Source organism: Flavimaribacter sediminis, assembly GCF_019492055.1.
Classification (GTDB): Bacteria; Pseudomonadota; Alphaproteobacteria; order Rhizobiales; family Rhizobiaceae; genus Flavimaribacter; species Flavimaribacter sediminis.
Window position 1 is genome coordinate 801,575 of the sequence record NZ_JAICBX010000001.1, and the last position, 227,200, is coordinate 1,028,774.

General features: G+C 59.4%; 219 protein-coding genes and 1 pseudogene (2 of these 220 cut by a window edge). 127 read left to right on the forward strand and 93 right to left on the reverse strand.

The features are described 5' to 3' along the window. Nucleotides 1–330 carry the 5' portion of an arylsulfatase gene (locus K1W69_RS03775; protein WP_220226995.1) on the reverse strand. Its footprint begins 1,248 nt before the window's first position, so only the first 330 of its 1,578 coding nucleotides appear in the window; it begins with the start codon at nt 328–330; its stop codon lies off the left edge, out of view. Between the two features lie 104 nt (nt 331–434). Continuing rightward, nucleotides 435–2,240 carry a tetratricopeptide repeat protein gene (locus K1W69_RS03780; RefSeq protein WP_220226996.1) on the reverse strand — a complete coding sequence of 602 codons (1,806 nt, stop codon included), beginning with the start codon at nt 2,238–2,240 and terminating at the stop codon, nt 435–437. A gap of 222 nt (nt 2,241–2,462) precedes the next feature. On the opposite strand from K1W69_RS03780, the gene K1W69_RS03785 reads away from it, so the two are divergent. The 4 genes from K1W69_RS03785 (at nt 2,463) to K1W69_RS03800 (ending at nt 6,383) form a co-directional block, all read left to right on the forward strand. Then, nucleotides 2,463–2,699: a hypothetical protein gene (locus K1W69_RS03785; protein WP_220226997.1), complete on the forward strand. Its 237-nt coding sequence runs from the start codon at nt 2,463–2,465 to the stop codon at nt 2,697–2,699. Between the two features lie 39 nt (nt 2,700–2,738). Beyond that, nucleotides 2,739–4,385, forward strand: a complete 1,647-nt coding sequence (locus tag K1W69_RS03790) for an arylsulfatase (protein WP_220226998.1) — start codon at nt 2,739–2,741, stop codon at nt 4,383–4,385. 75 nt (nt 4,386–4,460) lie between these two features. Next, nucleotides 4,461–5,483: an HAD family hydrolase gene (locus tag K1W69_RS03795; RefSeq protein ID WP_220226999.1), complete on the forward strand. Its 1,023-nt coding sequence runs from the start codon at nt 4,461–4,463 to the stop codon at nt 5,481–5,483. Nucleotides 5,484–5,564: 81 nt separating this feature from the next. Further along, nucleotides 5,565–6,383 (forward strand): transporter family protein, encoded by an 819-nt coding sequence (locus K1W69_RS03800; protein ID WP_370688212.1) that lies wholly within the window; start codon nt 5,565–5,567, stop codon nt 6,381–6,383. 267 nt (nt 6,384–6,650) lie between these two features. Here K1W69_RS03800 and K1W69_RS03805 read toward each other — a convergent pair whose 3' ends face one another. Together K1W69_RS03805 and K1W69_RS03810 are read right to left on the reverse strand one after the other, a co-directional pair. After that, entirely contained in the window at nt 6,651–7,802 is a 1,152-nt protein-coding gene (locus K1W69_RS03805) for a serine hydrolase domain-containing protein (RefSeq protein ID WP_220227000.1), read from the reverse strand. Nucleotides 7,803–7,929: 127 nt separating this feature from the next. Beyond that, entirely contained in the window at nt 7,930–9,303 is a 1,374-nt protein-coding gene (locus K1W69_RS03810; protein ID WP_220227001.1) for an aminotransferase, read from the reverse strand. Between the two features lie 459 nt (nt 9,304–9,762). Here K1W69_RS03810 and K1W69_RS03815 point away from each other — a divergent pair, with 459 nt between their 5' ends. After that, nucleotides 9,763–10,065, forward strand: coding sequence for a hypothetical protein (locus K1W69_RS03815; protein WP_220227002.1), 303 nt, complete (start codon nt 9,763–9,765; stop codon nt 10,063–10,065). 94 nt (nt 10,066–10,159) lie between these two features. On the opposite strand, the gene istB is transcribed toward K1W69_RS03815, so the two are convergent. The 9 genes from istB to K1W69_RS03860 form a co-directional block, all read right to left on the reverse strand. Further along, entirely contained in the window at nt 10,160–10,855 is a 696-nt protein-coding gene (gene istB / locus K1W69_RS03820; protein ID WP_258570887.1) for an IS21-like element helper ATPase IstB, read from the reverse strand. A 308-nt stretch (nt 10,856–11,163) separates the two neighbouring features. Beyond that, nucleotides 11,164–12,468: an HlyD family type I secretion periplasmic adaptor subunit gene (locus tag K1W69_RS03825; RefSeq protein ID WP_220227003.1), complete on the reverse strand. Its 1,305-nt coding sequence runs from the start codon at nt 12,466–12,468 to the stop codon at nt 11,164–11,166. Further along, complete coding sequence (locus K1W69_RS03830; protein ID WP_370688167.1) at nt 12,465–14,195, reverse strand: type I secretion system permease/ATPase; 1,731 nt, start codon at nt 14,193–14,195, stop codon at nt 12,465–12,467. The genes K1W69_RS03825 and K1W69_RS03830 overlap by 4 nt, the downstream gene beginning before the upstream one ends. A gap of 457 nt (nt 14,196–14,652) precedes the next feature. Beyond that, nucleotides 14,653–15,675: a helix-turn-helix domain-containing protein gene (locus K1W69_RS03835; RefSeq protein WP_220227004.1), complete on the reverse strand. Its 1,023-nt coding sequence runs from the start codon at nt 15,673–15,675 to the stop codon at nt 14,653–14,655. 105 nt (nt 15,676–15,780) lie between these two features. After that, nucleotides 15,781–16,800 carry a helix-turn-helix domain-containing protein gene (locus K1W69_RS27275; RefSeq protein WP_220227005.1) on the reverse strand — a complete coding sequence of 340 codons (1,020 nt, stop codon included), beginning with the start codon at nt 16,798–16,800 and terminating at the stop codon, nt 15,781–15,783. A gap of 748 nt (nt 16,801–17,548) precedes the next feature. Continuing rightward, nucleotides 17,549–19,543: a TRAP transporter permease gene (locus K1W69_RS03845; protein WP_220227006.1), complete on the reverse strand. Its 1,995-nt coding sequence runs from the start codon at nt 19,541–19,543 to the stop codon at nt 17,549–17,551. Between the two features lie 77 nt (nt 19,544–19,620). Continuing rightward, nucleotides 19,621–20,778, reverse strand: coding sequence for a TAXI family TRAP transporter solute-binding subunit (locus tag K1W69_RS03850; RefSeq protein ID WP_220227007.1), 1,158 nt, complete (start codon nt 20,776–20,778; stop codon nt 19,621–19,623). A gap of 187 nt (nt 20,779–20,965) precedes the next feature. Continuing rightward, nucleotides 20,966–21,805, reverse strand: a complete 840-nt coding sequence (locus K1W69_RS03855) for an IclR family transcriptional regulator (protein ID WP_220227008.1) — start codon at nt 21,803–21,805, stop codon at nt 20,966–20,968. Next, the gene (locus tag K1W69_RS03860) at nt 21,802–23,010 is read right to left on the reverse strand and encodes a CaiB/BaiF CoA transferase family protein (protein ID WP_370688168.1); all 1,209 of its coding nucleotides are present in this window, start codon (nt 23,008–23,010) and stop codon (nt 21,802–21,804) included. Before K1W69_RS03860 ends, K1W69_RS03855 begins: the two co-directional genes overlap by 4 nt. Nucleotides 23,011–23,136: 126 nt before the next feature. Between K1W69_RS03860 and K1W69_RS03865 the strand changes: the two genes are divergently transcribed. From K1W69_RS03865 to K1W69_RS03875, 3 genes are read left to right on the forward strand one after another with little or no spacing between them, the layout of a single operon-like run. Continuing rightward, the gene (locus tag K1W69_RS03865; protein ID WP_220227009.1) at nt 23,137–23,505 is read left to right on the forward strand and encodes an SDR family NAD(P)-dependent oxidoreductase; all 369 of its coding nucleotides are present in this window, start codon (nt 23,137–23,139) and stop codon (nt 23,503–23,505) included. Next, nucleotides 23,498–23,965 (forward strand): MaoC family dehydratase, encoded by a 468-nt coding sequence (locus tag K1W69_RS03870; RefSeq protein WP_220227010.1) that lies wholly within the window; start codon nt 23,498–23,500, stop codon nt 23,963–23,965. The genes K1W69_RS03865 and K1W69_RS03870 overlap by 8 nt, the downstream gene beginning before the upstream one ends. A gap of 59 nt (nt 23,966–24,024) precedes the next feature. After that, nucleotides 24,025–24,798, forward strand: coding sequence for an oxepin-CoA hydrolase, alternative type (locus tag K1W69_RS03875; protein WP_370688213.1), 774 nt, complete (start codon nt 24,025–24,027; stop codon nt 24,796–24,798). Between the two features lie 53 nt (nt 24,799–24,851). Here K1W69_RS03875 and K1W69_RS03880 read toward each other — a convergent pair whose 3' ends face one another. Further along, complete coding sequence (locus K1W69_RS03880; RefSeq protein ID WP_220227012.1) at nt 24,852–25,469, reverse strand: FMN-dependent NADH-azoreductase; 618 nt, start codon at nt 25,467–25,469, stop codon at nt 24,852–24,854. 105 nt (nt 25,470–25,574) lie between these two features. Here K1W69_RS03880 and K1W69_RS03885 point away from each other — a divergent pair, with 105 nt between their 5' ends. Then, the gene (locus K1W69_RS03885) at nt 25,575–26,474 is read left to right on the forward strand and encodes a LysR family transcriptional regulator (protein ID WP_220227013.1); all 900 of its coding nucleotides are present in this window, start codon (nt 25,575–25,577) and stop codon (nt 26,472–26,474) included. A 164-nt stretch (nt 26,475–26,638) separates the two neighbouring features. On the opposite strand, the gene K1W69_RS03890 is transcribed toward K1W69_RS03885, so the two are convergent. Then, nucleotides 26,639–27,286 (reverse strand): TetR/AcrR family transcriptional regulator, encoded by a 648-nt coding sequence (locus K1W69_RS03890; RefSeq protein WP_220227014.1) that lies wholly within the window; start codon nt 27,284–27,286, stop codon nt 26,639–26,641. Nucleotides 27,287–27,650: 364 nt separating this feature from the next. Between K1W69_RS03890 and K1W69_RS03895 the strand changes: the two genes are divergently transcribed. From K1W69_RS03895 to K1W69_RS03950, 12 genes are all read left to right on the forward strand, one after another. Further along, a complete protein-coding gene (locus tag K1W69_RS03895) occupies nt 27,651–28,835 on the forward strand; it encodes a lipid-transfer protein (protein WP_220227015.1) in 1,185 nt (394 codons plus the stop codon). A gap of 7 nt (nt 28,836–28,842) precedes the next feature. Further along, nucleotides 28,843–29,283, forward strand: a complete 441-nt coding sequence (locus K1W69_RS03900) for a MaoC family dehydratase N-terminal domain-containing protein (protein ID WP_220227016.1) — start codon at nt 28,843–28,845, stop codon at nt 29,281–29,283. A gap of 3 nt (nt 29,284–29,286) precedes the next feature. Then, the gene (locus tag K1W69_RS03905) at nt 29,287–29,709 is read left to right on the forward strand and encodes a MaoC family dehydratase (RefSeq protein WP_220227017.1); all 423 of its coding nucleotides are present in this window, start codon (nt 29,287–29,289) and stop codon (nt 29,707–29,709) included. Between the two features lie 14 nt (nt 29,710–29,723). Then, on the forward strand, nt 29,724–30,548 hold the full coding sequence (locus K1W69_RS03910; protein ID WP_220227018.1) for an SDR family NAD(P)-dependent oxidoreductase: 825 nt from the start codon (nt 29,724–29,726) through the stop codon (nt 30,546–30,548). Nucleotides 30,549–30,570: 22 nt separating this feature from the next. Beyond that, on the forward strand, nt 30,571–31,443 hold the full coding sequence (locus K1W69_RS03915; protein WP_220227019.1) for a branched-chain amino acid ABC transporter permease: 873 nt from the start codon (nt 30,571–30,573) through the stop codon (nt 31,441–31,443). A 4-nt stretch (nt 31,444–31,447) separates the two neighbouring features. Next, a complete protein-coding gene (locus tag K1W69_RS03920; protein WP_220227020.1) occupies nt 31,448–32,524 on the forward strand; it encodes a branched-chain amino acid ABC transporter permease in 1,077 nt (358 codons plus the stop codon). Continuing rightward, the gene (locus K1W69_RS03925) at nt 32,521–33,288 is read left to right on the forward strand and encodes an ABC transporter ATP-binding protein (protein WP_220227021.1); all 768 of its coding nucleotides are present in this window, start codon (nt 32,521–32,523) and stop codon (nt 33,286–33,288) included. The genes K1W69_RS03920 and K1W69_RS03925 overlap by 4 nt, the downstream gene beginning before the upstream one ends. Then, nucleotides 33,285–34,055 carry an ABC transporter ATP-binding protein gene (locus tag K1W69_RS03930; protein ID WP_220227022.1) on the forward strand — a complete coding sequence of 257 codons (771 nt, stop codon included), beginning with the start codon at nt 33,285–33,287 and terminating at the stop codon, nt 34,053–34,055. Before K1W69_RS03925 ends, K1W69_RS03930 begins: the two co-directional genes overlap by 4 nt. A gap of 4 nt (nt 34,056–34,059) precedes the next feature. Further along, complete coding sequence (locus tag K1W69_RS03935; RefSeq protein WP_220227023.1) at nt 34,060–35,898, forward strand: AMP-dependent synthetase/ligase; 1,839 nt, start codon at nt 34,060–34,062, stop codon at nt 35,896–35,898. A 79-nt stretch (nt 35,899–35,977) separates the two neighbouring features. Then, complete coding sequence (locus K1W69_RS03940) at nt 35,978–37,081, forward strand: ABC transporter substrate-binding protein (protein WP_220227024.1); 1,104 nt, start codon at nt 35,978–35,980, stop codon at nt 37,079–37,081. An 89-nt stretch (nt 37,082–37,170) separates the two neighbouring features. Beyond that, nucleotides 37,171–37,986, forward strand: a complete 816-nt coding sequence (locus K1W69_RS03945) for an enoyl-CoA hydratase/isomerase family protein (protein WP_370688169.1) — start codon at nt 37,171–37,173, stop codon at nt 37,984–37,986. 300 nt (nt 37,987–38,286) lie between these two features. Further along, nucleotides 38,287–39,450, forward strand: a complete 1,164-nt coding sequence (locus K1W69_RS03950) for an acyl-CoA dehydrogenase family protein (RefSeq protein ID WP_220227026.1) — start codon at nt 38,287–38,289, stop codon at nt 39,448–39,450. 127 nt (nt 39,451–39,577) lie between these two features. Here K1W69_RS03950 and K1W69_RS03955 read toward each other — a convergent pair whose 3' ends face one another. Further along, a complete protein-coding gene (locus tag K1W69_RS03955; RefSeq protein WP_220227027.1) occupies nt 39,578–40,516 on the reverse strand; it encodes an AraC family transcriptional regulator in 939 nt (312 codons plus the stop codon). A 112-nt stretch (nt 40,517–40,628) separates the two neighbouring features. On the opposite strand from K1W69_RS03955, the gene K1W69_RS03960 reads away from it, so the two are divergent. The 3 genes from K1W69_RS03960 to K1W69_RS03970 all read left to right on the forward strand — a co-directional run bounded on the left by K1W69_RS03960 (nt 40,629) and on the right by K1W69_RS03970 (nt 42,440). Then, nucleotides 40,629–40,997, forward strand: coding sequence for a hypothetical protein (locus tag K1W69_RS03960; protein WP_220227028.1), 369 nt, complete (start codon nt 40,629–40,631; stop codon nt 40,995–40,997). A gap of 64 nt (nt 40,998–41,061) precedes the next feature. Then, nucleotides 41,062–41,997, forward strand: a complete 936-nt coding sequence (locus K1W69_RS03965; protein ID WP_220227029.1) for an NADP-dependent oxidoreductase — start codon at nt 41,062–41,064, stop codon at nt 41,995–41,997. A 158-nt stretch (nt 41,998–42,155) separates the two neighbouring features. Then, nucleotides 42,156–42,440: a hypothetical protein gene (locus tag K1W69_RS03970; RefSeq protein WP_220227030.1), complete on the forward strand. Its 285-nt coding sequence runs from the start codon at nt 42,156–42,158 to the stop codon at nt 42,438–42,440. Nucleotides 42,441–42,594: 154 nt separating this feature from the next. On the opposite strand, the gene K1W69_RS03975 is transcribed toward K1W69_RS03970, so the two are convergent. The 4 genes from K1W69_RS03975 to K1W69_RS03990 all read right to left on the reverse strand — a co-directional run bounded on the left by K1W69_RS03975 (nt 42,595) and on the right by K1W69_RS03990 (nt 46,575). Then, nucleotides 42,595–43,632 (reverse strand): LacI family DNA-binding transcriptional regulator, encoded by a 1,038-nt coding sequence (locus K1W69_RS03975; RefSeq protein WP_220227031.1) that lies wholly within the window; start codon nt 43,630–43,632, stop codon nt 42,595–42,597. Between the two features lie 233 nt (nt 43,633–43,865). Continuing rightward, a complete protein-coding gene (locus K1W69_RS03980) occupies nt 43,866–44,732 on the reverse strand; it encodes an MBL fold metallo-hydrolase (RefSeq protein WP_220227032.1) in 867 nt (288 codons plus the stop codon). Nucleotides 44,733–44,800: 68 nt separating this feature from the next. Continuing rightward, complete coding sequence (locus tag K1W69_RS03985) at nt 44,801–45,706, reverse strand: beta-keto acid cleavage family enzyme (RefSeq protein ID WP_220227033.1); 906 nt, start codon at nt 45,704–45,706, stop codon at nt 44,801–44,803. Beyond that, nucleotides 45,703–46,575, reverse strand: coding sequence for an alpha/beta fold hydrolase (locus tag K1W69_RS03990; protein WP_220227034.1), 873 nt, complete (start codon nt 46,573–46,575; stop codon nt 45,703–45,705). Before K1W69_RS03990 ends, K1W69_RS03985 begins: the two co-directional genes overlap by 4 nt. Before the next feature lie 536 nt (nt 46,576–47,111). Here K1W69_RS03990 and K1W69_RS03995 point away from each other — a divergent pair. The 9 genes from K1W69_RS03995 to dusA all read left to right on the forward strand — a co-directional run bounded on the left by K1W69_RS03995 (nt 47,112) and on the right by dusA (nt 54,644). Beyond that, nucleotides 47,112–48,224, forward strand: a complete 1,113-nt coding sequence (locus K1W69_RS03995; RefSeq protein WP_220227035.1) for an ABC transporter substrate-binding protein — start codon at nt 47,112–47,114, stop codon at nt 48,222–48,224. A 36-nt stretch (nt 48,225–48,260) separates the two neighbouring features. After that, the gene (locus K1W69_RS04000) at nt 48,261–49,142 is read left to right on the forward strand and encodes a branched-chain amino acid ABC transporter permease (protein WP_220227036.1); all 882 of its coding nucleotides are present in this window, start codon (nt 48,261–48,263) and stop codon (nt 49,140–49,142) included. A gap of 8 nt (nt 49,143–49,150) precedes the next feature. After that, nucleotides 49,151–50,011: a branched-chain amino acid ABC transporter permease gene (locus K1W69_RS04005; RefSeq protein WP_220227037.1), complete on the forward strand. Its 861-nt coding sequence runs from the start codon at nt 49,151–49,153 to the stop codon at nt 50,009–50,011. Further along, the gene (locus K1W69_RS04010) at nt 50,012–50,773 is read left to right on the forward strand and encodes an ABC transporter ATP-binding protein (RefSeq protein WP_220227038.1); all 762 of its coding nucleotides are present in this window, start codon (nt 50,012–50,014) and stop codon (nt 50,771–50,773) included. A 1-nt stretch (nt 50,774) separates the two neighbouring features. After that, nucleotides 50,775–51,473: an ABC transporter ATP-binding protein gene (locus K1W69_RS04015; protein ID WP_220227039.1), complete on the forward strand. Its 699-nt coding sequence runs from the start codon at nt 50,775–50,777 to the stop codon at nt 51,471–51,473. Next, nucleotides 51,473–52,114: a glutathione S-transferase family protein gene (locus K1W69_RS04020; protein ID WP_220227040.1), complete on the forward strand. Its 642-nt coding sequence runs from the start codon at nt 51,473–51,475 to the stop codon at nt 52,112–52,114. The genes K1W69_RS04015 and K1W69_RS04020 overlap by 1 nt, the downstream gene beginning before the upstream one ends. Before the next feature lie 27 nt (nt 52,115–52,141). Further along, nucleotides 52,142–52,876: an SDR family NAD(P)-dependent oxidoreductase gene (locus K1W69_RS04025; protein ID WP_258570797.1), complete on the forward strand. Its 735-nt coding sequence runs from the start codon at nt 52,142–52,144 to the stop codon at nt 52,874–52,876. A 127-nt stretch (nt 52,877–53,003) separates the two neighbouring features. Next, nucleotides 53,004–53,495 (forward strand): hypothetical protein, encoded by a 492-nt coding sequence (locus K1W69_RS27405; protein ID WP_370688170.1) that lies wholly within the window; start codon nt 53,004–53,006, stop codon nt 53,493–53,495. A gap of 159 nt (nt 53,496–53,654) precedes the next feature. Next, the gene (gene dusA, locus K1W69_RS04035) at nt 53,655–54,644 is read left to right on the forward strand and encodes a tRNA dihydrouridine(20/20a) synthase DusA (protein ID WP_220227042.1); all 990 of its coding nucleotides are present in this window, start codon (nt 53,655–53,657) and stop codon (nt 54,642–54,644) included. On the opposite strand, the gene ngg is transcribed toward dusA, so the two are convergent. Together ngg and K1W69_RS04045 are read right to left on the reverse strand one after the other, a co-directional pair. Next, entirely contained in the window at nt 54,645–56,423 is a 1,779-nt protein-coding gene (ngg, locus tag K1W69_RS04040; protein ID WP_370688171.1) for an N-acetylglutaminylglutamine synthetase, read from the reverse strand. 5 nt (nt 56,424–56,428) lie between these two features. Continuing rightward, nucleotides 56,429–58,204: an N-acetylglutaminylglutamine amidotransferase gene (locus K1W69_RS04045; protein ID WP_220227043.1), complete on the reverse strand. Its 1,776-nt coding sequence runs from the start codon at nt 58,202–58,204 to the stop codon at nt 56,429–56,431. A gap of 87 nt (nt 58,205–58,291) precedes the next feature. On the opposite strand from K1W69_RS04045, the gene K1W69_RS04050 reads away from it, so the two are divergent. Beyond that, the gene (locus K1W69_RS04050; RefSeq protein WP_220227044.1) at nt 58,292–58,822 is read left to right on the forward strand and encodes a MarR family winged helix-turn-helix transcriptional regulator; all 531 of its coding nucleotides are present in this window, start codon (nt 58,292–58,294) and stop codon (nt 58,820–58,822) included. Between the two features lie 35 nt (nt 58,823–58,857). On the opposite strand, the gene K1W69_RS04055 is transcribed toward K1W69_RS04050, so the two are convergent. Continuing rightward, nucleotides 58,858–60,105: a Zn-dependent hydrolase gene (locus K1W69_RS04055; protein ID WP_220227045.1), complete on the reverse strand. Its 1,248-nt coding sequence runs from the start codon at nt 60,103–60,105 to the stop codon at nt 58,858–58,860. A gap of 146 nt (nt 60,106–60,251) precedes the next feature. Between K1W69_RS04055 and K1W69_RS04060 the strand changes: the two genes are divergently transcribed. The 6 genes from K1W69_RS04060 to K1W69_RS04085 all read left to right on the forward strand — a co-directional run bounded on the left by K1W69_RS04060 (nt 60,252) and on the right by K1W69_RS04085 (nt 67,836). Further along, complete coding sequence (locus tag K1W69_RS04060) at nt 60,252–61,811, forward strand: ABC transporter substrate-binding protein (protein WP_220227046.1); 1,560 nt, start codon at nt 60,252–60,254, stop codon at nt 61,809–61,811. A gap of 97 nt (nt 61,812–61,908) precedes the next feature. Beyond that, on the forward strand, nt 61,909–62,853 hold the full coding sequence (locus tag K1W69_RS04065; RefSeq protein ID WP_220227047.1) for an ABC transporter permease: 945 nt from the start codon (nt 61,909–61,911) through the stop codon (nt 62,851–62,853). Beyond that, entirely contained in the window at nt 62,853–64,793 is a 1,941-nt protein-coding gene (locus K1W69_RS04070; RefSeq protein WP_220227048.1) for a dipeptide/oligopeptide/nickel ABC transporter permease/ATP-binding protein, read from the forward strand. Before K1W69_RS04065 ends, K1W69_RS04070 begins: the two co-directional genes overlap by 1 nt. Then, nucleotides 64,790–65,773: an ABC transporter ATP-binding protein gene (locus K1W69_RS04075; RefSeq protein WP_370688172.1), complete on the forward strand. Its 984-nt coding sequence runs from the start codon at nt 64,790–64,792 to the stop codon at nt 65,771–65,773. The genes K1W69_RS04070 and K1W69_RS04075 overlap by 4 nt, the downstream gene beginning before the upstream one ends. Beyond that, a complete protein-coding gene (locus K1W69_RS04080; protein ID WP_220227050.1) occupies nt 65,773–66,555 on the forward strand; it encodes a FadR/GntR family transcriptional regulator in 783 nt (260 codons plus the stop codon). Before K1W69_RS04075 ends, K1W69_RS04080 begins: the two co-directional genes overlap by 1 nt. Before the next feature lie 111 nt (nt 66,556–66,666). Next, a complete protein-coding gene (locus K1W69_RS04085) occupies nt 66,667–67,836 on the forward strand; it encodes an osmoprotectant NAGGN system M42 family peptidase (protein ID WP_220227051.1) in 1,170 nt (389 codons plus the stop codon). Nucleotide 67,837: 1 nt separating this feature from the next. Here the strand turns inward: K1W69_RS04085 and K1W69_RS27410 are convergent, their stop codons facing one another. Then, the gene (locus tag K1W69_RS27410) at nt 67,838–69,277 is read right to left on the reverse strand and encodes an MmgE/PrpD family protein (RefSeq protein ID WP_370688173.1); all 1,440 of its coding nucleotides are present in this window, start codon (nt 69,275–69,277) and stop codon (nt 67,838–67,840) included. Nucleotides 69,278–69,391: 114 nt separating this feature from the next. Here K1W69_RS27410 and K1W69_RS04095 point away from each other — a divergent pair, with 114 nt between their 5' ends. Genes K1W69_RS04095 through K1W69_RS04125 form a run of 7 tightly spaced genes read left to right on the forward strand, consistent with a single transcriptional unit; the run spans nt 69,392 to nt 77,434 of the window. Further along, entirely contained in the window at nt 69,392–70,075 is a 684-nt protein-coding gene (locus K1W69_RS04095; protein ID WP_220227053.1) for a GntR family transcriptional regulator, read from the forward strand. A 36-nt stretch (nt 70,076–70,111) separates the two neighbouring features. Further along, entirely contained in the window at nt 70,112–71,689 is a 1,578-nt protein-coding gene (locus tag K1W69_RS04100; RefSeq protein ID WP_220227054.1) for an ABC transporter substrate-binding protein, read from the forward strand. Nucleotides 71,690–71,715: 26 nt separating this feature from the next. Then, a complete protein-coding gene (locus K1W69_RS04105; protein ID WP_220227055.1) occupies nt 71,716–73,494 on the forward strand; it encodes a CocE/NonD family hydrolase in 1,779 nt (592 codons plus the stop codon). Continuing rightward, a complete protein-coding gene (locus K1W69_RS04110; protein WP_220227056.1) occupies nt 73,491–74,468 on the forward strand; it encodes an ABC transporter permease in 978 nt (325 codons plus the stop codon). Before K1W69_RS04105 ends, K1W69_RS04110 begins: the two co-directional genes overlap by 4 nt. Continuing rightward, nucleotides 74,465–75,406 (forward strand): ABC transporter permease, encoded by a 942-nt coding sequence (locus tag K1W69_RS04115; protein ID WP_220227057.1) that lies wholly within the window; start codon nt 74,465–74,467, stop codon nt 75,404–75,406. Before K1W69_RS04110 ends, K1W69_RS04115 begins: the two co-directional genes overlap by 4 nt. Continuing rightward, nucleotides 75,403–76,389, forward strand: coding sequence for an ABC transporter ATP-binding protein (locus K1W69_RS04120; protein ID WP_258570799.1), 987 nt, complete (start codon nt 75,403–75,405; stop codon nt 76,387–76,389). The genes K1W69_RS04115 and K1W69_RS04120 overlap by 4 nt, the downstream gene beginning before the upstream one ends. A gap of 1 nt (nt 76,390) precedes the next feature. Next, a complete protein-coding gene (locus tag K1W69_RS04125; RefSeq protein ID WP_258570800.1) occupies nt 76,391–77,434 on the forward strand; it encodes an ABC transporter ATP-binding protein in 1,044 nt (347 codons plus the stop codon). A gap of 40 nt (nt 77,435–77,474) precedes the next feature. Here K1W69_RS04125 and K1W69_RS04130 read toward each other — a convergent pair whose 3' ends face one another. Then, nucleotides 77,475–77,813 carry a hypothetical protein gene (locus K1W69_RS04130; protein ID WP_220227058.1) on the reverse strand — a complete coding sequence of 113 codons (339 nt, stop codon included), beginning with the start codon at nt 77,811–77,813 and terminating at the stop codon, nt 77,475–77,477. A 129-nt stretch (nt 77,814–77,942) separates the two neighbouring features. Continuing rightward, the gene (locus tag K1W69_RS04135; RefSeq protein ID WP_220227059.1) at nt 77,943–78,083 is read right to left on the reverse strand and encodes a hypothetical protein; all 141 of its coding nucleotides are present in this window, start codon (nt 78,081–78,083) and stop codon (nt 77,943–77,945) included. A 138-nt stretch (nt 78,084–78,221) separates the two neighbouring features. Between K1W69_RS04135 and K1W69_RS04140 the strand changes: the two genes are divergently transcribed. Both K1W69_RS04140 and K1W69_RS04145 read left to right on the forward strand, forming a co-directional pair. Further along, nucleotides 78,222–78,395: a DUF1328 domain-containing protein gene (locus K1W69_RS04140; protein ID WP_220227060.1), complete on the forward strand. Its 174-nt coding sequence runs from the start codon at nt 78,222–78,224 to the stop codon at nt 78,393–78,395. A 67-nt stretch (nt 78,396–78,462) separates the two neighbouring features. After that, a complete protein-coding gene (locus K1W69_RS04145; RefSeq protein ID WP_220227061.1) occupies nt 78,463–78,954 on the forward strand; it encodes a DUF992 domain-containing protein in 492 nt (163 codons plus the stop codon). Nucleotides 78,955–79,115: 161 nt separating this feature from the next. Here the strand turns inward: K1W69_RS04145 and uvrB are convergent. The 12 genes and pseudogenes from uvrB to torT all read right to left on the reverse strand — a co-directional run. Next, a pseudogene (gene uvrB, locus K1W69_RS04150) lies at nt 79,116–81,573 on the reverse strand (excinuclease ABC subunit UvrB); the annotation flags it as partial. A gap of 101 nt (nt 81,574–81,674) precedes the next feature. Further along, on the reverse strand, nt 81,675–82,073 hold the full coding sequence (locus K1W69_RS04155) for an acyl-CoA thioesterase (protein WP_220227063.1): 399 nt from the start codon (nt 82,071–82,073) through the stop codon (nt 81,675–81,677). Between the two features lie 119 nt (nt 82,074–82,192). Then, nucleotides 82,193–82,369 carry a hypothetical protein gene (locus K1W69_RS04160; RefSeq protein ID WP_258570801.1) on the reverse strand — a complete coding sequence of 59 codons (177 nt, stop codon included), beginning with the start codon at nt 82,367–82,369 and terminating at the stop codon, nt 82,193–82,195. A gap of 178 nt (nt 82,370–82,547) precedes the next feature. Beyond that, on the reverse strand, nt 82,548–83,135 hold the full coding sequence (locus K1W69_RS04165) for a biotin transporter BioY (RefSeq protein ID WP_220227064.1): 588 nt from the start codon (nt 83,133–83,135) through the stop codon (nt 82,548–82,550). A gap of 17 nt (nt 83,136–83,152) precedes the next feature. Next, entirely contained in the window at nt 83,153–84,127 is a 975-nt protein-coding gene (locus tag K1W69_RS04170) for a 5-oxoprolinase subunit C family protein (RefSeq protein WP_220227065.1), read from the reverse strand. Further along, nucleotides 84,117–84,992: a 5-oxoprolinase subunit B family protein gene (locus K1W69_RS04175; RefSeq protein ID WP_220227066.1), complete on the reverse strand. Its 876-nt coding sequence runs from the start codon at nt 84,990–84,992 to the stop codon at nt 84,117–84,119. The genes K1W69_RS04170 and K1W69_RS04175 overlap by 11 nt, the downstream gene beginning before the upstream one ends. Continuing rightward, the gene (locus K1W69_RS04180; protein WP_370688174.1) at nt 84,989–86,383 is read right to left on the reverse strand and encodes an acetyl-CoA carboxylase biotin carboxylase subunit; all 1,395 of its coding nucleotides are present in this window, start codon (nt 86,381–86,383) and stop codon (nt 84,989–84,991) included. Before K1W69_RS04180 ends, K1W69_RS04175 begins: the two co-directional genes overlap by 4 nt. Before the next feature lie 8 nt (nt 86,384–86,391). Continuing rightward, nucleotides 86,392–86,631: an acetyl-CoA carboxylase gene (locus K1W69_RS04185; protein WP_220227067.1), complete on the reverse strand. Its 240-nt coding sequence runs from the start codon at nt 86,629–86,631 to the stop codon at nt 86,392–86,394. Between the two features lie 32 nt (nt 86,632–86,663). Then, nucleotides 86,664–87,392 carry a 5-oxoprolinase subunit PxpA gene (gene pxpA / locus K1W69_RS04190; protein WP_220227068.1) on the reverse strand — a complete coding sequence of 243 codons (729 nt, stop codon included), beginning with the start codon at nt 87,390–87,392 and terminating at the stop codon, nt 86,664–86,666. Nucleotides 87,393–87,404: 12 nt separating this feature from the next. Next, nucleotides 87,405–88,433, reverse strand: a complete 1,029-nt coding sequence (locus K1W69_RS04195; protein WP_220227069.1) for an ABC transporter permease — start codon at nt 88,431–88,433, stop codon at nt 87,405–87,407. Beyond that, on the reverse strand, nt 88,430–89,962 hold the full coding sequence (locus tag K1W69_RS04200; protein WP_220227070.1) for a sugar ABC transporter ATP-binding protein: 1,533 nt from the start codon (nt 89,960–89,962) through the stop codon (nt 88,430–88,432). Before K1W69_RS04200 ends, K1W69_RS04195 begins: the two co-directional genes overlap by 4 nt. A 37-nt stretch (nt 89,963–89,999) precedes the next feature. Then, on the reverse strand, nt 90,000–91,070 hold the full coding sequence (gene torT, locus K1W69_RS04205) for a TMAO reductase system periplasmic protein TorT (RefSeq protein ID WP_220227071.1): 1,071 nt from the start codon (nt 91,068–91,070) through the stop codon (nt 90,000–90,002). Between the two features lie 333 nt (nt 91,071–91,403). Here torT and K1W69_RS04210 point away from each other — a divergent pair, with 333 nt between their 5' ends. Further along, nucleotides 91,404–92,333: a LysR family transcriptional regulator gene (locus K1W69_RS04210; protein ID WP_220227072.1), complete on the forward strand. Its 930-nt coding sequence runs from the start codon at nt 91,404–91,406 to the stop codon at nt 92,331–92,333. Nucleotides 92,334–92,343: 10 nt separating this feature from the next. Here K1W69_RS04210 and K1W69_RS04215 read toward each other — a convergent pair whose 3' ends face one another. Further along, on the reverse strand, nt 92,344–92,664 hold the full coding sequence (locus tag K1W69_RS04215) for a hypothetical protein (protein ID WP_220227073.1): 321 nt from the start codon (nt 92,662–92,664) through the stop codon (nt 92,344–92,346). 221 nt (nt 92,665–92,885) lie between these two features. On the opposite strand from K1W69_RS04215, the gene K1W69_RS04220 reads away from it, so the two are divergent. The 9 genes from K1W69_RS04220 (at nt 92,886) to K1W69_RS04260 (ending at nt 101,229) form a co-directional block, all read left to right on the forward strand. Then, nucleotides 92,886–93,263, forward strand: coding sequence for a YciI family protein (locus K1W69_RS04220; protein WP_220227074.1), 378 nt, complete (start codon nt 92,886–92,888; stop codon nt 93,261–93,263). After that, nucleotides 93,256–94,542 (forward strand): RNA polymerase sigma factor, encoded by a 1,287-nt coding sequence (locus K1W69_RS04225; protein ID WP_220227075.1) that lies wholly within the window; start codon nt 93,256–93,258, stop codon nt 94,540–94,542. Before K1W69_RS04220 ends, K1W69_RS04225 begins: the two co-directional genes overlap by 8 nt. 55 nt (nt 94,543–94,597) lie before the next feature. Next, the gene (locus K1W69_RS04230) at nt 94,598–94,981 is read left to right on the forward strand and encodes a VOC family protein (RefSeq protein ID WP_220227076.1); all 384 of its coding nucleotides are present in this window, start codon (nt 94,598–94,600) and stop codon (nt 94,979–94,981) included. Nucleotides 94,982–95,037: 56 nt separating this feature from the next. After that, nucleotides 95,038–95,367, forward strand: a complete 330-nt coding sequence (locus K1W69_RS04235; protein WP_220227077.1) for a TfoX/Sxy family protein — start codon at nt 95,038–95,040, stop codon at nt 95,365–95,367. Between the two features lie 10 nt (nt 95,368–95,377). Further along, nucleotides 95,378–96,058, forward strand: coding sequence for a DUF2461 domain-containing protein (locus K1W69_RS04240; protein ID WP_220227078.1), 681 nt, complete (start codon nt 95,378–95,380; stop codon nt 96,056–96,058). A 23-nt stretch (nt 96,059–96,081) separates the two neighbouring features. Beyond that, on the forward strand, nt 96,082–96,855 hold the full coding sequence (locus K1W69_RS04245) for an extensin-like domain-containing protein (protein ID WP_220227079.1): 774 nt from the start codon (nt 96,082–96,084) through the stop codon (nt 96,853–96,855). Nucleotides 96,856–97,037: 182 nt separating this feature from the next. Next, complete coding sequence (locus tag K1W69_RS04250) at nt 97,038–98,879, forward strand: ABC transporter ATP-binding protein (RefSeq protein WP_220227080.1); 1,842 nt, start codon at nt 97,038–97,040, stop codon at nt 98,877–98,879. Continuing rightward, on the forward strand, nt 98,854–99,666 hold the full coding sequence (locus K1W69_RS04255; protein WP_220227081.1) for a TrmH family RNA methyltransferase: 813 nt from the start codon (nt 98,854–98,856) through the stop codon (nt 99,664–99,666). The genes K1W69_RS04250 and K1W69_RS04255 overlap by 26 nt, the downstream gene beginning before the upstream one ends. Nucleotides 99,667–99,828: 162 nt before the next feature. Then, on the forward strand, nt 99,829–101,229 hold the full coding sequence (locus K1W69_RS04260; RefSeq protein ID WP_220227082.1) for an MFS transporter: 1,401 nt from the start codon (nt 99,829–99,831) through the stop codon (nt 101,227–101,229). Nucleotides 101,230–101,238: 9 nt separating this feature from the next. On the opposite strand, the gene cobT is transcribed toward K1W69_RS04260, so the two are convergent. After that, nucleotides 101,239–102,255, reverse strand: a complete 1,017-nt coding sequence (gene cobT / locus K1W69_RS04265) for a nicotinate-nucleotide--dimethylbenzimidazole phosphoribosyltransferase (protein WP_220227083.1) — start codon at nt 102,253–102,255, stop codon at nt 101,239–101,241. A 136-nt stretch (nt 102,256–102,391) separates the two neighbouring features. On the opposite strand from cobT, the gene K1W69_RS04270 reads away from it, so the two are divergent. Genes K1W69_RS04270 through K1W69_RS27415 form a run of 3 tightly spaced genes read left to right on the forward strand, consistent with a single transcriptional unit; the run spans nt 102,392 to nt 104,148 of the window. Then, a complete protein-coding gene (locus tag K1W69_RS04270; protein WP_220227084.1) occupies nt 102,392–103,168 on the forward strand; it encodes an adenosylcobinamide-GDP ribazoletransferase in 777 nt (258 codons plus the stop codon). Between the two features lie 51 nt (nt 103,169–103,219). Then, nucleotides 103,220–103,447 carry a DUF1289 domain-containing protein gene (locus tag K1W69_RS04275; protein ID WP_220227826.1) on the forward strand — a complete coding sequence of 76 codons (228 nt, stop codon included), beginning with the start codon at nt 103,220–103,222 and terminating at the stop codon, nt 103,445–103,447. After that, entirely contained in the window at nt 103,444–104,148 is a 705-nt protein-coding gene (locus K1W69_RS27415; protein ID WP_220227085.1) for a retropepsin-like aspartic protease family protein, read from the forward strand. Before K1W69_RS04275 ends, K1W69_RS27415 begins: the two co-directional genes overlap by 4 nt. 9 nt (nt 104,149–104,157) lie before the next feature. Here the strand turns inward: K1W69_RS27415 and K1W69_RS04285 are convergent, their stop codons facing one another. After that, nucleotides 104,158–104,982 (reverse strand): sulfite exporter TauE/SafE family protein, encoded by an 825-nt coding sequence (locus K1W69_RS04285; protein WP_220227086.1) that lies wholly within the window; start codon nt 104,980–104,982, stop codon nt 104,158–104,160. Between the two features lie 69 nt (nt 104,983–105,051). Continuing rightward, a complete protein-coding gene (locus K1W69_RS04290) occupies nt 105,052–106,584 on the reverse strand; it encodes a sensor histidine kinase (protein WP_370688175.1) in 1,533 nt (510 codons plus the stop codon). 130 nt (nt 106,585–106,714) lie between these two features. Between K1W69_RS04290 and K1W69_RS04295 the strand changes: the two genes are divergently transcribed. The 3 genes from K1W69_RS04295 (at nt 106,715) to K1W69_RS04305 (ending at nt 108,583) form a co-directional block, all read left to right on the forward strand. Then, on the forward strand, nt 106,715–107,326 hold the full coding sequence (locus K1W69_RS04295; RefSeq protein ID WP_220227088.1) for a glutathione S-transferase family protein: 612 nt from the start codon (nt 106,715–106,717) through the stop codon (nt 107,324–107,326). Nucleotides 107,327–107,332: 6 nt separating this feature from the next. Next, nucleotides 107,333–107,971, forward strand: coding sequence for a uracil-DNA glycosylase family protein (locus K1W69_RS04300; protein ID WP_220227089.1), 639 nt, complete (start codon nt 107,333–107,335; stop codon nt 107,969–107,971). Between the two features lie 126 nt (nt 107,972–108,097). Next, complete coding sequence (locus K1W69_RS04305; protein ID WP_220227090.1) at nt 108,098–108,583, forward strand: Lrp/AsnC family transcriptional regulator; 486 nt, start codon at nt 108,098–108,100, stop codon at nt 108,581–108,583. A gap of 5 nt (nt 108,584–108,588) precedes the next feature. Here the strand turns inward: K1W69_RS04305 and K1W69_RS04310 are convergent, their stop codons facing one another. Next, on the reverse strand, nt 108,589–109,296 hold the full coding sequence (locus K1W69_RS04310) for a DNA alkylation repair protein (RefSeq protein ID WP_220227091.1): 708 nt from the start codon (nt 109,294–109,296) through the stop codon (nt 108,589–108,591). 21 nt (nt 109,297–109,317) lie between these two features. Next, a complete protein-coding gene (locus tag K1W69_RS04315; RefSeq protein WP_220227092.1) occupies nt 109,318–110,187 on the reverse strand; it encodes an NAD(P)-dependent oxidoreductase in 870 nt (289 codons plus the stop codon). Between the two features lie 56 nt (nt 110,188–110,243). On the opposite strand from K1W69_RS04315, the gene K1W69_RS04320 reads away from it, so the two are divergent. Beyond that, nucleotides 110,244–112,697 carry a penicillin acylase family protein gene (locus K1W69_RS04320; RefSeq protein ID WP_220227093.1) on the forward strand — a complete coding sequence of 818 codons (2,454 nt, stop codon included), beginning with the start codon at nt 110,244–110,246 and terminating at the stop codon, nt 112,695–112,697. Between the two features lie 29 nt (nt 112,698–112,726). Here K1W69_RS04320 and K1W69_RS04325 read toward each other — a convergent pair whose 3' ends face one another. Genes K1W69_RS04325 through moaA form a run of 7 tightly spaced genes read right to left on the reverse strand, consistent with a single transcriptional unit; the run spans nt 112,727 to nt 119,202 of the window. Then, nucleotides 112,727–113,992, reverse strand: a complete 1,266-nt coding sequence (locus tag K1W69_RS04325; protein ID WP_220227094.1) for a molybdopterin molybdotransferase MoeA — start codon at nt 113,990–113,992, stop codon at nt 112,727–112,729. Then, nucleotides 113,989–114,495, reverse strand: coding sequence for a molybdopterin-guanine dinucleotide biosynthesis protein B (mobB, locus tag K1W69_RS04330; RefSeq protein WP_220227095.1), 507 nt, complete (start codon nt 114,493–114,495; stop codon nt 113,989–113,991). Before mobB ends, K1W69_RS04325 begins: the two co-directional genes overlap by 4 nt. Next, a complete protein-coding gene (gene mobA / locus K1W69_RS04335) occupies nt 114,492–115,154 on the reverse strand; it encodes a molybdenum cofactor guanylyltransferase MobA (RefSeq protein WP_220227096.1) in 663 nt (220 codons plus the stop codon). Before mobA ends, mobB begins: the two co-directional genes overlap by 4 nt. After that, nucleotides 115,151–116,041, reverse strand: a complete 891-nt coding sequence (locus K1W69_RS04340) for a formate dehydrogenase accessory sulfurtransferase FdhD (RefSeq protein WP_220227098.1) — start codon at nt 116,039–116,041, stop codon at nt 115,151–115,153. The genes mobA and K1W69_RS04340 overlap by 4 nt, the downstream gene beginning before the upstream one ends. Nucleotides 116,042–116,049: 8 nt before the next feature. After that, nucleotides 116,050–117,264 (reverse strand): multidrug effflux MFS transporter, encoded by a 1,215-nt coding sequence (locus K1W69_RS04345; RefSeq protein ID WP_220227099.1) that lies wholly within the window; start codon nt 117,262–117,264, stop codon nt 116,050–116,052. Beyond that, nucleotides 117,261–118,154: a DMT family transporter gene (locus tag K1W69_RS04350; protein ID WP_220227100.1), complete on the reverse strand. Its 894-nt coding sequence runs from the start codon at nt 118,152–118,154 to the stop codon at nt 117,261–117,263. The genes K1W69_RS04345 and K1W69_RS04350 overlap by 4 nt, the downstream gene beginning before the upstream one ends. Nucleotides 118,155–118,212: 58 nt before the next feature. Next, entirely contained in the window at nt 118,213–119,202 is a 990-nt protein-coding gene (gene moaA / locus K1W69_RS04355) for a GTP 3',8-cyclase MoaA (RefSeq protein WP_220227827.1), read from the reverse strand. 229 nt (nt 119,203–119,431) lie between these two features. On the opposite strand from moaA, the gene K1W69_RS04360 reads away from it, so the two are divergent. Then, nucleotides 119,432–119,800 carry a gamma-butyrobetaine hydroxylase family protein gene (locus tag K1W69_RS04360; protein ID WP_220227101.1) on the forward strand — a complete coding sequence of 123 codons (369 nt, stop codon included), beginning with the start codon at nt 119,432–119,434 and terminating at the stop codon, nt 119,798–119,800. A 5-nt stretch (nt 119,801–119,805) separates the two neighbouring features. Here K1W69_RS04360 and K1W69_RS04365 read toward each other — a convergent pair whose 3' ends face one another. Then, nucleotides 119,806–120,264: a MarR family winged helix-turn-helix transcriptional regulator gene (locus K1W69_RS04365; RefSeq protein ID WP_220227102.1), complete on the reverse strand. Its 459-nt coding sequence runs from the start codon at nt 120,262–120,264 to the stop codon at nt 119,806–119,808. Nucleotides 120,265–120,311: 47 nt separating this feature from the next. Here K1W69_RS04365 and K1W69_RS04370 point away from each other — a divergent pair, with 47 nt between their 5' ends. Together K1W69_RS04370 and K1W69_RS04375 are read left to right on the forward strand one after the other, a co-directional pair. Next, a complete protein-coding gene (locus K1W69_RS04370) occupies nt 120,312–121,229 on the forward strand; it encodes an alpha/beta fold hydrolase (RefSeq protein ID WP_220227103.1) in 918 nt (305 codons plus the stop codon). 77 nt (nt 121,230–121,306) lie between these two features. Next, on the forward strand, nt 121,307–121,918 hold the full coding sequence (locus K1W69_RS04375) for a pyridoxamine 5'-phosphate oxidase family protein (RefSeq protein WP_220227104.1): 612 nt from the start codon (nt 121,307–121,309) through the stop codon (nt 121,916–121,918). A gap of 6 nt (nt 121,919–121,924) precedes the next feature. On the opposite strand, the gene K1W69_RS04380 is transcribed toward K1W69_RS04375, so the two are convergent. The 3 genes from K1W69_RS04380 to K1W69_RS04390 all read right to left on the reverse strand — a co-directional run bounded on the left by K1W69_RS04380 (nt 121,925) and on the right by K1W69_RS04390 (nt 125,286). Continuing rightward, nucleotides 121,925–122,986, reverse strand: a complete 1,062-nt coding sequence (locus tag K1W69_RS04380) for a DUF2332 domain-containing protein (protein WP_220227105.1) — start codon at nt 122,984–122,986, stop codon at nt 121,925–121,927. After that, complete coding sequence (locus K1W69_RS04385; RefSeq protein WP_220227106.1) at nt 122,983–124,602, reverse strand: fumarate hydratase; 1,620 nt, start codon at nt 124,600–124,602, stop codon at nt 122,983–122,985. The genes K1W69_RS04380 and K1W69_RS04385 overlap by 4 nt, the downstream gene beginning before the upstream one ends. A 159-nt stretch (nt 124,603–124,761) precedes the next feature. Further along, a complete protein-coding gene (locus tag K1W69_RS04390) occupies nt 124,762–125,286 on the reverse strand; it encodes a tetratricopeptide repeat protein (protein WP_220227107.1) in 525 nt (174 codons plus the stop codon). 255 nt (nt 125,287–125,541) lie between these two features. Here K1W69_RS04390 and ada point away from each other — a divergent pair, with 255 nt between their 5' ends. Together ada and K1W69_RS04400 are read left to right on the forward strand one after the other, a co-directional pair. Then, nucleotides 125,542–126,630, forward strand: a complete 1,089-nt coding sequence (gene ada, locus K1W69_RS04395) for a bifunctional DNA-binding transcriptional regulator/O6-methylguanine-DNA methyltransferase Ada (RefSeq protein ID WP_258570803.1) — start codon at nt 125,542–125,544, stop codon at nt 126,628–126,630. 236 nt (nt 126,631–126,866) lie between these two features. Then, nucleotides 126,867–128,747 carry a L,D-transpeptidase family protein gene (locus K1W69_RS04400; RefSeq protein WP_220227108.1) on the forward strand — a complete coding sequence of 627 codons (1,881 nt, stop codon included), beginning with the start codon at nt 126,867–126,869 and terminating at the stop codon, nt 128,745–128,747. Between the two features lie 52 nt (nt 128,748–128,799). On the opposite strand, the gene K1W69_RS04405 is transcribed toward K1W69_RS04400, so the two are convergent. Together K1W69_RS04405 and K1W69_RS04410 are read right to left on the reverse strand one after the other, a co-directional pair. Beyond that, entirely contained in the window at nt 128,800–129,120 is a 321-nt protein-coding gene (locus tag K1W69_RS04405; RefSeq protein ID WP_258570804.1) for a helix-turn-helix domain-containing protein, read from the reverse strand. Between the two features lie 215 nt (nt 129,121–129,335). Continuing rightward, nucleotides 129,336–130,022, reverse strand: coding sequence for an HAD family hydrolase (locus K1W69_RS04410; protein WP_220227109.1), 687 nt, complete (start codon nt 130,020–130,022; stop codon nt 129,336–129,338). Between the two features lie 176 nt (nt 130,023–130,198). On the opposite strand from K1W69_RS04410, the gene rpiA reads away from it, so the two are divergent. The 3 genes from rpiA (at nt 130,199) to gor (ending at nt 132,972) form a co-directional block, all read left to right on the forward strand. Further along, nucleotides 130,199–130,891 carry a ribose-5-phosphate isomerase RpiA gene (gene rpiA, locus K1W69_RS04415; RefSeq protein WP_220227110.1) on the forward strand — a complete coding sequence of 231 codons (693 nt, stop codon included), beginning with the start codon at nt 130,199–130,201 and terminating at the stop codon, nt 130,889–130,891. Between the two features lie 23 nt (nt 130,892–130,914). Next, on the forward strand, nt 130,915–131,469 hold the full coding sequence (locus K1W69_RS04420; RefSeq protein WP_220227111.1) for a DUF2059 domain-containing protein: 555 nt from the start codon (nt 130,915–130,917) through the stop codon (nt 131,467–131,469). A 111-nt stretch (nt 131,470–131,580) separates the two neighbouring features. Then, the gene (gene gor / locus K1W69_RS04425; protein ID WP_220227112.1) at nt 131,581–132,972 is read left to right on the forward strand and encodes a glutathione-disulfide reductase; all 1,392 of its coding nucleotides are present in this window, start codon (nt 131,581–131,583) and stop codon (nt 132,970–132,972) included. Between the two features lie 6 nt (nt 132,973–132,978). On the opposite strand, the gene K1W69_RS04430 is transcribed toward gor, so the two are convergent. Further along, a complete protein-coding gene (locus K1W69_RS04430; protein ID WP_220227830.1) occupies nt 132,979–133,857 on the reverse strand; it encodes an alpha/beta hydrolase family protein in 879 nt (292 codons plus the stop codon). A 224-nt stretch (nt 133,858–134,081) separates the two neighbouring features. Between K1W69_RS04430 and K1W69_RS04435 the strand changes: the two genes are divergently transcribed. From K1W69_RS04435 to K1W69_RS04465, 7 genes are all read left to right on the forward strand, one after another. Then, a complete protein-coding gene (locus K1W69_RS04435; RefSeq protein WP_220227113.1) occupies nt 134,082–134,735 on the forward strand; it encodes a gamma-glutamylcyclotransferase family protein in 654 nt (217 codons plus the stop codon). Between the two features lie 133 nt (nt 134,736–134,868). Then, entirely contained in the window at nt 134,869–136,245 is a 1,377-nt protein-coding gene (locus tag K1W69_RS04440) for a class II 3-deoxy-7-phosphoheptulonate synthase (protein ID WP_220227114.1), read from the forward strand. A gap of 135 nt (nt 136,246–136,380) precedes the next feature. Beyond that, entirely contained in the window at nt 136,381–136,764 is a 384-nt protein-coding gene (locus K1W69_RS04445) for a GFA family protein (RefSeq protein WP_220227115.1), read from the forward strand. A 107-nt stretch (nt 136,765–136,871) separates the two neighbouring features. Then, entirely contained in the window at nt 136,872–137,666 is a 795-nt protein-coding gene (locus K1W69_RS04450; RefSeq protein ID WP_220227116.1) for a DODA-type extradiol aromatic ring-opening family dioxygenase, read from the forward strand. A gap of 44 nt (nt 137,667–137,710) precedes the next feature. Then, nucleotides 137,711–138,067, forward strand: coding sequence for a diacylglycerol kinase (locus tag K1W69_RS04455; protein ID WP_220227117.1), 357 nt, complete (start codon nt 137,711–137,713; stop codon nt 138,065–138,067). Continuing rightward, nucleotides 138,064–138,654: a hemerythrin domain-containing protein gene (locus K1W69_RS04460; protein WP_258570805.1), complete on the forward strand. Its 591-nt coding sequence runs from the start codon at nt 138,064–138,066 to the stop codon at nt 138,652–138,654. Before K1W69_RS04455 ends, K1W69_RS04460 begins: the two co-directional genes overlap by 4 nt. A 67-nt stretch (nt 138,655–138,721) precedes the next feature. After that, a complete protein-coding gene (locus K1W69_RS04465) occupies nt 138,722–140,374 on the forward strand; it encodes an NAD+ synthase (RefSeq protein ID WP_370688176.1) in 1,653 nt (550 codons plus the stop codon). Nucleotides 140,375–140,383: 9 nt separating this feature from the next. Here the strand turns inward: K1W69_RS04465 and K1W69_RS04470 are convergent, their stop codons facing one another. After that, nucleotides 140,384–141,136: a sulfite exporter TauE/SafE family protein gene (locus K1W69_RS04470; protein WP_220227119.1), complete on the reverse strand. Its 753-nt coding sequence runs from the start codon at nt 141,134–141,136 to the stop codon at nt 140,384–140,386. A 181-nt stretch (nt 141,137–141,317) separates the two neighbouring features. Between K1W69_RS04470 and K1W69_RS04475 the strand changes: the two genes are divergently transcribed. Continuing rightward, nucleotides 141,318–142,553, forward strand: coding sequence for an MFS transporter (locus tag K1W69_RS04475; protein ID WP_220227120.1), 1,236 nt, complete (start codon nt 141,318–141,320; stop codon nt 142,551–142,553). Nucleotides 142,554–142,581: 28 nt separating this feature from the next. Then, complete coding sequence (gltX, locus tag K1W69_RS04480; RefSeq protein WP_220227121.1) at nt 142,582–143,970, forward strand: glutamate--tRNA ligase; 1,389 nt, start codon at nt 142,582–142,584, stop codon at nt 143,968–143,970. Here gltX and K1W69_RS04485 read toward each other — a convergent pair. From K1W69_RS04485 to K1W69_RS04495, 3 genes are all read right to left on the reverse strand, one after another. Beyond that, complete coding sequence (locus K1W69_RS04485; RefSeq protein WP_220227122.1) at nt 143,888–144,976, reverse strand: DUF2865 domain-containing protein; 1,089 nt, start codon at nt 144,974–144,976, stop codon at nt 143,888–143,890. The two genes, gltX and K1W69_RS04485, sit on opposite strands and share 83 nt — an antisense overlap. A gap of 103 nt (nt 144,977–145,079) precedes the next feature. Next, nucleotides 145,080–147,386, reverse strand: coding sequence for an NADP-dependent malic enzyme (locus tag K1W69_RS04490; protein WP_370688177.1), 2,307 nt, complete (start codon nt 147,384–147,386; stop codon nt 145,080–145,082). Nucleotides 147,387–147,435: 49 nt separating this feature from the next. After that, complete coding sequence (locus tag K1W69_RS04495; protein ID WP_220227124.1) at nt 147,436–148,215, reverse strand: SDR family oxidoreductase; 780 nt, start codon at nt 148,213–148,215, stop codon at nt 147,436–147,438. A gap of 133 nt (nt 148,216–148,348) precedes the next feature. On the opposite strand from K1W69_RS04495, the gene K1W69_RS04500 reads away from it, so the two are divergent. The 5 genes from K1W69_RS04500 (at nt 148,349) to K1W69_RS04520 (ending at nt 153,429) form a co-directional block, all read left to right on the forward strand. After that, nucleotides 148,349–149,182, forward strand: a complete 834-nt coding sequence (locus tag K1W69_RS04500; protein WP_220227125.1) for a UDP-2,3-diacylglucosamine diphosphatase — start codon at nt 148,349–148,351, stop codon at nt 149,180–149,182. 105 nt (nt 149,183–149,287) lie between these two features. Beyond that, entirely contained in the window at nt 149,288–150,505 is a 1,218-nt protein-coding gene (locus tag K1W69_RS04505) for an ABC transporter permease (RefSeq protein ID WP_258570806.1), read from the forward strand. Further along, nucleotides 150,505–151,329, forward strand: coding sequence for an ABC transporter ATP-binding protein (locus tag K1W69_RS04510; protein ID WP_220227126.1), 825 nt, complete (start codon nt 150,505–150,507; stop codon nt 151,327–151,329). Before K1W69_RS04505 ends, K1W69_RS04510 begins: the two co-directional genes overlap by 1 nt. Before the next feature lie 53 nt (nt 151,330–151,382). Beyond that, entirely contained in the window at nt 151,383–152,756 is a 1,374-nt protein-coding gene (locus tag K1W69_RS04515) for an MlaD family protein (protein WP_220227127.1), read from the forward strand. 64 nt (nt 152,757–152,820) lie between these two features. Beyond that, nucleotides 152,821–153,429: an ABC-type transport auxiliary lipoprotein family protein gene (locus tag K1W69_RS04520; RefSeq protein WP_220227128.1), complete on the forward strand. Its 609-nt coding sequence runs from the start codon at nt 152,821–152,823 to the stop codon at nt 153,427–153,429. Nucleotides 153,430–153,507: 78 nt separating this feature from the next. Here K1W69_RS04520 and K1W69_RS04525 read toward each other — a convergent pair whose 3' ends face one another. Beyond that, nucleotides 153,508–159,699, reverse strand: a complete 6,192-nt coding sequence (locus K1W69_RS04525; protein ID WP_220227129.1) for an apolipoprotein A-IV repeat region-like domain-containing protein — start codon at nt 159,697–159,699, stop codon at nt 153,508–153,510. Between the two features lie 404 nt (nt 159,700–160,103). Here K1W69_RS04525 and K1W69_RS04530 point away from each other — a divergent pair, with 404 nt between their 5' ends. From K1W69_RS04530 to folK, 5 genes are all read left to right on the forward strand, one after another. Next, nucleotides 160,104–160,484 carry an Hpt domain-containing protein gene (locus K1W69_RS04530; RefSeq protein WP_220227130.1) on the forward strand — a complete coding sequence of 127 codons (381 nt, stop codon included), beginning with the start codon at nt 160,104–160,106 and terminating at the stop codon, nt 160,482–160,484. Nucleotides 160,485–160,731: 247 nt separating this feature from the next. Beyond that, the gene (locus K1W69_RS04535; protein ID WP_220227131.1) at nt 160,732–161,052 is read left to right on the forward strand and encodes a 2Fe-2S iron-sulfur cluster-binding protein; all 321 of its coding nucleotides are present in this window, start codon (nt 160,732–160,734) and stop codon (nt 161,050–161,052) included. A 42-nt stretch (nt 161,053–161,094) separates the two neighbouring features. Then, nucleotides 161,095–161,979, forward strand: a complete 885-nt coding sequence (gene folP / locus K1W69_RS04540; protein WP_370688178.1) for a dihydropteroate synthase — start codon at nt 161,095–161,097, stop codon at nt 161,977–161,979. Further along, nucleotides 161,976–162,347, forward strand: a complete 372-nt coding sequence (folB, locus tag K1W69_RS04545; RefSeq protein ID WP_220227132.1) for a dihydroneopterin aldolase — start codon at nt 161,976–161,978, stop codon at nt 162,345–162,347. Before folP ends, folB begins: the two co-directional genes overlap by 4 nt. Next, nucleotides 162,334–162,864, forward strand: a complete 531-nt coding sequence (gene folK, locus K1W69_RS04550) for a 2-amino-4-hydroxy-6-hydroxymethyldihydropteridine diphosphokinase (protein WP_220227133.1) — start codon at nt 162,334–162,336, stop codon at nt 162,862–162,864. Before folB ends, folK begins: the two co-directional genes overlap by 14 nt. 8 nt (nt 162,865–162,872) lie before the next feature. Here the strand turns inward: folK and K1W69_RS04555 are convergent, their stop codons facing one another. The 4 genes from K1W69_RS04555 to K1W69_RS04570 all read right to left on the reverse strand — a co-directional run bounded on the left by K1W69_RS04555 (nt 162,873) and on the right by K1W69_RS04570 (nt 166,749). Next, complete coding sequence (locus K1W69_RS04555) at nt 162,873–163,406, reverse strand: hypothetical protein (protein WP_220227134.1); 534 nt, start codon at nt 163,404–163,406, stop codon at nt 162,873–162,875. A 130-nt stretch (nt 163,407–163,536) separates the two neighbouring features. Continuing rightward, nucleotides 163,537–164,625: a YcjF family protein gene (locus tag K1W69_RS04560; RefSeq protein ID WP_220227135.1), complete on the reverse strand. Its 1,089-nt coding sequence runs from the start codon at nt 164,623–164,625 to the stop codon at nt 163,537–163,539. Beyond that, nucleotides 164,622–166,094, reverse strand: a complete 1,473-nt coding sequence (locus K1W69_RS04565; RefSeq protein ID WP_220227136.1) for a YcjX family GTP-binding protein — start codon at nt 166,092–166,094, stop codon at nt 164,622–164,624. Before K1W69_RS04565 ends, K1W69_RS04560 begins: the two co-directional genes overlap by 4 nt. A 115-nt stretch (nt 166,095–166,209) precedes the next feature. Further along, nucleotides 166,210–166,749 carry a SixA phosphatase family protein gene (locus K1W69_RS04570; RefSeq protein WP_220227137.1) on the reverse strand — a complete coding sequence of 180 codons (540 nt, stop codon included), beginning with the start codon at nt 166,747–166,749 and terminating at the stop codon, nt 166,210–166,212. Between the two features lie 394 nt (nt 166,750–167,143). Here K1W69_RS04570 and dksA point away from each other — a divergent pair, with 394 nt between their 5' ends. Next, nucleotides 167,144–167,563, forward strand: a complete 420-nt coding sequence (gene dksA, locus K1W69_RS04575; protein ID WP_220227138.1) for an RNA polymerase-binding protein DksA — start codon at nt 167,144–167,146, stop codon at nt 167,561–167,563. A gap of 30 nt (nt 167,564–167,593) precedes the next feature. On the opposite strand, the gene K1W69_RS04580 is transcribed toward dksA, so the two are convergent. Continuing rightward, a complete protein-coding gene (locus K1W69_RS04580) occupies nt 167,594–168,727 on the reverse strand; it encodes a flagellar biosynthetic protein FliO (RefSeq protein ID WP_220227139.1) in 1,134 nt (377 codons plus the stop codon). A gap of 317 nt (nt 168,728–169,044) precedes the next feature. On the opposite strand from K1W69_RS04580, the gene cckA reads away from it, so the two are divergent. Beyond that, nucleotides 169,045–171,666 carry a cell cycle histidine kinase CckA gene (cckA, locus tag K1W69_RS04585; protein WP_220227140.1) on the forward strand — a complete coding sequence of 874 codons (2,622 nt, stop codon included), beginning with the start codon at nt 169,045–169,047 and terminating at the stop codon, nt 171,664–171,666. 82 nt (nt 171,667–171,748) lie between these two features. Next, entirely contained in the window at nt 171,749–172,396 is a 648-nt protein-coding gene (locus tag K1W69_RS04590) for a YiaD family glycine zipper/OmpA-like lipoprotein (RefSeq protein WP_220227141.1), read from the forward strand. Between the two features lie 55 nt (nt 172,397–172,451). Here K1W69_RS04590 and K1W69_RS04595 read toward each other — a convergent pair whose 3' ends face one another. Further along, nucleotides 172,452–173,378, reverse strand: coding sequence for a pseudouridine-5'-phosphate glycosidase (locus K1W69_RS04595; RefSeq protein ID WP_220227834.1), 927 nt, complete (start codon nt 173,376–173,378; stop codon nt 172,452–172,454). Then, a complete protein-coding gene (locus K1W69_RS04600; RefSeq protein ID WP_220227142.1) occupies nt 173,366–174,328 on the reverse strand; it encodes a carbohydrate kinase family protein in 963 nt (320 codons plus the stop codon). The genes K1W69_RS04595 and K1W69_RS04600 overlap by 13 nt, the downstream gene beginning before the upstream one ends. 154 nt (nt 174,329–174,482) lie before the next feature. On the opposite strand from K1W69_RS04600, the gene K1W69_RS04605 reads away from it, so the two are divergent. From K1W69_RS04605 to K1W69_RS04625, 5 genes are all read left to right on the forward strand, one after another. Then, entirely contained in the window at nt 174,483–175,640 is a 1,158-nt protein-coding gene (locus K1W69_RS04605) for a M24 family metallopeptidase (RefSeq protein ID WP_220227143.1), read from the forward strand. Nucleotides 175,641–175,644: 4 nt separating this feature from the next. Then, nucleotides 175,645–176,439, forward strand: coding sequence for a carbon-nitrogen hydrolase family protein (locus K1W69_RS04610; RefSeq protein ID WP_220227144.1), 795 nt, complete (start codon nt 175,645–175,647; stop codon nt 176,437–176,439). Between the two features lie 287 nt (nt 176,440–176,726). Continuing rightward, nucleotides 176,727–177,806 (forward strand): recombinase RecA, encoded by a 1,080-nt coding sequence (gene recA / locus K1W69_RS04615; protein WP_220227145.1) that lies wholly within the window; start codon nt 176,727–176,729, stop codon nt 177,804–177,806. A gap of 220 nt (nt 177,807–178,026) precedes the next feature. Next, entirely contained in the window at nt 178,027–180,687 is a 2,661-nt protein-coding gene (alaS, locus tag K1W69_RS04620; RefSeq protein ID WP_220227146.1) for an alanine--tRNA ligase, read from the forward strand. A gap of 354 nt (nt 180,688–181,041) precedes the next feature. Then, nucleotides 181,042–183,075, forward strand: coding sequence for an aq_1923 C-terminal domain (locus tag K1W69_RS04625; RefSeq protein WP_220227147.1), 2,034 nt, complete (start codon nt 181,042–181,044; stop codon nt 183,073–183,075). Nucleotides 183,076–183,140: 65 nt separating this feature from the next. Here K1W69_RS04625 and K1W69_RS04630 read toward each other — a convergent pair whose 3' ends face one another. Next, nucleotides 183,141–184,352 carry an NADP-dependent isocitrate dehydrogenase gene (locus K1W69_RS04630; protein ID WP_220227148.1) on the reverse strand — a complete coding sequence of 404 codons (1,212 nt, stop codon included), beginning with the start codon at nt 184,350–184,352 and terminating at the stop codon, nt 183,141–183,143. Between the two features lie 164 nt (nt 184,353–184,516). Here K1W69_RS04630 and K1W69_RS04635 point away from each other — a divergent pair, with 164 nt between their 5' ends. The 6 genes from K1W69_RS04635 (at nt 184,517) to K1W69_RS04660 (ending at nt 189,730) form a co-directional block, all read left to right on the forward strand. Then, a complete protein-coding gene (locus K1W69_RS04635) occupies nt 184,517–185,449 on the forward strand; it encodes an alpha/beta fold hydrolase (RefSeq protein WP_220227149.1) in 933 nt (310 codons plus the stop codon). A 3-nt stretch (nt 185,450–185,452) separates the two neighbouring features. Then, nucleotides 185,453–186,280 (forward strand): RNA methyltransferase, encoded by an 828-nt coding sequence (locus K1W69_RS04640; protein WP_220227150.1) that lies wholly within the window; start codon nt 185,453–185,455, stop codon nt 186,278–186,280. Continuing rightward, complete coding sequence (gene murI, locus K1W69_RS04645; RefSeq protein ID WP_220227151.1) at nt 186,273–187,058, forward strand: glutamate racemase; 786 nt, start codon at nt 186,273–186,275, stop codon at nt 187,056–187,058. Before K1W69_RS04640 ends, murI begins: the two co-directional genes overlap by 8 nt. Before the next feature lie 209 nt (nt 187,059–187,267). Beyond that, a complete protein-coding gene (rpsD, locus tag K1W69_RS04650) occupies nt 187,268–187,885 on the forward strand; it encodes a 30S ribosomal protein S4 (RefSeq protein WP_220227152.1) in 618 nt (205 codons plus the stop codon). 160 nt (nt 187,886–188,045) lie between these two features. After that, nucleotides 188,046–188,900, forward strand: coding sequence for a tRNA 2-thiocytidine(32) synthetase TtcA (gene ttcA / locus K1W69_RS04655; protein ID WP_258570898.1), 855 nt, complete (start codon nt 188,046–188,048; stop codon nt 188,898–188,900). A 2-nt stretch (nt 188,901–188,902) separates the two neighbouring features. Continuing rightward, on the forward strand, nt 188,903–189,730 hold the full coding sequence (locus K1W69_RS04660; RefSeq protein ID WP_220227154.1) for an inositol monophosphatase family protein: 828 nt from the start codon (nt 188,903–188,905) through the stop codon (nt 189,728–189,730). A 3-nt stretch (nt 189,731–189,733) separates the two neighbouring features. Here the strand turns inward: K1W69_RS04660 and K1W69_RS04665 are convergent, their stop codons facing one another. The 8 genes from K1W69_RS04665 to purQ form a co-directional block, all read right to left on the reverse strand. Continuing rightward, nucleotides 189,734–190,999 (reverse strand): multidrug effflux MFS transporter, encoded by a 1,266-nt coding sequence (locus K1W69_RS04665; protein ID WP_220227155.1) that lies wholly within the window; start codon nt 190,997–190,999, stop codon nt 189,734–189,736. A gap of 141 nt (nt 191,000–191,140) precedes the next feature. Continuing rightward, nucleotides 191,141–191,605 carry a YtoQ family protein gene (locus tag K1W69_RS04670; RefSeq protein WP_220227156.1) on the reverse strand — a complete coding sequence of 155 codons (465 nt, stop codon included), beginning with the start codon at nt 191,603–191,605 and terminating at the stop codon, nt 191,141–191,143. Further along, a complete protein-coding gene (gene grxD / locus K1W69_RS04675; protein ID WP_220227157.1) occupies nt 191,605–191,940 on the reverse strand; it encodes a Grx4 family monothiol glutaredoxin in 336 nt (111 codons plus the stop codon). Before grxD ends, K1W69_RS04670 begins: the two co-directional genes overlap by 1 nt. Nucleotides 191,941–192,108: 168 nt before the next feature. Next, complete coding sequence (locus tag K1W69_RS04680; protein WP_220227158.1) at nt 192,109–192,471, reverse strand: hypothetical protein; 363 nt, start codon at nt 192,469–192,471, stop codon at nt 192,109–192,111. Between the two features lie 131 nt (nt 192,472–192,602). Next, on the reverse strand, nt 192,603–192,836 hold the full coding sequence (locus tag K1W69_RS04685; RefSeq protein WP_220227159.1) for a BolA/IbaG family iron-sulfur metabolism protein: 234 nt from the start codon (nt 192,834–192,836) through the stop codon (nt 192,603–192,605). 85 nt (nt 192,837–192,921) lie between these two features. Continuing rightward, nucleotides 192,922–195,132, reverse strand: coding sequence for a phosphoribosylformylglycinamidine synthase subunit PurL (gene purL / locus K1W69_RS04690; protein WP_220227161.1), 2,211 nt, complete (start codon nt 195,130–195,132; stop codon nt 192,922–192,924). 29 nt (nt 195,133–195,161) lie between these two features. Further along, a complete protein-coding gene (locus K1W69_RS04695; RefSeq protein ID WP_220227835.1) occupies nt 195,162–195,560 on the reverse strand; it encodes a hypothetical protein in 399 nt (132 codons plus the stop codon). A 22-nt stretch (nt 195,561–195,582) separates the two neighbouring features. Then, on the reverse strand, nt 195,583–196,251 hold the full coding sequence (purQ, locus tag K1W69_RS04700) for a phosphoribosylformylglycinamidine synthase subunit PurQ (protein ID WP_220227163.1): 669 nt from the start codon (nt 196,249–196,251) through the stop codon (nt 195,583–195,585). 148 nt (nt 196,252–196,399) lie between these two features. On the opposite strand from purQ, the gene kynA reads away from it, so the two are divergent. Beyond that, complete coding sequence (kynA, locus tag K1W69_RS04705) at nt 196,400–197,236, forward strand: tryptophan 2,3-dioxygenase (RefSeq protein WP_220227165.1); 837 nt, start codon at nt 196,400–196,402, stop codon at nt 197,234–197,236. A gap of 22 nt (nt 197,237–197,258) precedes the next feature. Here the strand turns inward: kynA and purS are convergent, their stop codons facing one another. Then, entirely contained in the window at nt 197,259–197,501 is a 243-nt protein-coding gene (gene purS, locus K1W69_RS04710; protein ID WP_220227166.1) for a phosphoribosylformylglycinamidine synthase subunit PurS, read from the reverse strand. Nucleotides 197,502–197,527: 26 nt separating this feature from the next. Further along, complete coding sequence (gene purC, locus K1W69_RS04715; protein WP_220227167.1) at nt 197,528–198,289, reverse strand: phosphoribosylaminoimidazolesuccinocarboxamide synthase; 762 nt, start codon at nt 198,287–198,289, stop codon at nt 197,528–197,530. 250 nt (nt 198,290–198,539) lie between these two features. Between purC and K1W69_RS04720 the strand changes: the two genes are divergently transcribed. After that, nucleotides 198,540–198,860: a DUF1476 domain-containing protein gene (locus K1W69_RS04720; RefSeq protein ID WP_220227168.1), complete on the forward strand. Its 321-nt coding sequence runs from the start codon at nt 198,540–198,542 to the stop codon at nt 198,858–198,860. A 37-nt stretch (nt 198,861–198,897) separates the two neighbouring features. Continuing rightward, nucleotides 198,898–199,668, forward strand: a complete 771-nt coding sequence (locus K1W69_RS04725) for an HpcH/HpaI aldolase family protein (RefSeq protein WP_258570808.1) — start codon at nt 198,898–198,900, stop codon at nt 199,666–199,668. A gap of 159 nt (nt 199,669–199,827) precedes the next feature. Here the strand turns inward: K1W69_RS04725 and K1W69_RS04730 are convergent, their stop codons facing one another. The 6 genes from K1W69_RS04730 to K1W69_RS04755 form a co-directional block, all read right to left on the reverse strand. Then, entirely contained in the window at nt 199,828–200,382 is a 555-nt protein-coding gene (locus tag K1W69_RS04730; protein ID WP_220227170.1) for an RBBP9/YdeN family alpha/beta hydrolase, read from the reverse strand. A gap of 27 nt (nt 200,383–200,409) precedes the next feature. Then, entirely contained in the window at nt 200,410–201,711 is a 1,302-nt protein-coding gene (purB, locus tag K1W69_RS04735) for an adenylosuccinate lyase (RefSeq protein ID WP_220227171.1), read from the reverse strand. A 58-nt stretch (nt 201,712–201,769) separates the two neighbouring features. Beyond that, on the reverse strand, nt 201,770–202,252 hold the full coding sequence (locus K1W69_RS04740) for a hypothetical protein (protein ID WP_220227172.1): 483 nt from the start codon (nt 202,250–202,252) through the stop codon (nt 201,770–201,772). Nucleotides 202,253–202,256: 4 nt separating this feature from the next. Further along, nucleotides 202,257–202,931, reverse strand: coding sequence for a ribulose-phosphate 3-epimerase (rpe, locus tag K1W69_RS04745; RefSeq protein ID WP_220227173.1), 675 nt, complete (start codon nt 202,929–202,931; stop codon nt 202,257–202,259). A gap of 71 nt (nt 202,932–203,002) precedes the next feature. Further along, entirely contained in the window at nt 203,003–204,037 is a 1,035-nt protein-coding gene (locus K1W69_RS04750; protein ID WP_370688179.1) for a P1 family peptidase, read from the reverse strand. A 22-nt stretch (nt 204,038–204,059) separates the two neighbouring features. Next, a complete protein-coding gene (locus K1W69_RS04755; RefSeq protein WP_220227175.1) occupies nt 204,060–205,172 on the reverse strand; it encodes an ABC transporter substrate-binding protein in 1,113 nt (370 codons plus the stop codon). A 316-nt stretch (nt 205,173–205,488) separates the two neighbouring features. On the opposite strand from K1W69_RS04755, the gene K1W69_RS04760 reads away from it, so the two are divergent. From K1W69_RS04760 to K1W69_RS04790, 7 genes are all read left to right on the forward strand, one after another. Next, nucleotides 205,489–205,980 carry a flavin reductase gene (locus K1W69_RS04760; RefSeq protein WP_306308758.1) on the forward strand — a complete coding sequence of 164 codons (492 nt, stop codon included), beginning with the start codon at nt 205,489–205,491 and terminating at the stop codon, nt 205,978–205,980. Nucleotides 205,981–205,984: 4 nt separating this feature from the next. Continuing rightward, complete coding sequence (locus tag K1W69_RS04765) at nt 205,985–206,914, forward strand: AAA family ATPase (protein ID WP_220227176.1); 930 nt, start codon at nt 205,985–205,987, stop codon at nt 206,912–206,914. Nucleotides 206,915–206,920: 6 nt separating this feature from the next. Continuing rightward, complete coding sequence (locus tag K1W69_RS04770) at nt 206,921–208,135, forward strand: vWA domain-containing protein (protein WP_220227177.1); 1,215 nt, start codon at nt 206,921–206,923, stop codon at nt 208,133–208,135. Nucleotides 208,136–208,161: 26 nt separating this feature from the next. Next, nucleotides 208,162–208,491 (forward strand): XdhC family protein, encoded by a 330-nt coding sequence (locus K1W69_RS04775; protein WP_220227178.1) that lies wholly within the window; start codon nt 208,162–208,164, stop codon nt 208,489–208,491. A gap of 3 nt (nt 208,492–208,494) precedes the next feature. Beyond that, on the forward strand, nt 208,495–209,187 hold the full coding sequence (locus tag K1W69_RS04780) for an XdhC family protein (RefSeq protein WP_220227179.1): 693 nt from the start codon (nt 208,495–208,497) through the stop codon (nt 209,185–209,187). Further along, nucleotides 209,184–210,818 carry an NTP transferase domain-containing protein gene (locus tag K1W69_RS04785; RefSeq protein WP_220227180.1) on the forward strand — a complete coding sequence of 545 codons (1,635 nt, stop codon included), beginning with the start codon at nt 209,184–209,186 and terminating at the stop codon, nt 210,816–210,818. The genes K1W69_RS04780 and K1W69_RS04785 overlap by 4 nt, the downstream gene beginning before the upstream one ends. 106 nt (nt 210,819–210,924) lie before the next feature. Next, complete coding sequence (locus K1W69_RS04790; protein WP_220227181.1) at nt 210,925–211,986, forward strand: FAD-dependent oxidoreductase; 1,062 nt, start codon at nt 210,925–210,927, stop codon at nt 211,984–211,986. 8 nt (nt 211,987–211,994) lie between these two features. Here K1W69_RS04790 and K1W69_RS04795 read toward each other — a convergent pair whose 3' ends face one another. Next, nucleotides 211,995–213,191 (reverse strand): cystathionine beta-lyase, encoded by a 1,197-nt coding sequence (locus K1W69_RS04795; protein ID WP_220227182.1) that lies wholly within the window; start codon nt 213,189–213,191, stop codon nt 211,995–211,997. Nucleotides 213,192–213,468: 277 nt separating this feature from the next. Between K1W69_RS04795 and K1W69_RS04800 the strand changes: the two genes are divergently transcribed. From K1W69_RS04800 to K1W69_RS04815, 4 genes are all read left to right on the forward strand, one after another. Next, nucleotides 213,469–214,488, forward strand: a complete 1,020-nt coding sequence (locus tag K1W69_RS04800) for an amino acid ABC transporter substrate-binding protein (protein ID WP_220227183.1) — start codon at nt 213,469–213,471, stop codon at nt 214,486–214,488. Between the two features lie 141 nt (nt 214,489–214,629). Then, nucleotides 214,630–215,826 (forward strand): amino acid ABC transporter permease, encoded by a 1,197-nt coding sequence (locus K1W69_RS04805; protein WP_220227184.1) that lies wholly within the window; start codon nt 214,630–214,632, stop codon nt 215,824–215,826. Between the two features lie 4 nt (nt 215,827–215,830). After that, entirely contained in the window at nt 215,831–217,201 is a 1,371-nt protein-coding gene (locus K1W69_RS04810) for an amino acid ABC transporter permease (RefSeq protein ID WP_220227185.1), read from the forward strand. Between the two features lie 17 nt (nt 217,202–217,218). Beyond that, the gene (locus tag K1W69_RS04815; protein WP_306308759.1) at nt 217,219–218,007 is read left to right on the forward strand and encodes an amino acid ABC transporter ATP-binding protein; all 789 of its coding nucleotides are present in this window, start codon (nt 217,219–217,221) and stop codon (nt 218,005–218,007) included. Between the two features lie 18 nt (nt 218,008–218,025). Here the strand turns inward: K1W69_RS04815 and K1W69_RS04820 are convergent, their stop codons facing one another. Both K1W69_RS04820 and K1W69_RS04825 read right to left on the reverse strand, forming a co-directional pair. Continuing rightward, nucleotides 218,026–219,156: an FAD-dependent oxidoreductase gene (locus K1W69_RS04820; protein ID WP_370688180.1), complete on the reverse strand. Its 1,131-nt coding sequence runs from the start codon at nt 219,154–219,156 to the stop codon at nt 218,026–218,028. 78 nt (nt 219,157–219,234) lie between these two features. Continuing rightward, on the reverse strand, nt 219,235–219,480 hold the full coding sequence (locus tag K1W69_RS04825) for a zinc-finger domain-containing protein (RefSeq protein WP_220227186.1): 246 nt from the start codon (nt 219,478–219,480) through the stop codon (nt 219,235–219,237). A gap of 255 nt (nt 219,481–219,735) precedes the next feature. Between K1W69_RS04825 and K1W69_RS04830 the strand changes: the two genes are divergently transcribed. The 3 genes from K1W69_RS04830 to pncB all read left to right on the forward strand — a co-directional run bounded on the left by K1W69_RS04830 (nt 219,736) and on the right by pncB (nt 222,844). After that, on the forward strand, nt 219,736–220,533 hold the full coding sequence (locus K1W69_RS04830; RefSeq protein ID WP_220227839.1) for an alpha/beta fold hydrolase: 798 nt from the start codon (nt 219,736–219,738) through the stop codon (nt 220,531–220,533). Next, a complete protein-coding gene (locus K1W69_RS04835) occupies nt 220,530–221,441 on the forward strand; it encodes an alpha/beta fold hydrolase (RefSeq protein WP_258570809.1) in 912 nt (303 codons plus the stop codon). Before K1W69_RS04830 ends, K1W69_RS04835 begins: the two co-directional genes overlap by 4 nt. A gap of 113 nt (nt 221,442–221,554) precedes the next feature. Beyond that, complete coding sequence (gene pncB / locus K1W69_RS04840; RefSeq protein WP_220227187.1) at nt 221,555–222,844, forward strand: nicotinate phosphoribosyltransferase; 1,290 nt, start codon at nt 221,555–221,557, stop codon at nt 222,842–222,844. 2 nt (nt 222,845–222,846) lie between these two features. Here the strand turns inward: pncB and K1W69_RS04845 are convergent, their stop codons facing one another. Next, complete coding sequence (locus K1W69_RS04845; RefSeq protein ID WP_220227188.1) at nt 222,847–223,656, reverse strand: enoyl-CoA hydratase-related protein; 810 nt, start codon at nt 223,654–223,656, stop codon at nt 222,847–222,849. Nucleotides 223,657–223,801: 145 nt separating this feature from the next. Here K1W69_RS04845 and cysE point away from each other — a divergent pair, with 145 nt between their 5' ends. Together cysE and K1W69_RS04855 are read left to right on the forward strand one after the other, a co-directional pair. After that, on the forward strand, nt 223,802–224,620 hold the full coding sequence (gene cysE / locus K1W69_RS04850) for a serine O-acetyltransferase (RefSeq protein ID WP_220227189.1): 819 nt from the start codon (nt 223,802–223,804) through the stop codon (nt 224,618–224,620). Nucleotides 224,621–224,838: 218 nt separating this feature from the next. Beyond that, nucleotides 224,839–225,054: a DUF3126 family protein gene (locus K1W69_RS04855; RefSeq protein ID WP_220227190.1), complete on the forward strand. Its 216-nt coding sequence runs from the start codon at nt 224,839–224,841 to the stop codon at nt 225,052–225,054. A gap of 9 nt (nt 225,055–225,063) precedes the next feature. On the opposite strand, the gene K1W69_RS04860 is transcribed toward K1W69_RS04855, so the two are convergent. Beyond that, a complete protein-coding gene (locus K1W69_RS04860; protein WP_220227191.1) occupies nt 225,064–225,825 on the reverse strand; it encodes a hypothetical protein in 762 nt (253 codons plus the stop codon). A 181-nt stretch (nt 225,826–226,006) separates the two neighbouring features. Between K1W69_RS04860 and K1W69_RS04865 the strand changes: the two genes are divergently transcribed. After that, nucleotides 226,007–226,534: a gamma carbonic anhydrase family protein gene (locus tag K1W69_RS04865; RefSeq protein ID WP_220227192.1), complete on the forward strand. Its 528-nt coding sequence runs from the start codon at nt 226,007–226,009 to the stop codon at nt 226,532–226,534. A gap of 98 nt (nt 226,535–226,632) precedes the next feature. Here K1W69_RS04865 and K1W69_RS04870 read toward each other — a convergent pair whose 3' ends face one another. After that, nucleotides 226,633–227,200 carry the 3' portion of a transglutaminase-like cysteine peptidase gene (locus tag K1W69_RS04870; RefSeq protein WP_220227193.1) on the reverse strand. 35 nt of this gene lie beyond the right edge of the window, so the window shows 568 of its 603 coding nt (coding positions 36–603); the start codon falls outside the window, past its right edge; its stop codon occupies nt 226,633–226,635.

Consider the following 227,200-nt stretch of genomic DNA (forward strand, 5'->3'; position numbering starts at 1 on the left):
TTCCTGCCAGCCCTGCTGGGCGCCCGGCAGACCGACCTTCGTCATGCCGCTACGAACCGGCACGCTGCCGCCGATGAAGGCGGCGCGGCCCGCCGTGCAGCTTTGCTGGGCATAGTAGTCGGTGAAGGACAGGCCCTCCTCGGCGATCCTGTCAATGTTGGGTGTCTCGTAGCCCATCATTCCGCGATTGTTATGACTGATGTTCCAGGTGCCGATATCGTCGCCCCAGATCACCAGTATGTTCGGTTTGTCCGCGTCTTGAGCGAAAGCAGGCGCGCCTGCCACCGCTAGCGCCAGCGTAAGGCCTATCGCCGTTAGTGTACTTCGCATTTTCCATTCTCCCATTTTGCCATTGAGTTGCAGACACTGGACTGTGCGGCGGTTTCGGCCAATGTTCGTACTGTTCGCACGCGTCCTCTCGCGCCGCCACGCCCCTATGCTCCGGGTTCGCTCCACCCGGCGTTGCGCATGCCCGCAACGATAGCTGCGACGATTTCCTCCGTCGCCTGGTGCCCGCGGTAGACGTCGGCGGGATCGGTTCCGAGCCGCGGCGAAATTTCCGCCATTGTTTGCAGCGCTTCCCTTGCCGCAACCTTGTCGCCGAGCGCGCCCTGGGCGATGGCGACAAGAGACCAACTGATGCCGGATTCATGTCCGACGCCGTATTTGGCGGCTGCGAGCATCTCTTTGTATCGGCCGTGCATGTAGTGGTCGATCGCAATCAGATGGTAGTACCAGCCCGGCGGGTGGACCGTGCGGGCGATCGCTTTCTCGACATAGGGAATGCCTTCCTCGAAATGTCCGCGGATCGCCAGCCGCCACCCCAGTTGAACCAGGGTGTCCGGATCGTTCGGATTGTTCGCGAGCGCCTGACGCTGATAGCGCATGCTTTCCTCGTAATTCCCCATGTAGTGATGGATCGAGCCGAGCGCCTTCAGCGCCATGATGTTGTTCACGTCCAGCAACAGGGCGTGTTCGGAGGATTCCAGCGCTTTGGCGAAAGCGCTTTCGACGTTTTCCCGGGACGTCCAGCCGAAACGGGCCGCGTCCATGTAGAGCCAGCCGAGCAAAGCCCATGCTTCAGCGTATTTGGGATCGCGTTCGACAGCTTTTTGAAGGCAGTCGATGGTTGGCGCGTGAAGGGCCTTCGCGAAGGAGCGGCGGTAGGAATAAGCGCGCAAGACGCACTCGTAGCTTGGCATACTGGCGCTGAAATCATCGGGCAGACCTGTTGCGACCTCGGTCATGATGACGCCGTAGGGCTGACCGAGCGCGGTAGCGATATCCGAGGCGATCGCGTTCTGTATCTGCAGCAGGGAATGGGGCTCAAGCGGATTGCTGTAATCTTCCGCCCAGATGATGCGGCCGGAAGAGACTTCGATCAGGCTGGCGCCAATCCTGACTTCCTGATTGTCCGATGCGACGCTTCCCTTGACGATGTAGGCGAGGCCGTCCCGCTTACCCTGCTCCAGGAATTCCGCTCCAGACGAGGCCGTATTTCCGGGCGGCGCATAAAGCCTGAATTCCGGAAAACGGCTCAAAGCCGTCATGATCTGCTCGGAGATGCCGTCAGCAAGGAACGTGGTGTGGTTGTCGACGCCCAGGGCTCTGAAAGGCAGAACCGCGACCGCCGGGCCTTCGGTCATGTCCAGGGCGCTGTCGTGCCCCCTGGACAGCCAAAGCCATGAGGCGATCGCCGCGAGAAGCACGGCGATGGCTGCAGATCCGGAAATCCACTGGATTCGAGATCGGGCAAAAAGCCATCCTGACGAGCGAGACGGCGGCTGTTCAGTCGGTCCAGTCGACGGCGCCTTGTCGACAACTTCTTGCGAAGATGATTCATGAGAAGGCGGCAGGAGATTGGAATTGCAGCTTATTTCCGGAAAGTAATGGCCTTTCGGGATCGTGATGCGCAGTGGATTGTTGCGTCCTTCGGAGACATAATAGCTGTCAAGGTCGCGGCGAAGTCTCCGCGCCTCGAGACGCACGACCGGATCGGCCTGTGGATCGAAATCGTCGCCGCGGCCGAAAACAGCCACTCCGATCGTGTAGCCTTTCAGAGTGCGGGCGCGCCCGGCGAGAGATTCCTCAATGAGATATCGGAGCATTTCGCGACGTCTGGGGGTCGCTCTGAAATCCACGCTGTCCAGAACCCTTTGAAGTTCCGTCCGGACATCTTCCGGCGGCGACTTTATTGCAGGTTCAGATGATTCCAGTTCCATCTTGGTTATCGAGGCCATTGCACTTTCCGCGATAGACTGGTTTTGAGTGCGCAACAAACAGTAACAAAACAGAGAAATACATCAAATCATAATATATTGAAAGCTTTGTAACGATCGGTTTATTCTGCAGCGCAGCAAGAATAAGTTTGTAATCGCACAGGTTCGCACCTGTTCGCACCTGTCTGTTCCTGTCGGCGCAGGCGTAAAAACGCGACGCAATCAGGAATCGGACTTTGCTGCATGGCTGATACAGCTTATGTCATACGCCGGTTTGCGGCGCATGAGTTCTCGGTCCGACGGCTCTACGCCTCGGATCAGGAGTTCCGGTCACTGTGCGACGACTACGCAGATGCGGTCCATGCATGTTCGGTCTGGCGTCACGATATCCGCAGAGCGGAGGAATATCGGCGGTTGATTGACGAACTGGAAGACGAGATACTCGAATTTCTGGAAGCACACAGGCCGACCACCCGATAATCACTTTACGAGACCGCGCTCGCGGTCATGGAGGCAGGAATGCGAATACACGATACACTGACAATCATTGCGACGTGCGCCGGCCTTGCGCTGGCGGCGCTCCCGTCGCACGCCCAGGAAGAAAAGAAACCGAATATTCTTCTCATCGTCTCCGACGACACCGGCTGGGGGGATCTTGGTCCCTATCTGGGCGGAGAGGCGCGCGGCATGCCGACGCCAAACTTCGATCGGATCGCCGAAGAGGGCATGGTGTTTACCAATTTCTACGGACAGCCGAGCTGCACGCCGGGTCGCGCGGCGATCCAGACGGGCCGCATTCCAAACCGCAGCGGCATGACCACCGTTGCCTTCCAGGGGCAGGGCGGGGGATTGCCGAAAGCGGAATGGACGCTCGCTTCCGTTCTGAAGACCGCTGGCTACAAGACCTATTTCACTGGCAAGTGGCATCTGGGAGAGTCGGACTACGCGCTTCCGAACGCCCAGGGCTACGACGTGATGAAGCACGCCTTCCTCTATCACCTCAACGCCTACACCTATCCCGATCCGAAATGGTTTCCGGAAATGTCGACCGAATTGCGCGACATGTTCAAAAAGGTGACTACCGGATCGCTGTCCGGCAACGCCGGGGAAAAGGCTGCCGAAGACTGGAAGGTCAACGGCGAATACGTCGATACGCCGGAGAAGGGCGTGGTCGGCATTCCGTTCCTCGACGCTTATGTGGAGAAGGCCGGGATCGAATTCCTGGAAGACGCCGCGAAGGACAAGGACACGCCGTTCTTCATCAACATCAATTTCATGAAGAACCACCAGCCGAACCTGCCTGCGCCGGAATTCGAAGGCAAGTCCATCTCGAAATCGAAATATGCGGACGCGGTCGTGGAGTTGGACGCGCGCGTCGGCAATGTGCTGAAAAAGCTCGATGAACTTGGCCTGGCCGACAATACGCTTGTTTTCTACACGGTGGACAACGGCGCCTGGCAGGACGTCTATCCTGACGCCGGCTACACGCCCTTCCGCGGCACCAAGGGAACCGTTCGCGAGGGCGGCAACCGCGTGCCGACCATGGCGCTGTGGCCGGGCAAGATCCCGGCGGGGACAAAGACCGACGACATCACCGGCGGTCTGGATCTGATGGCGACTTTCGCGTCTGTCGCCGGGGTTGAGCTGCCTACGGAAGACCGTGCTGGCGAGCCGATCATCTTCGACAGCTACGATTTGACCCCTGTCATGACGGGCGCCGGCAAGTCGGACCGCAAGGCGTGGTTCTACTTCACCGAGAACGAACTTTCTCCAGGCGCTGTTCGCGTCGGCAATTTCAAGTATGTGTTCAATCTGCGCGGCGACGATGGCGCCTCGACGGGCGGGCTTGCAGTCGACACCAACCTCGGCTGGAAGGGAGCGGACAGCTATGTCGCCACGGTGCCGCAGGTGTTCGATATTCTTGCCGATCCGCAGGAGCGTTATGACATCTTCATGACGACCTTCAAGGAAAGCACCTGGGCGATGGTTCCGGCGAACGAGTCGGTGTCAAAACTGATGAAGACCTACATCAAGTATCCGCCGCGCAAACTGCAGAGCGAGACTTACACCGGTCCCATCACCATCACGAATTACCAGCGTTTCAAATATGTTCAGGACGCGCTGGCCAAGGATGGTTTCCAACTCGGCTTGCCTACGGGCAACTGACGCGCAACAATAGCTCGCCCCGTCCATGACGGGGCGAGCCTTTATCCGTCACCATGCAGTCCAGGAGGCGACGACATGCGGAAAAACACTTTTCTTCTTTCATCAATAGTAGCCGGCGTGTTTGCAGCCATGCTGTTCGAATCAGGCGTATCGGCTCAGGAGGATCCGCTGCCGTCGTGGAACGACGGGCCGAACAAGCAGGCTATCGTCGAATTCGTCGCGGCCGTGACGAAAGAAGGCGGGCCGGACTTCGTGGAGCCGGGCGCACGCATCGCCACATTCGACAATGACGGCACGCTGTGGACCGAGCATCCGATATACACGCAGCTCGCCTTTGCGCTCGACCAGGTCAAGGCAATGGCTCCCGACCATCCGGAATGGAAGGATGAAGAACCCTTCAAGTCCATTCTGGCTGAAGACATGAAGGGTGTGGCTGCTTCCGGAAAGAAAGGTCTTACGGAAATCCTGGCTGTCACCCACGCCGGCATGTCCACCGCCGAATTCGAATCCACTGTGACGGACTGGTTTGCGACAGCCAAACATCCACGTTTCGACAGACCCTATACCGAACTGGCCTACCAACCGATGCTGGATGTGCTGAACTATCTGCGCGCTAATGGTTTCAAGACCTTTATCGTATCGGGCGGCGGCATCGAATTCATGCGGCCAATGACCGATGAAGTCTACGGCATTCCCGCCGAGCAGGTGGTCGGGTCGTCGATCAGGACGAAATTCGAGATGCAGGACGGCAAGCCTGTCATCATGCGGCTGGCGGAGGTCAATTTCATCGACGACAAGGACGGCAAGCCGATCGGCATCAACCAGTATATCGGCAAACGTCCGATCGCCTCCTTTGGCAATTCCGGCGGCGATCGCGAAATGCTGGAATGGACGGGCGCAGGCGACGGCAAGCGACTGATGATGCTCGTTTTCCATGACGACGCAAAGCGCGAATACGCCTACGGGCCTGCAGACGGCCAGCCGGACACGCATATCGGCGCGTTTCCCCAGTCGCTGATGGACGAAGCAAACGCGAGAGCCAACTGGCATGTGATCAGCATGAAGGACGACTGGAAACAGGTTTTCCCGTCCGAGTAATTCAGTTATGACGTAACCGCCGCCTGCTTATAAGCAGGGCGGCGGTTTGCGCAAACCAAGGGGGTGCACGCCATGGCGCCAATGCACAGATATGCAGCTCTTGCCGGTTTCTGGAAGCGGGCGGTTGTTTCGATTGGATTCCTTGCCTTTGTCGCGCCCGCCGCGGCGCAGGATGCGGACGCCGATCTCGCCAAGCAGTTGTCCAATCCGGTGGCGTCATTGATCAGCGTTCCATTCCAGTACAACTGGAACCAAGGGTACGGCGATCAGGATGGAACGCAGAACCTGATCAATATCCAGCCGGTTATTCCGATCTCGATCAGCGACGACTGGAATTTGATCTCACGCACGATTCTTCCGGTGATCTGGCAGGACGACGTCGTGCCCGGCAGCAGTCAGGCGGGCATTGGCGATATTACCCAAAGCCTTTTCTTTTCTCCCAAGGAACCCTGGAACGGCATCATCTGGGGCGTTGGTCCGGTATTCTATCTTCCTACCGGCACGGACGACCTCTCGGCCGGAAAGTGGGGCGCAGGCCCGACCGCCGTCGTGCTTACGCAGAAAAACGGCTGGACGGTGGGCGCGCTCGCCAATCATATCTGGTCTTTCGCCGGGAAGGACGATGCAGCCGATATCAGTTCGACATTCATGCAGCCGTTCCTGTCCTATACGACGCCTGACGCCTGGAGCTTCACCCTCAATACGGAATCGACCTACAATTGGGAAACGGACGAATGGTCTGTCCCTATCAATTTCATGGTCGCGAAACTGGTGAAGTTTGGCAAGCAGCCTGTGCAGTTTCAGGTGGGAGCGCGGTACTGGGCCGTAAGCCCCGACAATGGTCCGGAAGGGTGGGGCGCCCGCGCCGCTGTTACCTTCCTGTTCCCGGCCGGGCGCTGATTTTCAGTTCAGTCGTCCGTTATTGGTCCCCTAAAGAGACCGTGATGCACTATTTTCTTACGGCGTTATTCGGTCTGTGATCACGTTCGCGTAGTCGCCGGGGCTTATCGGTAAGCGCTTGTTACTTACCGCTATCGGACCGGGCGGGATATTCACCGATAACCGCTGCAGACGACGGCGCCAGGACGGACAAGCTCACAGCGCCGCCACGGGCCGCGGATAAAAGCTATGTATTCAAGCAATTCATCTTTTTCCCAGCTCTCATTGTCACGGAATGTGCGCGGAAACAGATTTCAACATCGCGATCACCAATTGATCGAGATCGTCATTGACCGGAAGCGGCTCTGACGACTGACGAACAATTACTGTTTCGGAGCCGCGATCGATCCACAGGTCCTGACCATGGATGCCCACGCCGGCGAGCGCGCCGGTTCCGGTGTCGTACCAGTAGTTGTGGTAGCTGCCGCCCGGAAACAGCGATCCCTGTTCGCCCGAGGCCCAGACATCGCGATCGCCGCCGGCCCACAATCGGTCAACGAATGGCGCCGGAACGATGGATCCGCCGCCAAGACGTACGAGTTCGCCCAGGCGCGCCAGATCGCGCGCGGTCATGGAAAGGCCTCCTGAAGAGCGAGGATTGCCGGCGCGGTCGACCGTGATGAAAGCGTCCGTAAAGGCGCCCATCGGCTTCCAGATCTCCTTCGACAGGAAGTCGGCAAAGCGTTCCCCGGCGGCCGCCTCCACGACCAGACCGGCCATATCGGCGTTTGGAGAACGATAGGCGTGTCGCGCGCCGTGCGGATGACCGGCGCGCGGCAGCGAGCTCAGCAGTTCGCGAAGGGTCAACGTTGGATCATCCGGATTTTCCGGGTTCCAGAGCATTGCGCGGCGATAGCGGTCATAGTCGCTGGTCTTGTCGAGGTAGAGTTCTTCAAAATCGACTGCGACCGTCATGTTGAAGAGGTCCTGAATCAGAAGATCGCCATAGGCCGATCCTTCCGCGTCGGGAATATATTTCACCACCGGATCGCCGAAGGACAGCAGCCTCCGGCTTTCGAGAATGCCGGCAAGCAGAGCGGTGACCGATTTCGAAATCGAGAAAATGATATGCGGGCGAGCCGGGTCGCAGTGATCGGCGCACCATTCCGCGATGATGTCGCCGCCGCGCATTATGACCAGGGCGTCGCTGTGGCTTTGCTCCAGAAATCGGGGCAGGGGGAGTGTTTCGCCGGCCTCGCCTTCAATGGCGATTTCCGCGAAACTTCCAAGTGGGCGCTTTGGCGTTTCCTCGCGGCGGGCGCTCGCGATCGGCGCCGAGGGAACGAGTTCCGATACGTTCTGAAAAGACCATTTCGACCAGGGGCGGTTGCGCCAGTTTGAAAGGGTGACGTCAGCGCGTTGAAATCTTTCGGAGTGCATGAATACCTTTCCGCCTATAAATCCGGCGCCCGGGTTGGCGCGCACGACATGATTTTGGCAGTCCATATTGCATCGAAGCTGGTAAGCGATCGCAGATTGTACAATCAATTGGCGAATTTCGTTTTTATTACCCGAGCCTGGCCGCGACGTCGTCCAAAGCTCGGCTCAACCTTTCGCAGGCCATGTCCACGTGCTCTCGGCCCCAGATCAGGGGAGGCGAGAGAATCATCGTGTCGCCGACCGAGCGCACCATCAGGCCGTTGGCGACGGCGTGGTCGCGCACCATTTCGCCGGCGGCTTGACCCGGATCGAAGCGCTCACGAGAGCCGTTGCCGCGGGCCAGTTCAACCGCGCCCATAAGCCCGATCGAGCGGGTTTCACCGACCATGGCATGCTTTCCGATCGTCTCGGCGAGAACCTTCGAGAAATAGGGCCCGGTATCGTTGGCGACGCGTTCGACCAGACCTTCCCGCTCGATGATGTCGAGATTGGCCAGCGCCACGGCGCAACACACCGGATGACCCGAATAGGTGTAGCCGTGGTAGAACTCGCCGCCTTTCTCGACCAGGGTCGAGGAAATGCGTTCGCCGACCAACAAAGCCGACAGTGGCTGGTAGCCGGACGTCAGCGCCTTGGCTGTGGTGATGGTGTCGGCCTCGACGCCATAGGTTTCGCAGCCAAACCATGCGCCGGTGCGGCCGTAGCCCGTGATTACCTCGTCGATCATCAGAAGCACGTCGTATTTGCGGCAGACGCGCTGGATCTCCGGCCAGTAACTGGCAGGCGGGATCCTGACGCCGCCGGCGCCCATGACCGGTTCTCCGATGAAAGCTGCGACCTTGTCTGCTCCGGCTTCCAGAATCGCGTCTTCCACCGCGCGGGCCGCCCTTAATCCGAAGTCGTGGTCGCTCTCTCCGGCGTGCGCGAATTCATAAGAATAGGGCGGCATGACATGGACGATGTTCGGCACTGCGCCGTGAAGCTGGCCATGCATGGCGGCCATGCCGCCAAGCGAAGCACCGGTGATGGAGGAGCCGTGGTAGGCGGTGTTTCGTGAAATGATGATGTTCTTTTCGGGTTTGCCCTCAAGCGACCAGTAGTGGCGCACAAGGCGCACCGCCGTGTCGTTGGCCTCCGATCCCGAGGAGCCGTAGAAAACCTGGTTCAATCCCTTTGGCGCGAGTTCAGCCAGTTTCGCCGCCAGGAGCACCGGCGTCGGCGTGGTGCAGCGAAAGAAGGAATTGTAGTAAGGCAGTTCCTTCATCTGTTCGTAGGCGGCTTTCGCGAGTTCATCGCGTCCGTAGCCTATGTTCACGCACCACAAACCCGCCATGCCGTCGAGGATTTCGTTGCCGTCGCTGTCATAGATGAACGGGCCGTCCGCCCTGACGATCATGCGCGCACCGTCGCTCCGCAGTTGCTTGTGATCGGTGAAGGGGTGCAGGTGATGGGCGTTGTCGAGCGCCTGAAGCTGCTCGGTCGTGTAATTCTGATAACTCACATAACATCCTTTCCACATGGCTCTTTGCGTTGTTGCGCGGAGAGAGCGGCGGGGAATAGCCGTTGCGCGCGCACTGGCGCAGCAATTCGGCGTGGCAGGTTCGAGCTGAAGGCGACATTGCCCGGAGCGAAGCGCCAGACTGCCGGTTTCGCGGGGCATAATACATACGGTTTTCCAAGGCGCCAGTACCCTGTCTTGAACAGCCGCGCACTGTTCGAAGACAGGAACGCCATAAATCGACGTGATAGAAAAATCCTGATTGTATGATAGCATAATCCAAGGACTGGCGATCTATTTGGATTCTAATTTCCACTCAGAGGATTGTTTTTGGGTGTTTCAGAAAAAGTGTGCGGCTTCAGACTACAAATCAGGTTAACTCCGCGAAATACTTCATAATATTTTTGAGTAATGCATCTTTGGACTACCCGCCCCGAAAGCAGAATCCGCCCGGAGATTGTTATGTGTCTTGTGACCGGTGCGTATGGAGATGATGACAAAGAGGACGACTGCGTCGCCCGTGCAGCGTTTGGCTGTGGTCACGTTGTATCAGACGTTGCCGACGACCTTCTCACTCATTCCACAGAAGACGTCGCATGCAAACCAGGCATCGGCGAGAACGCTGGCGGTAGTGGCTGCCGCGCATCCGGAATCCAGATTATCAAGCCGCTCGACCAGTCCTCCGAAATGGTGAATTGGCGTCATGGTTCGGCGCATGCGAATTCGAACGTCGCCGTCAGTCTGTTGATTTTCACCGAGAAGTGACCCGGTGTTTTCACCGAGAAGTGACCCGCCTTTTGTGCATGAAACGGCGGTTATGCCGTAGTCAAGATTTTGCTTTTCTCCCTTCCATTGCGGTTTAATTTGCAGTGCTGGTTTTGAAGCGGAAGCTTTCGTTTCCGGTTTCGGGAATGTGGCAGTGGTGGGTGAGCCGGTCGAGCAACGCGGTGGTCATCTTGGCGTCACCGAAGACGGAGGCCCATTCACTGAAGCTCAGGTTGGTGGTGATGATGACGCTGGTGCGCTCGTAGAGCCTGCTGAGGAGATGGAAGAGCAGAGCTCCGCCGGATGCACTGAACGGCAGGTATCCCAGTTCGTCGAGGATGACGAGATCGGAATGGACAAGCCGATTGGCGACCTGTCCCGCCTTGCCCTGAGCTTTTTCCTGTTCCAGTGCGTTGACGAGTTCGACGGTTGAGAAGAAGCGAACGCGCTTGCGGTGATGTTCGATGGCCTGGATTCCGAGGGCGGTTGCAAGGTGGGTCTTTCCGGTTCCGGGACCGCCGAGAAAGACTGCATTGTGAGCCTGCTCGATGAACTCGCAGCGATGGAGCTGACGCACGAGTGCCTCGTTGACTTCGCTGCTGTCAAAATCGAAGCCGTTCAGGTCCCTGTAGGCGGGAAAGCGCGCCGCCTTGAGCTGATAGGCCACCGACCTGACTTCCCGCTCCGCCGTTTCGGCCTTGAGCAGCTGGGACAGGATCGGGATGGCGGCCTCGAAGGCCGGAGAGCCCTGTTCGGTAAGTTCACTGACCGCTTGGGCCATGCCGTGCATCTCGACGGCAACGAGGACAGCCTGTTCTTCGTGATGCAGGACGAGCGCCAGGATATCCACCATCTCCTTGTCTCCACCGGGCTTGCCGAGCAGGCGCCGTTGCAAGGTTCTGAAGGCTTCAGGCAGTTCGGCGAAGGGCGCGCCATTGCGCAAGGTCCCGGGCTTGCGCTGGATGACGGCCAGATATTGCCGCCAGTCATAGACCGTTCTGCCGGGCCGGTTATGGGAACGATTGATGATCCGCCAATGTTCGCAACGCTCGAGCCTTCCGCGCCGATGGCTTCTCCGAAGCCATCGGCGAACCTGCGTTACTGTTCGCGAAAGGCGCGGGTGGCCTGGTCCATCAGTGGCTTGGTCAGGTAGCTGAACGCCGTGCGCGAGGGGCTTTTTATGAAGACCTCGACCGGCATGCCGGGAATGAGCTTGATCGGCTCCAGCTCTTTCAGCCGAGTTTTGTGTATTGTGATCTGGATTGCGTAGAACTGCGCGCCGGTGCGCTGGTCTTCCTCGAGATCGGCGGAGATGCGCCGGACTGTCCCGCTGATTTCCGGCGTCTCGCGCTGATTGAAGGCTGAGAGGCGTATCAGCGCCTCCTGCCCGATATAGAGTTGATCGATATCGGCTGGCGATATCATGGACTGGGCGATCAGAGGCTCGTCCTGCGGCACGATCTGCATGATGCTGTCGCCAGGTCCAATGACCCCTCCGACAGTGTGGATTGCCAATTGATGCACCATGCCGGCTTGCGGCGCGCGGATATCGACGCGGGAGAGCTGGTCCATGATGGCGACGCGACGCTCGCGGAACTCGATAGCCTTCAGGCGCAGGTCCGAAAGCTCCTGGTTGGCGTTGCTGCGCATCTCCTGATCGATCTGAATGATCTGAAGCTCGGTCTCGGAAATCTTCCCCCTGGTCTGGGCGATCGACGCGATCAAACGATTGCGTTCACCCGACAGACGCGCTTCGTCCCTTTCAAGCACTTTAAGCCGCATCGTGGAGACGAGCTGCTTCTCGAAAAGGCTTCTCAGTCCGGCAAGTTCTTCGTTGATGAGCGCGATCTCGCGCGCCTTGGCTTCGACCTGGCCTTCGAGCCCGACAATCTCCTGCCTGAACTGGAGGACACGCTCCCTCAACTGCGATTTCTGACCGCTGCGGGCCTCGCGCCGCAGATTGAAAAGGCGTGTTTCCCCGTCGATCAGCGTGCGGATGGCGGGTTTGTCCTTGCGCGCGGTGAGTTCATCGGAAAACACCAGGGTTTGCTGGCCGGCCTGCTCTGCGCCAAGGCGCGTCATGCGGGCGGCGGTTTCGTCGATGCTGTTGGTGACGATCGCCAGGTTCGCCTGTATCTGCGTGTCGTCAAGCCGGACCACGACCTGCCCGGCGTGAACCATGTCGCCGTCCTCGACATGTATGGCGCCGACGACGCCACCCTGCGGATGCTGGACATTCTTGACGTTGGATCGGACGACCAGCGTGCCTGGCGCAATCACGGCGCCGGATATCTCGGCCGTAACCGCCCAGCCGCCAAGCCCGCCAATCAGAATGGCGCATATTCCGATGCCGACGATCAGATGGCGCTTGACGGATTTTTCCACAGGGGATGACATCTTCATGACACCGTCCTTTCTACCTGTTTGACCGGTCTGGGCGTTGTGCTGACGATTTCCTCTTTCGGGCCGAAACCCATCTGCTTGCCTTCGCCCATCGCCAGGACGAGGTTGACAGCGGCGATGGCGCTTGGGCGATGGGCAATCACGACGACCACGCCGCCGCGTTTGCGCACCCCGCGGATCGCGGACGTCAGGGCTTCTTCGCCGGCGCCGTCGAGATTGGAATTCGGTTCGTCAAGGACGACAAGGAAGGGGTCGCGATAAAGCGCGCGGGCGAGCGCCACGCGCTGACGCTGGCCTGCCGACAACGCCGATCCGCCTTCTCCGAGTTGCGTCTCGTAGCCATCCGGAAATTTCAGGATGAGTTCATGGACGCCGGCCGCCATGGCCGCCGCGATCACGTCTTCGTCTTTTGCATCGGGGTCGAAGCGGCAGATGTTGTCCGCCACGGAACCGTCGAACAGCTCGATGTCCTGGGGCAGGTAGCCGATATGGGCGCCAAGTTGCTCCGAAGACCATTGATCGAGGGACGCGCCGTCAAGACGCACCGTGCCGCGAACCGGCCGCCAGGCGCCGATGAGCAGGCGGGCCAGAGACGACTTGCCCGATCCGCTCGCTCCGACGACGCCGAGACCGTCTCCGGCGGACAGGGCGAATGCAATGTCCTGGACGACAAGCCGCTTGCTTCCCGGAGGAACGGCCGTGACATGTTCGACAGACAGGGATTTCTGCGGAGCCGGCAGCTGCAGCGCATTCGGCTGATCCGGCATCACCTTGAGGAGTTCGCCCAGTCGCCGCCAGCTTATGCGCGCGGCCACCAGATTTTTCCAGTGGGCCACAGCCTGTTCAACCGGCCCAAGCGCCCGCGAGACCAGAATGGCGCTGGCGATGATGGCGCCGGTCGTCACTTCGTTCTCGATGACCAGAAAGGCCCCGAGCGCGAGCACCATCGACTGTATAAACAACCGAAATGTGCGGGCAATCGACGACAGTCCGCTGGTTCGATCGGCGGCTTTCTGCTGACTGTCGAGATATTTGCTGTTGATGCTCTCCCATCGTGATCGCAGTCGCTCGCTCATTCCCATCGCAGCGACGACTTCGGCGTTTCGCCTGCCCGCGTCCAGAACGGAGTTCCGCGGCCCGGCCAGTTCGGCGGCTTCGCGCGAAGGACCCCGATTGGCGAATTCCGCAGTCAGCGACACGGCGACGATGACCAGGGCGCCGGCGATCGCTGCGTAGCCGATGAGAGGGTGGATGAGATAGCAGACAACAATATAGAGCGGCATCCACGGCAGGTCGAAGAACGCGGCGGGACCGGCGCTTCCCAGAAACATCCGTATCTGATCGAGATCGCGCACCGGCTGCAGCCCGTCTCCATGGGCGGGTTTGGCCAGCGGCAGTCGCAGGATCGTATTGAAGACCCGGCCGGACAGGAAGCTGTCGAATGACCGGCCTACCCGTTGCAATATGCGCGCGCGGATGCCGTCGAGAACCCCCTGGATTGCGAACAGAAGACCGACGAGTATCGCCAGGGCGATGAGGGTCGGTATGGAGCGGGACGGCAGGACGCGGTCATAGACCTGCATCATGAAGAGGGGGCCGCTCAACATCAGTATGTTGATAACGGAGGAAAACAGCGCCACGCCCAACAGCGCCTTGCGGGACCGGTTCAATGTTTGGGCCAGTTCCGCCTTGACGTTTCCGTTGGGGTTTTGGCGCGTCAACACCATCCAGCGCCTTTCAAGGATGAGTAGCGTGGATTTGCATTAGTAAAAGTCGATCTTTTTTGCAGATGCGAAGATAATTTTGCACCAAATGAATGACTCAGAGTCAAATTAAATGAAAATTTGACCAATCTTCCTATATGCAAGGCGCTAATGTGCAAGCGCATGTAGATATCCTTTTAAGTATCACTGCAAGGATATGACAAAAAAAGCAACTTCATAAATGATTATCTTTATAATTACTCGGATGTCCAGTTTTTACTTTTTATTTGTATCCAAAAAAGCACGGTTCTGTGAAATTTGATTAACAGCGCAACAGAAATCGGCGCTTGCGCACATGTCTGACGCAACGAGCAGACGCCCCTTTTGTTGGTAGCGCTATCGAATTCAAGTAAAAAGTGTCGCGCCTAAACCACAACGTGCGTTGGTCGACGTCGGGCGCCGCGCAGTGCAGCCGGTATCCTCAGGTGATGCCCTTGAACCAGTCTCCGATATAGGGCCTCGCGGCGTCTCTTCTTGCGGAGTTACGATCGGTTTGCGGTTTCACGGCGCTTCTCACCGATGATGGCGCAACGCCAAAACGCTGACGAAACAACTTGCTGAAACGGGCCGGGTCATCGAAACCGATCCGGGCGGCGACTTCCCGAATCTTTCCGTATCGCAACGGCCCCGAAACGAGCAGTAAATAGGCGCGGTCCAGACGGCGCTGCTTGATGTATTGCGCTAAGCCGCCGGCCTCGGCGAAATCTCTGTAAACCGTCGGTTTGGAAACGTCGAATTCCTTGCTCAGCCGGTCGACATCGAGGTCGGGATCAGCCAGGTTCTTGTCTAAGTAGGATCGCATGGCCTTGCGGCGGGCTTCTTCGTATGTCGCCGCAGCGTGTTCATCGTCCGGAGAAAGCTGCAACAGACCTTTCAAAAGATCGCAGAATCCGTCTTTTATGGAATTGGCGTCTCGTTCGAGGATCAGCGGCGCCTGTTTCAGAATGGCAAAGAGGCATTGCTGAAGCAGGTGGGTGATCGCCGCGCCTCTGGGGAACATGATATGGGGCGGATGACGACCAGGGTCATATCCGACGGCTTCATGGGGAATAATCACGCCGGTCGAAACCGAATGGCTACAGTGCAAATAGCGTTCACGCGAAAAATCAAAGATGTGTACTTCCCCAGGGACCATTTCGAAGGAAACGTCATGGCAAATCCCGCGACATGATCCGCTCCTGTACACCTGGAGCGAAAGGTAGTTGCCGGTTTTTTCCACATGGCCGCTGTGTCGACTGATTGACTGTTTCGATAGAGTGACGTTGGAAAAGACAAGTGAGCCTACCAGCCATGCTCTCACATTCTCCGATGCGCCTTCGTCCTCAAAACAGGGCTCCACATCGTAAAAGTCCTGAACCTGTTCGCGCCATGCATCGAACAGGTGGTCCTTCCCTACAATCGACTTGTCCAGCAGAAAGAACGGAACACGTTTTCCATCACTCATGCCATGCACCGTGTCATCAGGAAGCCTTGGGGCCGCGGGAGTTTCCATACCGCCTATCGGTATGCGTCGCCTTCCAATTCATCGTTGGCTTTCATCTCCCCCGTGTCAGGAGATGCTCTTGAACCAGTCCCCCAGAAAGGGAGTCTTGAGCTTTCCTTTACCGGGGTTCGATGCGTGGCCTGATACATTCATATTCATAACGAATGTCGGCGTAGTACCGAAGCGTTGACGAAATAGCCTGCTAAAATAGGCCGGATCTTCGAAACCGAGATTCATTGAGACGTCCTGAACCTTTCCGTATCGCGAAGGCCCTGAAACAAGCCGCGAAAACGCGTGATCGAGACGGCGCTGCATGATGTAATGCGATACGCCGCCGATTTCTGCGAAGTCTCTGTAAACCGTTGGAATGGACACGCCGAATTGCTTGCTCAATCTTTCCACGTTCAGATCAGGGTCGGCCAGATGCTTTTCCAGATATTCCTTCATTGCGTCGCTGCGGAGCTTGCCGAGTTTGGGCGACAAGGGTTTGTCAAGCGAGGTGATTCCGAGCAATCCTTTCAGAAGGCCGCAAAAGCCCTCCCGGATAGCACCTGCTTCGTCTGTCGTAATCTGCGATGCTCGGTCGAGCACTGCAAACACGCTTTCGATCAGCAGATGCGTTATCGGTGATCCCGACGGGAATTTGAAGTACGCAGGATGCTGGCCCGGATCGTACCCGATGGCCTTGTGCGGGAGGACGACGCCGAACACGCCCGAACTCTCGGAGAATGAATTGAATTCTCGAGAAAAGTCAAAGACATGAACTTCCCCTGGAAGCATGTCAAACGAAATATTGTCTACAATTCCGCGGCAACGACCCTTGGAGTAAATCTGAAGCGAAAGATAGTCGCTGCTGTTTCTCAGATGGGACTTGCAATGGCTGAATGACTGGCTGGAGAAAGCCACGTCGGAAAATATCAGCGAGTCAATCAACCAGGCTTTTAACGTCTCGCGAGAACTTGGCTGATCCGATCCAAGTTTAATATCATAACATTCGCGGACCTGTTCGCGCCATGCGTCGAATACGTGCTTTTCGCCTACAATCGATTTGTCCAGGATTATGGACGGGACTAAATCGTGAACCACTACCGTTTCCCCAATGGTTTATGCACGTCGCTCCCTATATCGTCTTCTCAATGGCTAGCATAACTAATGTAATAAGCAACTAAAATTGAGGAAAAATAACCTAATAGATGCTTTTTAGCAGTAACAAGTGTCGAAAATCTACTGGGCAGAATTAGTGTGTATAAAATTTTATTATGACGTTGATATGCTTGCCTTATGGTTGTGTTCGATGAAACGTTAATTGCGTATTATGACATTTCCATTGAAGTGTACTTCAGTGGCTATCTAGTGCTCTGATCCCTCCATATTTTTTTCAAACGACCTTCGTCTTATCGAAGCAGCCGGTTCAGACGTGCGTTTTGGTGAACAGAATAAGTATTTTACCGGCGGCGCAGGACAGTCTCGATACACTCTTGTTCGTCTTTGAGCTCACGATCCTCGCCGTAGACTTTCCGCAAAGCCGACAGGCCTCACCTATGTGGTTCAATCGTTCCGCCGATAATCGATTTGCGTGGGTAGATGCGTCTCTTCAGAACGCGTTGCAATCACGCATTGATACGATTGTCCAAGGTCTGTTGACAGGTATGCCCTTGGACTAAAAATGGTATGATGCTCATGAATATTACCTAATGTATCTTAGTTTTCATTTGCAGGTGACGCGTCATGAGGGCGCGATTACTAATTTGTAAATATTTTTCACAAAACATTCAGTTTAAATTGTTGTTGTTTGAGAAATAAGCTGCTGGGTTGCCCCCGCAGGGCGGTGCCTCTAATCATCACCGTCAATTCGTTTGCCGGCATGTGAAAGACGCTGGCGTCGCCATGCGAAAGTGGCGGGGAGAACGGCGAGAAGCACACCGATGAGTGAGACTTCCGCCGATCCGAGGCTCTGGAGCCAACCGATCGGTGCGGCGACCAGCAGTCCCGCGATGCAGAGCAGACCCCGCATCGCGATTGACATCGCGCCGCGTCCAAGGGTTCCCACGAAAGCAAGGTAGCCTTGCAACCCGGCTGCGAGAAACCAGACGCCGACAAATGCACCGAGGATACTGAAGATGACCTCGGGCATCGGTCCTTGTCCGATCAACGCCGGATTGAGGACGAAGAAGAACGGAATCACATATATCACGACGCCAAGCCTTGTCGCTTGCCAGGCCGACGCCATCGGGTTCGCCCCGGCGAGGGTTGCGGCTGAAAATGCACCGAGGGCGACCGGGGGCGTGATGAAGCTGACCATTCCCCAATAGAGAATGAAAAGGTGGACGGCGAGTTCATTGAGGCCCGTCTGTACCAGCGCGGGGGCAAGCACCACGGCGAGAAAAATGTAGCAAGCGGTTACCGTCATACCCATTCCAAAAATGAAGGAGGTCAGGGCGCCCATAAGGAGCAACATCGCAGTGGAGTCGCCAGCGACATGCACCAGTTCGTTCGCCAGCGGTCCGGTCAGACCCGTCGCCTGGAACGCGCCGACGATCATGCCGATGCCCAGCAGGATCGACACGATTTCGGACAGGGTGCGGCCGACCGAGACGATCATGTCGACGAAGCCATCCCGCGTGAACCGGTCGCGCCGGCTGAACTGGTTGAGGACCAGCAGCAGGACGACGGCGTAGAAGGGAGCGGTCGTTTCCCATCTGTAGGCGGTCATGAGAACGATGAGCAGTGCGAAGACCAGGATATAAGGCCAGCCGCTCCGCAGGGTCTCACGAAGCCGGGGGAGCTCCGCTCGTGACAGCCCGGAGAGAGCGAACCTGGCGGAGTAAGCGTCAATCTGGACGAAAAGACCGAAATAGTAGAGCGCGGAAGGGATCGCCGCAGCCAGCATGATCTCGACATAGGGGCGCCCCAGCCAGGACGACATGACGAAAGCGGTGGCCCCCATGATCGGCGGCATGAGCACGCCTCCAGTGGAGGCGCAGGCTTCGATCGCGGCTGCAACCCTGGCGGAAAAGCCGCTGGATTTCATCGCCGGTATGGATACGGCCCCGGTCGTCAGCACGTTGGAGATCACCGATCCGGACATGGAGCCCATGAAACCCGATGCGAAGATCGACACCTTGCCTGCGCCGCCGCGATATTGCCCGACCAACGCCATCGCGAGTTCGTTGAAAAAGCGCCCGCCGCCGGTGAACTGAAGGACCGCGCCGAAAAGGATGAATCCGATGACGAGCGTGCCGAACGCCTGCATCGGAATGCCGAAGGACGCCTCCGAGGAGATCATGAAGAACGGCACCACGTCAGTGAAGGGCTGGGTGAAGCCACTCAACGGATCGGGGACGCTGCCGGCGAATGTCGGGTAGATCGAGAAGATAAGAACCACGCCGAACAGGATGAATCCGCCCGCCCTGCGCGTCCCCTCAAGGATGAGGAGGTAGAGCGCGATTGACATCCATTTCGCGGTCTCCGGCGCTGCATATTCCCATCCATTGCGGAGACTTTCGTCGGACGTGTAGGCGAAATATCCGCCGATGAGCAGCGTCGGGACGACAAGGAGCCAATCGTACCAGGGGATATCGGCCGAGCGGCGGCCCGTGATCCGGAACGCGAGGAACGTCACGGAAAGAAAGATGCCCGCGAGAACATAAAGATATGTCCCTTCGAGCATCGCTGCGCCGCCGAGCCTCAGATTGAAGAGCTGATTGATCGCAAGCAGGATCGCCGCTGTCGTGGCGATTCCGATGTACCAGCGCGCCACACCTGAAAACCTCAGTGTCTCGCTGACGATCTCTTCTTCGAGAACCCTTGGGACGCGTTCATTGTTCACGCCGTCGCTCATCCTAAGCGCTCATGTCCAATTTGCCGGGAGACGATCGGGCGGGCTCCACGCCCCGCCCTGTCAACTCAGAAGGCCACCTGGAAACCACCAGCTTTAAGAGCGTCGCGCCGCTTCTCCTTCCATGCGGCGTCCCAGTCGTCGGGTGTAGCGGCCTTGAGCTCTTCCCATGCGGCAGCCAGCGTATCCTGACGGGCGAGAAGCATGTCGTTGTGCTTCTGCGCTTCCTCTGTCCAGACGCCGGCCTCCTTGTAGTAGCGGACTGCGCCGGCTTGGTATGGGATCACCCATTCAAGTTGCTGGAACTTTATCGCCCAGCCGTCGATACCGGGGGCCTTGCCGGAATAGGCGGGCAGAAGATCGAACATCGCCTTGGTCATGTTGTATGCGAGATCCTCGTCGGTGGTGTCGAGCGCAATGAGGATCGGATAGGGGAAAGCCGCCATGTCCCGGCCATTGGTGCCGTCAATGTTCGCACCGACCGTCCCGCGGGACTTGATATAGTAAGGAGCGACGTCGGTAAGCCGCTTGAATGCCGCATCGTCCGACGGATCAAACGGCGGCCAGTAGAGTCCGCGCGGACTTGACGCCGCTTCATAGGTCACACCTGAGTTGGTGGACGAGAACGCAACGTCGACGGTCCCGTCAACCATGCCCTTCCACGCAGCGCCGAAGCCACCGAACTCGACGGTCTCGACGTCGTCCCATGTCAGCCCGCCATAGGCCAGCCACGCCGAAGTGTTCGTGTTGAGCGCGGGCGCACCCTTGATGGAGGCGACGCGGAGCCCTTTGATATCCTCATAAGTGAAGCCTTTGCAGTCCGGCTTGCCCACCTCGTCGCATGCCGCGCGTGCAACACCCACCGACATGGCGACACCGCCGCCGGAGTTGGTGCCTAGCAGGCGGATCTTTTGCGGCCCCCAGGAATCTGCTCCGAAGTCCAGCACACCTTCCTGCGCAAGATAGACCCCGATACCGTTAAGGGAGAAGGGGACCTTGCCCTGTCGCAGCGGCTCCATTCGCGCGATATCGTTGCCGGCCGGTAGAATCCGCAAATTGATCCCGGCCTCATCCTGGAGCGCCGCACCGATAGCCACAGCCTCGTTATACCCTGCGGATCCGGTTCCATAGGCGGTCCAGGCGAGCTGTTTCGGCAGTTCGAAATCGGCGGCGTTGACCGCGGTCGAAGCCACACACATCGCAGCCACGTAGATGAATTTTTGCATCGTTTCCTCCCTTGTTCGCAGCGCTTCTAAACGCTGACGCCACCCTTGCACACAGATGACACATCTTCAAATTCTTTTCTATTTATTTGTCATATTTTTTATATTGTTCAATATAATCAAATCACGAATCGGCGCAAGCTAAGAATTGCGGGCGAATGCCCGCGCACAGCTTGAACTGTGTTGGATGTCAATCGAGGCGCGGAGGCAGCCGAAAGACTCCTGACAGGCGCATGGACGCCGCGGCCTCGGCCAGCCGCGGACCGAAGTCCGTTTCGAAATACTCGGCTACAGCGCGGTAGCGCGGCACCGCGCAAGCGATGGCAACAAAGAGGCCGTCTTCGGTCCGTCCGATGGGTGCACCGGCGGCGACCAGTTCCGGCCGCCAATCACCGTACGACACACAGAAGCCCTCGGTCTGGCAGCGGGCCACGGCCGCTTCCATCAATGAGCTGGATTCCTCGAAGTCGCGTCCGTGGATCGCGCGGATCTCGGCGATCTTGGCATCGTACTCCATGGAGGGGAGCATCGAGAGAATGGACCAGCCGAGCGCGGAGTGGTGAAGCGGCCCAGACTGGCCGATGTCGGGAACGTGCGGCCAGCCCGGCGGAAGACCCGCCGTCTGGACGTGAACGAAGGAGTCTCCCGACATGACTCCGACCGAGGCGTTGCCCGAACACATCTCGGCCATTTCGCGCATCGGGCCACCCACGTTGTGGCGCCACGGCATCGTCGCAAGGAGAGGATAGTTCAGAGAAAGAAGCCGCGGTGCGAGGCGGAACGCCCCCGTCTGTGTCTTGCGCAGGTAGCCGAGATGGAGAAGTGTCTTGCACAGGCGGGAAATGGTCGGACGCTTCAGCCCCATACGGCGCGCAATCTCCGAATTGGTCAGTTCCTGCTCTTCCATGGAGAAACACTGCAGGATCTCAATGCCGCGCATCAGCGTTGACGAAACGGATGTGTCAAGTTCGCCGACCAGCGCTGCTTCCTGCTCACCCGCCGGCAATTCCTGCTCCGTCGCCGCTTTCATATGATTCCTTTTGCCAACAATTGCTCGATCTCCGAGTCGTCGAGACCCAAAAGGGTATTATAGACATAATTGTTGTCCGCTGCGATGCCTTTGGCGGACCAGCGAATCTGCCCCGGGTTTCTGCGGAACCGGGGCACGAGGCCCTGCATCCCCACAGTTCCGAAATCCTCGTCATGGACCTGTACGATCGCGCCGCGTGCAATGAACTGCTCGTCTGCGAAAATTTGGTCGATGGAATAGATCGGGGCAAGCGTCCCTCCTGTGGCGCGGAAAGCGGCAACAGCCTCGTCCTGGGTGTGGGAGGCAATCCAGCCGCCAAAGACGCGATCCAGTTCTTCGACGTTGGCCACACGAGAGGTGTTGTCGCAAAATCTCGGATCGTCGATCAAATCCGGGCGTCCGATAGCGCGCGCGTTGTTTGCGAACGTGCGCGCGGTGCTGCCCGCCACTGTCACATAGCGTTTGTCGGAGGTGAGATAGACATCGGATGGCGCCGAATAGGCATTGCGGTTGCCTGCCCGTTCACGCACCACGCCCAGCTGATCGTATTCGATCGCGAGCACCTCGATGATGCGAAGCAACGCCTCGGTCAGGGAGAGGTCGATCTCTTCGCCCTGCTGGTCCCCCTGCGCCACACGCCATAGCGCGGCCATGACCGCGAAAGCTCCGAACAGGCCTCCTATCGGATCGCCGATCGGATAGCCGGTGTGCATCGGCGGTCTGTCGGCGTCGCCGGAGATTGCGGTGAGGCCTCCCATGGCCTCGAAGATGCGAGCCAGACCCGACATCTCCCGGTAAGGGCCGTCCTGTCCGAACCCGCTGAGACGCAGGACCACGAGCTTCGGGTTCGCCTTCCACAGCGTATCGACATCCAGCCCCCACCGATCCAGGGTTCCGGGACGAAAATTTTCGACCAGCACATCGCTTTGCGCGACAAGTCGCAGAAACAACTCCTTGGCTTCTTCCCGGCGCAGGTCGAGGGTTCCGAAATACTTGCCACGGTTCGTGACCTTCCACCACAGCGACTTGCCCTCCTTGAGCGGGGGAAACCCGCGCAATCCGTCGCCGACGCCCGGAAGCTCCAGCTTTACGACCTCCGCACCGAAATCGGCCATCATCGTCGCGGCCATCGGGCCTGCTATGATCGTGGCTATGTCCAGCACGCGAAGACCCGCGAGCGGACCCTTACCCAAGGTATCCGTCACTTCTCAACTCCCTCATCTCTCAAATTCAACTATCATATCGTTCTTATAATTCAAATTATTTTGTATATTGATCTAATATATTGTCCCATCCTATAGTGTGCAAACGTTGGTAAAGAGGAGGCGCCGATGACCAGCGCTCTGAAAGACAGGGGCGTGCTGATCACGGGGGCAAGCCGGGGAATCGGGCGTCAGATCGCCCTGGCTGCGGCGGAGCAAGGCGCAGCCGTGGTCGTCGCCGCGAAGTCAGACACTGCTCATGCCAAGCTTCCGGGCGGAATTCACAGTGTGGCGGAAGAGGTTCGCCGGGGTGGCGGGGTGGCGCTTCCTCTACGGCTGGGCGTGCGCGACGATCAATCGATCGAGGCCGCGATGCGCCCAATCGACAGCGAGTTCGACTGGCTGGACGCCCTCGTCAACAACGTTACCGAATTCGACAGACACCGGCACGATGCCGAGGGCAAAATGCTTGCGCTGGACCTCTTCGTCGATGCCTGACCCCGGGGTGAAATACATCCCGCGCGCAGAGTACGAGGCTCTTGTGGGGCAGGAGATCGGTCTCTCGGACTGGATCACCGTGACGCAGGAGCGGATCAATCAGTTTGCGGCGTGCACCGGTGATCATCAGTATATCCACACCGATCCAGAGCGTTCCCGGCACGGCCCCTTCGGCAAGACGATCGCGCACGGGTTTCTCACACTCTCCATGATTGCCGAGATGATGCAGAAGCTCCCGCGCATCGAGGGTGTCAAGGTGAACGTGAACTACGGCCTCGACAAGGTGCGGTTCATATCTCCAGTACCGGTCGACAGCCGTTTGAGGGGTCGGTTTACACTTTCCCGTGTGGCGGAGGTTAAACCAGCCGTCATCGAGACCGTGTTCGCGGTCCAGGTGGAAATCGAGGGCAACGAGAAGCCGGCTCTTGTGACTGACTGGCGGGCTCGAAGATACCTCTGACCCGGACAGTTTGACTTCAAACGAAAGGAAGCGGCGTGACCAACTCATCGACGAGAGTAGTGTGCGAACAGCGGGGCAGGATCCTGCTTCTGACACTGGACGGCGCCGAGACCCGAAATTCCATCGGCCCCGAGGTCTATCCCGTCCTGCAGACACACATCGTGAACGCCGAACAGGCCCCCGATATTGGCGCAATTGTCCTGACCGGGGCCAATGGCTTTTTTTCCTCCGGCGGCAACGTCAATGCACTGAAAGCCAGCGGGGCCGCCACCCTCAGCGAAGCGACCGGCAACACCGACAAGCTGAACGCCCTGATCTTGTCCGTCACCCATAGCTCCATACCCATCATCGCGGCCGTCGAGGGCGGCGCAGCAGGAGCGGGCTTTTCGCTTTGCCTGGCGTGCGACATGATTGTTGCCAGCGAAGACGCTCATTTTACAGCCGCCTATGTGAGGGTTGGCCTGAGCCCGGACGGCGGTGCGACGCATTTCCTCACACGCGCCCTTCCGCGCCAGCTCGTCAGCGAAATCTGCATGCTGGGAAGGCCGGTCGCTGCACCCCGCCTCCACGCTGCAGGTTTGATCAACAGCTGTTGTCCGGCAGGAAAAGCACTGGGTGTGTCGATCGAACTGGCGAACGGGATAACAGCGGGACCGCCACAAGCAACGAGGAATATCAAGGAACTGATTCGCATTGCCGCTTCAAATGATCTGGCGGGCCAGCTTGCCATCGAAGCCAGTGCGATCAATCGTGCCCGGTTTGGCGACGAGGCCGCCGAAGGCCTGTCAGCATTTCTCGAAAAAAGAAAAGCGAATTTTCGCCGCAGATTGTAGGCGCGCAAAACCCCAAGCATAGAAAGACAAACCAGACGCCTGCTGGCGCCAGTTCAAGCCAAAGCCTTCTCTCTATGCCGCATATCGAGTCTGCCCACGAAGTCTTCCATGCTGGTTTCGCCCAGGTCGACATTTTTGGCACCGCCGCCAGCGACGACCGCGATATCCACAAAGCCGAGCACATTCAGGATCATTGTGAGATATTGAGTGGCGATGTCACGGTCCCTGATCGGCGAACTCTCACCATATTCGCCGCCCGAGGCGATCAGCAATGTAGCCGATTTTCCGGTAACCAGGCCGCTGCCATCGAACCCGAGGGTCAAGCCCTTGCGCACGATATGGTCGACCCACGCCTTGAGCGCGGCGGGAATGTTGTAGTTATAGACCGGAGTTGCGATGACAAGTTCGTCGCACTCCAGGAGTTCCCGAACCAGCGTATCGGAAAGCCCCAACTGTGCCTTCATCTCCGCCGTCTGTGCATCGGGCGGAGTGAAATAGGCGGCAAGCCAAGGCATCGTGACCTGGGGGAGGGTCTCTTCGGCCAGGTCGCGACGGATGATCTTGCCGTTCGGGTTCAGCGCCTGCCATTCCGCAAGGTAGCGTTGCGTCATGTTGCGCGACACCGAGGCGTTACCGCGAGGGCTGGTTTCAACGACGAGAAGTCTGGTCATGTCACATTCCTTTTCCTTATGGGAGCGTGACAAGAGGATAGGACTTCCGGCCATCCAGCGGGAGTGATATAATTCCGATGATTTCCATCACATCAGGTGATAGTTTTGATTTCATCGCTGAGCCTTGATCAACTGCGCGTGCTGGTCGCGATCGCCGACACCGGCAGTTTTTCCGCCGCCGGCCGCAAACTGGCACGGGTGCAGTCCGCCATCAGCCAAACCGTCGCTACGCTGGAAGCGACCCAGGGAGTTAGGCTTTTCGACCGCAGCGGTCACCGCCCGCAGCTCACGGACACGGGCCGGATATTGGTGCAGCAAGCGCGGATCGTGCTGGCGAGCGCTGCGCGTTTTGAGTCCGTGGCCGCGGGATCCCGTCAGGGGATGGAGGCGGAACTGGCCCTCGCCATCGATCCGCTGGTCCCCACAGCACCTTTGATCGGAAGTCTTCGCGCGCTGCATAAGACCCATCCGCAATTGCAGATCAGCTTTTTCACCGAAGGGCTTGGAGGCGCGCTCCGTCGTTTGCGGGCAGGCGACGTGTCGCTTGCCCTTTGCCTGCTCCTGCCCGACGTGCCGGAGGATGTGACGGCGACGCCACTTACCCGGATCAACCTCTTGCCAGTGGCGTCAGCAGATCATCCGCTGGCGACGCTGGACCGTCCGGCGGGCCGTGTCGATCTGGAGACCCATGTCCAGCTTGTTCTCTCCGACCCGGCGAGCCGGGATGAACCGAACTACGGGCTGACCGGATCGGCTCCGTGGCGGTTCGTCGATCTTGGACGGCGCATGGATTTCCTTCTCGCCGGATTTGGCTGGTGCCGGATGCCGGAGCATCTTGTGAAAGAGCACCTGAACGGGGGCAGATTGGTCAGGCTCACGCTTGATGACGACACGAGAGGCAATCCAGATCCGTTGACGATTTACGCGGCACATCTCGCCGACCGCGTGCCTGGCCCGGCGGGCCGCTGGCTTTTGAGCGACTTGGCGGCGGGACTGGCAAGCTGAACTGGTGTCTCGCCCGACCTTGCCCAGGCGGCCCTGGCGCCAAAGGCAATGTCAACGGTGTCGGGTCGGGCGGAAAGTCCCACGACACTGGCGCTTAAGCTCGAGCAGGCCAGATGTCACCGAGAACATACTATAGGCGTGCTCCAGATCAGGCTGACAAATTTCTAAAAGTCTTCACGACCAACACTGGCGACTTCAGGGTGTTTCTTCAGACCATTCTCAATAAAGGTCGTGAACTCCTGCTTGACCTGAAGCGTCTTCGCATCGGAAGTGTTTCTGTGCCAGAACGGAATCCAATTCAGTGCACCAAAGATTGCGGCCGTTGTAAGCGCCGGGCTGCATTCCCTGATTGTGCCATCGGCAATACCCTCGGTTATCAATTCGCGGACTCGGTGATCAAGTCGCGCCTTGGCTTTGCGCAGGTAATCGCTTCGCTCGCGCGTCATGGAACTGTCGGGGATCAGCACGAGGCAGGCGCCAAAATCGGAATTCACCCATTCGGTGTATTCACCCACAAGCGATGAAATACGTTCCAGCACGGGCACCGAACGGTCCAGGCTTCGGTCAATAATATCCTCGACAAAACGCAGGCCTTGCCGGTGACAGTCAAAGAGGATCTCGTCCTTGCTGTCGAAATAGTAGTAGAGCGCGCGTTTGGTTACATTGAGCGCGCTGGCGATATCGTCCAGCGATGTCTTGTCGTAGCCCTTCTCGATAAAAAGCTTCGCGCCTGCCGCCAGCACTGCCTGTTGCTTTCGATGGCGTTGTTCCTCGCGACCGGCAACGGCATTGTTCCAGCGTTTACTGCTCATGGGTACTCCAGATTAGTCGTCGATTCGAACTCAATGCCGCACAAGGTACACGCATGGCAATAGGGTTTTCAATCGGGGTGTAGTTGTTTCGCCTCAAATGCCAGCTGCAGTAACTGCCTGTGCAACCAATTTTTTTCCAGGGGTGGAAAAGGCATGGGCTCATATTGCGCATGTGGTGGCTGACGCTGCGACAGACGAAAATTGCATCTTTGGAGAGTTTTTTCACCGTGAGTGAAAATTTTCTTGACACCTGACGAGGTAGACCCATAGTTTCAACCCTGATGAGAGTGAACAAGTGCTGATTTTAACGGCACAGCGTTCTCGCCACGGGTCATCAGCGCTCGCGGCAAAGGGAGGATTGAGCATGACTGAAAACGTCTTTGTTGCCGGCGTCGGAATGACGAAATTCGTCAAGCCGGGCGACCATGAACGTTATACGGTTGCGGGCGAGAAGGCGGTGCGGTCCGCGCTTGAGGATGCCGGTCTGGAATATAACAAGATCCAGCAGGCTTATGCCGGCTACGTCTTCGGTGACAGCACCTGCGGACAGAACGTCCTCTACAAAGTCGGTATGTCGGGCATTCCCGTCATCAATGTAAATAACAACTGTTCCACCGGTTCATCGGCGCTCTTTCTGGCCCGGCAGGCAGTTCAGTCTGGCGTTGTGGATTGCGCGCTGGCGCTCGGTTTTGAGACCATGCGGCCCGGGGCTATCCAGGAGGTATGGACCGACCGGCCCAGCCCGTTTCATGCCTTCGATGTCGAGACGGACGCGCTGGTCGGCCAGTCGGAGATTCCCTTCGCGCTGCGCTATTTCGGCGGGGCCGGCAAGAGCCATATGGAGAAATACGGCACCACGCTTGAGGATTTTGCGAAAATCCGCGCCAAGGCCAGCCGCCATGCGGTGAACAACCCGCTGGCACTTTTCCGCAGCGAGATGAGTGTCGAGGATGTGCTGGGCGCGCAGGTGATCTGGCCAGAGGTGATGACGCGGCCGATGGCCTGCCCGCCTACATGCGGGGCTGCGGCCGCCGTGCTGGTGAGCGAGGAATTTGCCAGGAAGCATGGCCTTTCCGACGCTGTGGCGATCACCGGTCAGGCCATGATGACCGATATGCAGTCGACCTTTGAAGCGCACGACATGATGCAGGTGGTGGGCTACGATATGACCCGCGCGACAGCGCGGACCGTTTACGAGCAGGCGGGTATCGGACCCGACGATGTGGATGTCGTCGAGTTGCATGACTGTTTCGCCCACAATGAACTCATTACCTATGAGGGACTTGGTCTTTGTCCTGAGGGCGGGGCGCAAAAGTTCATTGCTGATGGTGACAATACCTATGGCGGAAAGACGGTGACCAATCCATCCGGCGGTCTGCTTTCGAAGGGACATCCGCTCGGGGCTACCGGATTGGCGCAGTGCTACGAACTGACCCAGCAGTTGCGCGGCACGGCGGGCGCACGGCAAGTCGAAGGTGCAAGAACAGCGCTGCAACACAATCTCGGTCTTGGCGGCGCCTGCGTCGTGACGATGTATCAGGTCCATTGAGGCAGAGATGATTGATCGCAAGCATGTCGGGCTCGAGCTCGATCCGCTCACCGTAGAGGTGGAGAAGGGCCGTTTGCGCTTCTTTGCCAAGGTCACCGGTCAAAGCGATCCGGTTTACGTGGATGAGGATGCGGCCAAGGCGGCTGGCTACAGGTCGCTGCTTGCACCGCCGACCTTCCTGTTCTCCCTGGAACTGGAAAACCCGGAGCCGTTCAAGTTGTTCGAAATTCTGGGTGTCGATTTGAACCGCATTCTGCACGGCGAACAAGCTTTCAGCTACGAACGACCCGTTTGTGCGGGCGATACGATCACCTTGCGCCAGAGGGTGATGGACATTTTTGACAAGAAAGACGGTGCGTTGGAATTCATCGTGGCAAACACCACCGCCACGAACCAAAGGGGCGAGAAGGTCGGCTCTGCCACCAAAACTGTCGTGGTGAGGAACTGAGTCATGAGCGCAATCACCCAGGACAGCTTGAATGTCGGCGACGAGCTTCCGCCACTGACAATGCCAGAAATCACCCGGACAACGTTGGCGCTCTTTGCGGGTGCGAGTGGGGATCACAACCCGATCCATATCGACATCGATGTGGCCAGGAAGGCCGGAATGACCGACGTTTTTGCGCAGGGCATGCTGCCGATGGCTTATCTCGGGCGCTTTTTGACAGACTGGGCGCCGCAGGCTTCGCTACGCCAGTTTTCCAGCCGTTTCACCGCTATCACTGATCTTGGCGACCGGATCACCTGCACCGGAAAGGTCGTGGAGAAACTGGAGCGTGATGGCGAGAAGCTGGTGAGGCTCGAACTGACGGCCGCAAATCAGTCGGGCGATACCAAACTTGCCGGTGAAGCGCTCGTCGCTCTGGACGCATAAATAAGGATTGGAACATGGGTAGACTCGACAGCAAGGTGGCTTACGTGACTGGCGGCGGACGCGGAATCGGCCGTGCTGTCTGCCTGAAACTCGCTGCCGACGGTGCGCGCGTTGTGGTCAACGACCTGGATGCAGAACCCGCAAACAACGTCGTCGAAGAAATCCAAGCTGCAGGCGGCCAGGCGGTTGCCGTCCCCGGGAGCGTAACGGAACCTTCCTTCGGCGATGATTTCATCAAGGCCGGCCTCGATGCGTTCGGCGGCATGGATATCATCGTGAACAACGCCGGCTATACCTGGGATGCGATGATCCAAAAGATGCCGGACGACCAGTTCGACGCGATGATCGACGTTCACCTGAAAGCGCCTTTCCGCATCCTGCGCGCTGCTTCTCGTTTTATTATCCCTGCTGCGAAACAGGAAGCGGAAGCGGGTCATCCTGTTATCCGCAAGGTGGTCAACATCTCCTCCGTCGCAGGCACCGGCGGCAATGCCGGACAGGCGAATTACTCCTCAGCGAAATCCGCCGTACTCGGCTTTACCAAATCGCTCGCCAAGGAGTGGGGCCGATACAATGTCAATGTCAATTGTGTGGCGTTCGGGCTGATCTCGACCCGCCTTACGGAAGGCTCGGACGAAAAGAAAACGATCAGCGTCGAGGGCCGCCAAATCGGTGTGGGGCTGCCCACCAAAGTCAAGGCGGGCTTCGAGGCGATGATCCCGATGGGCCGTGCCGGCACGGTGGACGAAGCCGCAGGCGGCGTCTGGCTGTTTTGTGTTCCGGAGTCGAACTACGTCTCAGGCCAGACTCTTGTGGTCGGCGGCGGCTTTTCGCTCTGAGGGATAAAGTGGGGGAGGAGAAATGGAGACAAGCGATGTCATTCAGCTCGCATTGATCGGCATTTCGCAAGGCTGCGGATATGCCCTGGTTGCGATCGGCTTCGTCTTCATCTACCGGGCGACCGAGATCATCAATTTCGCCCATGGCGAACTGATGATGCTAGGCGCTTTCATGGTCCTGACATTCGCCCAGATATGGGGTCTGAATTTCTGGCTGAGCGCATGCCTTGGAATTCTCTCTCTCGGGGTGTTCGGATATCTGCTGGATGCGGTGGTGATGCGCCGCATAGTTGGAGAGAGCCAAGCCATCATCTTCATCCTGACCGTCGCGATTGCGTTGATGTTGCGTTCGCTTGCGGGGATCATATGGGGCTGGAGCCCGAGATCGCTTGACGTGCCGTTCATGCAAGATGTGCAGATCGGGGGCATCGTTCTTGGCATGGACCGAATTGCGATCATCCTAGGCACCATTTTGCTCTGCGCGCTGCTCTACTGGTTTTTCTCCCGAACCCGCACAGGACTGGCGATACAGGCTTCCTCTCAGAGCCAGCTCGCTGCTTACTATTCGCGCATTCCGGTAAAGCGGCTGATCTCCGTGGTCTGGGCCATTGCCGCCATGGTTGCCGCGGTGGCCGGGCTGATGATGGCGCCGGTTACACAGGTCGATACCGGCATGAGCGCCTTCGGCATCAAGGCTTTTGCCGGCGCCGTCGTGGGTGGATTCGGTTCAATTCCCGGAGCGCTTCTCGGCTGCCTTTTGATCGGACTTGCCGAGCCGTTTCTCGATTTTTTCTTTCCCGCGTTCAAGGGGGTCTATGCCTACATCATCATGCTGGTGGTGCTGTTTATCAGGCCCGAAGGGCTGATCCCTCAGACCTTCGCAAAGAAGGTGTGACCCGATGCAGGTGATCTTCCGGACAAGCTACGATCAGGATATCGATCACCTGGTCGATCGCGGCGAGAAGTACAGGATTCTTGCAGCCATCGCGCTGGCGCTGATCGCCCCGTTGCTTGTGGGGTCGTATCTGCTGTCCGAACTTGCGATTTTCCTCGTTTATATTCTGGCGGGACTTGGGCTGATGGTTCTGACCGGGTTTTCGGGCCAGGTCAGTTTCGGTCACGCCGCCTTTCTGGGTATCGGCGCATATGCTCATTCGATTTTCCTGGGTTACGGCATCCCGTTTGTCGTTTCCTTGCCGATGGCGGGACTGCTTTCAGGTGCGATCGGCGCAGCCCTCGGTCGGGCCGTCAGCAGGATGCATGGCTTCTACCTTGCCATTGCCACGCTCGCGTTCGCCATTGTGGTCGAAACGGTGATCGGGGAGTGGGAGCAGGTCACGGGCGGGCACATGGGCATGCAGGTTCCCGCGCTATCGGTCTTCGGTTTGGAACTTGGTGAAAGCTGGCAGCAGTATTATCTGATCCTCGCCGTCGTGATTTTCTTCATCTGGGGCGTGGCCAACCTCATGCGCTCGCCGACAGGCCGGGCAATGGTGGCGGTGCGTGACAGCGAGGCCTCGGCCCGTTCGCTCGGGCTCGACACAGCGCGAACGAAAATCCTGGCCTTTTTCATCAGCGCGCTGATCACTGGCGTGGCCGGCGGGCTTCTCGCGCATCTTCTCTTCTATCTCGCGCCGGAAAGCTTCGGCGTTCAGGATTCCCTCAGGCTTCTGCTGATGATCATCGTGGGCGGGCTTGGCACGATAACCGGGGCTGTTTTCGGAGCGGTTTTCGTGACGGTCCTGCCGAACATCATCGGCGTGCTGAAGCAGATTCTGCCGGACACCGTCGCCAACGCTCCTGGGCTGGAACAGCTCCTTTTCGGCGCGATTATCGCCGGTTTCATCATTTTCGAACCAGAAGGTCTCTACGGTCGCTGGCGCAAGTTGCGGCTCTTTTTCGAGACCTATCCATACTACAAGAAGTCGACTTTCGTTCGCCAGAAGCGCTACCTCAAGACGGAGCGGTTCAGATGAGCGAACTGATTGTCGAGAACCTCAATCTGTCTTTCGGCGGCATCAAGGCGATCAACGATGTCTCTTTCACGGTAGAGGCAGGCGATATCTACGCCATCATCGGTCCAAACGGCGCCGGCAAGAGTACGATCTTCAACGCCATCAGCCGGATCTATACGCCGGACAGCGGCTCAATCCGCTACCGCGGTCAGGAGTTGCTGGAGCGCGCAGCACATCAGGTCGTCGACCTGGGGATCGCCCGGACTTTCCAGAATATCGAGCTGTTCGAAAAGGCAACAGTACTTGAAAATCTGCTGGTCGGTCGCAGTTCGAAAATCCGTACAAACTGGATTTCCGAATTCTTCTTCACGCGCAATGTTCGCAAGGAAGAGCGCGTCCACAGGCGCAAGACCGAAGAAGTGCTCGATCTCCTGAACATGCAGCAATATCGGTACGAACGGGTGAGTGACCTGGCCTACGGCGCGCGCAAAAACGTGGAACTCGCACGGGCGCTTTGCGCCGAGCCGGAGATCCTGCTGCTGGACGAGCCAGCTTCGGGGCTCAATCCGGAAGAGACGACCGACATGTCGTTCTGGCTCAAGGACATCAAGGAAGAATTGGGTGTTACCATTGTAATGGTCGAGCACGACATGAGCCTCGTGGGGCGCATCGCCGATCGCTGCATGGCGCTGGCCAATGGAGCGGTCCTGGCTGTCGGAAGCGTCGCGGAAGTGCAGTCGGACCCGCATGTACAAGCCGCCTATCTTGGGCAGGTGGCAGCATGAGCGCGCTGCTGGATGTCCGCAATGTGGAGACCTTTTACGGTCCGATTATGGCGATAGCAGGAGTGAGCCTTGCCGTGAACGCCGGACAGATCGTCACTGTGCTGGGCGCCAATGGCGCCGGCAAGTCGACGCTCCTGAAAACGATATCGGGTGCGATTGATTGCCGTAAGGGGCAGGTGCTTTTCGAGGATAAGGAAATCCAGAACCGCGATCCCGATGTCGTGGCTGCCAGGGGAATCGGCCATGTGCCGGAAGGGCGCGATGTCTTTCCGTTCATGACGGTGGAAGAAAACCTGCTTATCGGCGCCTACGGGCGTGGTGACCGGGATGCCGTGAAGCGCGATTTCGAGACCGTCTATCAGTACTTCCCCGATCTGAAGACCAAGAAACACGATCGGGCCGGATTTCTGTCAGGCGGGCAGCAGCAGATGCTGGCCATCGGGCGCGCCTTTATGGGGCGGCCAAGACTAATGCTTCTCGACGAGCCGTCGCTTGGGCTCGCGCCGCTGCTGACGCAGACGATTTTCCAGATCATCCGCCGGATCAATGGTGAGCAGGGGGTGGCGGTGCTTCTGGTTGAGCAGAACGCCCACGCGGCGCTGGAGGTGGCGGAACATGGCTTCATCATGGAGGTCGGGCGTATCGTGATGGATGCACCGTCCCCCGAATTGATGGCCTCCGACGACGTCAAGGAATTTTATCTCGGACAGTCCAGCGAAGGGATTCGCGGCGAGAGGCGCTGGAAGAAGCGCAAGACATGGCGGTGAGACGATGGAAAAGGTGATCGAAAGCGACTTCGTCTCCATCGATGACCATGACACGCTTGCCAAGCTGTTTCGCGGCCGCGTGCGTGAATGGGGCGACAGGATCGCCATGCGTGAAAAAGATCTCGGGGTCTGGCAGTCTTTCACGTGGAAGGAATTCGACGACCATGCCCGCGGGGTCGCCGGCGGGTTGATGGCGCTGGGGCTTGGCCGCGGCGATGTCGTCTCCGTGCTGAGCGAAGACAACAAGGAATGGGCATTTGCCGATATGGGCTGCCATATGGCCGGCTGCATCGTGAACGGCATCTATCCCACCTATCAGCATGGTCAGGCGTTGCATATGCTGGCCGACAGCCGCACCCGCGTGCTGATTGTCGAGGATGAGGAGCAACTCGACAAATATCTTCAGGTGCGGAACGAACTGCCCGATCTCATCAAGGTCTATGTGATCGACTGGAAAGGGCTGCGCGGTTTTCATGATCCGATGGTGGAACCGATCGGACATTTATACGAGCTGGGCGCGCAGTACAGGCGCGAAAATCCCGGCAGGATCGATTCAGCCATCGATGCAGGCCAAAATGGCGACACCGCCGTGCTCATCTATACATCCGGTACGACGGGAGCGCCCAAGGGGGCGCTGATCTCCCATCGTTATCTGCTGTTCCAAATGACGGCAGCGCCCGATCCGTACCCGGTCGGCCACGACGACGACATGTTGACCTATCTGCCGCTGTGCCACGTAGCCGAGCGGGTAGTGTCGCTGTGCATGAGCCTTGCAACAGGAGTGCGCCTCAATTTTGCCGAGAGCGCAGAGACGGTATTCCAGAATATCCAGGAATTGTCGCCAACTGTGCTGTTTGCGGTGCCGCGAATATGGGAGAAATTCTATTCGCGGGTAGCGACAATGATGGCGGAGGCCACCTGGCTCGGGCGCAAGGGCTATGAGTGGGCGTTGAAAGTCGGCCATGCGCGGGCGGAATACCTGCTTGAAGGCAGGGCCGTGCCGGCAGGAATCGAGTTGCAGTACAGGCTCGCCGATTGGCTGGTCTACCGCAATATCAAGCAGCTATTGGGGCTTGACCGGGCGCACTTCCTGATGTCAGGCGCCGCGCCAATCTCGGCCGATCTACTGAACTGGTATCTGGCGATCGGCCTTCCTGTGACCGAGCTGTACGGCCAGACCGAAATCGGCCTTGCCACCATGACGTCACCAGACCGCCCGCAACCCGGTACGATCGGTAAACCGCTGCCCGGCGTCTCAGTGCGTCTCGGCGAGCAGGGCGAGATACTGGTGAAAAGCCCGTCGCTGTTTTCGGGCTACCTCAACAATGAAGAAGCGACTGCCAACACGATTATCGATGGCTGGGTGCATACTGGCGATGTTGGAGCGATGAACAATGAGGGCACGTTCCGCATTACTGACCGTATCAAAGACATTATCATCACCGCTGGCGGCAAGAACATCACCCCGAGTCTGATCGAGAACCAACTCAAATTCTCGCCCTATATCTCGGATGCCATCGTTATTGGCGACAAGCGCAAATATCTGACCTGCCTGGTCATGATCGACCAGGAAAATGTCGAACATTACGCACAGTCCAAAGCCATCCCCTTCACCAATTACCGCTCGCTTTGCGCCAGACCCGAGATCGTGGCGCTGATCGACAAAGAGATCACTAAGGCGAACGAGAAGTTCGCTTCCGTGGAACAGGTCAAGAAATTCCGGCTGATCGACGTCTTGCTCACGCCGGAAGACGAGGAAGTGACTCCGACGATGAAGCTCAAACGCAGCTTCGTCGCCGAGAAATACGCAACGCTGGTCGGCGAAATGTACCAGCACACTTGATGGAGCTCTAGGGAGGATCACCATGAAAAGAGTTATCACAGCATTTTTAGCGGTCACGCTTGCAGGCGTGGCGCCGGCCTTGGCCGAGCCACAGGGTGTTACCGACGACAAGATTGTCGTCGGCTCACATTCGGATTTGTCGGGACCGCTGGCAATCTGGGGCGTGCCAGCCACCAATGGCGTCAGGATGCGTCTGGAAGAGGCCAATGCTGCGGGGGGCGTGCACGACCGGCAGATCGAGTTCATCGTCGAGGACACCGCCTATCAGGTGCCGCTTGCAGTGCGCGCCACCAACAAACTTGTTCAACGCGACAAGATCTTCGCGATGATCAACGGCACCGGCACAGCGCAAACCCTTGCCTCGATGCAAATTCTCGACAAGGCGGGCATACCCAATGTGTTTCCGCTGTCGGCTGCCAAGGTGATGTTCGATCCCCTCAGCCCGCTGCATTTCAGCTACTTTGTCAGCTACCAGGACCAGGCTGTGGGTGCGATGAAATATTTTAACAGCCAGGGCATGACCAAGGTCTGCCTGCAATCGGTGGCCACGGAATACGGTCAGGAAGTGACCGAGGGCGCCGAGCAGGGCGCCGAGGAACTCGGCATGGAGATTGTTTTTCACGGCACGCATAAAACCACCGAGACTGAATTTGCGGGCGTTGCGACCTCGATCAAGAATTCCGATTGCGAGTTCCTCTTGCTCGGTACGACGGTCAAGGACACGATCACGCTTTATGCCACTCTGCGCCAGCTGGGATGGGACAAGCCGGTCGTCGGCAATATGGTGCCTTACACACCTCTGGCCGCCGAGGCCAGTGACGGGGTTACCGAGGGGCTTTATCTCGTCACGCCGGTCATGATCGCCGATTTCGATGATGGCGACCAGTGGCGTGCCGACTTCAATGAGCGTTACCGGGAAAAGTTCGGCGAGGCTCCGGCAGTACAGGCACAAATGGGCTATAACGCTGCTGATCTGTTGGTCATGGCGCTGGAGGCTGCAGGCCGCGACCTGACGGTCGAGAAGCTGTCCGCAGCAATCGAGGACATCAAGGGTTACAAAGACCCCTTTGGCGGTCCAGACGCCTCTTTTTCCGCTGAAAAGCATTTTGGAGGCGACAGCCTCGTTCTGGTGCAGTCCGAGAACAAGAAGTGGGAGTTGCGCGAGACTGATCTGCCCTATTGACCGTGCGGATACAAATGCAGGGCCCGGGGGTCTACGACACTCCCGGGTCCAATCATCGCTCCAGTCATCTTTTGTGAGGTGCGTCTGAAGTGGTCGCAAAGGTCAGCAAAACAGATCACATCGCAACGCTAACGCTGAGCAATCCCGGGTCGATGAATGCCATCAGCCTGGAGGGATTTGGCGAACTGCGCGCAGTGTTCGAGGCGTTGCGCCGCGACCGCGATGTTCATGCCATCATCCTGACCGGCGAGGGGAAGGCGTTCTGCGCCGGCGCGGCGCTCGACTCGTTCGTCGACAAGCACGGGTTCAAACTGACGCCAGGCACCCTTCGCAAGGCATTCGATGAGCATTTGAACCCGCTGATGAGGACGATGATGGAAATCGAAAAGCCGATCATCATCGCGATCAACGGACCCGTGGCTGGCGGTGGCATCGGATTGGCGCTGGCGGGAGATGTCGTCATCGCATCGGAGACAGCGCGGTTTCATTGTGGTTTCGTACCGATGCTGGCCATCGTTCCGGACGCCGGGACCTCATGGCTTCTGCCCAATCTTATGGGACGTAACCGGGCGCTGCCCATGGCCTTGCTCGGCGATCCGCTCGACGCGCAGGAAGCGATGGCGGAGGGCCTCATCTACCGTGTGGTGGGACCTGATGCGTTGATGGAGGAGGCGAGGGGATATGCCGAACGGCTTTCACGCGCGCCTGTCGATGCACTTCGCCGGGCCAGGATGCTCTTTACCGACGCAGCCGCAACGCGCTTCAGCGACATGCTGGACAAGGAGCGGGATGCAAATTGCGAACTGGTGGCGGGCCCAGAGATGAAAGAGGGCGTATCCGCCTTTCTCGAAAAGCGGACGCCCGACTTTAAGATTTCTGGCAGCGACGGAGGTTCAGGATCTTGAACGGCGCCAGGATCGTGGAGATCGAGGGGGCTTGGGTTCGTCCCGTTTTTCGGGAGGCGACGCCTGTGTGACGCCTGTTCTCAGTTCCGAAGGAGCCATGGATCACCCTATGAACGCGGTGCGCCAAACATGGCGTAAGGTTGAAGGATTGCTTCAAAACGCGCCAGCGTCACGCTTTTCGACCGAACCGGATTGGAAGCCAGTGTCTGCGCCTGAACGCGGTGCGCATAGCGCGGATATCCGCAAGGAACTTGCCGCGCGGTACGCGCAAACTGAAAACCGAGTTGGAGAATTGAGCCGATGAACAACCATGTTTCACCCTGGATGGACGAGGATCTTGGAATATTCCGGGATGCAATTACCAGGTTCTATGCTGAAGAGATGGCGCCAAATGAGGAGCGCTGGCAGAAGCAAGGGTATGTTGACCGCGATTTCTGGAACAAGGCTGGTGAAATGGGCCTCCTTTGCGCCTCGGTGCCGGAGGAATACGGCGGTATGGGCGGCGATTTTCGCCACGAGGCTTTGATCGTCTTCGAGCAATTCAAGGCGTCGGGAGTGTCCGGCTTTGGCAATTACGTGCATAGCCAGATCTGTGCGGGATACATTCTCGAATTCGGCACCGAGATGCAGAAGAATCGCTGGCTCCCAAAGATGGCAACTGGCGAAATGGTTTGCGCCATTGCCATGACAGAGCCCGGTACGGGGTCTGACCTACAGGCGGTGAAGACAACGGCGCTGCGCGACGGCAACGAATTCGTGATCAACGGCTCGAAAACCTTCATCACCAACGGTCAGATGGCGGACCTCATAATTGTCGTGGCCAAGACAGATCCCACTCAGGGCGCTCGCGGCATATCGCTAATAATGTTGGAGACGGAGGATGCGGACGGTTTTAGCCGCGGCCGCAATCTGGAAAAGATCGGCTTGAAAAGCCAGGACACCTCAGAACTGTTCTTCGATAACGTTCGCGTCGGCCCTGAGAATCTGCTCGGTGGGGAGGAAGGCAAGGGCTTCTACCAACTCATGCAATCGCTGCCTCAAGAGCGCCTTACGCTGGCGATCGCCGGTGCCGCCGTAATTGAAAAGGCTTTCGAAGAAACTGTGGCCTATACCTCCGGGCGGAAAGCCTTCGGCAAAACATTGATCGAGATGCAGAACACCCGCTTCAAGCTGGCGGAAGCGAAAACAATCGCCCACATTGCACGTGTTTTCATTGATGACTGCATCATGCGGCACGTCAGGGGAGAACTTGATGCTGCTACCGCGTCAATGGCGAAGTGGTGGGTAACCCAGATGCAATGTGACGTGGTTGATGAGTGCCTGCAGCTTTATGGCGGGTATGGCTACATGCTTGAATACCCGATTGCCCAAATGTATGCGGACGCGCGTGTTCAGAAAATCTATGGCGGCTCGAACGAAGTCATGAAGGAACTGATCGCAAGGACATTCGCTCCGAAAGCATAGCAATCCGGTCCATACAGCCTACGCCCGGGTTGCTGAGTTGTCGTCTGCTGACGGTTTTTCGGACGCCAGGACTCCAGATAAAAAGGTGTAAAGCGTCCGTTGTGCGTCCATATGGACGCACGGCCCTCTAGGTTCCGCTCTGCACGAGCAAATTCTCGGCGCCGCCATGTCCAAACGAACGCGCGTGATGGCGGGGCGTGTTGCCCGTCACACGTTTGAAGGCCGTTCTAAACGCGCTTTCCGATTCATAGCCTAGCGCATGGGCAATTGCGCCGATGGGTTCACCGTGCTCCAGACTTCGCCCGGCGAGCAGCATTCGCCAGCGCGTGATATACGCGATCGGACTTTCGCCGACCAGATGCCGAAACCGCGCCGCAAAGCTGGCGCGAGACATGCCGGCTTCAGCAGCGAGCGTTTCCACCGTCCAGCGGCGCGACGGCTCCCGATGGATCGCCTTGATGGCTGCCCCCACCCGTTGATCGGACAGCGCGAACAGCCAGCCGATACCCTCGTTCTCATTGAGATAGAGACGGAGCGCCTGGATGAAGATCATGGAGGCGAGTTGCTGTGCGACGAGGATGCCACCCGGCTTGAGATCTGTCAGTTCCTGCCGCATGCGCTCGAAGGCCCAGCGCAGTGTCTCGCGATCCGTCTCGCCGCGCACATGGACGATTGGCGGCAGCATGCCGAGCAGAATCTCCGCTTGGGGCCCCGCGAGCGCAAAGTGGCCGCCGAGCACCGTTACCCCGTTGCCGTCGTTGAGCTTCACCAGCGCGCCTTCTTCGGCGCCGAGAAAGTAGCGTCGCCAATCGTCGGGCGGCAGGCTCAGGTCACTGGCGATCTGAAACGGCCGGCCTCGCGGCATGATGAAGCAATCGCCTTCTTTCAGAAACACGGGATCGCCCGCGCCTTCCACCGCGATCCAGCACGCGCCGGCGGTCACGGCGTAGCACTTGATGGCTTCGTGGGCGTCAAAGCCTATGGACCAGTTCCCACCCGCTTCGAAGCCGCCAACGAGATAGCTTCGCAGTCGCAGGAACGAGACGATATCGGATAGCGGGTCCATTCTGGATGATCTCCAACAAAAGCAGGATTTTGGCGTATAGTTCGTCCGAAGTCGACTGCCTATAAGTGGATGCTTTCGCTGTCCAGCGATCATTTGATCAGGGAGACTGGCTTTGACTTTCGAGATATTGGCGCTCGTCATGACAGTCGCGTGTATTGTTCTCGCCGTCCGCTTCATTTTCTTCGGCGGAAGCGTGCTAAAGGAGTGGGGGCTCGAGAGCACGACTGGCGCGCTCATCCTGTTTCGCCGGATCGGCCTGATGTATCTCGGCCTCGCCCTGATGTTCTTCCTGGGGCGAACAGCCGGCCCCTCGGAAATCCGGTCGGCGGTGTGCCTGGTCATGAGCGGAACAGCCGTACTGCTCGCAGGTCTTGGCCTCAATGAGTGGCTGGCGCGGCGTGTCAGTGCGGGCATCCTTCGTTCTGCAATCGCGGAGGCGGTGCTTGGGGCAGCCTTTGTCTGGGTTTGGTGGGGCGGATGATGAGCACGATGAGTGTCACGCTCCCAACTGTTTTCAAAGCCAAGCAAATTGAGAAGAACCGGTTATGAAGCGCATCCAATATTTCCAATATGGCAACCCGGAAGAGCTTTCGCTTGCCGATGTGGATCAGCCGAAACCCGGGCCCGGTCAGATTCTGGTTCGGGTCAAGGCCGCATCGGTCAACCCGATGGACTGGAAGATCCGGCGCGGCGAAATGAAAATGATGACGGGTTCGCGCTTTCCGCGTGGTCTCGGCCATGACTTTTCCGGTGTGGTCGATGCGGTTGGACCCGAAGTCAAACGATTCAAGGTTGGCGATGAGGTCTTCGGCGCCGCCGCCATCCGGCAAGCCGGCGCATTCGCCGAATATCTCGTTGCGGACGAAAAAAACGTTGGACTGAAGCCGACCAATGTCACTTTCGAGCAGGCGGCGGCCATGACGGTTATCGGTTCTGCAGCCTGGATCTCACTCATGAAAAAGGCGAAGCTGAGAGCCGGCCAGTCCGTCCTGATCACCGGATGTCTGGGAAGCGTGGGGCGTTTGGCGTTGCAGATCGCCCGCACGCAGGGTGCAGCCGTTACCGGCAGTTGCCGTGAATCCGGGCTCGAGGAAGCTCAGGCGCTGGGCGTGAGCGAGGTTATCGACTACCGCGCCTTCAACATTGGATCATATCGAGGCCGCTTCGATGTCATTTTCGATACCGCCGGAGCGCTGTCGCTGCGAGAGTGTGGTTCAATGCTGAAGAAGGGTGGCATGTCACTGCACATCGTGCCCACGCCCGCAAAGATGATCGGCGCCCTGCTTTCATCGCGGCATCATGTCGTGATCGCCAATCCGACCCCGGAAAGCTTCGCGGGTATTGCCGAAGGGCTCGAACACGGCACGCTCGTACCTATGATCGGTCGCGTCGTACCGCTGTCAGAGGCGATCCCGGCCATCGTCGAGCTCGAAAAGGCGGGCGTCCCCAAAGGAAAGCTGGTCATTGCTCCCATGGAATAGGACTGGACAGACATCGCGTTCCCTTATCGCCGCGCCAAAGGGAAAAACCAACCTATTGTACGGGCATTGCGCCTGTGGACGAGGAGCAACATCGCAGCATGCGGTAGCCGCCGATGTCCTCAATGTCCACCAATCGACGTTGAACCGAGATTCGCATCGTGCTGGATGGCCTGCGCGGTCTGCTCTTCGCGTCGGGCGAGGCCTACCAGTTCGACTGGAACCGCGAGATCCGGCGCTGTCTGGCCAGTAACGCCCACATCCTTGCCATACGTGATCGACGCGGTAGCTTCGACTGGCTGTCACGCCAGATCAGCGCTGATGAAGCATCCGACCCGATTCCCGCAGACGGACGAGTGCCCGACCCGTTTGTGCAAAAAGTGGAAGGGGTGTTGAACGACATTGATCGCCGCACTTTGAAAAATCGAACAAAATCCGCTCGCTAGCTGTCTGACGGGCAATGCCGGTCTGTCCGATCTCGGAGTGGCGCAAAAAGCCTATATAAATGATTGAAAAACAAAAAATATTTGCCATCGCACTCATGGTGGATTGGACGGACGTTGCGAGAAACGTTTTGGAATCAATAACTCAAGAGTTCTATTATTCCGAAGTTGTACTTTTATTGTACTCGGCGACGGAGCCTCTGAATACCATCTTTCCCGCACAACGCAGTGTCACTGGCTCCCCAGCTTCGCCATTGATGCGCTGCGTAAGCTTGTCCCAAGCCAGCCGGCCGATTTCACGCGCAGGCTGCTGAAAGCAGGAGAGCTTGGGATAGACCAGTTCGGCCCAATCCGGCTCCTCCAGCACGACAAGCGACATATCCTTCGGACATTGGATGCCATTATTGTGCATCGCCCTGATCAGCCACGATGCGAGGAGGTCGTTCGAAGCAATGATAGCAGTTGGCCTTTCCGGCGAGCGCATCGTTTCCGCGAATGTGTTTTCAAACGTCTCGCTCTCGAAGCCGCACTCCAAGACAGACCATTTCGCGCCTTTGCCGCTCGCTTCAACAGTCCAGGTCAGGCTGGATATGCGTTGCTGCGTCACTGAAAGCTGGGGATACTGAATGGCAAGGGCAATGTGCTTGTGGCCCAATTCCAGCAACCGGCTGGCTACCTCCACGATCCCGGTCTCGTGGTCGAGGGCGATTTGATCAAAGCGGGTTTCGTTGGGAACCATGCGGTTGATGATGACCGTTGGAAGTCCAGCCTCGTAGACCAGATCGAGAACACGTTGCGGCTGCAGGCTAGGGACAATCAGGAGCCCTGCCGCCTTATAGGCAATGAGCCTGCGGATCCTTGCCAGTTCGCGCTCGGCATCGTAGCGGCTAAAAACCTGGATCAGCTCGAAATTGTCGGCCACGGACAGTTCATCGAGTGTGTCGGCAAGCGACGCAAAGTTGGCAAAGCCCGTATTGGGCACGCACAGACCGATCAATGTGTTGTGTTGCGCGCGCATGCCCTTGGCCAGCATGCTGCCGGTAAAGCCCAGTTCCCTGACGGCGCGCATCACCCGCCTGGCGCGGCCCGCGCTGACGCTGGCGCGGTTGTTCAAGACGTTGGAGACAGTTCCCACTGACACACCTGCCAGCTTTGCAACGTCACTGATGGTCGGCGGTTTCCGGGATTTGCTCATGTTATCTCGAACAACAGATCTTAAATTGGATCACAATTCCATCGGCCGATCGTGCGTTGAACATCTTGTCCGTGTTTGCGTGAATCGTGTTCCCCTGGATCTCATGGGTATTGCTGGCGAGTGTTGTCGTTTCATGCCTGAACGTGACTTGGATACGCAAGTCATAATACCCGATAGGGATGAGGCATGGTCAACGCTGAATCTCCCTTGCGTTCGGGAAGAGCAGGAAGCTGCTAGCCCGCCATCGCAAAATAGCCTGGTGCGGCTGGCTCGAAGGAATAGCCGCCAGAGGCCTCGCGGATATAGCCGCAATGCGGCGGGGCAAAATGGCACGGCATAACCAAAGCGCCGGTTTCCGCAGCACGCTTCAAAAAAGCCTTCCGCGTCGCTAACGCGTTATCCTGTTCGATGCAGAAGGCCGTATTCCACTCGGGGCAGTAGATTTGAACGGTGCTGTGAAAGATGTCAGCCGAGAAGACGCCCTGCTGGCCTTCGGATTCCAGCCAGAAGTTGAGCTGTCCTGGCGTATGGCCGGGCGCCTGCGCAACCTTCAGGCAACCCGCGATCTCCTCCTGATCCGTAATGAACTCGGCGAGACCGGCGTCGACGATAGGCTGCACGCTGTCAGCAAACGAGCCGCCGTCTGACATCCTGCCGTCTTTATGCGCGGCGTCGAACCACTCAAAATCCTTCTTGGGAAAATGGTAGACGGCATTGGGGAAGGAGGGCGCCCATTTGTCTCCGTCCGCGCGAGTGTTCCACCCGACATGGTCCGCGTGGAAATGGGTCATGACCACATCGGTAATGCTGTCGAATGTCTCGCCGGTGGCCGCAAACCACTCTGGCCAGAGGCTGTTCATACGGTTCATGCGGGGGGTCGTCCTAACCTTGCCGTTTCCGCAGCCCGTATCGATCAATATCCGACGGGACCCGGCCCGAACCAGCCAGGTCTGAATTGCAACGACGAGGCGGTCCGTCGCGGGCGCATAATGCCCGCGCGGCAACTTCCGAACAGCGGCTTCAAACTGTGACCGGTTGAATGCGGGGTAGAGGAACTCCGGGTCGTGAGTCGGCCCGTAGTACTCGACGAGACTTGTCACCTGAATGTCGCCGATGGTCCAGGAATGAAGCATGCTCTACCTCCAGATAGCGCGGTCCGCCGCGACACTCACGACAGCTGCAGAATCTCGCGCGCTTCCGTCGCATTTGCGACTTCGATATTCAAAGCGTCGAAAATCAGGCGCATCCGTTCGACCTGCGCGGCGTTGGATTCAAAAGGAACCCCCGGCTTGTCGAATAAATTGTCTTCCTGCCCGATCCGAATATGCGTGCCCAGCAGCCCGCCCGCAGTGGCCGTGCGGATGTTTGCCATGCCGGTACCATGAATAAACAATTTCAGCTCGCTGCCGAACAGCTGCTCGGCGGTGGTTTTCATATGGACGAGATGCTGAGGATGAGAGGCGATGCCGCCCAGAATGCCCGTCAGAAACTGCACGATGATCGGCCGTTTTACGTTCTTTTTGCTCAGGTGATAATCGAGAATGTAGAGATGTCCGACGTCATAGCACTCGAACTCGATCGCGATGTCTTCAGCGATCAGGATATCCAGCATTTCGCCGATCTTGGCGAAGTTGTTGTCGGTGACGATTTCATAGCTGGAGGGGCCGAAGGCCTCCTTTTCCCACTCGCTTTCGAATTCGGAAACGCCCTGGTTCTCGGCCTTCCTGAACAAGCCATAATTCATCGAGCCGACGATTACGGTTGCCAGGTCCGGCCGCAATTCGACGACCGCCGATAGCCGCTCCTTGGATGTTTTGCCGAGCGACGCTGACATATTGATCAGCGAGTCGCAATTGTCGCGAATTCCGGAGACGATTTCGCGCCACACCTCCGTGTCGTTGGTCGGAGTTCCATCGGGATTGCGCGCGTGCAGATGAATGATTGCCGCGCCGGCCTTCGATGCTGCCACCGACTGGGTGGAAATCTCCTCCGGCGAGATCGGCAGGTAAGGCGACATGGACGGCGTGAGCGAAGCCCCGGTTGCAGCACATGTAATGATGGTTTTCTCGGTCATCCTGTAGGTCCTAGTTGAGCAGTAGGGGTTTCGGTTTTCTGCCGGGAGTTCAGCGACGCGACAAAGGCACTGACGAACTCCGCGCAAATGGAGGGAATCTGGTGCGGCATGTGGTGGCCGCCGGGCACGACCTTCAGGGCCGCGCCGGGGATCATCGCGGCAACGCCCTTCACATATTCAGGCGTGCGGTTGGGGTCGTACTCACCGGCGACCGCCAGCGTCGGGCAGGCAATGCGGGCAAGCACCGTCGGCATATCCAGCGCCATAAGCATGCGGAATGTCGCGGCGAAACTTGCCGCGTCGCCGGATATCCAGCGTGCGCGGAACTCAGCGAATTTCTGCTCGCGACCGACCCGAAATTGCTCCGGATATCCGCCGGCCAGAGACTCATCGACGACGCTTCTCATGCCGCCTTCTTCGAGCCGTTTGATGTAGGCCAGCCTGGCAGGCGCGCTTTCCGCCGCAATTCCCATCGCCGGGCAGATAATGATCAGGCCGGCAATCACGTCGGGATAAGCCGCGGCAAACGAAGAGGCGATTGCTCCGCCGACCGCTATTCCCGCGATGACGGGCTTGCGCCCCAGGTTCAGCATATCGAGCAGGGCCTTGAGGTCTTCGACGTGGTCGTCCATCGACACGCTCCCGACGACCTTCTCCGAGCCACCGCAGCCACGCCAGTCATAAGCGATGACGTGGTGATCGCGCGCGAGGATCTCGATTGCCGGCTCCCAGGTCTCCATGGACGCCGCCATCTCGTGCAACAGAACAATCGGGGGCGTGTCGGGATCCGGGGCGCCGGACACGGCATAACGAAGGCTGACGCGGCCAAGGTCGACCCACGCTGGCCTTAATATGCGGTGCTCTGACATTGTCACGGTTTTCCCCGGCATTCTCTTTTGCAGTCACGGCCTTCGAGGTGCGATGCCACTCTGGTTGCTGAACTCACGGGTTCGGTCACCATGTGCAAACCAATAGCCGAAGAAATGAAACGGTTCAATAAATTTAATACGACACCGGAAGTAGCGTTTCAAAATTTCCCGATCCGGAAGGGTGTGCGTCTGCCGGCCCATGCCCATTGCGATGCGCGCATGGTGGAAGTTGCGTCGGGAGGCGCCGCAAATCCTGTTATGGACGTTGGTGCCTGAGGGCGAGGCCTAAGGGGCTGATAAACACCCATCAATGGGCGATTTTAGGGCCTTAATCACTTGTGAGGTGATGTGACGAGACGGGCTCGGTCGGCGCAGCTTCGGCAAAGGGTGCGGAAAAGCCGGAACGTACGCCGATCGGCGATGGCCTGATACATAATTAGTCTTGACTTTGGTTTTCGGTTCCACCATCATTTTTGAAATGAAACGGTTCAATAAATCGTAGGAATAACTTTGGAAGTCATTGGGAGGAGAATGCAATGCGTAAACTGGGAATTGGTGGATTTGTCACGGTTGGCTTGATGGGGTTTGCGGTCGGTGGAGCGGCGCAAGCTGCCGATCTGACGATCGGCGCCTTGCTGCCGCTAACCGGTCCGGCGGCTCCGATCGGAATTGAGGAGCAGAACGGCGTTCAGTTCGCGATCGATCAGTTCAACGAAAACGGCGGCCTGGACGGAACGCCGGTCGAGGTCGTTTTCGATGACAGTCAGGGCAAGCCGGATCAGGGCGTGCTGGCGTTCAATCGCATGGCCGATCTTGGAGATGTGCCAGTCATGCTGACGGCCTATTCGTCGATCTCGCTCGCGATCGCGCCATTGGGTGAGCGTCGCGAAATCCTGATCGTCAATCCTGCAGCGCAGTCCGACAGCCTCGCAGACGCCTCCAGCTATCTCGTCAACACCATACCGCTGGTTGGCGATGAGGCGCATGTGCTTGCAAATTACGCGTCGGAAAACTTGGGCAAATCCGCTGCGATCATCTATGAAAACGCAGCGGCTGGCGTTTCTGGACGTGACAGCTTCAAGAAGTTTTTCGAGGCAGCCGGCGGCGAGGTCATTGCCGACGAACCCGTCGAGTTTGGTCAGACAAACTACCGTGCGTCGCTTTTGAAGGTCGCTGCGGCAAAGCCGGATTTTGTCTATATCGCGATCACCCAGAGCCAGGCTGCCATGGCAGATCAAATCGGTCAGGTCCCGAGCTTCCCGCTCGGTATCGGGAACACGTTCTCGTCTCCCTTCTTCGGGTATCCGTCTACCGAAGGATGGTACCAGACGGGCATTCAGTCGGGTTACCCGAGCGACGAACTCGTGACGAAGTTCAAAGAGAAGTTCGACGTCGACGATATGGGCTTCTTCGCCCGCGAATATTACAACTCGACGAACCTCATTCTCACGTTGGCGCAGAGCCTGGTTGAGGACGGCAAGGAGTTGACAGGCAAGGCGATGCGCGAAGCGTTGTTCGAGACCGGAACCTTTGACTCTGACGTCGCCAAGCTGGAGTTTACAACCAACACCGCGTCGCGGCCGGTTGAAATCCTGCAGTACCAGGGTGACGAGCGTGTCGTCATAACGACCGGAAGCGTCGCAGAGTAAGCCTTCAGGCCTTCCAAACTAAGAAAAGTCGCCGTAATGACGATGTTATTGGTCCACCTTCTCGTGGACGGGATAGTGACCGGATGTTCGATTGGTCTGGTTGCGGCGACTTTCGCCTACTTCTACAGCGCGACCGGTACGTTCCACGTTGCGCATGCCGGAATATATACGTTCTGCTGCTACGTGGCGTGGTATTGCATCGGTTTGGATATTCCCTTCGTGCCCGCCTTGCTCATTGCAATGATCGTCGGCGCGCTCCTCGGAATGATGATACAGGGGCTGCTCTACGCCAAGCTCGAGCGTCTTAAGGCAACGCCGCTGGTCATGCTGATCGGGTCTATCGGGGTGCTCACGGTGCTGCAGAACGTGTCTGCCATCCTGTTCAGTCCCAATATCATCCAGTTCGACTTGCCCTGGCGGACGGAGTATCTGGAGTTTGGTCCGATCCTCCTGAGCATTCCGCAACTGCTCATCGTTATTCTCTGTCCGTTGCTGTTTCTTGCTCTGCAGGTGTTTTCCAGCCGCACGGCACTTGGCCGTCAGATTCGCGCGGTTGCGTCAAACCCGGAACTTGCCCAGATCACGCATTTGCGGCCTCAGCGCATGTTCTTGTACGCAATCGCGATATCCTCCGCGCTGGTCGCGGTGCCGGGCACGCTGGTGGGCATCGACCAGGCCATGCAGCCCTACACCTCCCTGATCATTCTTTTGACGGCGGTTGTGGCCGTCATTGCCGGCGGTATTGGCAGCCTGGCGGGCGCCTTCCTGATGTCCATCGTGCTATCGATCATTCAAAGTGTTTCGGTCTTGTTTGTTTCCGGACGCTGGTCGCTCGGCGTTGTGTTCGCGATTTTCATCCTGTTCATCCTCCTTCGCCCCGAGGGTCTGGTGAAACGCAAATTCAAGCGCGAGCTGTAGAGGGTCCCATGAACTTCCTTTTCAGCTTTATCGTTCTGGCCGAAATCTTCGCGATCGTCGCGATCTCGACGAACCTTCTGATGGGCGTCGTTGGCATTTTCTCCGTGGCCCAGGCCGCGATCATGGGCTGCGGCGCCTATGCCTATGCGGTTCTGGCCGCTGCAGGGGCGCCGTTCTTTCCCGCCGTTTGTGGTGCGATGATGATTGCCGCCTCGCTGAACCTGCTCACGGCGCTGCCCTCGCTGAGGCTGGCTGGCGATTACTTTGTCATTACGTCCTTCGGGACGCAGCTTGTCGCGACTGCCGTGTTCATCAACTGGGTCGCGGTAACGGGCGGGGCCGCGGGTTTGCCAGGCATTCCTGTCGCCGAGATTTTTGGGGTCAGGTTTGTGACCGCGGGTGAGTTCCTCTGGATTTCAACCGTCGCATTGGCTCTCATGGCCTTCAGTTTCTGGTGCCTGCTGCGCTCGCCATATGGCAAGCTGTTGCATGCGATCCGCCTTGATGAAATCGCGGTTTCCGCTTCCGGCCGCAAGGTTCTGCGAGCCAAGGTCGGTGTGTCGCTCGTATCGGGCGCCTATGCCGGCTGCGCAGGGGCGCTTTACGCCGTCTACATCAGCTTTATCGATCCGATTTCGTTCGACATTCACGTGTCGGTGCTCGTGATAACGATGGTGGTGATTGGCGGCGCCAGAACGCTGGCCGGGTCGATCATAGGGCCATTCCTGCTTCTGGCCATTCCCCAGCTTCTGACATTGCTGGAAATCTCGTCTTCGCTGGTCGGGCCGGTTCGCCAGCTGATATTCGGCGTGATCCTTATCGCCTGCGTGCTGTGGCGTCCGCAGGGCATCGCGGGAAGGAGTCTCTAGATGACTTTTCTCGATGTAGCCGGCGTGAACAAGAAGTTCGGAGGCATTGCCGCGCTCACTGACTGCACGTTCTCGATCCGGTCGAAAGAGATTTCCTGCATTGTCGGGCCGAACGGCGCGGGAAAGACATCTGTCTTCAATGTCATAACGGGCTTCATCGCGCCCGATACCGGCACGATCAGGTTCAAGGGGCAGGACTTGACCAAAGCCAGCCGGCACGAGCGCATTGAAGCGGGTATCGCGCGAACGTTTCAGAACCTGCGCCTGTTCGAAGAACTCAGCGTCATGGACAACGTGATGACGTGCCTGGCAAGCGAGGCGGGCAACAATCCGCTGACGGCCATTTTCCGGCCGATTCACACCGAAGCGATCCTGCGCGCAAAGCGCGAAAAGGCGCGCGAGTTCATCGAGACGGTGGGCCTGTCGCACAAGGCGGACGATTTGGCCAAGAACCTGAGCTACGGACAGAAGAAGCTCCTGTGCGTCGCGCGGGTGCTCGCGACCGATGCGGAACTCCTGTTGTTGGACGAACCAACATCCGGACTGGCCGCCGCAGCGTTGGATACGATGGTCGAGATGATTCACAAATTGAAAGCGAGCGGAAAATCGCTGCTGATTGTCGAGCACAATACCCAGATTGTGCGCCGGATTGCCGACGAGGTCTTGTTCTTTCATCGCGGCACGCTTCTGGCGCAGGGCAAGACGGAAGATATCGTATCCGACAAGGAACTCGGCAGCATTTACTTCGGCGGAGGTCACTGAGGTGCCGCTGTCAGCCACCAATCTCATCGCCGGCTACGGCGGCAAGCCGGTGCTGGAGAAGGTATCCTTCACCCTGGACGACGGCGATATTCTGGCCTTCTTCGGTCACAATGGTGCTGGCAAATCGACAACGCTCAAGGCGGTCCTCGGTCTCATTGACACCATTGACGGGGAGATCACTCTCAATGGCGAGCGCATCGAGAAGATGTCGGTCGACCAGCGGCTCGAGCGCGGCATAAAGCTGCTGCCCGAGGGCAGGGGCGTTTTCCCCGATCTGAGCGTGAAGGAGAATATCGACGTCGTCGATGCCGCCAACCGTGCGAAGGGCAGCCAGTCCATCTCCGCCTCCGACGTGTACGACCTTCTGCCGGTGCTCGCGGAGCGGCGCAGCTCGATTGCGGGCGAGCTGAGCGGTGGTCAGCAGCAGATGCTCGCACTGGGTATCGCCCTGCTGGGAACGCCGAAATGTCTGTTGCTCGAAGAGCCGTCCGTCGGCCTTCAGCCTGATCTGGTTGAAGAGCTGTTCGCCAAGATCTCCGAGGTCTGCAAGGATCTGCGGGTTCCGGCAATTCTGATCGAGCACAAGATCGTCTCGGCGATGAAAATTGCCGATCAGGTCATGATCATCAACAGCGGGCGCCTTGTGTTCAATGGCTCGAAAGCGGAAGCCGAAAAGATAGACCTCTGGGACTATTTCTGATGAGGCTTCTCGGCACCACTCGCTCGCCTTACGTGAGAAAGGTTCGCGTGTTCGCGGCCGAGACCGGATTTATCGATCGGATAAAGCTCGAGCTTCATTCGGTTCACCTTGCCGATTTCTCGCCGGCTGTGACCGCGTTCAATCCGCTCGGGCGCGTGCCGACGCTCATCGCCGACGATGGGCGGGTCTTCAAGGACTCTCTGGTCATTGGCGTTTACCTTGCGACGGAAGCTGGCCGAGACGATCTTTGGCCGGCCGACCCGGATGCCCAGCTCAAGGTGATGAACACCCACGCAATTGCCACGGGTTTGATCGATATCCTGATCCTTCGGCTCGTCGAGCTCGGCAAGCCGGCGGTGCGTGTATGGCCGGAGGTGCTTGGCGCCACGGCATCGAAAATCCATGCGGTTCTCGACTACTTCGAGGCCAATATCGGCGACCTGGAGGCCGAGGGCCGCACCCTTGGCACGCTGTCCGTGGCCGTGGCGCTGGATTATCTCGATTTTCGCTTTCACGACATCGACTGGCGCGGTCCCAGAAAGCAACTGACCCAATGGCATAAGGCTATCAGCGCGTGGCCGGCGCTACGCGACCAGCCATTTCTCGATCAAGCCCCTGCGATGGCTGGGAAAATTCGTTGATCAAACGCAATCATAAGGATTATTTCAATGTCCAATAAAGTCATACTGGTAACCGGAGGGAGCCGTGGCATCGGGGCAGCCGTGTGCAGGCATGCGGCTGATCTCGGTTACGACGTTGCATTCACTTACAAGAATGCTGAATCCGCCGCACAGAAAGTCGCGGCTGAGATTGAGGCCAAGGGGCGCGTTGCTCTCGCCATTCGCGCGGATTCAGCCGTCGACGGCGATACGCTCAAGGCGTTCGAGGAAATCGATGCGCGCTTCGGCAGGTTGGACGCGCTCGTCTACAACGCCGGGATAACGGGTGCTGCTTCGCGTCTGGATGAATCGACGACCGAGAATTACACCGAGGTCTTGATGATCAACACGGTGGCTGCGCTGACATATAGCCGCGAAGCCATCAAGCGCATGTCCACGAAACATGGCGGGGATGGCGGATCGATCGTGATGCTCTCGTCGACAGCCTATGAGTCCGGCAGCCCGGGCTGCGTCTGGTACGCCGCTTCCAAGGGCGGCATCAACGCGATGACGATCGGTCTTTCCCGCGAACTGGGTCTTGACGGAATCCGGGTCAATGCCGTCGCGCCTGGTCCGATCGACACGGGCATATCGACGCCCGAGCAGCAAAAGATCTTTGTGGAATCGACCTCGCTCAAGCGCATGGCGCAGCCGCATGAAGTCGCAACCGTCGTCATGTTCCTCTGCTCCGAGGGCGCATCCTTCACCACCGGCGCAATCGTGAAGGTTGCCGGCGGAAGATAGATCGGACTTCCCGTTCCCACGGGAATGCTAGCTGCGACTTACGAGGCGTTGCAGACTTTCACCGGGAGCCAAGCCATTCCCGTTGTGCAGCCTTTCCGGAAGGGGTGCGATCGATTGCCCATATCAATTGTCGGCGGGGCTTTTCGGGCGCCTTAGGCGGATCGCCAACGATCTTATCGATACGTCCGACTGCAGCATCGACGTTGGCTGCAAGCCTGGTGAGATCGCCAGCAAGCGCTTTCAGCCATTCAACGGTGACGCGCCGATCAATCATCTCTCAATCCTGCCCGAGGAAACCGGCAGAACAACCAGGACCGATGTTGCCCTTGTGGGCGACGCCAAACCGGGGCCGGAGGATCTGATAAAAGCCCTTTGCGGCGATAGCACCAAGGCGATGGCCGCTACGTATTCTGACGGAAGGCGCGCCTCGGACACTGTGATTTCGGGCGGTTCGTCGAGGTATGAGGCCAAGTCTTGCAGAAGTATACTCCCTCAAACTTGTGACACCTTTCCACGCGCACCAAGCAGATGCCAATCTGTCCAGACCCAAGCTTGCGAAGAAATTTCGGGAGCGTTAGGTGCGAAAAGAAATCGCGACTCACCTATTCGAGCGGAATGAGGGTCTTGCCGTAGTACTGAGTCAGAAGCAGGAAGGCTGTGTCTAGCGACATTTATATGGTAACAGTCTGAAAAATCGGGTGGGGAAACGCCTTACCTGTCACCGAAGCTCGCAATGTTAGTCCGTCCAATCTGAGATTGGTGTGGTATTAATATACAAATGACTGATAAATATAAACAATTCGCCATCGCGCCCATGATGGACTGGACGGACAGGCATTGTCGTTTTCTGCATCGGCAATTGACGCGGCATGCGCTTCTCTACACCGAGATGGTGACGGCCGACGCGGTGATTCATGGTGATCGCGAGCGGCTGATCGGGTATGATCCGGCCGAGCATCCGGTCGCCCTGCAGCTTGGCGGGTCGGAGCCTTCAAAGATGGCCGAGGCGGCGCGCATCGCCGCCGATATGGGGTACGACGAAATCAACATAAATGTCGGCTGTCCGTCCGACAGGGTTCAGTCCGGCCGTTTCGGCGCCTGCCTTATGCAGGAGCCAGACCTGGTGGCGGAATGCGTGTCGGCGATGAAGCAGGCCGTTTCGACGCCCGTTACCGTCAAATGTCGTCTCGGCGTGGATGATCAGGACATCGAAACCGCTCTCGACACGATGGCCGACGCCACATTCGCTGTCGGCAGTGATGCGCTGTGGGTGCATGCGCGCAAGGCCTGGCTTGAGGGGCTAAGCCCGAAGGAAAACCGGGATATTCCCCCGCTTGATTACGATCGGGTGTTTCGTCTGAAGCAGCGATTGCCGAATCAATTCATAGGGATAAACGGCGGCATTGAGAATCTGAATCAGGCGTTGGAACTCTTGGCCCACACCGATGGCGTCATGCTTGGCCGCGCCGCCTACCACAATGCCGGCCTTCTGGTTGACGTCGATCGGCGGTTTTTCGGCGATGGCTCTTCGCCTGTCGAATGGATGACGGTCCGCGACGCCATGATGGAGCACGCCGCCCGGCATGTCGCCGGTGGCGGGCGGATGGTCCACATCACCCGCCACATGGTGGGTCTGTTCCACGGCATGCCGGGCGCGAAGCGCTATCGTCAGATTTTGTCGGTGAAGGGCCCCGGCGTCGACGCCGGTCCGGAGGTGATCGCCGAGGCCTTCGACGCTATTCGCTTTGGCGAGCAACTTGTCGCCTGACTATTCTTCGGTTTCGTCGTCCGGTTGGCGTTTTTTATTGGCGGCGGAAAACGGGAACATCAGGTCGACATAGCGTTCCGCCGTCGGCTGCGGTTCGTGATTGGCGAGTCCCGGCCTTTCGTTGGCCTCTATGAAGACATAGTCGGGTTCGCGCGGGCTCCGCACCATCAGGTCGATGCCAGTCACCGGAATCTGGATCGCGCGCGCGGCGGCGACGGCCGCTTCGATCAGGGCAGGGTGGGTCTCGGCGGTCACATCCTCGATCGTGCCGCCGGTGTGGAGATTGGCGGTCTTGCGAACGAGAATTTCGCGCCCCTGGTCGGGAACATCATCCCAACCCAGCCCGGCGTTGGCAAGGCAGCGTTCGGTTTCGGCGTCCATCGGGATGGTGCTTTCGCCGCCGGTCGCGCTTGACCGCCTGCGGCTTTGCACTTCGATGAGCTTTCGCACGTCGCGCACACCGTCGCCAACAATGCGGGCTGGCTTTCGGATTGCGGCGGCGACAACCTTGTAGTCTATGACGACAAGCCTGAGGTCGCTTCCTTCGAAACACTGTTCGATAACGATATCGGGGCAGAGGGACCTTGCGTATTCGACGGCGGCTTCCATCTCTTCCGCGTCCGTTAAGCCGACAGCGACGCCCATGCCCTGTTCGCCGCGCGCGGGCTTGACCACGACGCTGCCATGCGCAGCCAGGAATTCCGCCCGTGCGTTGGCGTTGTCGTCGGTCAGTTGCGCCGGCACCTTGACGCCGGCCTTCTCCACCACCCGTCGGGTCACCCGTTTGTCGTCACAGATTGACATGGCGACGGCCGTCGTCAGTTCGCTCAACGCCTCGCGGCACAGGATAGAGCGGCCTCCGTGAGAAAGCCGGAAGAAACCGCCCTCGGCGTCGACGATCTCGACCGCGATGCCGCGGCGGCGCGCTTCGTTGACGACGATCTTGGCATAGGGATTGAGGTCGGCGTCCGGCTGCTGGCCGACGAACAGCTTTTCATTGATCGGGTTCTTGCGTTTGACCGCGAAAACCGGCACCCGGCGAAACCCTAATTTCTCATATAGGCCGATGGCCGGCGCGTTGTCGTGCAGAACCGACAGATCCATATAGGCCGCCTCGCGCGCCTGGAAATGTTCGGCCAGGCGCCGCACCAGAGACTCGCCAATGCCGGCGTAGGGCGACTTTGGCGACACTGCCAGACACCAGAGCGACGAGCCGCGCTCGGGGTCGTTGAAGGCGCGTGTGTGATCGACGCCCATGACCGAGCCGATGATTGCGCCGGATTCGGTATCCTCGGCCACCAGGACCGTCAGTTTTCGCGCGTCGCGATGTTCCCAGAAAAAGTCCAGCGGCACCTGGACCATGCCAAGTTCGGAATAGATGACGTTCACCGACTCCGCGTCGCTCACCGTTGTCAGACGGCGTATGAAAAAGGCGTGTTTCCTTCGGCGGGCTGGGCGGTAGCTGGTCAGGTCGAGGCGATAGGTGAGGGATGGGTCGAGAAACAGCTCCTGCGGCGCAAGCGCCACGGCGACTTGCGGCTCCTGGACATAGAAAGCGATATCGCGCCGGTCGGGACGTTCGCGGCGAAGGGCCGCGGTTATCGATTCGGTGTCGAGGAACGTGTTGGCGAAGATCAGCCTTCCCCAGCCGCAATCGACGATCGACTGCGGCGTGCGTTGGGACGAGCCCGCGCTCTGCGGGCGTAAATTCGCCTCCCGCATGCGTTTGAGGCGGTGGTCCGTGGCGCCGCGCGGGCGGGGCTTTTCCTTGGCAGTCACTGTGCTCAGATTCCTTGTTCCTGAAGCCACATCTCAAGCAGCGACACCTGCCAGAGTTCGGACCCTCTCAAAGGCGTGATGTGCTCGGCCGGGGCGTCGAACAGGGCTTCGAGATAGTCCTGGCGGAAGAGGCCGCGGTCCCGCGCGCTCTGCGAGCCGAGCGCGTCGCGCACCATGTCGAGATAGGGGCCGTCGATATATTTGAGCGCCGGCACCGGAAAGTAACCTTTCGGCCGGTCGATGACTTCGCTCGGAATGATCTTGCGCGCGACATCCTTGAGAATGCCTTTGCCGCCCTGCGCCAGCTTGAGCCCGGACGGCGCCCGGTTGGCCAGCTCCACAAGTTCGTGATCGAGGAAAGGCACGCGGGCTTCCAGCCCCCAGGACATCGTCATGTTGTCGACTCGCTTCACCGGATCGTCGACCAGCATGACATTCGTGTCGAGGCGCAATGCCTTGTCGACAGGATCGTCGGCGCCCGGGCGCGCAAAATGTTCGCGAACAAACGCGATGCATTCATCCGTATCGGCCATATAGTCCTGCGCGAGATGCTCGCCGAGCTTCTGATGGCTGCGGTCAAAGAACGCCGCGGCGTAGTCGCTTACGGGATCGTTGGAGTTGGCAAGCGGCGGATACCAGTGATAGCCGGCGAAAACCTCGTCGGCGCCCTGTCCGGACTGGACGACCTTGATTGTCTTGGCGACCTCGCGGCTCAAGAGGAAAAATCCAACATTGTCGTAGGAAACCATCGGTTCCGACATCGCACGGATCGTCGCCGGCAGGTTGGCGCGCATCTCCTCCGACGGGATGAAGATCTTGTGGTGGTTGGTGTCGTAGTGGTGGGCGATCAGGTCCGAATATTTGAACTCATCACCCTTTTCGCCATGCGCTTCCTCGAAGCCGATGGAATAAGTCGCCAGGTGCTCCTGGCCCTGTTCGGCAAGCAGACCGACGATCAGTGAACTGTCGACCCCGCCTGACAGAAGCACGCCGACCGGCACATCCGCCACCATGCGGCGGCGAACAGCGGTGCGCAGCGCCTCAAGCAGCATATCGGTCCATTCCTCCGGATCGCGGCGCACGTCTTCAGCCGAGCGCGTATAGTCCGGTTTCCAGTACACCGTGTCCTTGAAAGTCCCGTCGGGCTCGACAACCCGTATGGTCGCCGGCGGCAATTTGCGCACGCCGGCCAGAATTGTCCTTGGCGCCGGAACCACGGCGTGCCAGCTCATGTAGTGCTGCAGGGCGATCCGGTCGATGGATGTGTCGAGGCCGCCGCTTTTCACCAGCGCGGGCAGGGTGGAAGCGAAACGCAGCGCGCCCCGGCTTTCGGCGAGGTAGAGCGGCTTGATGCCGAAGCGGTCGCGCACCAGGATGACCCTGTCGGTCTCGCGCTCATGGATTGCGAAGGCGAACATGCCCTGCAGCTTGCTCACAGCCTCCGGACCCCATTCGGCCCATGCCTTGAGGATAACTTCCGTATCGCCGGTGGAAGCGAATCTGTGTCCCATGCTTTCCAGTTCGGCCTTCAGCTCGGGGTAGTTGTAGATACAGCCATTGAAGGCGATCGCGTAGCCGAGATGGGTGTCGACGAAGGGCTGGGCTGCGGCTTCCGACAGGTCGATGATCTTGAGGCGTCTATGGCCGAATCCGACGCGGCCGCGCACCATGACGCCGGCGCCGTCCGGCCCGCGCGGAGCCATGGCTTCGGCCATGGTTTCAATGCGCGAAGCGGACGCCATTTGTCCGTCGAAGGTGATTTCGCCACAAATTCCACACATATGGTTCTGTTATCCTTTGTTTTCTTTTCGTTTGACGGCAAATGATTATAACACTAATGGTTTTTGTTCAACCAATAGGTCATGAGAATGCCGGCCGATGAACTGAAATCGCTGCAAAAGGCCTTGCGCCGGATCATTCGGACGCAGGATATCCACTCCCGCAGAATTGATCGAACGGTCGGGCTGACCCTGCCGCAGCTCGTTGTTTTGCAATGCGTCCGTGATCTCGGGGAGGTGACGAGCCGGGCGATCTCCAAAGAGGCCAGTCTCAGTCCGCCGACCGTGGTTGGCATACTCGACAAGCTCGAACTCAAGGGAATGATCGAACGATACAGGTCCGAGAGCGACCGACGCATCGTCCACACAGTTCTCACCGAGCGGGGCAGGTTGGCCCTCGAGCATGCGCCGTCTCCAATTGGGGTTTCCTTCGATCATGCTTTCCTGACAATTCCGGCGGGACGCAGAAGCGAAATCGTGAAGAGTTTCGAAACCGTGGCCGAGCTTTGTGAAACAAGTGTGGCCGAAGTGCACGATCAAACCAATATTCAACAAGATGGCGGCGACATTGCCAGTGTCGCAATTCGACCGGTGAACCGGCTGAGATCCGACAGGCATTGAAAACGCGGATCTACGTCAAAAGTTCCGCGAATTCGTTAAGTTTTTGCGCGGGAAAGGCGAATGAGCGCAGCAAGCAGCAGGTTTGCGCCTTTATCGATTGCGCTCCAATCGGTCCATTCTTCGGGTGCATGGCTGACGCCATCTCTGCTCGGCACGAAAATGAGGGCGGCCGGGCACAGCGCCTGCATGGTCTGGGCGTCGTGGCCGGCGCCGGAAGGCATGACGAGAGAGGGAGAGCCGAGCCGGTCTGATTCTTCACGCAGAATCGCAACCAGCGATGTGTCGAGTTCGACGGGAGCAAGACGGCTCCGTTCGTCGATTGTCGCGGTAAGGCTGTGTCTGGAGGAAATGGCGACGATCTGATCGCGCACCGCCTCGACCACGCGTTGCAGTAGGGCGGCGTCGCTGTCTCGAATTACGATCGAAAAATCTGCGAGGCCGGGAATGGTGTGCGGGAAATTCGGCTGGAGTTCCACCTTGCCTATCGTCACGCGGGTCTGTTGGTCGCCATGCTGTTCGATGATCGAGGGCAGGGCGGCTCCCAGTTCCGCGAGGCCGGCAAAGGCGTCCGCGCGCAAATCCATTGGCGTCGTGCCGGAGTGGTTGGCGCGTCCTTCCAGGCGAACGCCCAGATTGACGACGCCGGAAACGGAATCCGCTACGCCGATCGGGATGTTCCTGCTTTCCAGGACAGGCCCTTGTTCAATATGCAGTTCCAGAAACGCTTCTATCGTTCCGGGCGCGCGGGCGCAGGACAAGGCGCTGTAGGCGTCGAGGCCCTGTTGCGCCATGGCGTCGACCAGCGTCAAACCATCGGCGTCGACCGCCTGGTCGATCCAGGTTCTTTGGATTTGCCCGGAAATCGCCTGCGACCCGAGCATGCCGCCGAAGCGACCTTCTTCCTCCGCAGTCGCGACGATTTCGATGGCGATGTCCGGCGCATATCCCGCATCCTTCATGGCGAGGATGCATTCAAGCGCTGCGCAAACGCCGAGCGCGCCGTCGAAGGCGCCGCCCTCCGGAACTGTGTCGAGATGCGACCCCGCCATAATGCAGGGGCCTTCCGCCGGGCCGAAGCGCCCGAAGACATTGGCGACGCCGTCCTGCGATACAGACAGGCCCTCCGCGCGCAACGTGTCGGCGAACCAGCGTCGGACCCGCAAGTCCGGATCGCTATATCCGATCCGGTTGAAGCCGCCGGTTTGCGGGTTCCTGCCGAAGCTGTTGACTGCATCGAGCAAGGATTTTAGGCGTTTAGAGTTGATTGCCGGATTATTAGGCATATCCAATTGTGTTTTGTTTTCAGTCAGTTGTGAGGCATTTCTTCCCTGGTTCCTTTGTTATACAAAATTTATCATGAAAAATCATTGCAAAATGCCAAAATTTTTATGTTTAATGCCCGCCATCGCAACAGAGGGAGAATGACCCGATGAAAAGGATTCTGGCCGCCGCCGTCGCGGCGCTAAGTTTGATGTTCTCACAGGCCGCCTTCTCGCAAACCCCGCCGAACGTTCTTGTCGTCGGGCAGATCGCGGAACCGAAATCCATGGATCCGGCGACAGTGACGGCCGTCAACGATTTCCGGATTCTGATGAACGTGTATGACGGTCTCGTACGTTACAAGGACGGGACGCTGGAGGTGGAGCCTTCTCTTGCGGAAAGCTGGACGATCTCCGACGATGGAACAGTCTACACGTTCAAGCTTCGGGATGGCGTCAAATTTCACGATGGAACTGATTTCAACGCCGAAGCGGTCAAATTCAACTTCGACCGGATTCTGGACGAGAACCATCCGTTCCACGACACCGGGCCGTTTCCGCTTTCATTCTACTTCTCGGCCGTGGAGGACGTGAACGTCGTCGATCCTCTTACGATCGAATTCAGGCTTGATGCTCCCTATGCGCCGTTTCTGTCGAACCTCGCCTACACGCCGGGTCTGATGGTTTCTCCAGCGGCGGTAGAGGCGCAAGGCAAGGATTTCGGCCGCAACCCGTCAGGCACAGGCGCTTTCAAATTCGCTGAATGGGAGGCGAATTCGAAGGTGGTGGTCGTACGCAACGAAGAATACTGGGATGGCGCCCCGCCGCTGGAAGCCGTCATCTACCGTCCGATCACGGACGCCAATACACGCATAGCCGAAATGCTGTCGGGCGGCCTCGACATCATGGTGGAGGTTCCCCCGGACAGCCTTGCCCAGTTTCGCGACAATGACAGCTACAAGGTCGTGGAACAGGCCGGTCCGCATCTCTGGTTTCTCATTCTGAACCTCAAGGAAGGTCCCTTCGCCGACAAGAAGGTTCGTCAGGCCGCCAACTACGCCCTGAACAAGAAGGCGCTCGTCGAAAACATCCTGCAGGGAACGGCGCAAGTCGCGGCAGGGCCGACGCCTCCGGCCTTCGCGTGGGCCTATAATGACGCTCTGGAGCCATATCCTTATGATCCGGAAAAGGCCAAGGCGCTGCTCGCAGAGGCGGGTTACGATGGCGAAGAGGTGACCTTCTACGTGACGGACGGTGGCTCCGGCATGCTCGATCCCGTCGCCATGGGAACCGCCATTCAGGCTGATCTGGAAGCGATCGGCATGAATGTCAACGTCGAAACCTACGAGTGGAACACCTTCCTCGGCAAGGTCAATCCCGGTCTTGAAGGCAAGGCTGACATGGCTGAAATGGCATGGATGACCAATGATCCGGACACCCTGCCGTTTCTAGCCTTGCGCAGTGAGGCATGGCCGGACAAGGGCGGCTTCAATTCGGGCTATTATTCCAATCCGAAAGTCGATGAACTCCTGAACAACGCCCGCAAATCGACCGATCAGGCGGAGCGCGCGAAACTTTACCAGGAAATGCAGACCATCGTTCAGGAAGACGCGCCCTGGGTGTTCGTCGCCAACTGGAAGCAGAACGCGGTGACCAAATCGAGCGTCGAGGACTTCAAGCTGCAGCCATCCTTCTTCCTGATGTTGCAGAAAGTCTCCAAGCCGCAATAGGCTGTGACTTCGCATCCGCTTCGGCGCTCTCGCGCCGGGGCCGGTTGAAAGAAACCCGTGGCGGCCGCCAGCCGGCCGTCATCAGGAAAGAGAATTTATGGCCTCATACATCGCCAAGCGACTACTGGCTGCGATTCCCGTGCTTCTCGGACTGACAGTCATCGTCTTCTTTATTATGGCGATGATACCCGGAGATCCGGCGACCGCCATTCTCGGCACCTATGCGACCCCGGAAAATGTCGAGAAACTCAATCGCGACCTCGGCCTCGACAAGCCGCTTGTCCAGCAATACTTCATCTGGCTGGGCAATCTGCTTCATGGCGATTTTGGCCGTTCATTCGCCCTCAACCGTCCGGTGCTCGACGAAGTTCTCGAACGGTTCTCCGCGACATTGATCCTCGCCGGAACGGCGCTGGTTTTGTGCTCAATTCTGGGTCTTCTGGCTGGCGTCGTCTCGGCGGTGCGGCAATTCGGCTGGACGGACCGGATCGTGACGCTCGTCGTGCTCGTCGGAATCTCGACGCCCAGTTTCTTTCTCGGTCTGCTGCTTATCCTCGTCTTCGCCGTCAAGCTTCAGTGGTTGCCGGCGAGCGGTATGTGGGCGATTTATGGCGGCGGCGACTTGCCCGATCTTCTGCGCCATTTAATCCTGCCAGCCTCTACGCTCGCGGTCGTCGCGACCGGCGTGATCGCCCGACTTACGCGCACCGCCATGCTGGAAGTGCTCCGGCAGGATTTTATCCGCACGGCCCGCGCCAAGGGGCTTCCCGAACGCAAAGTCATCATGAAGCACGCCGTCAAGGCCGCGCTCGTTTCCGTCATTCCGGTAATTGGCATCCAGGCCGGCTTCGTGCTTGGCGGGGCCGTTTACATTGAGACCGTGTTCCAGTGGCCGGGGATCGGCTCCATGCTGGTCAAGGCGATCTCCACACGCGATCTGCTGCTGGTTCAGGGAGGCGTTCTGGTGGTCGCCGCCGCCTATGTTCTGTTCAATCTTGCAGCCGACGTCGTCCAGACGATGATCGATCCGAGGTTGCGCTGATGGCCGAAACCACCGCTCTTTCATCTGGGTCGAAACGCTCTGTGGGCAACCGGCAGAGCAATCTGCGCCTGCTGATGAACAACCGGCTCGCCGCCGGCGGGCTCGTAATTCTGGTGGCCGTTGTACTGATTGCGCTTGCCGCGCCGATCCTGCCGCTTGCCGATCCCGACGTCACTGATCCGGTAAACCGCCTATTGCCGGCGTTTTCAGAGGGGCATCTCCTTGGAACCGACGAACTCGGTCGCGATCTCCTGTCGCGGCTGATCTGGGGCACGCGGGTGTCGCTAGCAGTCGGCCTGTCGGCGACCGTCATCGCCGCGTTCCTTGGCTCGCTCATCGGCCTCGTCGCAGGCTATGCGGGCGGCCGGACCGACGCCATATTGATGCGCGGGATCGACATGGTCATGGCGTTCCCGTACATCCTGCTGGCTTTGGCGATCGTCGCGGTTTTGGGGCCGGGGCTTCTCAACGCGCTCTACGCCATCGCCGTGGTCAACATTCCGTTCTTCGCGCGCAATATCCGCGGCATGGCGCTCGGCCTCTCGCGGCGTGAGTTCGTCGACGCCGCGCGGCTTTCCGGCATGTCGCATGTGCGGATTTTGTTTGGCGAAGTACTGCCGAACGTTCTGCCGGTGATCATCATAACCATGTCGACGACAATCGGCTGGATGATCCTGGAAACGGCGGGCCTTTCCTTTCTTGGCTTGGGAGCGCAACCGCCGCAGGCCGATCTCGGCTCGATGCTCGGGCAGGGGCGCAAGGTGCTGTTCACAAACCCGCATGTCTCGATCATTCCCGGACTGATGATTTTTGTGCTTGTCATGAGCATCAATCTTCTGGGCGACGGCGTGCGCGACGTCCTCGATCCGCGTCTGAAATCGGGATCTCTGACACGGCCCGTCGCCAGGACTGCGGTGGAACGTGCGGTCATGCCCGGTGATCTCACGCCGCATCGCGACGCCATACTCGATGTCCGGGATCTGCGAACCGAATTCCGCATCGGCGGCGAAATCTACAAAGCTGTCGGCGGCGTCGATCTGAGGGTCGGCAAGGGCGAATGTCTCGGAGTGGTCGGAGAATCGGGGTCTGGTAAGTCGGTTTCGGCCATGTCGATCATGGGGCTGGCGCCGACTCCGCCCGGCAGGATCGTCGGCGGCGTGGCGTTGCTCGACGGTGAAGACCTGTTTTCGGCTTCTGACGAACGGATACGCATGCTGCGCGGGCTATCCGTATCGCATGTATTCCAGGATCCGCTCTCGACATTGCATCCGCTTTTCACCGTGGGCAATCAGCTTGTTGAGGCGATACAGGCGCATAGCCGGATGACCGGCTCGGAGGCGCGCAAGAAGGCGGAAGCCCTGTTGCGGATGGTGCGCATTCCCAACCCGGCGGAAAGGCTTAAGGCCTATCCTCATGAACTCTCGGGCGGCATGCGCCAGCGTGTCTGCATCGCAATGGCGCTCGCCAACGACGCGGACGTCATCATCGCCGACGAGCCGACGACGGCGCTCGACGTCACCGTCCAGGCCCAGATCCTGTCGCTGCTCGACCGACTGCGGAAGGACAACGACACCGGCATCCTGTTCATCACGCACGATTTCGGCGTGGTCTCGGCGATTTGTGATCGGGTCGCCGTCATGTATGCGGGCAAGGTCGTCGAAACCGGCGCCACGGAGGAGATCCTGTCTCAACCTGCGCATCCGTATACAGCGAAGCTGATCCAATGCGTGCCCGTGCTCGGCGAACCAGAGCGGCGTTTCGGAGCGATCTCCGGTCGCCCTCCGGTCGTCAACAGATTGCCGGATGGTTGCGCCTTTGCGCCGCGCTGTCAAAAGGCCACTGATGAATGCCGCAAAACGGAGATCGCAATGACAGAACTGTCCGACGGGCGCGCCGTGCGATGCATTCATCCGCTGTCGGCAAGGGAGGCCGCGGCGTGAGCGAGACGCTTCTGAAGATCGATGCAGCCGAACGGATATTCGGCGGCGGAAAAACTCTTTTTGGCAGCCCGTTGCCTGCCGTGCATGCCCTCAGAGGCGTGAGCATTGAAGTTCAGAGGGGCGAAACGCTGGGTATTGTCGGTGAATCCGGTTGCGGCAAGTCCACGCTCGCCCGCATCCTGGTGGGGCTTGATCAGCCAACGTGCGGCGCGATCACCTATGACGGGGAGGACCTCTGCGCCCTGGCACGCGCGGACGGAAGGCAATTGGCGCGCAAGATCCAGTATGTTTTTCAGGATCCGCTTGCCTCGCTCAACCCGCGCAAGACGATCCGCGCCATTCTGGAAGCGCCGCTCGTTCATCTGCTTGGCATGGACAAGCCCGCCCGCCAGTCGCGGGTCGAGGAACTCATGCAGGCGGTCAATCTTGCTCCGGAATTTCTGGAGCGCTACCCGCACGAGTTTTCAGGCGGTCAGGCGCAGCGCATCGGCATCGCGCGAGCGCTTGCCGCCGACCCGGAATTGATCGTGCTGGACGAGCCGGTGTCCGCGCTTGACGTTTCCGTACAGGCGCAGGTTCTCAATATCCTCGACGATCTCAAGCAGCGCTTCAATCTCACCTACCTTTTCATCAGCCATGATCTTTCGGTGGTGGAAAGCGTTAGCGACCGTGTGGCGGTTCTCTATTTCGGAAAGCTCGCCGAAGTCGGGCCTGCTCGCTCGGTCTTTTCGGCGCCGCGTCACCCCTACACGCATCTTCTGCTGCAATCAGCGCCGGCTCCGGGTCGCAAACCTACCGCCGTTGAGAATGCCGAAACCGAGTTGCCCGATCCCTACAACCCGCCGCCCGGTTGCGCTTTTCATGCGCGATGTCCACGCAGAAGCAACCTGTGTCTGCAGAGCGAGCCGCCGCTGGAACCGTCGCCAATTGACGATAGGCACTTTGCCGCCTGCCATCATCCGCACGGGCGCACAAGCTGATGGCTGAACTCAAGGACACCATTGCGTCAAAAGCCGGCGTCGACCCGGCCGGCCGAAAGCGCAAGCGACCGGATCTCGTGGCCGACATGATACGCGAGAGAATCATTGGCGCCCACATGCGGCCGGGCGACCGTATACCGGCGGATTGGCTGACGCCCCATACGCTGGGCGTTTCGCGCGGAACAGTTCGCGAAGCGCTCAAGGTGCTCGAGTATCAAGGCTTGATCAGCAGCAAGACCGGCCCCGGCGGCGGCGTGTTCATATGCGAGGTTCGCCCGGTCGACGCGATCAAGATGCTGGACAATCTGTTTTTGTTCAAAGCGCCCACAATTGCGGACATCTACGCCATTCGCAAGAAACTCGAACCGGAACTGGCGGCGTCAGTGGCGGGCAATCTTTCGGAGCAAGCCATGGCGGCGCTTCAGAAAACAATCCGCCTTTATGAGAAAGAGCCTAAAACGGCGGAAGAGGAATACAGCCAGCGCCTCGCCGAACTGGATTTTCATGCCGAACTTGCAAGCCATTGCGACAACACGCTGCTCGGCTTTATGTGCCGATTTCTGGTGAGCCTTCTGAGAGACATGACGGTCTGCCGCGAGATCTATCGGGAGCCCAATTCGGAACTTCGAGAGACCGGTCTGCATTATCAGATCAGGCTTTTGCGGGCCATCAATGCAGGACATGCCGACAAGGCGCGCGAGATCATGTATGTCCACATGGTGGAGGCCGAGAAATACATGCTCGAAATGGCCGCCATCCGGGCGCCCGGAGAAAACGATTGAGGCTTCCGGGGAGGTTGGGGCTGACAGCCACGGAGCAATTTGCAAGAATGGCGCTCCACGCTATCCCGTATTTCACAGCACGAATTAGAAAAGAAAGACTACGGAGGATAAATGCCACGCCTGAATATCGACAGTGAGTATCTGGCGGACACGCTGGATAAACTTCTGCATATTCCAAGCCCCACCGGATACACGGACAACATCGTCCGGTTCGTCTCAAAACAATTAATCGAACTTGGGCTTCAGGTGGAATTGACGCGCAGGGGCGCGATAAAGGCTGTTCGTCAGGGCAAGCGTCCGGAGGGCGCCCGCGCGATCGTATCCCATCTCGACACGCTCGGGGCACAGGTCAAGTTTCTCAAGAGCAACGGCCGCGTTTCGCTGGTCCCGATCGGGCACTGGTCGTCGCGCTTTGCCGAAGGCGCGCGCGCGACCGTGTTCAGTTCCAAGGGCGGCTATCGCGGCACCATTCTGCCCATCAAGGCTTCGGGACACACGTTCAACGAGGAAATCGACACGTTGCCGGTGGCGTGGGAGAACGTCGAGATGCGTATCGACGCCATGTCTCGCAACGAGGAGCATCTGGATCGTCTCGGCATCGAGGTCGGAGACATTGTCGCGATCGATCCGCAGCCGGAATTTCTCGATAATGGCTACATCGTTTCGCGACACCTCGACAACAAGGCCGGCGTGGCGGTCATGCTTGCGTCTCTCAAGGCCATGCAGGATCAGCAACTCAAGACGCCTGTCGACATACACTTTCTGTTTTCCATCGCTGAGGAGGTCGGTGTCGGCGCCGCCTCGATCGTGTCTCCCAACGTCGCGTCGATGATCGCAATCGACAACGGCACGACCGCTCCAGGGCAGAACTCCGACGAGTTCGGCGTCACGATCGCCATGGCGGATCAGACCGGGCCGTTCGACTACCACCTGACCAAGAAGATGGCCGAGCTCTGTCAGAAGAATGATATTCGTTATCAAAAGGATATATTCAAATATTACCGATCTGATTCAGCCAGCGCCATCGAAGCCGGAGCGGATGTGCGCACCTGCCTCATCACGTTCGGCATCGACGCGTCGCATGGCTACGAGCGTATCCATCTGCATGCATTGAGATCGCTCGCCGAACTGGTGACGGCCTATGTTTCGAGCACGGTCAAGATCAAGCGGGACTTCGAGGAGCACGGAGAACTCAACGGATTTACCCGTCAGTCAACCGGAGAAGCCGAACAGGAACTCTCCGTCGACGTCGAGGAAGAGGAACTCGGCGCACAGACCTAGGTCAAACGATTGCCGGAATTTCAGCAAGGGTTTTGGCAAGCCGGCGAGGACCGTCCGGCTGGCCGATGGCGCGCACAGAAGCGATCAACCGGTCCTGGGCCTCGACATCGAGAGCCGCACAACACGCGCGAAATTTTTCTTCGAGGTCAGAGTCGCTCATGGGCAGCAGCGGTCCGCCACGATAGCGCGTGTCGGCCTCGGCTTCCAGGCGTCCCCCGTCCTTCAGATGGAATACGACCCGCGAACGTATCAGGTCAAAGCCCTTGGCGTTGATCTTCGGATCGACCGCAGTTGATATCCGCTTTTGCATATTCTGGAATGCTGGCGCGCAGACGACGTCGTCCTCGAATTCAGGAAGGCCGGCGCTGCGGCGCAGAACCAGCATTGAAATCAAGGCAGCCATCGAGAATTTCGCCTGGAGGCCGTTTTTGGCGACGGCGTAGCGGATCGGATTCAGGATATTGTCTCCGGCGAAGAATTCGATTCTTTCAACGTTCTCAGGCGCGACGTCATTGTCGATGACCAGCTTGCGGACCATGTCCATGGCCTGGTGGGTAAGGATCCCGCTGGGGTAGGGCTTTATGCTGACGCCGGGATCGACGATCGACCACGTCCGTCCCATCCCCTGATCCAGTTTTTCGAGCGAGAAGCCGTTGGCGAGCACGGCCGCGAATCCCCATTTGCCGTCCAGGGCGTCAGGATCCGCGGTGAAGCCGCGCTTCGCCATCAATGCGGCCAGGACTCCGTTTTCCGATGCCCGTCCGACATGCCAGGGTTTGGCCATCGTGCCGAAGCTGCACCTCACGCCCGCCGCCATGCTTGCGGCAAGGCCAAGCGCGTGGCGCATCTCCGTTTCGTTGAGTTCCAGAAGCCAGGCGGCCGTTGTCGCCGCGCCGAAGGTAGCCACGGTGCCTGAGGAATGATGTCCGCGCAGGTAATGCTCGGGCTTCAGCCATTCCGAGATTTTGCAGGAAACCTCGAAACCAATGTTGAAGGCGGCGAGAAACCGATCGCCGTCCACATGTCCCAACATCTGTGAAACGGAAAGCGCTGAGGAGAGGGGAGCGGTCGTCGGGTGCGTCAGCAATCCGTAAACATGGTTCGGGTCATGGCTTACCTGAGTGTCGTCAAAATCGTGCGCATGGGCGGATATACCGAAAGCGCGTGCTGCGACCTGCGCGGGGACCTGTTTCCGCCCGGCGCCCAGCAGAAAGGAGTCTTCGCGCCCCCCGTCGGAGGCTGCCATCGAGACAACAATGCGCGTGGCCTCGTCGCTCAAACCCGCAACGTAAAGGCCGACCGTGTCCAGCATGCATCTTTTCGCAATTTCGAGAGCTTCAGTCGGAACGTTAGCGAATCCGGTGGAAAGCGCGAAGCTGACAGCCTGTTGCGTCACATTGGTATCAAACGACTGAAAATCTTGTTTTTTCTCGATTGTCACTACCGCGTTTCCTCTCGATTGCGCACAGGTCTCTGTGTCTTCAAATATTAAATTGTTGACAATCTTGGATCATTAATCGACGATATGCAAGACGAATACGAGGAATTCTGACTGATGTCCGACATCGATCTTCTGGCCCTTCGACAAAGCAGCACGCTTTCGGAACTGGTCGCAGACAAGATGGAAAAGCTGATTCTGAGCGGCAAACTTGCGGCCGGTGAGCGGATCAATGAAGCCGTTCTCGCCAAGGAGCTTGGCGTGAGTCGCGGTCCCGTGCGGGAGGCTTCGATGTTGCTGACCAGCAGGGGGCTGGTGGAGTTCATCGCCTTCCGGGGCGCTTTCGTGCGGAAGATCAGCCGGGCGGAATTGCTGGAGATCTACGACCTGCGCGCCGTGTTGACCGGTCAGGCCTGCTACCTTGCTGCGCTCAAGGCCGGAGGCAATGCGGGGCCGTTGAATGATCTTCACGATCGCATGGAAAAGGCGGCCGACAGCAACAAGGCCGACAGATACTACGAACTCAACCTAAAATTCCATGAATGTCTGGTCGACATGGCCGGCAGTTCGCGACTCAGAACGATGATCGATTCACTCGTCAACGAGATGCATCTCTATCGGCAGGTCTCTCTGCGGAGCCATCCGGATATGGCGCAGTCGAACCGGGAGCACCGGGCGATCCTGGACGCGATCATCCAGGGCGATGCGGAAAAAGCGCGCAAACTCGGCGAAGCGCATGTGCGCGCCGGCAAGCAAAGGTTCGAGGCGGCAGGCGCGGAAACGCTTGTCGAGGACGAATAGCATTGACTTGAATTGATATTGAAAGGGAGGAACATCATGAAAATGAAGAGTATTATGGCGGCCCTAGGTCTGGCCGCCATGACTGCGGTCGCGCAACCGGGCATATCGGTTGCGGAAGACGTGGTCATTGGAGTGCGCACGGAAGCGGCTTCGGTCGATCCGCACTTTTCCTATGTGGCGACCAGCAAGGCCGCGGTCACGAATATCTTTGATACGCTGATCATGCGCGACAAGGATCTGCAACTGACCCCGGCGCTCGCGACATCCTGGGAGCATATCGGCGACGGCGTCTGGGAATTGAAGCTTCGTGAAGGCGTAAAATGGCACGACGGCGAGCCGTTCACCGCCGAAGACGTGCTCTTTACTTTCGAGCGTGCGCCGAATGTCCCCAACAGCCCCGCGCCTTTCGGGCAATTTCTGTCGCAGATATCGGAGGCCAAGGCGGTCGACGACCATACGATTCATATAACGACTCGCAACCCTTCGCCGCAGATCCTCTTCGATCTCGCCGAAGTTCCGATTGTCTCGAAACACGCGGGCGAGGGAGCGGCAACGGCTGACTACAATGACGGCAAGGCGACCATCGGTACGGGGCCGTTCAAATTCGTGTCCTGGCAGCCGGGCGGCACGCTCAGGCTGGCGCGCAATGATGATTATTGGGCCGGGCCGTCGGAATTCGAGAACATCGACATCGTCGCAATGCCAAACGACGCAAGTCGTGTCGCCGCGCTGTTGTCGGGCGATGTCGATCTGATCGATTCGGTTCCGCCCGAGAGCTACGAGACACTGGAAAAAGACGACGGTCTGGAGATCTGGAAAACGCCGGACGTTTACACCGCCTATCTGCACATGGACACCGACCGAGAAGTCTCGCCATTCATCACGGCCAAGGACGGTTCGGAGATCAAGAATCCCTTGCTTAATCCGAAGGTGCGCGAAGCGCTTTCGCTCGCAATAAATCGCCAGGCGATTATCGATCGTCTGATGAACGGGCTGGCGCAGCCGGCGGGCCAGCTGGCGGGGCCGACAATGACGGGTTTCAATCCGGACATCGAACCGGGAGCCTATGATCCGGAAAAGGCCAAGGTCTTGTTGAAAGAGGCCGGCTATGAAGATGGCTTCAAGATTACCCTGCACGGGCCAAACAACCGCTACGTCGCCGACGCCCAGATTGTGCAGGCGCTCGCCCAGATGTTCGAGCGCATCGGTATTGAGACCGAGGTCGAGACGATGCCGGCCAACGTTTTCTTCCCACGCGGCAGCAATCGGGAGTTCTCGATCTTCTTCCTGGCATGGGGGTCAGCGCAGGGGACTGCTTGGCATGGACTGCGCGGCGTCCTGATGACCTACGACAAGGAGAAGGGATATGGCCCGTCCAATCGCGGCCGCTATTCCAATCCGGAAGTCGACAGGCTGACGATCGAATCCATGTCGACCTTCGATGTCGATGAGGCCGCGCGTCTCTCTGCAGAAGCGGCGGGTGTCGCGTTCCGTGATTTCGCGATCATTCCGATGCACTATCAGATGAATGTCTGGGCGTCGAAGAAGGGCTTCGAATACGAGCCGCGGCAGGACCAGATGACGCTTGCATACGGACTTTCCACGCAGCAATGACCGTTCACGATGGAACGATACAAGAAATGAAGGACGCAGCTTCACGCTGCGTCTTCTCCGTGCCAATGCGCGACGGAGTGCAGTTGGCGCTTGATGTCTATGGACCGCTGGAGCAACGTCGACCCGTCGTGCTTGAACGCACGCCCTATGGCCGGCGTCGCACCGACCAGTCGGAGCGATACGCCGGCATGGAGAAATCGCTGCCGAGGGATCGCGTCGCGGAACGCTTCGTGGAGGCGGGCTTCATCTATGCTGTGCAGGACTGCCGTGGTTGTGGCGATTCCGAAGGGCGTTTCTCAAAATATCTGCAAGAGCCAAAGGACGGGGCGGACACGATTGGCTGGCTGCGGCGTCAGGCGTGGTGCGACGGGTTCGTGGCGATGACCGGCTTCTCTTATGGCGCTGCTTGCCAGATGTCGGTGGTGGGTTTCGAGCAGGAGGAACCGAACGCTGTGACGCCGGATTGCGGCGGGTTTTCCGACGCCTATCGAAGCGGTATCCGGCAAGGCGGCGCGCTGGCGATGAAACAGGCGACGTGGGCGCACGCGCAGGCGATCCGCGACCTTGTCGCTTCGGGCAATGTCGAGGCCGCCGATGTGCTGAGAGCGCAGGATCTTCAACACTGGCTGTTGGACAGCCCCTGGATTGCGGGGCATTCGCCGCTGGAAAGCGCGGTGGAGCACCGCGATAATCTCGCCGCATTCTGGCAGGCTGGCGAAGATTCGGACTTCTGGCGCGCGCCCGGCTTGTGGACAGACAAGGCAAAGCTGGCGCAGAGCCGAACTCCGTCTTTCTTCGTGACGAGCTGGTTCGATACGTCTTCGGTTTCGGTGATCGAGAATTTCCAGGCGATGCGCGACGCGCCGAATCGTCTTGTAATCGGGCCGTGGGATCATGGCGCCCGGTTCACGAACGTCAGCGGCGGCGTTGATTTTGGCCGGCGATCCGTTCCGGAGAATGGCCTGGTCGGCTCGATGCTAGATCTGCGCCTCGAATGGCTGCGGGCCGTGCGCGACGGGCAGGCGCTGCCGCTGGGCGTCACTTATTTCGAGATGGGCGGCGGCGACGGCGGTCTCGATGCGAACGGTTGTATCCGGCATGGTGGGCGATGGCGCAAGGCCGCGTCATGGCCCCCGGATGATTGTCGGGCAATGACGCTGCAGCTTTCGGAAGGGCGTCTGGACACAGACCGGGTTACCGCCGAACCGTCGCGTTGGATCAGCGATCCCGGCAGTCCCGTTCCGACGCTCGGCGGAGCCATCAATTCGGGTGAGCCCGTCATGTCGGGGGGCATGTGGGACCAGAACGCTGTCTTTGCCATCGTGGAGGACGCAGGAGGAATCCGCTGTCAGCGAGACGATGTTCTTGTATTCATGAGCGCGCCACTTGAGGAAGATGTCGTGATCGCCGGCGCGCCCTTTGTCGACGTCCATGTTTCCGCGGATCGTCCGGATGTGGACATCACCATGAAGCTGATCGACTGCTATCCGGGCGGTCCTGCGCTGAACCTCTCAGACGGCATTCTGCGTCTTCGCTACCGGGAGGGTTTCGATGCGGCAGTCCTGTTGACGCCTTCCGAGATTGTGTCGGCGCGCGTCATCGGCACGCCCTGCGCCAACCTGTTCAAACGGGGGCACCGCATTCGCGTTGACATCGCAGCGAGCAATTTCCCCAATTTCGACATCAATCCGCAGACGGGCGGCCCGCAGGGTATCCCGCAACAGCGCCAGATTGCTGAAATAAAGCTCCATTCGACGGCCGGCCAGCCGTCCTTGCTGACGCTTCCGGTGAGGACCGTTCAATGATCGCCTTCATCATACAGCGTGTCTTCCAGGGCGCCGCGGTGGTCCTCGCCATGTCGCTCATCGTATTCGTCGGCGTCTACGCAATCGGCGACCCGGTCGAGATCCTGATCAATCCGGACGCCGACCAGCAGACCAGAGAGGCCGTCAGACAGTCTCTCGGGCTCGATAAGCCGTTGTGGATGCAGTATCTGTACTTCGTCAAATCTGCGCTGCATGGCGATCTCGGAACCTCGTTTGTCTTCAACATTCCGGCGATCCAGCTCATTCTCCAACGCCTGCCGGCGACGCTCGAACTGGCCCTGACGGCGACGGTTCTGGCCATCCTGCTCGGGATCCCGCTCGGCCTCGTCAGCGGATTGAACGACAAGCGGTGGTATTCCCGCATGATCATGGCTGGTTCCATTCTCGGGTTCTCACTTCCGACCTTCTGGGTCGGCCTCATCCTGATCCTTGTCTTCGGCGTATGGCTTGGCTGGTTGCCAGTGTACGGGCGCGGCGACACGGTGCGGTTTCTTGGCGTGGAGTGGAGCATCTTCACGCTCGATGGCCTCAGGCACATCATCTTGCCGGCGTTCAATCTTGCGCTGTTCAAGATCGCGCTCTTCATCCGGTTGACCCGTGCGGGAGTCATGGAAGTGGTCAATCAGGATTATATCCGCTTTGCAAACGCCATGGGCATCAGGAAGGCGCGGTTGCTGTGGCGGCATATTCTCAAGAACATCATGATACCCATCGTCACGGTGATCGGCATCGAATTCGGATCCGTGGTCGCCTTCGCTGTCGTCACTGAGTCCATCTTCAACTGGCCCGGCATGGGCAAGCTGATCATCGAGTCCATCAACCATCTCGATCGTCCGGTGATCGTCGCTTACCTAATGGTCATCGTCGTGATGTTCGTCATCATTAATCTGCTCGTTGACCTGCTTTACGCGGGTCTCGATCCGCGGGTCAGGCTGGGGAGCAGCAATCGATGAGCGACCTTGGTCTGAATTCCGGCGCATCGCCCAAATTGGCTGGCCCTTTAAGGGCGCTCGGCGAAAGATCGCAGAGGCTTCGCAATTTTTTGCTGGAATATTCTCTAAGTCCCATCGCAGTCGTCGGCGGCGGCATACTCATCCTGCTTCTGTTGATCGCGATATTCGCGCCATGGATCGCGCCGCAAAACCCATATGATCTGGCGAGCCTTTCAATTCTGGATGCGCGGCTGCCGCCCGGTTCCGAGAGCTACGACGGTTACACCCATTGGCTGGGCACCGACGGGGTCGGACGCGATCTGCTGAGCGCCATCATGTACGGATTGAGGATCTCTTTGAGCGTCGGCGTGGTCAGTTCAATGTTTGCGCTGGTGATCGGAATGTTTGTCGGTCTGTTCGCAGCATATGCAGGCGGCAGAACCGAGAACATCATCATGCGCATTGTCGATCTCCAGATGAGTTTTCCCGCAATCCTGATTGCTTTGATCCTGCTCGCAATACTGGGGAGGGGAGCCGAAAAGACGATGATTGCGCTCATCGCCGTGCAATGGGCCTACTATGCGCGAACCGTTCGGGCGTCTGCTCTCGTGGAGCGCGAGCGCGAATATATCGAGGCCGCGCGCGGCCTGCGCCTCGGCCATTTCCGGATCGTGTCGCGCCACTTGCTTCCGAATTGCTTCGCGCCGCTTCTTGTCGTGCTGACAGTGCAGGTGGCCCATGCGATCACGCTGGAGGCGACGCTGAGTTTTCTGGGCATAGGCCTGCCGGAAACCCAACCGTCGCTCGGCCTGCTGATCGCCAACGGCTACCAGTATCTGCTCAGTGGATCCTACTGGATTTCGATCTTCCCGGGCGTCGCCCTGTTGATCACGATCCTGTCGATCAACCTGGTTGGCGACAGACTGCGAGAGCTGCTCAATCCGGGGATGAGACGATGAACGCCATGCCGCCTCCGCAGCCGGTTCTGGAAGTCGAGCGGCTGAGCACGGTCTTTGACCTGCGCGCCGGCACGGTGCAATCCGTCAACGATGTCAGCTTCTCCCTGAAACGCGGAGAAATCCTCGGCATTGTCGGCGAATCCGGTTCAGGAAAGTCGGTCACGGGTCTGTCCGTTCTGGGGCTGATCGAGCCGCCGGGGCGGATTGCCGCCGGGTCGATCCGTCTGGAAGGTCGCGAACTGACGACCTTGGGAGACGCTGAAAAGCGCAAGTTGCGCGGCAATGCAATTTCGATGATTTTCCAGGATCCGATGACGACGCTCAACCCGGTGCTGTCGATCGGCCGCCAATTTTTCGAGGTGATCAACGCGCATCGCAAGGTTTCTTACGCGGCGGCGCTGGATGAGGCCGAGGCGGCGCTTGTCCAGGTCGGTATTCCGGCAGCCCGCGAGCGGCTTTCAAGCTATCCGCATGAACTTTCCGGCGGCATGCGCCAGCGGGTCTGCATCGCTATGTCGCTTATCAACAAACCGGCTGTGGTTATTGCGGATGAGCCGACGACCGCGCTCGATGTGACCATCCAGGCGCAAATCCTCAATATGATGCAGAACCTTGTTCGCGACAGCGACGTCTCGCTAATCTGGGTCACGCATGATCTGAGCGTCGTCGCCGGACTGTGCGATCGGGTCGCCGTCATGTACGCCGGCCGAATCGTGGAAACCGGGCCGGTTGAGGAGGTGCTCGGAAATCCGCGCCATCCCTATACGAGAGGTCTTCTGGACAGCATCCCGGGGGACGCGGAGCCTGGCCGACGCCTTCAACAGGTGCCCGGAACACAACCGTCTCCGCTCGATCTGCCTCAGGGTTGCTCGTTTCGACCACGCTGCAGTCAGGCGCGGGACGAATGCAAGAACGAACTGACATCCGATCAGGTCGGTCCCGACTATTTCGTGCGGTGCCTCTTCAAGCTGGGTGGAGACTGATATGCTGGCCGAAATCGACAGTCTCCCGGACGAAAGCGCCGTCGAATCCGCGTCGCCCCATGTTGTCATACGCAACGCTTCAAGAAACTTCGTGCAGAAGATGAGCCCTGTTGAAGCGCTGCTCGCGCGCGCCGGAATGAACTATTCCGACCGTGTGGTACAGGCGGTTTCCGATGTGTCTCTCGAAATCCCGAGGGGCACGGCCCTTGGGCTCGTCGGCGAAAGCGGTTGCGGAAAGTCGACTCTCGGACGAATGGCGGCAGGGTTGCTCTCCGCCACCCATGGCGAGGTCTTGGTCGACGGCGAACGCATGGACGCCGGTCATGCCGGGATGGCGACCAGGGACATGCTGCGGGTGCAGATGGTTTTCCAGAACCCGATGGCTTCGCTCAATCCACGGCAAAAGGTGGTTGATATCGTTACCGAGGCCGCAGTGTATCACGGTTTGATACGCAGACGTGAAAGGTTGGAGTTCGCGGCGGAGCTTCTGCGGGAAGTGGGTTTGCCTCCCGACGTGCTGAATCGCCTGCCGCATCAGTTTTCCGGCGGCCAGCGACAGAGAATCGGAATTGCGCGCGCCTTGTCCGTGTCGCCTGAATTTCTGATATGCGACGAGCCCGTCGCCGCGCTGGACGTGCTGATTCAGGCACAGATCATCAACCTGCTGCTTGAACTGAAAGAGCGTCGCAAATTGACTTTGCTCTTCATCAGCCATGATCTTGGAGTGGTCCGCCACATCTGCGACGAAGTCGTCGTAATGTATCTAGGCCGTATCGTGGAACAGGCGTCGACTGCTGATCTTTTTGCACGGCCAGCACATCCCTATACGCAAGCCCTGTTTCGGGAGATCCCGCGAATTCGCTCCGGACGGCGGGCCTACGAGCCGATCAGCGGCGAGATACCGTCGCCAATGTCGCCGCCGACCGGATGCCATTTTCATCCGCGATGCCCATGTGTGATGGAACGCTGCTCTCGCGAGGCGCCACCGGAAGCTGAATTTGAAAAGGGACGCGTCGCAAGATGCTGGCTGCCCCTTTCCATTTAGTCAGGATACGGAGCTTGAGCCCCGTACTCGGTCTCGATTTTTACATTTCCATGATCTGAGAGCACAGACCCAAGGTAGCTTCGCCGTAAACGCCGCGATTGTTGAAGGTCTTTTCACAGTCCCTGCGAAGTGCTTCCTGGCGGTCTTCCGACAGTCCTTCATAGGTCATGGCGACTTCCTCGCCGGTCTTCATCTCACCCATGTTTTCATCGGTAAAGAAACCGGCGAAATCGGGATTTGCCTTGTACATATCGCGTTCCTGGGTGCTCATCGTATCCGGACCACCGGCATTTTTCGAGGTGCTACCTGTTGTCTGAGCGACTGCCGGACCTGCAATCAGTCCGGTGCAAAGCGCTGCTGCGATCAATGTGTGTTTCATTTTGTTTTTCTCCTCTTTTAGATCCGGCGTTTTATTCCGGCTTGTATTGTCAACCACCGATCAGCAGTCTTGTTCCGTAATATGCTCAGGCGCCACCTGACAAAGAAGTGACAGCGAGATAATGGAACCTCATTCTCCTCCGGCTGCGTTGTCGATTGCTTCTCCCAGTTCTTCCGCAGGTCCGTCCTGCCTCCATTCGATCTGCGTTCCCGCAACAAATGCGATGATGACTGCAGCCGCTACGACGATGCCCAGGGTTACCGGTTTCATGATTTGTCCTTTCAAAATTGACTGCACGCCAACGCGCTGGCTCACGAACGGTTCCCGACGATGTTGCGTCGATCTTTGGGAACAAATCGCGCGCCGCGCGCGTTTGCAATCAGATCAATCAAACGGGAGAAAAACATCATGCTTGGTTGGGCAATTACATTTCTGGTCGTTGCGCTTATCGCCGGTCTTCTCGGTTTTGGCGGCGTCGCCGCCATATCCGCCAATGTGGCGCAGGTGCTGTTTGTCGTGTTCCTCGTGCTCTTCGCCATCGCGTTGTTGGCGAACGCTTTTAGAGGCCGGTCTCCGCGTTAACGTGAGGTGGCTTTGGCGTGGTCCCGACGGGCTATGGGCTCGTCGGGCTCAAGAAATAGGAAAATCCATGTTTATCCCATCAAAACACCTGTCCCCGGTGACGGGCCTTGTTCTATTGGCGGCGCTACCGGCGACAGCAGTCCACGGACAGGATAATCCTGTAAACAGACAGGTTGGATCGCTGACCTGCAGCTATGACGAAAGCCGTGAAGCTTCAGATGAGCGCTCGTCGCCAGTCATCTGCGACTACAGACCGGTATCAGGTCCGACCGCCCGTTATGAGGGCTTTGTATCGAGTCAGGCTGGCGAGGCCGCAACGGACCTGCAGAATGCTCTACTTTGGACTGTCTTCGCCAGCGACGGCGAAGTCGATATCGGTGACCTTTCCGGGCGATATACCGGCGTCATCGATAGCCAGGCGCAGGGAGAAAACGATGTTCCGGTCAGCCTGACAGGCGGCAACGAGATTGAATTAAAACCTATGTCGGAAGACGCCCATGAAGGCTCTGGTCCTGCAATCCTCGAGTTGGAAATCTATATCAAGGCCGTGAAAGCCTGATCGACTTCACCGTTTTTTGGGGCGCTTGTCCGAACCGACCGGACGGGCTATGTCCGTTCCGGGACCCATATCGTCGAGCGACGGTTTTTTGAAATAACCGCCGCCCCGCTCCGATGCAGGCAAGGGTCCGCGCTTCTTTCTCGCGCGGGGACTGGCTTCCATTTCGCTTTCGAGCCGGGCGAGGGGATCGTCCATGACAGCGAGCTCGGTTTCGCGCAACCGCTTGATTTCGTCGCGCAGCCGCGCGGCCTCCTCGAAATCGAGATCGGCTGCGGCGTCCCGCATCTTCTTTTCCAGCGCTTCCAGGTGGGCGGCGAGATTGTTGCCGACCATGGCGCCGGCGTCGCTGACGTGGCCGATATCGGCAGTCACGTGATCCTTTTCGTAGACGCTGTCGAGGATATCGGAGATCCGCGCCTTGACGCTTTCCGGCGTAATGCCGTGCTCTTCGTTCCAGGCCTGCTGTTTTTCGCGACGGCGATCGGTTTCCCCAATGGCGCGCTCCATCGACCCGGTAATCGTGTCGGCGTAGAGAATGACCTTGCCGTCGACGTTTCGCGCCGCGCGGCCGATTGTCTGCACCAGCGACGTTTCCGAACGCAGGAACCCTTCCTTGTCCGCGTCGAGGATCGCGACCAGTCCGCATTCGGGGATGTCGAGCCCTTCGCGAAGCAGGTTGATGCCGACCAGCACGTCGAAGCTGCCGAGCCGCAGGCCGCGAATGATCTCGATGCGTTCGAGCGTGTCGATGTCGGAATGCATGTATCGGACGCGCACGCCCTGTTCGTGCAGATATTCCGTCAGGTCCTCGGCCATTCGCTTCGTCAGCACGGTGACAAGGGTGCGATAACCCTTCTTTGTCTGCATATTGATCTCGTCGAGCACGTCGTCGACCTGGTTCTTTGCAGGCCGCACCTCGACTGTGGGGTCGATCAGACCGGTCGGCCGGATGACCTGTTCGGCGAAGACGCCGCCGGACTGCTCCATTTCCCAGTTGCCTGGCGTCGCCGAAACCGAGATCGTCTGCGGACGCATGGCGTCCCATTCCTCGAAGCGAAGCGGTCGATTGTCCATGCAGGAAGGCAGACGGAATCCGTATTCGGCGAGCGTCGCTTTTCGCCGGAAGTCGCCGCGATACATGCCGCCGATCTGCGGCACGGTGACATGGCTCTCGTCAATGAAGATGATCGCGTTATCCGGAATGTATTCGAACAGCGTCGGCGGCGGTTCGCCCGGCTTTCTTCCCGTTAGATAGCGCGAATAGTTCTCGATACCCTGGCAAGATCCCGTCGCTTCCAGCATTTCCAGATCGAAACGCGTGCGTTGCTCCAGCCTCTGGGCTTCGAGCAGGCGACCCGCCGCTTCCAGCTCCGCGAGGCGGCTGGTCAGCTCCTGCTTGATGGACTTGATCGCCTGGTTGAGTGTTGGCCGCGGCGTTACGTAGTGCGAATTCGCGTAGATTTTCACCGATTTCAGGTTGTCGGTCTTGTGGCCTGTCAGCGGATCGAATTCCGTGATCGTATCGATTTCGTCGCCGAACAGGGAAATGCGCCAGGCGCGGTCTTCCAGGTGGGCGGGGAAGATCTCAATGGTGTCGCCGCGCACCCGGAAAGAGCCACGCACGAAGTTCACGTCCGAGCGTCGATATTGCTGGGCGACGAGGTCGGCCAGCAACTCGCGCTGGTTAATCCGGTCGCCGATCTGCATCTGGAACGTCATGGCCGTATAGGTTTCGACCGAGCCGATACCGTAGATGCACGACACAGACGCGACGATGATGGCGTCGTCTCGCTCCATCAGCGCGCGGGTCGCCGAATGCCGCATGCGGTCGATCTGTTCGTTGATCGACGATTCTTTCTCGATGTAAGTGTCCGAGCGGGGCACATAGGCTTCCGGCTGGTAATAGTCGTAGTAGGACACGAAATACTCGACGGCGTTGTCGGGAAAGAAATTCCTGAATTCGCCGTAGAGCTGGGCCGCAAGCGTCTTGTTGGGGGCGAGGATCAGCGCCGGGCGCTGCGTCGCCTCGATCACCTTGGCCATGGTGAAGGTCTTGCCGGATCCGGTTACGCCGAGAAGGACTTGCGTGCGGTCGTCGTCCTTGAGGCCCGACACCAGATCGGCGATCGCCGTCGGCTGGTCGCCGCTCGGCTTGTATTCGGTCTCCATCCGAATGGCGATGCCGCCCTCGGATTTCTCCGGACGTTCCGGCCGATGAGGAACCCAGGTCTTGCCGTCCTTGAACAGCGGATTGCCGGATTCGATGAGTTTGGACAGCGCCTCGACTGTTGCGGTGACGCCGGTTCCGCCGCCGCTGCCTTTCAGGTCCAGCTTCTGGGCGTCTTCCAGGCTGATATCCATGCCGGCCACGGGATTGAGGCCGGCCGCCGCCCGCGTCTTGGGATCGTGGCTGCCGCCAATGGATGTGCCGCGCGCGGTTCTGCCGGCGGCGGCGTTCTTGCTGGACTGCTTCCTGCCGCCGGATTTCTCCCTGGCGGCCTTTTCGGTGATCTCCTTCGCCCAGTCGCCGACAGAGCCGGAAAGAGGCGCGCCTTCCAGAGGCTTTTGCGGCGCTTCTTCGAAGCCGTCGGTTTTCTGTTTGGGGGATCTGCTGGCCATGGTCCGAATATGGCGTCGTCGCCGTCAAATGGAAAGGGCAGGGAGTATCCCCAGCTGCCGAATTTGTCGTTTACTGACACAAGGCTGTCAGGAGGCGGCGATCACGCGCTCAGAATTTCCACCGGTCGGGGCTTGCCGCTGTCGTCCAGCGCCACCATGACGAATCGCCCGGCGATGACGCGTTCGCGATGTGGTTTCAGGTAGCGTTGGGCCCAGGCTTCGACGTGCAGCGTCATCGATGTCCGCCCTACCTTTTCGATCTCTATGTAGACGCACAGCGTGTCGCCCACGTGCATCGGCTTCTCGAAGACCATTTCGTTGACAGCCGCGGTGACCACACGTCCGCCGGCAAGTTCCGCCGCCCGGATGCCGCAGGCTAGGTCCATCTGCGCCATCACCCAGCCGCCGAAGATGTCGCCGGCCGCGTTGGCGTCGCCCGGCATGGCGAGCGTCCGCAGCGTAAGTTCACCATTGGGAACTGCGTTTGCATCCGAGTTCATTCCCGACTCCGTCTTGCTGGTCACGCAGAGGTGTTACCTGCAAATCAGACACGGACGCAAGGCTGGATCTGGATGCGCGGGTTTTCTATCTCGACAGCGGCATGCGCCATCAGGTTCCGCTAAGAAATGACGTTTTCGCGCCAGTCGCGGCTGATTTGGTCGAACTCCAGGGCTTCCGTCCTGTCCTTCAGCAGCGAAAGGACTCTTGGCGGCGTCAACGGCAGTTCCGATACAGGTTTCCCGGTTGCGTTCGCTACCGCACAGGCAATGGTGGCGCCGACATTGAGGATAGGCACTTCGCCTGCTCCCTTTGTGCCGAGCGGTCCGATAGAAGGCCCGCTTGAAGTCTTTGGCGTTGATGACGTCGTGCCTGGCGCCGGCGCTTCGGAGGCAGGGCGCGTTGTGCATACACACTGCAACGCGACGTCTTGTTTATGGCCGCGACAGCTTGTGCCGTCGCCGGACATATCGGGCTTAGCGTCTTGAGACGCCACGCCAGGCCAGCGGCAGCACCGCGGCCGCCAGCGCGATCTTGAATGCAGCGCCTGGCAGGAACGGAATGACGCCGAGTTCGAGCACCGGTTTGTCCCATCCGATCAGTGCGCCGAGCCAGACCGCTCCGAAGACAAAGATGATGGCCGTGCCCAATGTCATGGCGACAAGGGTTTTGACTATGCTCCGATCCCATCCGCGTTCCGCCAGAAGGCCGACGGCGAAAGCTGCGACGACAAAGCCGACCAGATAGCCGCCAGTCGGGCCGACCATATAGGCGAGACCTATTCCGCGTTCCGGCGTTCCGGCGAATACCGGCATGCCGATGGCGCCTTCGGCGAGATAAAGCAGCACGGTTGCGGCGCCGAGGCGCCAGCCGTATGCCATGCCGATGACGAGCACCACGAATGTCTGCATGGTCATCGGAACGGGGTAGAAAGGCACTTGCACCTTGGCTGAGGCCCAGAGCAGGGCGGAGCCCGCAAGGGCGAGCAGGACATACTGCAATACAGAACGCTTGCCGAGAAGGCTCGACGCCAGAGTCGGATGTGCAGCGGCAGGAGTTGTCATGATGAGTTCCTTTCGTCTCAGGAAATGGCTTCCCGAATTGCATTCATCGCTGCGGCTCGGTCGTGGCGAGCGGCCAGCGCCGTCTCCATGTCGACCTTTACGAAGCGGGTTGGCGTGTGTGGCTGCAACTGTCCGATCAGGTCCATGTCGGCCGAGATCACGGTGCCAAGCATGAAGTAGCCTCCGCCTGACACGGCGTCGCGGTGGAGAATGATCGGTTCGGTGCCGCTGGGCACCTGTACCGATCCATATGGATAACATGCGTCGGTGATGTTCGACGGGTCGGCGCCGGCGCTATAGGGCTGCTCCCGTTCAACGAAATCGAGCTTGCGGCCGCCCTGGAAGCGATACCCCATGCGGTCGGCCTCATTTGCGACCTTCCAGGTGTCGTCGAAAAAGTTTTTCTGTGCGTTTTCGGTGATTCGATGCCAGTAGAGACCCGGCAGAACCCGCAATTCGGCCGGGTTCGAGGGCAGGCGGCGCAGCTTCTCGGGGACTGTCAGTCCCTCGCTTGCCGGTTTTGACATTTTCCCCAGCGGAAGCGTGTCGCCTGGTTGGACGGCCCGGCCGTCGACGCCGCCGAGTGCGCCAATGGCGTAGGTCGAGCGGCTGCCGAGCATCGGCGGGGTGTTGATGCCGCCGGAAATGGCGATATAGGCGCGTGCGCCCGCCTTCAGGAATTCGAAGGACAGAACCTGACCCGCCTTGATCGGAATGGCGGTCCAGGTCTCGCGCGCCTCGCCGTCCACCTTGGGCGGAAGTTCGGCGCCGCAGACGGCAACTGTGGCGTCTTCGGTGAATTCGAGCTCGGGACCCACGAAGACGGACTCCAGTCCGGCGGCGTCCTCTTCATTGCCTACCAGCAGATTCGCCGTCCTGAGTGCGAGGCGATCCATCGCGCCGCCCATCGGAATGCCGAGATGGTAGTAGCCGGGGCGCCCGAGATCCTGGATCGTCGTTGCTATACCGGCGGAGATGACATTAATCGGCATAGAGAGCCTCCATCAGCTTGGCGTTGCTGCCGTCGATATCGGCGTTGTAATCGTCAAGGGAGAACCGGACCTTGCGGATGCGCGGCATGAAAGTGTTCGCCTGAACCTCTTCGATCGCGGCGTCATATTCCTCACGGTTGATCGGCTTCCATTTGACGATGTCGCCGGGTTTGAAGAAGACAAGGAAATCCTTGAGATACGAGACGCTCTGTTGCGGATCGTAGATCGGCATCGGAGTAATACCGAACATCTGGTATCCGCCGGCGCCGCGCACCGAATAGATGCATGAAAAGCTGCCGCCGTAGCCGACGGTGAGCTTTGGCGTATCCGTGCGCGGGCGCAGATATTTCGGCACCTGGATCTGCCGGGCCCGGTCAACCATCTGGTAGAGGAACGGCAGTCCGGAGACGAAGCCGACCATAGACACGAACCACGGCGCGCCGGAGTGCGCTTCGATGAACTTCTCAACGCTCTCGTACCCGTTGATGCATGCTGCATATTCGATATCGGTTGCGTTGGGGTCCTGATGGCGTTCGCGAAACCGCATCAGCGTTTCGTGCGTCCAGGGATCCTGATAATAGACCGGAATCTCGATGATCCGCGTCTCGAGCACGGGTTCCGCCTTTTCGGCGGTTTCCTCAAGGCGCTTGAGCTCAGCCATCAGGTCGTCGGGCTTTATCACGTCCGGATCGAACTTGATCTGGAAGGAGGCGTTGGCCGGACAAATTTCAGTCACGCCCTTGATGTCGGCCTCTCGTACGGCGTTGGTCATCGACAGGCTGACGAAGAATGCTTCCAGCGACATCGCCTCATCGACTTCGACGAAGATGTGCTCGTCGCCGCCAAATGTGTATCGGCTGCTCATGAATTCGAGCCTTCCTTTTGCTTGATGCGGTTGAGGTTGTTTTCGAGCCAGGGTTCCAGCCAGCGGGTATGAACCTTGCCGGCGCGCAGGTCTTCGCTTTCCAGCAACGCCTCGAAGAGCGGCTTTGTGGTCGCCAGACCGTCCACCTGCAGTTCGCCGAGCGCGCGTTTCAGGCGGAGCAGCGCCTTGTCTCGGTCTTCCGCCCAGACAATCAGCTTGCCGAGCAATGAATCATAAAACGGCGGGACCGCGTAGCCGGGATAGAGCATGTGGTCGAAGCGCACGCCGGGCCCGTCAGGGGCCAGAAGTTCGCCAACCACGCCGGGAAAGGGCATGAAATTGTTCGCCGGATCCTCGGCGTTCAGCCGCACCTCGATGGCGTGTCCCTTCGCCGCCACGTCGTCCTGACTGACCCTCAGTTTCGCCCCGCCGGCGATGGCGATCATCTCGGCGACGAGATCGAAGCCGCAGATCATTTCCGTCACGGGATGCTCCACCTGAATGCGGGTGTTCATCTCGATGAAATAGAAATCGCCGGTTTCGTCGTCGTAGAGATATTCGATCGTGCCGGCGCCCTTGTAGTTCACGGACTTCGCCAGTGCGACGGCCGACGCGCAGAGCTTGTCCCGCACGTTTTCGTTGAGGGCCGATGAGGGAGCTTCCTCCCACACCTTCTGACGACGGCGCTGCAGCGAACATTCGCGCTCGTGGAAATGGACAACGTCCTCGCCATCGCCGAGCACCTGAACCTCGATGTGTCGGGCGCGCTCGATCACCTTCTCGATATAGATCCCGCCGTCACCGAACGCCGCTTTCGCCTCGGAAGACGCTTGCGGCGCAAGCGACAGGAATTCCTCGGCGCTGTCTGCGATGCGAATGCCGCGTCCGCCGCCGCCGGCGGCGGCCTTGATCATCACCGGGTAACCGATCTCGTCGGCGAGCTTCGCAGCTTCCTGCATATCGCCGATAACGCCGTCGCTGCCCGGCACGGTCGGGACGTTCGCCTTTTTCGCCTCGGCTCTCGCCGCAGCCTTGTCGCCCATCAGGCGGATTGTGTCGCCGCTGGGGCCCACGAAGATCAGACCCGCGTCGGCGACCGCGTCGGCAAAGCCGGCGTTTTCGGAGAGGAAGCCGTATCCCGGGTGAATGGCGTCCGCGCCGGTGTCCCTGGCCGCTTTCAGAATGGCCTCGATATCGAGGTAGGATTTCGCCGCCTGGGGCGGGCCGATATTGATAGTCTCGTCGGCCATCTGCACGGCGCGGCTATCCTTGTCTGCGTCGCTGTAGACCTGAACCGTCGCAATCCCGAGGTCGCGCGCTGCGCGAATGACGCGCACGGCGATCTCGCCTCGATTGGCGATCAGGAGTTTGCTGATGTTGCCCGTCTTCACGAAGCGCCTCAGTCCAGTTCGACGATGGTCTGGCCGGCCATGACCGGTTCAGCGTCATCGATCGGAAACGCGGTGATGTTTCCGTCGCCGTCCGACTTGATCTCGTGAAATGATTTCATCACTTCCACGATCGCGACCGTATCGCCTTTCGCAACCGTGTCGCCGACCTCTTTGAAGGGCGGCTGATCGGGCGCGGGCTTGCGGTAGAACGTGCCCGGGATGGGTGATTTGACCTCGTGTTTTGCCATGAATTGCTTCTCCTTGTTCGTCAGCGCCGGCGTCAGGCCGCGTGCAACTGACTGATCCCTTCCTGAACCGCCTTTGCGATGGCGACGGCGTTCGGTGTGTCCGAGTGCACGCAGATTGTTTCCACGCGCACAGGCAATGTCTTGCCGTTGATGGACGTCAGCCGACCATTGCGGACAGCCTCGACCGACCGCGAAGCCGCGACCTGCGGGTCTACGGCCGCATGTTCGCGTGTGATGATCAGGTTTCCATCGTCGTCATAATCCAGATCGGCGAAGAATTCCGCGAGGAAACCGCCGCCGCGGCGCGTGTAGACCTCTTCGTGCAGCGTTCCCGCAAGTCCCATCACAGGCACATCGTAGACCTCGGCCGCATCAGCGACTGCTTCGGCGATATACTCCATGCGCGCGGCCATGCCGTAAAGGGCGCCATGCGGCTTGAGATGCGAAAGCTCCATGCCCGCCTGGTCGAGAAAGCCCTTAAGCGCGCCGATCTGGTAGAGAATGATATTAGCCATCTCTTCGCGATCGATCTTCATCTCGCGCCGACCGAAACCCGCGAGATCGGGAAGCGAGAAATGCGCGCCGACCTTTACGTCATGCGTACGCGCAAGTTCGACCGTTTGCCGCATGTGGTTCGGATCGGACGCATGAAATCCGCACGCTACGTTGGCCTGGGTGATGAAAGGCATGATGCCCTCGTCATCGCCCATCTTGTAGAGACCGAAGCTCTCTCCCATGTCGCAGTTGATATCCACGGTCATATATTCGGTTCCTCAGTCTTTCAGTGATGCGACGTAGCGAAGCCGGATCTGGTCCGCGATCACCGCGAGGATCAGAAGGGCGCCGAGTACGACAGTCTGCAAATAGGATTCGATACGCGCCAGGTTCATGCCGTTCTGAACCAGGCCAATAAACAGGGCGCCGAGCACCACGTTTTCGAGGCGTCCGACACCGCCGCGAAGGCTTACGCCTGCGATCACGCAGGCGGCGATCGATTCAAGAGGCATGGACGCCCCGATATTCGCCTCTCCGGTGTCGAGGCGCGCCGTGAGCAACATGCCGGACACGGCGGCGAAAAAGGAGCACAGCACATAGGTGATGAACAGCGTGCCGGTCGTGTTGACGCCGGACAACGAGGCCGCCTTCACGTTGCCGCCCACGGCGTAGAAATATCGGCCCTGCGGGGTCCAGTACAGGAAGATATACAAGCCGATCGCGAGCAAGGCGGCGACATAGACGGGAACGGGTACGCCGAACATGGAACCGAAGCCGAATATGTCGCCGAAAGCCACCGGCATGCCGTAGACTGGTACGCCGCCTGTCAGGAACAGCGCGACGCCAAAGCCGACCGAAGTCATGCCGAGAGACATCATGAAGGGCGATACGCCGAAAAATGCGACGCCCGCGCCATTCACGACGCCAATCATCGAGCCGGCCGCAATGCCGGCGAGGCATCCAACCGTGATGGCGAGCCACACCATGTCGGGCATCGCCACGGCGGTCGCGGCCATCGCCATCGCGCCGACCACCGACGACAGCGCCACGACCGTCCCGACTGAAAGGTCGAAGCCGCCGGTCAGCAGCGCCAGCATCTGTCCGAGCGACACGATCATCAGATAGACAGACTGGCGCAGGACGTTCATCAGGTTGCGCGCCGTCAGGAAATTGTCCGACATCAACGTGAACACGATTAGTGCGATGAGAAGCAGGAAGGGCAGGATGCCAACGCGAACAAAGATGCGCTTGACGAAATCGCCGCTCGCCGCCGCTGCAGGCGCCGTCGTCGTCTTGTCGGCGGTCATGCCGCCTCTCTTTCGAAGAAATGCGATAGCACGTTCTGCTCCGTAAGCTGCTCGCCCGCGACCTCGGCCTGAATTCGGCCACGGTAGAAAACATAGGCGCGGGTGGTGAGATGAAGGATCTCCGGAAGGTCGGAGGATATGAGGACGATCGCCGTGCCGGCGCGCGCCAGTTCGACGATGAAACGATAGATGGACGCGCGAGTCCCGACATCGACGCCCACGGTCGGTTCGTCGAATACGATCAGGTCGTAGTGTCGCGTGAGGGCCCGGGCGAGCATTGCTTTCTGCTGGTTGCCCCCGGAGAAATGGTCGACGGCGCGCTCAATACGCGGAGGCGACAAATTGAGCCGTTCCGCCAGCGCCGTCACCGCCTGGCGTTCACCGCCTGCATTGAGGAACACGCCATTCGAGAAAGGCGCTATGTCCAGGGATGCGAGGGCGACGTTCTCGCGAATCGACCGCATCATCATCAGGCCTTCACTGCGACGGTCCGCCGGCAGGTAGAGGAAGCCAGCCCTGATGTTGCGCCGCGGTTTATGGCCCGTAACATCGGCGTTCTTGAAGCGCACTGCGCCGGACGAAATCGGTAACGTTCCGAAACAGGCTTGCATGAGTTCGGACTTGCCTGAGCCGACCAGGCCCGCCATGCCGATGATCTCGCCTCTTTTAACGTGAAGCGTGGCGTCGGTCACCGAGCCGTCGGCCACTGACACGTTGTCGACGTCGAGCACCGTTTCTCCGGGGTCGGGCAGGTCGAGGTCGGGGAAGATGCCGCCGACCACGCGGCCGGTCATCAAACCTACCAGATCGTCTTCCGATGCGGTTTGCGCGTCCACCGTGTCGATGTAGCGCCCGTCCCGGAGAACCGTAATGCGGTCGCCGATCCGGCGGATCTCCGCCATGCGGTGGGTGATGTAGATGATCCCCACGCCGCGCGCCGTCAATTCGCCGATCAGCTCGAAGAGATGGTCTGTTTCGTGATTGGTCAATGAGGCGGTGGGTTCGTCGAGAATGAGCACGGACAGGTCCGAGCGAAAAGCTTTTGCGATTTCAACCATCTGCTGTTCTGCGCGCGTCAGGTGGTCGATGCGCTGGTGCGGCTGTAGGTTGAAGCCGAGTTCGTCGAGGATCTTTCGCGCCTCGCGGCGAATGGCCGCCTTGTCGACGAAGCCGCCGCGCCGGGGTTCCGCGCCAAGAAATAGGTTTTCCTCGACCGTCATCTGCGGGATCAGCGAGAACTCCTGGAAGACGGCGGAAATGCCGTGCGCCCGCGCTTCATGAACCGAACTGAACGTGACGGGTTTTCCGCGAAGCAGGATCTGGCCGGCGCTCGGATGGTTGGCGCCGGCCAGGATCGATATCAGAGTGGACTTGCCGGCGCCGTTTTCTCCAAAGAGCACGTGAACTTCGCCAGTCATCAGGTCGAAATCAACGTTGTCGAGCGCCAGCACGCCCGGATATTGCTTGGACATGCCATGCGTGGCGAGAAGCAGGTCCGCCTTGGTGGCCTGATCTTCTGACTGCCGCATGGTGTTGTCCGACATCGTCCGGGCGCCGCTGTTCTGATTACTCTACCGAGAACACCGGACGGAAGCCGTCGGGCGCCAGGGTGGAGGTGGGGTCGAAGTCCTTATAGTTTTCCTGGGTCACCACCTGGAGTTCCGGACCGACATGCATCATGAAGTCCTTGCCTTCAAGGATGCGGACAGCCTGATCGACTGCAATCCGGCCCTGGATGACGGTGGAGTCCGTCGGCGCCGCGAGGATCTGACCTCTCGAGATGCCCTGGGCCACGCCCGGCGTGAAGTAATAGGCGACAACCTTGATCTGGTCCGTCAGACCGCGCGAACGGAGAATCGGCACGGCGGCTTCCGCAGTCACGGCGGTTCCGACGATGTAGTCGAGATCGGGGTAGGCTTCGAGCGTGTCCTCGATCAGCTTGGACTGGGCTTCCTTGCCGGTGTCTCCGTACTTCGTGTCGACGACCTCGACGGCGCTGCCTTCGATTGCGCCTGCAAATCCCGTGTTGCCCGCTTCGACCCAGCCAGCCCCAGCCGGCCCGGGGAACCATGCTACCTTGGCGGCTTCACCGCCGGACGGATGTTCCGCGGCAAGAAATTCACCTGCCTTCGCACCCATTTCGCCGAACGAGACGAGGGACTTTGCCGACAGTTCCTCGGACGACATGCCGTTGATGACGTCGATGACCGGAATATCCTTCGAGCGGATCTCGCCGACGAGGTTGTTCAGGCCGTCAAACGAGATGGCGCCGATGATGACCGCGTCGGCGCCGGCCGAAACGCAGTCCTCGATCTGGGAGATCTGGGTGTTGAGTTCGGTGTAGCCGCCGGCTTCAACGACGTTGGCCTTCACGCCGAGGCGCTTGGCCTCTTCGGTCACGCCATAGTCAACGCCGAGCCAGTATGCGTCCTTCATGTGCGGGAACGAAACGCAGATATCCCAGGCCTTGGAGGCCTTTTCAAGCGGTTCGTAATCCATCTTCGTCCTGGCGCTGTCCATGGCCATTGTTTCCCAGACTTCGACCGGGAAGGGGAACCATTCCTGGGCATGTGCGGCCGTCGACATCGTCAACGCCACCGCTGCGGATGCCATCAATGTAGAGATTGTGTGCTTCATAGAAGTACCTCCTGATAGGTGCGAACCCATTGTCCACTTTTCCGGCCCACCAGCGGAGGGACGGTCGAAGAAAATGAAAGAACAGGATGGGGAAATTGTAAAATACGAATATTAGGGATATTAATTCTGATTTTCTTATTTCGCACGCGCAAACAAGAGGCATGCCTAAATTTGTATCAGAGCAGCAATGTTTCGTTGTCGAATTGCCCTAAAAGCCCGGTATTTGTCATGTTTTTCAGTGTTTAACTGTAATTTTCAAGAGGGCTTCGATCGAACTGTGATGCAAATCTTTGCATTGAATTATAAAAAAAGCTGATATGGATTATCTATAAAATGAATGAACCTTCGATACGGCAGATCCGCTACTTCATAGCCGTGGCCAATATGGGCCAGGTGTCGCGCGCGGCCATGGAGCTGAACGTCTCGCAATCGGCGGTCACCACAGCGATCAAGCAGCTTGAGGAAATCGTCGGCGTTCCTCTCTTTCATCGCCACGCCGGCGGCGTGATGCTGACCTATGAAGGCAATATATTTCTGGATCACGCCCGCCGTATCATGGCGGCAGTCGATGAGGCGGTGCGTTCCCCGCGGCGGCTGCGCGACGATGTCAAAGGCACCCTTCGCCTCGCGATGACCTATACCGTCGCCGGGTATTTCCTGTCGCCCTATATCGAGCGCTTCGTCCGCGCCTTTCCCAGCGTGAACCTGCAACTCACGGAAGCGCCGCGAAGCGCCATCGAGGACGGCCTTGTGTCCGGGACTTTCGATCTGGCGGTCTTGTTGACGTCCAACATTCTCGATCAGGAGGGGGTGGCATACGAGACGCTGCTGAAGTCGCGCCGCAGACTGTGGCTGTCTTCGCAGCATCCATTGCTGGCTATTCCGTCAGTGGGCCTGTCGGATATCGCCAACGAGCCATACATCATGCTGACGGTTGATGAGGCGTCGAATACGGCGCAGCGGTACTGGAATCGAACAAGCTATCGGCCGAAGGCGATCCTGCGAACCTCCTCCGTGGAAGCCGTCAGATCGATGGTCGCCAACGGCATGGGCGTGACGATCCTTTCGGACATGGTCTATCGACCGTGGTCGCTTGACGGTCGCAGGGTGGAGGTCGTTTCACTGGCGGATCGGATTCCGACCATGGACGTCGGTCTCGCCTGGGCCGCCAATGTTGATCAGAACGCCGCTGTTAAGGCCTTCCGGGAATTCATGCATATGGGCGAGCAGTCCCATATGCTTGAGAACGAAGGTCGTATCTGAGCGGCGCCCTTTAAAATCTCCGGAAGGGTCCGTCATCCCAATAGTCGATGTCCTCGCAATGGCGGACTGGACATTTGGCCCGATCAGCGGTCGGAACCCAACCGGGTTTCGCCCACTCGCCCGGTTCGCACCAGCCGCTGTTGGCGACGTAACGATCGTAGAGGGTCATGCCCTGCACCCTCTTGGAGGGATAGCGCAGAATCGCGGCTCCCTGCTGCTGGACAATCGCCTGAACGTCCCGGCATTGCATCTTGTTGACGTTGTATCGGTTGATCGCCTGGGCCGGCAAAACCATCATCGTCAGGACGCCGGCCAGTAGAATGACTCGCATATCATATCCTCGGTTGGGTTCTCGTTTCTTGCAACAGAAACGCCGAAAAGCCCGGCCTGGTTGCGTCTCGCAAACTGTTAGCCCAATTTCCGGTTATACTCGCCGTTTGACGAAATTGGGATTGCAGGCGCCCTCTATTCCGAAAATACGACTGGCGAGTGTAGGATCTGGTTATCTGGAGGCGTGCTTGTCTCGATCTGAAAATCACCGGGAGTGTTTCGATGCAATATGCCATTCTCATCTACGGTATCGAAGGCGTGTTTGATCGCCTGCCGGAAAACGAACAGGAACGCGCCATGGAAAAGCACCGCGAATTGCAACGTGAACTTGGCGAACAAGGGGCACTGGGCAGCGTCGCGCGTTTGATGGACACGACGACGGCGATGACGGTCCGACAGAAGGGAGACTCGGTTCTGGTGCTGGATGGGCCGTTCGCGGAGACGAAGGAACAATTGCTTGGCCTCTACATCGTCGAATGCAGCTCCATGGATGAGGCGATAGAGCAGGCGAAAAAGCTTCCGCTGGAGATTTTCGCCTATGAAGTCAGGCCGGTAGGCTGGGGAGGGGGAACTTTGGCGCAGCCTTCTGCCGATGCCTGATGAGGGCCTTGTGACCTCGGCAGGCCTGGAGGCGATACTGGCCAATGCTCGCCCCCGCGTCATCGCGGCGCTGGTGCGGCATTTCAACAGCGTTGATCTCGCCGAAGACGCCTTCCAGGACGCGTGCGAAAAGGCCGTCAGGACCTGGACTGATGACGGCGTGGCGCGCGATCCGACGGCCTGGCTGATCGTCGTGGCCCGGCGAAGCGCCATCGACGGCATTCGCAAGAGCCGTCGCCGGGTCGGTTTGCTGGAAGCCGCCGCTTCTGTTGATGAGCAACCGGATCCGGAAGAGGAGCTTTTGCTCCAACTCGATCAGGACGAATTGCGCGACGATGTGCTGAGACTGATGTTCATGTGCTGCCAGCCGGATCTTCCGCTGCACGATCAGCTTGCCCTTGCGCTGAAAGTTATCGCCGGTTTTCCAGTCGACAACATAGCGCGCGCCTTCGTTGTCCAGCCGAAGGCGATGGAGCAGCGCATTACGCGAGCGAAGAAGAAAGCGGCGTCGGTGGCGACACGGCTGGAAACGCCGACGCTTCAGGAGCGCGCGAGGCGGCTCAACGCGGTCAGCCTGATGATTTATCTGCTTTTCAACGAAGGATATACGGCTAGCGGCGGCGACACTCATATTCGCGAGGAGTTGTGCGAGGAAGCGATCCGGCTGGCGCGTTTGCTGCTGATGCTGTTTCCGGCGCAGGCTGAGGTCATGGGACTGCTGGCGCTCTGCCTGTTGCAGCACTCGCGTCGGCGCGCCCGCATCGGCGAAGATGGCAAACTGATTGCGCTTGAGGATCAGGACCGCGGAAAGTGGGAGCAGTCGGCGATTTCCGAGGGTCGCGCCCTCCTTGAAAAGGCTTTACGGCACGGCCGCCCCGGCGCCTATCAGGTTCAGGCGGCGATTGCAGCCGTTCACTGCGCGGCGCCGGCCTCGGACGAAACGGATTGGCGTGAGATCGAGCAGCTCTACGCCGCACTGGAACAGTTGCAGCCGTCACCGGTCGTTTCGCTCAATCGCGCCGTGGCCATGTCGAAAGCGTTCTCGGCGGAGGCGGCGCTGCGACATCTCGGGTCGGTCGCCGACAGTCTGTCCAACTACATTTACTACCACACGACGCTTGCGTCCCTGCTCGCTGAGACCGAACAATTCGACGCCGCCGCAGCCGCCTATGAACGGGCTTTGCAACTCGGTCCGACCGAGCAGCAGGCCGGGCATATTCGCGAGCGGATGCGGTTTTGTGAAAAACGCAGAATAAAATCCGCCCCAAGTGTCGGATAGCGCGATCATCGCGCGTCCTTCTTGTGATTGCGAACCCGAAACCAAGGAGGATGAAATGAGCAATCCAATGCAGACCCATGGCGCGGCAAGCTGGATACAGCATTCCGGAAGTGACCCCGCAGCCGCCCGGAAATTCTACGAGACTGTCCTCGGCTGGAGCGTTGCGGACATGCCGATGCAGAACGGCTCGGCCTATCCGGGCATCATGGTCGGGGAGGCGCCGATTGGCGGCTTCATGCCACAGCCTGCCGAAAACGGGGAGTGGACAATCTACATCACCGTCGACGATGTCGACGCACGGTATCAGTCGGCCCTGGACAAGGGGGCTGACGGCGTCGAAGCGCCGACGGACTATCCCGGAGTCGGCAGAATGGCGAAGATCAGAGACCCTTTCGGGGCTTCTATCGCCATGATCACCTATGAGAGCATGCAAGGCTGACAATTGCCGGTCCGGTTTCGCCGGACCGGCTTTTTGCAAACGGAGTGAAAAAGGCAATGGCTCACGATCCCCATCTCGCCGAACTCCTGCGTGACGCCCTGTCCACGCGGCAAGGTATTACGGAAAGGAAAATGTTCGGCGGCGTATGCTTCCTTTTGAACGGCAACATGTTCGCCGGCGTCGCCAACCATGACAGCTTCATGTTTCGCGTTGGAAAGGAACTTGAAGAGGACGCGCTGGCGCGCCCCGGCGCCAGGCCAATGGACTTCACCGGACGAAAAATGGGAGGGTTGATCTGGGTCGATGCGGACGCCGCGATCGAATCTGGTCTCGAGCAATGGATTGATTTCACGGCCCGTTTTGTGGGCTCGTTGCCGCCGAAATAGGAGTTCGCCCATGTTTGAGGGATTTTCCAGAGAAACGGTCTCGTTTTTGTCCGATCTCGACAGGAACAATAACAAAGAATGGTTCGAAGCGCATCGACAGGACTACGAGACTTTGATTGTCGAACCAGCGCTCAACCTCATTGAAACCATGGCGCCGGTCGCCGAACGATTGACCCCGCAGCACAAGGCGACGCCGAAGATCAATCAGTCGCTGCGGCGCATCCATCGCGACACCCGGTTCTCGAAGGACAAGACGCTCTACAATCCGAGGATTCACATGGTGTTCTGGACGGGCGACCATCCCAACAGGTCGGCTGGAATCCACCTGGTGCTCGCCCATGACCATTTTGGATATGGGTCCGGACATTGGGCTTTCGATCCGGAAGGCCTTGAGAAATATCGGCGCTCGGTTCTCGACGACGCGGCGCGTGCGGAGCTGGACACTGCGCTCGAAAGCGCCTCCGAAAAAGGCTGCTTTCTTGGCGAAGAGGAACTGAAACGGCTTCCCAGGGGTTATGATGCAGACGGTCGGGCCGCTCAATTGCTCCGCCGGAAGGGCCTTGTGGCGAGAACAGGCGAGAACATCGGTTTCGATGACCGCATATTCGGACCGCAAGCAGTGGATTTTGTGACAGAAATCTTCGAGGCCCTTGCGCCGCTTGACGCCTGGATAGACCGTCATGTGACCTGATTCTGTGACGGAGTATGTTTTTTATGGGGATGTTCCGGCTTCATGGACTTGCGTTCATCCTGGCTCCGTATCTGATCGCGGCTTCCGCGCTGCCCGACAACGCGCCCATACCGACGGCTCGTCCCCAGATTGAGCCTGCCGGCGATTACTCGTTGAAACATGAGAACGAAGTTCGGATTCCTCTGCCGACGCCGCGCCCTGAAGCAGCCGAAGAAAAATCGGAGCCGGACGAGCCCGCTCCATTGACGGCGGAAGAGGTGAGTTGCCTTGCCGATCTCGTCGAGCTGGAGGTGGAATTCAAGGTCGTTGATCCGATACAGGGCGAGGGTCAGTGCGGCGTCGACCATCCGATCAAGGTCAAAAGATTGTCGTCCGGCGTTGCTCTTGATCCGCCGGGCGTCATGACCTGTGCGACAGCTCTCTCCCTCGAAAACTGGACCAGAGAAACCGTGGAGCCGGCGGTTGACGCCATTTTCCGCGATGAACTTGCCGCAATTGGCAACTACTCCACCTATGTCTGCCGCACCCGAAACTCCCAGACGGGCGCCAAGATTTCCGAGCACGCAAAGGGCAATGCGATCGATATCGGCCGGTTCGTTCTTGAAGGCGGCCGGGTGATCGAGGTGCGTTCACCGCCGCTCGCGGAGTTTCTCGAAAAGGGATTTCTCTATGCGATCCGCGAGGATGCGTGCGACCATTTCACGACGGTGCTCGGACCCGGTTCGGATGTATTCCACGCCGACCATTTCCATCTGGACATGATCCAGCGACGCAACGGATATCGCTATTGCAAGTAACTGCGGTTACAAGGACCTTTTGCAGGCGCGTCGCCTTGCCGTATCTCGGCGATATTGGTGTTGTGAAAATCTTCTGTTAACACGTAGGAGTTGGCGCGGCTTTCGATAGACGTTCGCCGACGGCGGTAGCGTTCTTTTTGGGTGATCCGCCAGGTTTCACGGGAACAGAAGGACATCCGGCATTGAATTCTCCCGTAGCGCAGATCAGGAACCTCAGGGTGGAGTTTCAGACGAAGGACGGACCTGTTCTGGGCGTCGAGGAAATTTCCTTTGAAGTGCAGGCTGGCGAAACCCTCTGCATTGTCGGTGAATCCGGATCCGGCAAATCCGTATCGTCCCTGTCCCTGATGCGGCTGGTGGAATTCGGCGGGGGCGAAATTACCAAAGGAGAGATGTTGTTCGAGCGGCGTGACGGCGCCGAAACGGATCTTGCCGCCGCCAGTCAGAGTCTCATGCGCGATATTCGCGGGAATGAGATCGGGATGATCTTCCAGGAGCCGATGACTGCGCTCAATCCGGTGTTCACGGTGGGCTGGCAGTTGACGGAAGGCCTGCGCGTCCACCGGAACCTGAGCAGGTCCGAAGCCACAAAGCGTGCGCTCGAACTGATGCGCCACGTGCGCATTCCGGAGCCTGAGCGCAGGTTGAAGCAGTACCCGCACGAACTCTCCGGCGGCATGCGCCAGAGGGTTGTCATCGCGATGGCGATGGCGTGCGAGCCGCGCCTGCTTATCGCCGACGAACCGACCACCGCGCTTGACGTGACTATTCAGGCGCAAATTCTTGCGTTGATGGACAGGCTCAAGCGTGAGACCGGCTCGGCGGTCATCTTCATCACCCACGACATGGCGGTTGTCGCGCAGATGGCGGATCGTGTCGTGGTGATGTATCGCGGCCGGAAAGTTGAGGAGGGCCCGGTCGAGCAGATTTTCGACAATCCGCAGCACGACTACACCAAAGCGCTCCTGGCGGCGGTGCCCAAGCTCGGCGAGATGCGCGGAAAGGCCAATCCCGAACCCATGAAACTCCTGGGCGCGAATAAACATGTCGCCGGACCGATCGTCGGCTCCGAAGACGTTCTGTTGCGCGTCAAGGGGCTGACCACCCGCTTTGGCATCAAGGGCGGTGTGCTGCGCCGTACGATGTCCCAGGTGCATGCGGTTGAGGATGTTTCGTTTACGATCAATCGCGGGCAGACCCTCAGTCTCGTGGGGGAGTCGGGGTGCGGCAAGTCGACCTGCGGACGCTCGATCCTGCGGTTGGTCGAGCCGGTCGCAGGCGAGGTGTGGCTTGAAAACACCAATCTTATGGAACTCTCTTCCTCACAATTGCGCAAGACGCGCATGAATATGCAGATGGTGTTCCAGGATCCGTTCGCCTCGCTCAATCCGCGCATGAAGCTTGCCGATCAGGTGGCCGAACCCTTGTGGAATTTCAGCGCATTGCGCGGATCAGACCTGACCAAGCGCGTGGCCGAATTGTTTGAGCGGGTAAGACTGCCGAGAAACTATCTCAATCGTTATCCTCATGAATTGTCCGGTGGTCAGCGCCAGCGCATCGCCATCGCGCGCGCACTGGCCTTGAACCCGAAACTCATCGTCGCCGATGAAGCGGTTTCGGCGTTGGATGTTTCCGTTCAGGCCGAGGTTCTCAACCTGATGATGGAGCTCCAGGTTGAACTGGGGCTTTCCTATCTGTTCATTTCCCATGACATGGCGGTGGTGGAGCGGGTCAGTCACCACGTCGGCGTCATGTATCTTGGCCGGATCGTCGAGATCGGTCCGCGCAGCGCGGTTTTCGAAAATCCGCAGCATCCCTACACCCGGTCGCTATTGTCCGCCGTGCCTGTCGCCGATCCGAAAAAGCGCAAGAAGGAAGCGGAGCTGAACTTCAAGCCCATTCCATCTCCGGTTTTCCCTGTGGGCTATGAGGCCGAGCCAAGCGAATATTCCGAGGTAACCCCCGGCCATCTAATTCTACAGGGCGACTGGGGCGGTTTTGAAAGCATGGCCGGCGCCGCCTGAAGACCCACATTTGCCGGAGGCGGGCTGGCGTGGATCTCATTCTTTAATCAATTCGTTCAAGCCTGCGATTCAAGGGTCTCAGCTGGCGAACACAAGTGAATTTCATCTTCCGGGAAGGCAAGTAACCGACATGGATGTAGTGGAACCCAAAAAGTCGAGATCGTCGGTCCGTAAACGCGCCAACGCTATCAAGGACTTTCGGTGCAAGAACCTCGTGGCCGTCCTGGAATGTCCGAATGATATCAAGAATATCGGTTCGGTCATTCGCAACGTAAACGCGTTGGGGGTTGAGAAGGTCTATGTCATCGATCCTCGCAATGACCTGCCCGCTGAATGGCAGGACATGCGCGAAAGAAAATCGCTCTCGAAGACGTCCGCGTCTGCGGTCAAATGGACGTTTGTGCGACGCTTCGACAGCACCGAAGCTTGCCTTGCCCATCTTAAGAAGAAGGGCTTCGTATCCGTGGTGACGTCGCCACATGTGAAGGGCAAGACCAATGTTTACCTGCATGAGGGCGATTACACACAGCATACAAAGCTGGCGGTGTGGTTCGGCAACGAAAAGCGCGGCATCAGCGAATTGGCTGTCGAGCGTTGCGAGATGTGCGTCGCAATCCCGATGTTCGGAATGATCGAGAGCCTGAACCTTGGAACGAGTTCCGGCATCGTGCTTTACGAAGTGACGAAGCAGAGGCGAGAGTACCAGAGCAAATATCGTCGTCGGAAGAAGAGGGGAGAGAGGGCAAACCCGCTGCCGACGGTTATCGAGCGGGATCAATCAGCCTGATCGCCGTCGACGGGATTCATCGTGCCCGGCGTTTTGTCGCGGATTTCACGCAGTCGTGGAAATGACCTTTCGTCCCGACAGCCCCGGTTGGTTTCCAAATCGGGCCAGACCCTGTATTCACCGCGGTAAAGACAGATCAGCGTGTAAGGTTGAAAGGATACAATGAACCGGGTGACCCCGCTGATCCTCGCCGTTGCTCTTTTCATGGAGCAAATGGATTCAACTGTTATTGCGACCTCGCTTCCGGCGATCGCCGCGGATCTCGACACCAGCCCTATCGCGCTGAAACTGGCGCTTACGACGTATCTGGTCGCTCTTGCAATCTTCATTCCGGCCAGCGGATGGGTCGCCGACCGGTTTGGCGCCAAACGCGTTTTCATCATCGCGATCTTCGTCTTCATGGCGGGATCGCTGACATGCGCGGTGGCCGGTTCGCTCAGTGAGTTTGTCGGCGCGCGCTTTCTTCAGGGCATGGGCGGATCGATGATGACGCCTGTCGCCAGGCTGGTGCTGGTTCGGGCGACTGAACGCAGCAGGTTGGTGGAGGCATTGGCCTGGCTGACGGTTCCGGCGCTCGTCGGGCCGATGGTCGGACCGCCAATCGGCGGATTCCTGACGACCTATGTCAGTTGGCACTGGATTTTCCTCATCAATATTCCGATCGGTCTGATCGGCGTCGCCTTCTCGCTGGCCTATCTGCCAGTGATACCGGGGCAGGAGAACGGACGTTTTGATGCGACGGGGTTCATTCTGTCCGGTCTTGCTGCTTCCGGCGTCGTCTTCGGACTTTCCGTCGTCAGTCTGCCGGCTCTGCCGTTACTTTATGGCGTCATTTCGGTCGCCGCCGGTATCGGCTGTATCGTGCTCTACTGGCTTCATACGAAGCGCGTAGCCCAGCCGCTGCTTGACCCGAAATTGTTCAGGATCACGACATTTCGAGCCAGTATCGTCTCCGCCACTATCGCGCGGCTCGGCATCGGCGCAACACCGTTTCTGTTGCCGTTGATGCTGCAGATCGGCTTCGGTCTGAGTGCATTCGAATCCGGCATGGTCACTTTTGTCGGCGCCATTGGCGCGCTGGTCGTGAAATTCGCGACGATGCGCATTTATGCGCGTTTCGGCTTCAAGAGGGTCCTTGTCGCGATGATTGGCTTGTCCGCGCTCTTTCTTATGGCCATGACAGCGTTCTCGCCGGCGCTTCCATTTGCAGTGATCTATTCGATCCTGCTGCTGAACGGTTTCGTTCGCTCGCTCATGTTTACAGGATTCAACGCCCTGGTTTTTGCGGATGTCGAACAGTCGGAAGCTGGACCGGCGACGGCGATCGCAGCGGTGTTCCAGCAGATATCAATGGCGCTTGGCGTTGCGGTCGCGGGCGTGCTGGTGGAAGCGAGCCTGTGGTGGCGGGGAGGCGGACTTGATCTCGCGGATTTCCAGTTCGCGTTCTTCTGCGTCGGCATCATTACCGCGCTCGGCATCCTGCCGATCCTGCGTCTGCACACGTTCGCCGGCTCCGAGGTTTCGGGTCACGGCAAAGCCCGTGATGGCGCGGCGGCTTCCTGAAAGACCCTGTTATTTTCCGTCGCTGACGCCAGCTTGTTCGAACGTCGCCATGCCGCTGTGGCACAGGGCTGCCGACTTGACGATGCCGGCGGCGAGGGCGGCTCCGGTGCCTTCTCCAAGCCGCATTCCCATGGCGAGCAGGGGCGTTTTTTGCAGACGTTCGATCGCCTTCATATGGCCGGGCTCCGCCGACACATGGCCGACGATACAGTGATCGAGCGCTGCCGGATTGGCGGCGTGGAGGACAGCCGCCGCCGAAGTCGCCACAAAGCCGTCTATGATAACGGGGATGCGCTCCATGCGCGCCGCCAGGATAGCGCCGGACATGGCCGCGATTTCCCGTCCGCCGAGTCTTCTCAGCAGTTCGAGCGGATCGCCAAGATGCTGACGATGCAGATGGACGGCCTTCTCGACCGCGTCGATCTTGCGCCTCAAGCCTTCGCCTTGCGCGCCCGTGCCGGGGCCGACCCAGTCCTCGGCCTGGCCGCCGTACAGGCCGTAATAAATAGCTGCGGCGATCGTCGTATTGCCGATCCCCATCTCTCCAATGCAGAGAAGATCGGTTCCGCCTGCGATCGCCTCCATGCCGAAGGCCATTGTCGCGGCGCAACTGCGCTCGTCAAGGGCCGCTTCTTCCGTAATGTCGCCGGTCGGAAATTCGAGTGCGAGGTCGAAGACCTTCAGACCGAGATCGTTGGCGATGCAGATCTGGTTTATGGCTGCGCCGCCGGCGGCGAAATTCTCCACCATCTGTGCAGTGACCTCGGCCGGAAACGGGGAGACGCCCTGTTTGGTTACACCGTGATTGCCGGCGAAAACGGCGACGAGCGGTCGCGTGACCGCCGGAGGCCGTCCGGTCCAGGCCGCCAGCCACTCGGCGATTTCTTCAAGGCGTCCGAGCGCGCCGGGAGGCTTGGTCAGAACGCTGTTGCGCTCCCTCACGGCCTGGACGGCGGCCATGTCCGGTCCCGGGAGATTGTCCAGTAGTTCGCGAATATCGTCGAACGGAAGTCCGGAAGTCGCCATTGCATGATTCCCTGTCTTTGAATATCCGTCAGGCAATAGGGAATTCAGGAACAGATGCAAGGGCCTGCGGCCGTCATTCGTTGATCGCAACCAGTTGCCGCAGGCGCAACGCTATGGCCAGAGAAAGGGCCTCGCTATGAACGAGCTTGTTCTGGACACGGCGCGCGCGGTCGGGTTTCTAAGCCGTCTGCCGGTTCCCGCACGGTATTTCGAAGATTCTGACGGCCGCATGGACCGGACGTGTCGCGCATTTGCGTTCGCCGGCCTCATCATAGCCTTTCCCGCTGCTTTGCTTGCGACCCTGCTTCTGTCGCTCGGCGTCGACCCCCTTCTGACGGCGGCTGCGGCCATCACTGCCCTCGTCATCCTGACGGGCGCTCTCCATGAGGACGGTCTGGCCGATTGCGCGGACGGTCTTGGCGGCGGTCGCGACAAGCAGCAAACCCTCGACATCATGAAGGACAGCCGGATCGGAGCCTACGGGACGATCGCGCTCGTGCTCTCGTTGTTGCTGCGGGTCGCCGGCCTGGCGGCGATCGCAGGCTCGCTGTCACCCACGGCGTTCGCCTTGGCTGTCCTTGCGACTGCCTCGATCAGCCGCGCGGCCATGGTCTGGCATTGGGGGGCGCTGTCGCCAGCGCGCTCGGACGGCGTGGCCGTCGGCGCCGGCGAGCCGACGACCGCCTCCGTCCGCTTCGCCTTGGCTACGGGCGGCGCAATTGGCGTCGTGCTTGTCTGGCTCGTGGCGGGCGTCTTGGCGGTTATCGTCGCCGGCGCGGCAACCGCCGCTATGACATGGAGTTTCACAGCGTTTGTGCGAAGCAGAATTGCTGGTCACACCGGCGATACGATCGGCGCCGCGCAACAACTGGCGGAGATTGCGGTCCTCTTCGGTCTTGCTCTTTGTCTCTAAAAACCCAATATGGCTCTTTGACGCGAACCGAAATTATCTGGAAGCGCTTTGATTGAATCCCCCTGCATTCTTGTGTGCTCCATCGATGAGAAAACCGGCTATTGCTTCGGGTGCGGCCGCACGACAGACGAGATTGCCGGCTGGCTGGCCTATTCGGCGCAAGAGCGGCGCGAAATCATGAATATTTTGTCGGACAGGCTGGAAACGGTTGAACGGAAACCGCGCAGGGAGACCCGACGCGGCCGGATGGCGCGGGAGCGGGCCGGAGGAAGATCGTGAGCAAGATATTGTGGGTTGTTCTCGGCGTTATCGCATTGGCCTTGATGCTCCTCGTCATCAATCACGATAGCGGTGAAACGCTCGGGCTGCCGAATGACCGTTTCGCGAATGTGGTCTATTTCGGAGTCTGGGCGGCTGTCGCTTCCGTCGCCATTCTCGGCTCGGGTCAGCGGCTCGGTGAACTGGCGCGCAACGCGCTGATCTGGCTCGTGGCCATTCTTCTTCTGTCCGCCGGCTACATGTACCGTCACGATCTGGAAGATACGGCGAAACGGCTCGCCGGCGGCTTCGTTCCCGGAATGGCGATCAGTCGAGTTTCATCCGACGGGTTCGCCGAAGTCGTGCTCACCAAGGGCATGGACGGGCATTTCCAGGCCGATGTGGAGGTGGATGGGCGGCGATTGGACATGATGGTCGACACGGGCGCCAGCACCGTGGTTCTGACCTGGGAGGATGCGGAGCGCGTGGGCCTCGACGTTGATGCGCTCAGGTTCGATTCGCCAGTCCAGACGGCCAACGGGCTCGCCATGGCCGCGACGGTCAACCTCGACGAGGTGTCGATAGGCTCCATAATGCGGCGCAATGTGCGGGCGGGCGTGCTGCAGTCCGGAAAGCTGTCACGGAGCCTCCTCGGCATGAATTTCATCGAAACGCTGACGTCTTTCCAGATGAGCCGCGATCAACTCGTCTTGCAGGATTGAGTTATTTCATCAGCCCGCAAACAGGCTCCATGTGAACCTGGATGCGACAATGATCATGAAGACGCCGAGCGCAAGCGACAGCTGTTTGCGGTCAAGACCATGAGCGATCCGCGCGCCCTGGGGCGCGGCGAGCATTGTCATGGGGATTGTCAGCGCAACCGCCAGCCAGTTCACATAGCCTGTCGAAAACGCCGGAAGGCCTTCAGCGCCCCAGCCGGCCCAGATGAAGCCGATGACGCCAGGCAGGGATATCAGGACGCCCACGCCCGAGGACGTGGCGATGGCCTGATGGACGGGCCTGCCGAACATTGTCATGAACGTGTTGTTGAGTATGCCGCCTCCGACGCCCATAAGGGCGGATAAAAGCCCGATGACGAAACCGACCATCGCTTTGGCGGGATTTCGGGGAAGCCGGTCGCCAACGGACGTCGCGTCTTTGCTGAAAATGAGTTTCAATCCCATGGCTGCGGCAAGCAGGGCGAAAATCGATCGCAGGATCTCGCCGGAGGTTCCGGCGGCGATGACAGAGGCGGCCGCCACGCCCAGAGGCACGGGCAGCAGCCAGCTTTTCAGGAGGTCCATGTCGGGCGCCTTGCGTTTGTAGTGGGCGCGAAACGAACTCAACGAGGTTGGAACGATGACAGCGAGGGACGTCCCGATCGCCAGATGGGTTCTTACCGAATCCGGCGTGTCGAACCAGCGAAAGGCCTCGTAGAGAACGGGAACGAGGATTGCTCCGCCGCCGATGCCGAACAGTCCGGCGAGAAATCCCGCGATCGCGCCCGCTCCGGCAAGAACAGCAATAAAGACAATAATTTCATTGATGGGCGGCAACGACCGGTCTCCGGACTTCGGGCGAATGTTATCTGATGGTCGGCAGGTGGCTGCAGGATGCACCGTTCGTCAAGCGAATTTTCTCCGCCGAATCTTGTCCGTATCCGGCGTTTTGATGCTCGGCGTGTCCACCTGAACGCGGTTGCGCGGCAATATAGCCGTCGCTTCGGTGCCGTGTCGAAGCCTCGATTTCAGCACGAACTGTCCGCCATGCTCTGCAAGGATCGCCTGAACGATTGGCAGACCCAGTCCGGTGCCCTGTTCGGCGCTCTTTATCGCGATCGATCCTTGACCGAAAGCCGATAGGACGATGGGAATCTCTTCCTCCGGAATTCCTGGTCCATTGTCAGTGACGGACACATATTGCCCGCCGCCTGCGGTCCAGCCGACCTTGAGCGTAATGGCGCCGCCATTCGGCGTGAACTTGACAGCGTTGGACAGCAGGTTGATCACGACCTGCCGCATCGATTTTTCGTCCAACCAGACCTTGGGCAATACGCGTTCGAACTGGCGCGTGATTGCGATGTCCTTGTTGCGCGCCTTGATGTCCACCATGTGAATGCATTCGGACACCAGTTCCACAAGATTGACCAGGTCCTCCTTCAGATGATAGCGGCCGGCCTCGATCCGCGACAGGTCAAGAATTTCGTTGATCAGATGCAGAAGGTGGTCGCCCGACCGGAAAATGTCGGAGGCGTACTCCTTGTAGGTTTCGTTCTCCATGGGGCCGAGAACTTCGTTTCGCATGACCTCGGAGAACCCCAGAATTGCGTTGAGCGGCGTGCGCAATTCGTGGCTCATCGAAGCCAGAAAACGCGATTTCGCCAAATTCGCCTCTTCGGCGCGTCGGCGCGCCTCGTCCGACATCGATTTCGCGGTTTCAAGTTCGGCAATCAGCCAGTCCTTTTCCGACTGGATGGACAGTAGCTCCAGTTGCAGTCCGAAAAGACGGTTGGAGACAAACAGGAAAAGCGCGCAAGCGGAAATGAGCAGGGCGAGGACCGACATCTCGATCGTGTCCATTAGACTCGATCCCGCCAGATACAGGATGCAGAGCGGGACAGCGAAAAACAGGAGAGGCAATCGCCGCAATGCGAAGCTCGACATCGCGGTGGCGGCAATGGCGATCAGCAGCACGACGCCCTTGTAGAATACGTAGTAATTCATCGTGCATTGCAGGCATTCGGTATAGGCGAAGGCGCCCCAGCAAACGCCGGTTACGGCGTGAACAGCGATGAGGTAGCGCTCACGGGAAGCGATATCCCTCTGGGACGGTTGTCCCGAAGACGCGCGCTTTACCAGGAGCGCCTGGATTGCGTAGGCGGCAAGCGTAATCGCGGCCCAGCCGATCAGGCGCTGTTCGTCGAAGAGAATGAGCCCGAAACCAGTCGACAGCACGACGAGCAAAGGCATGACCAGGGTGCTGATGGACGCCGTTCGAAGATAGGATGAAAGCAACTCGCCGCTGAACTTCGGGTTCTGCAGTTTTGACGATTGCAGCCGGTCACGCGTTTCGCGAACAGCGCGAGCTGTTCTCGGGTTGCGATGGTTTCGCGACCGTTCAAGGATGTTTTTGTCCGCTGTAATGCTCGGTTGGTTCATAGTATACCGGAATCAATAACGTCGCCCAAAATAGGGTCCAATCATTAAAAGACCCTTCATTGGCCGTTGCAGTTTGAACGCCATAGTTTCATCTTTTTTTGAAAAGACGCGTAGGATGATTGGAGGAAGCATGCTGTTATACGATGGGGGCCGGGCGCCCAATCCGCGGCGGGTCAGGATTTTTCTCGCCGAGAAAGGCGTCGACGTGCCGCGCAAGGCGATCGATATGGGCGCGCTCGGCCATCGGTCAGAAGAAGTTACGTCTTTAAATCCGTTACAACGTCTCCCGGTGCTCGAACTGGACGACGGCGCAGTGTTGACGGAGTCTGTTGCGATCTGCCGTTATTTCGAGGAACTGCATCCGGATCCACCGCTGATGGGCGTTGATGCGAAGGACAAGGCAGTCGTCGAGATGTGGAACCGTCGGGCTGAGCTCAATTTTCTGCTTACGGTCGCCAACGCGTTTCGCCACACGCATCAGGCCATGGAAGGTTGGGAAGTTCCTCAGATCCAGGAATACGGGGAAGCGTCGAGAGAAAAGGCCCGGGAGTTCATGGAATTTCTGGATCAGGAACTGGCTAACCGTCCCTTCATCGCAGGCGAGCGTTTCAGCATCGCCGACATCACGGCAATGATGGCTATGGACATGCTGAAACCAGCGCGCATAGATCGGCCGATTGATCTGAAGAATCTGATCCGCTGGTACGAGAGCGTCTCCTCCAGGCCGAGCGCGTCCGCCTGATCTTAGATGACTGGCCGGAACAGTCTTCTGGAGCCCTTGCTGAAAGACATCAGCGCATGCCGGATTTGTCGCGATCGTCCGAAATACGGGGCGCCTCTGCCGCATGAACCGCGTCCGGTCTGCGTCGCTGACACTGGAGCCCGGGTTCTTGTCGCAGGCCAGGCCCCGGGAACGCGTGTGCATGAAACCGGAATTCCATTCAACGATGCGTCGGGAAACCGGCTGCGCGAATGGATGGGCGTCGATCGCGAGACATTCTACGATCGGCGGCGGATCGCGATCGTTCCCATGGGCTTCTGCTTTCCCGGTCAGGACGATAGAGGCGCCGATCTTCCGCCGCGTCGCGAGTGCCGGGAACAGTGGCACGATCAGGTTTTTTCCGAGTTGAAGAATTTGCAGCTCTTGCTGGTGATTGGCCTGTACGCCCACAATTATTATCTGGACGGCAAGGCGTCGCGTTCGCTGACCGAAACGGTGGAGAGATGGCGCGAATTCCGTCATATCGACAGCCGGTATGTGATCTATCCATTGCCGCACCCGTCATGGCGGAACAACGGCTGGATCAAAAAACATACCTGGTTCGAGGCGGAGCTTCTGCCGCAGCTTCGAGCCGATATTGCACACGCCCTGTCGATCGAGAATTGAGAATTGGTATTTTTTTCTTTTATTTTAGAAATTTCGGTAGAAATTTCTAAAATAATATAACATATAAAGAAAAAGTAGAAATTTAGCCCAGAAGAGCAGGTTTCGCATTTATAGGGAAAGCACGTTATGGACAGATTGGACAGGAAGATTTTACGGCTGTTGCAGGCCGACTCCACGCTGGCTGTCGCCGATATCGCCAAAAAGGTTGGGTTATCCACCACGCCTTGCTGGAGGCGTATTCAGAAGATGGAAGAGGACGGCGTGATCCAGAAGCGGGTTGCGCTGCTCGACCAGAAGAAGGTTAATGCGAAGGTGACCGTTTTCGTCGCTATCCGCACGAATTCCCATTCGAATGAGTGGCTTCTTCGTTTTTCCGAGGTCATTGCGGAGTTTCCGGAAGTGGTCGAGTTCTATCGCATGAGCGGCGATGTCGACTATTTGCTGCGTGTCGTGGTGCCGGATATCGCAGCCTATGACGCGTTCTACAAAAGGCTCATCCAGAAAATCGAGATCCGGGACGTATCCTCCTCGTTCGCGATGGAACAGATAAAGTTTACGACAGAACTCCCGCTGGACTACATGCAACTCGAAGCCAGCCGCGGAGGCGACTGACCGTATCAGGCGCTTTTCTTCCGAAGTCGTTCGAGCGTTTTTGGGTCGGTCAGTTCTTTCAGCGCATTGCGGCCGACCCAGCGTTGGGCGCGGTCTTCGCTCGCCGCGAGTTCTTCGGAAAGCTGAACAGCCGGACCGTGGAGAGACAAAGAGCGTTTGCCGATTTGGCGAAGCGCCCAATTGACGGCTTTCTTGACGAAATTGCGACCGTCCTCAGCGTGTGTCCGGATAAGCGGCGTCCATGAAGCAAAAGTCTCGTCTGGCTCCTTCTTGAGATGGACCGCCGCCCACGCCATCATCGCAAAACCGGCCCGTCGCACGAATTCGCGGTCATCTGCGGCGAATTCGCCGATCAGATCGAGCAGGCCGGCGTCTACAAACAGGTCAGCGGCGTGATCGACAATCTCCCACGAGTCGAAATCGGCCGCCCAGCGTCTTGCATCGTCAGCCGTCATCTTTTTCGGTTCGGCGGTGAAGCAGGCAAGCAGCCGGGCTTCCCGAACGCCGGTCTCCCACAAAGCGAGCGCGCGCTGGTGATTGCGCGTTATCTTCCGGGAGAAGGGACGCAATTCCGCATTGGAGACCCCTATAGCTTTCGACGTCTCGATACCGTAGCGCGCCATGCCGGCTACATTGCGTTCAGATCCGCGGCCTTCCAGCCAGTCGAGGATCTGATCTGTGGTCCAGTCCGGGGAGGGGCCGCCTTGAGTCATTGCCGATTCACCGGTTGTCCCTCAGTCCTCCAGTCTTGCAAGCAGCGAGGACGTATCCCAACGATTCCCGCCCATTCTCTGGACGTCCTGGTAAAACTGGTCGACCAGCGCAGTCACAGGCAGACTTGACTTGTTGTTCCGGGCTTCTTCGAGAACGATCGCCAGATCCTTTCGCATCCAGTCGACAGCAAAGCCGTGTTCGTATTCGCCGGCGATCATGGTTTTGTGACGGTTTTCCATCTGCCAGGATCCGGCCGCGCCCTTTGAGATCACATCGATGACCTTTTCGATGTCCAGACCGGCGCGTTTGCCGAAATGGATTCCTTCCGACAACCCTTGGACGAGGCCGGCGATGCAGATCTGGTTCACCATCTTGGTCAACTGGCCGCTTCCGACAGGTCCCATCAGGCCGACCATGCGGGCGTAGCAGTCGATAACCGGTTTTGCGCGCTCGAACACATCCTGATCGCCGCCTGTCATGACGGTCAGCACGCCGTTTTCGGCGCCTGCCTGACCGCCGGAAACCGGGGCGTCGAGGAAATCGAACCCTTTTTCTTCGGCGACTGCGGCGAGTTCCCGTGCGACATCTGCAGAGGCGGTGGTGTTATCGATGAAAATCGACCCCTTGCCGATTGAGTGAAATGCTCCGTCCTCGCCGGTGGTGACGCTTCTCAAGTCGTCGTCGTTGCCAACGCAGGTGAATATGAAGTCGCAGCCTTTTGCTGCGTCCGCCGGCGTTCCGGCCATTCTGCCGCCGAATTCAGACACCCATTTCTCGGCCTTCGAGGCCGTCCGGTTATACACGCACACATCGTGTTCGCCGCGGGTCTTGAGATGACCCGCCATAGGATATCCCATGACCCCGAGCCCGATAAATGCAACTGTTGCCATGTCATCTTCCCTTCTGCAAAGTGGGTGTAGCGGTATCCGGTTTGAGGGATAAATCAATGATGCGCATACTGAAAGCTTTCATCCAGTTTATTTTCTTCGCCGTTCCGCTTCTGTTGATCGCCGCTGGCGCCGGTTTTCTGTGGATGGCGCGTTCCCTTCCGCCGACTGACGGTAACATGACCGTCACAGGTCTTTCCGGTCCCGTTACGATTTCACGCGATGATCGTGGAGTCCCTCACATTTCGGGCGCCAGTATTGAAGACGTTATGACCGGACTTGGGTTCGCCCACGCCCAGGATCGCCTCTGGCAGATGGAAGTTTTCAGGATGGCGGCGCAGGGACGACTTTCAGAGTTGTTCGGCGAGCCAACTGTGGACGCCGACATTTGGCTGCGCAGTCTCGGACTTGCCGACGCCACAGCCGAGAATTACGAGATACTGCCGCAGTCGGCCAGGGATGTGGTCGAGTCCTACGCCGCCGGGATCAACAGCTGGATTGGTCGCGAGGGCAGGGACTTCGCGTCGCACTGGCCGCCGGAATTCGTCATCCTGCGTCATGAACCGGAGCCATGGAAGCCGCTTGACGTTCTCTTGACGCTGAAGATGATGTCGATCTCGCTTGGAGAAAATGCAAGCTTCGAAGTGCTGCGGCTCGGATTTTCCCGTCTTGGCATGAGTTCCGCGGAGATCGAGGATCTGCTGCCGCCAGTCGGAGACGACAACCCGCCGGAACTTCCTGACATGGCGGCTCTTCTCGGACTTCCGTCAGGACCACTTGCAGCGGAAACGCCGTCCGAGGAGGCTGCGATATTCGAGATGACTCCCGGCGTCGTCAAGGAAAGAGCGTCCAACAACTGGGTTATTTCGGGAGATCGTACGGCCACCGGCATGCCGTTGCTCGCCAATGATCCCCATCTTGCGCTCTCTGCGCCCTCGATCTGGTATCTTGTTCATCTTCGTGTGGAAGCCGAAGATGGCGCGCGAAACCTGATCGGCGTGACGCAGCCGGGCGTCCCCTTTGTCCTGATTGGCCGCAATGACGCCGTCGCGTGGGGGTTCACCAACACTTACACCGATGTTCAGGATCTTTTTGTCGAGAAGGTCAATCCGGACAACCCCGACCAGTACATGGCTCCGGACGGGTGGATGGACTTCGGAAAGAAGGAAGAGACGATCCGCGTCAAGAACGCCGACGATCGCGTCTTCACACGTCGCTGGACCCGACACGGGCCGGTTCTGCCCGGGAAATACAAGTCGCTCGACAGATATCTTCCGAAGAATACGGTGACGGCGTTGCGTTGGGTGGCTCTTGATCCCGACGACACGACAATGGTGGCCGGTCTGGAGGCAATGAACGTCAAGACGGTCACCGAATTCCAGAACGGGATGCAGGATTATGTCACGCCCATGCAGTCAATGGTGGTCGCAGACACGCAAGGCAATATAGGTTTGATAGCTCCCGGCAGGGTGCCGCTTCGCAATCCCCTCAACCAGGTTATGGGCCGGGCGCCGGCGCCCGGGTGGGACGCGACCTATGACTGGACAGGGACGATTCCCTTTGCCGGGCTTCCCCGTCAGACCAATCCGCAATCGGGCGTCATCGCCACCGCCAACAGCAAGATGGTCGGTCCGTTTTATCCGTATTTCCTGACGTTCGACTGGAGAGAGGACTGGCGCCAGCAGCGGATCGATGCGCTGATCGTCGACAACGATGCGCTGCAGACGCACCAGATGTCGAGGCAAGCCCAGGCCGACGTTCTGTCTCTCGCCTTTGAGACGGTGGCTCCGCAGATGATTGCGCTGGTCGAGGGCCGCGACGATGTCGACGGCGATGCCCTCTTACGCATGAAAGCCTGGGATTTCGAGATGATCGAGGATAGCGCCGAACCGCTGATCTTCATCGCCTGGTTTCGGCAGACGATGATCGATGTGTATGCGGATGATCTAGGACCTGTCTTTTATGCCTGGTTCCGGCCGCGCGCAAATGTCGTCAACCAGTTGCTGTCAGGCGAAACCGCGCGCGACTGGTGTGACAACAGGACCACCCCGAACCGGGAGAACTGCGCAGAGGTAATCGCCGGCTCTCTGAGCAAGGCCTTGAAAAATCTCGAGACGACCTATGGCGCCGATCGGGCTAACTGGAACTGGGGAAGGGCGCATATGACCAGCGGCGCGCATACGCCGTTTTCGAACATTCCCGTCTTGAAGGACATTTTCGACGTACAGGTCCCGAGCCCGGGCGGTCCATACACGATAAACCGGGGATTGCCCGAGTTCGATTCCAAAAAACCGTTCGAGAATGCGCACGGATCGAGCCTGCGGGTCATCTATGATCTCGCGGATCTTGAAAAGTCGACCTTCATGATCACCACCGGTCAATCGGGCAATCCGTTTTCCAGGCACTACAGGGATTTCGCCGAATCCTGGGCGGATGTCGAGGCGTTCACAATATCCTCCAATCCCGAAGCATACGAAGCAAAGGCCGAAGGAGTCTGGCGGCTTTCTCCGTGATGCTCGCCCGGAGCGAGCCACATCTGGCTCTATAGCCCGAATTCCGAGAAGGGTATGTATGAGACGGTCTGTCCGATGGTCAGCGATCTCGTCTCTTCGTCCAGTTCGATCAGCCCGTCGGCGGCGCGCAAGCCGGATATAAGGCCGGAACCGTCCCGTTCGAACTTCCGGGCGACCGGGCCGCTTTCGCCGGTTGTCAGCCATCCGCGAAGGAATTCGCGCCTGTCAGGTTTCTTGCGATCGATCGTGAAACCGGCGGCCACCGGAAATCGCGTCGGCTCGATATAGTCTCCCCCGCCGAGAATGGTCAGCGCGGGACGGCAGTAGAGAAGGAAACACACGAAGGCGGCGACCGGATTCCCGGGCAGTCCCATAAAAACGCAATCGCCGATCTGCCCGAATGTCATCGGTCTGCCGGGCTTGATCGCAATCTGCCAGGCATGGCGCTTGCCGAGCCGGTCAATGGTCGCGACGACATGGTCTTCGTCTCCGCGCGAAGCTCCTCCTGTCGTCAGTATCACGTCATGTGTGGCCGCAGCTCGAGCGATTGTATCCTCAACGGCGGAGGCGACGTCCGGCACAATGCCGAGACGGCTGACAGTCACCGGAAGCGAAGCGCAGAGCGCGAGCAGCATGGCGCTGTTGGAATCGAAAACCTGGCCGGTTTCGATTGAGGTTTGCCGTCCGGCTTCCAGCAACTCATTTCCGGTCGAGATGATTGCGACCCTGATCCTCCGATAAACCGAAACCTCTGAAAGTCCGAGTGACGCCAGCGACGCGATCTCCTGCGGGCGCAGGCGCTTGCCGGGCCGCGTTACGATTTCGCCGGATTTGATGTCTTCTCCGGCTTTTCGCAGGTTCGCTCCTGTTTTCAGCCCGGGCGGCACAGTGATCTGATTGTCTGCGACTGTGCAGTCCTCCTGCATGGCGACGGTGTCTGCGCCATCGGGGATTGCTGCTCCGGTAAAAATCCGCGCCGCTTCGTTTTTGCCCAGAGAGTAATCGGCGAGATCGCCGGCGGCGATCACCGGCCCTGAGCGTAGCGTCCCGGTTTCCAGATAGTCGGCGTGTAAAAACGCAAATCCATCCACGGCGCTGTTGTCGTGCAGCGGTACGTCGCGAGGCGCGACGACAGGCGTTGAAAGAAACCGGCCAAGCGCCTCTGATAACGTGCAAATTTCGGTTTCAGCGACGGTCGTAAGCCGCTCCTTCAGAAGGTCGAGCACTTCGCTGTGGCGCAGACGGTCCTTGTCGTGCAGGAAGCAGTCGTTCAGCAGGGACGCAGTCCGGGTCATCGTCGCAAACCCGTGTGCCGTTCTACGAAATCGGCGATGGCGACAGTGTCGTCCAGATCGAATACGGGAAGCGCGCCGTCGACCGGGTGGTCGGACGCGATCGCCACGAAAGAAGAATTCCCGTCGGAGATGGCCTTGCCAGTCTCTGGTTTCAGACGCCGCGTCTCGATTTTTGGATGGTCTTCCCGCTTGTAGCCTTCCACGATGACGATGTCGCACGGCGATAGCCGGTCGATCACGGACCCGAAGTTCGGCTCGTCCTCCCCCCGAAGTTCATGCATTAACGCCCAGCGGTTCTGCGAAACGATCATTACTTCGCCTGCTCCCGCCTCCCTGTGACGGCGGCTGTCTTTGCCTTTCTGATCGACGTCGAATGCGTGATGCGCATGCTTGACGGTCGAGACCCGCCAACCGCGGCGGCTCAATTCCTCGACGAGGCGGACTGTGAGGCCTGTCTTGCCGGAATTCTTCCAGCCAGCGATGCCGAAAATACGCGGCTTCACCCTTTGTCTCCCGATCCGGATTTGATCGTTGCGAGCAGGGTTTCGGCTTCGGCAAGTTCCTGCGGCGTATTGGCGTTGAAAAACGGATCTATTCCATTCGAATGAGCCTCGATGTCATGGAATTCGACGACCCGCCACGGATGTCGTTCGACCCAGGCCATCACCTTGTAGCTGTCAGTCGAGCCCATCCACCTGGCAAGATCCTTGTGAAGAGCAAGCGGCCAGAGGCCGAATACGGGATGTCGGTGCGCGCGCGACGACGCCAGAACGATGCAACCCGCGTCACCGCCCGTCCGATCCGAAAGGCGGGCAACCAGGTCGGCCGGGAAGAATGGCGTGTCCGCCGCGGCGGTCGCCAGATGCGTCGCGCCGCTGCGCTGTTGCAGCGCCCACTCCATGCCGGCGGCGATGCCGGCGAGGGGGCCCGCAAATCCGGCAATACTGTCCTTGACGATCGGCAGTGAGAAGGCGCGGTAAAGGTCAGGATCGCCATTCGTGTTGATGACAAGGTCGCTGACCTGCGGTCTCAATCGTTCGGCCACGTGCGCGATCATTGGCAGTGGGCCAAGCCTGATCAGGGCCTTGTCGGCGCCGCCCATGCGCCGGGACAGGCCGCCGGCGAGAATGCAGCCGACGATTGTTTCCCTTGCAATTGTCATGGGCCGGCCTCTGCAGCCTCGGAGCGTCGTTTTCCGCGACCCGTATCCTCATCGTCCACGGTCTGCGTGTCGAGGTCGTAGACGATGCGCTGGCGCGCAGAGAGCGCCACGAAGCGTTTTCCGCGCGCGCGGCCGATCAGCGTCAGGCCAACCTTGCGCGCCAGATCGACGCCCCAGGCCGTGAAGCCTGACCGTGAAACGAGGATAGGAATCCCCATCATCGCCGTCTTGATGACCATTTCGGATGTGAGCCGGCCGGTCGTATAGAAAATCTTGTTGTCCGGCGAGACCCTGTTCATGAACATCCATCCGGCGATCTTGTCGACGGCGTTGTGGCGTCCGACGTCCTCCATATAGACCAGCGGCCGGTCTTCCTCGCACAGCACGCAGCCATGTATGGCGCCGGCGGCAAGATACAGAGACGGTTCGGTGTTGATCGCTTTCGTCAACGCATGGAGCCACGAGGTTCGGATAGTCGCCGTTTCCGACAGGCGGATGGTATCGAATCCCTCCATCACGTCGCCGAAGACCGTGCCTTGCGCGCAGCCGGAGGTTCGAACCTTCTTCTGCATCTTTTCTTCGTAGTCGGTTTCGCGCTCCGTGCGGACGACGACCACATCCAGCTCGTCGTCGTAATCAATGTCGGTAATTGCGTCATCGGGCGACAGCATGTGCTGGTTACGCAGATAGCCGACGGCCAGAAGGTCCGGATAATCGCCGATCGTCATCATCGTGACGATCTCCTGCCGGTTGAGGTAGAGCGTCAGCGGTTTTTCCGTCACCACCCGGGTGGTGACCGGATTGCCGTCCTGGTCGACGCCATCCACTTCTTGTGAAAGCTTCGGATCGTCGGGGTCGGGTCGGACCAAAAAACTCGTGTCTGCCATTGCACGCCTCAGGCGCTGGTGTTCTCTTTTGCAACCAGTCGGTCAACGTGAATAACGTAAAGCGTTGAAACCATGCCTGCAATCGAAGACAGCATGATCACGAAAATCAGCGGATAGGGACCTGTATCTGGTCCGAGAAGCGAACCGGCGACGACCGAAAGCACTGCGCCGCCGCCAACCATGATCGCGCCTCCCAGCCCGGACGCCGATCCGGCCAGATGCGGACGGACACTGACAATTCCGGCGTTCGCGCTCGGCAGGGTGATGCCATTGCCGAGGCCGATGAAGGACATGCAGCCGAAGAACGAAATCGGGTGATGAAGCCCCAGTTTGAACACAACAAAGGCGAGGAGCATGCCGCTTGCGGCGATCATGTTTCCGATCAGCATCATCCTGTTGATGCCGACTCGGCGCGCGAACATGCCTGAAAAGAAGTTCCCAACCATGTAGCCGACAGCCGTCAGGGCGAAGTAGGCGCCAAGAGTGGCCGGGCTCATGTCGAGCATTTCCGTGGCGACGTAGGGGCCGCCGCCCAGGAAGGCGAAGAAAGCGCCGACGGTGAAGGCCGCGCACAACGAGTAGCCCCAGAAGCGGCGGGATCTGAAGAGTTCCGGATAGGCGCCGATCTGCTGCCGGAAACTCGAACTCTTGTGCTGATTGGTTTCCCCGAGGTCGAAATAGACGAGCCACAGGACGATCAGAGTGAAAACAAATCCCACCCAGAAGGTTGATTGCCAGCCATAGAGTTCGCTGAGATAACCGCCAACGGCTGGTCCCAGCATCGGCATGACGGCCATGCCCATGGTGACGTAGCCGATCATGCTTGCTGCTTCATCCGGTTCGACGAGATCGCGGATCACAGCGCGCGACAGGGCTATGCCCGACACGACCGCTGTCTGGACCAATCGCGATATCAGCAAGACCTCGAAATTTGGGGCATAAATACAGCCAAGGGTCGAGATGAGCGTGATTATGATGCTGACAAGCATCACCGGCCGCCGGCCGTAACGGTCGGAGAGGGGGCCAAGCGCAATCTGGACCAGCGCCGTCATCGCCAGATAAGCCGAAATCAGCAACTGAACCGCCACATAAGGGGTCTGAAAATGAATCTCAATCGCCGGCAGGGCTGGCAATATGATGTTCATGTTCAACGGGCCAAGGCCGGCCATGATAACCAGCGTGATGATGGTTGGCGGCGTTCGCCTGTTTAGAAATCCACTCACGAATCCACCTCCCCGGCGTTGCGTTTCAACACCACCTGCTCGCGGTAAAGCGTATAAAGACCTGAAGCCACAATGATTGCTCCGCCCAAAAGCGTCAGCGCGTCCGGAAAATCTCCAAAAACAACCACGCCGAATATCACGGCCCAAAGAAGACTTGTGTAGCGGAATGGCGTGACGATCGGGATCTCGCCCTCCCGCATCGCCAGGACGATGAACTGATAGCCGACAAGCATGAATACGGATGCCCCGACAAGCATCGCCAGTTGCGTCCAGTTAATCGGATCCCAACGTCCCTCGAAGGCGCACATCAGAAGCCCGGCGATCGCGACCGCAGGCGCCGCGATCAGCGACAGGTAAAGGGAAGGGATATTGCGATCCATTGCGCGGGTGCACAGGTCGCGAAGCGTCGCCGAGAAAACCGCGAATACGATGAGGATCGTCCAGGCGGAAAACCCGGTGAGTCCCGGTCGGATGATCAGCAAAACGCCAAAAAAGCCGGCGAGAATCGCCAGGAGACGCCGCCAGCCAACCGGCTCTTTCAGGAAAAGCGCGCCGCCGAGGGTAATTGCAAGAGGCAGCGCCTGCAGGATGGCCGAGGCGTTGGCGAGTTCGATATGCGTCAGCGCGGTCAGGAAGAACACGGTTCCAAGCACTTCGCCGAGCGTGCGCAGCGCCGGCAGGCGCCCGAACGCCGTCTTCAAGGGTCGCAGCGCTCCGAACCGGCGCGCGATCAGGTAAATCCAGATCGTGCCGAAGAATCCTCGCAGCACGATTGCCTGATTCATGCTGATATCCTCGGCGACGCGTTTCAAAAGGGCGTCGTTGGTCACGAAGCCGGCCATGGCCAGCGTCATGAACAACGCCCCTTTCATGTTGGATGAAAGCGGCATGGCTACTCAGCTTCTTGTCGGAAGCACAAATGGCCGGGGAACCCGGCCGGTAACGTCGTCATCCTCCGGTGACGCTCATATGTCTTGCGACTGCGGGCCGGTTGTTCCGGCGGTCTATAATGAAATCGTGTCCCTTGGGTTTGCGGGCGATTGCAGCGTCGATCGCATTGGAAAGAGACTCATTGCCTTCGGAGTTGCGCAACGGCGCTCGCAAGTCGGCGGCGTCGTCCTGTCCGAGGCACATATACAGCGTTCCGGTGCATGTAATGCGCACGCGGTTGCAGCTTTCACAGAAATTGTGGGTCATCGGCGTGATGAAGCCGAGACGGCCGCCGGTTTCGGCGATTTCGACATAACGCGCCGGACCGCCGGTTTTGTAGGGAATATCGCGCATGTCGAAGGTGTCGGCGAGATTTGCCCTCAGAACAGACAGCGGCAGATAATGATCAGTGCGGTCTTCCTCGATTTCACCCATCGGCATGGTCTCGATCACGGTCATGTCCATGCCGCTTCCATGCGCCCAACGAATCAGTTCGGGTATTTCCTGATCATTGAAGTCCTTCAGGGCCACGGTGTTTATCTTGACCTTCAGGCCGGCCTTCCTGGCGCTTTCGAGACCAGCCATCACGCGGTCCAGGTTGCCCCAGCGAGTGATCTGACGAAACTTGTCGGGATCAAGCGTGTCCAGCGACACATTGATTCGGCGCACGCCGAGATCCGCCAGTTGATCCGCGAACCGGAAGAGTTGAGAGCCGTTGGACGTCAGCGTCAGTTCGTTCAGCGCGCCGGAGCGCAAGTGGCGCGAAAGCCTCTCGATCAGATGCATAACGTTCTTGCGGACCAGCGGTTCGCCGCCGGTCAGCCGCAGACGGCGGACGCCCTTTTCAATGAAGACGGTGCAGAGCCGGTCCAGTTCCTCCAGCGAAAGCAGCTCTTTCTTCGGAAGAAAGGTCATGTGTTCCGCCATGCAATAGGTGCAGCGGAAATCACAGCGATCGGTCACGGAAACGCGCAGATAGTCGATTGAACGGCCGAACGGATCGATCATCGAGGCGTTGTTCGCCCGATCGTCTTTCTGCTCCATAGCTTCCTTATCGCGCTGCGGCGTCATCTATGCTCCAAAATGGTCAGGATGAACTTTAAATATTCCCCCAAACCATCTATGTCGCGCCGGAGGATGTTTTCGTCAAGTCGGCGCTGGCAATTCGTTTCGGGGAAAGGTTTATGCCCGTCGCCGGACAGCGTCAATTCAATCGCCCCGATGACCGGATCGAATCATGTCAAGGCCAAGCGAGATTAGAGTTTCAAAAGACCGGCGGGTTCTGACCGTGAGTTTCGACAGTGGCGAGGTCTATGCGCTGAGCGCCGAAATGTTGCGGGTTCTGTCGCCATCAGCAGAAGTGCAGGGCCATTCTCCCGATCAGCGCGTGACGGTTCCAGGCAAGATCAATGTCGAGATCGTTTCGGTGCAGCCGGTTGGCAACTATGCCGTCAGGATCGGCTTCGACGACATGCACGACACCGGCATATACACCTGGACCTACCTGCAAGAGCTCGGCAGCGATCATGATCGCCTGTGGCGGGCCTATCTCGACGAACTCAGCGACAAGGGGATGACCCGCGAGCGGGCCGACAGGCCCCGATAACGACGTTAATCGTATGGCTCTTCCATATTCGCGATCATGCGCTTCATGACATCGCCGACGAGGTCGCATTCTTCCGGCGTGCTGGTCGACATCGACATTTCGATGAGCCCGACCTCTATATCCAGTCCCCTGCGGGCGATTTCCCGCCCCTTGTCGGTGAGATAAAGCCGGAGGACGCGCTTGTCCCCATTGTCCGGCCGGCGCTCGATCAGTCCTCGTTTTTCGATCTGCGGCAGCAGCATGCTGATATTGGAGCGTCCGACCAGCAGTTTGTGCGCAAGATCCTGCTGGGAAATCCCCTCGCTGCGATAGATGTTCGCCAGAATGTCGAAATGTGGAAGCTTGATGTCCAGCGGCGCGAGTTCCTTGGCAAGACGCTGTTTCACCACATGACAGGCGCGGGCGACGGCGATCCAGTTCCAGAATCTCTTATTGTCCCAGGGGAGTGGTTGATTATTGTTCATGGTTGTACTATATTGTTCATGCTTGAACTGTTTTAGAGAATCCGAATATGACATCTTTCAGTCAAAAGGTCACCCGGCTTGTCTTTGATATTGCTGGACGAATTTCTCCTGATATGGCGGGCGCCATGGCGTTTCGCCTGTTTAGCCACACACCGTCGAAAGAGCCTTCCTCCGTCAAGGCCCGCCGGGCGCTTGACGACGCTCGAAGTCGAATGGTGTCTGCAAGCCGAACACAGCTTGTCATTTCGACCGGCTGCGTCAATGCGTATCATTTCCGTGGCAGCAATCGCATGCACAGCGCCGAAACCGTGCTTGTTGTCCATGGCTGGGGATCGCGGTCGGAATACATGATCGCCCTGATCGAGAAAATCAGGGACAGCGGCCGCAATGTCGTTGCTGTCGATCTTCCTGGGCACGGGCGATCGTCAGGGCGCAGCCTGACGATGGCGAGTGCAGTTGAGGCCATAGACGCGGCCTGGAGGGAATTCGGACCGTTCTCGGCAGTCGTCGGACATTCGTTCGGCGGAGCCGTCGCCCTCAATTCCGCCCGGGGCACGGTTTGCGGCGTAGCGGCGAGAAAGCCCCGCAAGCTGGTCCTGATTTCGGCGCCAAACAACATCGCGGACGTCTTCGTCCAGTTCGCCGAATGGATCGGGTTGCCGGAGGCGGCGCGCAACACGTTTTATGGCCGTGTTCAGAAAGTCACGGGCCGTCCGCTGTCGTGTTTCGTCGGAACACGGCTGCTTGCTGCAATGCCCATTCCCGCGCTTGTCATCCATGCGCCTGACGACAAGGAGGTTTCCTGGAGCGCGGCCGAGGAATTCGTCGCTGCAGGCAGCCATGTCCGTCTGGAAAGGGCCGACGGGCTTGGCCACCGCCGTATCCTCAATGCCCCGGAGATTGGTTCGCTGGTCGCGGAATTCATCGATGCGCGCCCGGTCGACCCTCTGCGGGAAGCGGCTTGAGAGAACTCGGCTGTCGCAATACCGTGACGTTCATGTGACAATGCTCCGGGCATTTCAGAATTACGACCGGAGACTGCATGTCGATCATCGAAACCGTCGGGCAACTGGAAGCGATTTACGGCCTTCCGCAAAAAACCTCTTTGGTCAAAGTCGCCAGCCGGATGACGCCGCACTACGCGCGCATCCTCGAAGCGTCGCCTTTTTGCGCTCTTGCAACCGTGGGGCCGGAGGGGCTTGATTGCTCGCCCCGCGGCGATCTGAGCGGTTTCGTGCGGATTGGCGATGAAACGACGCTGCTCCTGCCTGATCGGCGCGGCAATAATCGCATCGATTCGCTGAGGAACATCGTGCGCGATCCGCGCGTGGCGCTGATGTTTCTGGTTCCGGGAAGCGGCAACGCGCTCAGGGTGAACGGCAGGGCGCAGATCAGCGTCGAACCGTCATTGCTTGCGAGTTTCGAAGTGCAGGACAAAGCGCCGCGCAGCGTGATCGTCATCACCATCGAAGAAATCTACTTCCAGTGCGCGCGCGCGATCGTTCGCTCCAAACTCTGGGACCCCGCGCAACAGGTCGACCCGAAAACACTGCCGAGCGCCGGAGACATCATTGACTCCATGTCCTCGGGAGAGATCGACGGCAAGGCCTATGACGAGGAATGGCCCGGCCGGGCCGCCAAAACGATGTGGTGATTGTCGTCAGGCTTGCCAATCGACCCAGCGGCCATGGAAATCGGCGCGTCCGAGCCGCGTCGTTCGCGCGCCTGGCCATTCAATCATCTGAAGGAGAGCGCCCGGGCGCTGATCATCGGCCTCCATGGACACCCAGAAAAGGGGAGAGTCCCGTCCCGCCTGTTGGCCGGCCTTCTCTATGATGGCGTTGCCCTTCATCCTGGCCTCGTCCGGCAAGTACTGCCAGGCGATGGTATTGAAGACCACGTCGGCGCGTCCGGCGGGGCGCGTGCGAAGACGCTGCTCAAGCCATTCGACGGCGTCGGCTCGATCCACCACGAAGCGGTTTTTACGTGCGAGTTCAATAGCTGCGTCGAGGCGATCGAGTCGGTCCTGCTGATCGGGCCAGGTATACGACCGCAACCGGATGCGGTCGTCTTCCGACCTCAAATCGAAGGGTCTCAAGTCGCAGCCGCGCCTTGCGACGATATCCAGATCGACGGCCGGCGGCAGGCAGCCTTTCCAATCCGGTTCGAGGTGGACCGGAGATGCCTTCTCTCCGTATTCCACGTCGCCGAAGCGGTAATGGAACCGATCCATGAGCAGATTGAGGCCGGCGCTCGCGCCCACTTCCGACAGCCGTATCGGCAAACCGGTTTGCGCCGCGATTCTCAGCAGGGCAGGGTAGATTGCGCTGGACCTGCGAATCTCGTTGGTTTGAGGCGGGCTGTCCAGGCAGTGGTCGACGAATGCCTGATGTCGCAGGATGGCCTGGGCGACAGTGTCGGCGACAATAGCGGGGTCCGGCATTGGTCCATGCGGCGGATAGATGGCCGCAAGGTCGGCGTCGAGGTTGCGAATCACCATCTGGTGAAGTGTTCCGGCCAGTCTCAACGGAATGGAATCGCCACTGCCGGAGATGTCGCCTTTCCAGGTCGCCAGGCGCTGGCGGACGGGCGTTTCAGGCAGGCCGTATTGGGCGATGCTTCTCAGCAATAGCGCGGTGAACGGCGAGCCCAGTTTCTCGCAGGACTCGGCCTGGGACAGGAAGACTGCGTTGACCCGCTCAGGCAGTCGGCCCGGCGTCATCCGAGATTGAGCGCCTGGAAAAAATCGTTGCCCTTGTCGTCGATGACGATGAAGGCCGGGAAATTTTCAACCTCGATCTTCCAGATCGCCTCCATCCCGAGTTCGGGATATTCGACGACGTCGACGCTCTTGATGCAGTCCTGGGCGAGCCGCGCGGCGGGGCCGCCGATCGATCCGAGGTAAAATCCGCCATGGCGGCCACAGGCGTCGCGCACCGCCTTGGAACGATTGCCCTTGGCGAGCATGATCATCGATCCACCGAAGGACTGGAACTGGTCCACATAGCTATCCATGCGTCCGGCGGTGGTGGGGCCGAAGGATCCGGATGCGTAGCCGACGGGGGTCTTCGCGGGGCCGGCATAATAGACCGGGTGATCCTTGAAGTAGCCAGGCATGTCCTCGCCGTTTTCCAGTCTTTCCCGGATTTTCGAATGGGCGAGATCACGCGCCACGATGATTGTGCCGCTGAGGGAAAGGCGAGTCTTTATCGGATATTGCGACAGTTCTTTCAGAACCTGGTTCATGGGCCGGTTGAGGTCGATGTGCACCACATTGTCGGTCAGGCTGCTTTCGTCGATATCCGGCATATACTTTGCTGGGTTGGTCTCCAGCTCTTCGAGAAATACCCCGTCCCTGGTGATTTTTCCCTTGGCTTGCCGATCGGCGGAACACGACACGCCCAAGCCGATCGGCAAAGAGGCGCCGTGGCGGGGCAGGCGGATCACGCGCACGTCATGGCAGAAATATTTACCGCCAAACTGTGCGCCGACGCCCATTTGCTGCGTCAGCTTGTGAACCTCGGCTTCCATCTCCAGATCGCGGAAAGCGTGTCCGTCCTCCGAGCCATGCGTCGGCAATCCGTCAAGATATTTTGTCGAAGCGAGCTTGACGGTCTTCAAATTCATTTCGGCGGACGTGCCGCCGATGACGATCGCCAGGTGATAGGGCGGGCAGGCCGCAGTTCCCAGCGTCAGAATCTTTTCCTTCAGGAATTCGATCAGGCGGTCATGGGTCAATAGCGAAGGCGTGCCCTGGTAAAGGAAGGTCTTGTTGGCCGAGCCGCCGCCCTTGGCCACGAACAGGAACTTGTAGGCGTCCTCGCCCTCTTCGTAGATATCGATCTGAGCCGGCAGGTTGTTGCGGGTGTTTTTTTCCTCGAACATGGCGATCGGCGCAAGCTGGGAATAGCGCAGGTTCTTGTGTTCGTAGGCGTCGAGAACACCCTTCGCGAGCGCGGCGTGGTCGCCGCCTTCGGTCCACACGCGGCGTCCCTTCTTTGCCATGATAATGGCCGTGCCTGTGTCCTGGCACATGGGCAAAACGCCGCCGGCGGCGATGTTCGCGTTCTTCAGAAGGTCATAAGCCACGAACTTGTCGTTTTCCGTAGCTTCCGGGTCGTTGAGTATCGAGGCAAGCTGCTTGAGGTGCGCCGGACGGAGCAGGTGATTGATGTCCGCGAAAGCCGCCTCGGCCAGCATGCGAATGCCTTCCTCGGCGACGGACAGTATCTCCTGTCCCTTGAAACTGTCCACGGTGACGAAGTCGGAGGTCAGTTTACGATAGGGAGTTTCGTCCTTGTCCAGGGGGAACAACTCGGCGGCCGCAATATCTGACATTCATCCAACCTTTCGCTATTGCCGGAGCGCAGCAGGGAGGCTCCTTGATCGGTTGGCATCTAATTATTGGGGGCTGGCGGCAACGTCAATTGTAATCGTTCAAAACAAAACCGGCCGCTTTCGCGGCCGGTTGGAAGTTGCTTTTCTGCTCTGGAACCGTCAGCTTTCGGTGTCCCGGATGTAGTTCGCGATATGTCCGGAAAGCTGCTGGTATTCGCCGCATTCGCGGCTGCTGCAGAGCTTCTGGATCGTCGCCAGCTGTTGCAGCGCGCCTGTCAGGTCGCCTTTCTGGAGAAGCGCTTCACCGTAATATTCACGCACGAGCGTATATTCCGGATCGATCGCCATGGCCTGTCTGTAATATTCCATGCCGACATCGATGCGGCCGAGCTTCCGGTTGGAGAAGCCGAGATAGTTCAGAACGCGCTTGTCGCTCGCGTCTGCGGTCTGCAGCATCTCGATTGCCTTTTCATACTGGCCGGCGTTTGCGAAATCGCGTCCCTGCTGAAACCGGTACTCCATTTCATTTTCGGAATTCTTCCTGACGCATTTCTTGGCCGTCTCATCCCAGACATAGCCGGAATTGCAAGTGTTGCCGCTGTTTCCGGCGGAAAACACCGGTGTAACGGTCATCGTGCCTGCTGTGACGAACAGTGCGGCGCATGTGATTTGAAGTAGCTTCATTTCATTCCCTCTGATGAAGTTGCGTTTCAGCGTTTCAGATCGGATGCCAATCCGGGCTTTGAGTATAGCAAAACTCAGAATTGACGACATTACTACAACGTTACTACCGATATTGAGATAGGGAGAATGGTATTTTTTCAAGGCAGGGTAGAAAATTGCAGATCCGGGTTCGATGGCAAGAACCGGAGTGTGCGTCTTCAGTGTTTGTCGTAGCTTGCGACTTGACGCCGATCCATTAATTACGAGGACAGGACAATGCTGGACCCGACGACGCCGATGAAAAACAATTCGTCAATCGATCCTAACGACGCCCGCTGGGAGGCGGTCCTGAATCGCGATCAATCCGCTGATGGACGTTTCGTCTACGCCGTCGTCACCACGGGCGTGTTCTGTCGGCCGTCATGCCCGTCCAGAAAGGGCTTGCGCAAGAATGTGCGGTTTTACGATGATCCGGCTGAAGCCCGGAAAGACGGGTTTCGTCCATGCAAACGTTGTGATCCGCTTTCCTTGGCTGTTGACGGCAAGCAGGATGCGATCGAGGCGGCTTGCCGGTTGATTGAAGAGAGCGTTGAAATTCCCGACCTCGACGACCTCGCCAGACAGGCCGGCATGAGCAAGTTTCACTTCCATCGCAAGTTCAAGGCTGCGACGGGCATTACGCCCAAGGCCTATGCGGCGGCGACTAGGGCCGGGCGGATGCGCGGCAATCTGGCCTCCGGCGCCTCCGTGACCGAGGCGATCTATGACGCCGGCTACAACGCGAGCAGTCGCTTCTACGATGAAGCGGCAAACCGGTTGGGCATGCAGCCGCGACAATTCCGCGACGGAGGACGCAACGCCGAAATACGGTTTGCGGTTGGAGAATGCTCGCTCGGTGCGATACTGGTCGCTGCCACGGAAAAGGGCGTGTGTTCAATCGAGTTCGCCGATGATCCCGAAATTCTCGTCGCGCGTCTGCAGGATCGTTTCAGCAAGGCGCGCCTCGTCGGCGCGGACAAGGATTTCGAAGAACTGGTCGCCCGCGTCGTCGGGCATGTCGAGAGGCCAGAAGGCTCGCTCGATCTTCCGCTGGATATTCGCGGCACGGCCTTTCAGGAAAAAGTCTGGGCAGCGCTCAGAGCAATTCCCGCCGGCGCCACGGCAAGCTACGCAGACATTGCGGCGACGATTGGCCAACCCGGCGCGCAGCGGGCAGTCGGCGCCGCCTGCCGCTCCAATCCGGTGGCCATGGCGATACCCTGCCACCGGGTCGTGAGGACCGACGGACGCGTCTCGGGTTATCGGTGGGGAATTGAACGGAAGGAAGCTTTGCTGACCCGGGAACATGCCGTGGCGGCGGAATGAAAGAGTGATTCTCGTGGCCCGGTCTTATCCCGATCCTGACCGCCAGGCGATTGAGTGGTGCTTGAATACCTCAGTTGCAATCAAATTTTCATGAGATAGCCCCAATTTTACTATTTTTAACCATGATAATATTGCATGGCATGGCTCGCACACCGTAGCTATGTTTCCGGAGAACGCGGGTGGGAACGCATCTTTCATTCACTCGTTCTTGTACGGGATGAACAACGGAGACTGATATGCGTATGATCGCAACGGCGCTGATTTTTACGTTGGCGGTGGGTCTGGTTTTGCCGACGACACAGCCCGTCAAGGCGGAAAATGGAATTTGGAATATTTTTCGCAACAAGGAGCGGCGTGAGCGACGCCAACAGTTGCGTCAACAGCGCCAGGTCGAAATCAAGCGCCGAAAGACACCTTCCACGCCGACGGTTAAAGTCAGTTCTCCTCGCTACTACAATTACCAGCCCGATTCGATGAAGGCGGTGGACCTGAGCATTCTGGCAGAATCGAATCCAGCCGAACTTCATTCAATGTACCGGCCTCCATCGATCGATCCCATGCAGGAAAGTCGCCAGTATCTCGATGGATATCGTGTCACGGCTTTTCCGGAAGTGGGCGACGCGATTGTTGACTACTACAAGAACAATTCCGGCTTGATATGGGTGTCCGGCGATCAGGCGAACGACCGGGCGCGCATGGCGCTTGATACAATGGCGCGGGCTGACGAGGTTGGTCTCGATCCCGCCATGTATCAGCTGGATCTTCCTGATACAGAATTCGACGCGTACGATATGGAGGCGCGGCGGCGCGAACTGATCCGTTTCGAAATGGATATGAGCGCAAAGACGCTGACCTACATCCTCGATGCGACACGCGGTCTGGTCAATCCCAATGGTCTGTCCGGATATCACGATCTGGAACGCAACACCGTCGATTTTGAACCGGTGATGCTGAAACTCTCTGTCAGCGAGGATGTCGAAAGCGAGCTGTTGAACAGCAACCCGCGCAATGACAAGTTCCTGGCCTTGCAGAAAGAGCTCGGCCGCCTGCAGGAACTCGACGAGAAGGAACATGTCGAGATTGCGGAAGGCACGTTTCTGAAACCCGGAACGTCAAATCCGGAACTCGCCAACGTCATAAAGGCCATACAGCTTAAGGGCTCTGATACCCTGCTGATGAACCACAGCCTGACCTTTGTCGAGTTCGAAAACTCGGGCAGCGACGTCTACACGCCGGAGCTCGTCGGTCTGGTCAAGGATTTCCAGAAGGAAAACGGTCTGAGCGCCGACGGGATCGTCGGTCGCAACACCATCGCGAAGATGGAAGGCGTGACGAACGCCGACAAGATCGAAATGGTGAAGCTGGCGATGGAGCGCCTGCGGTGGCTGCCGAAAGAACTCGGGCCGCGTCGTGTCTTCGTCAATCAGGCAGCCTTCCTGGCCGACTATGTCGAGAACGACAAAGTCGAGTTGTCCATGCGCGTCGTGGTCGGCACCAGGGCCAACCAGACCAGTTTTTTCAGGGACGAAATCGAGACGGTTGAATTTAATCCCTACTGGGGCGTGCCCGGATCGATCATCGTCAACGAGATGCTGCCGCGCCTGCGCAGCAACCCCTATTACCTGGACAGTCTTGGATATGAAGTCACAGACCGGAGAGGGCGCCGCATTTCTTCAGCCAGCGTGAACTGGTATTCGGTTGGCGCGAATTCGATTCCCGTGGATGTGCGCCAGCCGCCCGGTCCGAAAAATGCGCTCGGCGAACTCAAGATCCTTTTCCCGAATTCGCATGCCATTTACATGCACGACACACCGGCCAAGAGCCTTTTCGAAAAAGATATGCGCGCCTTCAGCCACGGATGTATCCGCTTGCATGATCCCCGCGCCATGGCTGCGGCTGTGCTTGGCAAGTCTCGCGAACACGTCGCCGCTCAGATATCACAGGGCCGCAATCTGTCCGAAGAGGTGCCGGTCAAGATGCCGGTCTACATCTCCTATTTTACCGCCTGGCCGGATGACAGCGGTAAGGTCGGATATTTCGCTGACACTTATGAACGCGACAAGTATCTGGGCCGGGCTGTGGAGAAAACCGGCAAGTCCCGCGCCGCCAACGGGTAAGATCAATGCAGATCGGTGGGGCGGCGTGAAGCGTCGGCTCCACCGGAGGCCATCATTCTGACGGGCTTTCGCCGGTCAGAGCTTCTTCGGGCAGATTGAGCGCATTTGCGATGCGGCGAAGAAGTGTTTCATCTGTTTCCTCTCCGCTTTCAATTCTTGCGATATCGATGGTTGTCAGCCCACAGGTCACCGCCAGATCATCAAGACTGTAGCCGAAGGACTCGCGCATGGATCTCACGGCGCTTCCGCGTGTCGTGGATGCGATTTCAGACGTTTCCGAGGTTTTGATATCTGGTTTGACAGTCATGGGTAGCGTTCTCTCAATGTAATCGTGCAATCGAGACGAATAGATGGCTGCGATGCGGGAGGCCATACACGATACGCTACCTTTACGGAGCGGCCGCATGGCTGAAATTGTGAAACTTTTAGTCCGGTTTTCAGATTTTTACAACGCAGGATACAGGCGCATCCATTCGCTCGGCCGGTAATAGGGCCTGTCGGCTTATATGGGCGGTCTGGCGCGAAAGAAAAGGTCTGTACGATTTTTGCATGATCGACGCCCGCGCCAGGTTGTTTTGGTTCAGGCGCTTACGGCTTTTTTCTGTCCGCGGCGTCAACGAGCGTGTTGATCAGTTCCGGCGTCAGCAGATTGAAATGGTCGATGATATGATCAGCGCCCAATTGCTCGACCGGTATGTCGGTGTAACCGAACGTTACTGCGATCGAAGGAACGCGGGCCTCGCGAGCGGCGACGATATCATTTGACGAATCGCCGATCATCACGGCTTTTTCGGCGCCGGACCTGCGGATCGTTTCCAGAATGTGTTCCGGATCGGGTTTGCGAACCGCGATGCTGTCGCCGCCGAGAATCGTCACGAAACTACTCGTGATGCCAAGACGTTCGATCAGCCGCACCGCCAGATGTTCCAACTTGTTGGTGCAGATCGCCATCGGCATGCCCGCGTCACTCAATCGGGACATCGCGGCGTCGAGGCCGGGATAGAGAGCAGACTGACCCGGCATCGATTCTGCGTAGAACGCCAGAAAACGGTCGAACAGCGTTTCGAATTCCTCCGCAGTCACCGATCTTTCGCGCATTTCGAGAGCACGCTGGATCATGACCCTGGCGCCGCGACCAACGAGGAAGCTCATATCGTCATAGTGAACGGGTTCAACGCCGACAGGTTCGATCGCATGATTGAGGCTGGCCATCAGATCCGGGGCCGTATGGATGAGAGTGCCATCCAGATCGAAGATGACTAGCGGTTGCGTCATGGGAGTTTCCAGTTTGGGCAGGAATGGGTGGTTGGTTACGGCAGCGCGGCGGCGAAGGCAAGGCCTTACGCCTGTCATTTCATCCAACTCGACGGCTCAGGCGGTATAACGTCTTTGCTTGTCGACTTCGACGTGCTAACAGCCCGTCACGGTCAATGAAGGGGAGCGGATGGCGCATGGATGCGCGCGCGCTGAAAATCGAGGCGGCGAAGGTCGCGCTGAGCTATGTCGAGGACGGCATGCGGCTTGGCATCGGAACAGGTTCTACGGCCGAGGAATTCCTCAATCTTCTTGCTGAAAAGGTCGATGGCGGGTTTCATGTGAAGGGCGTCCCCACGTCCGAGAAAACCGCCCATCTGTGCGTCCAGCTTGGTATTCCGCTTTATTCGCTCGACGAAATGCCGGAACTCGATCTGACGATCGACGGAACCGACGAAGTCGATGGCGATCTGCGATTGATCAAGGGTGGAGGAGGGGCATTGCTGCGAGAAAAGATCGTGGCGTGCGCGTCCAGCAAGATGATCGTCATAGCAGACGAAAGCAAGCAGGTCGAAACCCTCGGCGCGTTTCCGCTTCCTGTCGAAGCGATGCCTTTCGGGCTCGAAGCCACGCGCATGGCGATTGCCAAAGCAGCCGAAAAGCTCGGGTTGTCGGGCGAGATCGCGCTCCGTCAGGACCGGGACGGACCCTTCGAAACAGACGGTGGACACTATATACTCGATGCATCATTTGGCCGTATTCCGGATGCAGAAGCCCTTTCTGAGTCCTTGAACGCCATTCCGGGTGTCGTCGAGCACGGATTGTTTCTCAATATCGCGTCCGCTGCCATTATTGCCGGTTCCTCCGGCGTGCGGACTTTGACTGCCTAAAGAGATCAGGAGTTATGAACACAATGAACACGGCTACGGGAATTCGCCAACTGAAATTCGCCCTTTGCGGGGCTATGGCGCTGGGGCTGGCCGCGCCGGCCTTCGCGCAGGAACCTTCTGCAGAGCACATCGCCGCCGCCCGCGAGGCGATCAGGGCGCTCGGCGCGACGCAACAGTTTGATGCGATCCTTCCCAATGCGGCCCAGGGCCTCAAGGCGAGCCTGATCCAGACTGCGCCCAACATGCAGGACATCATCGCGGCGACTGTCGATGAGACGGCGATCAGCATGGTTGGTCGCCGCGCTGACCTCGAGAGGGAAGCGGCTTCGATTTACGCGAAGAATTTCTCGATCGAGGATCTGAACGCGATCACCCAATTCTACCAGAGCCCGGCCGGCGAGCAGTTGCTGGAAACCGGGCCGCTTGTCACCCGCGAATTGCTGCGCGCGGCTGAAGTCTGGTCGAATGGCATTTCCCGCGATCTGACGATCCAGACCGAAGAGACATTGCGCGCTCGTCTCGGCGAAGCTCCGTCTGCGCAAACGCCTGAAACGGATGGCGAATCCGACGGAAACTGACAGCCCTCCGGTTTTTCTTCGGTTGCGGCTTCAGCAATGAACAGGCGGCGTCGGGCGTTTTTTGACGCCCCGCCGCTTGACCGCGTTTTCCCATCGACAGGAATGTGAACCATGTCTGACTACGATTATGATTTCTTCGTGATCGGCGGCGGCTCGGGCGGCGTCAGGGCCGCAAGGCTTGCCGCGTCGATGGGCAAGAAAGTCGGCGTCGCGGAAGAGTTTCGTTATGGCGGAACCTGTGTCATCCGCGGCTGCGTTCCGAAGAAACTCTTTGTCTACGCGTCCCAGTTCATTGAACATTTCGAGGACGCGCACGGTTATGGCTGGTCGGTTGGCGAGACCCGGTTCGACTGGAAAGAACTGGTCGCCAACAAGGACAAGGAAATCACCCGCCTCGAAGCGGCCTACCGCAAGGGCCTCAGCAACGCCGGCGCCGAGATCTTCGACAGTCGCGCCGAATTGGTCGACGACCACCGCATCCGCATCGTCTCCAGCGGCAAGACAGTGACCGCCGAAAAAATCCTTCTGGCGACAGGCGGGCGACCCGACGACAGCCACGCGATCAACGGCGGAGAACTGGCGATCACCTCCAACGAGGCTTTTCATCTTGAGCGGCTTCCGAAGTCCATTCTGATCGCCGGCGGCGGCTATATAGCGGTCGAGTTTGCGAACATCTTCCATGGTCTCGGGGTCGAGACGACGCTGATCTATCGCGGTCGGGAAATTCTGAAGAATTTTGACATGGACATGCGCCGCACGTTGCACGCCACGATGGAGGAAAAGGGTATCCGTATCCTCTGCGGAGAGGTGATCGACCGCATTACGCGCTCCGCCGACGAGCGGCTTGACGTGATCACCTCGGGCGATCGCAACCTGAAGGTTGACGAGGTCATGCTGGCGCTCGGGCGCACGCCGAATACGGATGGTCTTGGGCTCGAAGCGGCTGGCGTTGCAACAGACGGCAAGGGCGCGATTGTCGTCGACGAATATATGCGCACGAATGTCGATCATATCTTCGCCGTCGGCGATGTGACCGACCGGGTTCAGCTGACGCCGGTTGCGATCCACGAATCCATGTGTGTCATCGAGACATTGTTCCGGGACAATCCGACCCGTCCGGATCACGATACGATTGCAACGGCGGTCTTTTCCCAGCCGGAGATCGGCACAGTCGGACTGACTGAAGACGAGGCGACAGAGAAGCTTGGCGAGGTCGAAATCTATCGCGCGGTCTTCCGCCCGATGAAACACACCTTGTCAGGCCGGCAGGAGAAGATGGTCATGAAGCTGGTGGTTGATGGTCAGAACCGGAAGGTTATCGGCGCCCATATTCTCGGACCTGACGCCGGCGAGATGGCGCAATTGCTCGCCATACCGATCAAGGCGGGCTGCAGCAAGGAAGATTTCGATCGCACCATGGCTGTTCATCCGACCGCCGCGGAAGAACTCGTCACGATGTACAGCCCAACCTACCGGATCAAGGACGGCGTCCGGGTAGATTGACCAACGCTATCGCGAAGCCGTCATGACCGGTTCGTGGCTCAATACCCAGTTCATGATATCCGGCCACAGCGTTTCCCTGAAACGCGAACGGAAAAAGCCGAGATGACCGATCTTCGGTTCTTTGGTCATGTCCGGCGATAGCCAGACCTCGCTGATATCCGCATTGGAATAATGTTTGAGAAGTCCACGGACGGCGCGCGGCGTGCCCCACTGGTCGTCTGTCATGCCGACGGATAGGAGGGGAATTGTGACGGTGGCGTATCCCTCCCGTGCGCCGACTTGCGGATCGTCGAAGAAATACTCATGGTGATTGCACCATCGGGTCCAGTCCTGGAACACCGAAGAGGGGATGCTCTCGCCCAGTCCCATGAAGGGCATGGTGCGTCCGAAGAAAGCCGTGACAGGCAGGCCGACCAAATTCATGCTGATCAGGTTTTGCCAGGGCGTGTCGGTGCCCCGCCAGTATCCTGAAAGGCTCGCCACCAGGCAGTAGCGGCTGAAGCGCTGCGGGTCGCCACAAATGCCCAGCGCCTGACCGCCGAAGGATTGCCCGACGCCGACCATTTCGTGGCCGGGGGCTTCCTGATCGAGCCGCCGCATCGCAGCCGCCATGTCCTGTATCGCCCAGTCGCGCATGTTGATGCGCTGCGTCCAGCCCTTGGGCCTTGGCGATTGCGGGGTGCCGCGATAGTCGTAGGTCAGCACGGCGCGACTGCCGTTCTCGATCAGGGCTCGGGCAAAGGCCGCGTAAAATCCGCGCGGAGCGCCCGTTGCAGACGATATCAGCACGGACGGTTTCGAGTTCTCTCCGCTCTCTGCGGTAAAAAGAGTTCCGGTCAGCGGAAATCCGTCATCGCATTCGAATGTGACGATGGTCTCTCTCACCGGAGGTTCGCCGGCCATTGCTGCTGCCGGCGCAGTGATGCTTTCCTGTTGTGAAACAATCGCTTCCTGTCCGGGGTTCATAGTCAGAATCCGTTTTCCATCAAGATTGAAAATTGTTGTCGATCACGTTTGCCGCGAACTCTAGCATTGACGTTTACGTCAAAGTCAATACGGAAGGATATTCCTGTTGTGAAAAATACAATGTGGCTGTAGCAGATGCTCCCATGACTGCTGAGCAATCCCCTGTGACCGATATGAATGAATTGCGGGAACTCGCCGAGGAGGGGCGTCTTGTCGCCTATTTCGGCTACGGATCGCTAGTCAACCGGCGAACCCTGAGGACGGCGTTTCTCGGCGCGTCCGCGGCGCGCGTAACGGGCTGGCGGCGATGCTGGCGTCCGCGTGATCCCGAACTGGCCGCTCTCGGCCACGACGCGTCGTTGCTGAGCGCGCGACCGCAGGAAGGCTTCGTGGTGGAAGGTCTCGTCGTCTATGATCGGCTCGACCACCTGCCTGAGGTGGACAGGCGGGAGACCGGCTACAACCGCGTCAGCGTGGCGCCGGATCGCCTTGATTTCGTTGGCGGCGCGCTTGCCGACTGTCCGGTCTATATCTACGAGGCGAAGACAAACGATGCGGTTGATGATCCGGGCCACCCCATCCTGCAGTCCTATCTTGACGCGGTATTGCAGGGATTTCTCGTCGAATTCGGCGAGGCGGGCGTACGCGGCTTTGTCGAGAATACGCTCGGTTTCGAGCGGCCGGTGCAGAGAGACAGAAAAAGTCCGATCTATCCGCGTTCGGTTGAATTGTCCGCCGCCGAGACGGACTTGTTCGACGGATTGCTGCTTCGGCGCGGCGTAACCTGGCTGGATTGACGGTCCCGATTTGGCCGTCTTGCCGCATTATCACGTGGCGAGGCGATATTGGCTGGCAATAGCCGGCAATAGCCGTTATAAGCGCGCCTCTGAGACGAAAGGGCCTCGCAAAAACAACGGACAGGTGAGTGATATGGCACAAAAATGGACACCGGACAGCTGGCGCAGCAAGCCGATTCTCCAGGTGCCGGATTTTCCGGACAGCGCAGAATTGGAAAAGACCGAGGCGCGTCTCGCAACCTATCCGCCGCTCGTTTTTGCAGGTGAAGCCCGCAAGCTCAAGTCGATGCTCGCCGACGTGGCCAACGGCAACGGTTTCCTGCTTCAGGGCGGCGATTGCGCGGAGAGTTTCGCCGAACACGGCGCGGACAATATTCGTGACTTCTTTCGCGTGTTCCTGCAGATGGCGGTCGTGCTGACCTTCGGTTCGCAGCAGCCCGTGGTCAAGGTCGGACGCATCGCCGGCCAGTTCGCAAAGCCGCGCTCTTCGAATACCGAAACGATAGACGGCGTTGAACTGCCGAGCTATCGCGGCGACATCATCAACGGCATCGAGTTTGACGAAGGGTCTCGTATTCCCGATCCGCAGAGACAGGACATGGTCTACCGCCAGTCGGCGGCGACGCTCAACCTGCTGAGAGCCTTCGCGCAGGGCGGTTACGCCAATCTGGAGAACGTGCATCAGTGGATGCTCGGTTTCGTCAAGGACAGCCCGCAGGCAGAGCGTTACCGCAAGCTGGCGGACCGCATTTCCGAAACCATGGATTTCATGAAGGCGATCGGCATTTCCGCCGAGAACCATCCAAGTTTGCGTGAGACCGATTTCTTCACCAGTCACGAGGCTCTGCTTCTGGGATACGAGGAGGCGCTGACGCGCACCGACTCCACGTCGGGCGACTGGTACGCGACTTCCGGACACATGATCTGGATCGGCGACCGCACGCGCCAGCCGGACCACGCCCACGTCGAATATTGCCGCGGCGTGAAGAATCCGCTCGGTCTCAAATGCGGCCCCAGCATGACGCCGGAAGGACTGCTTGAGCTGATCGATCTTCTCAACCCGCAGAACGAGGCCGGCCGGCTCACGCTGATCGCCCGTTTCGGACATGACAAGGTGGCGGAACACCTTCCGAAGCTGATCCGCGCCGTGGAGCGGGAAGGCAAGAAGGTCGTCTGGTCCTGCGATCCGATGCATGGCAACACGATTACGCTGAACAGCTACAAGACCCGCCCGTTCGAGCGTGTTCTGTCGGAAGTCGAGAGCTTTTTTCAGATCCATCGTTCGGAAGGCACGCATCCGGGCGGCATCCATATCGAGATGACGGGCAAGAACGTCACCGAATGCACCGGCGGCGCGCGCGCGGTGTCCGCCGAAAATCTCTCCGATCGGTACCATACGCATTGCGATCCGCGGCTCAACGCCGACCAGTCGCTTGAACTCGCCTTCCTGGTGGCCGAGCTTCTCAAGGGCGGGCGCGATCAGGACATGCGCGCCGCCGCCAACGGCTGATTGATCCCGCGAAAGGGGATTTGGTCCCCTTTCGTTCCGTATCCATCAAATTCGTTGAATGGCAATTCAAAAGAACTGCTTTGCATCAACGCGCGCCTGAGCCGATAACCGGATGAGTTTGGCGAGAGGCGCAGCATGGAAACACATCAGGGATCCTGTCTTTGCGGGTCTGTTCGTTACACCACGCAAGGCCCTTTGCGCGGCGTTTCGGTGTGTCATTGCTCGCAGTGTCGCAAACAGTCCGGCCACGTATACGCCACTGTCAGCGTTTCCGAAGAGGCTCTGAGCGTCGAAGGCGCGTCAAACCTGACCTGGTTTCGGTCGTCGGAGAATGCGAAACGCGGATTCTGCCGGGTCTGCGGCTCGGCTCTCTTCTGGAAGCATGACGATGAAAATCAGGTGTCGATTCTCGCCGGTTCGCTCGAAGGCGCAACCGGACTGTCGATCAGCCGCCACATCTACTGCGCTGACAAGGGCGACTACTACGAGATCGATGACGACAAGCCGCAGGTTCCGTAGGCGCTCATCGGCTCCGTGTTCACAAAAGCTGAATGATGTGTCGCGCATTCCTGTCATGGCCTCACCGGGCATCCACGCTATGTCACGACGGGAAAGGACTTCCCGTCATGGCTTCCATACCGTCGCTGTTTTTGTCCCACGGGGCGCCCGATACGGTTATCGCGGACACGAAGGCGCGGGCGTTTCTTGCAAGTTACTCGGCGTCCCTGCCGCGCCCGGAGGCGATCGTCGTTGTCAGCGCGCATTTTGAAGCAGGCGGCGTCGCCATATCCGGTGACGAACGGCCGGTGACTATCCATGATTTTGGAGGCTTCGCGCCGGAGCTTCACGAAATCCGGTATCCTGCGCCTGGCTCGCCGGATCTCGCCAGGGAGATTGCAGAACTCCTGCTGGCCGAAGGCATGGCCGCCGGCGTCATCCGGGATCGCGGCTTCGACCACGGCGTGTGGACGCCATTGCTGCTGATGTATCCGGCCGCCGATATTCCGGTCGTCCAGGTTTCCGTCGACCCGCACGCCGGGCCGGATCATCATTATTGCCTCGGGCTTGCGCTCTCGCCGCTGCGGACAAGAAACATCCTGGTCATCGGTTCTGGCTCCTTCACCCACAATCTGCGCAAGGCCTTCGCCGCAATGCGAACCGGAGAGAGGTTCTGCGAACCGAAAGACTGGGTCATGCAATTCATCCTGTGGATGGAGGAGAAACTCGCTGCACAAGATATCGACGCGCTTCTCGATTACCGCCGCCAGGCGCCGTTCAGCGTAAAAAACCATCCGACTGAAGAGCATCTCATGCCGCTCTACGCGGCCATCGGGGCAGGCGGCGCGAAGTGGTCGGCGACCAAAATCCACAGCTCAACGGAATTCGGCGTCTTGTCGATGGATGCCTATGCGTTCACCTGATAGCGTCAGGCCTCAATGCATCGTATCGTCAGAGCGCATTCCTCATGAAGAAATTCTATCCCGCGTTTTTGAATTCGTGGCACGGACTTGTACATGCCGCGCGCAACGAGCAGGCCTTTCGCTACGAGGTCTATTGCTTCATCGCCAGCGTGCCTCTGGCGGCGTGGCTGGCCGATACGGCGCTGCATTTCGCCATGCTGGTCGGCTCCGTTGCGCTGCTGATGATCGTTGAACTGCTCAATACCGGTATCGAGGCGGTGTGCGACGGCCTGTCCGGGCACTACATGAAGGAAATCAAGATCGCCAAGGACTGCGGCTCGGCTGCGGTGCTTCTTTGCATCCTGCTCGCCACGCTCGTTTGGCTGGCGGCCATCATCGAACGGACGGGGATTTTTACTTGACCGCAATCGACTCGAAAGACGCGCTTTTCCAACGGTCCGGACTTCCGGACGACCTTCTGTTTTTGTTGCAGAAATATCCTCGCGACAGGTGGGGCCAGGACATTACGCTGACGGATATGTGCCAGTTCTGGATTCAGCGCCATGACATGTTCCGGGAACTTGGCGGCGCGCTCAGCGGTAGCGTGGTGATGCTGCGCGAGAAGAAAGTCGATCCGGCTTCCTTTCGGCAATGGTTCGCGCCGAGGGTCAACTTCCTCCTGTCGCAGCTGGAAGGCCATCACCAGATTGAAGACACCCATTATTTCCCGAAATTTCAGGTTGCCGAGCCCCGTTTGAAACGCGGATTCGATATTCTCGATGCAGATCACCACACGATCCACGATCTGCTGGTGAGCAATGCGGAAGCCGGAAACGCATTCTTGAAAGGCCTTGCCGAGGGCGGCGACGCCCTGAAATACGCATCGGAGAAATATGGTCGCGAAGCCGATCGCCTTCTTGCCGGGCTGATGCGTCATCTGGAGGACGAGGAAGACCTTATCGTCCCGCTGCTCGTCGATCGCGAGGGAATGGGCGAGGTCCTGATGTGACAAGGCGATTGCCCTTGGACCGGGCGCGCGCTACACGGCTTGCATGAGCACTGAAATCGAAAATGTCATGAGAATTGCGATTGCCCAGCTGAACCCGACAATGGGCGATGTGGCGGGAAATCTCGAACTTGCGCGCGAGGCGAGGGCGGACGCGGCGCGTCACGGCGCCGATCTGGTGTTGTTCACCGAGTTGTTCCTGTCCGGCTATCCGCCGGAGGATCTGGTTCTCAAGCCCGCCTTCCTGCGCGCCTGCGACCGGGCGCTGAACGAACTGGCCGCCGACACGGCGGATGGCGGACCCGGTGTCGTTATCGGGTTTCCGCGCTTCAGTGATTTCGGCCGGTTCAATGCGGTTGCGCTTCTCGACGGCGGCGAGATCGTTGCGGAGCGCTACAAGGTCGATCTGCCGAACTATGGCGAGTTCGACGAAAAACGCGTGTTCGACCCGGGGCCCATGCCGGGTCCGGTCAATTTTCGCGGCGTGCGGCTCGGTCTTCCCGTCTGCGAGGATATCTGGGGCGATTTCGGCGTTTGCGAGACGCTGGCCGAAACCGGCGCGGAACTGCTGCTGGTGGTCAACGGCTCGCCCTACTACCGCGGCAAGGTCGATACGCGCCATCAGGTGGCGATCAAGCAGGTTATCGAAAGCGGCCTGTCCCTGATCTATTCAAACCAGCTTTGCGGACAGGACGAACTGGTGTTCGACGGCGCAAGCTTCGCCATCAACGCCGACAAGTCGCTCGCCTTCCAGATGAGCCAGTTCGAGGCCCAGACCGTCGTGACGACATGGCGACGCGACGGCGACAGCTGGACCTGCAGCGACGGTCCGATGTCGCGCATTCCCGATGCGCTGGAAGCCGATTACCGGGCCTGCATGCTGGGCCTGCGCGACTACGTCAACAAGAATGGCTTCAGCAACGTGGTTCTGGGCCTTTCCGGCGGCATCGACAGCGCCATCTGCGCCGCGCTTGCCGTCGACGCCCTCGGCGAGGAGCGGGTGCGCACGGTGATGCTGCCCTATCGCTACACGTCCGGTGAATCGCTGAAGGACGCGGAAGATTGCGCACGCGCGCTTGGCTGCCGATATGACATCGTGCCGATTTCGGAGCCGGTGGAAGGTTTTTCGAACGCGCTGTCGCAGATGTTTGAGGGGACGACCGAAGGCGTAACGGAAGAAAACCTGCAGAGCCGGACGCGCGGCACCATCCTGATGGCGATCTCGAACAAGTTCGGCTCAATGGTGGTCACGACCGGCAACAAGTCCGAAATGTCGGTCGGCTACGCCACGCTTTACGGCGACATGAATGGCGGCTTCAATCCGATCAAGGACCTCTACAAGATGCAGGTCTACGAATTGTCGCGCTGGCGCAACGACAATGTGCCGCCCGGCGCGCTTGGGCCTTCCGGAGAAGTGATCCCGCAAAACATCATCGACAAGGCCCCGTCGGCCGAATTGCGGCCCGACCAGACCGACCAGGATTCGCTGCCTCCCTATCCGGTGCTGGACGACATTCTGGAGTGTCTGGTCGAGAAGGAAATGTCCGTCAGCGATATCGTCAAGCGAGGCTACGATCGCGAACTCGTCCACCGGATCGAGCACCTGCTCTATATCGCCGAGTACAAGCGACGGCAGTCCGCGCCCGGCGTGAAAATCACGCGCAAGAACTTCGGCCGAGACCGGCGCTATCCGATCACCAACCGCTTTCGGGACAGGGATTGAGCCTGCGGCTCACAAAATCACGGCCAGCGAGCGGCCCAGAATGTAGACGCCGAGCACGCCGAGCGCCATCAGGAAGATGACGCGAAAGCCTTGCTCGGAGGTCCTCCGGCGCAGCCAGGTCCCGGCCGCCAGGCCGACGAATGTCGGTATCACGGCAATGGCTGACATCACCGCCAGTTCCACGGTCAGAAGCCTGTTTCCGCCCAGCGCCAGCGCCAGCGCGACCGTCGACAGGGTGAACATGATACCCATCAGCTGGACGAGCTGCTCTCGCGGCAGGCCGACCGATTGGAAATAGATGACGCCCGGCACGGTAAAGGTTCCCGTCATCCCCGAGAGCAGCCCGCTGATGGTTCCGAGCACCGGGTTGAGGATCGGCTCCGATCGTGGCTTGACCCGAAATTTCGGATTGAGAAACGTTACCGCGACGAAGGCGAGCAGGAGAACGCCCAGCAGGGCGGTGACGTAGTTGACGTTCAATCGTGACAGCACAAGCGTGCCGGGGAAGGTGAAAAGCACAGTCATCAGGAAAAACGGCCAGAACCTCCGGATGATCTCGCGGAAATGATTGCCTGAAAGTCCCTGCCACAGATTGGTGGCGATCCCGGGAAAGATGATCAGCGCCATGGCGTTGGGCAGCCCGATGAAGGCGGTCAGCAATCCGATGCTCACCGGGGGAAGACCGAATCCCACGAGACCTTTCACAAAGGCCGCGACAAAAAAGGCGCAACTGACGATGATCAGCATTTCTGTTTGGGACATGGGCGTACGGGCTGGTTGGCGGCGAGGGAGGACAGATCAGTCATAGCGGAGGCCGCCCTTGACGGCCACAAGAAACTCGGTGCATAGCGGGACGATCCATTCCGATTTTTTTTAGACGAATACCGCCGGACAGGACGCTCGCGTCCAATAAATGCACGCCTACGGCGAGTGAGGTTCCGACATGTCTTTCTTCGCGTTCATACGCGACAATCTGCGCTGGCTCGCCGGCGGACTGTTCCTCACTCTGTTTTCCAGCTTTGGGCAGACTTTCTTCATATCACTTTCAGCCGGTCAGATCCGTGAGGAATATGGATTGACTCATGGCGGTTTCGGCACGCTCTACATGCTGGCCACGCTCGCCAGCGCATTGTCGCTGCCCTATGTCGGCAGGATTGTGGATTACGTCAGCGTCGCGAAGGTAACGCTCCTGATCATCCCCATGCTCGCGCTGGCCGCTGTCTCCATGGCCCTGTCACACCATATTGCGCTGCTGGCGCTGACCATCTACGGACTGCGCCTTTTCGGCCAGGGCATGATGACACACAATGCGATTACGGCGATGGGCCGCTGGTACGTCGCGCGTCGGGGCAGGGCCGTGTCCATTGCGACGCTGGGTCACCAGTGCGGCGAGGCGACATTGCCGTTCGCCTTCGTCCTGCTTTCCGCCGCGATTGGCTGGCGCAGTTCATGGCTGGTGTCCGCCGCGTTCCTCATGCTGGTCGCCCTGCCGCTCATCTACCTGCTCATGCGTGTCGAACGGCAGCCGCGATCCACGGACGGTCCGGAACTCTTCTCCGCCGCCCGCGACTGGACGCGCGCCGAAGTCATGCGCGATCCGACGTTCTGGATCCTGCTTCTCGGCGTTCTGGCGCCCGGTTTCATCGGCACCACTATATTTTTCCATCAGGTCTATCTTGTGGAATTGCGCGGCTGGACTCTCGAGCTTTTCGCCGGTTCGTTTCTCGCGATGTCGATCATGACCGTGATCTTCGCGCTGATAGGCGGCGCATTGGTCGACCGGTTCTCCGCCGTTGCGCTGCTCCCTTCCTTTCTCATCCCGCTCGGGCTTTCCTGCATGGTTCTCAGCCTGGTTGAACAGTCCTGGGGCGTATTTGCATTCATGGGTTTGCTCGGAATTTCCTATGGCCTTTCTTCAACCCTGTTTGGCGCGCTCTGGCCGGAAATCTACGGGAGCCGCTATTTGGGCTCGATACGCTCAGTCGTCGTGGCGTTGCTGGTGTTTGCGACAGCCATGGGACCAGGCGTCACAGGTTTCCTGATTGACGCCCAAATCAGTTACCCGCTTCAAATCGCGGTCATGGGTCTGTATAGCTTCGCCATGTGTTTCGTGATGCTGTTCGTCAGCCGCAAGATCATCCGCAGAAAATCCGGCCTCGTCGCCCAGGCGGTCGCTTAGGCCGCGCCAAACCCAAAAGACTTCCGCAATGACTGAATCAGACAAGCCCGTCGTCGTTCGCTTCGCTCCCTCGCCGACAGGCAACATTCACATCGGCAACGCCCGCACGGCGCTTTTCAACTGGCTTTACGCCATGAAATCGGGCGGCGATTTCATCCTGCGTTTCGACGATACGGACAGGCAGCGCTCAACCGTTGAATTCGCCGAAGGCATCGAGCGCGACCTGCGCTGGCTTGGCGTCGAGCCCGATCGCATGGAGTGGCAGTCGCGGCGCTTTCCGGCCTATGACGCAGCCGCGCAAAAGCTTAAAGACGCCGGCCTACTCTATCCCTGCTACGAGACCGGAGAGGAGCTTGAGCGCAAGCGGAAGCTGCGGCTCGCCCGTCGGCTTCCGCCGGTCTATGGCCGCGACGCATTGAAGCTGAGCGACGAGGACAAGGCCAGGTTCGAGGCGGAGGGCAGGCAGCCGCACTGGCGGTTCATGTTGCCGAATTTCGAGAGCGATCCATTCGAAACGCGTCGAACGGAAATCCATTGGGACGACGTCGTCCGCGGCCCGCAGACGGTTGACCTCGCCTCGATGTCGGATCCTGTGCTTGTGCGCGGAGACGGCACGTATCTCTACACCCTGCCGTCGGTCGTCGACGACATTGAAATGGGCGTTTCTCACATCATTCGTGGCGACGATCACGTCACCAATACCGGCGCGCAAATTGCGCTGTTTCAGGCGCTTGGCGCAGACGCCCCGGCGTTCGGTCATCACAATCTGCTGACGGCTGCCAGCGGCGAAGGCCTTTCCAAGCGCAGCAATGCGCTGTCCATCGCTTCGTTGCGGGAAACCGGCATCGAGCCGATGGCGGTCAACAGTCTCGCCGTGTTGATTGGAACATCGCACAGCGTGGAGGCCGTGCCCTCCATGGAAGCGCTACAGGACATCTTTACGCCGGACATGGCGTCAAAATCCGCCGCGAAATTCGATCCGTCTGAACTTGGCGCGCTCAACAGGGCGCTCATCCACGAAACACCCTATGACAGGGTTGCTGCCAGACTCACCGACATGGGAGTGGACGAGCACCGTGCGGAAGCCTTCTGGCTTGCCGTGCGCGGCAATCTTGATGTCGTCGAGGACGCCCGCCACTGGTGGGGCGTTGTGAAGAATGGTCCGGCCGGCGACGCGGTCCTCGAGGACGAGGACATTGCCTATGTGCGGGAAGCCTTTGCGCTTCTGCCACCCGAACCGTGGGGCGCGGACACCTGGTCCACCTGGACCTCAGCCGTGAAACAGGCCAGTGGGCGCAAGGGCAGGGCGTTGTTCATGCCGTTGAGGATCGCCCTTACGGGGAGTCGCTCTGGTCCGGAGCTTGCCGATCTGTTGCCTCTGATTGGTCGGGAAGGAACATTGGCCCGACGACCCTGACATTGCGATCCGGGTCCATTTCCTCGAACTCGTTTTCGTCATCGGCGGATCGGGGCGCAAGCTTGACCTGATTTTCGCTCGACGGAACCGTGTCCGGCGACGCATTCGCGACGGCGCTATTTGTGCCTCCCGACGACGGTTGGGGTTTGTTCTCAGGCACCGGAATTTTGTCCGGAAGAATGATCGATGACTGTTTCTTCGGCGCTGTCGATCGGTTGGCGGTGACCGGGGCTTTGTTGCAGCTACAGGATGACGTCAGGCCATTGCGATAGGCGAAGGCGTTGGGAAGGCTGACGTAAGGCGATCCATCATTTGCGGAAACCATGTCCTCGCTTCTCTGTTCCGGAACCGAATGGATATAGAGACTGACATCGGCGCCCGGACATTGTCTGGCGCATTGTTCGGCGTCGCGACCGAATTCAGCCGGCGACGAGGAAAAGGAAATAGGGAAATAATAGCCGTCGCAGGCGCGAACGCACATGGTCCTGTACCGGCGAGACGGATCGTCCAGCGCGCGCTCGCGGGCCCGATCCCTGAGACGGACTGAGTCGTGGATCACGACCTGCCGTTGCTCCACCGGGCATCCGTTGGCGCGCAACGCAGAGACAATTCTGCCACGACCTGTTTCACGTCCTTCTGCGGCCAGCGCATCGCGCCTTTGCGTCAGGAGAGCAACTTCCTCCTCCAGCTGCGCGATACGCACGCGCATCCGGTTGCAGACCGAATTGTCGCTGGAGCCGTAGACGGTAATGCTTCCGCTGGTGCATTGGCCGTCGGCGACCGCTGCGCGCGCACGGTCAAGGATAAGCTGCTGCTCCCGCAGGGTTTCCTCGAAACGTCTGAGGTAGGGTGACTGCACATTTTTCGCGGGATATTGGTCAAGCTGGCTTTGCAGGCGCGCGCAGACATCCGAATTCTGCGCCCGTGTCTCCGAGTCGACGCCGACCGCTGCTACAGCCGTCAACGCCGCTATTGCTGCAACCCGGTTCAAAAGTCCATGTTTCATCGGTCAAGTCGCTGATGGTCAGTGCGTTACCTTCACGCATCGTGCAACGACAATACGTTTATAATCTGACCGGGACATGAACAAACCGATCAGGACGGATCGTCTATGCCGGCATGGAGGCCTCGACAACCGCAAGCGTCGCCATGTTGACGACGCCGCGCGACGTTACCGAAGGCGACAGGATATGCGCGGGCTTGGCGCTGCCGAGCAGGATGGGGCCGACATGCAGCGCGTCCATCATCGTCTTCAAAAGACCGGTTGCTATATTGGCCGCGTCCAGATTGGGAAAGACGAGAAGATTGGCTTCACCCGTCAGAATGCTGTCTGGCATCACGCGCCGGCGCAGATCCTCGGATATCGCGGAATCGCCGTGCATCTCGCCGTCAACCTCCAGATCCGGGGCCATTGCACGGATCAGTTCCAGCGCTTTGCGCATTTTCAGCGACGACGCGGTGTCTCTGGTCCCGAAGTTCGAGTGCGACACAAGCGCGGCGCGCGGGGTGATGCCGAAGCGGCGGATTTCGTGGGCCGCCATCAACGTGGTTTCCGCAATTTGCTCCGCCGGCGGATCGAAGGTGACATAGGTGTCGGTGAGAAAGGTCGCTCCGCGTTGCGAGATCAGCAGGCTGAGCGCGGAGAACTCCTGAACGCCCTCCCGCTTGCGCAATACGTCTTCAACCACGGCAAGGTGGTTGGCGTATCCGCCTTCAATGCCGCATATCATGGCGTCAGCCTCGCCGCGGCGCACAGCGAGGGCGGCGATGACGGTCGTGTTGGAGCGCACGGCGGTGCGCGCGGCCTCCGGATTGACGCCCTTGCGTCCGACCAGCGAGAAATAAAGGTCCACATAGTCACGATAGCGTGGATCGTCGTTGGGGTCGGTGATGCTGAAGTCTCGCTCAGGCCTTATCTTGAGGCCGAAACGCTTCAGTCGTGTTTCTATGATCGCCGGCCGGCCGATCAGGATCGGCTCCGCGATTTTTTCCTCGATCAGCACCTGTGCTGCGCGCAATACCCTCTCATCCTCGCCTTCTGCAAAGATTACCCGCTTGTTGATCGCCGCCTTGGCTGCGGTGAAGAGCGGTTTCATGACGATGCCGGAGCGGAAAACGAAGCGATTGAGCTGGTCGTTGTAAGCGTCCCAGTCGGTTATGGGGCGGGTCGCTACGCCTGTCTGGCAGGCGGCTTCTGCGACCGCGGGGGCGATACGCAGGATCAGGCGGGGATCAAAGGGCGAGGGGATGAGATAGTCCGGCCCAAAGATCGGCGTTTCGCCGGAATAGGCCTTCGCCGCCACGTCCGACGGCTCCTCCCGCGCCAACCCGGCGATCGCCTTGACCGCCGCCATCTTCATTTCCTCGTTGATCGTCGTTGCGCCGCAGTCCAGCGCGCCGCGGAAGATGAAAGGAAAGCAAAGGACATTGTTGACCTGGTTCGGGAAATCCGAGCGGCCAGTGCATATCATCGCGTCCGGCCGCGCATTGCGGGCGTCTTCCGGCATGATTTCCGGCACCGGGTTCGCCAAAGCCATGATCAGCGGATGCTCCGCCATGGTCTTCAGCATCTCGGGCTTGAGCACATTGGCGGCGGACAGGCCTATGAAAATATCGGCGTCCTTGATGTTGTCGGCGAGCGAATGCGCATCGGACGCTTGCGCATAGGCCCCTTTCCAGCGATCCATGTTCTTCGTCCGGCCTTCAAAGACCAGTCCGTCGATGTCATGGGCCCAGATATTTTCCTTCCTTGCTCCGAGAAAGACCAGGAGATTGAGGCAGGCGACCGCCGCAGCGCCTGCGCCGCTGGTGACGATCTTTACGTCCTGCAGCTTCTTGCCTGACAGTTCCAGCCCATTGATGATCGCCGCCGCGACAATGATCGCGGTGCCGTGCTGGTCGTCATGGAACACCGGAATGTTCATGCGTTCGCGCAATTGATGCTCGACCTCGAAACATTCCGGCGCCTTGATGTCTTCCAGATTGATGCCGCCGAATGTAGGCTCCAGCGCGGAGACGACGGAGACCATCCGGTCGACGTCATTGGCGTCGATCTCGATGTCGAATACGTCGATGCCGGCGAATTTCTTGAACAGGACGGCCTTGCCTTCCATTACCGGCTTGGAGGCCAGCGGTCCGATCGGCCCTAACCCGAGAACTGCGGTTCCGTTGGAGACGACGGCCACCAGGTTGGCGCGCGACGTGTAGTCTGCGGCGGTGGCCGGATCGTCGCGGATTTCAAGGCATGGCGCGGCCACGCCCGGAGAATAGGCGAGCGCGAGGTCGCGCTGGTTGCCGAGCGGCTTGGTGGCCTGGATTTCCAGTTTGCCGGGCCTCGGATATTTGTGGAAAAACAGCGCGCTCTGGTCGAGTTCCGACAGAGCGGGTTTGCTGGCCTTGCTCATGTGATTGTCCACCCCTTCAGCCCTTCGGCAGATTGCTCCAGCCCAGTTGGCGCGTCAACCGTCAGAAAGACTTCGGCACGAGACCGCCGTCGACGAGCAGGTTCTGTCCGGTGATGTACGCCGCCTGGCGCGAGCAGAGGAAGGCGCAGGCGCTGCCGAATTCTTCCGCCGTTCCCGCGCGTCCAGCCGGAACAAGGCGCAGGACGCTTTTTTCGGCCTCTTCATAGCTGACGCCGGTTTTCTGCGCCGTCGCCTTAATGTTGTTCGTCAGTCTGTCCGTGTCCATCTTGCCGGGAAGCACGGTGTTGATCGTCACGTTCCGGTTGGCGACGGTGCGGGCGACGCCGCCGAGGAAGGATGTGAGGCCGGCGCGGGCTCCCGAAGACAGGTCAAGTCCCGGGATCGGCATATAGACGGAGGAAGACGTGATGTTGACGATGCGGCCGAAACCGCGTTCGCACATGCCGTCGATCACCGCCTGGATCAGTTCGATGGGCGTAACCATGTTCTGCGTCACGCCATTGAGGATCGCCTCGCGGTCAAGCTCCCGGAAATCCTTCAGGGGAGGGCCGCCATTGTTGTTGATCAGAATATCCGGTGCCGGGCAGGCCGCGAGCAGAGCGTCCTGTCCTTTCTTCGTCGACACGTCTGCGGCGACTTCCGTGACTTGCGCTCCGGTGTTCTTGCGAATCTCCTCCGCGGTCGCCGCGAGCGTCGACGCGTCCCGTCCGTTGACCACGATCTCGCAGCCGGCTTCTGCGAGCGCGATCGCGCATCCCTTGCCGAGCCCCTTGCTGGATGCGCAGATGATGGCCCGTTTGCCGGCTATACCCAGATCCATTGCGATTTCCTTCCCGAATACTGTGACTTTTTGTCGGATGCAGCTACGAATTCGTCCTTATCGAAGCCTTGTCATCTGATTGTGACACGACTCTGGTTAGCCAACCATCAACGGACATGCAATGGTGGCGCAGATGACGAAAGCTCCAAAGGCTCGGCAATTCAGGACCCTGTTCCTCTCCGATATTCATCTGGGCTCTCGCGCCGCCAAGGCGGACTGGTTGATCGATTTCCTTCGCCATCATCATGCCGACACGATCATTCTGGTGGGCGACATCGTCGATGGATGGCGCCTCAAACGCAACTGGTACTGGCCTCAGGACTGCAACAATGTAGTCCAGAAATTGTTGCGACAGGCCCGCAAGGGCACGCGGATCATTTACATTCCCGGCAATCACGACGAATTCCTGAGAGATTTCCCCGGAACCCATTTCGGCGGCATCGAGGTGGAGTTGACGACCATCCACGAAGCCGCTGACGGGCGTCGTTATCTCGTCATGCATGGCGACGAGTTTGACGTCGTGGTGCGCCATGCGCGCATGCTCGCCCATCTCGGCGACTGGGCCTACGACCTGGCGATCTTTGTCAACCGGCTCGTGAATTACGGCAGGCGCCGGCTGGGACTTCCCTATTGGTCCTTCTCCGCCTGGGCGAAGCTGCAGGTCAAGCAGGCGGTCAACTTCATTGGCGAGTTTCAGCGCGTTGTCGTCGAGGAAGCCAGAAAGCATGATGTCGACGGCGTTATCTGCGGTCATATCCACCACGCAGTCATCGAGGACATGGATGGTATTCGCTACATCAACACCGGCGACTGGGTTGAAAGCTGCACGGCGGTGGCGGAAGACTACGATGGCGAAATGCATCTTATCGAGTGGCGGCAGCCTGTCGCCCTGCCTGCCGACCTGAAGCGCCGCAAGGCATTGGACGCCGGCGAAGCCACTTCCGAAAAACCCGCCAAGGCTGCGTGATACTTCGGCAACGCCGGCGTCGATAACGGTCCCGATCCGGAATTCCGTTGGATTGTCATAGCGGTATGCGGTGACAGATGGTGATTTACTGTCTATGTAAAATCAATGTCCAGCCAGCAAGCTACAGAGTCGGTTGCCTCCGGCGCGGCAGGTTCGTCCGCCATCGCGGAAAAGGAACGTGTGGCGGCGCAGTTTGAAACCTCCGGTCCCGAAGACGGCAAGGTCGTCGTCAGGCTGTCGGGCGGCTGGACCGTTTTTGGCGTGTCCGGCATCGACGCTGCGATGCGCCAGCTCGGGCGCAACCTTGACGGCGTCGAAGTCACGATAGACTTGTCGGCCATCACGGCGTTCGACACGTCGGGCGCTCTCGTCATCGTGCGCCTGAAGGACCGGCTGGAATCACGCAGCAAGACGGTTGCCTACAAGGCGATCAGGCAGGATCGGCTTGTGCTTCTCGATGCGGTCGAGAAGGCGATGCACTCGGAATATGACGCCGACGATGCGCCGAAGCAGAAGGCCGGATTGCTGGAGAGGATCTTTGCTCCCGTCGGCGAGATGGCCTACGAGCTTTATAACGACTTTCTTGCGATGATGTTCATTCTGGGCTCGACGGTTTGGGGCGCCCGCATCCGAAGAAAGAAGTCCTCGGGCATCTCGTCCGCCGCGATCTTCAGCCAGATGGATCATGTCGGCGTTCGCGCCATTCCCATCATCACGCTCATGTCGTTCCTGATCGGCGGCATTATCGCCCAGCAGGGCGCTTTCCAGCTCAGATATTTCGGCGCCGAGATCTTCGTCGTTGATCTGGTCGGCATCCTTCAATTGCGCGAGATCGGCGTGCTTTTGACGGCAATCATGATCGCCGGCCGATCAGGCTCCGCAATCACCGCCGAAATTGGCTCGATGAAGATGCGCGAGGAGGTCGACGCCCTCAAGGTGATGGGCCTCAACCCCATCAGCGTCCTTGTTTTCCCGCGCCTCGTTGCGCTGACAATCATGTTGCCGCTGCTGACAATCACGGCGAATTTCTCGGCGCTGTTCGGCGCCTTGCTGACCACGTGGATCTACTCTGGCATCCAGCCGGAGACCTTCATCAACCGGTTGCGCGAGGCCATTGACTACACGTCCGTTGCCTCCGGAATGATCAAGGCGCCCTTCATGGCGCTTATCATCGGCATTGTTGCGTCGGTGGAAGGCCTCAAGGTCGAGGGCAGCGCGGAATCGCTTGGACGCCATGTCACGTCGGCTGTCGTCAAGGCGATCTTCGTGGTCATTCTCGTGGACGGCCTGTTTGCCATCTTCTACGGGGCGATTGATTTTTGATGTCCGTGACAGAGACGATAACAGATCCTCAAGATTCGACGCAGGAACGCCATCCGGATTTCGGCAAGGTCATTCTCGAGGCGCGGGGTATCAATGTCGCCTTTGGCTCGCACAAGGTGCTGGAGAACCTCGATCTCGATATCCGGCGCGGCGAGATACTTGGATTTGTCGGCGCTTCGGGTGCCGGAAAGTCGGTGCTGTTGCGCACGATCCTCCAGCTCACGTCAAGACAAGGCGGCGCCATTCGCATATTGGGCGTGGACTACGATGCTGCAACGCCCGCCCAGAAAACCCAGCTCGACATGAAGCTCGGCGTGCTCTTCCAGCAGGGCGCCCTGTTTTCTGCGCTCACGGTGCTTGAGAATATCCAGGTGCCGATGCGCGAATATCTGGAGCTGCCGCAGAAGCTCATGGACGAGCTGGCGTTGCTGAAGATCGAACTCGTCGGCCTGAGGCCGGAGGCGGCCTCGCTCTATCCCTCGGAACTCTCCGGCGGTATGATCAAGCGCGCGGGCCTCGCAAGAGCTCTGGCGCTTGATCCTGACCTTGTGTTTCTGGACGAGCCGACGTCGGGCCTCGATCCGATAAGCGCCGCCGAGTTCGACGAATTGATCGCGAAACTACGCGACACTCTCGGCTTGACCGTGTATATGGTGACCCACGATCTCGACAGCCTGTTCTCGGTATGTGACCGTATTGCGGTTCTCGGCAACAGGAAAATACTCGTCGAAGGCACGATAGAGGACATGCTGGCGTGCGAAGACCCCTGGGTCAGGTCCTATTTCCACGGGAAAAGAGCCCGTTCTATTGTGCCGCAGAACTAGACCTTTAGTGTAGCTGCGAGAATCACCCGGAAAGGAATGACGGGAACGCGATTATGGAGACAAAAGCCAACTATACCATCGTCGGTATTGTCATCATCCTCATCATTACCGCCGGTTTTCTGGGCGTTTACTGGATGGCCACCGCCAACAACCAGGGCGAGACGGCCCGGCTGGAAGTCCGCATTCCGGGTTCGGCGAGCGGCCTGTCGGTCGGCGCGCCGGTTCTGTTCAACGGCATTCGCGTCGGTTCGGTGCGGTCTCTGACGATTGACGGCGTTGATCCCAACTACGTGCTCGCCATGACGGAAGTGCGCGCCACCGCGCCGGTTTACGCTTCCACCAAGGCGGTGCTCGGCATCCAGGGGCTGACCGGCTCTGCGCATATCGAGCTCAGCGGCGGCAACACCAGCGACCTCAATATTCTCGAGGAAGCCGTCGAGAAGGGCAGTTACGCGGTTCTGACAGCCGATGAATCCAGCGTTACCAACCTTCTTGCAACCGCCGACGCAATCCTGCAGCGGGTCAACAAGGCCGTCGTCGGCATCGAGGAATTTGTCACGACCGCGAAAGGCCCGCTGACGCAGACCGTGCAGAACGCCGAAAAATTCTCCGAAGCGCTTGCAGCCAATTCCGGCGGCGTCGACAGTTTCCTAAAAAACGTCTCGTCGTTATCCAAAACGCTTGAGGGCGTTTCCGGCAAGCTGGAGGGTCTGGTCACGCGCGCCGAGGCGATTGTCGGCGCCGTAGAGCCTGCAAAAGTCTCCGAGATCGTTCAGAATGTCGAGACCGTCAGCAAGAACATTTCGGACGCATCCGGTGATTTCAAGCCGATGATCGAGGAGTTCAAGACGGCGGCCACAAATATCGCCGAGCTCAGCCAGAACGCCGAATCCGCAGTCTCAAAGGTTGAGGGACTGCTCAATTCGGTTGACACCGAAAAGGTGCAGGAAGTCGTCGACAATATCACGGCCGCCAGCGCCCAGGCCCGCGAGGGCATCGCCAACCTGACCATGGTGTCGGAGACGATCGGTGATCGAAACCAGGAAATCGGGCAGATCATCGAGAATACCGATCAATTGACCGCCCGTCTGAACGATGCCGCACTGCAGGTCCAGACGACGCTCAACAAGCTTAACGGCGTCATTGACGGCGCAGATGGTCAGGGTCTGGTGGCCGAAGCGAAGGATACGTTGAAATCCTTCCAGGACGTCGCCAACAAGATCAACGCGCAGATCGGTCCGATCATGAGCAATGTCGACCGGTTCTCGAATTCCGGTCTCAAGGATATCGAGGCGCTGATCAACGAGGCGCGCCGTTCGGTCGCCCGGATCGAGAGAGCTGTCGCGCAGATAGGGGAAGATCCGCAGAGTCTGATTTTCGGTGGATCGGGAAGCGTAAAACAATATGATGGGCGGCGTCGTCGTTGACAAAGCAGAGTTCAGGTCCAAGAGTTCGTAAATCCTGCATGGATGGCAGGGACGAGGGGTATTCGTGAAGAGTTGTAGTCAATCCGGACTGGCCGTAGCTGTCCTGCTGGCTGGCGCTGCATTTTTGAGTGGATGCGGCGGCGGACCATTTGCTCCAAAGCCCGACACCTACGAATTAACGGGCATCCCGACAGTCAAGGGACCGTCCTCGAGAAACCGTCAGATCGTCGTAACCGATCCGGCCGCGCTGAAGTCTCTGGACGGCGCCAATATTGTCGTGCGGACTTCGCCCGAGGCGATCCAGTATCTCGCCAGGTCGCAGTGGAATGACAATCTGCCTGCGATCATTCAGCAACGGCTGGTTACGGCGTTCGAGGACAGCGGGCGCCTGGGCGGCGTGGCGAAACCCGGCGACAGCATCGCCGTCGACTATCTCGTTTCACCGACGATCCGCGCCTTCGAGGTGGTCGCCAGCGACAACGGCGACACCGCCGTGGTCGAGATTTCCGTTCGCATTGTCAATGATCGCAACGGCGTGGTGCGGGCGCAAAAGGTCTTCCAGGCGACTGCGCCTGTCTATGGATCCGAAAATATCGATTTCATACGCGCGCTCGACGAGGCCAATGGCCAGGTCGTCACCGACATCGTCGCCTGGACGCTGAAGATCGTCTGATCGCGTTGTAAGGTTTTACAAACGACAAAGGCCGGCTCGCGAGAGCCGGCCTTTCCATTTTGAGTATTTGTGTGTCGCTTATTTCAGCCTGCCGCTGGCGTGGGCGAGCATCGTATAGACCTTGCCCGTATCCGAAGTCAGATAGGTCTGGGCCACGGACTTGTCCCGATTGTTTGCGGAGACATCGGCCAGCAGTTTCTCGAAGTCGGAGATGTAGTGATCCACGGCGCTGCGGAACTCCGGTTCCTGACCGTATTTCTTCTTGATGTCTTCGAAAGTCTTCTGACCCTTCAGCGTGTACAGGCGGCGGGTGAAGATGTCCCTTTCGCCGGCCTGGTAACGGCGCCACAGCTCCACAGAGGCGTCGTGGTCGATGGCGCGCGCGATATCGACCGACAGAGAGTTCAGGGACTCGACCACCTGGCGCGGATTGCGGGAACGGCTGCTGTTGGCGGACTGCGCATTGGAGTTGGATGCGCGCTGTTCGCCGCCGTTGTCGCCGTCCTCGCGCGATGCGCCGCGCAGCAGGTCCTTGACCCAGCCTTCACCGAAAGACTTGCGCGATGCATTGCCGGCGTCAGCCTTCGGCTTGGAGCCGCCGCTGTCCATCACGCCGAGGCCGCCGCGCAGGCTCGATGTGGTGGTTGGCGTCGGGCGCTTGGCCGGCTCGACAAGCCGTGCGGTCGTGGCGCCGGTCGTTCCTGTGCCCTGCGCGGCTGCAGCCGGCTGCGGGGCAGGGGCGGCCTGAGCCTGCACGGGTTCGGCGACAACCGCCGCTGCTGCTGCGACAGGACGTGCGCCCGGGCCGGAATGCTCGAACAGGCCGGATGACTGGTCGACGATGTTCGCAAGGTCCTTGAGAGCCTTGATCTGGTCGGCGACCGCCTGACGCATGGCCGCCGTGCTTTCGCGTGTTTCCTCAGGCAGGTCGAACACGCCGCGCTTGATTTCCGAGCGTGTGGTGTTCAGTTCCTCGCGGATGTCGCCGGCGGCGCGACGGATTTCTTCCGTTGCTCCGTTGAAGCGCGATACGGCTTCTTCGACGGCTTCCTTGATCGCCTGCTTCATGTTCTGCGACGCGTTCGTCGAGCGCGTTTCGGTCTCGGAAAGCAGTTCGCTCAGCTCCTTCATGGAGGAAGACAGGCTGCCGGAAAGCTGCTTGGCCGTGCTGTCGGCCTTTTCGGAGGCCTTGCCGAACGCATCCTGGACGATGCCTTCCAGCGACCGCATGGTCACGCCGATTTCCTCGGAGCGCTCGACCAGGCCCTTCGACAGGCTGTCGAGAGCTTCGCGGCGTTCGTCGAGCGTGTTGGCGAGGCTCGACTGCGCGGCGCCAAGCAAGTCGGACGCGGTCGAAAGCACCTTCGAATGATCGGAGAAGCTTTCGGCGATTTCGCCGATCCGGCCGAGCGTCGAACCGGAAATGCCGTCGAGCTTGGCGAGGTTGCTTTCAAGCAACTGCGCCGAACTCGAGATCGTTTCCGCCGAGTTGGTGGCCGACGAGTTGAACTTTTCGGTGGTTTCGACCAGCCGGCTGTCGACGCTGGCGAGAGTGGTTGCAGCGTTTTCGATAAGATTGGAGATCGACGTGTTGCTCTCTCCCAGCTGTTCGATCAGGCTGATGACGTCCGACCGCAGACTTGCGCCTGCGCGTTCGATCGCAGCCAGCGTCTCGCCCGTGCGGGAGGAGAGGGCGCTGACCAGCGCGGAACTCTGCGCCTGCAACTGATCGGTGCTCGACAGGGTGATCTGCTCGATCTCCGCTGCGATTTCCTTGCCGCTTTCGAGATAGCGATCGATCAGCGGACGGGCCTTCTGCTCGATAATGTTCGACAGCTCCGTGGAGCGGCCGGCGAGCATCGAGTTGAGTTCGCGGGTCTGCTCGTCGAGCACCGTCTTGATCGACTCGTTGCGCGCGGCGATCGCCTGTTCGCTGTTCTCAAGCTGCGTAGCGAAATTCGTCGCCTGCTGGCCGATCTTTTCTTCGGCGTTCATGGCGGCGCTGGTGATCGATTCTGCAGCGCCCAGGAAACTGTTCTCGCTGTCGACCAGCCGGGTGGAGAGGTCGGCAAGCTGGTTGGTCCAGGATTCCGAACGTTCCGACAGACGGCTGTCGATAGCGTCGGAATAGCTTGCGGCTGCGGCGCTGAGCTGGCTTGCGAACTGTTCGCCAAGACCCTGCAGCGACTGCGCGGAGCGCAACGCTTCGGAGTCGAACTGGTTGACAGTTTCGGAAACCGTGTCGCGCAGCGTCGTTGCAAGATTGCGCGCCTGTTCCTCGATCATCGAATTGACGTTCTGCATGCCGGTGCTGAGCGCGCTGTCCATTGTGCCCAGGCGGTGCTCCATGTTCGACATCTGGTCTTCGACGGACTGGTTCATCCGGCCGATATTCGCTTCGAACACGGTGTCCAGCGCCTTGACGCCCTGGTCGATACGGCCCGAAAGCTCTTCCGTTTCCTTCGAAAGCGTATCGTAGATGGCGCCCGAGCCGCCGCTCAGAAGCGCATCGATGCGGGCGGCGTTGGTTTCCAGCGTGTTTGCCAGCTGTTCGGTGTTGCCGACGACGGAATTCGAAATCGTTTCCGAATGATCGCGCAAGATGCCGTCGATACGCTCTGCGTTGGAGCCGAGGGTGACCGCCAGCGCATGCGTATTGTCGGTGACAGCCCTTTCGACAGCCGATGCGCCGTCGCGCAACAGGGTTTCCAGACGGTCGGTGTTCGAGCCCAGCGTATTGGCGATGGACTGGGTGCCTTCCGTGGAAGCGTTGGTGATGATGGCTTCGCCTTCGCGGATCAGCGCGGCCATGCGCTCCGTATTGGAGCTCAGAGTGGTTTCCAGATCGCTGGAGCTGGATTTCGCCGCCTCGTTGATGGCCGACGTGCCTGACGTGATGAGGCCTTCCAGGCGATCGGCGGATGCGCCCATTGTGCGCTCGAGCGCGGTGGCTCCCTGTTCCGCCGCCTGGTTGATGCCGGACGTGCCGGTGCTGATCAGGCTTTCGAGCCGGTCCGCAGACGAGCTGAGAGTCCGCTCGAGAGCCCCGTTGCTCTGTTCCGCCGCTTCGCTGATGGACGCGGATCCGGAAGTGATCAGTTCTTCCAGTCGCGCTGACGAGGAGCTCAACGTCTGTTCCAGTTCCGAAGCGCTCTGCTGGGCGGTAAGGCTGATGGACGAGGTTCCCGAAGCGATAAGATTTTCCAGGCGATCCGAGGATGCGCCGAGGGTCTGTTCGATCGCACCCACGCTTTGTTCTGTCGTGTGCCGGATCGACGATGTGCCGGTGCTGATCAGATCCTCAAGGCGTTGTGTCGAAGAACCGAAGGTGCTTTCGATCGCACCCACGCTTTGTTCGATCGCACCCACGCTCTGTTCTGTTGTGTGCCGGATCGACGATGTGCCGGTGCTGATCAGTTCCTCAAGGCGTTGTGTCGAAGAGCCGAAGGTGCTTTCGATCGCGCCCGCGCCCTGTTCGGCCGCCTGGTTCAGCGTGGACGCCCCGTTGTTGATCAGCCCCTCGAGCCTGTCGGTAGAGGCGCTGATGCTCTCGCTGAAGCTGCTTGTACCCTGCTCAACGGCGCGGTTTAGCGTCGATGCGCCGGTGTTTATCAGGCCTTCGAGCCTGTCGTTAGAGGCGCTGATGCTCTCGCTGAAGCTGCTTGTACCCTGCTCAACGGCGCGGTTCAGCGTCGATGCGCCGGTGTTTATCAGACCTTCGAGCCTGTCGGTAGAGGCGCTGATGCTCTCGCTGAAGCTGCTTGTTCCCTGCTCAACGGCGCGGTTTAGCGTCGATGCGCCGGTGTTTATCAGACCTTCGAGCCTGTCAGTGGATGCCCCGATGCTCTCGCTGAAGCTGGCGGTTCCCTGTTTCACGGCCTGTCCAAGGGAGATCGTGCCGTTGTCGATCAGGTCCTTAAGGCGTTCCGCGTTGCCGCTGAGCGTTGTTTCCAGCTTCTGGGAACTCTCGGTGGTGGCGTTGTTGATCGCCGCCGTTCCAAAGCTGATAAGGCCTTCCAGCCGTTCAGTATTCGCCAAAAGCGTCGATTCCAGTTCGCGGTTGCCGCTGGTGGAGGCTTCGCTCAGATCCGACACGCCGCGGCCGATGAGGCTTGCGAAATTGTCGGCGCTCTCTTCCAGCTTGGAGGCAAGCGCGTCCGTCTGGCCGCTGACGGCGCCGGATATGGTCGCCGCGCCGTCCTTGAGCAGGATGTCCACGCGCTCGGAGGTGTCGGACAGAGCGCGTTCGACCGCGCCGACCTTTTCCTCGATCTTGTTTGTGATGTCCTGGCTGCTCCGGGACAGATTGTGCTCGAGTTCCTGCGAACGCTGGGTAAGCGACTCGTCGAGTTGACGTGCGCGCTGGTCAAGAGATCCGTCGATCTGACGTGTGTGCCGGTCCAGGGATTCGTCGATCTGGCTCGTTCTCTGGCTCAGGGAATCGTCAAGATGGCGGGTGCGCTGGTCCATGGACTCGGCGATCTGCTGGGCGTTTGTGCTCAGGATTGAGTCGATGGAGCCGCTGGTGTGCGACAACGTATCGTTGATCGCGACAAGGCTTTCGCCCAGCTTGTCGGCGAGTGTTCCGCTGCGCTGGTCGAAAGCGGAGGTGAACTGCTTGACCCGATCGTCGAACGCGGAGTTGAGCTGGGAAATGGTTCCCTGCAGCCGGTCTTCGAAGAAGCCGGACCGGGTGTCCAGGTCGTTCATCGCGTCTTCGGTATGCTGCTGCAGGCTCTGCCTGAAGTTCACGGCCTTTTCGTCGAGACGCTGGTTCAGCGTGTCGATAACGCCGCCAAGACCTGCGGAAAAGGCCTTCTCGCCGGTGCTCACGCTTTCGGTGATGTCGCGGGTGCGGGCAAGCAGCGTTTCGTTGAGCTGGCGCGCCCGCTCGTTCAGTATCGTGTTGAGCTTCTTCGTGTTGTTGTCGATCGAGGAAGCGCGGGTTTCGAACTCACTGAGAAGCTGCTGCCCGTATTCCGAAATCGATCCATGAAGGACTTCAAGGCGACTGTCGAATTCCTCGGCCAGCGTACGACCGGAGTTTCCGAACGCCAGCATCAGCGCTTCAAGGCGTTTCTGCAGGAGTTCGGCGACATTCTCGGAGAGCTCCTCCGCCTGTGTCGAAAGCTGGGTCGTCCTTGTGTCGACAAGCGCTGCGGCCGCCTTGCCGGACGTCGAGATCTTGTTGGAGATATCGTCGCCCGCCGAGTTCAGTTCCTCGCGCAACTGTTCGTGCGCCTTGACGATGCGCGCGCGGACGCGCTCGGAATGCGCGATGATGGCTTCACGCTCGTTGCCGAGGCCTTCGACGAGGTTGCGGATCCGCACCTCGTTGTCCGAGTAGCTCTGTTCCAGGGCGCTGATTTCCGAATGAACCAGCGTTTCCAGTTCGGAGGCGCGCGCGATGGTCCGCTCGATGCCGTCATTCATCGCCGATACTTCGCGGCGGATCGCCTGGCCGACGCTGGTGATGTTGTCGGCCGCGATGTTTTCGGGTTCGGAGAGACGCAGCGCCAGTTCCGTCATGGAACGCGCAACGGAACGCATTTCCTGGGCGCGCGCGATCATCATCCCGAAGCCGACGATCATCATCGCCGGCAGAATGATCGTTGCGATCGCGCCGAGAATGTCCGGATTGGCGGACAGATTGGCGAATGTGGAGAAACTCCAGATGCGCGATCCGTAGACCATGCCTGTCAGAACAAAGCCTGCGACAAGCCAGATGCCGGCGGCGACATAGGCGGTGATCCGCGTTGATCGGCCGGAATTGCTGTCCAGGGATTTCAGAATGTAGGCTGTCGATCGGCGGCTGTCGTCATTGGCCGGTGCAAAAGCCGGGCCGGATTTGCGTCCCGAACCGGCCTGCGTTCTCTGGTTCTGCTGGCCGGAGGCGCGTTTTGTGTCCGGAACGGAATTGGCGACGTCCTGCGGCGTCGCCCGCTGGACGCGGCGTGATTCCGGACGGTCCTGCTGGTCGCGGGAAGCGGGTGGGCGTTCGCGCTCGCGGCGTGCAACGGGGCGAGCAGGCCGCTTGGCGGGCGTCGCCTTTTTGGAGCCGCCGGCTTCATCCGGTTCATTGCCGGCTTCCGCCAGTTCGGCGGCCGCCGAGGCGACCTGGGCCTCCAGGTCTTCCATCGACAGTTCCAAGTCTGTGTCACTGTCGGCGTTCGCCGTGTTACCTTCGTCAATGTCGACGTCGCGCAGTGCGTCTTCAAGCGCTTTCAGCGCGTTTTCATCGACCGACTTCCGAGCGTTCTGCTTTACCATCCCAATGCCTCGTACTCTAAACCTACCGCCATGGCTTGCGACGGTGCAGGGCGCAATGCCTTTTGCCGTCGCTTAATCGGGTGTGCACATATGACAATTCTGTGTCTATGTTCAGTCTGTCTAAAACCCGGCTGACCGTCCCATAACGGCAGCCGGCGCTACCCCGTTTTTTCTTTGTGACACAGATATTTGCCACTGACAAACTCTATAAGGTGAATAAGGAACGATGTCGCGTGATGATTCGTTTCAGGCTTTCGCAATGATTAAAAAAATTTGCGCCATTTCCGGCCTTTACCTTCGATTAACCATGTTTACAGTTTTTTACCGAATTCCCGGCACATTTAAGGCCTTACCGAGACTTGTGCGCTCCACTGTCAATGTGGGAACGGGAAAGGATCAATTTCATGGCAATCCATCATCGTCCGGAAGAACCGCCGGAACTGCTTCACCGTGTCTGTCCATCTAGCGGCCGCCCCATCGATCTCGTGCATCTGGCGCGCCATACGATGGGCGACAAGGACATGGAGGCGCATATGCTCGGCCTCTTTGCCCGCCAGGCGCGTTTGTGCGTCAACCAGTTGTGCGGCTCGGCGATCAAGATCAGGAAAGCCGACAGGGTCAAGGTCGTCCATACGCTCAAATGCTCGGCGACCAGCGTCGGCGCTTTCGGCGTGTCGAAGGTCGCAGAGAGCCTGGAGCACAATCCAAACGACGGCTTTCTGCGCGAAGCGCTCGCAGACGCCGTCATCGACGTCGAAAACTTCATATCGGGTCTGTCCCGCTGAAGCGACTGTCCTTGCGCAGCACCGGCAAGGCTGCGTGACCGATCCGCGCCACTGAAGCTGCGGCGTTTCGGGCAGGCGCCTGTTCGCCATCCAGCGAGCCGGTTGTCAAACTCCTCCGCCTGCGCTCGATCGGGTCAAAACCATGTTGCTTTTGGCCATGGAACCCGCGTTTCCCGCAACAATACTTGACTTTCCCGACCGTCTATTTCACTTCGCTCTTTAACAGGAGCATGGAGCTTATCGATTTATGACGAAACTGACATTCGTATCCTCCGAAGGCGTGCGTTACGATGTTGACGCGGAAGACGGGACATCGGTCATGGAAAACGCGGTGCGCAACGGCGTACCCGGCATCGAGGCGGAATGTGGCGGCGCATGCGCCTGTGCGACCTGTCACGTCTATGTGGATGACGAATGGACGGAAAAGGTTGGCGGACCCGATGTCATGGAAGAGGACATGCTGGATTTCGCATTCGAGATGAAGCCCAGTTCCCGGCTTTCATGCCAGATCAGGGTGTCGTCGGAGCTCGACGGGCTTGTCTTGCATGTCCCGGAGCGACAGGCCTGATCCACTCCCGCTACCGGCTCCGTTGCTGGCGAGGCGACCGGCGTGACCATACCAACCCTGCGTGAAGCTGTAGCAACCGCGTTTAGGCCGCGCATCTGGAGGCTCGCGCATGGCCGAACCCTGACGGTCGGTCCCCGCGGTCTGCTGATGGCGATCATCAATGTAACGCCGGATTCGTTTTCTGACGGCGGTCGTTTCGACAACGTCGCAGAAGCGGTTGACGCAGCCGGAAACGCGCTGGCGCTGGGCGCGACGATTATAGACATCGGCGGTGAATCCACGCGCCCCGGAGGCGAAACGGTCGATGCGGGCACGGAACAGGCGCGCGTCTTGCCGGTCATCGAGGCGATCGCGGCTGAAAGCGAGGCGATCATCTCGGTGGACACCTATCGCGCCGAGACAGCCCGCCTTGCCGTCGATGGCGGCGCCCACATCGTCAATGACGTTTGGGGCCTCCAGAAAGACCGGGGCATCGCAAGCGTCGCCGCCGACACCGGCGCCGGCGTTTGCATCATGCATACCGGACGGGGACGCGAGAAGCTCGATGACGTCGTCGACGATCAGTTCTGGTTTCTGCGTCGTTCGCTCGAAGTCGCGCGTGATGCGGGGATCGACGATACGGCCATTGTGCTTGATCCGGGGTTTGGCTTCGCAAAGAACCCGGACGAGAACATGCAATTGATCGCGCGTTTCCCGGAGTTGCATGATATCGGTTTTCCGCTGCTGGTTGGCGCGTCCCGAAAAAGATTTCTCGGCGCTGTCACCGGCCGGGAAACCGCCGGGGATCGCGATATCGCCACTGCGGCGACCACCGCGCTGCTGCGGATGCAGGGAGCCGCCATTTTCCGTGTCCATGACGTCGCCGCGAGCCGCGACGCACTGAGTGTCGCTGACGCCGTGCTCTTGGCTTCAAATTTGGAAGATTGATTATGCTCTATACGATTACCCTGAAAAACTGCGCGTTCTTTGCCCGTCACGGACTGTTTGAAAGCGAAGAAAACCTCGGGCAGCGTTTTTTCGTCGACATCGTTTTGAATGTGGAAGCAAGCACGGCCCTGACGCAGGATGATGAATCGGATGTTGTCGACTACGGCGCCGTCTACGCTTCGGTGACGCGGATCGTGACGAGCGAGCGTTTCCGTCTGATCGAGGCGCTGGCCTGGCGCATCGGTTCGGTGTTGTGTGAGGAATTTGCAGCCGTGCGTCATGCCCGCATCACGGTAAGAAAACCGAGCGTGCCCATAGAAGGCGTGCTGGATTACGCCGAGGTGACGGTCGATCATGACGCCGAGTGACGGCGATCGATCAGGTTCCCGCGCAGCACTGGGGCTCGGCGGAAATGTCGGCGACCCACTGCGGGCGATGGCCGAAGCCTTGAAGACCCTCGATGCAGATCCATCGATCGAGATCGAAGCGGTTTCCCGCCTTTACCGAACGCCGCCCTGGGGTCCGGTGGCGCAAGACTGGTTCCTGAATTGCTGTGCTGTGGTCCGCACGACAATGGAGCCGTTGCAGTTGCTGGAAAAGTGCAAGGACATCGAACAGGCGCTCAAACGACAGCGGACGATTCGCTGGGGACCGCGCACTATCGATATCGATATCCTCACCTTCGACGATCTGTCTCTGGAGAACGAACGGCTGACGATACCGCACCCGCGCATGCACGATCGCGGCTTCGTCCTCCTTCCGCTTGCTGAAATCGCAGGCGACATTCAGGTGAGGGGGAGAACGGTGTCAGGCTGGTCGCAGGAATGCGACAAGGAAGGAATTGATGTCGCCAGTGAGAACGGAGACTGGTGGCGGAGTTCTTAATGTCCCGGTTAACGCCGGTCCATTCTCAGTGAACCGACCTTGCTGTTGCGCGACAGCGTGATGCCGATCACCGGCACGAGCGTGCCCTGAACCTCGACCGAAACGGTAACGTTCATCTGGTTCTGGTCGGTGAGATGGGCGACCATTGCGCCGTCCAGCTTGGCGCGATTGAGGCCGACGACAATCTTGTTGCCGGAAATCTTGCCCGAAACAATGTCCAGACCCTTTCCGTCGCCGCCATCCATGAAGGAGCCGGAATATCTGCCGCGGTCGCTGTTGATGGAGGCGGACATTTTCTGAGTGAACATGCCGACCCTGCATTTGCCGTCGAGCAGCAGGCCAACCTTAGCGGTCTCTGACGGGCCGCCTTCGAAATCACAGACGAATTTGGTGCCCTTGTACTTGCCGGCGACAATTTCGCCGGGGCCGCGCCACTTTCCGGCGACGGACTGAAAGAAGGCGCTGTCGCTGGCCATCGCAATGGTGGAACCCGTCAACCCGATGGCGAAGGCGCCGGCAGCAATGACACTTCTATAGAACATTTTCCTTGCCCCCGGGAGGATCCAGACTCGTCAACCAGAGCATACAATCGTCCGGAATGGTTAATGACGCGTTGATAGACGCCTTTGATGATAGCAGAAAAACAGGGCGCTTGGAAATATTCGCCGTTTTTCAGCTCTGCTTGTCGGTTGATGAACGGCTTCCGGCGGCCTGACGGGTCAGATCGGCGAGAAAATCGCCAATGCCTGGCCGCTTGACCGCGTGAAAGCGCATGGGGCGGCACAGATCCATGGCCGCGATGCCAATCCGGGCGGTCAGCAAACCGTTGATGACGCCTTCGCCCAGTCGCGCCGACAGCCGCGACGCCACGCCATGACCCACGACCTGCTGAACGAGGCTGTCGCCGACCGCGATCGATCCGGTGACCGCCAAATGTCCCACAACGTCGCGCGACAGCCGCAGCAGTCCGAGAGTGCCGGGACGCGCGCCGTAGAGATAGGCGAGCGTCCGGATCAGTCGAATGGATTCAAACAGCACGTAGCCGACGTCGACAAGCGCGCGAGGGCTGATGGCGGTTACGATCGACACGCGCTTGGACGCAGCCAGGATCATGGCGCGCGCCTCTCTGTCGATTGGCCCGAGAAGTTCGCTCTCGGCGAGCTCCATCAGATACGGCGCATCGATGATGTCGTCATCAAGTTCCTTCAGGCGTTCACGGCTGCGGGCGGTTTCCGGCCGTTTTTCGAAGGTTCCGATCAGCCCTTTGAGCACGGCGCGGGCCTTGGCGGGACGGGGGTCTGCGCGCGCCGCTTCCGCGTCCTGGCGCAAACGGTGCACCGAATTCAGCCTCGCGATCGCCAACGCTTCCCGCAGCACAATCATTGCAAGCGAGAACAGGCCAATCACGGTGAGGCCCGTCGCCACCCATCCGAGCCATTCGGCGCGTTCGAAGAGCGCGCGGATCAGATTGTCGATCCACAGGGCCAGGGCCAGGGAAAACAGCAGTCCAAAAGCCGACAGCGCAGTCTTGCGGAAAGACCAGCGGCGTTCCGGCGTCTTCGCCGGTTCAGGCGTCAGACTGTCTACGGCGTCGGCGTCGATTGCATCCGGATCCTCGTTCAGAAACGGGTCTTCCATCTCGTCGACAATGGCGACTTCGTAGGACGACGGAGCGCGTCCCCGTTCCTTTGTCTTCGCCTCCGCCGGTTCGTCTTCGGCGATCCGGTAGGCCGCGGGCTTTCGCGCAGATTCCCTGGTCATGCGAGTAGGTCTCCAAGCAGGAATTCAAGCGCACGGTCGAGGCGAATATGGGGCAGGGACAGTGTGAGGCCTTCCGCCGTGGTCTCCAGCTTCGGCGGCCGGAAGCGCACGAAATTGATGTGAGGCCTGTCCGCGTCATCTTTTGATTCAAGCGCTTGAAAGAATGATTCCGGATCTTCCGGCAAGTCTCCGGGAAATATGCCGGTTTTGGTGTTTCCGTCGAAGGTCTCGCCGGCGATCTTTTCTCCTTTCAAAGGCGCGCCGACGATCAGCGGCAGGTTCTCGCCAGCCTCCTTGACGCTTGCTTCACGCGTCGCCCTGACGGCCGCCAGCGCCAGGACTTCTGTCGTAACCCTTGCGCCTTGCGTCCGGGCGAGCGCCCGGTCGACCAGTCGTCCGGCTATGTTTTGCAGGCGGTCATGGCTTTCGTGATGGAGGTGGTCGGCCTTTGTGGCGCCGACCAGAAGGCGGTCGATGCGGCGGGTGAACAGCGACGTCAGGATGTTCGACGACCCGTGGCGGAAACAGGCGAGGATGTCGGTCAGCGCGCGCTCGAGATCCTGCACCGCCTCCGGTCCGGCGTTCATCGCCTGCAATGCGTCGATCAGCAGGATCTGGCGGTCGAGCCGAGCAAAGTGATCCCGGAAAAACGGCCGCACGACGATCCGCTTGTAGGCCTCGTAGCGGTGCTCCATCATGTGCCACAGGCTGCCTGCCGGCGCGCTGCCGACGGGCAGATCGGGCAGGGGGGCGAAAGTCAGCGCCGGCGAACCCTCAAGGTCGCCCGGCATGAGAAGACGTCCCGGCGGAAGTGTGGAGAGCGCGCGTTCGTCGCTCTTGCAGGCCTTGAGGTATTGCGAAAACAGGTCTGACAGTTCACGGGCAAGGGTCTCGTCGGCCGCCGCCTTCACGTCGATTGCGCGGGATCTGGAAATCCAAGCTTCGGCAAGGTCCGCGCGCGCAGGAGACGCGGCGAGCCTGACTGCGTTCTCGCTGAATGTCCGGTAATCCTGCTCGAGCAGCGGCAGGTCCAGCAACCACTCACCCGGATAGTCGATAATGTCGACGGACAGCTTGCCTGCGGAGAAAAGGCGGTTCCAGCCGCTGGCCGATTCATAATTGATCGTGAGCCGCATTTCGGAAATCGCGCGGGTTGATTGCGGCCAGATCCGCTCCTTGATCAGCGCTTCGGCGTGATCCTCGTACTGGAAACGGGGCACGGCGTCGTCGGGCTGCGGCTCGAGCCGCGCCGAGGAAATGCGGCCTGAGCGGTAGGCCTTGAACATCGGAAGGCGTCCGCCATGCAGCAGGTTATGCACCAGCGCTGTGATGAACACTGTCTTGCCGGCCCGCGACAACCCGGTCACCCCAAGGCGCACGGTCGGACGCATCATGGTTCCGGCGCGATCGACAATGTTGTCGAAGGATATCTGGGCTTCGTCGGTGAAGCGGGAAAGCATAGAGGCCAATGCAAGGCTCCGTCTCGGTTGTCCCCCATATAGATACTGTCTTGATTGGATTGAAGCATTTGCCTGCGGGAAATCGCGCAGCGTCGCGCGCAGGCATGGCTGTTCCAGGCGGAGATCAGTGGTTTGTCAGCTTCGAGGCTTTCTTCGGAGACAGCAGTTCGCTCAGACGCCCGCCGTTTTCCGCATTCGCTTCCGACCGGTTCGTTTCGAAAATGGCGAGCCCGGCGGTGGGGAAGCCTTTTTGCAATCGGCGCGCGGCTTTTTCGTCGGCTGTGAATGCGAGGGCGATCGCCGTGTCCTCGATCATCGGATTGTGCCCGATGATCATGACGCTCTGCGCCCGGCTGTCCGCAATCTGCTTGATGTAGTGATGGTAGTCGTTGCTGTAGAGGCTTTCCAGCAGGCGAATGTCGGTGTCCGGCGGCAGAGCGGAGGATATGATGTCGCAGGTCTGGTTGCAGCGCACGGCGCTGGAGCATAGCACAAGTTCCGGCGCGATGCCGCGTTCGCGGATCACGGAGGCTATTACAGAAGCGTCGGCTTCGCCGCGTTGGTCGAGCGGGCGGTCGAAATCGCGTAGTCCCGGCCGCGCCCAGGCCGCATGGGCGTGGCGCAGAAGATAGACTGTCTTCGGGAAACGGATTGCGTCATTCATGGATATTCGGCACGGCTTGTTCGCGGATCAGACGCGACTGTATTGGCAAATTCGGCGCGAAACAACAATTGCCGGGCTTCGTTCCCCGACGGTGCGCCAATTGGTCCTTGTGCCCTGCACAAATGCGGCGCGACGCCTTGAGGACGACGTTCAGACGCTGCGTAGGGGGCGCCCGACTGCGCGTGAGCAGGCCGTGATGTCTCAAAGCTTGGTCGTTAACATCGTTAGCTGTTTGAAAATATGATAATTCTGTGACAAAAAGATCAATGATTGTAGTTAGTTAATCCAATTTCTATATTTCACGAAAAACTGAATGCCGATTGCTTTTACTGCTTGTCTGAACCGGGCTGTGTGGATATACACGGGCCAAAAAGTCACCAGTTGGGGATTCGTAATGAATGATACGGCAGAAATCGATTCATATGTCCCGTCGGATGACGAGGAGTTCATGAACGAAAAGCAGCGGACTTACTTCCGCGCCAAACTGAACACCTGGAAGAACGAGATACTGAGGGAAGCCCGCGAAACTCTGGGCAACCTGCAGGAAGACAGCGCAAACCATCCCGACATCGCCGACCGCGCTTCGTCCGAGACCGACCGCGCCATCGAGTTGCGCGCTCGTGACCGGCAGCGCAAGCTGATTTCCAAGATCGACGCCGCCTTGCAGCGCATCGAGGACGGCACTTACGGCTATTGCGAGGAAACCGGCGAACCGATCAGCCTGAAGCGCCTCGACGCTCGTCCCATCGCCACGCTTTCTATCGAGGCGCAGGAGCGTCACGAGAGACGCGAGAAGGTTTACCGGGACGAATAAAGCGCTGCCTCGAAAGGCAGCCTTTCAAGATCAACGCTTGGTGGACAGGTCGCCAAGCAGTTTCTTCATCTCGTCTTCAAGAGAGGCGTTCGGGTTGGACGCGCTCTTGCTGTCGGCGTCGGCGACGACCGGAGGCTCGACCGTTATCGGTTCGTCCTTGATCAGCTCCGATTCCAGCATTTCGTCGAATTCGCCGATCAGTTCCCTGGCTTTCGACGGACCTGCGGCGTCGATGCTTTCCGCGCCAGCCTCGGGAGCCTTGTCCTGGTTGGCGGCGCTCGCTTCCTGCTTATCGCTGGCCGGTTCGACGGCGGGCGCTTCCGATTTCTTATCCTTCGATTGATCTTGGGCGGGTTTCCTTTCCGCCTTGGCCTCGGCGGCTACGGGAATGACCACGGCGCCCGGTGCGGGCGGCGCCGGCGTGGCCGAAGCAGGTTTGTCCATGTCCGGCTTGCCTGGACCCGGAACGGGCTGAACGACGTTCTGCGCCGGTGATTTCGACGGTTTCTCCGCGGCTGCAGGTTCAGTCGTCGCGTTCGCCTTTCCTGCGGCCTGCTTTCTTGTGGTCGGGGTGACAACCGGTGCGCGCGCGCGGCGGGGCTCCGGCGCTGGCGCCGGGACTGGCTCAATCGCCTTCGGCGGCGCGGCGGGTTTCGCCTCCTGCACAGGCCGTGGCGGCTGCGGCGCCGGCTTTTGATCGTTGGCGGCGGTCGCGGGGCGCGTCGTCTTTTCCGGCGTCGCTTCAGGCGCTGGCGCCGGAGCCGGCGGTTGCGGAGCAGGAACCGGCGCCGGCACGGGAACAGGCGCTGGCTTGCGGTCTTCGACCGGCGCGGCGCGGGCTGGCTGCGCTGGTTTTTTCGCAACGCGCGTGTTGTCGGCGCGGACAATCCGGCTTTCCACGACGATGTCCGAGGGACCGCCGATCATGACCAGATGTTCGACATTGTCGCGACGCACCAGAACAAGACGGCGGCGGGAGTCGATTGGCGCTGCGTCGATCACTGCGAGACGCGGCTGGCGGTTGGCGCCGCCGCGCAGAAAGGTCATCGGACCGCGGCGCTTAACAATCCAGTAGATCAGCAACAGAACCACAACCACTGCAGCGGCGATAACAGCGATGCCGGCCGTCGTGGGGCCGCTTTCCCCGAACAATGATTCGATCATACTCTTCATTCCGCAATTTTCCCCAGCGCACGCCGGAGGCGCGCGCGTCACAACCCTCCGGACACGTGGCGCGCGAGGCTTACATCCCACACACTGCGCCGTCAATTCTATTGTATCACAGGAGGGTTGTAGGGAGTTAACGCGCCCGGAAATATTTGAAAGAGCATGATTTGACGCGGTAAATACCTTTAATGTCGACTCCAGCCGGGCAAGATTACAGCTTGTTGTGGCTTTCAGGCGCCGATCCCTTCCCATGCCCGCTGGAATGTGATTCAAACGGGAACGATTTACGGAATCACCTTCTTCTGCGAGGCCGAATGGCGCAAAAGAAACCGGCGGGGAGCTATCCGACACCGATTATCGACCGGAATGCAAAGCCCGGAACGGTGGTCCGCCTCGTCATTCTGGGCATAGCCCTCATCGCGGCGGCCGGCGCGATCATCCTGGTCGAGGGGCGTTTCAGCTCCAGCTTCGGCCTCGGGCTGCTCTTCGTCCTGTCGATGCTCGGCGTCCTCTATCTGCTTTTGCATTTCATCGGTTTTCTGCAGGTTCTGCCGAAAGGCGGCGGCGACGAACTCTCGCGCCTGTTCCTCGATAGTCATCCGGAAGGCGTGATCATCACCGACGGCCGGGGCAGGGTGGTCTACGCCAACCAGGCCTACGCGAAACTGACGGGAGCGACGACGGCCGAAACAGTGCAGTCGATCGAGGCGCTTCTGTCGCGCGACAACATGGCTTCGGAAGCGCTCTACCGGCTCGCCAACACGGTTCGCGACGGCGCGGGAGGGCAGGAGGAGTTCCGGCTGATCGAGCGGTTGGACGGCGTCGAGACCGACGAAGCCTCTCCGTGCTGGTATCGTCTCAAGGCGCGTCCGCTGCGAATGGAGACGGTCCGCGAGCCTCTCTCCGTCTGGCAACTGTCCGACATCACGGCCGAGCGCGAGGAGCAGGAAAACGTCTTCAAGCAGCTGCAGCACGCGATCGACTATCTCGACCACGCGCCTGCCGGCTTCCTGTCGGTCGGCGAGGATCGGGAGATCGTCTATATCAACGCGACCCTTGCGGAGTGGATAGGGCTCGACTTGACTTCCTTCACGCCGGGGTCGATCCGGCTCAGCGATATCATCGCGGGCGATGGAATGGCGCTGATCGATTCCGTGCAGGCCGCGCCCGGCCTCAACAAGACCGCCAGCCTCGACCTCGACATGCTGGCGCGCGATGGCCGCAGCCTTCCCGTGCGCCTCGTTCACAACGCCACGGCGACCCGCGACGGCGCGCCCGGCGAAAGCCGCACTATTGTCCTGCAGCGCAGCGGCAAGGACGGCGACAGCGACACCGCGGCGTCCGCCGAAATGCGCTTTACCCGCTTCTTCAACAACACGCCGATGGCGATCGCCTCGGTCGATAGCGACGGGCGCATTCTGCGCACCAATGCGCCTTTCCTGAAAATGTTCTCGGGCGCGGTCTCCCGCGACGATCTCGAACGCAAGGCGCCCTTCACGCAGGTCGTCCAGGAGCCGGACCGCGCCGGGCTGCAGATGGCCATCGCGGATGCGGCGCGCGGCCTCGCGGACATCGCGCCCGTCGACACCTGCCACGCCGCCAACGGCGAACGGCATTTCCGTTTCTACGTCACAGCCGTGATCGACAGTCCGGCCGGCGAGGAAGCGGCCATCATATACGCCGTGGAGACCACCGAGCAGAAAGCGCTCGAGGCCCAGATGGCCGAAAACCAGAAGATGAACGCCGTCGGCACGCTCGCCGGCGGCATCGCGCATGATTTCAACAATGTGCTGACCGCGATCCTTCTGTCTGCCGATCATCTGCTTTTGTCTCTGCGCCCGTCCGACACCAGCTTCGCCGATCTGATGGAGATCAAGCGCAACGCGAATCGCGCGGCCGTGCTGGTTCGGCAGTTGCTCGCCTTCTCGCGCAAGCAGACGATGCGGCCAACGGTTCTGTCGATGACCGATGTGATCGGCGACCTGAGAATGCTGATCGACCGGCTGACCGGCGCCGACGTCAAGCTCGAAATCGAGTACGGCCGCGATCTCTGGCTTGTGAAGACCGATCTCGGACAGTTCGAGCAGGTGATCATCAATCTCGCCGTCAATGCCCGCGACGCCATGCCCGAAGGCGGCGTTCTGACTGTCAGAACCGCAAACGTGGACAGCGAAGAGGCCGGAAATCTCAACTATCGCGGGCTCGAAGCGGCTGACTATGTGTTGGTCGAGGTGCAGGACGAGGGCACTGGCATCGCGCCCGAACTCATGGACAAGATCTTTGAACCCTTCTTCACCACCAAGGATATCGGCAAGGGAACCGGCCTTGGCCTGTCCATGGTCTACGGGATCATCAAGCAGTCGGGCGGCTACATCTACCCGATCTCCGAACTGGGCAAGGGCACCACGTTCCGCATATTCCTCCCGCGCCATGTCGAGATTGTGGAGGAAGTTGAGCCGGCAAAGGTCGAAACCGGCGCAAAGGCGTCCGATCCTGCGTCCGGCGACACGAAGTCGGGGGACGACATGGTCAAGAAGCCGGCGGCGTCCGAACCGCGGGATCTGACAGGCGCCGCAACCGTGCTGCTTGTCGAGGACGAAGAGGCCGTGCGCCGCGGCGGCAAGCGCATGCTGGAAACAAGGGGTTACTCCGTGCACGAGGCGAGTTCGGGCGTCGAGGCGCTGGAGATCGTCCGCGAACTCGAAGGCGCGATCGATATCGTGGTGTCCGACGTCGTCATGCCGGAAATGGACGGACCAACCTTGCTGCGCGAATTGCGGAAGGATTACCCGGAGCTCAAATTCATTTTCGTTTCCGGATACGCCGAGGAAGCCTTCGCCAAAAACCTTCCCGAAGACGCTAATTTCGGCTTCCTTCCGAAGCCTTTCTCGCTCAAACAGCTCGCGACTGCGGTTCGCGAGGTGCTTGACGACTGACCTGCGTTTTTATCCACAATCGTGCCGCAATGTTGGTATTGAAGCCGACTCCGGCGTTACATTCACGAGAGGGAATATTCCAATGTATAAGCAACTGGCCGCCCTGGTCGCAGGCGCGCTGTTTCTGACCGCGTGCACGACCGATCCGTACACCGGTCAACAGAAGGTCGGCAATACCGCGACGGGCGCGGCGCTTGGCGCGGCAGCAGGCGCTGGACTCGGGCTTCTGGCAGGCGGCAACGACCGCCGCAACGCGCTGGTGGGCGCTGGCATCGGCTTGCTCGCCGGCGGCGCGATCGGCGCCTATATGGACCGTCAGGAAGCCGAACTGCGGGCGCAGTTGCAGGGCACCGGCATTTCGGTGACCCGCGTCGGCAACAATCTCGTGCTCAACATGCCGTCCAACATTACCTTCGCGACCGATCAGGCGAATATCGACACCGGTTTCTATCCGACGCTCAATTCCGTGGCGATCGTATTGAACAAGTACAATCAGACGCTTGTCGACGTTTACGGATTTACTGATTCAACCGGTTCGGCGCAGTACAATCTTGAGCTTTCGCAGCGCCGCGCGCAGTCGGTCGCAAGCTATCTCGGCGGCCAGGGCGTCAACCGACAGCGCATGTACGTCACCGGCTTCGGCCAGGAACGTCCGGTTGCGAGCAACGCGACCGCCGAAGGTCGCGCGCAGAACCGCCGCGTCGAAATCCAGATCGCTCCGCTGAGTTAAGTCTCTTTGGTAATCCGTTCGCCCGCTTGTCTGCGCGGGCGATCGGACTGCTTTCTCAACCCTCTACAGACACGACCGCGATCTCGGCCGCCAGACGCGCATTGCTGGCGACGAGGGCGATGTTTGTCTGCAGGCTGCGGCCTTCGGTTATGTCGAAGATTGCGGCGAGCAGGAATGGCGTGACGTCCTTGCCGCTGACGCCGCGCTCGTCCGCCATCCGCAGGGCGGCGGCGATGTGCTCTTCCATCTCTTCGCGCGGAATCTCGTCGGCCTCCGGCACGGGATTGGCGACCAGCATCCCGCCAGTCACGCCATAATCTGTTCGTGCCCGCTGAAAAGCGGCGATCTCGCCGGCCGTATCCAGCCGCAAGGGCGACGCCAGGCCTGAATCGCGAGACCAGAAAGCCGGAAAGGCGTCGCTGCCAAAGGTTACGACCGGAACGCCCTTGGTTTCCAGCACTTCGAGCGTCTTCGGAATGTCGAGGATCGCCTTTGCCCCGGCGCAGACAACCGTCACCGGCGTACGCGCCAGTTCCTCGAGATCGGCTGATATGTCGAAACTCGTCTCCGCGCCGCGATGCACCCCGCCGATGCCGCCGGTCGCAAACACGCCGATCCCGGCGAGATGGGCGCCGATCATGGTGGCGGCGACCGTTGTCGCCCCGGTGCGACCCGTCGCAATGGCGAAAGCGAGATCGGCGCGCGATACTTTGAGCGCGTCTTTCGTCTGCGCGAGTTTTTCAAGTTGCGCGTCTTCGAGGCCGACATGCAGCCGACCCTCGATCACGGCGATCGTCGCGGGCGTTGCGCCGCCGTCGCGAATGATCGCCTCCACGCCCTTCGCCATTTCCAGGTTGCGCGGCCAGGGCATGCCATGGGTGATGATCGTGGATTCGAGCGCCACGACCGGTTGGCCGGCGTCGAGCGCCGCGCGAACGTCAGTGGAATAGGCGATGTCAGGGGCAGGGGTCACGCTGGGTATCCGGTTGTCTGTCGATTGAAGATGGTTGCGGGGGCGATCCCCGCCGTCGCTGCGTTGAGGGCAGGCCCGTCAAGCGCGGTTGCGACCGCCTCGGCCGAGCGCACGGTGATCCATGCGGCCGCCACGCCGCTGCGCACGGCTTCTGCAAGCTCAAGTCCGCGCGCGAGGCCGTCGAGTGTTGCTGCGGCAAGCGCGTCGCCTGCGCCGGTAACGTCGGCGAGCCCGTCAGCCTCCCGCGTCTCGACGCTAAAAGCGCGTTCGCCGTCAAAGGCGATCACCGGGCGCGCGCCGCGCGTGATGACCGCGCATCTCAGCCCTCTTTCGCGAAGGGCGTCCGGCCAGGCGTCGGCGTCGCTGTCGGGCCCGCACAGTTCCCGCGCTTCCGCTTCGTTCAGGAACAGCACCGAGAGCTGGTCGAGAAGCGGCGCCAGGCGCACGACCTTTGCCGGCGAAATCGCAATCGCCGCCACCGGTTTTCCGTTCTGCGCCGCAGCGGAGACGAGCGCCGCAAGCGAAGCCGTCTGGAAATTGGCGTCGCACAGGATCCATTCGGACGCTTCCACCGCCTCCCGAATGTGTCTGCGGGAAAACTGTCGGGGTCCGAACCGGTCATAGAGCTCCATGTCGGCGACAGCGATCAACAGATTGCCGTCCTGTTCCAGAATAGCCGAATAGCTGGGCGTCGTCCGGTCGAGAAAGATCTGCTGACGGAAATCGACGCCGGCGTCCGCCGCGCGACGCTCCACGGCTTCTGCCGCCGCGTCGCCGCCGCCGACCGAAACCATGGTCACCGTATTGCCCAGTTGCGCCAGGTTGCGCGCTGCGTTGAAACCGCCGCCGCCCGGTTCCTCGCGCCATCGGCCCGGATTGCTCGCGCCCGGTATGGTCCGGGTTGATATCTGGGCGCGTCGGTCGAGATGGGCGCCGCCAAGGACGAAGATACGTGCCATCGGGTGTGGTTTTTTCCGTCGAAGTCCGTCGCTTGCCGATAAGCGTTAAGGATCTGAATCAGGTTGATTGTCTCATTCGCAAACTTCCAGCACTATAACAATGGCGCTGAAGCGGCGCGACCTTGAAAAACCGCCTCCGGCGAGGGAGTTGCACATGCTGGAAGAAGCAAAGGCGAGAACTGCGAGGCTGCAGGCTCTCATGGCCGAGAACGCCATTCCGCTTGCAATCTTCACCGATGAGGCGTCGATCGCCTATCTCGCCGGTTTCTGGGGGTATCTCGGCATAGAATTCGGCAGGCCGACAATGCTTATCCTCCGGCCGGATGCGGAACCGGTCGTCCTTGCGCCGCTGCTTGAATCCGAGATGGTGTCCGCCATGACCTGGGTCGGCGATGTGCGCGCCTGGGAAGATTCCGGTCAACGGAGCTGGATGCGCCTGCTTTCCGAAATCGTCGGCGATGCGCCAGGCGAAATATGGATCGAGCGCAATCACATTTCCGCGCTAGTGCGCAACCATATCGACGAAACCTGGCCCGACGCGGCGAAGAACGACATCTCTCCGCATCTCGGACGGATGCGGATGATCAAGTCGCCGTTCGAGATCGAGGTGATGCGGCAGGCAGGCCGGGTCGCCGGCGCCATGATGAAGGCCGCCCATGGGTCGCTCGCGGAAGGCGTGCCGGAATTCGAGTCGGCGCTCGCCGTCATCGAGGCCGGAACGCGTGAGGCGGCGGGCTTCCTGACGGACAAGGGGCTTGACCGCTTTGTGTCGCCGATGATCCACAATCTTCAGATCCTGCAAAGCGGCGCCGACACCTCCATGGTGCACAGGCGGGCGAGTACGCGCCGCTACGAGCGCGGCGATCCGGTCTATTTCTGTTTCTGCAACATGGCGCAGTTCCGCCAGTACAAGCTCGGTTTCGACCGCATGTTCCATATCGGCGAGATTTCGGATGATGAAGCGCAGGTGCAGCAGGCCGCGATCGACGCCCAGCAGGCCGCCATTGCGGCGATCCGGCCAGGAGTCGTCGCCGAGGATGTGGCGGCTGCGGCGAACGAGGTGTATCGGGATCGGGGCTACGAGACCGGTTATCGCACCGGCCGCTCGATCGGCGTCTCCTATCTGGAAGCGCCGGAACTGAAAGCCGGAGACAGGACGGTGCTCGAACCCGGAATGACTTTCGCAGTGGACGGCGGCATTTCAGTCGAAAAGTCCTGCGCGGGACGGATCGGCGATTCCGTCGTGGTCACGCAAGACGGGTGCGACTACCTGACAAGCTATCCCCGCGAATTGATGGTGACAGAGATCTGACGTCATGGATGCTGAACTGAACATCGCCGTCATGCAGAGCCCCGGTTCCCTTGGCGAACCCGAAGAGCGCATCAACTGGCTGGAGCAGACGCTCCTGCGGCATCGGGCAGGCGACTTCGATATCGTCGCGCTGCCCGAGCTTTTCCTTTCCGGCTACAATGTCGGACACAAGCTGAAGGAGAGGGGCGAGCCCGCCGACGGGCCGTCCAGCAGGCGCATCGCGGATATGGCGCGCCGGCTTGGCGTCGCCATACACTATGGCTATGCGGAACGCGCCGATGGCGGGCTTTACAGTTCTTCCCAAACATTCACCGCCGACGGGGCGCTCGCGAACAGGCATCGCAAACTGGTCATTCCGCCGGGTTTCGAGGAAGACCATTTCATCTCCGGCGCCGGTTGCGTCCTGTTCGAAATGAACGGTTTTCGCATCGCCCCGCTCATCTGCTACGACGCGGAGTTCCCCGAGACCTTTCGCCATGTCTGCGAGACTGGCGCTGATCTGGTCATCGTGCCAACGGCGCTGGCGAGCCAGTGGGAAGTCGTTGCTCGCAAACTCATTCCTACACGCGCTTTCGAGAACGGCGTCTATATAGCCTACGCCAACCACTGCGGAGAAGACGGCGACCTGCGCTTTCTCGGGCACAGCTGCATCGTCGGGCCGGACGGTCGCGATCTCGCGCGCGCCGGACGGGATGAAGAAGTCATCGCCGCAAAACTCCAGGTCGGCCGCGTCGCCGCCTCCCGTAAACGCTTGCCCTATCACGCCGACCGCAAGCGCATTCGGTTTGAGGCGGTATGATCTGCTCCCAATAGCCGTAGCGTGATCAGCACATCTTGCCGCGTCGCTACAAATGATCAGTCAAGCGGTAGGGCGAATCAGGCGTCTTCCGGGAAACGCACGGTTGTTACGGAGAAGCCGGGTGCCTGTAGTCTTCATCATTCCCGGACAAAAATAGAACAAAATATAATTTTTTGCATATTTACAATTATTTAACTGCCTCTTGCGAAACTGGAACAAATAGGGTACAAATGAACGTGTGCGGCGCTCATTGCCTGTCATGCCCAGATAACCTAAAGGTGGATTGAATGGCTCAGAATTCATTGCGGCTCGTAGAGGAAAATTCGGTGGACAAAAGCAAGGCACTTGATGCGGCGCTCTCGCAGATCGAGCGGGCATTCGGCAAGGGCTCGATCATGAAGCTCGGCTCGAACGAGAACGTTGTCGAGATCGAGACGGTCTCCACCGGTTCGCTCGGACTGGACATCGCGCTCGGCGTCGGCGGCCTGCCGAAGGGGCGCATCATTGAGATTTACGGTCCGGAAAGCTCCGGCAAGACGACCATGGCGCTGCATACTGTCGCTGAGTCGCAGAAAAAGGGCGGCATTTGCGGTTTCATCGACGCCGAGCATGCGCTTGATCCGGTCTATGCCCGCAAGCTGGGCGTGGATCTTGAAAACCTGCTGATCTCTCAGCCGGACACCGGCGAACAGGCGCTCGAAATCGCCGATACGCTTGTGCGTTCCGGCGCGATCGACGTGCTGGTGATCGACTCCGTCGCGGCGCTGACGCCGCGCGCCGAAATCGAAGGCGAAATGGGCGATTCTCTGCCCGGCCTGCAGGCCCGGCTGATGAGCCAGGCGCTGCGCAAGTTGACGGGCTCGATCTCGCGCTCCAACTGCATGGTCATCTTCATCAACCAGATCCGCATGAAGATCGGCGTCATGTTCGGTTCGCCCGAGACGACCACCGGCGGCAATGCGCTGAAGTTCTATGCCTCCGTGCGCCTCGACATTCGCCGCATCGGCTCCGTCAAGGATCGCGATGAGATCGTTGGCAACCAGACCCGCATCAAGGTCGTCAAAAACAAGATGGCGCCGCCCTTCAAGCAGGTGGAATTCGACATCATGTACGGCGAGGGCGTGTCGAAGACCGGCGAACTTGTCGACCTCGGCGTCAAGGCGGGCATCGTCGAAAAATCCGGCGCATGGTTCTCCTACAACAGCCAGAGGCTGGGGCAGGGGCGCGAGAACGCCAAGCAGTTCCTTAAGGACAACCCGGAGATAGCGGCCGAGATCGAATTGGCCCTGCGCCAGAATGCAGGCCTTATCGCCGAGCAGATGCTCGATGACAGGGGTCCGGAAGAAGACGACGCGGCCGAAGCGTGATCCATCCCCGCTGATATTTGTCAGCGTTCCCAGGAACCGGCGGCGTCTTCGTGACGCCGCCGGTTTCGTCCGTATTTGCGGCGTCTGAATGCTGGCGTCCGCGAACCCGGACAAGGCCCCTCAAGTGTATCTGGACAGTCCGCGGCGAGATGGATAAAAGCCGCATGGATCAAGGCGACCGCATCAGGGTCGCCGCAAGGCGTAGGGTAAAGGGCTGGCGATGAGCAGCAGCGTAAACGATATTCGGACGGCGTTTCTCGACTATTTCGGCCGCAACGGTCATGAGATCGTCGAATCCGGCCCGCTTGTGCCGCGCAACGACCCGACGCTGATGTTCACCAACGCCGGAATGGTGCAGTTCAAGAACGTCTTTACGGGTCTTGAACACCGTCCCTACAATCGCGCGACAACCTCGCAGAAATGCGTGCGCGCCGGCGGCAAGCACAACGACCTCGACAATGTCGGCTATACGGCGCGTCACCACACCTTCTTCGAGATGCTCGGCAATTTCTCCTTCGGAGATTATTTCAAGGATCTTGCCATCGAGCTTGCCTGGAACCTGATCACGAAGGAATTCGGCCTCGACAAGGACAGGCTTCTCGTCACCGTCTATCACACGGACGATCAGGCCTTTGATCTGTGGAAGAAGATTGCCGGCCTTCCCGAGGAGCGGATCATCCGCATCCCGACAAGCGATAATTTCTGGGCGATGGGCGATACCGGCCCTTGTGGTCCGTGCTCGGAAATCTTCTATGATCACGGCGAGCATATCTGGGGTGGTCCTCCCGGTTCCGCGGAAGAAGACGGCGACCGGTTCATAGAGATATGGAACCTCGTCTTTATGCAGTACGAGCAGTTGACCGCCGAAGAGCGGGTCAATCTGCCGAAGCCGTCGATCGACACCGGCATGGGTCTCGAGCGCATCGCCGCCGTTCTGCAGGGCGAACACGACAATTACGACATTGACCTCTTCAAGACGCTCATCGGCGCGTCGGTCGAACTGACGGGCGTTCCGGCCGAGGGCAAGGCGCGGGCGAGCCACCGGGTGATCGCCGATCACCTGCGGTCGTCCGCTTTTCTGATCGCCGACGGCGTGTTGCCGTCGAACGAGGGCCGCGGCTACGTGCTCCGCCGGATCATGCGGCGCGCCATGCGTCACGCACAGTTGCTCGGCGCGAGCGAACCGCTCATGTGGCGTTTGCTTCCCGCGCTTGTCGCCGAAATGGGCCGCGCCTATCCGGAACTGATCCGCGCCGAAGCGCTGATTTCCGAAACGCTGAAGCTGGAGGAGACCCGCTTCGGACGGACGCTTGAGCGCGGCCTGTCGCTGCTCACCGACGCTTCCTCTGACATGAACGAAGGCGACGTACTTGACGGCGAGACGGCCTTCAAGCTGTACGACACTTACGGTTTTCCTCTGGATCTCACGCAGGACGCACTGCGCCAGCGTGGCATCTCCGTGGACGACGATGGTTTCAAGGCCGCCATGGAGCGTCAGAAGGCGGAAGCCCGCAAGAATTGGGCGGGCTCCGGCGAGGCTGCGACGGAAACCGTATGGTTCGAGTTGAAAGACAAACTCGGCGCAACGGATTTTCTCGGATACGACACCGAGCGCGCCGAGGGCGTGATCACGGCGATTGTTCGTGACGGCAAGGAAACGGATGAAGCCAAAGCCGGCGACGATATACAGGTCATCGTCAACCAGACGCCGTTTTACGGCGAGTCCGGCGGTCAGATGGGCGACACCGGTGTAATCAGCGCCGATGGCCTGCGCCTTGTCGTCACCGACACGCAGAAAAAGGCCGACGGTCTGTTCGTGCACCACGCCAGCGTCGAGGAGGGCGTGCCGCGCAAGGGCATGGAGGTCGTGCTCGACGTCGATAACCGACGCCGCTCGAAACTGCGCGCCAACCATTCCGCCACGCATCTGATCCATGAGGCGCTTCGCGAGGTGCTGGGCGCCCATGTCGCGCAGAAGGGCTCGCTCGTCGCCCCGGACAGGCTGCGCTTCGACATCTCCCATCCGAAGCCCGTGGAGCCGGATGAGCTGGAAGTCGTGGAAGGCATGGCCAACGAGATCGTGATCCAGAACAGCCCGGTCACCACGCGGCTGATGGCCGTCGACGACGCTATCGCCGAGGGCGCCATGGCGCTGTTCGGAGAGAAATATGGCGACGAGGTCCGCGTTGTCTCCATGGGCTCGGCGCTTCGCGGCGACAAGAAGGGCAAGACCTATTCGACGGAGCTTTGCGGGGGAACCCACGTCAAAGCCACCGGTGATATCGGCCTGGTGCACATCATTGGAGAGAGCGCCGTCGGCGCCGGCGTTCGGCGTATCGAGGCGCTGACGGGAGAGGCCGCGCGGGATTATCTGGCCGAGCAGGAAAGGCGGGTGCGTGAACTGGCGTCGAAACTGCGCGTCCAGCCGTCCGAACTCGTCGCCCGTGTCGAAACCCTCGTCGAGGAGCGCCGCAAGCTCGAAAAGGAAGTGGCTGACCTGAAAAAGAAGGTCGCCATGGGCGGCCCGGCTCAGGCCTCCGACGAGACCCGTGATCTCAAAGGCGTCAAATATCTCGGCAAGGCGCTCGCGGGCGTCGCGCCGCGCGATCTGAAGGGGCTTGTTGATGAAGCCAAAGCTTCGCTCGGCTCCGGCGTCGTCGTGCTCGTCGGCGTGTCCGACGACGGCAAGGCCAGCGTCGTGGTCGGCGTGACATCAGACCTGACAGACCGGTTCAGCGCTGTCGATCTGGTGCGCGTCGCCTCCGCCACGCTTGGCGGCAAGGGCGGCGGCGGCCGGCCCGATCTCGCTCAGGCCGGAGGCCCCGACGCCAGCAAGGCGGACGCCGCCGTCGAGGCGGTGGCCGAGGCCATTGCGGCCTGACCTGATTGCCAAAAACCGCGATTCCCGAAACAAAGCCAGATGAGGCGGTTTGTCTCACGAGAGCCAATTCCCGAAACAAAGCCAGAGGGGGCTTTTTTGCCCGCGAAAGCCAATTCCCGAAACAAAGCCAGATTTTATTGGTTTATGCAAAACAGTATTTAGCAATTTAAAAACAATAACTTAAATATAAATCCTCCCTCATGCCGGGCTCGACCCGGCTTCCGGAAAAGGCTCTCGGCGACTGCAAGGTCCGGGTCGAGATTTTGGAAAGTTTACACGGCGAACTGTTCGCCGGTTGTAGCCTTTGGTCATGAAACCTGTAGTATTTCCCCCGACATGTTCGGGAGTTATTCAATGAAAGCAATTTCAGCCGCCGCAGTCCTGTTTGTTTTTACGGCAACCTCTCAGGTTAATGCGCAAGAGGATGTTCGAGGCGCGCTGGAAACGTGGCTCAATGTCAATGATGTCCCAGGGCTTGCTTTAACCCACGGCGCAATAGAAGAGCGTGACGATCAAACGGTAATCGAGGATATCAAACTCGAATATCAGGTAACCCTCGACAGCGAATTGGGCGTCCATGTCAATGGCGTGTACGGAACTTGGGTATTGGACTTCAGTCTCGAGATTCCGGAAACGGTTCTTCATGGTCTCGAGTTCCGGAGTGATGGAGTTGAGGCAAGCAAGATTAGTTATCCCGAGGACATGCAGTACCTGCTGTCGCTCGCATCCGATAGAGGCCGAATCTCTGTTAAAGGCGGTGTCGAGGAATACAGCGTAGAAGGATTCTTCTTTCCTGCTCTACCTGAAATCGCCGACGATCCGGACCGGCCGGTCAGCCGATTTGTACCCCTGATCCGGGCCTTGCAGGAAATACGGGTCGACCGGGCCGGGATGGGGCTTCTTTACGGCGAGATCGATACCGACTTGTCCGACGCCGGAGGAGGGGTCGTTTCAGGAAAGTTCACGCGGCGTGATATTGTGCTTTCCGGGTGGGAGAACGGAGTTATCGGCGCCTATGACAGCGGAGAGGCGCGCGAGGAATATACGTATCCTGATGAAAACGGAAAAATGACGACCCAGGTTGCGTCCACCAGAGAACTGCAATTTCGTGACTACAATTTGTTTGGTTCAGTTGACTTGCTGCAGCTGGGATCCATCGAAGAAACCGTGGTCCTGGGATCAATGATCCAGCGCGGGTATTTGAGTAATGTGTCCGGACAGCGGACTTCGATTGATGAAGTGTTGATCGAGGGAGTTACGATGAAACGCCCGGATTTCGATGTTCTTGGCTACATGGACTCCCTGATCACCGGTAGCGAAGTCGACGATACGCAATTCGAACGCATGTATTTGGAAACTCTGCGGAGCTTTTCACTCGCCCGCGCTGGTCTCCGCGGAATCTCCGTCGATGCCGAGCAGGATGGAAACCAGATCGACTTGAATCTGAGTCAATTCTTGCTCTCGGATCTGGGTTCGGAGGGTCTTGGCGAATTCTCGATGACCGATCTCGAATTCGGTGTCGAAAATTTCTTGGACATGAATTTCGAGAAGATCTTTATCAAGGATGTCGACTTTCCGTCCGTTTCCTGGATGAGACAAGTGATCGATAGTCCAGAAATTTTGGAAGATGTTGACCCACTTTTGCTGGCGCGCGCTTTCACGCCCACTGCCCTCACGGCGGGTCTCGGGAAATTATCCCTTCAATTTGCCGGCACAGATGATGATTTGCTCCTTAACAGTTTCCACACCCGGTTCGAATCGGCGGTCTCACCCATTCCGACCCTCTTCGAACTTACGATCGACGGCTTCGAGATATCTGCCGACATGATTGAGGATCCGGATGCGGTCGTCATCTTCGAGGGCCTTGGCATCGAGAAGATCGCGCTCAACGAAGATTTCCGGATCGCATGGGATGAGGCCACCGGCGACGTCACGATAGATCGTCTCGTTTTCGATCTGGGAAATGTCGGCAAGGTCAGCGGGCGTATGCAGATCGGAGGCGTTCCGCGCTTTGTGCTGGAAAACCCTGAAAAGCCGGAAGCCTTGATGGTCACCGCCAACCTGAAATCGCTTGAGCTGGATTTCGAGAACGCCGGCGCGGTTGAGGCCATCGTCACGGCGCGGGCCGACAATGACGGAACGAGCGAGGTGGAGGCGCAGACAGCGCTGCTCCTGCAGGCGCTGAACAATCTGAGCCCGTTCGCAAGCAAGGAAGTGCTTGCTGACGTAGAAGCCGAACTGTCAGACTTCCTCGAGAATCCGATATCGTTTCGCGTAACGCTGAAGCCCGAAAATCCTTTGCCGGTCGCCCAGATCGCGGCCGGCTTCATGACGTCGCCGCAGACCCTGCCGCAACTGCTTGGGCTGACGATCGAAGCCAATCACTGATTTCTCATACAAAAACCCCGCCGGTGAGGCGGGGTTGATCGTTCGTCTGTATTGAGCAATTGGCCTCAGGCCATCGCCTTCTGCAGGTTCTCGTCCACCTTGTCGAGGAAGCCGGTGGTCGAAAGCCAGGGCTGGTCTGGGCCGATCAGCAGCGCCAGGTCCTTCGTCATGTGGCCGCTTTCCACGGTGTCCACGCAGACTTTTTCAAGCGTGTCGGCGAATTTGGCCAGCGCCTCGTTGTTGTCGAGCTTCGCCCGGTGGGCGAGGCCGCGCGTCCACGCGAAGATGGAGGCGATCGAGTTGGTCGAGGTTTCCTCGCCCTTCTGATGCTGGCGGTAGTGGCGCGTCACGGTGCCGTGCGCGGCTTCCGCCTCGACCGTCTTGCCGTCCGGCGTCATCAGAACGGACGTCATCAGGCCGAGCGAGCCGAAGCCCTGAGCCACCGTGTCGGACTGCACGTCGCCGTCGTAGTTCTTGCAGGCCCAGACATAGCCGCCGGACCATTTCAGGTTGGCCGCCACCATGTCGTCGATCAGGCGGTGCTCGTAGGTGATGCCGGCTTCCTTGAAGGCGTCCTGGAATTCCGCCTCGTAGATTTCCTGGAAGATGTCCTTGAAGCGGCCGTCATAGACCTTGAGGATCGTGTTCTTGGTCGACAGGTAGACCGGAACCTTCCGCTGCAGGCCGTAGTTCAACGAGGCGCGAGCGAAGTCGGTGATCGAGGCGTCGAGATTGTACATGCCCATGGCGATGCCGGCGCCCGGCGCGTCGAAGACCTCGAATTCTTCTTCGTAGCCGTCTTCGCCGACGAATTTCATCGTCAGCTTGCCTTTGCCCGGAAACTTGAAGTCGGTCGCGCGATACTGGTCGCCGAAGGCGTGACGGCCGACAATCACCGGCCTCGTCCAGCCGGGAACGAGACGCGGCACGTTGTTGCAGATGATCGGCTCGCGGAAGATCACGCCGCCGAGAATGTTGCGGATGGTGCCGTTCGGCGAGCGCCACATTTTCTTGAGGCCGAATTCCTCGACGCGCGCCTCGTCCGGCGTAATCGTCGCGCATTTGACGCCGACGCCGTGCTTCTTGATGGCGTTGGCCGCGTCGATGGTGATCTGGTCGTCCGTCGCGTCGCGGCTTTCCATGCCGAGGTCGTAATATTCAAGGTCGATGTCCAGATAGGGGTGTATCAACTTGTCCTTGATGAACTGCCAGATGATCCGGGTCATCTCGTCGCCGTCGAGTTCGACAACCGGATTTTCGACCTTGATTTTTGCCATGAAGAAAGCCTCGTCTTTATGTTTTCGGGCGGTGCGCCCGCTGAGCTATCGTGAAGTTCGCGCTCCTATAACACTGTGCGCCGTGAAGGCAAAGGTGGTGTTCCTGCTGATTTCGTCTTATGTGAGCGCCCGAGTGCTCATGTGGCGCCAATACAGGAAGAATCATGCAACCCGAATTTCATGTTTTCGAGGAAGGCGAAGTGCGGCTTCACTACGCGGCGCTGGGGCGTCCGGATGCGCCGGCGCTGATCTGCCTGCATGGATTTCCGGAATACTGGGCCGGCTTTCGCGATATCATGCCGTTGCTTGCCGCGCGTTTCCGCGTCTACGCGCCGGATCAGCGCGGCTACAATCTGTCATTCAAGCCGAAAGGCGTCGACGCCTATGCGGCCCGGCATCTCGCCGGCGACATCGCCCGCTTTATCGATCACGTTTCTCCGGATCAGCCAGTCCTGCTGTTCGGGCATGATTGGGGCGCTTCCGTCGCCTACGCCTATGCCTTCCGCCATCCGGAAAGGCTTACCGGTCTGGTCATCGCCAACGGCGTCCATCCGGTCACGTTCCAGCGGGCGCTACTGTTCGACAAAGGCCAGCGCGAGGCGAGTTATTACATCCCGAGGCTTCGCAAACCCGGCGTCGAGGCGGCGCTCGAGGAGGACGACTACGCCCGCACGTTCAACATGATCGGGGGCTTTTCGTCGACGGACTGGCTGAGCGAGGATGTGAAAGAGGGATATCGCGACGCCTGGAGCCAGCCTGGCGCGATGGAAGCGATGGTCAACTGGTATCGCGCGTCGCCCCTCGTTGTGCCGGCGGCGGATGCGGACGCAGCCGGAATCGAACGCGAAGCAGAGCGTCTGCTCGACATTCCGGCGGAACATGTCACGGTTCAGGTCCCGCATCTTGTCGTGTGGGGCGCTGACGACGCCGCCCTCAAAGACGTCTGTCTGGACGGTCTTGAGGACTTTGCGCCGGATCTGGAGATCCACCGGATGGAGGGAACAGGGCACTGGCTCCTGCATGAAAGGCCGCAGGAGGTTTCCGGCGCGGTTTTCGATTGGCTTGACAGGAAGGGCATAGTCTCCGGACGGGCGTAGCGTATGGCGGGAACAGACCGGCAGAAGAAACTCATGACAGGCGGCCCGGCGATCATTCTCGTCGAGCCGCAACTCGGCGAGAATATCGGCATGGTGGCGCGCGCCATGGCGAATTTCGGACTGTCGGACCTGCGGCTGGTCAATCCGCGCGACGGCTGGCCGAACGACAAGGCACGCTCGGCCGCCAGCAAGGCCGACCACGTGATCGATGCGACACAGGTTTTCGATACTCTGGCGGAAGCGATCGCCGATCTGAATTTCGTCGTCGCCACCACCGCGCGGGAACGCGACGGCTTCAAGCCCGTCTGCGGGCCGGTCGAGGCGACCGGAAAGCTGCGCCGCGTGGAGGAAGGCGACGGGCGCGCCGGAATTCTTTTCGGCCGCGAACGCTGGGGATTGAAGAACCACGAGATCACGCTTGCCGACGAGATCGTCACCTTTCCGGTCAATCCCGCCTTCGCATCGCTGAACATCGCGCAGGCCGTGCTCCTCATGGCCTATGAATGGATGAAATCGGGTATGGAGAGCGACCTGCCGGCCGATTTCAGGCAAGCGGAAATGGAGCCGGCCACCAAGGCCGACATGCAGGGCCTGTTCGATCATCTGGAGGAGGCGCTGGAGGCGCGTGGTTATTTCAGGCCCGCCTCGAAAAAACCGAAAATGGTGGAGAACCTGCGCGCCGTACTCAGTCGACAGGGTTTCTTCCTGCCGGAAATCAATCTCTTGAGAGGCGTGATACGGTCGCTCGACCGGTTCAGCCGCAAAAAGCCGAAAGGCAGTGGAGCGCCGGACATGGACCCAAGCGACGAGGCGGTACATTCCGGTGAGTGACGGACCGATCCTCGTTTTCGATTCAGGCATCGGCGGGCTGACGGTCCTGCGCGAGGCGCGGGTTCTGATGCCCGATCGCCGGTTCGTGTATGTCGTCGATGACGCCGCCTTTCCCTACGGCGGGTGGGAAGAGGGCGCTCTCGATCGCCATATCGTCAATTTGTTCGGCCGACTCATTGAGGAGCACCAGCCGCAGCTCTGCGTGATCGCCTGCAACACCGCGTCGACGCTGGTGCTTGGTAGTTTGCGCAAGGCCTTCGCCGACATGCCTTTTGTCGGCACCGTGCCGGCGATCAAACCGGCGGCCGAGCGCACGCGCTCCGGCCTGGTCTCGGTGCTTGCGACCCCCGGCACGGTTAAACGCGCCTACACGCGCGATCTTATCCAGTCCTTTGCCGCACAATGCCATGTGCGGCTGGTCGGCTCGGAAAATCTGGCGTCTCTTGCTGAAAGGCATATTCGCGGCGTGCACAATGATCCGGCTGCTGTCCTGGCGGAGATCGAGCCCTGTTTTGTCGAACAGGACGGCGAGCGCACCGATATCGTCGTGCTTGCCTGCACCCATTACCCTTTTCTCGCCAATGTGTTTCGACGTCTCGCGCCCTGGCCCGTGGACTGGCTGGATCCGGCCGAAGCGATCGCCCGGCGTGCGCTGTCGCTGCTGCCCGATGTCCGCGCCGTCTCTGATGAGCCGGATATTGCCGTTTTCACGTCGGGAGCGCCAGACTTTGCGATCCGCCGGCTGATGGGCGGGTTCGGACTTTCGGTCTCGACATGATTTTCGTTGACTTTGCTCCGGGTTTCTCCTAATCAACCCCGGAATTCGGGCCTCGCGGCCCGTTTTTTCATTACGTGTCCCGTGAATATCCGTTTTCGCATGAGTGCTGCGGATATTCTGTCAGTCGGCAAAAACAGCCGGCAGAGGAGGGCGCGTTTCCTTCAACCGGTTTGGAGACAAGCCGGTGCAACTGTATGAAAGGGAATGCGGTGAGCAAGCGCGAACCATCCAAATACAAACTCGATCGCCGTATGGGCGAAAACATCTGGGGACGTCCGAAGTCTCCGGTCAACCGTCGTGAATATGGCCCCGGCCAGCACGGACAGCGCCGCAAGGGCAAGCTTTCCGACTTCGGCGTACAGCTTCGCGCCAAGCAGAAGCTGAAGGGCTACTACGGCGATATCCGTGAAAAGCAGTTCCGCAAGATCTACGACGAAGCCAACCGCCGGAAGGGCGATACGCCGGAAAACCTGATAGGTCTCCTGGAATCGCGTCTGGACGCTGTCGTCTACCGCGCAAAATTCGTGCCGACGGTCTTCGCCGCTCGCCAGTTTGTCAACCACGGTCACGTCACGGTCAATGGCGTTCGCACCAACATCCCGTCCTACCGCTGCAAGCCGGGCGACGTGATCGAAGTTCGCGAAAAGTCCAAGCAGATGGTGCTGGTTCTGGAATCGGTGCAGCTCGCCGAACGCGACGTGCCGGAATACGTCGAAGCAGACCACAACAAGATGGTCGCCACTTTCGTGCGTGTGCCGGGTCTGGCCGATGTGCCGTATCCGGTGCATATGGAACCGAACCTCGTGGTCGAGTTCTATTCACGCTGATCGGTTTTCGACAGTCGACATTCGAAGCCGCCGGTTTGCTCCGGCGGCTTTTTTGTTTTAATCCTTGCCTTCGCGATCCAGCGCGATTCAAACCGAACCGGAACGTCTCATGACCACCGCCGAAACCGCAGTCGAGGCTTGGACAGAGCCTGTCGTGGATATGCCCGGCTCTGCAATGTCGTATCATCCGATGTTCAGGGACGCGCCGGGGTCGGTCAGCTTCAAGAAGCTGAGAAAGCGCCTGTTGCGGCAGACGCGGGAAGCCATCGACAGCTATGCAATGGTGGACACGGACGCACAGCGGCGTCCGCGCTGGCTGGTCGCGCTGTCGGGCGGCAAGGATTCCTATGGTATGCTGGCGCTGTTGCTCGATCTGCAATGGCGCGGGTTGCTTCCCGTCGATCTACTGGCCTGTAATCTCGATCAGGGTCAGCCGAATTTCCCGAAGCATGTTTTGCCGGAGTTTCTCGAGGCGAACGGCGTCGCGCACCGGATCGAATATCGCGACACCTATTCCATCGTCACTGACAAGCTGCCCGAGACGAGCACCTACTGCTCGCTCTGCTCGCGCCTCAGACGCGGACATCTCTATCGCATCGCTCGCGAGGAAGGATGCGAGGCGCTGGTGCTCGGCCACCACCGCGAAGACATCCTCGAAACGTTCTTCATGAACCTGTTCCACGGTGGGCGGCTGGAGGCCATGCCGCCGAAACTCGTCAACGACGAAGGCGACCTTCTCGTCCTGCGTCCGCTGGCGCTCTGCGCCGAGGACGATCTGGCGAAATTCGCCGAAGCCCTGCGTTTTCCTATCATTCCCTGCGATCTCTGCGGGTCACAGGACGGGCTGCAGCGCAACGCCATGAAGGCGATGATCGCCGATATCGAGCGCCGCATGCCGGGACGCAAGGACGCGATGATCCGGGCGCTCGCCAATACACGGCCGTCACATCTTCTTGATACGAAACTGTTCGACTTTGCAGGCCTTTCTCTCAAGACAGACCCGACACCGGAGTAAATATGACATTTTCGGACAACGACATCGACGCGCTCGACGGGATATTGCGGCGGGCGGCGGAGGAACAGATCGCGCCGCGATTCCGCAGGTTGGAGGACAATCAGGTCCAGGAAAAGAAGTCGGCCCTCGATCTTGTCACCGAGGCTGACGTCGCCGCGGAACACGTGATCGAAGCGGCGTTGCGCGAAGCCTATCCCGAGGCGATCGTTGTCGGCGAGGAAGCTGCGGCAAAAGATCCTTCAATCATCGGCGCGCTGCACGGCGCTGATCTGGCCTTCGTCATCGATCCGATTGACGGCACTTTCAATTTCGCGTCCGACATGCCGCTGTTCGGCGTCATGCTGGCTGTTGTGGTCAAGGGCGAATGCGTCGCCGGCGTCATCCACTATCCGGTCTCCGGAGAAAGCCTGATAGGCCTCAGGGGCGCAGGCAGCAGGCTCGTCGACGAGCATATGGTTTCCCGTCCTGCAAGAGTGGCCGAACCCGTCCCGCTCTCGGAAATGATCGGAAACATTTCGTGGAGCTATATGGATGAACCGCGCCGCTCGCGGGTCGCCGGCAACATGGCGAAGGTCGCCATGACCTTTCACCTGAGATGCTCGGCCTGGGAGTATCGGGTTGTCGCCACCGGCAAGGCGCATTTCATCGGCGGACAACAGCTCTTGCCGTGGGATCATCTCGCCGGTGTGCTTATCCACCAGGAGGCGGGCGGCTATTCCGCCCGGCTCGACGGCTCGCTCTATCTTCCAGGCATGACCGACGGCGGACTGATCACTGCGCCCGACCTTGATACATGGCTGTTGATCCGCTCCGAAATTATCGGCGACTGAAAATCAGTCGTCAGCTGATCGCCTGAAGAGCCGTCCTCGGTCGGTCCAGGCAACAACCAGGATCGAGAGATAGCCGAAGATCGCGAAACCAAGCGCGAGCGGAACCAGCGTTCCGTCAAAAAAGCGGCCAACAACTGCGCCCAGCGCGGCGCCGCCCGTAAAGGTGACAACGCCGATCAGCGATGACGCCGAGCCAGCGATGCGCCCCATTGGCTCCATGGCGATCGCATTGAAATTGGCGGAAACCACGCCGAAAGCCCCCATGATCATGGCCATGAGCAGAAACGACGGCCAGAAGGGTGGGTTGTCCTGCAAGCTGATCGCCACCAGCAAGGTTGCAGCGACGGCATAGGCGATCAACGCCCAGTGAGAGATCATTCTCATGCCGAGCCGGCGCACCAGTTGGCCGTTAAGCAGGCTGAAAATCGCCATGAGGCAGGCGGTGGCGCCGAAGGCGGCGGCGAACCACGCCGCCTTGTCGAATACGACGTCGAAGACCTGCTGGGAGCTGACGATATAGGCGTAAAGTCCGCCGAAACACAGCATGGCCGCCACGGTGTAACCGACACTGATACGGTTGGAGGCGATCTCCCCGAAGGCCTGGCTCACGGCTGCATAGGATATCGGCCTGCGTTCGTCCGCTGGCAGGGTTTCCTTGAGACGAAGATATGTCCATAGCCCGAGTATTGCGCCAAACAGGCCAAGAAAGGCGAATATCCATTGCCAGGGGGCGACGACCAGGATCGCCTGGCCGATGCCGGGCGCGACGATTGGAACCACCATAAAAATCGAATAGGAATAGGACATGACGCGCGACATTTCCCGCCCGGTGAAACAATCGCGCACGATTGCGGTCGTCACCACCCGGACGGCCGCAGCGCATGCGCCCTGGGCTGCGCGCATTGCCAGCAGGGCCGCGTAACTTTCTGTCCAGATCGCGGCGAGGGAAAACACGGTGTAGAACGCCATTGCCGGGATCAGAACCGTGCGGCGGCCGAAGCGGTCAGAAAATGGTCCGAAAACAATCTGCGAGAGGCCGAATCCGAGACCGAAGACCACAACGACCATTTGCCGGTCATTGTGATCGCCGACGCCCAGACCTTCGCCTATCTGGGGCAGGGCCGGCAGCATGATGTCGATGGCCAGCGCCACGACGGAATTGAGCAGGGCGACAAGGATGATGAACTCGACAAAGCCAGTGCCGGCCTTTGTCACAGCGCCGGTTCCCCGCGGAGCCGAATTTGGCTGAACCCCTGATCCAGAGGACATCGAAACTCCTTCCGAGTGATGGCCAGGAGCCTGGATGCAAAGCCCTCCGGTCTTATTCAATTGACTTTGTCTGGTTCCGTAGCGCGACCTCCGGAACTGGCAGGATGAATCTTGCGGGGTCGGAGGTTCCGGTCCCGCAAATCAGGCGTTGTAGCCGGCAAGGCGTCCGTTGATCACATAATCAAGGATTTCGACCGTCTGTTCCGGTGTCTCAGCTACAGCCAGGGCGGCTGCGTCGACTTCCTTCAGCGCATGCTGGTGGTCAGGGCCATGGATGATGATCAGGGGTTTGCCAAGCGCCGCCGCGTATCCGGCGTCGAAGGCGGCGTTCCACTGCTTGTATTTTTCGCCGAATCGCACCACCACCACATCGGCCTTGCCGATCAGCGTGCGGGTGCGGATGGCGTTGACCTGCGCGCCCTTGTGGTCATGCCAGAACTTGTTTTGCTCTGCGCCCAGAATCTGAACGCCGCAATCGTCGGACGCTTCGTGATGGGTGACAGGCGCGCTGAACGTCACAGGCAGGTCGGCCTGGCCTGCCTTTTCTTCGATCCGTTCTCTCCAGTCCGTGTGGATTTCGCCGGAGAGGTAGACATTCCAGGCCATCAGGCTGCGCCCTTGACCGTGATTCCGTTCTCGGTGAAGTGGCTCTGCAGTTCGCTGGCCTGGAACATTTCGCGGATGATGTCGCAACCGCCGACGAATTCGCCCTTCACATAAAGCTGCGGGATAGTCGGCCAGTTGGAGTATTCCTTGATTCCCTGGCGGAGATCGTCACTTTCGAGAACATTGACGCCCTTGTAGTCGACGCCGAGATAGTCAAGAATTTGAACTACCTGGCCGGAAAAACCGCATTGCGGGAAGGTCGGGGTGCCCTTCATGAACAGCACGACGTCGCTGTTCTTGACTTCGTTGTCGATGAATTCGTTGATTGCGGTCATGGAACATTCCTTTTCGCTGCCGGGTAAAAGGCCCGGAGGTTTCGGTATTGTCCCGTAAATAACTCCGTAACTGTCAGATTTCCAGCCCCTTGTGGTGGATGTCGCTGGCGGAATCGGAAAAGCCGCGACTTGGGCCGCGGCTTGTCCTGAAAACAAAAGTGGTCTGGATCAGAAGTTCAGGCACTTTTCGAGAAGGCCGGCGTCCGGATACTTGGCGTTAGGTCCGAACTCCGCATAGCATCCTGCGGTCCAGGCGTAGGCGGTGTTGTCGAAAGGTTTTGCAACCGGGGAGTGGCCCGGAGCCTTGAAAACCTTCATGGGTTTGGCGGACTGGGCGCCTTTGCGAGTCGGCGCTGCGAACTTCGCCTGCAGGCATGCCTGTTTGTTCGATTCGGTGCCGCTGGCCTTGACGACCGTGCCGTCAGAACAGCGAACTTCGCGAATGGTGTCGGCGCTTGCCGGCGTGATGACGGTCGTGGACATGGTGGCCAGGACAGCGAGCGATGCGAGGGTGCTAACAATCGTTTTCATAAGTTCTCTCCGTTGAATTACATCCCCGTTGGATGCAGGAACAGAGATAGACTTATGCAACTGAACGTTGTTCGAACGGCCAGTTCACACACCATTCATGTGGAAAATTTCTTTCGCAAGGCCTTCCGGGTTCAGTCCGGCGCGCTTGTCTGCAGCGCAAGCGCGTGCAGTACGCCGCCCATATTTCCCTGCAGCGCGTTGTAGACCATCTGGTGCTGCTGCACCCTGGATTTGCCGCGGAAGCTTTCCGAAACCACTTCGGCCGCATAGTGATCGCCGTCACCCGCCAGATCCCTGATGGTCACCTTCGCGTCGGGAATGGCCGTCTTGATCATTGTTTCAATGTCTCCGGCGTTCATCGGCATCTTCGGTCTCCTGTCCTGCGGATTGCGGCCGGTCAGGCTGCATCCGGCGTCTTGCTTTAGTGGTTCGATCCGCTCATTCGAACCATCAGCCTTCCATATAGGAAGGAAACCACGATTCATGCACCGTGCGCAATTGGGATACGGGGATGCTCAGCAAATCACCCACTTTCAGGCGCTGGCCGGTCACGGTCCCGATCCTGCGGAAGGGAATGCCGGCGCCTTCTGCGTTCAGGCACACGAAGTTGGCGAGATCCCTGGGAATCGTCGCTACGTAGCGCGCCTGGTCCTCACCAAAGAGCTGGGCGTGCAGCGGGCCGTTATACTCGGAAATGTCGATTTCCATTCCCTGGTCGGAGGCAATCGCCATCTCGGCGAGGCAAATCGCCAGGCCGCCGTCGGAAATGTCGTGACAGGAGGAAAACTGGCCATTGCCGATCGCGGACCGAATAAAATCGCCATTGCGCCGCTCGATCGCGAGATCTACCGACGGCGGCGGGCCGTCAGTTTGATCGAGACAGTCACGCATATAGGCCGACTGGCCGAGATGCGCGCCATCGCCGCCAAACATAACCACGACGTCGCCATTCTTTGCGCCGCCGACGCGCGCCATGTTCGCCCAGTCGGCGATCAGACCGACGCCGGCGATCGTCGGTGTCGGCAGGATCGCCTCGCCATTGGTTTCGTTGTAGAGCGACACATTGCCTGAAACGATCGGGAAGCCGAGCGCGCTGCAGGCTTCGCCAATGCCCTCGATTGCCTTGACGAATTGCCCCATGATCTCCGGGCGTTCAGGATTGCCGAAATTCAGATTGTCGGTCGCCGCCAACGGAAGCGCGCCGGTCGCGGTCAGATTGCGCCAGCATTCGGCGACGGCCTGTTTGCCGCCTTCGAACGGATCCGCCTCGCAATAACGCGGCGTGACGTCGGAGGAAAAGGCGAGCGCCTTGGTGGGATGGCCGTCCACGCGCACAATGCCTGCGTCTCCGCCGGGAATCTGCAGTGTGTTGGCCTGGATCAGGGTGTCGTATTGCTCGTACACCCAGCGCTTTGACGCGTTGTTGGACGATCCCAGAACCGTCAGCAACGCCTCGCCATAGTCTTCCGGCTCGGCGATCTGGTCTGCGGGCAGGGGAGAATAGAGCCCCGTCTCGCGCCACGGCCTGTCATATTCCGGCGCCTCGTCGCCGAGTTCGCGAATCGGCAGATTGGCGACTTCATCCTTCTGGTGGAAGACCCTGAAGCGCAGGTCGTCCGTGGTTTTGCCGACGATCGCGAAATCCAGCCCCCATTTTCGGAAGATCGCCTCGGCGTCCGCTTCCAATTCGGGGCGAAGCACCATCAGCATGCGTTCCTGGCTTTCGGAAAGCATCATTTCATAGGCGCTCATTCGGTCTTCGCGCACCGGCACCTTGTCGAGATCGAGTTCGATGCCGAGGCCACCCTTGGCGCCCATTTCCACGGCGGAGCAGGTGAGGCCCGCAGCTCCCATGTCCTGAATGGCGATGACGGCGCCGGACGCCATCAGTTCCAGACAGGCTTCGAGCAGGCATTTTTCGGTGAACGGGTCGCCGACCTGAACGGTCGGGCGCTTTTCCTCGATGGTTTCGTCGAATTCGGCTGACGCCATGGTCGCGCCGCCGACGCCGTCGCGTCCGGTCTTGGCGCCCAAATAGACGACCGGCAGACCGACGCCTTCCGCCTTCGAATAGAAAATCGCATCGGATTTCGCGAGGCCGGCGGCAAAAGCATTGACCAGGCAATTGCCGTTATAGCGCGCGTCGAATTGCACCTCGCCGCCGACGGTCGGCACGCCGAAGGCGTTTCCATAACCGCCAACGCCGGCTACCACGCCGGAAACGAGGTGGCGGGTCTTGGGGTGGTCAGGCTCGCCGAAGCGCAGCGCGTTCATGGCGGCGATTGGTCTGGCGCCCATGGTGAAGACGTCGCGCAGAATGCCGCCGACGCCGGTCGCCGCCCCCTGATAGGGTTCAATATAGGACGGGTGGTTGTGGCTCTCCATCTTGAAGACCACGCAATCGCCGTCGCCAATATCGACAACGCCGGCGTTTTCGCCCGGCCCCTGGATCACCTGCGGGCCCGCTGTCGGCAGCGTTCGCAGCCATTTCTTGGAGGACTTGTAGGAGCAATGCTCGTTCCACATGGCCGAGAAAATGCCAAGTTCTGTAAAGCTCGGCTCCCGGCCGATCAGATCGATGATCCTTTGATATTCATCTTCCTTGAGCCCGTGGGCTTCCACCATCTCCGGGGTAATCGCGATATCGTTGGGAATGTTCATGTCGACCAGGGGTGTGTCATTGTTTGTCTTCAGGCGCAGGACGAGGAATTGCCTGTCCAGCGCTTCAAGTCCGAGTTGATGCGTGCGCCGATGGATTGGTCCATCAACGGTCCGTAGGCGTCGACGGTCGCCGGATCGCCATGCGCCTCGATAACCGCCAGCGGCTTGCCGTTCGGATCCCGTTTCGGCACGACCAGAATGCGCGGGCGCCCGCTGAAGGAATTCAGTTCCGGCGCCATGCGATAGGGCCTGAAGTCGGCGTCATTCGAACGAAACCAGCATTCACGCGCCGCCAACGCCACCTGTTCCATGGCGGGCAGGGCTTTCTTGTTAGTCTTGAAGGCGCTGTTGCCCGGACCCGTGGACTGGCAACCCGCCAACCCGGCGAGGGCTGAAAGCGTCAGGGCCAGCGTCGGTACGTTTTTCATCATCCGGATTCGCCTTGCTTGTTCACGCTGCGATGTCGAGCGCCGCCCGAAACAGGCCGGCGCCGTCCTCGCCGCCATGAGCCGTCTCGATCAGATCTTCCGGATGCGGCATCATACCCAGGACATTGCCGCTTTCATTGATGATTCCGGCGATATCGTTCATCGATCCGTTCGGGTTGCTTCCGTCCGCATAGCGGAAGATCACGCGGTTGGAATCTTCAAGCCGCGCCAGCGTGTCGGCATCGGCATAGTAATTGCCGTCATGGTGCGCGACCGGACAGCGTATCACCTGGCCCGCCTCATACTGGCTGGTGAAGCAGGTCTGCGCGTTTGTGACCTCAAGCGAGACTTCCTTGCAGACGAATTTCAGCGACGCGTTGCGCATCAGCGCGCCAGGCAGCAGGCCTGCCTCCAGCAAAATCTGGAAGCCGTTGCAGACGCCCAGAACGCGCACGCCGGCGGCGGCTTTTTCGCGAACCGCGTCCATCACGGGCATGCGAGCGGCGATCGCCCCGCAGCGCAAGTAGTCTCCGTAGGAGAAACCGCCGGGGACGACGATCAGGTCCACATCCGGAATTTCGGTCTCGGTCTGCCAGACAGTTACGGGCGGCGCGCCCGAGATTTTCGTCAGCGCGGCAATCATGTCCCGGTCGCGGTTGAGGCCGGGGAGGAGGAGAACTGCGGACTTCATGAATCGAATCTGTGCAAACGAGGGTGTCGGATGACCGTTCCTTACCGTATGTGGCGGTCAATTGCGATAGTTCGCTGCTTTCTTTCCCCGCGGAACTGATGCATAGATTGCTTTAGGTCTAAAATATTCCGTTTGGCGGGAGCGTGTGATGAGCGAAGAAGAAACACGGGTCGAGAAAGGCATATCCCTCGATTTCAGGGATCGCATGTCCTACGGCGACTATCTGAAGCTGGACACGCTGCTCGCGGCGCAGGAGCCGCTTACCAAAAGCCACGACGAAACACTTTTCATTGTCATCCACCAGGTCCAGGAGCTCTGGCTCAATCTCATCGTGCACGAGCTGGAACTGGCGATCGGGAAGCTGCGCAGCGACGAAACCGGGATCGCCTTCAAGGCGCTCGCCCGCATATCGCGGGTGCAGGAGCAGTTGATCTCGGCCTGGGACGTTCTGTCGACCATGACGCCGTCCGACTATCTGACGTTCCGCAACCAGCTCGGTCAGTCGTCAGGTTTCCAATCCTATCAGTATCGGCTCGTCGAAATTCTGCTTGGCGCCCGCGACAGGCGCATGCTCGGGCCCCACAAGCATCGGCCGGAGATCTATGAGAGGCTTGAGACGGCGTTCCATGCGCCGAGCATTTACGACGAGGCGATCGCTGTGGTCGCCAGGGCCGGTTTCAATGTTCCGCGCGACTTGCTGGACCGCGATTTCTCGCGCAGCCGCCCCTCAAGCGAAGCGCTGAGCGAAATCTGGCTGGCGATCTACCGGGCGCCGCAGAAGCATTTCGAGCTCTACGAGTTGGCTGAGGAACTGGTCGACGTTGAGGATCATTTCCAGCAATGGCGGTTCCGGCACATGAAAACCGTCGAACGCATCATAGGCCACAAAACCGGGACGGGCGGCTCGTCCGGCGTCGGTTTTCTGAAAACCGCGCTGGAGAAGAGCTTCTTTCCGGAACTGTGGGAAATCAGAACCCGGCTTTGAGCCGTCGCCCAGGGCTTCGCGGCTACAGAATGTCGACCGCGTAGTCTTCGATCACCGTATTGGCGAGCAGCTTTTCGCACATGTCGGACAGTTTCTTGCGGGCGGATTCCTTGTCCGCGCCGTCCATCTCGATGTCGAAGACCTTGCCCTGGCGGACCTGGCCGACGCCGTCGAAACCTAGCGTCCCCAGAGCGCCCTCGATGGCCTTGCCCTGAGGGTCGAGAACGCCATTCTTGAGGGTGACGGTTACACGCGCCTGAATCACGATCCTGTTTCCCGTTTGTTGTCCGGTTATTTGACCAGAACCGGTCCGCTGCGCGGCGGTTCATTGCCGTTGACGATGCCGAGCCGTCTGGCCACTTCCTGGTAGGCGTCGACCAGACCGCCCATGTCGCGTCGGTAGCGATCCTTGTCCAGCTTGTCCTGGGTCTCGATGTCCCAGAGCCGGCAATTGTCCGGCGAAATTTCGTCGGCGACGACGATTCGCATCATGTCGCCTTCGTAAAGCCTGCCGCACTCGATCTTGAAATCGACGAGCTGGATGCCGACGCCCATGAACAGGCCGGTGAGAAAGTCGTTGACGCGGATGGCGAGCGCCATGATGTCGTCGATTTCCTGCGGGTTGGCCCATCCGAACGCGGTGATATGCTCTTCCGAAACCATCGGATCATCGAGCTCGTCCGACTTGTAGTAGAATTCGATGATCGAACGGGGCAGCATTGTGCCCTCGTCAATGCCCAGTCGCTTCGCGAGAGAGCCGGCCGCGACATTGCGCACGACAATCTCGAGCGGAATGATTTCCACTTCCTTGATCAACTGCTCGCGCATATTGACGCGGCGGATGAAATGGGTGGGAATGCCGATGCGGTTCAGATGCTCGAAAATAAACTCGGATATCCTGTTGTTCAGGACGCCCTTGCCTTCGATGACATCATGTTTCTTTGCGTTGAAGGCGGTTGCGTCATCCTTGAAGAACTGGATGAGCGTGCCGGGTTCAGGTCCTTCGTAGAGGACCTTGCCCTTGCCCTCATAGATGCGGCGTCGACGACTCATTGTAAACTCTGGTTTCCGCGGATTGCTTTGATCCGCTGCATTTGAATGGAGAAATCTCGCCTTGCTGTAGCTGAAATGCGAAGATTTCACAATCGGCATATAATATCGAATAGAAAGGATTACAGCCACCGAACCGGGGGATGTCTCGAGACGGTGATTGATCTTTGTTCCGGTATTCGGTTATGAGGTCGGACCGAAACCCGGCAACCTTTATGCCACGGCCAATTGGAAGACTTCTGGAGATCTGAATATGAGCGGTATGGACGATCGCAGCGACGCCTATGAGAACAAGTTCGCTCACGACGAGGAATTGCGGTTCAAGGCGGAAGCCCGCCGCAACAAGCTGTTGGGATTATGGGCGGCCGAACACCTCGGAAAAGCGGGTGATGAAGCCGAAGCATACGCCAAAGAGGTTGTGCTTGCCGATTTCGAAGAAGCCGGAGACGCTGACGTCTTCCGCAAGATTCGCGGCGATTTCGACGCGGCCGGCGTGGACCAGTCCGATCACCAGATCCGGCGCACGATGGACGAGCTGATGCAGGTCGCAAAACAGCAGGTGATTTCCGAGTAAAATCGAATCACCGGCGCCAGCAACGGACGCCGTCACGATGCCCTTAGCCAATGCCTTGAGACGGGGTGAAACGAACCTCACCCTGTGGTCAGTTATGAATGCGCAGCAACCGCTCGAATTGTTAGCGCGCAGCGGCGTGGATTCCATTGTCCTCGACGGCCAACACGGCGCCTACGGCGAATCGGAACTGATCGATTCGATCGGTGTCTGCAAGGCGGCGCAAAAGCCGGTTCTCGTCCGGGTTCCCGTGGATCGTCCGGATCTTGCAAGCCGGGTCCTTGATTTCGGCGCCGACGGGGTGATTGCTCCAATGATCAATTCCGCGGCGCAGGCGAGCGCTTTCGCCGCGGCCTGCAAATACCCGCCATTGGGCGAGCGGTCCTGGGGTCCCGTTCGCGACCTGGTGTTGTCGCAGTTCCCGGATCCAAAGAGCTACTTCTCGTCTCGCAATGGCCAGACACTCGCTCTGGCGATGGTGGAAACGCGCGAGGCTTTCGAGAATATCGACGAGATTCTCGCTGTTGAAGGCATCGATGGCATATTCGTCGGTCCCGCCGATCTGTCGATAAGCTGGACCGGCGGCGCCTTGATGGAGCCCGCAACCGAAGAACTTCAGAATGTGATCGCAATGATCGCGGAAAAAATCACTGCCAAGGGCAAGATCGCCGGTGTCTACGTCACCGAGACGAAAGATATCGGTCTCTACCACGCGCTGGGCTATCGGCTGATCACCTGCGCGTCCGATTTGGCTTTGCTCCAGTCAGGCGTCACCAACGTCATGAAGGCCGCCAGGGATCAGATATACTAGTGTGGTGGATTTGAAGTTCCTTACATTGTAGCAACTGTCTCATACAGGAACTTCAAATCCGTAAACCACACTAGAAACATTATCTTGCTAGTGCCCTTGTCGAATCTGAAGTTCGAATAGAGCGTGCTGCAGGATGTAATGAACTTCAGATTCGGGGCACTAGCCTGGCAATCGCCCAAGGAACCGCGCAAACACCATCAGACCTTCGGGCCAGGGACCGAAGCCGGCCTCGTCGTTGATGTGTCCGGCCTCACCGGCGTCCATCATCAGCGATCCCCAGGCGGCTGCGATCTCGTCTGCGACGTCGTAGCTGCAGAACGGATCGTCGCGACTGGCGATGACAACGGACGGGAAGGGCAGGGGATCGCGCGAGTAGGGGCCAAAGGTCTGAAGATGCCGTGGCCGGATTTTTGGATTGGCGACGTCCGGAGGCGCTACAAGCAGCGCGCCGGAGACCAGATGGCCGATTTGCGGAACGGTTTTTATCGTCGCCGCGACGCCGAGCGAATGCGCGACGATGACGACCGGTTTCGTGGCTTCGACCACCGCCTTGCGGATGTTCTCCATCCAGTCCTCGCAGACCGGCTTGGACCAGGCTTCCTGTTCAACGCGCCGCGCGGTCGACAGCTTGGCTTCCCAGCGCGATTGCCAGTGTTGAGGGCCCGAGTTCTTGTAGCCGGGGACGATGAGGATATCTGCTTCGGAGGCTTTCATAGTCTCTGATCAGTTTGCTGAACGAACTCAGCCGAACACCCGTTTGAAGATCGCATCGACCTGTTTCGTATGGTAGCCGAGATCGAATTTCTCGCGAAGATCCTCTTCGGAAAGAGCGGCGCGCACGTCCTTGTCCGCCAGCAGTTCCGTCAGGAAGTCCTTACCATCCTCCCAGACCTTCATCGCGTTGCGCTGGACCAGCCGGTAGGCGTCCTCGCGGCTGACGCCGGCCTGGGTCAGCGCAAGCAGCACGCGCTGCGAATGCACCAGCCCCTTGAACTTGTTCAAATTGGCCAGCATGGTTTCGGGATAGACGACCAGCTTCTCAATGACGCCCGTCAGGCGCGCCAAAGCGAAATCTAGCGTTACGGTGGCGTCCGGACCGATCATGCGTTCAACCGAGGAGTGCGAAATGTCGCGCTCGTGCCAGAGCGCGACGTTCTCCATCGCCGGCATCGCGTAGGAGCGCACCATGCGCGCGAGGCCTGTCAGGTTTTCCGTCAGCACCGGATTGCGCTTGTGCGGCATTGCGGACGAGCCCTTCTGGCCCGGCGAGAAATATTCCTCGGCTTCCAGAACTTCCGTACGCTGCAGGTGGCGGATCTCGACGGACAGCCTCTCAACCGAAGAGGCGATCACGCCGAGCGTTGCGAAGAACATGGCGTGCCGGTCGCGCGGTATCACCTGCGTGGACACCGGCTCGGCCTTCAGGCCCATCGCGCTCGCCACATGCTCCTCGACGCGCGGATCGATATTGGCGAAGGTGCCGACTGCGCCGGAGATCGCGCAGGTTGCGATTTCCTCGCGGGCGGCTTCCAGCCGCGTCCGGCACCGTTCGAACTCGGCGTAGGCAAAGGCGAGTTTGACGCCGAAGGTTGTTGGTTCCGCGTGAATGCCGTGGCTTCGGCCGATGGTAATCGTGTCTTTATGCTCCAGGGCGCGCTTTTTCACTGCTTCCAGCAACTTGTCCATATCTGCAAGCAGGATGTCGCTCGCCTTGACCAGTTGCACGTTGAAGCAGGTGTCGAGCACGTCCGACGAGGTCATGCCCTGATGGACGAAACGGGCGTCCGGTCCGACAATCTCGGCAAGGTGAGTCAGGAAGGCGATGACGTCGTGCTTGGTTTCCCGCTCGATCTCGTCGATCCGGTCTACATCGAACTCGGCGGCTTTGCCTTTTTCCCAAATGGTTGCAGCGGCGCTTTTCGGAATAACGCCCAGTTCGGCAAGAGCGTCGCAGGCGTGCGCCTCGATCTCGAACCAGATGCGGAACTTGGATTCCGGGGACCAGATGGTCGTCATTTCAGGGCGGGAATATCTGGGAATCATGGGTTCTTGCAGTTGTTGGAGGGAACGGCCCGCCTGCTAGCAGATATCGCCCGCGATCTCAACGCAAAGCTTTCGCCAACGCGTAGCTGGCCAAAGCAAGCAGCGGAATACCGGTGGGTAAAAAGTAGCGGCTGCCCATGACGAGGAACTGGAAAGAGGCGGCAATTCCCGATGCGGCGATATAGAACGGCCACATCCATCCGATGGCGCTCGGATGGTAGTATCCGTTCGAATATTGAAAGCTGATTGCGAAGACAATCGCCGTTGCTGCGATCGTCAGGATCACGAGGCACAGAAATGATGCTGAAACACGGGCGGTGAACGGTTTTTCGGCGGCGATGCGCCGGGCAATGAGCCGAGCCGGCGAGAAGCCAGCGAGTCCGCCTGCAAAATAGAGCGCGACCAGGCCATTGGTGTTGAGCGTATGACCGTCCAGCCAGAAGCGCAGATCGATCAGCACAGTCACCGCCATCGCCGTTCCCCACAGGAGTGAGCCGATGGCCAGGGCGCCGATCGATGGCTGCCTGTTGCGGCGATCCACGAGGTCAGCCGCACTCCGTCGCGGCAGCGCGGATCGCGTCGATGTTTTTCTTGTAGTGCTCTTCAGTCCCGCCTTTGAATACCGCAGAGCCGGCGACGAAAACATTGACGCCCGCCGCGGCGGCGAGTGGGGCGGTTTCCGGGGTGACGCCGCCGTCAATTTCAAGGTCGATCGGGCGATCGCCGATCATGGAGTCGATACGGCGGGCCTTGTCGAGAACGCCGCCGATGAATTTCTGGCCGCCGAAGCCGGGGTTGACGCTCATCACCAACACCAGATCGATCATGTCGATGACCGCCTCCAGCGCGTGTTCGGGTGTCGCTGGATTGAGCGATACACCTGCTTTTTTGCCGAGAGCGCGGATCGCCTGGACCGATCGGTGAAGATGGGGTCCCGCTTCAGCATGCACCGTGATGATGTCGCAGCCGGCCTCCGCAAAGGCTTCCAGATAGGGGTCGCAAGGCGCGATCATCAGGTGGCAGTCGAACGTGGCATGCGTGTGTGGGCGCAGCGCTTTGATGACGTCAGGGCCGTAGGAGATATTCGGCACGAAATGCCCGTCCATGACATCCAGGTGCACCCAGTCCGCGCCGGCCGCGACGACGTCGCGCACTTCCTGGCCAAGCCTCGAAAAGTCGGATGCGAGGATGGAGGGAGCAATCTTGACGGGGCGTTTCATTGGTTGGCTCGGTTGTTGATGGTGTTTGGCCCAGCCTCTAGCACCTCGGCCGTCCGGTTACAAACCGCCATTCAGTCCTGTGAATCTCCAAACAGGGTTCGCCAGGCGGGCATGACGTCGCCCGGCGCCGGCACGGCCTCATAAACCCCGCGAGCGATTGCGCGCGCCATAACCGCGCCTGCGGCTGCGCACATTTCGAGCATCTGGTCCGAATCCGGACGCTGTCCGCTCGCGCCAGTGGCGATCGCGAAGACCAGGTCGCCGTCATGGGCCGTGTGGGTCGGCCAGATCGCGCGGGCGAAGCCGTCATGCGCGGATATGGCGAGCCGCTTGGCTTCAGCCTTGGTCAGGACTGCGTCGGTTGCGATAACGCCGATCGTCGTGTTGGTTCCAGGTTGCGGGGTCCGGCCGCGCTGCAGGTTGCGGAACTTGATACGCAGATCGGTGGCGTCCGCGCCGAATTCGTTTGGCAGGCCAAGGCCGCCGAATTCGTCGTCTATCTCAAACGGCGAAGCCCAGAAATGCGGACCTTCGCCAACCAGAACCGACCCCATCGGATTGGCCGCGACGATTGCGCCGAGGGTGATCTCGTCTCCCACCCGGCAGGACGCGGAGCCCAGGCCTCCCTTGACGATCGCCGTCAGCGCGCCGTGGCCGGCGCCGGCCGTCCCGAGGTCGAAAGTTTTTGCGGCGTTTTGCACGGCCGCGTATCCCAGTTCGCGATAGGGAGAATATCGTCCCCAGTCCTTGTCTCCACCGTTGGTCAGGTCGAAGATAATGGCTGAGGGCACAATGGGAATCCGGAAATCGCCGGTCTGGAAGCCGACGCCCTGTTCGCGCAGGGCCGCCTGAACCCCCGACGCGGCGTCGAGGCCAAACGCCGAACCGCCGGAAATCGCGATGGCGTCGATTTGCTCGACTGCGTTGTGCGGTTCAAGGAGATCGGTCTCGCGGGTGCCCGGCGCGCCGCCGAGGACCTGCACCGCCGCTGTCGCCGGTTTCGGGCAGACAAGGGCGGTTACGCCCGATTTCAATGTATCGTCGTCGGCGTTGCCCACAAGCAACCCGTCGACGTCGGTAATGAGATTGAAGGGTCCGGGTTTCACGCAATACCTCTGATCGGAAAGGTTACTGGCTGTCAGCCGGGACGAACTCGACATCCCGCCAGACCATAAGGCGCATGGGATTGTCTCGCCGGTCGCCGTCGGCTGCAAAGGAGATCGGCCCAAGCGCCGTTCGGAATGCGCCTTTGGACATTTCCTGCGCTACGCTGGTGTCGGCCATTTCCGCGGACCGTTTGGACGCAAGCGCGATCTGGGCCGCGGCGAAAGCCGGTATGCGGTATCCGTTCGCGGGCGTCTCGGTTCTCTCGAAAACGGCGCGGGCTGCGGCAGCCGTGTCAAGCGTTTCGGCGCCGGGCAACATGACGGCGAAAACGCCGTTGGCAAGCGGCGGATCTGCATCCGGCGCGTTCAGCGCATCGCCGCCCATGAAGGTCAGTTCCAGCCCGGCTTCCGCAGCGTCCCTTGCAATAATCGCCGCATCGGGTCGGTCTCCGCCGAGGAAAATATGTGTTGCTCCGGATTTCTCGAGCCGCCGTACAAGCGGAAACTGCTTTTCCTGCGACGGACGGTAATTGTCGACGAACACCGGCTTGATGCCTGTTGTTTCGAGCGCCAGGCGCACGGATTCGGCCAGTTCGCGACCATAGACCGTGCCGTCGTCGATGAGCGCCAGCGGCTTGCCCGACCATTGCGTGGCGATTGTTTCGGCAATCTTGTCTGATTCATCCGCGACGCTCGGGGCCAATCGGTAAAACTCCCAACCGAAACGGTCGGCGTCTTCTGAAACAAGTTCGGAACGCACGCCGAGGGTGATTGCCGGAATATCGGATGATGACAGGATTGGCAGGGCCGACGCCAGGCTCTCCATGCACAGGAATCCTATGACCACGTCCACGCCGGCCTCGACGAACGCGCTGGCGGCGTCCGCGCCGCTTTCGGCGTCGCAATTGTCCGGTTCATCGACAATGTCGACGATTGATCCGGGGGCCGTATCGGCAAAAATTCTGACCCCTTGATCGACCTGTTCGCCGAGAATGGAGAAATTGCCGTCAGAAGGCGCGAATATGCCGATGCGCAGACCTTGTGGGCGCGATTGCGCATGCGCCATTCCGGTTGGATCCATCAAGATGGCGAGAAGGAGCGCTGCCAGCAGCCTGTTGGACCTGAATTTTACCATGTGTTGTCGGCTTTCGGAGCGCATTCCTGTTCGTTTGGCGAACGCATCTGACGAGTTCGTTCATTCTGACGCTGACGAAAGCAGCCTGAAAGGATGCCGTCGCCAGCGCTGGTCCACCGTTTCGATTTGGACACGAGCAGGCGGCGTTCGTCAATGTGAGGGGTTGAAAAATCGAACAGGCTGCCTGACCACAAACAAGAGCTGTCGCAGCTGCAGGCGAAAGAAAAATTCGCCTGTGGTGCTTTCATTCAAAGCCAATCCATTTATGTAGGACGATACGCCGCGGACGTCGCGGCTGCGTCGGAGATTGCAATTGTTGGACAGCAAAACAGTCAACGCACAGGATTATCGGGACGCCATGGCGCATTACGCCGGCCATGTGCAGCTTGTCACCACAGAGCATGAGGGCGTTCGCCGCGGGGTGACGGTGACGGCGGCGTGCTCGGTTTCCGATAATCCTCCCACGGTTCTGGTCTGCCTGAACCGATCCAATGCGAGTAATGGAATATTTCTCGACAGGGGGTATTTTGCGCTCAACACGCTGTCGGTTCAGCATCAGGAAATGGCGGCGGCGTTCGCCGGATTCGACAACAAGACTGCTGAAGAACGGTTCGCCATGGCTCGGTGGGATACGCTCGTCACCGGATGCCCGACCCTGATGGACGCCACGGCTGTTTTTGATTGCCGGCTGATTGAGCATAAGATCGTCGCGACACACATGATCCTGTTCGGGGAAGTGGTCGGCTTGCGTGAAACCGAAAGCCAGCAGGCGCTGATGTTTCTGGAGCGCACCTGGAGAACCTTGTAGTCAAATGTCGAAAAACGAAATCAAAGCCTTTCCCGCGACAATCGATGAAACGCAGGCGCTTCTCGAAGGTCAGGACTACGTCGCAAGCCGCGCGCTTTCCACCGTTTTGTATCTGGGGCTCAAGATGCGCCGGCCGATCTTCCTCGAAGGAGAGGCGGGCGTCGGCAAAACAGAAATCGCCAAGGTGCTTTCCCAGGCGTTGGGCCGGCCGCTGATCAGGCTGCAGTGCTACGAGGGTCTCGATATCTCGTCTGCTGTTTATGAATGGAATTATCCGGCGCAAATGCTGGAGATCCGCATGGCTGAAGCCACCGGCGAAACAAGTCGCGAAAGTATAGAACAGGGCATCTTTTCCGAACGCTACCTGATCAAGCGTCCCGTTTTGCAGGCGGTGTCGGCGCCGGAGGGCGAAGCGCCCGTCTTCTTGATCGACGAACTCGATCGCACAGACGAGGCCTTCGAGGCTTTTCTCCTCGAGATCCTTTCCGACAACCAGGTGACGATCCCCGAAATCGGCACGATCAAGGCGGCGGAACCGCCGATCGTGATCATCACGACCAACCGAACGCGCGAGATCCACGACGCCTTGAAGCGGCGTTGCCTTTATCATTGGGTGGATTATCCGGATGCTGCGACGGAGCTCGAGATTATCAGACGCAAGGTGCCGGGTTGCAACGAGGAACTGTCGGCCGAGATCGTCGCCTATGTTCAGAAGTTGCGCGAGATCGAGCTTTTCAAGAACCCGGGCGTCGCCGAAACGATAGACTGGGCGACTGCCTTGACCGAACTCGACAAGCTGGCGCTTGATCCTGAAACCGTGTCCGACACGTTGGGAACACTCCTCAAATACCAGGACGACATCGCCCGCATCGAGGGCAGCGAAGGTCGTAAAATCCTCGAAGAGGTCAAATCCGACCTGTCCGCGGCGCAGTAGAGTGAGATGACCACAACCGACAAGGCAGTGGAAGCCGGCCGGCTGGCCGACAATATTGTATTTTTCGCGCGAACCCTGCGTAAGGCCGGCATGCGGATCGGGCCGGCGGCGGTTCGGGACGCAATCGAAGCGGTTCGCGCCGGCGGCATCGGCTCTCGCGAGGATTTCTACTGGACGCTGCACGCCGTTCTCGTCAATCGCCGCGAGGACCATGTCCTGTTCGACGAGGCGTTTCGGCTCTTCTGGCGTTCGCGCGACCTTGTCGAAAAGATGCTGGAATTGTTTTCACCCGTGGCGCCGCCCAACCGGCCGCGCGAGAAGCCCCGCGCCGGTGAAACACGCATCAATGACGCGCTGGCCGAAAACCGCCGCAATCCGCCGTCGCGCGACGCGCCGCCGGAGATCGAAGTGGATGCGCGGCAATCGAGCTCCGGGACGGAAGTTCTCAGATCGCTTGATTTCGCCCAGATGACGGCTGCCGAATTGGAAGAGGCCAAGCGGGCTCTCGGTCGGATGGTTTTGCCCGTGGATATGGTACGAACGCGCCGCTATCGACGCGCGTCGAACGGGCGGTATATCGATCCTCGCGCCACCATGCGAACCGCGCTGCGACGCGGCGGCTCGATCATATTGCCCGAGTTTCGAAAACGCAGGGAGATCCATCCGCCGCTGGTCGTGCTGGCCGATATCTCCGGATCCATGAACCAGTACACGCGTATTTTCCTGCATTTCCTGCATCTCCTCACCGAGAAGCGCCGCAAGGTTCACACCTTTCTCTTCGGCACGCGTTTGACCAACGTCACCCGGCAGATGCGTTTCAAGGATCCCGACGTCGCTGTGGAGGAATGCTCGGCAGCGGTGGAGGACTGGTCGGGAGGCACGCGCATCGCCGAAACCCTGGAGGAGTTCAATCGTCTGTGGTCGCGGCGCGTGCTGTCGCAGGGCGCGGTTGTGCTGCTGATCACGGACGGTCTGGAGCGGGAGGTGGACAATGATCTCGAAGCGCAGATCGAGAGGCTGCACAAATCCTGCCGACGACTCATCTGGCTTAATCCGTTGCTGCGTTTTGACGGGTTCGAGGCGCGGGCAGGCGGCGTGAGAAAGATGCTCCCGCATGTTGACGAGTTCCGCGCCGTGCACAATCTTAACGCCATATCCGATCTGGTTTCAGCGCTGGACGGAGGCGGCAAGGCCGATGTGGATCCACGGCGGTTCCTTTAGGCGGCTTGATCCGAAGGAGATTTTTCATGAGCAATGTCGAAGATATACAGGATCCGCTCTCCATTGCCGAGAAATGGAAGCAGGAAGGACGGGAGGTTGCGATCGCCACCGTCGTTCAAACCTGGGGATCGGCGCCGCGACCCGTAGGCAGTCATCTGGTGATCGATGGCGAGGGCAACTTCCAGGGATCCGTCTCTGGCGGTTGTGTCGAAGGCGCCGTCGTCAGTGAAGCGCTGGACGTTATCGGCGCCGGACAATCGAAGATGCTGGAATTCGGCGTCGCCGACGAGACGGCCTGGCGGGTTGGGCTTTCCTGCGGCGGAAAGATATCGGTCTTTGTCGAAAGGCTGGTATAGGCGGTGGATCTTCAACTCCTCAAAAAACTCAATGCGGAGCGGGCGGCGCGGCGCGCTGTGATCCACGTCACGGGCGTTGACGACGACGACGAACAACTCGTCCTGGAGCATGATGACATATCCGGAGAACTGGGAGAGGCGGTCGTCAGAGCTTTCAATTCGGGCAAATCGTCGATGGTCGAGATTGCCGGCCGTAGACAGTTCCTCAATGTCTATCTTCCTCCAGCGCGCATCGTCGTCATTGGTGCCGTCCACATCAGCCAGGCGCTGGCGCCCATGGCGAAACTTGCCGGTTTCGACGTGCGCATTATCGACCCGCGCACGGCCTTTGCCACCGAAGCGCGGTTCGCTGATGTCGATCTGGCGGCGGAATGGCCTGATGAAGCGCTCAAGGCCCATCCGCTGGACGCTTATACCGCGCTTGCGGCGCTGACCCACGATCCCAAGATTGACGATTACCCGCTGCTGGCGGCGATCGATGCGCAATGCTTCTATATCGGCGCGCTCGGCAGCCGAAAGACGCATTCGTCCCGTGTGGCGCGGCTTGTCGAAGCAGGCAAGTCCGAGGCGGAGATCGAACGCATTTCCGCGCCCATCGGCCTCGATATCGGCGCGGCAAGCCCGTCCGAAATCGCAGTCGCCATTCTTGCGGACATCATCCAGGCGCTCAGAAAGCGAAAGGCGGCCGCCCCGTGAAATTTGGTCCCGTCGGGCTCGATGAAGCACGAGGCGCGGTGCTTGCGCACTCCGTCAAGGCGGGCGCGCGACGGTTGAGAAAGGGTACGGTCCTTGGCGAGGACGAAATCGCGTTCCTTGGCGGCTCCGGCCTACGTGAAGTCATCGTGGCCAGGCTCGACGCCGGGGACGTTGGAGAAGACGCCGCCGCAACCAGGCTCGGCGAAGCCATGGTCGAGCCCGGTTTGACCGCAGAACCGGCGTCGACCGGTAGGGTCAATCTTCTTGCGCGCTGGAATGGCCTGTTCCGGGTCGATCGCGACCGGATCGACGCCTTCAACCGGATCGACACCGCGATAACGCTCGCCACCGTGCCCGATTTCACGACCCTTCTGGCCGGTGAAATGGCGGCGACCATCAAGATCATTCCGCTTGCCGTTGCCGAAAGCCGGTTGTCCGAAGCGCTTGCCCTCCTCGAAGGGGATGCGGTCCTGCGCGTCAAACCTTTCGAGCCGCGCGCCGTCGGTCTGGTCGCTACAGAGCTGCCGTCACTTAAAACGTCTGTCATGGACAAAACCGCGCGTCTGCTCGCCCAGCGGCTCGCAGCCTCCGGTAGCCATATCAAGACGGAGCGTCGCGTGCCCCATGACGCGAAGGCGGTGGCGGACGCCATTCTTACGCTGGCGGAAGACTGCGAGATCATCGTCGTCTTCGGCGCGTCGGCGGTGGTGGACGAACAGGACGTGATACCGGCGGCGATCGAGATTGCCGGAGGCACAGTCGAACGCGTTGGCATGCCTGTCGATCCGGGCAATCTTCTGGTGCTTGGGCGCCTTGGTAAGATTCCGGTCATCGGCGCGCCCGGATGCGCGCGCAGCCCCAAGGAAAACGGTTTCGACTGGGTGCTCGCCCGCATCCTCGCCGGTGAAGCGCCCACGTCGGATGTCATCGTCGGAATGGGCGTTGGCGGTTTGCTGGCGGAGATACCGAGCAGGCCTTCGCCCCGACGGACAGGTGAAACGCCCGGCGCGCTTAAACCCGTTTTGGAGACGGTCATTCTCGCTGCCGGCAGATCGAGCCGCATGCAGAAGGGGGCGTCCGGTGACGCCCCGCACAAGCTTCTCGCCGAATTTGACGGCGTTTCCCTGATCCGTCGGACGGTCGAAACAGCTTTGGCGGCCGGCCTTGGCAAGGTTCATGTTGTGACGGGATACCGCGCTGCGGAGATCGAGGCAGCTCTGACAGGGCTCGAGGTCAACCTGGTCCATTGCCCGGATTACCAGGACGGAATGGCGTCTTCGCTGCGCGCCGGGCTTGCCGCGTTGTCGGACAAGACGTCCGGCATGCTTGTCATGCTGGCCGATATGCCGTTTGTCAGGGCGGATGATCTTCGCCTTCTTGCAAAGAATTTTGGTGACGCCGGCGGCCAGTCGGTCGTCCGCGCAGCCAGCGGGAAAAAGCGCGGCAATCCGTTGATTTTACCGAAAAGCACTTTTACCGCCATCGGCCAGTTGGAAGGCGACATCGGAGCCAGGAGCATCGTCGTCTCCAGTGGCCTCGATGTTATTGACGTCGATATCGGTGACGCCGCGCTCATAGATGTGGATACGCGGGAGGCGGTTACCGAAGCCGGAGGCGTGTTGAAAGGCTAAGCAGTCAGCAAGCAACGTCTGGCGGGCAGAACATGCTTCCAGGCCATTCTGCCGCTTGTTGATCTGCGATATGTAAAGGCCTGATGCGAATTCTGAGGGGGCTGTGATGAATGTGATGGTCGTTGGCGCAGGGCCGACCGGGCTGACTGCCGCCGTCGAACTTGCAAGGCGCGGCGTCGATGTCCGGATAGTCGACAAACGCACTGAAGGTTCCGGCTTCTCTCGGGCCGTCGGCATTCTGCCGAAAAGCCTGGAACTGCTCGAAGCATCGGGCGCGAGCGCGCGATTGCTGGATGAAGGCGTCAGGATCGACAGCGCCCATATTTTTCAGGGAAAGCAGGAAATGCTGACCGTGCACCTTCGTCCGCATGGCGAGGATCGCGATTTCATTCTTGCGCTTGCCCAGGACCGAACCGAATCGATCCTGCGCGACTGTCTCTTAAAAAACGGGGTCGCCGTGGAGTGGGCTCGCGAACTGACCGATGTTCGGCAGGTTAGCGATTGCGTTGAAGCGGTCTTTGCAGACGGCGCAACGGAGACTTGCGATTATCTGGTCGGGGCCGACGGCATCCACAGCCGCGTTCGAGAGGCGGTTGGCGTAGATTACCGTGGTATCGATCTTCCCGAGACCTGGTCGATCGCAGACGTCGACGCAAATGGCTGGCCTTATGACAGGAGCTTCGTCGCCTTCAGGCTGGGTCATGGCAAAATGGCGGTGGTCGTGCCGCTTGAAGCTACGCGATACAGGGTCGTCTCGAATACTGAAAACGCCCTTGCAGCGCTGCCAATAAAGATGAATGTCACAAAGATTCATCGCGAGGGCGTATTCAAGATCTCTGTCCGTCAGGTCGACCGTTACAATGTCGGCGCGGTCTATCTTGCGGGCGACGCTGCTCACTGCCATTCGCCGGTCGGCGGGCGTGGCATGAATCTGGGTATCGACGACGCGGCGGAATTCGCCAGACGGTTCGTTGACGGATCGCTCGACGGTTACAGCGCGAGCCGCCATGCACGCGGCAGGCACGTTATCAAGGCAAGCGAAGGCGTGCGGAAATTCGTGATGTCGCAATCAGGCGTCAGCGCAATCCTGTTTCGCGTGTTGACAGCGGCGGCCGGCCGGCTGCCCGCCCTTCAACGCGGCTTCCGCAATGCGGTTCTTTACGACTGAGTGATATCTCAGGAAACGGCGTTGGCCGCGGCAATCCCCTGCATGATGTCCGCAAGCAGGTCTTCCGTGTCTTCGAGGCCGATCTGCAGACGGATGACAGGCCCTTCCGTTGGCGGCTTCGCCACGATCCTGTCGCCCAGAAACACCGGCACCGCAAGGCTTTCGAAGCCGCCCCAGGAATAGCCGAGGCCGAAGATCTCCAGAGCGTCCAGGAAGGCGTCTGCTTTCCTTTTCCAGCGCGACGTCGATGCGTCGCCGCCGTCGAGTACGATCGAGAACAAACCGCTTGAGCCGCTGAAATCGCGTTTCCACAAATCGTGCCCCGGGAATTCGGGCAGCGCCGGATGCAAAACCCTGGCGACGCCTTCAACGTTTTGCAGTCTTTCCGCAATGCTGAGCGCGCTTTTTTCGTGGTGGGCGAGCCTGACCGCCATGGAGCGTAGCCCGCGCAAAACCAGATAGATGTCGTCCGGTCCGGCGCATACGCCGAAGGTGACATAAGTCTCGTAGAGTTTGTCCCAGTACTTCTCGTTTGCGGACACCATGCCCAGCAGCACGTCCGAATGCCCTGACGGGTATTTCGTTCCGGCGTGCACGACGATATCGACGCCGAAACTCATCGCCTTGTAGAAGACAGCGGTTGCCCAGGTATTGTCGAGCATGACCATGGCGTCATGCCGATGCGCGACCTCGACGATCGCCGGGATGTCCTGGATCTCGTAGGTGTTCGAACCGGGCGTCTCTGTAAAGACGATGCTGGTGTTCGGCTTGAACAGGGTTTCGATGTCCGCGCCGATTTCCGGGTCGTAATAGGTGGTTTCCACTCCCATCTTCGCCAGAATCGTGTCGCAGAACCTGCGGGTCGGGCTGTAGACGGAATCGACTACCAGGATGTGGTCGCCCGCTTTGACGAATCCGAGAAGGGGAACTGTGATCGCGGCGAGCCCGGACGGGACCACGATTGTGCCCGCCGCGCCTTCGATCTCCGTAATCGCATCGGCGAGCGCGTCGGACGTCGGGGTGCCGCGTGTGCCGTATGTATACTTTTGGTTGCGGGAAGCAAGCGTCGCCGAATCGGGAAAAAGCACCGTCGAAGCGTGCACCACGGGCGGATTGACGAAACCGTAATAATCCCTCGGATTGTTGCCGGCGTGGGTGATGACCGTCTTGATGCTTTTTTGTGAGGCCCGGTTCTTGTCTGACATGGAAGCGCTGATCCTGTTTTGGTTGCACCGAGTGCTCTGCCATGCTCCGTGGCAGGGCGCAAGATGCGCCTAAAGTTCAAGATCCACCCGGTTGTTGGTCAATTATTCAGGGAAAAGTCGGTTTTTGAGCTAAAGGGCTTGACCAGAGGGGCGGTTGTGGAATGTGATGACTTTGTCAAAGGCTGTTATGTGACGTGAGGTTGTCTTCAGGGCAACACATCATTGTTCCGCGGCCTATTGGGAGTGACAAACAGGGCAACAGAAAAGGTTGTATAAAATGAAAAAACAGATTCTGTCGACAATCGTCGGCACAGCGGTCTTGGGCCTGACGGCGGGTTACGCGTCAGCCACCACCCTTGAAGACGTCAAGGAAAAAGGATCGTTGCAATGCGGCGTGAGTCAGGGTCTTCCCGGCTTCTCCAACCCGGATGACAGTGGAAACTGGTCCGGTCTGGACGTCGATTTCTGCCGCGCAGTGGCCGCCGCTATCTTTGGCGATGCAACGAAGGTCGAGTTCACGCCGCTTTCGGCAAAGGAACGTTTCACAGCGCTTCAGTCAGGGGAAGTTGACGTGCTGTCGAGAAACACCACCTGGACGATGACTCGCGACACTACGCTCGGCCTGAATTTCTCCGTCGTGAACTACTATGACGGACAGGGCTTCATGATCCGCAAGGACATGAACATCAACTCCGCCCTGCAACTTTCAGGCGCGTCGATCTGCACGAACACCGGCACGACGACCGAGCTGAATGTGGCCGACTATTTCCGCGCCAATGACATGGAATACGAATTGGTCGCATTCGAAAAGGCCGACGAAGTTGTCGCCGCCTACGATGCTGGACGTTGCGACGTCTACACCACGGACGCTTCCGGCCTGTACGCGCAGCGCCTCAAGCTGACGGATCCGAACGCCCACGTCGTTCTGCCGGAAATCATTTCCAAGGAACCGCTGGGACCGGTCGTCCGCCAGGGTGACGACGAGTGGCTCAACATCATCAAGTGGACCCACTTCGCCATGCTCAATGCTGAAGAACTCGGCGTAACCTCCGAGAATGTCGACAGCATGAAAGACAGCACCAACCCGGCGATCAAGCGTCTGCTCGGCACCGAAGGTGAATTCGGCGGGGCGATCGGCATCCCGAACGACTGGGCCTACAACGTCATCAAGGAAGTCGGAAACTACGGCGAAACCTTCGACCGCAACGTCGGTCCGGATACGCCGCTTGCGATTTCGCGCGGCGTGAACGCGCTGTGGACCAATGGCGGCCTGCAGTACGGACCTCCGATCCGCTAATCAACAGGAAGCCGCCCGGTGGAACATCTCCGCCGGGCGGTTTCAAAAAGACGTTAACGATCCGCCCTAAAGGCGGGCGAGGGGACTACATAACCCGGTCGCCGCATGAATAATCGCGGGATTCGGGCAGGAGATAAAACTATGGCTCTGCAGGGCGTTTCACACGACGTCGGTCAGCCAAAGGTTGCAATATTCAACGATCCGAAAATCAGGGGCTGGGTTTACCAGACCGTTCTTCTTGTCGCGATCGTGTACTTTGCCTTTGTCGGCATACAGAATATGTTCGCCAACCTTGCGGCGCAGAATATCGCATCCGGCTTTGGATTTCTCGGGCGCACCGCCGGTTTCGCCATTAGCCAGACCTTCATCGAATACAGTCAGGCGGAATCGACTTACGGATGGGTTTATCTCGTCGGTCTGATCAATACGCTTGCCGTTGCGATTACTGGGATATTTCTGGCGACGATCCTCGGTTTCATCATTGGCGTTGCGCGCCTGTCCCCGAACTTCGTGCTCAGGGGCGTCGCGACGGTCTATGTCGAGACATTCCGAAATATTCCCCTGCTTCTGCACATCTTCATCTGGTATTTCGGCGTATTGAGGCTTTTGCCGCATCCGCGGGAAAGCGCGGATCTGGGCTTTCTCGGCCTCCTGAACAACCGCGGTTGGTTCGCGCCGTTGCCGATCACCGACGATCTGTTCTTCCTCACGTCAATCGCTTTTGTCATCGGTTTGATCGCGACTTTCGTCATTTCCAACTGGTCCAGAAAGCGGCAGATGGCGACCGGTCAGCAGTTTCCGGTCTTCCAGACCGGCCTTGCGCTCATCATCGGTTTCCCGTTGCTGGTCTTCCTCGTCACAGGTCTGCCATTGACCTTCGACATGCCTGTCGCCGGAGGCTTCCGGCCAAGCGGCGGTTTCACCATTATCCCGGAATTCATCGCGCTGCTGTTGGCGTTGACCTCCTACACGGCCGCCTTCATCGCTGAAATCGTGCGCGCCGGTATTCTGGCGATTAACAAGGGGCAGACGGAAGCGGCGCATGCGCTGGGACTTCGCAATGGTCCGACGCTGCGCCTGGTGATCATTCCGCAAGCCATGCGCGTGATCATCCCGCCGCTGACCAGCCAGTATCTCAATCTGACGAAAAACTCGTCCCTGGCCGTCGCGATCGCCTATCCGGACCTCGTGTCTGTATTTGGCGGAACGGCGCTCAACCAGACCGGCCAGGCCGTCGAGATCCTGCTGATGACCATGCTGACCTATCTGGGCATATCGTTGCTCACATCGGCCTTCATGAACTGGTACAATGCGCGAATGGCGCTGGTGGAGAGGTAGGGTCATGTCGACATCAACGAAATCCACCGCCTATGTCAGAACCGAGATGCTCGGCGAGGAAACCCCGCCGATCACCTCGACGGGCATCGTCGCCTGGGTCAGAGCCAATCTGCTCTATCCCTGGTACAACGCGATCCTGACGCTGCTGGCCATCCTCATCATCGTTCTCTTCGTGCCGCCCTTGATTGAATTCGTGTTCATCAACGGCGTGTGGACCGCCGAGGGCAGGGAGCAGTGCACGACGATCGCCCAGGGCGGCGTCCAGCCGGACGGATGGGTCGGCGGTTGCTGGGCCTATGTCGGCGCCTATATGGGACAGTTCATCTATGGCCGATATCCCAGCGCCGAACTGTGGAGGGTCAATCTGGTCTTCGCGATGTTCGCGATCGGCCTGATCCCGTTGCTCGTGCCGTCGCTTCCCTATAAGCGGGAAAACATCGCGTTTCTTTTGATCATCTTCCCGGTGGCGGCGTTCGTCCTGCTGACGGGCGGTCACTTCGAATATAGCGGTTTTCTGTTGCCGAACTTCATCATGGAGCCCTCTACGGCGAAGTTCTGGGTCGATTACATCATCCTGACAGCGATAATCGTCGGTATCGGCGTCGCCATTGCGCGGGGCACGGACTCCAATCCCCGGCCCATCGTGCGGGGCATTCTCATCGCAATGGGCAGTCTCGCGGTGGTCTTCATCGTATGTGCTGTGAACTTTGGTCTGGAGGAAGTCCCGACAGACCGTTGGGGAGGACTGCTGGTGACGCTGGTCATCGCGGTGACCGGTATCGTGGCCTCGCTGCCGATCGGCATCGTGCTCGCCCTCGGCCGGCGGTCGAATATGCCGATCGTCCGCCTGATTTCGGTGATCTTCATCGAGTTCTGGCGCGGCGTGCCGCTGATCACCGTTCTTTTCATGTCCTCGGTGATGCTGCCGCTGTTCCTGCCGGAAGGCGTGACCTTCGATAAATTGCTGCGCGCCCTGATCGGGGTCGCCATGTTCTCGGCCGCCTATATGGCGGAGGTGATCCGCGGCGGTCTGCAGGCCATTCCCAAAGGCCAGTATGAAGGCGCGATGGCGCTTGGCCTGGGCTATTCGCAGATGATGCGGATGATCATCCTGCCGCAGGCGCTGACGCTGGTGATCCCGGGGATCGTCAACACCTTCATCGGCCTTTTCAAGGATACGACGCTGGTGCTGATCATCGGCCTGTTCGATTTTCTCGGCATGATCCAGTCGAGCTTCACCGATCCGACATGGGCGACGCCCTTGCAGTCGATGACGGCGTACTTATTCGCTGCCGCCGTCTATTTCTGCTTCTGCTTCAGCATGTCGCGCTATTCAGCCTATATGGAACGCCGGCTTGACACCGGACACAGATAAGACAGGGGAATAACAAAATGTCAGAACCAGCCATCGAGGAAGTCGACCGTTCCAAAATGACCGTGTCCGACACGGAGGTCGCGGTTGAAATCATCGGCATGAACAAGTGGTACGGCGATTTTCACGTCCTGCGCGACATAAACCTGAAGGTCATGCGTGGCGAGAGAATCGTCATTGCCGGCCCGTCCGGCTCGGGCAAATCGACGATGATCCGTTGCATCAATCGACTTGAGGAGCATCAGCAGGGCACCATCGTTGTTGACGGCATCGAACTGACCAACGACTTGAAGAAGATCGATGAAGTGCGTCGTGAAGTCGGTATGGTGTTCCAGCATTTCAATCTGTTCCCGCATCTCACGATCCTGGAAAACTGCACGCTGGCGCCGATCTGGGTGCGCAAGATGCCGAAGAAGCAAGCCGAGGAAACGGCGATGCATTTCCTGACCCGGGTCAAGATCCCGGAGCAGGCGCACAAATATCCCGGCCAGCTGTCCGGCGGTCAGCAGCAGCGTGTGGCGATCGCCCGTTCGCTGTGCATGAACCCGCGAATCATGCTGTTCGACGAACCGACCTCGGCTCTCGACCCGGAGATGATCAAGGAAGTGCTCGACACCATGGTCGGCCTTGCCGAAGAAGGCATGACGATGCTGTGCGTGACCCACGAGATGGGATTTGCCCGTCAGGTCGCAAACCGCGTGATCTTCATGGACCAGGGGCAGATCGTCGAGCAGAATGCGCCAGACGAGTTCTTCGACAATCCGCAGCACGAGCGCACGAAGCTGTTCCTGAGCCAGATCCTTCACTGATCCGGCGGAAACATCGCCTTAGCCGGCCCTGTAGCCGTAGAGCCAATCAAGGTCGGCCAGAAGCGACTCCCCACCGCGGAGTGTGAAGACGATGTCGCGTCCCAGCCTGAAAGGGCCCATTGCCTGGTAGGCGAACTTGTTGAGCAAGCCGCGCTGGCCGACGCGTCGGATGCGGGGCCTGCGATGCGCCTCGAAGCGCATGAGGGCTGTTGCGGTTTCAATGTCGGTCCGGTCCAGCCAGGACGCGAGTTCACAGGAATCCTCTATCGCCATCGCCGCCCCCTGGGCAGCGTGCGGAGCCATCGCGTGGGCGGCGTCGCCGATGAGTATGGTGTTGTCATCGCCCCGCCAGGACGCATCTGCGACTTCGTAGATCGGCCAATGGCGCCATTCGGCTTTCGCCAGGACAATTCCGATCGACGCGTTCCACCTTTTGAATGCTGCCAGCAGACGGCTGGCGTCGCCCTTGAGGTTCCAGCCTTTCTCGCTGCGATGTTCGGGGATCGTTGCAACGAGGTTTATCGTCTCGGAACCGATTCGGTAGATCACGAGATGCGCGCCGGGGCCAAGCAGCGCCGTCACGTCAGTGTGCGAAAATGACTTCGGAAGCTCCGCAATCGGCAGCGTTGCTCGCCAGGCGGCGTAGCCCGAGAAGCGAGGCTCCGCAGACCCGCGAACGGTGCGTCGCAGGCTAGACCAGACGCCGTCTGCGCCCACGGTCACATCGGCGCCGCCTGACGCTGGCGCCTCGATCCGTTTGCCGAACTCGAACTTGATTGAACTGTAGCGCCGGCTTGCATTCAGAAGAACATCCTGCAGCCTGGCCCGGTGGATGACGGCGTAGGGCGCCATCCAGCGATCACGTGACATGGCTCTGACGGGCAATCGGGCAAGCGTGCGCAGTGAAAGACCCGAAACAAGCTGCAGGTGATCGGGTTCATACCAGACCTCGGCAAGGTCGTCCCTCAGGCCGAGCGCGTCGAAAATTCTGGTCGCATTCGGCGAAAGCTGCAAGCCGGCGCCGATTTCCTCAAGCGCCGGAGATTGTTCGAATATCCGGACTGTATGGCCTTTTTCGGCCAAGGCGAGCGCTGTCGTCAGTCCCGCAATCCCGGCGCCAACGATATCGATATGCTTTGTGTTCTTCACGGGTATCCGTACATTTCGTTCGGACAGTCGTCGTGTCTGATTTGCGTTCAGGGCCGACGCGTCCCTGACAACTCCGCCTTAAAGAATTGCGGCGTTGAAGAGGCAGTCTTCCGGAAGCGTTTTTGTCACGCTGAGAAGCGGATTATAGCGATAGTGGGTCGAACAATAGGGACAAACGATTTCCGTGTCGTCTCCCATATCGAGAAATTCGTGCGGATGATCGAAAGGGGGATTGGCGCCGACGCACATGAATTCCTTCGTTCCAACCTCGATCGTGGTGTGGCCAGCGTCATTGTGGAAATGAGGAATTGTATGTCCGGCCATGGATTTCTCCGTAAGAGTAAATGTTTCAAGCATGCATTTCTGCGGTCCATCGCCCCGCCTGCTGATCGCAAAATTCCGGCGCGTCTTCAAGTCCAAATTTTTGCGGTAAACCCGTTTGTGATCAACCCCATTCATGCGCGTCGAGCGATCTGTCTCTTGATTTTCGAAGCCCGCTGGGTTTGAAAACAGAAAAGCAAACGGTCCGCATGTCGAATGGATCGCGTTGCGGTGTTTTATGCTTCGGGTCTGGACGATATGGTTATAGAGGCGCTGCCGATGCAGCATTTCACGAATGGCGATCTGCGGATCGCCTATCTCGACGCAGGCCGGCGCGACGCATTTCCAATCCTGCTGATTCACGGCTTTGCCTCCACCGCTCACATCAACTGGGTCAACACCGGTTGGGTCAAAACCCTGACTGACGCCGGACACAGGGTGATTGCTCTCGACAACAGAGGACATGGCGCGAGCGATAAACCGCATGATCCCGACCGCTATACATTGGCGGAGATGAAGAGCGATTCCGTGGCGCTGCTGGATCATCTGTCTGTTCCGCAGGCCAATGTCATGGGCTACTCGATGGGGGCGTCGATAACGGTGCGACTCGCGCTTGACGATCCCGACAGGGCGGCGTCGCTCATTTTCGGCGGACGCGGATCGGCCATCCTGGAGCCGAACCTCGACTGGAAATCGATCGCAGACGGTCTCCGGGCGACCTCGGCTGACGACGTCACTGGCGAACCGGCGCGGCGGTTTCGTCTCTTCGCCGACCAGACGGGGTCAGATCGACTGGCGCTCGCCGCCTGCATTCAGTCAATTCGTACTTTTTTCACAGAACAGGAACTCGCGACGATCGAACACCGCGCTCTTGTCGCAACCGGAACGAAGGACGACATTGCAGGACCGCCGGAGCCATTCGCCGAGGCGCTGGCGCATGGCGAGGTGTTTCACATCGAAGGCAAGGACCATATGCTCGCCGTCGGCGACAAGACCTACAAGGCGGCCGCACTGGAGTTCCTGGCCGGCGGCTCGGGAGACAAGTTTACCGGATGAGCGGCCAGGCAGTCGATATGCCCCGACCGGTCGAGCGGGTGCGCAAGTTTACCGGAAGCCATCAAAACTGTCTGGTTGCGACGACCTTCGGGGCAGGCGGACCGCCTGTGGTTTTCCTGCATGGCGGCGGGCAGACCCGTCACGCCTGGCAAGCGACGGCGAGAACGGTCGCCCGCGCCGGCTGGACGGCGATTTCCGTCGATTTACGCGGACACGGCGATAGTGACTGGATTGACGGCGCACACTACAATTTCGACGATTTCGCCAAAGACGCGCTCCGCCTTTTCCAGACGATCGGGAAGGAGTACGGGGAGAAGCCGGTAGCCGTTGGCGCGTCGCTCGGCGGAATTTCCTCTCTGATCGCACAGGACCTGTCCGGCCAGGACTTGCTCGCAGGGCTTGTTCTCGTCGATGTGACTCCCCGGATGCGGCGGGACGGCGTCGAAAAGATCCTGGGTTTCATGGGAGCAAGAGCCCATGAAGGCTTCACATCCCTGGAGGAGGCGGCTGACACGATCAGCGCCTATCTGCCAAACCGAAATCGACCCAAATCGCTGTCGGGCCTTTCCAAGAACCTGAGGCGGGGAGAGGACGGCCGCTATCGATGGCACTGGGATCCGGCATTCATATCAGGGCCTCATCCGATTGAACCCGGGCAATTCACCACGGAAGAGAAGCGGGTCGAGGCAGCCCGCGCGTTGACCATTCCAACGCTACTGGTTCGCGGACGACAATCGGAGCTTGTTCAGGATGAGCACACCGAGGAGTTTCTCGAAATCGCGCCGCACGCCAGGCTTGCGGATGTTTCGGGCGCCGGTCACATGGTCGCTGGCGATCGCAATGACCTGTTTCAGGCGGCCATACTCGATTTCCTCGGTGACTTGCGCCAAGGCGAAGCCACGTCGTAGCCGCATGCGCATTTGTTGACGCAGCGCGGACAGTATGGTCTGTCAGTCGCGCGTGTAGCGGATGTAATGCATTTCGGCTTCACGAACGACGGTTCTGTTTGAATAGGCGCAACATGGACATCGCTTCACGAGTTTACGATCACAACTGGAAGATCGATCCGATCGTCCGGTCCTTGATCGATACGGACTTCTACAAATTGTTGATGGCGCAGTCGGTTTTCGGAAACAATCCGGACACCAGGGTCACGTTCAGCATCATCAACCGGACGAAAGAGGTGCCTCTGGCGCAGCTGATCGACGAGAAGGAGCTGCGCGACCAGCTGGACCATATACGCGATCTCAGGCTCACTCCGGGCGAGAGCACATGGCTGCGCGGAAACATGTTTTACGGCAAGCGCTACATGTTCCGTCCGGACTTCATGGAGTGGTTCGAGAATTTGCGATTGCCGCCTTACCATCTGGAGCGCCGCGGCGATCAGTATGAATTGACTTTCGAAGGCCCGTGGCCTGCCGTCATGCTTTGGGAAATACCGGCGCTCGCTGTCTTGATGGAGCTGCGTTCCCGCGCAGTTCTCAGGGACATGGGTCGTTTCGAACTTCAGGTTCTCTATGCGCGCGCAATGACGAGGATCTGGGAGAAAGTTGGAAACCTGCGTGGTCTGGACGCGCTCAAGATCGCCGATTTCGGCACACGCCGCAGGCATTCCTTCCTGTGGCAGGACTGGTGCGTGCAGGCCATGCTCGAAGGTCTGGGCGACAAGTTCATCGGCACATCGAACTGCCTGATTGCGATGCGACGCGACGTCGAGGCCATCGGGACGAACGCGCATGAGTTGCCAATGGTCTATGCGGCGCTGGCAAACAGTGACGAGGAGCTGGCGTCTGCGCCTTACAGGGTGCTGGAGAACTGGCAGGAAGAGCATGACGGCAACCTGCTGATCATCCTGCCGGACACCTACGGCACCGAAGGTTTTCTGGACCGTGCGCCGGACTGGTTGACTGACTGGACCGGCATTCGAATAGACAGCGGAGATCCGGTCGTCGCCGCTGAAATGGCGATACGCTGGTGGCAGTCGCGGGGGCAGGATCCGCAAAAGAAGCTGCTGATCTTTTCCGATGGTCTGGACACGGACAAGATCATCGACATCTACAACCGCTTCCATGGACGCACGCGCGTCAGCTTTGGATGGGGCACGCTGCTAACGAACGATTTCCGGGGGCTCGTCGACGGGGACCGACTGGCGCCGTTCTCGCTCGTCTGCAAGGCCGTTTCCGCCGATGGGCGGCCGACAGTCAAGCTGTCGGACAATCCCCGCAAGGCCATGGGGCCGCCGCAAGAGATCGAACGGTACAAGAAGGTCTTCGGCGTCGGCGTTCAAGAGGAGCAGGACGTCCTGGTTTGAACTCAGCTTCCCCTGAAAACGGGTTTGCGCCTTTCGCGGAAAGCCAGCCGGCCTTCCTCGTAATCCCTGCTTGAGAACGTCAACGCTCCGAGAACAGAGGCCTTTTGGAAATCGTCGGCGCTATGGCTGAGCGCGGCGCGTATCGCCGCCTTTGACGCGCGGTTGCTGAGGGGAGCGTTCGCGCAGATCTCCGAAGCCAATTGCAGCGCGCTTTCCTCCAGGTCCCGGTCGTCGTGCAGCGAAAGAATAATGCCGGCGTCGAGAGCCGTCGCAGCGTCTATCCTGCGTGCCGAATAGAGCATGTAGCGGGCAAACTGCGGGCCCGCGGCCTCCACGATATCTACCATTGCATCCGCAGGATAAGACAAGCCAAGCTTGCCTGCAGGCACGCTGAAAGAAGCGGTGTGGCTGGCGATACGCAGATCGGCGGCGGCGGCAAGGCCGAACGCCCCGCCGAAACAGATGCCTCTGATAACGGCCAGAACCGGTAAGGGACATTCGCGCACAGCCCGAAACGCATCGGAATTCGACTGTTCGTAGCGTTCGGCCGTGTGCGGGTCGCGTCTTGCTGAATCGAATTCGCCGATGTCGGCCCCTGCGGAAAAATCGCTTTCCCCACCGCCCATCATCAGCACGCATCGAATGTCGTCAGCCTGGTCGATCAGTTCGAAGGCATGGACGATTTCGCGCCACATCTGGTGCGTGATCGCGTTCTTTTTGTCCGGTCGATTGAAGGTAATCGTTGCTATGGAATCGGACCAGCTTAGAACGATCTGGCCGTCGGCAAGCGGCTTCGAAGGTTGATTGTTCAATTTCTTTGTCACCGTCGTTGAAAAGTTTTCGATTTGAATAATCGCGGATTCGCCCTATTTTTATCGCAAGTTTACCAAGGCGCGATAGGTTCCGAAGCAAATGCGGCTCCGGTCGTCACGCAAAAATGTCGAGGGAGACGCCGCGATGCCAGCACCAAAGGCGCTGAAGGCGGAACAGATCAAGGCGATGGATCCGATTTGGGACGCCATCCGTTTGGAGGCCCAACAGGCCGCCGACAATGATCCGGTTCTCGCAACCTACCATTATTCAACCATCCTGAATTTCCGCACGCTTGAAGAAGCCGTGATCCATCGCGTATGCGAGCGTCTCGATCACGCGGACATGCCGACCAATCTGCTGCGCCAGACATTCGACGAAATGCTTGAAGACTGGCCGGAATGGAGCGCGATCCTGCGGGTCGATATTCAGGCGGTTTACGACCGTGATCCGGCTTGCGACCGATTCATCGAGCCGGTGCTTTATTTCAAGGGATTCCATGCAATCCAGGCGCATCGTCTCGCACACTGGCTGTGGGAAAACGGCCGCCGTGATTACGCCCTTTATCTCCAGAGCCGGTCTTCGGAAGTATTCCAGACGGATATTCATCCGGCGGCGCGCATGGGCAAAGGCATCTTCCTCGATCATGCGACCGGTCTCGTCGTTGGCGGCACCGCGATCATCGAGGATGACGTTTCCATTCTGCACGGAGTAACGCTGGGCGGAACCGGCAAGGAGCCGGGCAACCGGCACCCGAAGGTTCGCCAAGGCGTTCTGATCGGCGCTGGCGCCAAGATTCTCGGCAACATGGAAATCGGGCGTTGCTCACGCATTGCATCGGGTTCGGTAGTGCTTTCGGCTGTTCCCGAAGCGTCGACGGTGGCTGGCGTGCCGGCGCGGGTCGTCGGTAAGGCCGGGTGCCTGGAGCCGTCACGGTCAATGGACCAGCTCGTCGGCGAAAGCTGAGACAGTAAAAATTCGAATTTCAGGCCCGCATCCCTTGTTGCGGGCCTTGTCGTTCAATGGAGCCGGATTGCCGTCGGTCTCAGCCGGCTTTGAATTCAATCGAAAGTGTCAAGCTGTCCCTCGCTCTTTACATCGTTGCTTCTGACGTGCGAGAAGCGCCGCTAACCTGAAACGCCGGGCGACCCGCGTCGCCGACAGGTCAATTGACGGAGATTGTCTTGAAGCCGGAAGAACTGCGCAAACTGGATTCCTATTTCAAACACACATTCAACGCCAAGATGGCGGTTCGAAAGCGTCCCAACAAGGACGACTCGGCGGAAGTCTATATCGGAGATGAGTTTCTCGGCGTGCTGTTTCGCGACGATGACGACGAAGACGATCTTTCATACAATTTCACGATGGCTATTCTCGAGATCGATCTGGACGATCATTAAGTCCCATGATTACCGGGACAGGCGTTGCTTGCGGGGAGGCCGGGCGCTGATGATTGCCGAGGACACGTAAAAATTCATTGCCTGATCCAGGGCTTTCCATTGCGGCAACAGGTCCTGGCTGAAGCGGTACATCATGCTCATGCCTTGTCCTGTATGCACATCGCGCATGCAGGTCCGCGCCTCGTTCGGCAGATCCGAAGGATCGATGCATCTGGCGACAAAGGGATGGGCGGCGTTCGTCTCGACATAGAGATACTCACCGGCATAGCGGCTGGTCTCGTCGAAGGTAAACCGTGTCAGGCCATAACTCAGCTTCTCACCGTTGAGATCGACAAGTCGACTGTATACAGGCGCGAACCGCTCCGACATGTCGAGCGGCATTTCCTGCCTGCTGAGCGTGATGAACACGATATCCTGTGAACTGTCGATGCCGTTGAAAAGATCTTTGGTCTCTTCGCTGTAACCCTCCAGGCTTGGCCAGAGCACGTAGAGGTCCACCCTGTTCGCTACGCCGTCGTTTCGTTGCTCTTCAAAGCGGATCATGTTGTCCGCGATGCGCAACGTGTCGTCGCCTATTCTAATGGTCCGGATGGTCGGATCCGCGCTGAAGCCGCTGGTGACGATTGTGTCGCCGTACCAGTGGCCTGCTATGTTCAGCAGCACGGTCAGCAACATCAGGGACGCGGCGACGGCGGCGGTTTTCCAGATGAACGCCTGCGATATCAGGGGGCGCGGGTCGATTGCCGGATTTGCCGATTGCGAGGAGGCCATCAAATGGAATTCCCGTGCGAGCAACGCCCGCAACTCTGGATCAGGTTATTTTGGACGCGATTTTCGCCAATTGTAGTTAAGACCACGTAAACCTGCGTAATTCCGGCGCGCCGGCGCATTGTCATTTTCCCGGTAGCTGCTATGCGAGGATAGGATTGAGTGAATACGCGGAGGATTTGATATGGCGCTTTACAAACTCGACGACGAAAGCCCCAACCTGCCGGACGGCTTTTTCTGGGTTGCGGAAAGCGCATCTGTGATCGGCAAGGTGAATATCGGTGAGGATGTCGGAATTTGGTTCGGATCGGTTCTGCGCGGGGACAATGAGCCGATAACCATCGGCAAGGGAACTAATGTTCAGGAAAACTGCGTCATGCATACGGATAAAGGTTTTCCGCTCGTCATCGGCGAAGGCTGCACAATTGGTCACAGGGCGATGCTGCATGGCTGCACGATAGGCGACAACAGCCTGATCGGCATGGGCGCTATCGTGCTCAATGGAGCGAAGATTGGCGCCAATTGCCTTATAGGAGCAGGCGCTCTCGTGACTGAGGGCAAGGAAATACCGGACAACAGCCTTGTCGTGGGATCGCCGGCAAAGCCGGTTCGTGAACTCGACGACAAGGCGGTCGCCATGCTGCAATGGTCCTCGCGCCACTATATTGAGAATGCGCGCCGGTTTGCAGCCGGTCTCGAAAGAATTTCCTGAGAAAAAAAGAGCCGTCCCTGGGGTGGGACGGCTCACAGGCCTGGTCTGAGACGGGAAGGGTGGGGACCGACCGAGGCCTGAATTCCGGTTGCGCGCCGTTATTTGCGGATGCTTCCGACGAATGTGGCGCGGCTGTCCTGCAGCTTGGTCCATCTGCCGGTGTTGACGGAGGATTGGCGCTTCAAAAAGGTGTAATCGGTTTGCGACCACAGCAGGACTTCATCGTGCATGTTGTCGAGGATGAAGTCGCCATGGTCGGTTCTGACCGTAAGCACGGCGTGTCCTGATCCATCGGTTTGCCGGACAATGGTGATCAGCAGGTCAGAAGCGCGAAAGCCCATCTGCATAAGCAGCTTCTGTTTCAACAGCACATAATCCTCGCAGTCGCCGACAGCCTTGGGGTAAGCCCAGAACTCTTCGACGCCGAACACATCCTGATCGGTCATCGGGATAATATCGCGGTTGACCTTTGCATTTATGCTGACCATCCGGTTCCACGCGGCCTTGTTCAGTTTCATGGGCGCGCTGTCGGGTGTCCTGTAGTTGCACTCGGACGGATAAAGCTTGCAAAAATTGTAGTGACCGATCGGCTGGCTGGTGCCTCCGAGCGTCTGCATGTTGCGCGAGAAGCCCAGCGCCGGCCCTGTCAGCCAGACCATGGCGAGC

Excerpts from the sequence above, each read along its gene's own strand:
- K1W69_RS04470 (WP_220227119.1), bottom strand. The coding sequence starts at position 141,136 with ATGTCCCAAACAGAAATGCTGATCATCGTCAGTTGCGCCTTTTTTGTC.
- K1W69_RS04370 (WP_220227103.1), top strand. The coding sequence starts at position 120,312 with ATGACATCTTTCAGTCAAAAGGTCACCCGGCTTGTCTTTGATATTGCT.
- rpiA (WP_220227110.1), top strand. The coding sequence starts at position 130,199 with ATGGATGCGCGCGCGCTGAAAATCGAGGCGGCGAAGGTCGCGCTGAGC.
- K1W69_RS04660 (WP_220227154.1), top strand. The coding sequence starts at position 188,903 with ATGACATTTTCGGACAACGACATCGACGCGCTCGACGGGATATTGCGG.
- K1W69_RS04310 (WP_220227091.1), bottom strand. The coding sequence starts at position 109,296 with ATGACTCAAGGCGGCCCCTCCCCGGACTGGACCACAGATCAGATCCTC.
- moaA (WP_220227827.1), bottom strand. The coding sequence starts at position 119,202 with ATGATCGATCCGTTCGGCCGTTCAATCGACTATCTGCGCGTTTCCGTG.
- K1W69_RS04665 (WP_220227155.1), bottom strand. The coding sequence starts at position 190,999 with ATGTCCTCTGGATCAGGGGTTCAGCCAAATTCGGCTCCGCGGGGAACC.
- K1W69_RS03825 (WP_220227003.1), bottom strand. The coding sequence starts at position 12,468 with ATGAAGATGTCATCCCCTGTGGAAAAATCCGTCAAGCGCCATCTGATC.
- K1W69_RS04640 (WP_220227150.1), top strand. The coding sequence starts at position 185,453 with ATGGCGGGAACAGACCGGCAGAAGAAACTCATGACAGGCGGCCCGGCG.
- kynA (WP_220227165.1), top strand. The coding sequence starts at position 196,400 with ATGAGCGAAGAAGAAACACGGGTCGAGAAAGGCATATCCCTCGATTTC.
- K1W69_RS04130 (WP_220227058.1), bottom strand. The coding sequence starts at position 77,813 with ATGAAACACACATTGATCGCAGCAGCGCTTTGCACCGGACTGATTGCA.
- alaS (WP_220227146.1), top strand. The coding sequence starts at position 178,027 with ATGAGCAGCAGCGTAAACGATATTCGGACGGCGTTTCTCGACTATTTC.
- K1W69_RS04510 (WP_220227126.1), top strand. The coding sequence starts at position 150,505 with ATGTCCGTGACAGAGACGATAACAGATCCTCAAGATTCGACGCAGGAA.
- K1W69_RS03925 (WP_220227021.1), top strand. The coding sequence starts at position 32,521 with ATGAGCGAACTGATTGTCGAGAACCTCAATCTGTCTTTCGGCGGCATC.
- K1W69_RS03965 (WP_220227029.1), top strand. The coding sequence starts at position 41,062 with ATGAAGCGCATCCAATATTTCCAATATGGCAACCCGGAAGAGCTTTCG.
- K1W69_RS04670 (WP_220227156.1), bottom strand. The coding sequence starts at position 191,605 with ATGGCCTGGAATGTCTACCTCTCCGGCGAAATCCACACGGACTGGAGA.
- pxpA (WP_220227068.1), bottom strand. The coding sequence starts at position 87,392 with ATGACCGTGGATATCAACTGCGACATGGGAGAGAGCTTCGGTCTCTAC.
- K1W69_RS03865 (WP_220227009.1), top strand. The coding sequence starts at position 23,137 with ATGACCAGCGCTCTGAAAGACAGGGGCGTGCTGATCACGGGGGCAAGC.
- K1W69_RS03790 (WP_220226998.1), top strand. The coding sequence starts at position 2,739 with ATGCGAATACACGATACACTGACAATCATTGCGACGTGCGCCGGCCTT.
- K1W69_RS04865 (WP_220227192.1), top strand. The coding sequence starts at position 226,007 with ATGGCGCTTTACAAACTCGACGACGAAAGCCCCAACCTGCCGGACGGC.
- K1W69_RS04200 (WP_220227070.1), bottom strand. The coding sequence starts at position 89,962 with ATGCGGCAGTCAGAAGATCAGGCCACCAAGGCGGACCTGCTTCTCGCC.
- K1W69_RS03955 (WP_220227027.1), bottom strand. The coding sequence starts at position 40,516 with ATGGACCCGCTATCCGATATCGTCTCGTTCCTGCGACTGCGAAGCTAT.
- K1W69_RS04815 (WP_306308759.1), top strand. The coding sequence starts at position 217,219 with ATGTCAGAACCAGCCATCGAGGAAGTCGACCGTTCCAAAATGACCGTG.
- K1W69_RS04195 (WP_220227069.1), bottom strand. The coding sequence starts at position 88,433 with ATGACCGCCGACAAGACGACGACGGCGCCTGCAGCGGCGGCGAGCGGC.
- K1W69_RS04450 (WP_220227116.1), top strand. The coding sequence starts at position 136,872 with ATGGCTTCCATACCGTCGCTGTTTTTGTCCCACGGGGCGCCCGATACG.
- K1W69_RS04390 (WP_220227107.1), bottom strand. The coding sequence starts at position 125,286 with ATGAAGCTACTTCAAATCACATGCGCCGCACTGTTCGTCACAGCAGGC.
- purB (WP_220227171.1), bottom strand. The coding sequence starts at position 201,711 with ATGATTCCCAGATATTCCCGCCCTGAAATGACGACCATCTGGTCCCCG.
- K1W69_RS03855 (WP_220227008.1), bottom strand. The coding sequence starts at position 21,805 with ATGAAAGCGGCGACGGAGCAGGAATTGCCGGCGGGTGAGCAGGAAGCA.
- K1W69_RS04790 (WP_220227181.1), top strand. The coding sequence starts at position 210,925 with ATGAATGTGATGGTCGTTGGCGCAGGGCCGACCGGGCTGACTGCCGCC.
- K1W69_RS04360 (WP_220227101.1), top strand. The coding sequence starts at position 119,432 with ATGTCAAGGCCAAGCGAGATTAGAGTTTCAAAAGACCGGCGGGTTCTG.
- K1W69_RS04530 (WP_220227130.1), top strand. The coding sequence starts at position 160,104 with ATGGCAATCCATCATCGTCCGGAAGAACCGCCGGAACTGCTTCACCGT.
- K1W69_RS03995 (WP_220227035.1), top strand. The coding sequence starts at position 47,112 with ATGCGTAAACTGGGAATTGGTGGATTTGTCACGGTTGGCTTGATGGGG.
- ttcA (WP_258570898.1), top strand. The coding sequence starts at position 188,046 with ATGCCCGGCTCTGCAATGTCGTATCATCCGATGTTCAGGGACGCGCCG.
- K1W69_RS04495 (WP_220227124.1), bottom strand. The coding sequence starts at position 148,215 with ATGGATCTGGGTATAGCCGGCAAACGGGCCATCATCTGCGCATCCAGC.
- K1W69_RS04065 (WP_220227047.1), top strand. The coding sequence starts at position 61,909 with ATGGCCTCATACATCGCCAAGCGACTACTGGCTGCGATTCCCGTGCTT.
- K1W69_RS04535 (WP_220227131.1), top strand. The coding sequence starts at position 160,732 with ATGACGAAACTGACATTCGTATCCTCCGAAGGCGTGCGTTACGATGTT.
- K1W69_RS04625 (WP_220227147.1), top strand. The coding sequence starts at position 181,042 with ATGAAAGCAATTTCAGCCGCCGCAGTCCTGTTTGTTTTTACGGCAACC.
- K1W69_RS04375 (WP_220227104.1), top strand. The coding sequence starts at position 121,307 with ATGTCGATCATCGAAACCGTCGGGCAACTGGAAGCGATTTACGGCCTT.
- K1W69_RS04600 (WP_220227142.1), bottom strand. The coding sequence starts at position 174,328 with ATGGCACGTATCTTCGTCCTTGGCGGCGCCCATCTCGACCGACGCGCC.
- K1W69_RS03895 (WP_220227015.1), top strand. The coding sequence starts at position 27,651 with ATGACTGAAAACGTCTTTGTTGCCGGCGTCGGAATGACGAAATTCGTC.
- K1W69_RS03800 (WP_370688212.1), top strand. The coding sequence starts at position 5,565 with ATGCACAGATATGCAGCTCTTGCCGGTTTCTGGAAGCGGGCGGTTGTT.
- K1W69_RS04295 (WP_220227088.1), top strand. The coding sequence starts at position 106,715 with ATGCTGTTATACGATGGGGGCCGGGCGCCCAATCCGCGGCGGGTCAGG.
- K1W69_RS04175 (WP_220227066.1), bottom strand. The coding sequence starts at position 84,992 with ATGAGCAGCCGATACACATTTGGCGGCGACGAGCACATCTTCGTCGAA.
- dksA (WP_220227138.1), top strand. The coding sequence starts at position 167,144 with ATGAATGATACGGCAGAAATCGATTCATATGTCCCGTCGGATGACGAG.
- K1W69_RS04340 (WP_220227098.1), bottom strand. The coding sequence starts at position 116,041 with ATGGCAGACACGAGTTTTTTGGTCCGACCCGACCCCGACGATCCGAAG.
- K1W69_RS04060 (WP_220227046.1), top strand. The coding sequence starts at position 60,252 with ATGAAAAGGATTCTGGCCGCCGCCGTCGCGGCGCTAAGTTTGATGTTC.
- K1W69_RS04405 (WP_258570804.1), bottom strand. The coding sequence starts at position 129,120 with ATGGCCTCCCGCATCGCAGCCATCTATTCGTCTCGATTGCACGATTAC.
- K1W69_RS03935 (WP_220227023.1), top strand. The coding sequence starts at position 34,060 with ATGGAAAAGGTGATCGAAAGCGACTTCGTCTCCATCGATGACCATGAC.
- K1W69_RS04100 (WP_220227054.1), top strand. The coding sequence starts at position 70,112 with ATGAAAATGAAGAGTATTATGGCGGCCCTAGGTCTGGCCGCCATGACT.
- K1W69_RS04240 (WP_220227078.1), top strand. The coding sequence starts at position 95,378 with ATGTTTGAGGGATTTTCCAGAGAAACGGTCTCGTTTTTGTCCGATCTC.
- K1W69_RS04505 (WP_258570806.1), top strand. The coding sequence starts at position 149,288 with ATGTCCAGCCAGCAAGCTACAGAGTCGGTTGCCTCCGGCGCGGCAGGT.
- K1W69_RS04260 (WP_220227082.1), top strand. The coding sequence starts at position 99,829 with ATGAACCGGGTGACCCCGCTGATCCTCGCCGTTGCTCTTTTCATGGAG.
- K1W69_RS04210 (WP_220227072.1), top strand. The coding sequence starts at position 91,404 with ATGAATGAACCTTCGATACGGCAGATCCGCTACTTCATAGCCGTGGCC.
- K1W69_RS04795 (WP_220227182.1), bottom strand. The coding sequence starts at position 213,191 with ATGTCAGACAAGAACCGGGCCTCACAAAAAAGCATCAAGACGGTCATC.
- K1W69_RS04770 (WP_220227177.1), top strand. The coding sequence starts at position 206,921 with ATGACCACAACCGACAAGGCAGTGGAAGCCGGCCGGCTGGCCGACAAT.
- K1W69_RS04235 (WP_220227077.1), top strand. The coding sequence starts at position 95,038 with ATGGCTCACGATCCCCATCTCGCCGAACTCCTGCGTGACGCCCTGTCC.
- K1W69_RS04570 (WP_220227137.1), bottom strand. The coding sequence starts at position 166,749 with ATGAATGACGCAATCCGTTTCCCGAAGACAGTCTATCTTCTGCGCCAC.
- K1W69_RS04560 (WP_220227135.1), bottom strand. The coding sequence starts at position 164,625 with ATGACCAGGGAATCTGCGCGAAAGCCCGCGGCCTACCGGATCGCCGAA.
- K1W69_RS03815 (WP_220227002.1), top strand. The coding sequence starts at position 9,763 with ATGTGTCTTGTGACCGGTGCGTATGGAGATGATGACAAAGAGGACGAC.
- K1W69_RS04230 (WP_220227076.1), top strand. The coding sequence starts at position 94,598 with ATGAGCAATCCAATGCAGACCCATGGCGCGGCAAGCTGGATACAGCAT.
- K1W69_RS04485 (WP_220227122.1), bottom strand. The coding sequence starts at position 144,976 with ATGAAACATGGACTTTTGAACCGGGTTGCAGCAATAGCGGCGTTGACG.
- mobA (WP_220227096.1), bottom strand. The coding sequence starts at position 115,154 with ATGACAATTGCAAGGGAAACAATCGTCGGCTGCATTCTCGCCGGCGGC.
- K1W69_RS04755 (WP_220227175.1), bottom strand. The coding sequence starts at position 205,172 with ATGGTAAAATTCAGGTCCAACAGGCTGCTGGCAGCGCTCCTTCTCGCC.
- K1W69_RS04325 (WP_220227094.1), bottom strand. The coding sequence starts at position 113,992 with ATGACCCGGACTGCGTCCCTGCTGAACGACTGCTTCCTGCACGACAAG.
- K1W69_RS04765 (WP_220227176.1), top strand. The coding sequence starts at position 205,985 with ATGTCGAAAAACGAAATCAAAGCCTTTCCCGCGACAATCGATGAAACG.
- K1W69_RS04135 (WP_220227059.1), bottom strand. The coding sequence starts at position 78,083 with ATGAAACCGGTAACCCTGGGCATCGTCGTAGCGGCTGCAGTCATCATC.
- K1W69_RS04185 (WP_220227067.1), bottom strand. The coding sequence starts at position 86,631 with ATGGCAAAACACGAGGTCAAATCACCCATCCCGGGCACGTTCTACCGC.
- K1W69_RS04170 (WP_220227065.1), bottom strand. The coding sequence starts at position 84,127 with ATGCCGATTAATGTCATCTCCGCCGGTATAGCAACGACGATCCAGGAT.
- K1W69_RS04085 (WP_220227051.1), top strand. The coding sequence starts at position 66,667 with ATGCCACGCCTGAATATCGACAGTGAGTATCTGGCGGACACGCTGGAT.
- K1W69_RS04380 (WP_220227105.1), bottom strand. The coding sequence starts at position 122,986 with ATGACGCCGGGCCGACTGCCTGAGCGGGTCAACGCAGTCTTCCTGTCC.
- K1W69_RS04720 (WP_220227168.1), top strand. The coding sequence starts at position 198,540 with ATGAGCGGTATGGACGATCGCAGCGACGCCTATGAGAACAAGTTCGCT.
- K1W69_RS04440 (WP_220227114.1), top strand. The coding sequence starts at position 134,869 with ATGGCACAAAAATGGACACCGGACAGCTGGCGCAGCAAGCCGATTCTC.
- K1W69_RS04610 (WP_220227144.1), top strand. The coding sequence starts at position 175,645 with ATGGATGCTGAACTGAACATCGCCGTCATGCAGAGCCCCGGTTCCCTT.
- ada (WP_258570803.1), top strand. The coding sequence starts at position 125,542 with ATGCTGGACCCGACGACGCCGATGAAAAACAATTCGTCAATCGATCCT.
- K1W69_RS03880 (WP_220227012.1), bottom strand. The coding sequence starts at position 25,469 with ATGACCAGACTTCTCGTCGTTGAAACCAGCCCTCGCGGTAACGCCTCG.
- K1W69_RS04305 (WP_220227090.1), top strand. The coding sequence starts at position 108,098 with ATGGACAGATTGGACAGGAAGATTTTACGGCTGTTGCAGGCCGACTCC.
- K1W69_RS04695 (WP_220227835.1), bottom strand. The coding sequence starts at position 195,560 with ATGAAAAACGTACCGACGCTGGCCCTGACGCTTTCAGCCCTCGCCGGG.
- K1W69_RS04500 (WP_220227125.1), top strand. The coding sequence starts at position 148,349 with ATGACGAAAGCTCCAAAGGCTCGGCAATTCAGGACCCTGTTCCTCTCC.
- K1W69_RS04365 (WP_220227102.1), bottom strand. The coding sequence starts at position 120,264 with ATGAACAATAATCAACCACTCCCCTGGGACAATAAGAGATTCTGGAAC.
- K1W69_RS04410 (WP_220227109.1), bottom strand. The coding sequence starts at position 130,022 with ATGACGCAACCGCTAGTCATCTTCGATCTGGATGGCACTCTCATCCAT.
- K1W69_RS03795 (WP_220226999.1), top strand. The coding sequence starts at position 4,461 with ATGCGGAAAAACACTTTTCTTCTTTCATCAATAGTAGCCGGCGTGTTT.
- K1W69_RS04465 (WP_370688176.1), top strand. The coding sequence starts at position 138,722 with ATGAGAATTGCGATTGCCCAGCTGAACCCGACAATGGGCGATGTGGCG.
- K1W69_RS04000 (WP_220227036.1), top strand. The coding sequence starts at position 48,261 with ATGACGATGTTATTGGTCCACCTTCTCGTGGACGGGATAGTGACCGGA.
- K1W69_RS04605 (WP_220227143.1), top strand. The coding sequence starts at position 174,483 with ATGCTGGAAGAAGCAAAGGCGAGAACTGCGAGGCTGCAGGCTCTCATG.
- K1W69_RS04680 (WP_220227158.1), bottom strand. The coding sequence starts at position 192,471 with ATGAAAACGATTGTTAGCACCCTCGCATCGCTCGCTGTCCTGGCCACC.
- K1W69_RS04290 (WP_370688175.1), bottom strand. The coding sequence starts at position 106,584 with ATGAACCAACCGAGCATTACAGCGGACAAAAACATCCTTGAACGGTCG.
- K1W69_RS04120 (WP_258570799.1), top strand. The coding sequence starts at position 75,403 with ATGAACGCCATGCCGCCTCCGCAGCCGGTTCTGGAAGTCGAGCGGCTG.
- K1W69_RS04830 (WP_220227839.1), top strand. The coding sequence starts at position 219,736 with ATGGTTATAGAGGCGCTGCCGATGCAGCATTTCACGAATGGCGATCTG.
- gor (WP_220227112.1), top strand. The coding sequence starts at position 131,581 with ATGTCTGACTACGATTATGATTTCTTCGTGATCGGCGGCGGCTCGGGC.
- K1W69_RS04805 (WP_220227184.1), top strand. The coding sequence starts at position 214,630 with ATGGCTCTGCAGGGCGTTTCACACGACGTCGGTCAGCCAAAGGTTGCA.
- K1W69_RS04400 (WP_220227108.1), top strand. The coding sequence starts at position 126,867 with ATGCGTATGATCGCAACGGCGCTGATTTTTACGTTGGCGGTGGGTCTG.
- K1W69_RS04555 (WP_220227134.1), bottom strand. The coding sequence starts at position 163,406 with ATGTTCTATAGAAGTGTCATTGCTGCCGGCGCCTTCGCCATCGGGTTG.
- K1W69_RS03805 (WP_220227000.1), bottom strand. The coding sequence starts at position 7,802 with ATGCACTCCGAAAGATTTCAACGCGCTGACGTCACCCTTTCAAACTGG.
- K1W69_RS04635 (WP_220227149.1), top strand. The coding sequence starts at position 184,517 with ATGCAACCCGAATTTCATGTTTTCGAGGAAGGCGAAGTGCGGCTTCAC.
- dusA (WP_220227042.1), top strand. The coding sequence starts at position 53,655 with ATGACTGATAAATATAAACAATTCGCCATCGCGCCCATGATGGACTGG.
- K1W69_RS04245 (WP_220227079.1), top strand. The coding sequence starts at position 96,082 with ATGGGGATGTTCCGGCTTCATGGACTTGCGTTCATCCTGGCTCCGTAT.
- K1W69_RS03890 (WP_220227014.1), bottom strand. The coding sequence starts at position 27,286 with ATGAGCAGTAAACGCTGGAACAATGCCGTTGCCGGTCGCGAGGAACAA.
- K1W69_RS04080 (WP_220227050.1), top strand. The coding sequence starts at position 65,773 with ATGGCTGAACTCAAGGACACCATTGCGTCAAAAGCCGGCGTCGACCCG.
- grxD (WP_220227157.1), bottom strand. The coding sequence starts at position 191,940 with ATGACCGCAATCAACGAATTCATCGACAACGAAGTCAAGAACAGCGAC.
- K1W69_RS04725 (WP_258570808.1), top strand. The coding sequence starts at position 198,898 with ATGCCCTTAGCCAATGCCTTGAGACGGGGTGAAACGAACCTCACCCTG.
- K1W69_RS03900 (WP_220227016.1), top strand. The coding sequence starts at position 28,843 with ATGATTGATCGCAAGCATGTCGGGCTCGAGCTCGATCCGCTCACCGTA.
- K1W69_RS04580 (WP_220227139.1), bottom strand. The coding sequence starts at position 168,727 with ATGATCGAATCATTGTTCGGGGAAAGCGGCCCCACGACGGCCGGCATC.
- K1W69_RS04435 (WP_220227113.1), top strand. The coding sequence starts at position 134,082 with ATGACTGCTGAGCAATCCCCTGTGACCGATATGAATGAATTGCGGGAA.
- cysE (WP_220227189.1), top strand. The coding sequence starts at position 223,802 with ATGCCAGCACCAAAGGCGCTGAAGGCGGAACAGATCAAGGCGATGGAT.
- K1W69_RS04020 (WP_220227040.1), top strand. The coding sequence starts at position 51,473 with ATGAGGCTTCTCGGCACCACTCGCTCGCCTTACGTGAGAAAGGTTCGC.
- K1W69_RS04475 (WP_220227120.1), top strand. The coding sequence starts at position 141,318 with ATGTCTTTCTTCGCGTTCATACGCGACAATCTGCGCTGGCTCGCCGGC.
- K1W69_RS03920 (WP_220227020.1), top strand. The coding sequence starts at position 31,448 with ATGCAGGTGATCTTCCGGACAAGCTACGATCAGGATATCGATCACCTG.
- torT (WP_220227071.1), bottom strand. The coding sequence starts at position 91,070 with ATGAAGCACACAATCTCTACATTGATGGCATCCGCAGCGGTGGCGTTG.
- K1W69_RS04145 (WP_220227061.1), top strand. The coding sequence starts at position 78,463 with ATGTTTATCCCATCAAAACACCTGTCCCCGGTGACGGGCCTTGTTCTA.
- K1W69_RS04445 (WP_220227115.1), top strand. The coding sequence starts at position 136,381 with ATGGAAACACATCAGGGATCCTGTCTTTGCGGGTCTGTTCGTTACACC.
- K1W69_RS04825 (WP_220227186.1), bottom strand. The coding sequence starts at position 219,480 with ATGGCCGGACATACAATTCCTCATTTCCACAATGACGCTGGCCACACC.
- pncB (WP_220227187.1), top strand. The coding sequence starts at position 221,555 with ATGGACATCGCTTCACGAGTTTACGATCACAACTGGAAGATCGATCCG.
- K1W69_RS03990 (WP_220227034.1), bottom strand. The coding sequence starts at position 46,575 with ATGTCAGAGCACCGCATATTAAGGCCAGCGTGGGTCGACCTTGGCCGC.
- K1W69_RS04730 (WP_220227170.1), bottom strand. The coding sequence starts at position 200,382 with ATGAAAGCCTCCGAAGCAGATATCCTCATCGTCCCCGGCTACAAGAAC.
- K1W69_RS04300 (WP_220227089.1), top strand. The coding sequence starts at position 107,333 with ATGACTGGCCGGAACAGTCTTCTGGAGCCCTTGCTGAAAGACATCAGC.
- K1W69_RS04155 (WP_220227063.1), bottom strand. The coding sequence starts at position 82,073 with ATGAACTCGGATGCAAACGCAGTTCCCAATGGTGAACTTACGCTGCGG.
- rpe (WP_220227173.1), bottom strand. The coding sequence starts at position 202,931 with ATGAAACGCCCCGTCAAGATTGCTCCCTCCATCCTCGCATCCGACTTT.
- K1W69_RS04225 (WP_220227075.1), top strand. The coding sequence starts at position 93,256 with ATGCCTGATGAGGGCCTTGTGACCTCGGCAGGCCTGGAGGCGATACTG.
- K1W69_RS03950 (WP_220227026.1), top strand. The coding sequence starts at position 38,287 with ATGAACAACCATGTTTCACCCTGGATGGACGAGGATCTTGGAATATTC.
- K1W69_RS04420 (WP_220227111.1), top strand. The coding sequence starts at position 130,915 with ATGAACACGGCTACGGGAATTCGCCAACTGAAATTCGCCCTTTGCGGG.
- K1W69_RS04630 (WP_220227148.1), bottom strand. The coding sequence starts at position 184,352 with ATGGCAAAAATCAAGGTCGAAAATCCGGTTGTCGAACTCGACGGCGAC.
- K1W69_RS04515 (WP_220227127.1), top strand. The coding sequence starts at position 151,383 with ATGGAGACAAAAGCCAACTATACCATCGTCGGTATTGTCATCATCCTC.
- K1W69_RS04105 (WP_220227055.1), top strand. The coding sequence starts at position 71,716 with ATGAAGGACGCAGCTTCACGCTGCGTCTTCTCCGTGCCAATGCGCGAC.
- K1W69_RS03910 (WP_220227018.1), top strand. The coding sequence starts at position 29,724 with ATGGGTAGACTCGACAGCAAGGTGGCTTACGTGACTGGCGGCGGACGC.
- K1W69_RS03785 (WP_220226997.1), top strand. The coding sequence starts at position 2,463 with ATGGCTGATACAGCTTATGTCATACGCCGGTTTGCGGCGCATGAGTTC.
- K1W69_RS04025 (WP_258570797.1), top strand. The coding sequence starts at position 52,142 with ATGTCCAATAAAGTCATACTGGTAACCGGAGGGAGCCGTGGCATCGGG.
- K1W69_RS03780 (WP_220226996.1), bottom strand. The coding sequence starts at position 2,240 with ATGGCCTCGATAACCAAGATGGAACTGGAATCATCTGAACCTGCAATA.
- K1W69_RS04095 (WP_220227053.1), top strand. The coding sequence starts at position 69,392 with ATGTCCGACATCGATCTTCTGGCCCTTCGACAAAGCAGCACGCTTTCG.
- K1W69_RS04220 (WP_220227074.1), top strand. The coding sequence starts at position 92,886 with ATGCAATATGCCATTCTCATCTACGGTATCGAAGGCGTGTTTGATCGC.
- K1W69_RS04835 (WP_258570809.1), top strand. The coding sequence starts at position 220,530 with ATGAGCGGCCAGGCAGTCGATATGCCCCGACCGGTCGAGCGGGTGCGC.
- K1W69_RS03850 (WP_220227007.1), bottom strand. The coding sequence starts at position 20,778 with ATGCAAAAATTCATCTACGTGGCTGCGATGTGTGTGGCTTCGACCGCG.
- K1W69_RS03930 (WP_220227022.1), top strand. The coding sequence starts at position 33,285 with ATGAGCGCGCTGCTGGATGTCCGCAATGTGGAGACCTTTTACGGTCCG.
- K1W69_RS04070 (WP_220227048.1), top strand. The coding sequence starts at position 62,853 with ATGGCCGAAACCACCGCTCTTTCATCTGGGTCGAAACGCTCTGTGGGC.
- K1W69_RS03905 (WP_220227017.1), top strand. The coding sequence starts at position 29,287 with ATGAGCGCAATCACCCAGGACAGCTTGAATGTCGGCGACGAGCTTCCG.
- K1W69_RS04320 (WP_220227093.1), top strand. The coding sequence starts at position 110,244 with ATGATGCGCATACTGAAAGCTTTCATCCAGTTTATTTTCTTCGCCGTT.
- K1W69_RS04525 (WP_220227129.1), bottom strand. The coding sequence starts at position 159,699 with ATGGTAAAGCAGAACGCTCGGAAGTCGGTCGATGAAAACGCGCTGAAA.
- K1W69_RS04115 (WP_220227057.1), top strand. The coding sequence starts at position 74,465 with ATGAGCGACCTTGGTCTGAATTCCGGCGCATCGCCCAAATTGGCTGGC.
- K1W69_RS03830 (WP_370688167.1), bottom strand. The coding sequence starts at position 14,195 with ATGGTGTTGACGCGCCAAAACCCCAACGGAAACGTCAAGGCGGAACTG.
- K1W69_RS04455 (WP_220227117.1), top strand. The coding sequence starts at position 137,711 with ATGAAGAAATTCTATCCCGCGTTTTTGAATTCGTGGCACGGACTTGTA.
- recA (WP_220227145.1), top strand. The coding sequence starts at position 176,727 with ATGGCTCAGAATTCATTGCGGCTCGTAGAGGAAAATTCGGTGGACAAA.
- K1W69_RS04800 (WP_220227183.1), top strand. The coding sequence starts at position 213,469 with ATGAAAAAACAGATTCTGTCGACAATCGTCGGCACAGCGGTCTTGGGC.
- K1W69_RS04775 (WP_220227178.1), top strand. The coding sequence starts at position 208,162 with ATGAGCAATGTCGAAGATATACAGGATCCGCTCTCCATTGCCGAGAAA.
- K1W69_RS04110 (WP_220227056.1), top strand. The coding sequence starts at position 73,491 with ATGATCGCCTTCATCATACAGCGTGTCTTCCAGGGCGCCGCGGTGGTC.
- K1W69_RS04810 (WP_220227185.1), top strand. The coding sequence starts at position 215,831 with ATGTCGACATCAACGAAATCCACCGCCTATGTCAGAACCGAGATGCTC.
- K1W69_RS04860 (WP_220227191.1), bottom strand. The coding sequence starts at position 225,825 with ATGGCCTCCTCGCAATCGGCAAATCCGGCAATCGACCCGCGCCCCCTG.
- K1W69_RS03835 (WP_220227004.1), bottom strand. The coding sequence starts at position 15,675 with ATGAGTGATGGAAAACGTGTTCCGTTCTTTCTGCTGGACAAGTCGATT.
- K1W69_RS04350 (WP_220227100.1), bottom strand. The coding sequence starts at position 118,154 with ATGCCGCTTTCATCCAACATGAAAGGGGCGTTGTTCATGACGCTGGCC.
- K1W69_RS04125 (WP_258570800.1), top strand. The coding sequence starts at position 76,391 with ATGCTGGCCGAAATCGACAGTCTCCCGGACGAAAGCGCCGTCGAATCC.
- K1W69_RS03975 (WP_220227031.1), bottom strand. The coding sequence starts at position 43,632 with ATGAGCAAATCCCGGAAACCGCCGACCATCAGTGACGTTGCAAAGCTG.
- K1W69_RS04590 (WP_220227141.1), top strand. The coding sequence starts at position 171,749 with ATGTATAAGCAACTGGCCGCCCTGGTCGCAGGCGCGCTGTTTCTGACC.
- K1W69_RS03985 (WP_220227033.1), bottom strand. The coding sequence starts at position 45,706 with ATGACCGAGAAAACCATCATTACATGTGCTGCAACCGGGGCTTCGCTC.
- K1W69_RS04045 (WP_220227043.1), bottom strand. The coding sequence starts at position 58,204 with ATGTGTGGAATTTGTGGCGAAATCACCTTCGACGGACAAATGGCGTCC.
- K1W69_RS04315 (WP_220227092.1), bottom strand. The coding sequence starts at position 110,187 with ATGGCAACAGTTGCATTTATCGGGCTCGGGGTCATGGGATATCCTATG.
- K1W69_RS04270 (WP_220227084.1), top strand. The coding sequence starts at position 102,392 with ATGAACGAGCTTGTTCTGGACACGGCGCGCGCGGTCGGGTTTCTAAGC.
- purQ (WP_220227163.1), bottom strand. The coding sequence starts at position 196,251 with ATGAAGTCCGCAGTTCTCCTCCTCCCCGGCCTCAACCGCGACCGGGAC.
- K1W69_RS04055 (WP_220227045.1), bottom strand. The coding sequence starts at position 60,105 with ATGCCTAATAATCCGGCAATCAACTCTAAACGCCTAAAATCCTTGCTC.
- K1W69_RS04140 (WP_220227060.1), top strand. The coding sequence starts at position 78,222 with ATGCTTGGTTGGGCAATTACATTTCTGGTCGTTGCGCTTATCGCCGGT.
- cobT (WP_220227083.1), bottom strand. The coding sequence starts at position 102,255 with ATGGCGACTTCCGGACTTCCGTTCGACGATATTCGCGAACTACTGGAC.
- K1W69_RS03915 (WP_220227019.1), top strand. The coding sequence starts at position 30,571 with ATGGAGACAAGCGATGTCATTCAGCTCGCATTGATCGGCATTTCGCAA.
- K1W69_RS04385 (WP_220227106.1), bottom strand. The coding sequence starts at position 124,602 with ATGTCAGATATTGCGGCCGCCGAGTTGTTCCCCCTGGACAAGGACGAA.
- K1W69_RS04005 (WP_220227037.1), top strand. The coding sequence starts at position 49,151 with ATGAACTTCCTTTTCAGCTTTATCGTTCTGGCCGAAATCTTCGCGATC.
- purC (WP_220227167.1), bottom strand. The coding sequence starts at position 198,289 with ATGAGTCGTCGACGCCGCATCTATGAGGGCAAGGGCAAGGTCCTCTAC.
- K1W69_RS04685 (WP_220227159.1), bottom strand. The coding sequence starts at position 192,836 with ATGCCGATGAACGCCGGAGACATTGAAACAATGATCAAGACGGCCATT.
- gltX (WP_220227121.1), top strand. The coding sequence starts at position 142,582 with ATGACTGAATCAGACAAGCCCGTCGTCGTTCGCTTCGCTCCCTCGCCG.
- purL (WP_220227161.1), bottom strand. The coding sequence starts at position 195,132 with ATGAACATTCCCAACGATATCGCGATTACCCCGGAGATGGTGGAAGCC.
- K1W69_RS04215 (WP_220227073.1), bottom strand. The coding sequence starts at position 92,664 with ATGCGAGTCATTCTACTGGCCGGCGTCCTGACGATGATGGTTTTGCCG.
- K1W69_RS04010 (WP_220227038.1), top strand. The coding sequence starts at position 50,012 with ATGACTTTTCTCGATGTAGCCGGCGTGAACAAGAAGTTCGGAGGCATT.
- K1W69_RS04050 (WP_220227044.1), top strand. The coding sequence starts at position 58,292 with ATGCCGGCCGATGAACTGAAATCGCTGCAAAAGGCCTTGCGCCGGATC.
- K1W69_RS04165 (WP_220227064.1), bottom strand. The coding sequence starts at position 83,135 with ATGACAACTCCTGCCGCTGCACATCCGACTCTGGCGTCGAGCCTTCTC.
- folK (WP_220227133.1), top strand. The coding sequence starts at position 162,334 with ATGACGCCGAGTGACGGCGATCGATCAGGTTCCCGCGCAGCACTGGGG.
- cckA (WP_220227140.1), top strand. The coding sequence starts at position 169,045 with ATGGCGCAAAAGAAACCGGCGGGGAGCTATCCGACACCGATTATCGAC.
- K1W69_RS03870 (WP_220227010.1), top strand. The coding sequence starts at position 23,498 with ATGCCTGACCCCGGGGTGAAATACATCCCGCGCGCAGAGTACGAGGCT.
- istB (WP_258570887.1), bottom strand. The coding sequence starts at position 10,855 with ATGCACGGCATGGCCCAAGCGGTCAGTGAACTTACCGAACAGGGCTCT.